This window comes from Haloarcula sp. NS06 (assembly GCF_051122755.1).
Lineage (GTDB): Archaea > Halobacteriota > Halobacteria > Halobacteriales > Haloarculaceae > Haloarcula.
Genome location: NZ_CP184844.1, coordinates 280135 through 501517 on the forward strand (window position 1 = coordinate 280135; position 221383 = coordinate 501517).

Sequence of the window (221383 nt, forward strand, 5' to 3'; positions counted from 1 at the left end):
GATCCATACCCTAGACCAGCGAGGTCACTGTATCGGTAGTCACACAATGACTCACGCCAATCTGCTCAAGACAAATACACAAAGACGTCAGCAAGAACTAACAGAATCAAAGGCTGCTATCGCGGCAGAGCTCGGACAATGTCAGTCGCTCTCCATTCCACTGGGGGCATATAATGAAGAGGTTTTCAAGGCCGTCTATGAAGCGGGCTACGAGTATATATTCACCTCGGAACCTGTTCGGATTCCACAGGACCACCTGAACCAACGATTGGGGCGCTGGAACATCTGGTACGATACGGACCCTGATGAACTTGCGGCAATCCTCAGGGCGTCGCCACCTATCGTTCTTCAAACTGTGGTCCGCTGGTACGGCGTCAAGTTTGTCAAACAGCTGCTCGGTTATAACCGGTTCATTCGAATCCGAGATATAATCAGTTTCCAATAAATTATATTTTATATAACATCTAAATTAATTTCTATCTGTAAATGGGCACTGTCTATTTCTGGATGGCCTCAGCTGGCATTTTGCCGTCAAGCGCTTGATTCGGTCGTTGACGATTATAGTGGTGCCTGAAGCATCGTAACCACTGTTTCGCGCTGGATTGACTGGTCCTCCAATACGTGTAAAAGCGGTCGATTCGCATGGTCACAGTCAGGAACCACTTTCCATGTGGTTCCAGACTCGATAGTCGAGCCGACCGCTCAATTCCCGGCGATCGAGGGCAGTCAGATAGCCGCTAGCATCGACGAGAAACGCTGTCTCGACGACATTGTGTTTCTCGGTGAGTCGGTGCAGAAACGCCGCCGCAGGGTCGGTCCCATGGTGGCTGAATACGTCAACTTCGAGTAGCAACTTTGATTCGGTGTCGACAGCGGTGTAGAGCCACTTTTTCTCCCCGTCAACCTCGATTTGTTTCTCGTCGACCGCGACCCGCGACGGTTGGGCCATCGGCGGGTCACTCTGAGATTCGGCGAGTGTACGAACCCAATTCCGGACAGCACCGTGAGACCGCTTTACTCCCAGTACTTCTAAGATAGCAACCGTCTCCCTGATCCACAACCCCGCCGTATGGAGACGCACCCCAAACCGCCGGACGGGTGTCGAGGTGCGCTCATTCTCCCAAACGTCTTCACTGTCCCCATCTAACTTCTCGCTGAGGAGGTCTGCGAGTTGCATGAACACTTCTCGCTACGGCCACCTCACTTCTCAAATTCGCTCAACTAGACGGTGCCGCCGCAACGGCGGTCCTGCGTCCGGGTACAATGGCGACCAGCGCAGCCGTTTCCGACTGGTCCCCCCGTAGCCACGCGACCCGTCAGCCACCAACTCTGCAACTAGTCACTCGAACAATTCGTTGGCGAGGACGGTCCTGAACTGCTTGGCCCTGTTCGCTGGTCGGGCGGCCCATTCGCCACCCCTGTACTGCCAGCCGTACCGGCGTGTGCCTCGCTGAATGATCTTCTCAGTCTGGTCGACGGAATTTCAATCTAAATATATTGGTTCTAATATACATTGATAATACGCCCATATTAAATATACTAATATGGTGGTTTCGAGTTCTCCCGCAAGGATTAGCACTTAGTGCTAATTGAAGAAGTTACACGATCGTGGTTAATTCACCCAGGGATCTGAAACAGGTTCCCCTAGAAGTAGACGCCATGCATCGGATTTTTGTCTCCGGGAGAGAGCATACCCGTAATGAACCGAGAATGGGAGAGTGGGATAGTCGATGAGACCGTCAGTCGCATGATTACGATGCTGCTGGCCGGTGTCATCGCCCTCATCTCAATATACAGGTACGTCGTGTTCCGGTTTTCGGGTCGGGAGTTCCTCCACGACGCGCAAGTGTGGGCGCAAATTGGGGACGATGTGCTCGCGGGGATGGCTCTCTACGCCCAGGTCCCCGATAATAAGCCACCGCTCTGGGAGGCCGTGGTCATCGTCGCTGCCGCGACGCCTGTCCCTTTCCTGGTGATGCTCGCTGTGGTCGGAGTGGGAGGCGCTGCCCTAGTATGGAACACACACACAGACTCGTCAAGACGGAACTGCGCCCGGAAGCAACGGTCGTCGCCGTTTTCTCGCTTGCCCTTGGTATTGTGTGGATGACGAACGGTTTCATAAACAACAAGATAGTCGCACTGGCCCTGCTGACCGCGGGGCTCGCTTCTGATCGTCCTTCTCGGAGCGGGCTTCTCTACGGACTGGGATGGCTGATAGCCCAGCATCTACTGCTGGCAGCGCCGGCAGTAGCTTGGTGGGAGTGGCGCCGGCACGGCGACCGCGCCATCGTGGTGATCGGGAGCCTTGCACTGGGAACGGCGATTGTGGGGTACGTTATTGTCGGCCTGATTTGGGGGCTTGACGCGTCAGTTGGGCGGTCAGACAGACCCTGTTCGCGACGCCAGCGTACGCTGTGGCGGAATCGCAATTTCAGACCAGCGGCTCACTGCTGAAGGCTCCAGGGCGGTACCTACAGGTGGCGAACGAGCGGATCAGCGTCTATACGTTCCAACTTGTACTCGCGGCGATCGGCGCGGCATATCTGCTATCGGCCCGCCGGGCGTCCCCCGTAGTCGGCTGGTTGGGTGTAGCCCTGACAACCACTCTGGGAAGTGCACTACTGGTACGGGTTTACCGGCACTACTGGCTGCTAATTCTCCCTGGTCTCGCGATTCTGGCCGGGCTCGGTGCTGATTGGTTACTCCCCGAATACGGGGTGGATGAATAATTACTGGCGATGTCATCTGCTATACACGGCACGATCACGAGAATTGCACGCCGGAGGGCAGTGATTGTTGTCGCGCTGGTCGTCTTCGTATTGGTTGGTATCTACAGTGAGTACTGGCTGGCAATCGTCGCGAATAACTGGCCGCTCGGTTACGATTTCAGTCTCTACTACGATGCTTATTACGATGCAGTCAATGGACAGAACCCGTACGAATCACCGGCGATAGGCTAGAGCTTCATCTACCATCCGTTCGCGTTGATACTGGTTGCGGGAGTCGCCCTGATGCCCTCAACGCCAGCTCTTATTCTCTGGAGCGTTGGCAGTGCCGCGGCGTGGGTCACGACGATTGGACTCTCACTGCGTATCGTCGAACCGGATATGGATTCTAGCCGACTTGCGTTGAGTTGCATCCTGGGCCTCAGCTTTGGCCCGTTCCTCGAGACGATACACATCGAACAGATCAGCACATTTTTTATTTTGCGCTGGTAGTGTTTAGTTAGTGTCATTATGCCATCGAGCGAAGCTCCGCAACCAGTTTTCGGCGGTTTCCGGGTCGACGTGACTGAAGCAGTTTGAAAACACCGAGGTTCGACGCTTCAGCTCTCGAAAAATCCGTTCGATAGCGTTCCGATTTCCGTGGCGACACACCCGAAATCGGAGTCCAGCTCGTTGAAGTGCAGTTTGGAAGTGTTGAGCGCCATCGACGAGAAAGACGGCAGTTTCGATATCGTATTTTTGCCGAAGTTCACGTAGGAAAATTTCTGTGAGGGTGGTCGTAGTCGTCGCAAACAGCCGGACGTGAAGCAGTTCGTTCGATTGCGGATCGGCGGCAGCGTACAGCCAGAATCACTGATCGTTGACGCGAATCACTGTTTCGTCGAGCGCAATCTGATTCGAAGATTTACCCGAGCCTGGCTGTAGATCAGCTTTCTGAACCCAATCGTGGACAGCTTTTCGACTGCGTTGGACACCCAGTGAATCGAGTAATTCGACGGTATTCGATAATGAAATTCCCGCAACGTGCGATTGAATACCAACGCCATCGCGGACTCGGGTGTCCGCTCGCGCTCGATAAAATCCAAATCAATCCACTCTCTATGACCGTTGAGGCGGGACGATTTCTGCCATAGACCAGAAAGAAATTCTCCTGCCTCACTTTTCACGCTTAACTAAACGCGACCTTGCCACCAGGCCCAAACCAGAAATGGCTAGGACACCAGCACCAGCAGGCCGATAGTCAGCCAGATACCGAGTCGTGAGCAGAGCCACACGACGCGCCCCTACAGGGTCAGCGATGACTGGCTTGACTGTGACACGACGGTCGCGTTGGTGGTGGTCTTATTGGACATGTTGACCCTCCAAGAGTTCGCGAACAGCGGTGCGGACAGCTTCCGACCGGTTGGTACTCGCCGTTCTCGACGCGCTGTCCGAGCGCGGCCAGCATCCAGGCGGGCATCCGCGTGGTCTCGCGGTCCATGGTCTCGTCTTCTTTGGCCAGCCGGTCGCCGTGGTCGCGGCCTCACTCATCGTGAACACCGCCCACGAGTCCGGACAGCACTTGTTCAGCATTCCGCACCCGGCGGGCGGCCGTCTCGTTGACCGGCGACGGGGCCTTCTCCAGCTGGCCGAGGGCGATCTCCGCGGCCTCCAGCGTGACACACACGTCGTCAACCTCGCGCACGCGATGCAGGCTCTGGTAGGCCATCACGATATGCGGGCACTGGCCCGTTTCTAAGCCCACGAGTAGTCTTCGAGCCGCCGTGACGCGGTCCTCGACCGAGCGGGTGGCCTCCGTGGTACAGTAGACAGCCTGCTCGCTGGCAGACCGGAATCCGCCCATCATGATTGCCCTCCGTCGGTTGCGAGGTCGGAATCGTAGCTGACTGGGTCTTTGCCGTTGCCCTGGCGCTTCGCCCGCGCGTCTCGAACGTCTGGCCCGTCTCGAATGAGGTCCTCGCAGTTGGGACAGCACCGTGGCTCAGTCGTACCGGCGGGCTCAAACACGCGCACGTAATCGTCGGTGACGTGAGCCCCGCAATTCTGGCATTCAGGCATGCTTGACCTCCGTCAGCGTCTGCTGGTTCTCGTCGGGCCGCTCGTCGCACCACTCGTTTTCGTGGCGGTTGAACTGCTCGTCCCACGGGATATTCTCCCCGCAGTGTTTGCACTCGGGCATTAGAGCATCCCGAGCAGGTAGCTCGCAGCGGCGAGTGCAATCAGCGCTCCAGTCCGTACGCAGAGATGTCATACGGTATTCTAATAGAATATAAAAAGGCCGAAGTATAACTGCGTAATTATATTACATATGTGCGACTCCGAGGATGGAAAGATCGTAACTCTCACGAGCAAAGGTCAAATGACGATCCCCAAGGAGTTCCGCGACAAACTCCAGATTGACCCACCAGGTCGAGTCCGGTTTGATGAAAACGAGAACGGAGAGATTGTAGTGCGGCCAGTCAAGCGCCCATCCGAGCTTCGAGGCGCGCTTGCATCGGAGAGCGAGACTCATGAACAAACTGCCACCCGCCAGCTCCGCGAAAGGCGAGCGAAAGACAAGCAGAGGGCCGATGATACGCATAGCTTGTCGAAGCAGGATAAATAGCGGTTGTCTTCGGTGCCGGACTTTTCCTCGCCTTTTGATTTGGTGAGCGGGGAGCGGGCGAGGTGGAACGGTGATGGGTTCTTTTTATTTTGGACTCTCGGTTGGTGAGCGTAGTAGCGTCTCGTCGACTGAACGGCCCTGTTGTGCGTTGAAGCGGTATAATAGCCGTTGTGGCCTGGAATACTGGCGGAGAGAGTGGCGATTGGTGAAAATAGCAGTTACGCTGGCAGCTTGAGGGTGGGTGAAAGAGGTTGAACTGAACGTGAGGTGCAGAACAGAACGTGAGGTTCAGAACTGAACGTGAGGTGGAACGGAGAATATCAAATTAACCCGCTTTATCAATCTTGACAAAGAGCGCCAGAAGCGTGGTCACTAATCAATCTTGAACAAATCAGGTAACCACTCGGTCAGAATAAAGCGGATAGGACCAGATTATTTGCTGACCTATCCAAACATCTGGCGCATCATCGGATGCATCTCCATGAGCTGCTCTTCGGCGATCTCCTCGTACAGCTTGTACGTAATGGAGACCGTCAGCAGCAGCCCGGTACCGGAGACGCCGCCGATGGTACCCAGCATGTTGGCCATCACTGCGAGCAGCCCAACAAGGGCCCCTCCGATAACGGTCACTTGTGGAATATACCGCTCAAGGACCTTCTCGATGACGCCGACGTTCTGTCGGAAGCCGGGGATCTGCATCCCGGAGTTGTGGATCTGCTTAGCCGTCGCCTCTGGACCCATATCGGTGGTTTCGACCCAGAACACGGCGAAGACTGCGCCACCGACCAGCATAACGAACAGGTCGATGCCGACGCGGGTCAGGATCTGCCAGACCGGTTGCGTAGTTCCTTCCAGCCACCACATCCAGTCGCCACGGCTCTGAACTGGGGCAAGGAAGTAGAACAGGCCGCCGGTTGGCTGGCCGTTGGCGTACGTGCCGAGGAACGCCGGCATTGAACCCAGCTGGGCGTCCAGAATCCGGCCCAGGAACTGGATGTTTGCCTGCAGCGCCCGGACGAGGATCATCGGCAGGACGCTCGCGTAGATGAGCTTGACCGGGAACCGGCCACGAGCTCCTTTCACACGGGCGTTCGATAGCGGTATCTCGACCCGGACCGACTCGGCGTAGACGACCACCGAGAAGATGAGGATCGTCGTGAACAGCCCCAGTAGTTCGCCCTGGAGCAGCACGGTCTGGAGGCCATCAGCGGCCAGCACTGGCCCGGTGCCGCGCTGGCCGGTGATGAACAGGTACCAGGTGTAGATGATCCCTTCGCTGTTGCCGATAAACGGCGTTGTCAGGACGCCACCGATGAGGCGTTGACTCACGCCGGCGACGATGAACAGGCCGATACCGGAGCCGACGCCCCATTTGGAGATGACCTCGTCCATGAACAGGATGAGGACACCGCCGACGAACATCTGGCCGAAGATGAGCCACTGGACACCGGTCGTACCGATACCCAGGGAACTTGCGACCGCCGTGTCAGCCGGGAGGAAGCCGCCGGCAAACACCATCGGGAGCCCGGTGAGACAGATCATCACGAGTACCAGCAGCTTCTGGAGCCCCTGATAGAGGATCTGGTCTCGCGGGTCGTCTTGGGTGCTCAGCCCGAGCAGGTCCGCCCCACCGAGGAGCTGTAACACGATGGACGCCGTAACGATCGGACCGATACCCAACTGCAAGATGCTCCCCTGACCGGAGGCCAGAATCGACGAGAAGCGCCCGAACACCTGTTGGCTGGCGTCGATGTCCAGCCCGAACAGCTTCACGTTTGTCAGGAAGAAATACAGCAGGAGTACGCCCCCTGTCCAAGTGAGCTTGCGCTTGAACGGGACGTGTCCTTCCGGCCGCTGGACTGCAGGCATCCGGACAAGCAGTGGTTCGGCGGTGTCCTTCCAGCTCATCGTTCGTTATTCCTCGTCCGCGTCTTCGTCTGTCTCGGCCTCGGCCTGGCGCTCCTCGCCGAGGTCGGTCAGTTCGACGCTCCCGCCTGCAGCTTCGACCTTCTCGCGAGCGCCCTCGGAGAAGTCGTCGGCGATGAGCGTGAGTTCGTGGCGAACCTGGCCCGCACCGAGTACTTTCACGTAATCGGCGTCGTCGGACTCTTCGACCACATCACGGACATCGACGCGGAAGCCACCGTCTTCGACTTCAGCGACGTCATCTGCAGCCAGCAGCGTGACATTCTCGTCGATCTCGCGAACGTCGATAGTTGCGGCCTCTTCCTGCACCTTCTGCGGGCGCTTGAAGCCGCTCTTGCCGAGCGGTTCGTGGTTGTGGAACTCGTGCTTGTCACGGCCTGCAGCACCGCGACCACCGCGATGGCCGGCACCACGTCGGTTCTTGTGTGAGCCGCCGCCGTGCGTGCGCGAGCCGCGCTGTCGTTTCTTTTTGCTCGTCATTATCGCATCGCCTCCAGGAGTTCGTCGATTCCCTCGGTCTCGTGTTTCCCGAGCTGCCCGCCCTCCTTGACGGGGTGTTTGACGCCGTCGTGGCCGCCACGGGGCGGGTGGAGACGAAGCGTCGGGGACAGACCCTGCTCGCGCAGCGTCGTCTCCTCGGAGAGGAGCGCGAACGCGAGCCCGGAGATGTCGTCGTAATCCGTGTGCTCGGCGACCCACTCGTCGTCCACGTCGGCGTCGCCCTCAAGTGGCTCGGCACGCGTCGCCAGGACTGTCTCCAGCGTCTCCTGGCTCGGCTCGCCGAAGGCGACGAAGTCGTTGACCTTCGCCACCATGCCGCGGTAGGCGTCCGTCTCAGGGACGAGCGTGCAGTGGTTCACGTGGTGGATGTTGAGCATCTCCAGCGTGTCCTGGATGTCGGTATGCATGTTGACTTCGCCACGGAGCTGGACGAGCGCGTGCATCACTCGATCACCTCTCGTTTCTCGAAGGTTCGCTCGGGGACGCGCGCCTCGGCCGTGTTCTGCAGGGCGTTGAACGTCGCCTTTGCGAAGTTGACCGTGGTGCGCGTGTTCCCGCTACTGCGTGTCCAGATGTCTTCGATACCGGCGAGTTCGAGCACCTTGCGGACGGTCTCTCCGCCTGCGAGGCCCAGCCCGCGCGGGGCCGGCTGGAGCTCGACCTCGACGCTCCCGGCCTTGCCCTCGGTGCGCAGCGCGACCGTGTGCGGACGGCCACAGCCACACTCCCAGGACCCGCAGCCGCGGGAGACATCGATGATGTTCAGCTTCGCGATGTCGATGGCTTTCTGGATGGCACCGCCGACCTGATCGTCACGCCCTTCGGCGTAGCCGATGAGACCGTCGCGGTTGCCAACGGCGACCACGCAGCGGAACTTCACGCGGCGGCCGGAGTCTGTCATCCGCTGGACCATGTTGATGTCCAGCACTTCGTCTTCCAGGTCGGGAACGAGCTGGTCGACGACTTCCGATTCTTTCAGCGGGAGTCCGGAGTTCAGCGCCTCCTGCATGGAGTCGATTTCGCCCTCGACAACCTGCTTGCCGAGGCGTGTCCGTGGCTCCCATCCGTTGTTAGCACTCATAGTTCGATGTCACCGTCCAGTAGGGTCTCTCGGAGCTCGTCGAAGTGCTCCGGGAGGTCTGCAGCGTCGAAGTCGCCGCTGTACAGCGGCTCTTCAAGCTGCTCGTCGTACTCGGCGATGTGGGCACCGCGCGTGCGCTGCCAGTCCGCGAGTACGTCGTCATTGTGCGGAATGTCCAGGCCGGCGTCAATTGCGCCTTCCTGTATTGCGAATACTTTGCTTCCGGGGGTCGGGCTGTTGAGTCCGATGTCAAGCACTGCCTCCTCGATACCCGCTTCCTTCGCGCGAAGCCCGGCGAGTAGACCGGTGAGGTACGCCGAGGGCATGTTGCCCGTCGGGGCCTCCCAGCCGTACTCGGCGAGGTCGCTCGAGTGAGCGGACGCGAGAGTGTCATCGCCATTGGGGCCAAGCGTCACCAGCTGCGCCCTGACGTGTTTATTGCTCTTTCGAGCAACGAGACGTGGCTTACCGGATTTCAACAGGCGCAACCGCTGATGGTAATCGGTTCTGGCCTCGCGGCGTCGCCGCATCGGTACTTTATATCGTGGTCCTGTCGCCATTATGCGTCACCGTGGTTTGCGTCGATGTAACGTTCGAGATCGGCAACGCTGTCGAACTCGCCACCGCCGGCCTTGTCGTACAGGTCGCGGTACTGCGAACTCGAAAGCGTTCCCTCGTCACGCAGTTCGCGCAGCTTCGTCCGTTGTGCGCGGATACGTGACTCCCAGTCCTCCTTGGAGTTCTGCCGTGCGCCTGCCTTGCCCTTCCGGGAACCGGCTCCCTTCTGGTGGCCGTACGCACGCTTCTTCTGGCGCTCCCGGGCGCGTCCACGAGAGTTGCCTTTCTTGTCTTTCGCCTGAATGGCGCCCTCATCAACCAGTTCGCGAACGTCCTCACGGGTAATCGCGTCAGCGATGTCGCCCTGTCGCTCGGGGTTGAACCAGACGCGGTTCTTCCCGACGTCAAGGACGTCTGCCGCGAGTCGCTTCTGTGCGGAGAGATCAGTCATCACTCACTCACCTCGACTTCGACGTAGGTGGGGTTGAGCACGCGGATGCCCGCGTCCTCGGCTTCCTCTTCGATTCGCTCGCGCTTGCGAGCACCGACCTTCGAGGCGATCCGAACGGCCTCTGTATCGCCGTCGACGCCTTCGAGGTCGTCCACGTTGTGCACGCGAACCTCCTCGAAGCCGGACGGGTGCTTGCCGCGAACCGCGGTCGGCGAGCGGAAGCCCGCCCCGACCGTGTCGCCCTTACCCTTGATGCCGCGGCGCTGCTTCGAGAGCTGGCCGCGGGGCTTGCGCCACGAGGTCGAGACGCGCTTTTTCTTGTGGTGATCTTGGCGGTTGAACTGCGGCTTGCCGACCCGGTGTCGCTGGGTCAGTAGCCGCGCATCCTCGTCGGAGAGGTCCGGCGTCTTCTCAGAGAGCCCGCGGGCCTGGAGTTCCGTCTCCACGTCCTCGTCGGGCGCTTCCTCGCTGCCTTCCTCTTCAACTTCGGCTTCGGTCTCGGACTCGACTTCGAGTCCGCCGACGTCGGCCTTGATTCGGGCCGCCAGCGCGTTCCCGATACCGCTGACATCGGCGAGCGCGTCTTGGTCGGCACCACGAACGTCTTCGACCGAGTCGAAGCCGGCCTCGCGGAGTGACTCCGCCTTGGACGGGCCGACGCCGCTGATGTCGGTCAGTTCGGTGTACGCTTCCTCTGCCTCGACGTCTTCATCGTTGTCCGCCATCAGGCGTCACCTCGGTTCGGTTTGCGGGTGATGTACACCCCGTCCTGAAACACGCGCACGTCCTTGTCGTTGATGCGCGTGAGCTGCTCGATGTCCGCGGCGGTCTGACCGACGGCTTCGATGTCGGGACCGCTGATGGTCAGCTCCTCGCCGTCGATTTCGACGTCCGTGTCGCCGTGGATCGTCGTGCGGCGGGGGGCCTTCTCGCCCAGGAAGTTCTCGATGACGACTTCGTCACCCTCGACGTCGACCTGCATCGGGAAGTGAGAGTAAAAGACCTCCATACCGTACTCCCAGCCCTCGGTCACGCCGTGGAACATATTCTCGATGTGGCTCTGGAAGGTACCGATCGTCGACATCGTCTTGGCGTTGTCCTCATCGGATTCGATGACGACCGTGTCGCCGTCGACGGACACGTCGATGTCAGGGTACCAGAGCCGACGCGTGACGCTGCCGTTGTCCCCCTCGACGGTGATGTCGAGATGGTCCTGCTCGGCGTCCACGTCCTCCGGAATCTCCAGTTCTACTCGTGGCATTGTTAGTATACGTACGCGATGACTTGGCCACCAACGCCCTGCTCACGAGCCTCGTAGTGGCTCATGATGCCGTGGCTGGTCGTCACGACGAGGGTCCCGTAGTCACGGGCGGGGAGGAACCGCTTCTCCCACTTCTCGAACTCGTCTGCGCCCGCAGAGTAGCGGGGCTTGACCGGGCCACACTCGTTGATGGCTCCTTTCAGTTCAACTTCGAACTCGCCGGCTTTGCCGTCGTCGACGAAACTGAATCCGTCGATGTACCCGCGGTCGTAGAAGACCTCGAGGACGCTGCCGATCTCGTTCGAAGCTGGCGATACTGTCTGCTCAGGTGCCCGACGCTTTCGGCGTTGTTAAGCGCCGACAGTGCGTTGGCAAATGGGTCGTTCCCTGTCATTGTTAGCTGTACTTCCTGAAGCCCATGCCCCGCGAAATCTCGCGGAAGCACTGGCGGCACAGCCAGATGTCGTACTTGCCGACGAGTCCCTGTTCGCGACCGCAGCGCTGACAGGACTCGAGCTGGCCAGTTCGCTCACTGGATGCCGTCTCGGAATCGGGCTCGTCTGTGGTTTCACTTTCGCTCATTCGCTCACCTCCACGTCGTAGGTCGACTCGATGAAGGCGACGGCGTCCGCCGGATTGAGTCGATGCTTCGTCGGAATCGAGCGCGACGCCTTGTCGCGCTTTGCGACGCGGTAGCCGGGTCGGACGAGGTTAACCGTCACGTCCAGCCCGTAGATTCCGATGCTCGGGTCATACTCCTGGCTCGGGAACTCGGTGTGTTCCTCGACGCCGAAGCTGAAGTTGCCGGTATCGTCGAACTGACTCGTCGCCAGTTCAGCGAGCGGCAGCGCCGTCTGGAGGAACTCTTCAGCCATCTCGTCACGGAGGGTGACCTTCGCACCGATGGGGTCGCCCTCGCGGATGTCGAACTCGCCGACAGTCCGCTTGGCCTTCGTTCGTACCGGCGTCTGCCCGGTGATCTCCCCGAGGATGTCCTCTGCATTGGCAAGGTCGCGGCCACCGTGGCCGATACCCATGTGAACGACGACCTTCTCGATGCGCGGTTCGCGCATCTCGTGGAAGTCGCCGCCGGACTCACTCTCGGAGCTCATTCATCATCACCCGTGAAGTTCTCGTCGATGACGACGACGTACTCTTCGACTGTCTCGAAGCCTTCGCCCTCGTCCTGCGAGACGATCACGTTGTTCTGGGCCGAACCCGGCGTCACCTGAATCTCCTCGACTTCGCCGACTTCGCCCGCGTGGGCGCCGTCAACGGCGGTGACGAGCGCGCCCTCTTGGTACTCGAAGTGGGCGACGATTTCGCCGTCCTCGTTGCCGACGACGATGGAGTCGCCAGCATCGTAGGTCTGGTCGTCCTCGACGATGAGCGTCTCACCGTCGTGGAGACCCAGCTGGACGTCGCCACCAGAGACGTGCGTCTTGGTAGCGATCTTTCCGAGCTTGGACTGGGCCGCGTCCGGGTCGATTGCGGTCAGCGCCAGCCGACCACCCTCGCCGGGGAACACGCGGTAGTACTCCTCGCGCTCGGTGAAGGCCAGGATGTCGAACATCCCGACAGGGCGTTCCTCGTCGGAAATGGCCTTCCCGTTGATGAGGACGTTGTCCTCGTTGAGGGCGTAGCGGGCTTCTTTGCGGTTGTCGGCGTAGCCGAGCACGTCCCGAAGGACGATGAGTAGGGGAACCCCATCCTCACCGTGCGGGCCGGCGCCGGCTTTCACCGTAAACGTCGCAGTCTTGCGCTCTACGGGCCAACTGTTCGGCACCGAGAGTCGCTTCTGGTGGTTACTCATGCGGAATCATCCTCCGATTCGAGACGCGCCTCGCGCTTCTCGTCTTCGAGGTCTATGTCCGTCACGCGGACGTTCGAGGTGTCCAGCGGTCGCGGGACTTCCTCGCCGTCCGTCTTCTCGAGCGTGACGTCTTCGACGTGGATGACAGCCTTGTCGAGGTCCACGTTGATGACTTCGCCTTCCTCGTCGGCGAAGTCGCCACGGAGCACCTCGACGGTGTCACCGGCGTTGACGCGGACGTTTCGCTGACCGTACTCCTCTCGGAGGTCGGCAGACAGCGTCGCCCGGACCTGCTTGTGCCGCTCGTGAAGCGGGGCACGTCGTTGACTCTTGCGTTGTTTGTCTGGTTGCTTGCTCATGGTTCTATACAATCATCGTCGCTGCTGATGCCACACTGCCGAATCGCTGTGCGACTTCCCGTGCGATGGGACCTTTCAGCTCGGTCCCGCGCGGGTCCTCGTTCTCGTCGACGATGACGGCCGCGTTGTCTTCGAACTTGACGCGGGTGCCGTCGGGTCGACGGATCGGCTTTCGCTGGCGGACGACGACGGCTTCGAGCACCTGGCGACGCATTTCGGGCGTCCCCTTGGTGACCGAGACCGTGATCTTGTCGCCCAGCCCAGCTTTGGGGTGGCGGTTCTTCGTTCCCGAGTAGCCGTGGACGGAAATGACCTTGAGTTCGCGCGCTCCCGTGTTGTCCGCACACGTGATGAGCGAGCCCTTCTCCAGGCCTTGCGTGACGTCAGCACCGAGTGCTTCCATCAGGCATCACCGTCCTGTTCGTCGGCGACCACGCCAACGACGACGTGGCTTTTCGTTTTCGAGAGCGGTCGACACTCTGCTATCGTGACCGTGTCACCGACCGCGAGGTCGAGACAATCGGGTGCGTGAGCCGGAACGCGGCTCCGCCGCTTCATGAAGCGGTCGTATTTCGGCACCTTCACGTCGTACTCGCGCTCGACGACAACGGTCTTCTCCATGTCAGTGGAGGCTACCTCGCCGTTCAGTGTCTGTCCGCGCACGGAGAGCTCTCCGTGGAACGGGCAGTTCTGATCGGCACAGGTTTCCTCCGGTTCCTGTACGTTCAGTCCTAGCGCCATAGTGAATCTCCTGTGTTCTCTGTGCGACGAGCGGGACGCGCGACGAGTCGGTCGCCGTCGACGAGAACTGTCTCGGTCGACAGGTCGAACGCGAACGTCGCGCTGTCCTTCGGCACGTGCCACACCCGGTCGGCACCCTCGAGAGTCAGCATCTGTGTCGTCTCCATGACGACAGTTCCGCTGATACCGATGACGTCCGGATTGGACGCCGCGACGACCTCGCAGTCGAGGCCGACGAGTTCGTGTCGTGGGAGCGTCTCGGGTGTCAGTGGCATTATTCGTTCTCCTGCAGGTCGCCTTCTTCGCCCTGAATCGTCTTGATTCGGGCGATGGCCTTCCGCAGCTCCTTGATGCGACCGGGGTTCTCCGGTGCACCACCCGCGGCCTGGACGGCCCGGGCGTTCAGTAGTTCGGTCTTCAGGTCGTCGAGTTCCGCCTCGCGTTCGGCGGGCGTCATGTCCCGAATCTCTTGGACGTGGAGGACAGTCATTCGTCGTCGTCCTCCTCATCCATTTCGTCCATCAGCTCTTCGGCTTCTGCCTCGACGTCCTCGTCAAGTTCCTCGTCGACAGCGTCTTCGAGTTCGTCGACGTCAACGTCCTCAACATCTTCGTCAGTCGGGACTTCGACGTCTTCCTCGACGATCTCCTCGTCGACGAACTCCTCGTCTGTCTCGGAGTCGTCGTCGGCCCCGGCGGCCACGTCTTCGTCGAGTTCTTCCGCCGTCTCGCTGTCTTCGGGTTCGCCTTCGAGGAGTTCCTCGACGGACTCGCCGTCGGTGTCGGCCACGTAGTCCTCGACGTCGACATCCTCGTAGATCTCGAAGTCGTCGGGGAGTTCCGCGTCCGGCGGGATGATCTTGACTCGGACCCCGATGGTACCGAGCTTCATCACGGCGACGCCGACGCCGCTGTCGACGATCTCCTCTGCGGGTTCACCGTTGTGCTTGACGTAGCCACGGTTGAACTTCTCAACGCGTGAGCGTGCACCAGTGACCTTTCCGGAGAGGACGATCTCTGCGCCGAGTGCGCCCGACTCCATGATGCGGTCGATGGTGGTGTGGCCCGCTTTGCGGAAGTACCAGCCACGCTCGAGTGCGTTGGCCAGTCGGTCCGCGACGATGCGGGCGTTGAGGTCCGGCTCGTCGACTTCCTGCACGTCGACCTGCGGGTCATCGAGGTTGAATCGGTCCTCGAGTTCCGTCGTGATCTTCCGGATGTTCTTCCCGCCCTTGCCGATGACCATTCCTGGCTTCTCGGCTTTGAGCACGATCTGGGTCCCCATCGGCGTCTTGGCGACATCCATGCCGCCATAGCCAGCTCGACCGAGTTCCTCTGCGAAGAACTCGTCGATCTGGGTCCGCTGGAGTCCGTCCTCGATGAACTGTTGTTCGTCGGCCATTAGTCTTCGACCTCCGGCTCTTCGAGGATGAGTTCGACGTCGACCTGCGGGCTGTTCCACGCCGAGGCACGCCCCATCGCTCGGGGCTTGCGACCCTGCTGCTCGCCGACCTTGTGGGCGGCGACGTGCGTGATCGTCATGGCCTCACCGTCGAAGCCCTGATGGTCGGCGTTGCCGACCGCGTTCTCGAGCAGGTCGATGAAGGCCTTGCTGGCCTTCTCCGGATAGCGTCCGGCGTCCCAGCCGTCGACCTTGCGTTTGTGGCCGACGCCCGAGTTGTGCTGTTTGAACGGAACGGGCTGGTCGCCCTCGATAACTGCCTCGAGGTAGTCGACAGCCTCGCCGGCCGTTTTGCCCTTGATCTCGCGGGCGATGGCCTTGCTGTGCTTGAAGCTCATCTGCCGCTCCCGGAGCATCGCTTTGGCCGTCGTGTCCGGGTCGGCTTCGACTGAGTAACTGATTCCCATGATTATTTGAGCGGTACGAACTTCGAGGAGCGTGTCGCTCCGATACCGGCCTGACCGTGTTCGACGCTACTCCGGGTGAGCTGGAACTCACCGAGGTAGTGGCCGAGCATCTCGGGCTCGACTTTGACACGCTCGAAGTTCTGGCCGTCGTGGACGGCGAAGGTCAGCCCGACCATCTCCGGAACCACCGGCATGTCGCGCAGGTGGGTCCGGATCGGGTCGTTGGCTGTCTCCTCTTCGCCGGCCTCGCGGGCCTTTTCGAGGAGCTTGTGTTTCTCCTCGGTCAGGCCGCGTACGATACTTCGCCGCTGTCGAGCGGGGAGCAGTTCCGCGACTTCCTCGAGCTCCATCTCCTGCAGCTCGTCGAGCGTGTGGCCGCGGAAGGAGAACTCTCCTTCGTGGCCGATTTGATATTCTGAGCTCATTCGTTGCCACCTCGACCTGTTCGCTTCGAGGCGATGTCCCCGACCTTACGGCCAGGCGGGGCGTTCCGCGAGATGGACTTGGGCTTGCCGGGGTGCTGGCGTCCGCCACCACCGAACGGGTGGTCGACGGCGTTCATCGCCACACCGCGGACGTTAGGCCACTTCGTCCCTCGCGCTTTCATCTTGTGATGCTTGTTGCCAGCCTTCACGAACGGCTTGTCAGTTCGGCCGCCACCGGCAACGACGCCGATGGTGGCGCGGCACTGCGGGTCAAGCCGCTTCATCTCCCCAGAAGGAAGCTTGACGACCGCGACGTTGCGGTCGTGGGTGAGCAGCTGGGCGTTGACACCCGACGCGCGGGCGAACTTCCCACCGTCACCGGAGCTGGATTCGACGTTGCACACCGGGACCCCCTCTGGGATCTCGGCCAGCGGGAGCGTGTTCCCGGGTGCGATCTCGGCGCTGACGCCGACCTGCAGCTCGTCGCCCACCCCGACGCCTTCCGGCGCGAGGATGAGTCGTCGGTCGCCGTCTTCGAACTCGACGGCGGCGACCGGGGCCGACCGGGCAGGGTCGTGCTCGATGTCAACGACCGTGCCGGCAACGACGTCGCCGTCCTCGACCTTGCGGTGCTCCAGATCAGCCTTGTAACGGTGCGACGGAGCACGGAACGTGGAGGTCCCGCGGCCGCGCCGTTGTCCTTGGATTCGTCGTCCCATCGTTAGAACACCCCAATTCTGGAGGCGACTTCCTGGGCGTCGTCGTCCTCGGAGAGGCGAACGACGGCCTTCTTCTCGCCGTCCATCGTGTTCTGCGTGTTGACCTGTTCGACTGTCACGTCGTACTGCTCCTCGACGGCGTCGGCGACCTCGCCCTTGGAGGCGCGGTCATCGACGGCGAACTGGAGCTTGTTCTGGAAGTCCATGTCATTCATGGCTTTCTCAGTGACGTGTGGGTGTTTGATGACATCCCAGCTCATCGCTCGGCCACCTCCGCGAGTGCGGATTCCGTGAAGATGGTGAGTCGACCGGGCGCGCCGCCAGGCGCGAGGTCTTCCGTGTTGACCTCGCTGGCGGTTGCCACGTCGGCCCCCGCAAGGTTGCGGGCGGCCGTCGACGGCTCGTCGCTGGTCACGAAGAGAATCGAGGCGGGACGACGGTACTTCCGTCCACGGGCCGAACCCTGTCCAGCCTTGATCTTCGTCTCGTCGGCGCGGTCGATGTCCGCGTGGACATCGAGCGCCTCCAGCAGCGAGACGACTTCCTGCGTCTTGACGAGGTCCTCGAAGTCGTCGGAGACGACGACGGGCACTTCGTCACGGTCGAACTCGTGGCCGCGGTCGGCGACGAGGTCGGCGTCGGCCGTCGCGGCCAGCGCCGAGCGAACGGCCAGCTGCCGTTCCTTGTCGTTGAGGTCGAGCGAGCGGTCCTTCTCTGTTTTTGGCGGGTGGGCACTTCGCCCTTTGACCGCCTGCGGGACGCGGCGGGCACGACCGTCCTGCTTCGGGATGTGTGCCTGCCCGCGGCCGCTACCGAAGGACTCTGCCGGCGTTCGGAGGCCGGCGTACTCGTCGGACCCGTAGTCCTGCTTTCGGTTGGCCTGTGCGGCACGTACAGCTTTGCCGATGAGGTCGGACCGAACCGGCGTCTCGAAGACGTCCGGCAGGTCGACCTCGCCGTCTGTGTTGCCGTCCAGGTCGTAGATTGTTGCCTGCATAGGTTATCCCTGGTTCGATTCGTTGGAGACGTAGCGCACCTCGGGGTCGAGGCGCGGCTGGTCGTTCGGACGCACCGCGGGCCGGAAGCGCACCAGGCGCTTGTCCGGACCGGGCACGGAGCCCTTCACGAGCGTGTACGGCCCATCGACCTCGCCGTAGTTGACGAAGCCGCCATCGACGGTGGGCTCGTCGCCCTCGCCGATGTCGATGAGACGCTTGTTAAGCTCGGTGCGCTGGTGGTAGCCGGTCTGCCCCTGCTGGGGGACCGTTGAGCGCACGCGGGACGGGTTCCACGGACCGAGGTTGCCGATCCGTCGGCGCCATCCCTGGCGGGCGTGCTTGCCTTTCCGTTTCTGGACGCCCCACCGCTTGACGGGACCCTGTGTCCCTTTGCCTTTCGTGACACCGGCCACGTCGGCGTACTCGCCGGCGCGGAAGATGTCGTTCATGGCGTGTTCGCCACCGTCCTCGACGAGGTCGAGGGCGTGGTCGAGGCGGTCCGAAACGGACCCACCGCCGACGCGAGTCTCCATCACGTCGGGCTTTTTCTTCGGGACGCTCGGGACGGCGTCGGGGACGGTGTGCGTAATGAGTCGCAGGTCCCCGAGGTCACCGGCCTCGTGTGCGTCGCGTATCTGTTCCTCAGCAGCGTCCGGGTCGTGGTCCTCCGGAACGTCTAGGGTCCGGTCGAGTTCCGAGTGGAACTCGTCGGTCCAGACTTCCGTCAGCGGACGCTGACCGTACGGCGTGTCTTCGTACGCTCGCAGGGCGACGGCGCGCATCGGCGGCGTCTCGATGACTGTCACCGGGACAGTCTCCTCCATCCCCTCGCGGGGGGAGTTAGGTTCGTCGTTGACAAGCACAACGTGAGTCATGCCTGCCTTGTAGCCGGCGAACCCTTGGACGCCCGGCTGCCCGTCGTCAGACGGCCAGCTGTTGAAGCGAGGCGTCTCGCTCGTCGAGCGCTTGCGCGGGCCGAAGCCCAGCGAGCCTTTGCGTGGTCTGCTTGGTTGTGGCATTCGTTTACTCCGTGAGGGTTAGACAGGTGAGGGAGGCGAACAGAGCTTCTTCCGTTCGCACAACCTCACTGCCCTGGTTCGGAACCGTATTCAGCCAGAGGTCGAACCCTTCTGGTTCGTCGCTCGTCTGGTCTCCCCCGACGGCGTCCGGGGCAACGTCGAGTATCGACGGTAACCCGCGCTCGGGTGCCCCGAAGGCGACGGTCATGCCGCCCTCGGCGTCGCGCCGCTCGGCCAGCTGGCCGAGACGGGTCGACGTTACCGGCTCGCCGTATCGCGAGGACGCGATAGTGAGCCCGGCATCGTCGCGCGAGAGTGCCGCATCGAGGTCCGCGGCGACAACGTCGAATCCCGTTGTGGGGGCGTCGACGAGTTTCGCCCGGACCGGCCGTCGCGAAGAGACCCTGACGGTCACGCGCTCCCCCTGTTCCACGTCCATATCCGCTGGGACGGGAAGGGAGATCGGGTGTTGCATGCCGCAATTGACCCGGACGCGCCCATCAGCTCCGACCTCGGTCACGATTCCCTGTCTTAACGACCCCGAACCCTCAGATCCGGAGCCGGTCTGTGAACGCACGCGGAGCGGCGGCAGGACGCCGACGTACTCCAGTTCGTCCCGCTTACCCCACATCTCCTTTCGGAGGTGCGGGGGCGTCGCGGCGTACCGCAGCACGGTTTCGACGAACCCGTCTTCCCATTTGCCCGCCCCGTCAGGGTCGGGGTACACTGTCAGCCGATCAACCCGGTAGACCGCGGCCGCGCGGGCCACGTAACCGAGCTTGCGAGTTGCCTCGCGTCTGTCTTCGGCTTCCCGTGCGAGGGAAGACGGCACGAGTACGCTGGTCGTCATGCCGTGACGCTTCCACGTCGCGCCACTAGACTGTGCCGATATCTCCCTTTCCAGGGCTTAAAAAGCCCCCGTTTCGCGTTCGCGATGCGTCGCGTTCACATGGTCCGTCATGCCGGTTCGGGACCGATGCACGCATTCACTGTTTTGCCGCTTCCGAAAGGCCATGTCTCGTGACGCCATCACATGATCCCGCGCTCAGGCGGGGCGGTGATTGCCCTCACTTCCCACGATTTTCCCCGGAAAACGGAAGGCTTTTTACTCTCACCCCCGCCAGATTTGATTGCAACAAGGCGTTGCACGCTGGCACTGAGCGACCACCGGTCGTGAAGGTCAGGGCAAACGAAGCAAGCGCTGGTAGTGTAGTTGGTATCACGTGACCTTGCCATGGTCACAACCTGGGTTCAAATCCCAGCCAGCGCATTTCTCTGATTTCAAGTCCACAAGCGATGCGTCTTATCGCGTCTACAGTGTTTACTGATGGATAGGCCGCTCAGTGGCGCCAGTGTCACTCTGTGACTGAGGCGTACCATTATTTGTTACCCCATCGACAGTCCGATTGTATGACAGACGAGACAGTCCACGAGTCACAGGAAACACGGAGTCGAAGAGGGATCGCGTCGTACTTCCGACGGCTGGCGAACAGGCTCAGCCGCGGTGAGCCAGCCCCCGCAGATGAGGAGCAGACCGTAACAGTCACGCCGCCGGCTGAATCCGAGTTCGAGGTCGAGGTCGAACGAGAGGACGGGACTGTCACGCTTGAAATCGATATGGAATGGGATGAGGACGATGGAGCGGTGGCGACCGATGTGGCTGCGAGCAAGGCCACGTTCGAGGTGTACGAGGACAGCGCCGAGCAGTACCGCTGGCGGCTTCGCCACGACAACGGCAACATCATCGCCGACAGTGGGGAGGGCTACGCCTCCAAACAGAAGGCCGAGCAGGGGCTCGAAAGCGTCAAATCCAATGCGCCCGGCGCGTACGTCGTCGACGAGTCGAAAGACGAGGATACCCCCGACGACGGCGGCAGCAAGGCGACGTTCGAGCTATTCAAAGACAGCGAAGGGAAAGCGCGCTGGCGCCTCCGCCACGACAACGGAGAGATAATCGCCGACTGCGGGCAGGGCTACGCCTCCAAGCAGAAAGCGAAGCAGGGGCTCCAGAGCGTCAAGACGAACGCTCGCGGGGCACCGGTCGAAGAAGGCGAGTAAGCGTTCCGAACAGCGGCAGTTTCTTTCCACCAGTCTGATACTGGAAACGTGACGCGAGTACCACAGCGGTTAGGTCTCGGGCGCGCGTGGAGCCAGTATGACCTGCATAGGGTTTCTCTCGGTCGCACCGGTCATCGAAGGCAGCATGTCCTCGTACGTCGCTGACGCCGTCGCGGCGCTGGAGGCGTTCGACGTCGAGTACGAGACGACACCAATGGGGACTATCATCGAAGCGGAGGACAGCAAGGAACTGTTCGCGGCTACCCACGCCGCTCACGAGGCTGTCGGCGAGCAGACCGACCGCGTGAGTACGTTCTTGAAGATCGACGACAAGCGAACCGTTGACCAGCAGGCGCGAGATAAGGTCGACGCCGTCGAGGAGCATCTGGGTCGGGCGGCCAGAAGCGACGCGGCCGAAGGCGGAGATTAAAGGGAAGGGTGCCAAAGACGGCGTATGGATAGTCTCAATCGGATGGCCACGGAGCTCGTTGACGAGGCCATCGACTTTGCCGACGAACTCACGATAGACGTACACGCGCTGGAGGGTGACGCCGCGGTGCTGGACTTCGGCGTCGAGGTCCCCGGCGCTGTCGAGGCCGGCATGCTACTCGCGGAAATCCAGACGGCCGGGCTGGCGACGGTCCAGTCAACGATGGACACCATCAGCGGCGCGCCGCTGAACCACGTTGAACTGTCGACAGACCATCCGGCACTGGCTCTGCTGTGCTCGCAGAAGGGCGGCTGGGAGCTGGCCACCGATGGCTTCGAGGCGCTCGGGAGCGGTCCCGCACGCGCGCTCGTCGCAGAGGAGGAGGCCTTCCAGCGCATCGGCTACCGCGAGGACGCCGACTTCGCTGTGCTGGCTCTAGAGACCGACGAACTGCCGGATGAGGCCGTCGCGAGCCAGGTCGCCGAGCGCACCGGCGTCCCCGAGACCGGCGTGTTCCTGCCGTCATTCGCGACGGCGAGTGTCACCGGGAGCGTCGTCGCCGCGGCCCGAGCCGCCGAACTGGCCGTCTTCCGGCTTGCCGAACTCGGCTTCGACCCGGTGTCGGTGCTGTCGGCCAGTGGTCGCGCGCCGGTCGCGCCGGTCGCCGATGACGAAGCGACTGCGATGGCTCGGACCACAGACGCACTCGCCTACGGCAGCGAGGTCCACCTCACCGTCGACGAGTCCTTCGACCGCTTCGACGAGGTTCCCTCCATCGCGGCCCGAGAATATGGCGAGCCGCTCGAAGGCGTCTTTGAGGACGTGGACTGGGACTTCGCGGAGCTTCCTGTCGAACTGTTCGGCCCCGCGGCGGTCACCATCGATGTTGTCGGCGGCGACACGCACGTCGTCGGTGAGACGAGCGAGAACGTGCTAGCCGAGAGCTTCGGCCTGTAATCAGGTATGCGCTACAAGGTCGCGCCGCCGGCCCGTTCGCGCTCGTTTCTGGAAACCGCAAGAGAGGCGCTTCCGCTTGTCCCTGACAGCGAGGCGGACTGTTGTCGGGCGATACAGATGGCTACCGACGTGTCTGACCGCGAAACGGCCCAGAAGTACCTCGTGTTCCTGCAGGCGCTGGGACTGGTTGCCGAGAGCGAACGGGGCTACTACAGGACGAGGGAGGACTTCGACCGGACGGACCTCGCGACAACGTTCAAGAAATCTGTCTTCGGCGTCGACGTGCTCCTCGCCGCTCTCAGTTCGGAGCCGAGAGATAGTGATGCTGCCTTCGGTGCACTTCGGGCTGAGATTCCTCGCTGGGAACGTGAACGCCACACCGACTGGGAAGCCGTCTGGCGGGAGCGCACGGTGAATCTACTGGAATGGGCCGTGCTGTTCGGGCTCGCCGAAAAAACGGACGACGGCTATAGGTTACCGACCGGAGACGGCGCGGATCGGTGAGAAGAGGGACTGGAGACGGCGGGTCGCTACTCCGCAGGGTCGGTGTCGGTGACCGTCCCAACGCCCTTCGAACTCCCCTCGCGGAAGACGAACTTCTGGCCCTCTTCGACGAGATAAGAGCGGAACTTGAACCGGACTCGGGTCTTGCCGGCGTCGCCCGGGAGCAACTGCCCGCCCTCCGGGTAGAAGGCCGCGGCCTCGCTGACCGTTTCGAGGTGAACCACGGGCTCGTACCCGTCGCCGATGCGGGTCGGGTGGTTCAACACCATCACCTCGGCCTCGAACTCCTGCACCGGCGACGGGTCCGCGTCGCTCGGCAGCAGGACCATCCCACGCTCGATATCCGCCTCGCGGACGCCCTTCAGCGCGATGCCGACGATGCGACCGGCCTTGGCCTCGTCGACCCGGTGGTAGTGCATCTCGATGGACCGGACTTCGACCTCCCGGAAGCTCCCGTCCTGCATCGGCCCGAGCAGCAGTTCGTCGCCAGCCTCGACTTCGCCGGATTTGATCGTGCCGGAGGCGACCGCGCCGACCCCCTGAACGTTGTACGTTCGGTCGACATACATTCGGAAGTCACCTACCTCACCGGCGGTCTTTGGCAGCGCCTCGAACATCTCATCAAGAGCGTCCAGCCCTGCCTTGGTGACGGCGCTGGTGGTGACGACGGGAACAACGGTTTCAGAAATTTCGTCGATAGCCGTGTCGACGCCGTGGCGCTCCACCCGGAGCGGCGTCTTGTCGACCTCTCGCAATGCCTGCTCGACTGAGCGTTCGACTTCGGCGACCCGTTCTCCGTCGACAAGGTCAGTTTTGGTGATGGCAACAATTGTGGGGAGGTCCGTCGCCAGCAGGATGCCGAGATGTTCGCGCGTCGTCTCGGTCACTCCGTCGTCGGCTGCGACGGTCAGAAGGCCGTAGTCGAGCTTCTGGCCGACGAGGCCGCGGATCGTCGTCCGGAGCCACGGCTCGTGACCCACGGTGTCGACGAAGGAGACGAGTCGGTCGGATTCTTCGACGACCCGCGCCCGGTCGTCCTTTCGGTGCGGGTTGTCCATGCGAATCGGCTCCCCGGCCTCGTCAAAGCCGTAGACGCCGTATGAAAGGTCCGCCGAGAGGCCTCGCTCGACCTCGTGTGGCTGCACATCCAGAAAGCCACGTGTCCCGCCTTCGCCGTCGTCGGCGTCGCCGGTGACCAGCGACCCCACGAGGGTTGACTTGCCGTGGTCGACGTGCCCGGCGGTTCCCACGACAATGTGATCGTCGTCCGCGAGGACCGACCCTTCGGAGACCGTCGCGACGCCTACGATACCGTCTGTGTCGGTCGACCCGTCGTCCGAGACGCCGTCGACGCCCCACGTTTTGACATCCTCGATGTGTGCGCCGGCTTCCTCTGCCAGCAGACTGAGTACGTCCATCGACTCGGAGAACTCCGCCGGCGAGATACCGGCGAGACCGCCATCGTCGGTGACGCCAACGACGTACGTCGCCTCCCCATCCCCGGAGAGAACGCGGTGGCGGAGTTGCGCTGTGAGGGATTCGAGTCGCCCCTCGGACAGGTGAAGATTCTCGGTGAGCCGTTCTTTGAACTCGACGCTGCCGCCCTCCCGTTCACCGCGGTCAAGCGCGCGCCGGAGGACAGCCCGGTCGGGGCTCATATCCTCCCGTTACTGTGGGGTAGACATAAGCCTTCCCCGGATTTACGGTTCCAGAGCGCTCCTGAATCCGGTGACTGAGTGTGTCTCTCACAGTAGCGGCTGGACGGATATTTATACCTAAAGGCGAAGCCAGACCGCTCGTGGACTGAGCCGCTAAACGGGGTTTGCGGTCGTGTGACGCCGCCCCGTGGATAGTAGGAGCTGTCGATGGCGTCACCTGTTCGCCAGTCCAGGTAGCGACGGTTCCAACAGCAACTGGAAACACCGAATGTGACGGGTCAGTTCCGATACGGTGCGACCGCTTCGAGAAAGCCGTCGCCGTAGCTCGCATCGGTCACCCGGTCGGCTCGTTCGAGCGCTGTTTCATCGGCGTTGGCGACGGCTACGGCCTCACCGGCCAGGTCGAACATCTGGGCATCGTTCACCGAGTCACCGACTGCCAGAAACTCTGCCGGGTCCAGATCCAGCTCCGCACACACCGCTTCAAGCCCCGTCCCCTTGTCGACGACAGGGTCTGTCACGTGGTAAGCGAAGCCGGTATCGAGGACGACGAGTCCGCGCGCCGCGGCCAGTTCCTCCAGCGGTTCGAGCGGCTTGTCGAGTGAGACAACGAGTTCCGTCTCGCGCCATCGGTTTGCAAGGTCTATCTGTCCGAAGCCAAGGTCGTGGCCCAGATCGCGATAGGCATCACCGACCGCCAGCGCCGCCTCGTGGTCGCCTTCCAATCTAAGTTCGTCGGTTGCTTCGACGAACACGACGCCGCCGTTCTCGGCAACGACTGTCCGGTCGCGGCCGAGAAACTCACAGAGCGCAATCGGGAACGGCATCGCTTTGCCAGTCGCGATGACGACGCGTGCGGGCCACTCCCGGAGGACCGGCACAACATGGGGGTCAAGCGCGCGGCTCTCGTCGGTCAGTGTCCCGTCGATATCCACGATAAGGGGCGGTGTGTCGCTGTCCATACGTTCGGGTTTGGAGCGTCGGATATGTGGGTTGCGGTCAGTCGTCGGTTAGCGTCTCGTAGGCCGATTGCACCCGCTTGAATTCTCTTTCGCTCCCGCCATCAGTGTCGGGATGGACCTCCTTGACTTTCTCTCGATAGGCTCGTTTGATAGTACCTTGGTCTGCATCCGGGTCAAGGTCTAACCGCTTGTAGGCCTCTGTCGGACTCGGTCCCGACGACTGGACGCGCTGTCGGCGTTGCCGACCGCCCGCTGTCTGGCGTCGCTGCTGCTGTCGTCCCTGCCGACGGCGTTGACCGCCCTGGGTCGCTCGTGAGCGGCGCGCTCGGCGGCCGTCCCGCGGTGGTTCCCATTCCTCCCGTGGGCCAGCCCCGAACCCGCCGCGGCGGGCGTTCCCCGTGTTCTGTGCCGCCTGTCGCTCGACCCGCTCGTAGAGGCTTGCGGCCATCTTCCCGCTGAGGTGGTAGTACATGAAATACGTCGACACCCCGAACATGAGCGCCAGAAAGAGCACCGCAGGATTGATCACAAGGCCCACCGCCGTCAGGACGACTGTCAGGCCTCCGAACACCACCGCGATTCCCTTTGTGAGCCCATCGTACTGCACGCACGTTGCTTCGGCCCACAGGCCTGTAAGCGTCCCGCCTCTCGCACTCCAGCCGGTCTGCCCCTGAAGTCGATAGCGGACAGCGTCTCGGATGGGACAGGGACAAAACAGAGTACACGAACACGAGAACGACATCGCACGGACTGATAGACAAGTTCTGTCAAAACCGCACTACTGCGGAGTGTCTGACACAGCCTCAGTACCTCCCTACGCACTGTTAGTGAGCGCATATCCCCACCCGCAAACCCCCACCAGTTTCTACTGGATATCTCACTCACGTCTGGTGGTTCACGGGGTCGGGTTTTCACTTTCACCTCGGTCTAGACAGTATTAAGGAGAGTCGACGGCATCTATTCCGTTGTACGCGGCTATCGTTTCACGCGTCACCAGCACAGTTCGTCGAACACCGTAGCCGCGACTTCGGAGATTGCTACGGCCGCCGCCGAATCGCAGACAAGAAGGATTAAACGCTATCGATGACTACGTATTCGCCGCCAGAAATGACAGGATCACGGGTAGCTACGACGAGGGGTATCGACCGACAGACGGCCGCTGTCGGGAGGAGGAGCGGGCGATGAGTAACAGCGACCTTTCCGCTGACGAGATCACGCTCCCGATCAAACGTACCGACGGTGACACTATTGAAGAGCGACTCACAGGCAACGCCTACCACAACATTCTCCCGGCTCGCTACCTCCGGAAGGATGCCGACGGTGACCTCATCGAGGAACCCGAAAACCTCTTCGACCGTGTCGCGAAGAATATTGCGCTCGCCGAGGCTGTGTTCGAGGCCGACAAGCAAGATGTTGACGTACGCGTCTCGCCCGAGCAATTGAAGCCCGACCACCCGCGGCGCGACGAACTCGCCGACGAAGTGTTCGGTAAAGGAACGTCTGTCGACGACGACGTCGAAACTGAACTCTCTGTTTACAACGTCAACAAGTTCGCCTACGAGACGGTCGTGCCGGAACTGCCCGAGGGCGTCCGCGACCACGTCGAATCGACCGCCAACGCCTTCCAGGCACAGATGGAGCAGCTCTCCTTTATGCCGAACTCGCCAACGCTGATGAACGCCGGCGACGAACTCCAGCAGCTTTCCGCCTGTTTCGTTGACTCGCCCGGCGACGACATCGACGACATCCACCAGACCGCAAAGGAGGCCGCACAGGTCTTCCAGTCCGGCGGTGGCATGGGCTATGCGTTCTGGAAGCTCCGCCCGTACGGCGACCCCGTCGGCTCGACTGGCGGCATCGCCTCCGGGCCCATCACGTTCATGCGGACCTACGACCAGATGTGCGAGACGATCGCGCAGGGTGGCGCCCGCCGTGGCGCACAGATGGGCGTCATGCGCGTCTCTCACCCGGACGTCATCCAGTTCATCCACGCCAAGAACAAGGACGTCTCGCTCGCCGAGACGCTGCGCCTGAATGACCCGGACGACTTCACGCACAACTCCTTCGCCGAAGCGCTGGAGGAAGCACGAGAACTCATCGACGACGGCGGAAAGGTGCCAAAGCACCTCCGGAATGCTGTCGAGGGTCACCTTTCGAACTTCAACATCTCCGTCGGCGTCACCGACGACTTCATGGAGGCGCTGAAAGCCGGTGAGGAATTCACCTTCACGAACCCACGGACAGGCGAAGCGCATATCGCCACCGAGGAGACGAAGGAACTGTACGATATGTTCGGCCTCGGCGAACACGTCGAGGTTGGCGAAGAACTCTCGATTCCGGCCGAGGAACTCTGGGACGACATCGTCGAGGGCGCGCACGAGAACGGCGAACCCGGCGTTATCTACCTCGAACGGGTGAACAAGCAGCACTCCTTCGACGTTGAGGAGCATCCCGACCACGAGATTCTCGCAACGAACCCGTGTGGCGAACAGCCCCTCGAGGAGTACGAGGCCTGTAACCTCGGACACATCAACCTCTCGACGCTGGCCGCCACGGACGCGCCGGACTGGCGCGTCTGGTCGGAGGCCCACGCCGACGAGTACGACTCGACGGAAGCCGCTATCGACGCGTTCCTCGAGGACGCCATCGACTGGGAGGAGTTCGACCGACGCATCGAACTCGGCACCCGCTTCCTCGAAAACGTCGTTACGATGTCCGACTTCCCGGTCGAGAAGATCGAGCAGAAGGTCCGGGAGATGCGAAAAATCGGCCTCGGTATCATGGGCCTTGCCCAGCTGTACATCCAGCTCGGCGTCGCCTACGGGACCGAGGAGGCCAACGAAATCGCCCGCCAGACGATGCGCCACATCAACCACGGGTCGAAGGCCGCGAGCCACGAACTCGCCGAGGAACGGGGCGTCTTCACTGAATGGGAGAACTCCAAGTACGCGAACCCGACAGACTACTCCGACTGGTTCGAGAAGCAGACCGGCGAGGACGCGGCGGACTGGGAAGACGGGTACCCCATCCGCAACCACAACACCACGACCATCGCCCCGACCGGAACGACCTCGATGATCGGCAACACCACCGGCGGGTGTGAACCGATCTACAACGTCGCCTACTACAAGAACGTCTCCGACGACGTACAGGGCGACGAGATGCTTGTGGAGTTCGACGACTACTTCCTCCGTGCGCTGGAGGACAACGACATCGACGTCGAGGCCGTCAAGCAGGAGGCCCAGGAGCAGATGGCCAACAACGAGTTCGACGGCGTCGACGGGCTGACGACCGTGCCCGATGCCATCGGCGAGCTGTTCGTCACGACGGGCGACCTCTCGGCGAAGCAGCACGCGGGCATTCAAGTGGCCTGTCAGGAGGGCGTCGACTCCGCCATCTCGAAGACGGTCAACGCCCCGAACGACTCCACGACCGAGGACGCCGCCGAAGTGTTCGAGTACATCTACGACCACGGCGGCAAGGGCGTCACCTACTACCGCGACGGCACCCGAAGCAAGCAGGTGCTGACGACGCGCGCCCAGAACACGGAGTTCTCGGACATGGACGCTGACGAGATCGTCGCACAGATCGAGGAGGTCTTCGGGGGCATCGAAGGCTTCCTCGAGGACGAGGCCGTCCAGGCCGCCATCGACGACTCCATCCAGCAAGTGCTGGGTGTCGCCGACGGAGACGCCGAGTACGCCGAGAAGCAGACCCGACCCGACGTGCTCCACGGCGTGACACAGCGCATCGACACCGGCTACGGGAAGCTCTACGTCAACATCAACGAGGACCCCGAGGCCGACCGGCCGTTCGAGCTGTTCGCCAACATCGGCAACTCCGGTGGCTTCACCGCCTCCTTCACCGAGGCGCTGGCCAAGACCATCTCGACGGCACTTCGCTCGGGCGTCGACCCAGAGGAAATCGCCGACGAACTGCAGGGTATCCGGTCGCCGAAGGTCGCCTGGGACAAGGGCGAGCAGATCCAGTCCATCCCGGACGCCATCGGCACGGCCCTGCGTCGCTACCTCGACGGCGATGTCGACAAGGCCTACCCCGACCAGACCACGCTAGAGGAAACCGCCGAAAAAGCTGAAGGCGAGACCGCCACGCAGACGCAGACCGACGGCGGCGCGGCCGCCGCATCCGACACGAGTGGCGACCAACAGGACATCATCGACGCCGGCGAGAGCCCGGAGTGTCCTGACTGTGGCTCGCTGTCGCTGTACTACTCAGAGGGTTGCAAGACCTGCGAGTCCTGTGGCTGGTCCGAGTGCTGACGTAGTCGTCTGACCACGCGGATCCGGATTTCACCGCGCCTGAAGGTCGTTCTTTTCGCTGTGCGCCAACTCGCTGAGGGCTGGCTACCGGAATTCCATCACGTCATACACGCCGGTAATCGTGGTTTCCTCTACAGCCGCGGTGATTTCTGTGCCTTCCTCGGCCGCCGAATCTGCAACGAGCGTCACCGGCTCGATGGGATGGCGTCGGAGAAAGGCCACGATCCGTTCGAGCCACGACGGCTTCCCGCCTTTGCGGCAGACGATGACGTAGCGTGAGTCCGCGAGCGACGCCATCTCGGGCTCGAAGTCGTAGTCCTCGTGGTCGGCCGGCGGGACGACGTGAATGACCTCGCCCGCAATCGTCTCGTCCATACGCACGGTTAGCGACTACAGCGGTATGTGCCGCTCGCTTTGCACTATGAGTACTGTTTGGAGACCCAGCCCGAGGCACCGCTAGGATACGAGTCGGTTTCTGTTTCCGGCTGCACCTCACCGCGCTGGTCGACCATCCGGACGACGACGGTGTGGCCGCCGGATGGTGGGTCGTAAGTGTACTCCCACTGTCGCCACGCATCCTCGGCGGGGCCGTCGCCACCGGCCGCCGGCAGCTGGTCCGAGAGCGTTGCGTCCGCCCACGTCTCGCCGCCGTCAGTGGAGACTTCGACACGCTGGACGCCGCGCAGGCCGGCGTAGGCGTGGCCGCCGATGCGTCGGCGGCCGTCCGAAAGCATCGATTCGTGGTGAAGTTTGGCGACCGGATTCACCGGCCCGGTCCCCTGCCAGCCGCGTTTCTCCCAGTAGCCGTCGGCCTCCTCGTCGAGGACTTCGATCTCTGAGAGCCACTTGACGTTGACTTCGCCCCAGTGGCCGGGGACCAGTGCTCGGACGGGGTAGCCGTGGCCGCGCGGGAGTATCTTCCCGTTCATGCCGTAGGCGAGCATGCCGCCCCGCAACGCGTCGATGGGGAACTCCTCGTAGTAGTCGTCGTCAGCCCGGAGCATCACGCACTCACAGCCGCTTTGGATGCCGGCTTCTTCAAGTAGTCTGTCGACGGGAACGCCGGTCCACAGCGCGGTGTCCGTTTTGTAGCCGTTGAGGCTCTCGCCGACACACCGGAGCGTGACGAACCGGTTTTCGGCGTCCATCTCCAGAATGTCTGCGTAGGTGAGCGTGACCTCTTCGTCGACAGCACCGGTGATGGATAGCGACCAGTCCGCGGCCGAGAGTTCCGGGTCGATGGAGTTGATATCAACTTCGTAGAAGCTCTCACTGACCAGCGGATCGATGTCGTCAAAGTCCAGAGCGGATTCCGCTGCGACGGCGAGCTTTTCATCAACATCTTCGAGATCGGCCCCCGGTGCATTGAGTGCGGGTGCGTCGTCACCCGTCGCAACGACTGATCGCCGGTTGCCAGCTGTGTAGCCGACCGTTGCCGCACCGACGGCCACACCGACCGTCGAGAGCGCCCGCCGTCGTTTGGAGGAGATAGGTGACATCCGGTCACCCAGTCCGTCCAGCGCCTGTGCGAGTCCCACGACGGCGGCGGCGGGCACCGCCGGGCCAGCGGCGAGGACGACTTCGCCGGTGAGAACGACGCCGACGGCCCAGGTTACGACGGCTGTTCCGACAACCGGGAGGGCACGATTGTTCGCCAGTTGGCCGGTGAGGATGGCTGCTCTGGCCGCCAGTGCGATGAACAGCCCAGCGAGTCCGATGGCGAACAGGAGATTGAGCTGTTGGCCGAGACTGCCGAGTGTCGAGATCGCGGTCGAGACGATGATGCCGGGCATCGACCGCGCGAGCGTCCGCTCGATTGGCGAGGCGATAAATGCCGGCGCGTAGCCGGTCACCGCGTAGGACCCGGCCAGGCCCGCGATAGCTGCGGCAACGCTGGCCAGCAGCCGACCGCCGGGCGAGTCGAGGAGCTCGTCAGTCATGGCTATATCGACGGCCTACCCCGCAAAAGGGATTGTTCCAATTTCGGCCAGAATCCGTTCCGAAACTCCGGAAGACACAAGCGAGCGGGGCTGCTCTACGGAATCATGGACGAGCAGCCCGGCGGTCGGCCATGTCCGCTCTGTGAGCGGGCAATGTACCACCGACACTGCAAGTACGTCTGTCCGGAGCACGGCGTCGTGTATGACTGCGCTGACACGTTCTACTGACGAGACGCTCGCGGGTTTAATATCTTGGAACAACGAACAGAGTTGTATGAGTGGTCACGGGGGAGAGATTTCGGTGCTACACGTCGACGACGACCCCGACCTTGGCGATCTCGTTGCGGTCCATCTGGAGCAAACGCACAGTAATCTCGCTGTCTGTACCGAGCGAAGTGCAGCCGATGGGTTAGAGCGATTGTCCGAGCACACGTTCGACTGTGTCGTTAGCGATCACGACATGCCGGGCATGGATGGGCTCGAATTTCTGAAGGTCGTCCGCGAGGAGTACGAGGAACTCCCGTTTATTCTCTTTACTGGCAAGGGAAACGAGGAAATCGCGAGTGATGCCATCTCCGCTGGCGTCACCGAATATCTCCAGAAAGGGATGGGGACAGACCAGTATGCCGTGCTTGCCAACCGTATTGAGCGGGCTGTCGAGGAACGACGGGCCAAGACTGCGCTCGAAGAGTCTGAGCGGATGCTGTCGACGCTCATTTCGAATCTCCCGGGGATGGTGTATCGTGCCCGGAACGAGCCCGATTGGCCGATGGAGTTCGTCAGCGACGGTGCAGCGGAGCTAGTCGGCTACAGTTCGGAGACGCTCGAACGTGGCGACGTCTCCTGGGGCGCGCTGATTAAGGATTCCGAGACGGAGCGTCTCTGGGAAACAGTCCAGACCTGTATCGCCGCCGGCGAACCGTTTGAAGTCTCCTACCAGGTCGAGACGGCCGACGGTGAGACCCGCTGGATGTGGGAGCGCGGGCGTGTCGTCGACACCGACGACAATGGCGTCGAAATCCTCGAAGGGTTCATCACCGACGTGACTGCGCGCGAGGAGCGTGAACGGGAGCTCGCGGAGCAACGGGCATTTACCGAGAAGCTCATCGACTCTGTCGACGATATGTTCTACGTGGTCGGCACCGACGGGAGCCTGGTCCGGTGGAACGACACCGTCCAGTCGGTGACCGGCTACACCAACGAGAAGTTAGCGTCGATGGGGATTGGCGACCTCATTGTGGATTCCGACCACGAGAAACTATGGAGGATATTCGAAGAGACGCTAGAGACAGGGTACGGAACCATCGAGGCAGGAGTCGAGACAGCTGAGGGCGAACGGCTCCAGTACGAGTTTAAGGGCACGCTCATCGAAGACGAGCGCGGCGACCTGTTCGGGATTGCCGGCATCGGCCGGGACATCACCGAGCGGAAGCGCCGGGAGCGAGAACTCAGAGAGTACCGGACGCTGGTCGAAAACGTCGGGGACCCGATGTACGTCCTCGATAGGGACGGGACCATAGAGATGGTGAACGAGGCGATGGCCGTCCATCTGGGGTACGACCGCTCGGAAATTATTGACTCAGATCCGGCCCGGTTCATGCCCGAAGGAGACGTCGAGAGAGGAACAGCACTCATTCGTGACCTGATTGACGACGACAATCGGACGTGGGCGGCCTACGAGATGCGGACGATATCGGCTGACGGGACGGTCCGGATCAACGAGGACAGGATCGCACCGCTGTTCGACGAGGACGGGAACTTCGACGGGTCAGTCGGCGTGATGCGCGAGACGACAGAGCGAAAGCAACGCGAGCGGGAACTCGAACGCTACGAGACGATCATCGAGGCCGTCGGCGACCCGGTGTACACCCTTGACGACGAGGGCGTCTTCACTTACGTGAACGAGGCGGTAGAGCGACTAACAGGGTTCGAACCGGATGCACTCATCGGTGAGCACATCTCCACGATTATGGCTGGCGAGGACATCTCCCGTGGCAGCGACCTTATCCGGACCATGCTGTCTGACCCGACTCGGCAGAACATGACCTTCGAAACGGATATCGTCGATCAGAATGGGAATCACACCCCTATCGAGATCCATATCGCGTTGCTTCCGGCCGAAGACGAGGAGTTCAACGGGACAGCGGGCGTCATCCGCGATATCAGCGACCGGAAAGACAGGGAACGACAGCTTACAGAGTTCGCATCTGTCGTTAGCCACGACCTTCGAAACCCGCTGAACGTGGTCAAAGGGCGAATATCAGTTGCCCGGACGTCAGGCGACGTCTCACATCTTGAGGCGGCTGAGTCCGCGGCTGACCGGATGGACGACCTCATCAACGACCTGTTGACCCTCGCAAGGCAGGGCGATACGGTCGGTGAGACGACAATGGTTGACCTCGCCGCCCTCGCAGGGCAGGCCTGGGCCGATGTCGAAACCGGCGAAGCCAGGCTTGAAAAACACGGGACAGCGACGGTCGAAGCTGACGCGGCACGGCTCCGTGCGGTGTTCGAGAACCTGTTCCGGAACAGTGTGGAACATGGGTCCGCAAGCGACCAGAAGCAGCCCGACGACGCGGAGGAGCGCGAGTGTTGCACGAACACCTCAGCCCCGATTACTGTCTCCGTCGGGACAACGGATACCGGATTTTATGTGGCCGACGACGGCGCTGGTATTCCGCTGGAAGAGCGAGATAACGTGTTCGAACGGGGCTACACCACAAGCGATACGGGAACCGGGTTCGGGCTGGCAATCGTCACGGAGGTCGCACAGGCCCACGACTGGTCGGTATCGCTGACAGAAAGCGATGGCGGCGGCGCGCGATTCGAGTTCACGACGAGTTCGGAGCGCTGACGTGGCGGTAGGCCGGCCCCGCAAGCACCAGCACAGCCAGCGCCGCGGAAAGCAACAGGACATGCGGGAGTGCGTCGACGGTGAGACCAGTGAGCGTCAGCGACCGCAGTGACGCGCCTGCGGTGACCTCGACGGCAACCCACGGAATCTCACCGAGAAACGTCCCGACAGCGAATGAACGCGGCGAGACGCGGGCGAACCCGGCCCCATAGGAGACTGGGTCCGCGGGCACCGGTGAGAGCCGCGCTGCGAGAACGCCTCTCGTCTCGCCGGTCACCTCGATGATCCGCCGGCCGGAGTCCCCCAGCCAGCCGAACATTCCGCCTTGCTCACCGGCCCGGAGTGCGAATCGGTAGGGGATGAGGCAGGTGACGAGTGCGCCCATCAGCGCGACCGGGAAGCCGTATTTGACCCCGAGGACGAATCCGACGAACGCAGATAGTGGCATCGTCGGCCACGCGAAGAACGGGCGGACCAGATACAGGCCGACGATGACGCCCGCGAGGTAGACGGGATGGTCGGCGAGGTGCATCAGCTGGGCCACCACCCGCTCGGGTGTAAGCAGCGTCGTCACGATGGCGACGACTGCGACTAGCCCGACAGTCCCGACCAGCTGTCGCTTCGCGAGGCGGTCCATCTACCCAATTGGGCGGTAGCAATCGACAAACGCTTTGTGGTATCTTTTACGTTGCTCGGGGTTGAATCGGCGATTGTGTCCGAGACGCGAGACCCGGTCGAACTCGGTGTCGAACTACTCGCCCATCTGGAACACGGGGAACTGTCCGTCGCCGACGCCCTCGACCGCATCGAGACGGTGACGACCAACCCGCAGGTCCAGCGAGAGATACTCGACACCGCAGTGATGCGCGGTCTCATCGAACGCGAGAACGGCGTTGTCCGCCCCCGATCACAGGGATCGTACGTGAACTTCGACAGCGATGTCGTCGTCCGTGACGGGGAGTTCTCGTGTCAGCGCTGTGGTGCAGCTATCAGTACGGGCCACTTCGTCCAGTTTGACGACGGCGAACTGGGCCCGTTCGGGTCAACGTGTATTCGGAAAGTGTTAGGACGGGAGTAACGAGGGGCGCGACCGAAGGGAGTGGCCCTCGGTGGACAAGCGGCGACCGAAGCGAGCCGCGAGTGGCGAAAGCGTGGTTGCTGTCACAGCGCCAGTCTCAGCGTGTAATCGAAGACAACGACCAGAAAATAGTGAGCTGTCCGAAACAGGCACCAAGGCGAAACGCGGCGGCTTAGCGACCCTGCCGGAGTTCCTTGATGAGCTGTTTGATTGTGCGCTCTTGCTTCTGGAGCTGTTCGTTCTGTGCTTCGACAGCGGCGGTCAGTTCGGCGACCTGTGCTTCGAGTTCAGCGATATCGGAGTCTGTGGCGGTGTCCGACTCGACCGAGCCAGTGTCTCTACCGGCCGTGTCTCTGGATCGTGTTTCCGTCGTGGCTTCGGTGGTGGCGCCCTGCTCATTGGTCGGTGCGGTCGCGGCCTGTGTACTGGTGCTCGTGGATTCAGCCTCGGCATCGTCACCGCCCTCCTCATCGTTGCTCACAAGCGGGTCGATGCCGGATTCGAGGCCGAGCCCGTTGCCGGCTTCGTCAGCACCCTTGTCGGGGTCGGCCCCAACCATGGCGTTGAGATCGGCAAGCGAATCCACCTCGTGGTACGCAAAGAGGGCTTCTTCGAGCGTTTTCCGGACCATCGGTGCTTCCTCGGACGGCGCTTTGATGCGCTCTGGTCGCTCGTTAAATGAGAGGACGACGGCCGTAGCGACGCTGCCCTCCTCGAACTCTAGACCGGTCACGTCGTCGAAGGAGAACGCCTCGTAGTCGGCGTCCCAGGTGACGTTGCCGATGTGCTTGAGCAGCTGGCGATCGGTAATCACCAGCGTGAGTTCGCTGAACCGGAATACGCCGGCGAGACTCTCATCGGGAGCAATGCCGCCCGAGACGGTGAGCTTCCCTTCGAGCAGTCGTTCGAGGACGGCATCAGCGCGGCTCCCGGGGACAGACAGTTCGAGCTTCTCACTGGTGTAGATGAGTGAGAATTTAGTTTTGCGCCGGCCTTCCGAAACCGTGAGCCGTTCGAAGTCATGTGGATAGCTGGCGACCTTCTCGTCGCTGAGAAGGCCCTCACCACGGTAGACGAGCGTCCGGGTTGGTGTAAAACAGGCCGCGTCTTCATCGCCGAGGTTGACACCGCCCCGGATCTCCTCGTCCCCGAGTTCCTGCTGGACGAGGTCTGGTATCTCCATACTGCCTGCATACCTGCGTGGTGGCTTAAATCCGCGGGTCGAGTATCAGCGCCGATGAGGCGCCCACAGCGTGAGACTGCTCCACAGTCTCGACGGAGATGAGAACCTTCAAGACGGCTAACGGCCAACGCCTGAATGCACCCGCGCCCGGGTGGCTTAGCTGGACATAGCGCCGCACTCATAGGGTCTTTCGACTCATGCGGCAGTGCACCCGTCATGACCCCGGGGCGCTCGTCACGCCCCAGACCTGGGCCATGCGGAGATCGAGGGTTCGGAGCCCTCCCCGGGCACTACTCTGAAACTTTACATACCCATCGGCAGAACCGTTCTAACGACGGCTATCTGACCGGCTACCCCGATAATGAATTACATAACGCAATAGATAGTTCTCCGAATGTTGCAGTGGAAACTGCGGGGTGTCAGGCATGAGCGGGCGTGTCTCCTACGACGGGCCCGCTCTGGACGGGACTGTCCAGCACATCACCGAGCGGCCGGAACTGGACAACGGCGAAACCGTCGATGTCGTCGACGATTGTCTCGATGCCGACGGCGAGGAAAGAGTCGAGAACGTCCCCCATCCCAGTGACGGCCCCGACCGACCTGACACTGACGGACAGACGACGCTCGACGATTGGAGGTGGTCGCCTTGAGCGACCTCTCGCTGCGGGAGCGTGTCGAGAACTACCTCGAACGCAATCCCGACGCCAGCATGGTCGCCATCGCCGGTGCGCTCGGCGAGCCACCGACCGATGTCGCAGAGGTCCTCAACGAGGACACCCCTGAATCTGGACAAGATTCAAGTAAAAATACGGAGGACCGCGTAAGCGGGTCACCATCACGGCCGCAGCGAGATCCCGAATGGGATCGTTGGAGCGGAGCCGACTGGGCTAACTCGGAGCCGGATGTCTACCCGCATGCGCTGCTTGAGCGCGAGCAGTGGATGGGCCACCAAAATAAGAAGCCATTCGCACCGTGGGGAGACAGTGATGCCCCCGCCGAGTGCAGCAAGGACGGCCATACTACCGCGTCGACGTGTGACTGCGACGCTCGGTACAAGTGGGGCTACGACGGCCACTACCTCGACGGCGAGGACATCGCGATGGCCGAGGTCGACCCTCGTCTCGACGGCCGGGCGTTCCTGCAACAGCCCGACGACCCGTTCGCCTACGTCGACGGCGACGATGTCCGGGATCCTGAGACCGGCGAGCTCCATCCGGCGTTCGTCGCGATGCTCGAACACCTTGGGCTGACCTACGCCGACATTTCCCAGTCTGGCGCCGGCGCCCACGCCATCTACCGCGGTGAGCTTCCCGACGGCGTCAAGCAGGCGTCGTGGCAGCTTGACGACGATCCGTGGGGAAGCAACGACGACCTCCCCGCTATCGAAGTGTATCCCGGCAAGCGCGTCTGTGTGATGACCGGCGACCACGTGGCCGGGACGCCGACCGAAGTTCGTGAGTGGAACGATGATGTTGTCGAGACGCTCGTGCAGGTCAACGACCCGGTCGCCGCCAGTCAGGCTGACCGTGTCGACGAGCCCGCCGCCGCTCGCGAAGAGTTCGACAGCACTGACTACGAGCCCACGGCGACATCGACATCCGAGACAACGACCGACATCCGAGACATCTTCCATGCCCTGGACCGCCTCAATGCCCAGCGCGTCGCCGGGCGGACCATCGTCCACCGTTGGAACGACTCAGCGTCGACGAGCGATGGCGAACGGGCGTTCGCGCCGACCTGGGGACCGAACTCCAACGGGACGGCGAACATCGTCAACTCGGAGCGATGGATGGACACCGGCGACCGGGGTGGCTACGGTGGACCCGTGGTCATGGCCGCCATCGACGCCGGCGAACTCCGTCCGGAGCAAGCCGCCGGCGGTGTGTCCGGCGCGACTTGGTGGACCGGTGTTGAGCACCTCCGCGACCTCGGCTTCGACATCCCCGAGCTCGAAGACGATGGTGTCGACGATGACGGTGATCGCGATGACGCCCACCTGCTCCTGCAGGACGCGTGGGCCCGGGACGACGACGTCGACGGCGAGCCAACCAGCGCACTACCGCTCGGCCAGCTCGAAGCACTTCCGCAGCGAGAGCGGCGCCGGGCCGCAAAGAAGCGCGGCCTAGAGTGGCCGTCGACGGACGATGCTCGCGACGAGTTGCTCGACACCATCAAGCAGGCAATGCGCCACGAAGACGAGACTGTCGTCGATGCACCGACATCGCTGGGGAAGTCCTACTCCGTCGCGACCACCCGATGGGACGCCTTTGACGATGTCACCGGCGACCAGCCGGTCGTCCACCTGTCGGCCACCCGCGACGCTCGCGATGAAGCCGCCGAGGCCGCTGCGGAACACGGTGGCGAGCACTTCGTCCTGCAGTCACGACACGAGGCCTGCCCCGTCGCTGCGGGTGACCACGATCCCCGTGAAGCTCGGGAGGCCGACGCCGACCGACAGGTTATCACCATCGAGGGCGAGCCCGCAAGTCAGTGGCTCGACGCTCAGTGCGAGGGGAAGGGCATACCGTTCTCGGCCGCCCACCAGTATCTCGCCGAACACAACGACCAGTCGACGACACTCCCCTGCTGTATCGGGTCATCAACGACCTACGACGACGAAAAGGGCGACTTTGACGAAGGCGAGTCGGCCGAGTGTCCTGCCATCGAGCAGTGGGAGGTCCTCCGCGAGGGCGACTGGTCGCTCGTCATCGCTACCCACAACTTCGCCCACGTCCCCGGACTCCGGCAGTCCGCGAACATCGTCATCGACGAGGAACCCGACTTCCAGCAGGACCTCACGAAAGAGCGCATCGAGCGCGCCATCACCGCGTTCCTCCAGGCTGCTGACGCGCCGGTCACCACCTGGGAGTCGTTCATCTCACTGGTCGACCACAACGGCTGGGGTGGCGACGCCGGCAAAGAGCGCGACCAGCTCCAACACTGTCTCGACTTCGAGCCCGACCGGGAGTGGTACATCTCCGAGCCCGACGCTCATACCCTCGCTCCAGCCCTCGCGAGGGCTATCTTCCATGCCGAAGACCGAGGAAATGGCCGCCGGGTCGGGAAGACACCCCACCAGCCACCACGACTCGACGCCAACGCCGGCGAGGGCGATGGGTGGAACCGCGTCTGGGTGACCGTCGCGATGGACGAGGACAACGACATCCGGACAGTGCGGACGGTACCGGACCTCTCACATGCCCGCAGTGTGATCGGGCTGGACGCCCACCCCGCCCAGCCGGTGTGGGCCGTCAACACAGTCCCTCACATCGACACCACCGCGGTGCTCGACCCCGAGGAGCGGCGACTCTGGCGCCGCTATGAGCGCGGACTTCGCGTCGTCCAGGTTGGCGAGGCGACCCGGCCGCTCGCGAGCGGTGAGTACTTCCAGCGCGACCAAGTCGAGACGATGGTCGAGCACCTCCGCGAGGAGTACGGCGATGGATTCCGGACCGCCATCACGACCAGCGCCGTCGAGTCTCAGCTGCAAGAAATCCTCGATGACGCCAGCGTCAACGACGTCGATGACCGGACGATGCACTACGGCGAGGAGAAGTCACGGAACGACTTCGCTCACGAGGACGTCGGTCTCGTCGAGGGATCCATCGACCCCGGCGACGATTTCGTTCTCGACCTGCTGGCCGAGCTCGACCTGGACGCGGCGCCGGAGACGGTCGACGTCGACGGTGCCCAAGAGCGTGCCCACGGGCGCGGTTTCGAGGGCCCCGACGCCGAGACTGCCCAGGCCATCCTCGCAAGTGTTCGCGAGAATCACACGGCCCAGGCCGCCGGCCGGTACGCCCGGAACCCCGACGACCCCGAGAGCCACGCGACGGTGTTCGTCCGAACCGACGCGATGCCAACTGACTTCGCCGACGTCCAGGTGTCGGGCATCGAGTGGACCTTCACCGACGCGCAGCGAGCCATCGTAGAGGAACTCCGGTCGTCGACGACGTCAAAGACGGCTCGGGAGATCGCCGAGGCCGTTGGCGTGACGAAAGAGCACGTCCGCCAGACGCTCCATCGCCTCGAGGGCATGGACGCGGTGCAGGCCTTCGAGGGTGGCGGCGCACACGGTGCGACGCTGTACGCCGATGATGGGTTGCCCAACGCCGGCGTTGTGGACCTGGGCGAGACTGCCAACGATGCCGTATTGGATACCTATACGTGGTCGTTGGCGATCCTGGACCCCACACAGGCAACGCAGAGGGTGATGTCGCCCGCCAGTACTGATGACGGTAATGAAGCGGCCGTCTGGGACTGGCAGTCACCCCCAGATACGGCGTGACATCCACATCGATGCCATCGGCGGACGCCCCGCCGAGTAGCCACGGGTTTGCTCGGAGCAAGCATCGCCCATGAAACAACCTGATGAAACCCACCAATGAGTACCGATATCAACATTATCGATCCGGATGTCGCATCGCTGCGCCCCAGCTGTAAACTAATATATATAATCTTGAAACATCACGGCCCCTGTTCTCAGTCTGAGATTCGAGCACGGACACAACTCCCAGATCGTACTGCCAGAGACGCACTTCAGACATTACAGAGTGAAGGAATAGCAAGTAATCAGAAAGGAATCGGTGGCGACGCTCGCAAGATCTCATATTACATTTCAGACTAATCTTTGACGTTCACAAAGTACAAATTAACATGTTGTAATAATCTTAGTCATGGACATAGATGAAGCATATAAATATCTGAATGTAGATGAGGATACAACACTCGAAAGTGTGGAAAGAAGGTACGCAAAACTCGCAAAAGAGTATCATCCAGATCAGGGCGGGGACCCAGAAGAATTCAAAAAATTAATTGAAGCTAGAAATAAAATAAGAGAAAACATCCGCAATCAAGATATAAGATTATACGAAGACACTGGAGTTGTCGAAACGAGCAATTCAAATTACAGTAAGAAAAAAGAAAAAACGAAGAAAACGATTAATCGGATTGAAAGAAGGCAAACTTCCAAATACAGGAGGGTAAAACAATATTTACTTCCTTTTACAGTGCTCGCTGGGGTTATATCCTTGATTAATATATTGAAATCTCTTGTGCAACCGAACATTGTATTTCCCGCGATCCCGTTTGTGAGGGGTGAAATCATGGCTCCAATTTTGATTGTACTTTGCCTGTATTTTGGTGCTATATATTGGTATCTTCGAACCAAAGTGAGAAACCTAGAATTGATGATTACCGAAATTGAAGAAGTATTGGACCAGAAATCGAATATTGTGAGGCTCCTTTCGGATCTTAATGCTGATTTTAACCAAGACAGTATTTCCGAGGAGAATTTAGAGAAGGCAATTTCAGACTGGATGGGTCAGGGGTCTTCTAGTCCGACATTCATTTTCTCTTTCATGTCTCCAAATTTGGATATGCATTCGATTGCAAATAAAATTGGAAGTGGTGATTTCAACCGTATCTTGCTGAGAAAATGTATTGAGAATAATATACTGGAAGAAGAAATCGGATCGAGAGGGTCGGAGGATTGGGAAGTATCATATAAGATCAAACTTGGTGCTGATTGAATAGATACAATACAGTCGATCCTGATACTGAGATATTTCGCAAATTGTGCGGCAAAGTTCGCAGACCATTCCACCGTGGCCCATTGTCACTATCAGGATCGAGTTACATACGTCGGAATGAAGTACTTGGCCGCCACCCAGCCGCCCGTCCATGGCGGTGACCTGCCCAGTTACGCATGTTTTCAATACCCAGTTTCGAGAGCGATATCTCGCTCGCCGTTGATGCCACCAACGCCCCCGACCAACCCGAGGACGTCTTCGAGACGCTGGTCGCAGACCCGAGCCTGTGCTGCCAGCAGTGCTACCGACGCATCCGTGCCCGGCACAATTTCGATCATAACTGGGGTCGCCGCGTTGGTGACATGTTGAGTTTCGTCGAGTACGATCTCCCGGAGGGTGAGCCCAGATGGAACACCGCCGACCGGGAGTACCACGAACAAGAGCGACTCGCTGATCGTACCGAACACGCGAACCCACCGGACGACAATCTCGACTCGTCGACGGCATGTGCGTTCTGCGGCGCCGTCGACACCCATCGGTCGCCATCGACGCGGTCTCGTCGCGAGGCTCTGGAAGCGGCGGTGGGCATCATCGCCACGCTGACCGAGTTCGGTGCCGCTCACGATCCACTCGCATTGCTCGTCGAGGTCGGTGAGCTCAAGCGGGATCCAGACTACGCCGGCGATGACTTCGGGACGTTCTCGACGGCCGTCGCGAGAGCCGTCAAAGCCGGTCGCCGGCCCCGATGATCCGCCACGTAGTCCGGCGGTAGGGTCCGCATCGCCAGTCAACCGGTCGGCCCAGCTCGTCACTCCGACGTCGACCGCCCAGTCCGGATTCAGTACGCTCGTCCCCCACACCCACTTCACGAGCGCGGGGTGCAACTCCCCACCCGGACAGTTATGATTCAGTCAAGCACCGCCAGCCGACTAACCGACCGGGCCGGGGCCCACGATGCATCATGAGTCAGACACAACGGCCCTGGTACGTCCACGATGTCCTCGTCGACGACTACTGCGAGATCGCTCGGTCGGGTGGTGACCTACGGATGCTGAAAACGCTGAAAATCCTGCGCACCATCCTCGTCAACGCTGGCATCATCGGCATTGCCCTGACGGCGCTGTTTCTCACGAACGCCGATGCGACCATCATCACCGTACTCAGTATCGCCACGCTCGGCCTCTACAACGGCATCGACGCCGCCGACTACGCGGCCCTCGCGACAGCGTTCGCCGAGGTCCGGTCGCAACAGACCACCAATCGGGACGACAACTGAGTATGCGACCACAGCAACCCTACCGAGCGCTCCGGTCTGGTATCGGCGCCCTGATCATCGTGTTCGTCGTCGGGCTGTGGGGCCACGGCCAGCTGACCGGTCAGCCCATGGGGACACTCTGGCACATCGTCATGCTCGCCATCGTCATCGCCGCCGGCATCGCCGTGTTCGGTCGGCGGACGTTCACGACGGCGCTCGACGAAGCCGAGCAGGTCAAGGGCGACGACGATGACGGATGACGACCAAGAGGTCAAACGCCGGTGCCCGGTCTGCGGCTGGTCGGGCACAAATTACACTACCTGTCCAGAGTGTGACAAAGGCACGGTGGCCTTCTGATGGGACGTCGCGGCCGAGCAGTTCGCCTATTTAAACTACAAGTGTCAGTTCGACACCCTACGACAATTTCAGTACTATGAGTAACCGAGACCGCCGAGTCACGCTGGCCCTCAAGTGGCATCATCTTGATAACCTCAGCGTCGGCGAAATTCGGGACCGTTTCGAAGCGGAGGGCATCGGCTCGTACACACGGTCGACCATCCGCGACTACCTCAACGACGAGCCGGCCGACGCGGTCATCGAGCAGATCGAGAAGGAGCACGCTAACGTCCGTCTCCAGATCGCCGAGCGCGAGGAGCGGATGTTCCAGCGGGCCCGGGAAGCCGAGGCCGAGGCCACCGAAGACGAGCCGATCGTGCGTGTCGTCCCGAAGACCGACCGCGTCTCCGACGACCGCGAATCGCCCATGCAGTGGCCGGCGTGGGAGATAGTCGAGCCCAGCGACGAAGACTGGCCCGAGTGGGCGACCGAGCGCGACGTTATCATCCGGTTCACCGACGACACGACTGACGTCTTCCCCGGCGAGGAGTACCCGCTGCGAGCTGTGGACGGGTCGCCGAAGTACACTAAGGAGTTCGACGGCCTCCGTCGCGATCAGGACGACTTCAAGGGGCAGGCGATGGCCCGTAACGAACAGTCGAAGCACCTCGAGGCCAAGGGCGAGGCGCTGGGCGTCTACAAGGACCGTGTCGAAGTAGAAGGCTCACTCGAGACGGACTCGACCGTCGCCGTCGACGACGAGACGAAGGCGGCGCTGCGGGAGGCCCTGCGTGCTCGGTACGACCAGGAGGACACAGATGAGTAGTACCACCGACAAGCACGAGCTCGACCCGGACCGCCAGGCCGAGCAGATCTGGCGCGAGTTCGAAGACCCTGCTGTCCAGCGCGATGTGCTGAACCCCTTCGACGGCTGCCCGTGGGACGTCTACTTCAACAGGTTGACCGAGGGGTACATGGAGGCCGAGCGTGACCCGCACGTCCCGATCGGCGACGTCCACGTCCACTGGGCCGAGCAGTTCGCGAGCGACGAGAACATCGGGATGCTGGCCCACCGCGACTCGCTGAAGACGACCTTCTCGCTGGGCTACCTTATCGCCTGCTTGGAGTACCAGCCCGGGTTCATGGCCCACTGGATCACGAACACCCAGGGGCAGGCCCACAAGAAGGCCGACACGGAGTTCTGGAAGATGGTCGAGCGGAACCCGTGGCTCACCAACCTCAACGGCCCGATGGAGCAGGACACCAAGGAGGCCAAGATTTGGGAGCACGGTTCGGGACTGTACGCCGGCTGGCTCTTCGGGGCGATCGAGGGCGACCGCTCGCACCAACTCCTCCTCGACGACGTCATCAAGGAGCGCGGCGACGGCGACACCGAGGAGGTCCTGCAGTGGATCGAGGGTGTCACCGTGCCGATGGTCAAGGACTCCGGGACGACAGCCGTCATCGGGACGCGAAAGAAGCCGGACGACATCTACTCGCACCTGATCGAGCGCGATGCGTACAACTTCACCGAGTACCCGGCCGTCCTCGAGGAGTGGGATCGCGAGTTTCGCGAAGACGATACGTGGCAGGAGCGCCGGCCACCGGAAGACCTCTACACGGAGGTTGACGGCAGCCCACTCGTCGACGACACTGTCCACGTCCTCTGGCCGGAGGCCCGCGGGCCGCGGTACCTCGCCGAGAAGTACGACCAGATGTCTCGCCATCTGTTCTGGCGGGAGTTCTGCATGGTCATCCGCGGGGCGTCGGGCAACCTCATCAACGAGGCAGACGTCAACAAGCTCGTCGACAATGGCGGGTGCTCGATCCGTGGGCAGGATCCACCCCGACAGCTGACGCCCGGCGCCGGCGAGGCGACCGTCGTTGCCCACGACCCGGCCCAGTCCGACACCGGGGACAACGCGGCGTTCACCGCGTGGCGCGTCGGTCGCGATGGCCGGCGTCGACTGCTCGATGCGAAAGCCGAGACGGGGATGCAACCCTCGGCGGTGAAGGCCACGCTGGCCGACCTCGACGAGCGCTACGACCCGGCCGTCGTGGTGATCGAGAGCAACGGGATGCAGCAGTACGTCGCCAACGACGCCCTGGAGTTCTCGGCGTCGCTGCGGGCGAAGGTCACGGGCATCCCGACGACGGGCAAGAAACACAGCTGGGAGAACGGCATCCCGCGACTCCGTCGGCTCGTCGAGAACGGCGGCGTTCAGTTCTACCGTGGCCACTCGGGCACCGAGGACTTCATCCAGGCGGCAATGAGCCTCACGCTGCAGGATGGGAAGCTCCAGGGCCACACGCCGGACCTGATCGCGTCGTGGTACATGGCCGAGCAGGGCATCCGGCATCTGGAAGGGATCGGCGCGCTCGAAGAGGATGACGCCGGCGACGATGGCGGCGACGACAGCTCCAGCGGAGTGAGTTATCTCTAATCATGACAGACGACACATCTGACGAGGCACGCGTCTCCCTGTCCATCTCGACGCCCGGCAACAGCGGGGCGATGTCGAAAGCCAAGGAGACAACGCAGCTTGACGAACGGCGAATCGCAACGGACGTCGGTCGGGGCATCGTCCCGCCGTATAATCCCGAAACGCTGGCCTCGTTCCAAGAACTCAACGAGACGCACCAGGCTTGTCTCCGCAAGAAGGCCCGGTATGAGTGTGGGTACGGGTTCGACATCGTCCCGCACCCAAGCGCCGACAGCCCCGACCCAGACGGGGATGCGTACAAGACAGTCAACAACTTCTGGCACGGCTCGGACTCGAAGTGGTCGATCGGCCCCGAAAACACGACCGCCGCGACGCCCGAGGAGGTACTGGAACTGTCCCGGCTCGACTACCACGGCATCGGGTGGGCGTCGCTGGAGATCCTCGTCGAGGGCGACGGCACGCCAGTCGGGCTGGCCCACGTTCCGTCGGCGACGACCCGCGTTCGCAAGACGACAACGGAGATCGAGACCGCAAACGGCGAGACACGCGAAGAGATCGAAAGTGGTCACGGATACGTCCAAATCCGACAGGGGCGCCGGCGGTACTTCGGCGAGGCCGGCGACCGCTACGGCGACGACCCGACGTTCGTCGACAAGGAGACGGGCGAGGTCGCATCTAGCGCCGAGGACCTCCCGAACGGGCCGGCCAACGAGCTGATCTTCATCCCCAACCCGTCGCCACTGTCGCTGTACTACGGCATCCCAGACTGGGTCGCGTCTATGCGGACGATGGCCGCCGACGAAGCCGCCCAAGAGATGAACCACGACATATTCGACAACCTAGGCATCCCTCACTACGCGATCAAGGTCTACGGCGGCACGCTCACCGAGGAGAGCAAAGAGGAGCTCCGACAACTCCAGCAGAACCTCAAGGGCCAGCGGTACCGGACAGCGATCCTCGAGGTCGACGGCTTCGAGTTCCAGAGCGACGACCCGCTGGCCGAGGGCGACCCAAGCGACGTCGAGATAGAGTTCGAACCGCTGGGGGCGACGGACCAGGCCGACATGGAGTTCCAAGAGTTCCGCCGGCGCAACGAACACGAGATTGCGAAGGTGCACGAGGTGCCGCCGATCCTCATCAACGTCACCGACACGTCGAACCGGTCGAACTCCCAGGCGCAGGTTCAGGAGTTCGCCGAAGACATCATCGCACCGGAGCAGGCGAAGTTTGAGGCACGGCTCTACCGTATCCTGCACCAGACCGCTCTCGGCGTCGACGACTGGACGATCGACTTCGTGCTGCGCGGCGCCGACCGGCCCAAGGAAGAGGCGCAGATGGCCGAGAAGCGTGTCCGGGCCATGCGGATGGCGGGGATCGGGACGGTCAACGAAGCCCGGGAAGAGCTCGGACTGCCGCCCCGGGACGACGAGTACGGCGACATGATGCTGGCTCAGTTCGAGGCAGAGGTCGGCGAAGATGCCACCGGGCAGACGGAAGCCAGCCGGCCGGAGGACGCCCCTCCGAAAGAGAACAAGGTCGGCACTCGCTCTGGCGTCACGGTCGAGGCGGACGACCCGCTCTCGCCCGACGAAACCCGGGTTGATATGATGCAGTTCGACAGCAGCAACCTCGTCGCCGGCCTCTACGACCGCCAGACACGGGACCTCTACATCCGCTTCCACGGCAACCCAGTCGACCGGATCTACGTTTACCTCGACGTCCCCGAGGAGACGTGGCAAGGTCTCAAAGAGGCCAGCAGTCACGGATCCTTCCACCACGAGAACGTCAAGTGGGACTTCGTCTACGAGGAGCTGACCGACACGAGTGGCTGGCCGCAAATAGGAGCCTGAAAATAATATGTGGCCAGGCGCGAAGTTCATTAACATGTCTTTCCAGCTGATTGAAGACTGGAAAAGTGCGGTATATCATCTTGAGCACAAAACGGGTTATTTTGACCCTGGAGAAATCAGACAAGATATTGCCAGAAGATTGTTATACCATCTGATTAATTTGGCTTCTATCGGGCTTTTTCTGTGGGCACTCACAACAATTTTCGAGTTTACCACTACTGATATAATAACAAACCTTCCCGGTTCTTTTGGTGCCGTGTTACTCGCAATAGCACCTCTACGGCAGGAAATACACAGCTTACACTACAGTTCTAGAGATCCAGATGGAGTAGAAAAGGAACGAATGCCTGAACCAATCGTGCGCAATCTTAAAAGGCTAATAGATCGGACACTTGGCCTTCTTTTGGTGTCTATTACATTCTTACTGCAGCTTGGTTTCTGACCTCTACTTCATTTTAAAAATCACCAATGACCGCGGGAGTCCCCGGTTCCCCGCGCGAGGCACGACCGGGCACGATTCTCACATGAGTAAGAACAGCGACAAGGAGCGCGGCGAAAAGCGCGCCGTCCTCGATACCGGTCGTGCCGACGACGAGGATGGCGATGACGCCGCCAACGACGAGGGCTGATACATGACGAACCAGCGCGACGAACAGCACTACGAGAAACGCGTCGACTACGTCCAGAAGGACGAGGACGCCCAGACCGCAACGGGTGTCGTCATGGTTCCGTGGACGGTCGACCATCACGGCGACTGGGAGCGGCCCGAGGCCATCCAGGCGTTCGCCGCCCAGTTCGAAGCGTTCGTCGACGTCGGCGAGGCGGATGGCGGCGTGATGCACGCCGTCTGGCCGTCTGACTGGATGACGCTCGAACGCAACGAGGTCCTCGACGAGGCCGAAGAGATCGGCGGGCAGACCGTCGACGCCGGCGCGTGGATCCAGACCTGGGCCTACCACGACGACGAGCTCTGGAGTCTCGTCGAGGACGATATCCTCAGCGGGCATTCCATCGGCGCGGTTAACGTCGACTGGTCGTACAACGGCGCCGACCCGGACGACCTGCCCGACGAGGTCACCGTCCCCGACACGGTCGACGTCGAGGAGTACTGGGAGCTGACGGACGGCATCATGCAGGAGGTCAGCGCGGTTGACATCCCTGCGGTGCCCGATGCCCAGATCCTTTCGGCGTCGAAGACCCAGGCTGCGACCGCCGAGAAGCGGCTGGCCGATCACCTCGGGAACCGCGACGGGTTCATCGAGGAGGCGATGGAGCGCGGCCACTCCGAAGAGGCGGCCCAGCGGCTGTGGGACGTCCTTGACCGCGGCGTCAACGTCGACGGGGCCAGCCAGCCCGGTGCCAAGAGCAAGCTGACCAGCGCGGCGACGGCGTTTCTCAACACACTGACTGGCTCCGATGACGGCAGCGGGCCCGAGGCCCTGGGTGAGTCGACATCGGCGAAGGGAGCCGACAACCACGCCCCCGGCGGCGACACGCCGGACGACGACGGTGGCAAAGACGCCACCGGTGACGACATGTCTAACAAGGACGATTCGCCCCCCGAATGGGCACAGGAGCTGATGGAACAGACCGAAGAAAACGCCGAGCGGCTGGACGAACTCCAGAATGCCGACGGCGACGACGACCCGCTAGAAGACGCCCCCGAATGGGCAAAAGCAGTCGTCGAGCAAACGGAGAAGAACGCCGAACGCATCGACGCCATCTCCAAGCAGACCGGGACAACTGAGTCCCAGCAGCTGACCGGCGCCGAGAAGGGAAGCGGCGACGGCGGCATCGACGAGCGCGCCGCGTTCTTCACCCCCGAGTCGAAGCTGAATGACCTCGTCGAGCAGTCCGGAGGTGGCCTATGAGCGCTGATGGGTACGCCGGCATGACCGGCGTCCGAAAGGCGAACGAAGACGCGCTCAAAGACATCGCACCCGCCGACCTCTCCGGTGGTGTGATGCCGCGGGACCTCTTCAACGAGTGGTACAGTCGGGTGCAGGACACGTCCATGCTGATGGACATGGTCCGGACGGAGATCCTCCCCGACCGAAGATGGAACTGGCCCGCATCGGCGTCGGCGAGCGGATGCGACGTGGCGCCGGCACCGAAGAGGGGACCTCCAACGGCTCTGCAAGCGTCAACACGGACGGCATCGAGATGGATGCCGAGAAGGGCGTCCTCGACTGGGACCTCCCACAGGAAACTGTCGAGGACACCATCGGACAAGTCGACGAGATCGTGCTGGACAAGATGGCTCGCCAGTGGGCCGTCGACACCCAGGATCTCGGGATCAACGGCGACACGACGGACACGTCTGGCGGCGACAGTCAGGCGTTCCTCACCCAAAACGACGGCTGGCTCAAGATCCTCAACGACCGCAACGCGACCAACACCTACGACCATCAGAGCGGCGCCATCGACACGAGCCTGTTCCACGAGGCCCGGGCGGCGCTCCCGAACAAGTTCAAGCGGTCGGCGACGGTCAACGAGCCCGTCTACATGATGAACCTCTCCCAAATCGAGGACTGGGAGTACGACCTCACGCAGCGGGAGGACCCACTCGGCGCCGCAGTCATCTTCAGCGACGAGGACCTCACGCCGTTCAACTACGACGTCTACGGCTTCGCCGGCTGGCCCGAGGGGACGGCGCTGTTCACCTACCCCGAGAACCTCATCTACGGTGTCTGGCGGGACACCGAGGTCGAAGTGCTTGACCAGACGGACAAGACCGCTGAGAACGACCTCTTCGCCCGCTACTTCATGCGGACCCGGGACGACTTCCAAGTCGAAGACGAAGAGGGCGCAGTTCTCATCAACAACGTCGCAACTGCCTGAGGTGGCTAGTCGATGCCAACAGTCCGGTACACTGCTGACGGCGGCATCTACCGCGTCGGCGGGCACCAGTTCGAGCCCGGCGATGCAAAAACCGTTGACGACGAGCTCGGCGCGTACCTCGCGGATCACGAGTGCTTCGAGGCGGTCGACGACGCCGGCGATGAGGCTGTCGGCCAGGAGGACGGGCCGCCCGACGCTGGGGGCCCGATCCTCGACCCGAGCGAACACTCGGTCAAAGATCTTCGCGACAAACTCAACGACATCGACGACATCGACGTGCTGGCAGCGGTCTACGAGGCGGAAGAGGCCGGCGACACTCGCGACACCGCTATCGAGGCCATCCAGAGCCGCATCAACGCTGTCAAGGAGGACTAACGTATGCCATCCGTCGGGTACTGCACGCTTGAGGATCTGCGTCGGGCGATGCAAGAGGCGTCGCTACCGGGCGACATCTCCCAAGACAAGCAGATCGCCGTCGACTCGATCACGGCCCAGACCGAGTGGCTGGAAAAGACGCTAAAGCGCCACTGGTACGCACCGGCAGGCGCATCGATCCTTGACGAAGCCACTACTATCGACATCCCGACCGGGCCCAAGAGCCGGGACGATGAGGAGGACATCCCCACGTCGTCGGCGATCGTCGTTGACGACGATGGGCCAGTCCCAAAGACGTCGCAGGGGTCGTACGCGAAGGTCGAACTTGCCCGACGGGACGCCCAGAACATCTCAGCGCTACACGTCAGGCAAAGCGATGGGACGTTTGTCGACTGGGTTGACAGCTCAGACTATACTGAAGGGTCGTGGCCGCCGTCGGGCGAGGATTACTACGTCCGGGTCAACAACGGCGGTTGGAGTCGGCTGTACATCGACACCGAAAACCTGCTGAAAGACGGCGAGGATGACGAGTACGCTCTGGACTCGTTCGCGAACGCGGTGTATCTAGAGTGGGAGTACGGCAACGAGGGGATCCCGCAGACCGTTCGCCGTGCAGTCGCGTTCCGGGCGGCCTCTGACTTCGTCGACGATGCCGCCGTGCAGATCCCCGAGAACGCCCGCGTCCGCAGCGTCGAATCGCTAGCCGACCAGTTCGAGCGCAAGGCCGAGGAGTTGTTGGAGGTGTACCGGTGACGTGGCAGACGTCTCGGTCACCATCGAGTTCGACCTCGAGCTCACCACCGACCCGCTCGGCGCGACGCTCGACATCAGCGTCCCGCGGGCGCCGTCCGACGTGGCTGAGACAGAGCCTGCTGGACGGCGTCGAAGAGACGATGGTCGGCGCCCAGGGCAACCTCGTGTACCAGAGCGTGCAGCAGGCCCACAACGCCATCGACAGCTATGCCGGTCAGCAGGGGTACGACCTTGAGTTCTTCTCGGAGACGTTCGCCGGCGTCGACTTCACGCGCGACCGGATGTCCATCCACGTCGAGTGGTCGTGGCAGGGGGACTTGCCGATGTTCTACGAGTTCGGCGTATCTCCCCACACCATCGAGGGCGACCCGCTGTTGCACTTTTTCTGGGAAGAGGCCGACCAGTGGATCCAGACGGAATCGGTTGAATGGGGCAGCGAGACGGGAGGGATCCCGGAGTCCCGTGCGGTCCGTGACAGTCTCAACTGGCTTCGACGGGAGGTCGGGCAAGGATGACTGAAGAGGTCGACTTTCTGATCAGACGCATCCGTGAGGAGTACGGCGCTGGCAGCCTCCCGGCCGGGATGGGACCCGCCGGCGAGGACCCACCCCCGCTGGCGTTGATCGACCGGCAAGACGTCGAAGACGAGGACGATATCGAACAGCGCAAGAGCGAACTGACGCGTGGCAACATCGTCTCGATCGCCAGTGTCGACGAGTCGTCGACGCCGATCGGGACCGAGTACGACCACGATATCGAGCGAGTTGCTGGCATCCGAATCGAGGGCCTGACCGCAGACAAGTACGGCTACGTCGACGAGTCTGGGGACAGCGGCGCGCCCTGGTCCTCGCTGGTCCGGGTGATCCGACGGGCGATCCTGCGTGCTCGGGCTTACCCGGCCACCGGGACGCCGAACATTGACTACACGCATCTGGAGCTGACGAACGCGGCGCCACAGAGCCAGACGTGGTCGGACTACTACCGCTACGACGTCGACGTGCTGTTCGACGGGTTTGAGCGGCTGCCAGACATCTGAGGAGCATTTAGTATGGCAAACGACACGACGGAGACGACAGACACCTACGGCATCGAGTACCCTGCGGTTGGGTACGACGCGACGCCGGATTGGGCGACGCTGTACGGGCAAGCCTTCGATCGGATCGACCAGCTGCTATCTGACGGCAACGTCGGCGTGACGACGGTCGCATCGGCAGCTGACCTGTCCGACGGCGAGCCCGGCTTGTACTATCTCGAAGATGAGGACAGCGTCGTCTGGTTCGACGGCGATACGTCCACGAATTAGGACAACAGATGGTTCAGAAACAATCAACGACTCGAGAGAGCGACGCCGACATCAGCGCGACCGGCGAGGTCCTGCGGGCAGAGACGACCGGGGACGCCCTGGTATCGCTCAACATCGACGCGACAGCCGACGCATCGTACGCCCTTGACGTCAGTCCGACCGGCGACGCCGGCGACTGGTTCAAGGCCGAAGAGACCTACGCCGCAGCCGACGTCGACGATCCCCAAGACATCCGGGACACGTTCGTCGCCGGCGACGCGTACATCCGGGTCCGCGTGACCTCCGCAGCGGCGGCCGGAGAGAACGCTGACATCACCATCCAGCAGGCACACTAACAATGGGACTATTTAGATTCCTCAACCAGTGGCGAGAAAAGCAGGACGGAACGCTCGAAGGACCAGCGCTCACTACAGACAGCCTACAGAACGTCAAGTTTGCCGATGCTGCTGACGGTGCCGCTGCCGTCCAATCGAAATTGGACGCCCTCTCCCCCCTGCGACTCTCTACGTGTTTTCCTCGTCAGAGACTGTCTCGTGGTCGGAATCGGTTCGCGTCCCGAACAACGTCAAATGCGAAGCGTGGGGAGACTTTACCATCGAGATCCCCGACTCGCACAACCTCGATTCGGAGACCGTCCGTGGGGCGTCTTACGACCTCGTTATCGCGAACAAGGACTTTAGCGGATCAGGAGCCGACGTAGCGATTGAGAGTTTCAGCGTCGACTATCAGGGCGATCCATCGAACGGGTCCTCAAAAACGCAGGACCAGAACACCGCCGCAGTCTGGCTCCACGATGTGTCCGACGGAGTTGTACGCGACTGCACGGCCCAAAACGTACTTCCAGACGCAAGCGGTCCCTCTCGGCAGTTCGGCGTGTTACTGTCTGACAGTACAGACTCGGCGGTCATCGACGGTGAGGGTAACAACACGGGATACGAGGGTGTGGGTCTGAGAGCAGCAAACCAGGGATGCAAAGCGATCCGATGTCGCGGTGAGAATAACCGCGTCCATTCGGTTCAGGTCGGATACTGGACTGGAGAAGGGGCGACGCTCGGTGGCGTTTTTGATGACATCACACTCCGAGACTGCGGCGGCGACATCGAAGTCGCCGTCCACGGCTACGGCGCTGCCTCTGAACCCTCCTCAAATATCACAGTCGAAGACTGTTCAACGACCGTCGCATTGCTGGGCCATCTCGAAAACATCGATGTTGAGGACGGAGAAGGGGGCTGTGTCGATATTGCGGGGACTGACAACGATACTGTGATTGACGGGCTCAACGTCCATCACCAGGAGACGGACAATAATGAGGCGGCGGTCAGAATTTACGATTTCTCAGGGAATGTCATAGACATCGACAATCTGAATATATCTGGCACGCATATGAACGTCGATAAGCAGGTTTTGCGCGTATACGGTTCGACTGTGACCGTTCGGAATGCGTGGCTCAGCAACTGCTCGTACAACGCTGCGGGGTCCGTTGGGTTGGTTGATGTCGGGGCCGGAGCGACCGCCGAGACTCTATACTTGCGAGGGGTCTACGCCAACTCGAACGAAGCAGTTTGGGCAACCGATACAGGGTCACTTATTCAGCGCGTCGTGTTTTCTGACTCTCACCTATCCGACACGTTCCCGACAGTGGCCTTCGATAGCGGCACGATCAATAGCGTGATTATCGACGGCAAGGGCGAGGCGGCGCTCGCTGGCGCTGCCCCAGACGCCACAAACTGGCAAACGGGAGATATCGTCGAGGATACGGACAACGCGGGGACGCTCTACTACATCCACGACGACTCGGTGAGTGGCGGTGCGAGTCAGATTGCGACGTAGGCGCTCAGAGTTCACGAAAGTTATATGTAAGTAGAATTGGCATTGAGGTACAATGCCCGCGGATCAGCTTGCAACAACGGCGCTATTCCAATTTACATTTATAACCTTCTTTGTATCAGCCGGCGTTGCTATTTACTTTCGCGATCGGTGGTATGCGCGCCAAACCTTTGTTGCCGGACTACTGGCTGCACTGTTGATTTTAGGGTTCGTGGGCTTGGCACCACTCCCGTTAGTCGAACTCCACAAATTCAGTAATGAGGGGCCTGAAGAAGGATACTTCCATCAGGTATATGTTGTTGATGAGTCTGGAAACGAACTCCAATATGATGTCCGTGCAACGAAACCGATTCTAAATTCCCGTCTAAGCACCTATGCCCTCAATATGGTTCGCGAGTACGATGAACAGGAGCGTCAAGAATCCGCCGCTTTTCTCCTCACAGAGGCGCAGCAGTATCGTTCTAATGTAGCAAATGGCCGCTCACCGATGCAATCTCTATCATTCCCTCGGCATGAGATCAACTACGACTGGCACAACAGAGATCTCAGCCAATACAGTGAGTTCGTGGGGATCCGCATCTACCTTGTAGAGTACTCAACGAGTGACGACGGGACGGAGGTTCAGTCACAATCTAAAGAACTCGTTTATGAATACTCACAGGAGCAATCCACATGACCAATTATTTCAAGAATTCAGTCCGTGCATCACCGGTTAATACAGCCTTCGCACGGGTATTATTGAGTCTGTATATCCTCTGGAAGATACATTCATATGACTGGTTGGAGCTTACCGAATGGCCGTCGTATCTGTTGCCTCATTACCTGATCACTCCGCCAAGCTGGGCGGTTGTCTCCCTCGGAGTTGCGACTGTGGCTCTCGCGGCGGTTATCGTAGGGTATCGCCTCCGCGTTAGTGCGTTTATTGCGGCGGTTGCCGTCTCGCACCTCGGAATCCTTCGAGCATCATCTGGCCTCTCGGGATCTGAGCAATCGATGCAGATTGCAGCATATATATTAGTATTTATCGCGCTCTACAGCGAGAGCGATTATCTGACGATTGACAAACTCAGACAGACAAGCGAGAAACCGCTCGCGGATCTCAATTCCCATCTTAAAGATCATCCTACCGATGATTCGTTCGCACACCCGGTATTGAAGTACGCACTGCTGCTCGTTACAATTCTATATTTCGGCTCAGGAGTAGGAAAAGTAATCAAAGGACCAATACAAGCGTGGATCCAGCCTGAAAGTTTGGCCCGATATATCGTTGCTTGGGGATTGAAGGATCAGACGCAGCCACTGATGGGCTTGTTTTTGAATAATGAGTTGCTCCTGTGGCTGTCGACGATCGGGACACTCGTCCTTGAGCTCGGATTCCTCATCGCCGTCGTAGTTGGGGTTGCTATCTGGCCATTCTTGTTAGGGATGGCTGCGATGCATGTTGTGATTGCGTTGAGTGTTGGTCCGTTCTTTATCGACCAGCTGGTCTTCCTTGGCCTGTTCGTCCCCTGGGATCGACTCTACAGCAGGTGGGCTCATGATGAGCCGCTGGACATCGTATACGACGAACATTGTTACTTCTGCAACCAGTCGCTCCACATCTTCCCGTATTTGGATATCAACGATACGGTGACGTTCTATAGCCAGTACACGGTGCCTGAGGAGTACAAAGACCGAGAAGGAACGGACTTTGAATCCGCAATGTTCGCGTTTCGCGACGACAAGGCGTACCGAGGCTACTGGGCATTCCGTGAACTCCTCCGGCAGTTCACTGTCTTTGCGCCTCTCGTCTGGCTGATGGGTTTCCCGCCGGTGGCAGCGGTTGGCGAACGCGTCTATCAGTACATCGCCGACAATCGCGACCGTCACTTCACCTGTAGTGTGGATCTGGGAGAGGAAGCAGACGATTGACACGCGTGGTCTATTGAACGGCTAATTCTCTGCTAGCTCGCTGAAACAAACACCCATGACCTGCCGGTCGCCGCGGCCGGCGGTGAGGATACCACGCGGCAGTTTTCGAGGACTAATCATGATCATGAGAGACACGTATAGCGGTGGTACAGCATGACCAGCAGCGGCTCTGGCAGCCTCGCGTTTGGGAAAGAACAGTCGTTCAAGGGCTCGCTGGTGACCGACACCAACAGCGACCCGCAGTACTGGCAGTTCGGCCGCAACGAGACGATCACCGAGCTCTCGCTCGACAACCAACTTCAGCGTCTGAGTGAGGCCGGCGCGGTTGAGAGCGTGGAATCGGTCAAGCAGAACTTCGAAGGGGCTTTCGGCGTCGAAGCAGCCATCTCGGCGGACACGTTCGGCGACGTCGAGGACCTCGTGTTCAACGACGGCGGCACACAGTTCACCCACGGCCGGCCCAACTCGGGGCGGATCTACGCCGGCGTCGACTACCTGGACGGCACGAGCGAGCGCGAGCTGATCGGCTGCATCCCGGTCGACTGCACGCCGATCAACTACGAGCAGGGCGGGATGGCGACGTTCTCCATCTCGTTCCTGTACGCGACAGAGAAGCACAGCACATCGATCACGCCCTCGAACGTGACGGCCGTCTCGACTGGGACATCGGCGCCGTCGCACGCGGTCCGTGTCGATATCGACGGCACGACGGTCACGAAACTTCAGTCGGCCCAGATATCGATCAGCAACATCTCGCGGTTCCAGTACGGAAGTCAGGGTCCGGAGCCCATCGACGCCGTCATCGAACAGCCCGAGACAGAGGTCACGACAGAGGCGATCTATTCTGGCCCGTCGCGCCTCGAGTACGCACTCGGCGATGCTGATGCGACCGAGCCACAGGACGACGTCATCGCTGTGCCTGGGACCATCGACGTCACGGTTGACGGGACGCCGGTTTCGACGTACAACTTCCCGCAACTGACGGTCCGGACTGAGGCGTGGAACAACACCATCTCGAGCGACGATATAACGGAACCGCTCACATGGAACGCAGACGGCAAGCCGGCGGTGAGCATCACATGACGTTCAACGAGACACAAATCAACTTCGACGAGAGCATCGAGCAGCTGGAACAGCAGATCGAAGACATCGCCGAGCAGCTGGACGAGTTGGACGACGACAACCCAGCCGTGCCCGGCCTACAGAGCCGGCGGTCGCGCCTCGCGACGCAGCGGAAGGGGGCCATCTGGGCCCGCGACCGTGCGCACGAGAGCGACGACTTCCCAGAGTGGGACGAGGACGTCGACGGCGTCACGCTCAGCGGTGTCCGGGCAGGGACCTTCGCCGGTATCGAGCAGGAGTCGGCCGAGCGTGGCGGCGAGGGGACAGACCTCTTGCTCATCGCCGACGGCACGGTCGAGGCCCCGTACGTCTGCGACAACGACGACATGACGGCAGCGGCCGTCGGCCAGCTACATCCGTACTATCGGGACTGGGCTAGCTCGCGCATCGACGAGCTGATGGATCCAGAGGGAAACGTGATCGGCTCCAGCGACTCGCCGAAGGAGACCTGACTGACGATGAGCTGGACCAGCAGACGGTCTACCGGTACGCCCGCGCGGTCTATATCGACCGGGGCGGCAATCCCGACGACTTCGACACGATGGACTGGACTGCAGTGCTGGACTGGCTCGCTATCCACGATATCCTCGACCTTCGCGGGACGCTGGGGTGGACGGGAGACTAACACATGAGCAACTTCGAGGCATCTGGGACACTCGTCATCGACAGCATCGAGGGCGCACAGGCCGAGATCGAGGACGCCTTTGAGGTGAGTGCGAGCTCCGCGGCGACTAGCTCCAGTCGGTCGGGCGGCCGAGCCGTCCAGAAGGCCGTCGACCACCTCGACCGCAACCTCGACCTCAACGAGACACGGAACGACCTCCTGCGGGAACTGCTGGAGTCGTCGGAGTCGCGACGCTATTCCAGACTGCGGAGTACTGGCAGCACGCTGGGAGTACTCGGCGCCGGCTTCGGGGCGGTCGGCGGGGCCATCGCCGGACTCTCGGGCGCGCTGACTGGGCTCTTGGACAGTCTCCCGTCGGGCGGGCAGGATGGTGGCAGTCAGGATTCTGGCGAGAACGAGTCACCTCCACCCAATCCTTCGCCAGGGCCAGCTCCCGACCCTTCGCCTGGGCCATCACCCGGTCCCTCGCCTGGACCAACGCCACCTTCACCCGGCCCCTCGCCCGGCCCAGAGCCCGACCCAGTCTCTGTTACTCCCGGCGACGTCATCGAGCAGGCCGCGACGGTCTCGGCAGCCGACGTCATCGGGTCAGAGGCTGCTGTTTCGGCGTCTGCACTCATCGCCCAGGCCGCGACCATCGGCCCTGCAGCAGCCATCGGGTCGCAGGCGGCAATCACTGCCAGCGACGTTATTTCGTCGACCGGCGAGCCGACTATCGGCGACATCATCGACCCGGTGACCGACATCTCCGTCTCTGACATCCTCAAGGCGCTCGGCATCGGCGGCGCAGTCGCCGGCGGGGCAGCTGCAGCAAGCCGGTTCGGTAGCGGCGCCGGCGGCAGCCTCGGCGTCGGGGGTGGCATCCCGTCGGGCATCATCCCGCCGGTCAACATCATCCCGCAGTTGCTGGACACGGCCAACGACTTCACCAGTCAGGACCTGCCCGGGTTCGGCGCCGGGCGACAGGGCGGCCAGCAGCAGGCGACCGTCCAAGAGACGACCATCAACAGCCAGCCGTCGGTGACAGTCCAGCAGGATGCGAGCCTCGATCGGCGTCAGAAGGAGGATATCATCAGCCAAACCGTCGAGCAAGTGCGCAATGACCTTGAGAGGAGGCTCTGATGCCGGCGCAGCCGTATCCGATTCTGGAGATCGAAGCGGAAATTGAGGGCACCCAGCGCACTGGACGCTTCGAGATGCGCAAGTCAGACGTCCAAGGCGGCATCCGCACGGGCCCGCTCGTCGACAGTGGCTTCTCGCAGGCGCTCGCCGCTATCTCCGAGATCATCGGTGAGCAGCAGCTCGATGGCATCACCATCAACAACGGCGCCGGGCAACGCTACTGGGAGATTGACCTCGAGGTCCGCGACGAGGGCGACGACGGGCAGTGGGGATACACAGCCGACGAGTCTGTACTCGACTCCGGGAGTGCGTCCGGTGGCGACAAATACCAGAAGAAGCAGATACTCCTCAACTACCTCGAAAAGGGAGAGCCCGACTCGATGACGCCGGCGCGGCTCATCTATGGCGGCTACGCGCCGGACGGGATCATGCCAGAAGACCACGTCGACGTCTACATTGAGGATCCTCAGGGAGACCTGAACCGCAACGAGAGCAGCACCATCCCGATGAGTCTGACCTGCATCCGAACGCTTGACCTCAGTGAACCAGTCAGTGCAACGGAGCGAAACGGATGACACGGACACTGTACGCGCTTCGAGTCCCCGACTCGGCGCTGGAAAAGCCGAGTCAGTCGCAGTCGTTGCAGATCGCGAGCAACTCGCCGCTCAACAGCGACGCTCCGGAGGTCGACACCCTCGGCGCAGACCCGGGTTCGCGGCCGCTGGCTGGTGTCGTGGCAGGCAAGTACGCGAACATGCTCGCCCGCGAGTTCGAGGAGTTGTTCAGCGCCACCAACATTGAGGTCGTGCCGTGGTTCGCCGACCGCGACGACCAGACAGATGCGTATGTCGCGCTCGAGGACGTCACGCTCGAACAGTCCACGGCCCAGGAGTCACGCCTCCAGCGCTTCGACGGCCGCCTCTCGCTGGCCGGCACTCGCGACTCGCACTACCGAGCGCTGTACTGCAACCCGCAGCAGGTCGACAACCCGTGGGGTTCTGGCACTGATGCCCGCGCCGCGGTCCCGCGAGACGGCTACAACGAGATCTGGTGGGACCACGTCACCGGTTCAAAGGTCAATGCAAGCCCCAAAGAGGTTGTTTGGGGCGAGCATACGTATGTCGACATCCACGACGCCCGCAACGGGCTAGACAACCCGGTCCTGCTCTACGAGATTCCGTACGACGGGGAGTGGGAGGCCGACGTCACTGTCTGGGATACGTACAACCGGGACAGAGCTGTCAGCGAGACCGTCAACGGGGCCGTCCAGACCATCGATCCGGCGTGGCAGCGTTGCTTTGTCAGTAGCCACGAGTTCGTCGGGAACCCGGTCGTGAAGAATGAGAATCTAAAGCTCGAGTTCAACATCGACACCAGAGACTACAGCAGCCTCAACGACGAACTCTTCGCCTATCGCTGGGACGGGTCGAACGAGACGTACAGCCAGGTGTCGCTCGGGTCCTCAGACTGGCGAATCAGGTCTATCGACTTCCAGCGGATCGGCGTCGAACGAGTCACGGCCCAGACTGAGTGGCTCAACACCAGCAACGACAACACCCACCGTCTCGATATGAACGTCTGGCGAGGCGAGGACAACGCGCTCTTCACCGTCCCAGACAACGGCACAGATCCGCCCTCCGGACTGATCACTCGCCTCAACCCGATAGCTGCAGGCTACGAGTGGGTGTCCGGGCAGGTCTCTGATATCGTCGCGAAGTCGGAGGTGCGTGAGTAGTGACGTCGATAGTCCCTGGCCGCGGGTGGCACATCGAGGTTGTCCACCCCAACGGCAACGTCTGGCGTCCCGACACCGTCGGCGAGCCGACGCCGAAGCCGACCATCAACGGCCTGCCACGGCTGTCGGTGCCCGTGCGAGCGTGCGATCGCTACGCCAAGGGTGACTTCGACGGACAGCCGATGCGTGTCTGGTACAACGGCGTCCGGCTGCCCGTCGATCAGGTCGACAAGCCCCGGGCGACCGAGCGAGGCTGGGTGCTCGAGGGCCGCGGCGCTGTCGAGCTCGACGAGCGCGTCAGGTTGGAGGTCGACACCAAGGCCGCGCATCTGGTTGCCGAGGACGTCATCGGCCAGACGCCGTACACGCCTGATGTGGATGCACCGCCGAGCAACGCGTCGGGCAAACTGATTCTGTCAGCCGATACAACGAGCGAGTGGGCCGATGCCCTCCCGTCGTTCTCGGACGATGTCCCGTTGACGATCTCGAACGGGCAGATCTACCAGCACCAGACGTCGTGGCTGCAAGAGGCCGAGAATGAGACGTTCTTCGGTGGCACGGTTTCGAACTCGAACGCCAGCGCCGGCGATGCAGTACAGATGAGTTCGACAGCCCACTACCTCGACTATTCGTGGACGCCGCAGTACGATGTCCCGGCGGAAACTCTTGCGGCGACGATTCGCCTCCGTGCTCCGAGCGGGTCAGGTCCCGGGTTCGAGGCCACAATCGACGGGAACTCCGTGTATAAGATTGCTGCCGGCGGATACGGCAGCGACTCATTCCGATTCCTCGAGACAAGTGCCGATGGCAACGCCCCCGCCGTCTCTGCTGGCAGCTCGGTTGACGTCGAGATCGCGATCACCGAAGAGAATGGCGAGGTGCTCGAAGTTGACACACTCGGGCTAACCGACGACCGCTTCGATTACACATTTCCGTCGAGTGTCGACAGCAACGGCTATCTACCCGGTCCGCAGCCATATCCACGGCTGCAACTGATCGACGCGAAGGACGTGACGACGTCACTGGCAGCCGAAGCTGCGCAACTGACGGCCGTCTACGATAATACGGCGAACGCCCAGCAGATCCAAGTCTCGAACGACAACGGATCCACGTACCAACCGAACAACGGCTCAGAGAACAACACCGAGTCGATTGACGTCACCTTCTCGGACCCCTCGAGCAGCGTCCGGGCCCGCTTCGGGATCGGCCGCTACGGGAGTGGACGGACCCAGTCACCGTCGACGGGCTACCAGACGCAGTCGGTCGACTCGTTCGAGCTCTACGCAGAACTGAGCGACACGCCGCTGGTCATCAACCAGACCTTCGACGACTCTGTCGAATCTGTCTTGAACCAGATCGCGCCGCCGGGCACGGTCTGGCAGGCCGTTCGCGATGGCGACTCGTACAAGATCATCTGGACGGAGGCAGGACAGCGGACAGCAGACGAAGAGACAGACGTCTCGAACTGGGAGTATGAGCGCCGCGTCGAGCAGGCCGTCGACAAGGTCGTCATCAAGGGCTCGGTGCTGCGCCGGCGCGATGAGCGCGTGACTGTCCAGCACGACACGCCTGTCGCGCTAGATGAGGACGAACTCGTCCACGGGCGGGAGACCGTCTACGATCCCGGAACGTCGACCGAGTTCGTCGAGGGCCAGGACTACAGCCTCAACGCCCAGCCCGGAGAACTGGTCGCGCTGTCGACCGGGAACATCAGCGACGGGCAGGACGTCGCCATCGACTACGGCTACCGGCCCGTCGGGGAGTCGTCGACGAACGTCTCGGATCCCCACACGATCGTCCGTCCAATCACTGGGCTGACGACGGACCGAGAGTGTACGCTCGTGGCCGAGCAACTCGCCGGCGAGCTGGACACGCCGGTCGTCGAGGGCACGGTCACGCTGTCGGCCGACCGGACGGACTGGTCGCTTGTTGAGTCACGCAAGTTCGAGGCGCTGCCGACGCCGGAGCTGGTCGACATCCACGACGCCCAACCGTCGGCGAGCGGGACGGACCTCCGCATCGGGTCGCGCCAGCCGACCGAGGAGATCATCGACGACATCCGGTCTCAGATCTCACAGAACGCAGAGCGGTCATGAACCTGTCCGTATGGGGTCTCGCTTCAAACGATTAATTCGGCCGTAAGTTAGCTAGCACAACGCTCGTGCCGTCGTTGGTTCGAGGCACGCTGTTCGCAAGCAGGTGAGCGTCGCTCTCGTCGACATCGAGTATCCCAGTCCGGACCACACGAGGCCCGTCTTCGCGCTCGCCGGTCAGGGTGAAACACAACTGACCGTCGACCTTCCCACCGACGACGGCGATCGTTTCGACCTCCTCGGGAAACGAGATCGTCGTCCAACCCTCCGGCTTGCGGACCTGCAGTTCCATACTCGGCACTCGGCTGTGCTGAGTGATGACTCCATCGCAGAAGAGATATTCGTGCTTTGGCCAGACCTCATCGACCAGACACATCATTCTCCCGCCGCTGGAGGCAACGAGCACCCGATGTGCATCCTGCCACTACGGCTGTCCGATCACTGCGTACCGAATTGACCGAGAGCTCTACGCTAAACCCATTCCGACACTCACCGCCGCAAGTACAAGACTGAGTACGCCGATTATGGCTATAAGCAACTCTGTGTTACTCAGTCCTCCTGTTTTGCGGTTCGTTCGATTTACTGTTGTCTGTGTCCGGTTCTTGATTCCGCTGCCTTCGTCGTCTTTTGTCATTGATGACTCTGATAGAGTCCGGTCCTGTGGGATGCCAGTGGTCAAAACGGGCTCCACGGCCGGCGTATGGCTGTTTTCTGCCCGATTCAGCGGTAGATATGTAGTCATCGATAGCGTTTAATCCTTCTTGTCTGCCGTTCGACATCACCCATGGCGGTTTCTGTAGTTGTGACTGCGGCACTTGACGAACTGTTCTTGTGACGCCTGAAACGCCAACTGCGTGCGATAGAATAGAGCCGGTGATTTTCCTTAATACTGTCTTGACCGAAGTGAATGTAAAAATATAACTCTGAAACCACCAGACAGGAGTGCATCTCCCAGTCGAAACTGACGGGGGTTTGTGGATGGATAAAACCTTCTTAAACAGATGAATCTACGAGACCCGAAATAGGCTACCAGAAAAACTGGAGCCCGTTTTGACCAATATAATCTGCAACCACGGCGGTAATAAATGTATGGAATCGCTCCAAATTGAGCCTCGAGACCTTCAGCTACGTCGCGGCGTCGGGTTCCACACACCCAGATAACAATCAGAATTTGTAACTTGGCACCACCCTGCAAGTGTTTCTCACTGTGTTAGTTTACTCCGGAAACAGTGGTGTGTCTCCCGCTCCGAAACAATACTCACTGCCAGCCAGTCGCTGTGTCGGCTAGACGCTTGCGACTGTGGTCCCGACCCAGACGCCGAGTGCCGCGCTGGCGATCCCCAGTCCCAACAGCGCGTAATTCGCGAGTGGATTCTTCGCTGTGACAACATCAAGCGAGTAATGTGTATCGTCGGCGGGACGCCACGGTCGGACGCCAGCCGGCGTGAGAGCATCAGCAGCGATGTGCGACAGGATAGTTCCCGAACCAACAACGAACCCTGTCACCGCCGACGCGACAGGGCCGGCGATGGTGAGTGCCACCGCGCCCAGAGCCGTGATCACGCCGACCAGCAGTGCGAACCAGACCGTGTGGGTCAGGCCGCGATGCGTGACACCCGGCACGCGCTGGTCGAGATCGGGCACCATCGCGAGGGCGACCGCGCCGACCGCTGCCAGAAACGCGAGTGCAACGAAGCCAGTGGCGATGAGGACCGCGCCGATCGGGGCGATGAACAACAGCGCTGCGCCGTAGTGGCCGTTCTGGTACATCGGGCTACAACTCGTCCATCAGCTGCTCGGTCTTCTCGCGTCGGGCCGCGATCTCCCGGACCTCGTTCAGTCCATCCACGTTCAGGTCGACGTGCATACCGCCGCTGCGACTGTCCTTCTTGATGACCTTCCGGCGCTCCAGCTCGGAGGCTGCCTTCGAGACGTCGCTTGTCGTCGACACGCCCAGACGCTCGGCGACATCGTCGTAGGGTACCCATCCGCCCTCCTCAATGATCGTCGCCAGCACGCCCTTGATGTATCGCGGGGAGCAGGTCGCGTCGTCTTTCGCAGCATCGATAGCCGCCTGGACAGCGTCGTCCTCAAGGAACGCCTCATAGTCGGCCAGCGGCTCCAGCGTCTCCGGCTGCTGTTCGCGAAGGCGGGCGTTCTCCGCTTCGAGTTTGTCAACACGGTCGCGCAGTGCTGCAACATCGTCGCCGTCATCGGTCGAGGTCTCCGGCTTGGACACGTCGACATCCACGTCAAACGCGCTGGCCAGTTCTTGGACGTGTTCGGCGGCGCCGTCGAAGGCCGCCCGGACCTCTTGAACCTCGGCCTCAAGATCGGCGACATCATCTTGGAGTGTGGCCCGCTCTTCGCGAAGGTCGTCGACGATCGCCTCAGTCTCGTCAAGACGCTCCTGCAGGTGGTCACGTTCGGCTTTCAGTTCCGCGACGCGGTCCTGCAGATCGGCCACGCCCTCGCCAACGTCTTGGGCGGCGGCCGGCGCAGCGTCCCCGCTGTCAGCGAGGTTCTTCAGTGCATCTCCCAGACGAGAGGTGTCGGCCAACTCCTGCTCAAGCTCTTCTTTCTCTTCGCGGAGGCGTTCGTTCTCCTCACGAAGCTGTTCGAGTTCGTCTTCACGCTGGTCACGACGCTCCCGCTCGGCCTCAACCTCGCTCTGAATGTCTTCGAGGACATCGGCCAGCTGGTCGGGCGTCTCCGGCAACTCGAACGACTCCTCGCGAGGGTCTGGCGACCGACGCTTTCGAACCGTGGTCGGGCCGATGAGGTCGCCGTCGGTAATGGACGTTCCTCGAGCGAGAATCTCCCCGGTCTCCAGCGCCGCCAAGGCGTCCTCCGAGCAGCGCAGCGCGTCGGCTGTCCGGTCGACGTCCTCGTCTCCAGGCTTGTGAGCGATGTAGTCGTCGCACAGCTGGATGATGCCGTTGTGGAGGAACGCCCGACGCTGGTAGCCGTTGATGACCGAGATGCCCTTGTTGCCGCCCTCCGTCGCGACCTTGATGAGCTGCCCTCGGCAGCGCTTAACGTGTTCGTCGAGTTCGGGCTCCGGTGCAGAGTCCTTCGGTGCCATGTAGTGAGCCTCGTCGACGGCGAGGAGGCTCTTCGTCCGGTCGCCGCTGCGGTACTTCTCGTGGGCGCGGTCGTTCAGGCTTCGGACGGCGCGAGCCGCGGCCTCGTGGACGCGAGAGCCTTCCTGCTCGTAATCGGCGTATGTCGAGACATCGAGCAGGACCTTCATCCCGCGGTCGAGCACCCAGCTGCCGATCTGGTCAAGATCCTCCAGCCCGACGGCGAGGTCGACGCCCTCCTCATCGCGAGCGCCGACCACAACGATATCTTCGTCCTCGAGTCGAACCGGCGACAGCGCGCCGAGTCGCTCGACGATGAGCGTCGGGATGGCAACATCGGCTAGGTCCTCCAAGATGACGGCGAGCGTATTGCTCTTGCCGGTCCCCGACGTACCCTCAACCGAGAGGCGGAAGTCCTGCTCTTGGACGGGGTTGAACTGGACATCGCCCAGTGTGACGGTCGAGTCGGTCATCTCGTCACCGTCGAGTTGTGCTTGTGCGCTCATTACTCGTTGCCCTCATTGAGCATCATCTTCCTCCAATATCGCGTGAGCCTGCTCGTCCTCTTCTAGTACTTCGGCAATAGCGTCACGCTGTTGCCGGAGCTTCTCTACATTCCGATCTATTTCACCACGCTCTGCCTTCCTGATTTGCTCCTCGATACCGTGAATGAACTCCCGCACATGGTCAATGTCTGCCTCACTCTTTGGCCTGCGGTCTGTTTCGACGCGTGGGTCGTTGACGAGTTCGTAGAGCCCGTCGTGTATCTTACTCACATGTCCGTGTTTTACCAAGTCAGTCAGTTCCTCACGGATGTATTGCAGGCTGTAATCAGCCTGTTCCGCAACGAAGGGCGCTGTCACACGCCCCTCGCGGAGTAGTTCCAACGACTGCTCCTGTGCCGGCGACAGGTCGTCCTCAGTAAGAGCCATACCGCTGGTTGTCGCGCTCACACCATAAGCCACGTGTGCGTGTTTCTTATGCCTTGTGCCACATACCATAGATGCCAAGGCTTATGGTGCCAGCAAATAAAGTACGAAGTAGAGACGCCGGGTGCCACGTCAGAAAGTGGCCGACTGTTACAGCAGTCGACCGGTGTCCTGTGCAGGACAATGCAAGACTACATTTCCCCATCGGAAAGCAGTACCGTTCCCGACGAGGCCGCCCTCGTCGGCACTGACAGCGAGGGGCGCGTCCATTATTACATGGCCGCCAAGGCCCACGACGAGCGCGTGTTCGTCATTGACGGCGATGCTGTCCAGGTGTTCGACCTCGCCGGCACCGGCCGCGATATCGAGGACTGGGTCGGCCACGTCAACGAATGGGCCGACTGCCGCTACGGCGAGGGGTTCGGCGCGATGCTTGAACGCGGCCTGGAGGCTGGTGCGTGATGGCCGGGGAGACTCTCGACACTAACGACGACCACCCACAGCTCCACGTCGGCGCCCACGTTCACGACCGCGAGCAAGACCGTGACGCGCCGCTGGTTGTCGTCGGGACGCCGACCGCTCGCGCCGACGAGTACAAGTGCAACGATGATGCGACCGTCGCCGAGTACAACAAGGACTACCCGGCCGATGACCGCGTCGTTGAAGCCGTGTTCGCCCAGCGAACCACAGTCGATATCGAGCGCGTCCAGCGCTACGCCTACCCGCGCTCGCGACTCCAGCTGGAAACATCGGTTCATGACCAGGAGGGTGACGACTGGTGGCGATAGCTGCCACCGCCGACATCACTGCCCTCGCCCAGCTGGACGACCGGGACATCAAGGCACTGACCGAGCCGATGGATATCTACGCCGACGACCCAGCCTGTCGCAAGGAACAGGTTGCGGTCTACAACCACGGCGACCGATACATCGTCACGCCCGACGTGCCGTGCTGTGATTGCCCGGATATGCTCCACCGGCGGCCATCTGGTGGATGCAAGCATATCCGGCGCATTGAATTTGAGCGCGGTGAGCGACCCATCCCCGTCGGCGTCAACGACGACGCCATCGACGACGGACTACACATCGATAGCGGGGTGGGGCGATGACCCGCGACCACAGCGACACAGTCATGGTGCAGCGTGAGCCACTCCGCGGTCCGGCCCAGCGGGACCGCTACGAACCGCGTGATGAGGGTGGCTGGCGGCGTATCGAGGAACGGTGGACCGGCTGTCAGTGGGCCTACGTTGGGTCGGAGATCGTCGATAGCATCGACATCGAGGGCACGGAGGCTCTGGCATGACCGAGATGCAGCACGGGCAGGGCCGCGTGGACTGGGCTCACGTTGAGCTCACGCCACTGTCGTCGCTACGGCTGGGCGTGTACGTGCCGCTCCCTCGCGACCGACTCGCATTGCTGGCGTACCGACGGTCAAGCGGGATCGAGGTGGACCTCAAATGATGTCGTTCGCTGATCCGTCGACAACGTTCAAGCTCGTTTTCGAGGAGGTGTCAGTCGGCCAGGGCGGGCTGACCGTACGCCGGCCGACGGGTGAGATCCGCTGTACCGAGTGTGGGGCTGTCGCGACGAACATCGACGACTTCCCACACGAGCAGTGGTGTCCGCAGCGGTTCGTGCACAGCCGTTGGTACGCGGAGCAGTTGCAAGGCTGACCACTTTCTATTTTTGAAACCGTTGTACGTACCAATAGCGTGGCCGTTCAATATCAGCTATATGGATACAGTCAATCTGCCTGTGTGATCCGCAGTCGATACGCTTACCGCTCACGTACTGGGCGCCGCTCAGAGATAGAAAGGGAAGTATCGTTCTTACAGGTGGGACATTGAGGTTGACAATTCCAACCATCTACAAGCATACTAATCGGATTTCCCGTGTGATCGTGAAGCGGGAGATCTTCGACATGAATCATCGACGGTTTCCCGCTTCATACTCCTAGTTCTGACGGTCGAAACCGACGCAGTACAGCGATTCACCAGAGCCTAAGATTTAGTTTCTAACTATATCCGACATAGAATGTTTTCCCACACTCACTACACCCAGCCTTGGTGTCATAATACTTGAAGTTATTATTGGACTTTGCCACTTTTTGAATATCTGTATCAACACTCGGGAGATTTACCAGAGTCTCTTGCCCACAATACGGACAAGCAGTATTCCCAGTTCCCATGAAAACCTGTAGTTTTGGACATATATTAATTATTAAGGTTCAAACATTCATTAAGACTTCATTAATAGTTGCTGTTGTAAGGGCCGTGGTGAAGCGGGAGATCTTAGACATGAATCATCGACGGTTTCCCGCTTCAACTTCCTAGTTCTAACGGTCGAAGCCGACGCTGTCCGGCGATTCACCAGAGCCATTCATTCTGATAAGTCTAAGGACATATCCTCGTAGCTGCTGACAGTGGCCAAGATTCGGACATCACGCACCCATTTATATACCAGTCTACCATCAGTCGCTGACATGATTGCGGATCGGACAGTTTTCGACGACGAGTACCCTCCACAACGCCTCCGCCACCGCGACGCAGAAGTAGACCGGCTTACCACCGCCCTCGCCCCTACCAAGCGTGGCCGACAGGCTGATGACCTTCTCATCGAGGGGTCGCCCGGCGTCGGCAAGACTGTCCTTGCCCGGCACACGCTTGGCCAACTGTCCGAGCGCCACGACCTCGATTACACCCACATCGAGTGTATGGGCGCGTCAACAGCAGGCATCATCCGAGAGGTGCTTGCAACGGTCGGGCCTACACCCGCTACCAATACGCCCCTCGAAGACCTCTGTCTCTCCCTGCGTGAGCGTGTAAACGAGCCGTTGGTCGTCGTCCTCGACGAGGCTTCCGACGTCCACGACACCAAAGCGCTCGAACGACTGACCGATGTCGATGGGATCTCGCTAGTCATCATCTGCTACGACGCTGATGAGTGGCTGTCCCACGCGCCAGGACGGATCACCCGCCGTTTACATGGCCAAACGCTGACGTTGGACCGCTACGGCGTAGACGAACTCGCAGACATCCTTACACCCCGTGCCGAGAAGGGGCTTAAGCACGGTGTCGTTTCCCGTCGGCAGTTGAAGACCATCGCCAACGAAGTCGCCGGCGTGGCTCGGTACGGGATCTACTCGCTACTCGCGGCCGCGGAGCTCGCACAGGACCGCGACCACCACACCGTCCGAGACGAAGACGTCAGCGGCGCGTACCCGCTGGCCCAAGAGTGGATGCGCCAGGCGGCGCTGGACTCGCTGTCGTTCCATCACCACTTACTCTACGCACTGGTGCGAGATGCCGGGGAGATCGGCGGCGAGGCGCTGCATGACCGCTACGATGCCGTCGCCGACCGTGTGTACGACGGCCGCTCACGAACACCGCTGGCAAAGGGGTCACAGCGCCGAAAGCTCCGGAAACTCGACGAGTATGACCTTGTTGAGCGGCTGGGTTCGACCCGGGACCGCCGGTATGCGGTTATCGATGAGAGTGTCCGGTCGGGGTACGATCTCGACCTGAGTAGAACGCTCCAATCTGGCGTGCAAGATTGATTACTGGATGGGAGCTGAATCATGGAACCACGGGACATTGAAGAGGAGCGCTGCGACTGCTATGTGTCAATACCCTAGGAAACTGTTGTCGAATGAGGGGAGACAAGCTCGATGGTGGATAGGTCACCGTCGTCGGAGTTAGCCGTTGCGAGTGTGTTTTCTTCACCCATTTGAGAGCGTGAAATGGCTACTCGATAGGCGTGCTGATCTAGCAACGCTGTATCGGTGTCGGTGGGAGGTAGAAACACTGTTCCGTGAGCTGAAGACGCAGTATGAACTGGACGAATTCGACACAAGTAACCCGGCTGTCGTGGAAATTCTGCTGTACGCGGCGTTGCTGTCACTGCTGGTGAGCCGTGAGTTGCTGGATCTGGTCACCGAACAGGCCGACGATGAGATCGTGTTTCTGCCGGAGCGCTGGGCGGCGACCTTCCGGTCGCACGCCCAGCTAATCCTCCACGAACTCGGTGAGTATCTCGGCTATTCACCACCGCCGTTGTTGGAGTTGCTGATCGAAGATGCACAGAAGATCCACCAGCAACGACCGATATTACAAGAGACGCTCGCTACCGCTACGCAACCGAGGTGTGAGGCCTAACTAAAGACCAATGACCACTGCGACACTACCCTGCTCGTTCCCATTCAAGCTGATTTTGACCCTTCCAAGTTTTTATATGTGCTACTGTCAAATCTGACACATGTGCCCTCCATCACACGACGAAGGACGATTGGCCTACTCACAGGATGTGTTACCCTCACCGCAATCGGCGGTGCCGTTGCATATACGACACAAAAGAACGCACCGAATCTGATCGTGAAGAATCAAACGAAGCGCGAACTGGACATCACGACGGTCATACGCACCGCTGACGATAACGAGGTTCTCGTCGACGACACGGCATCCATTCCGGCAAAGCATGATGACGGATACACGAATCTCGCGTCCAATGAACCGATGGACGTGACGATTCGCACGGAAACCGGACTGGAGAATACGTATCGATGGGAAGAAACTGATCCAGAGAACGCATTATCAGTCAGTGTCTCCACGGACGAAATTGGCTTTGTCGTTGCAAAGCCGCCCTAACTTGGTGATTCAGTAGACACACCCCATTCAATCACTTCCCGACCCAGTGTGTCCGCTCAATTGTCAGAGGCACCCCTGACCCCGAGGGGCCATACTTCATCTGTACTGCTCACGCCACGACCAGACTCACCAAGTGCACAGCGGCTAATATCGACGGGGTACCCCGGCCCGATTATTCGGACATCTAGCACCTTTTTAAGCAACACCCGGCCCTCCAGTCGAGTGTATGCCACACTCGATCCGCGACTACGATGGCAACGAGGTCGAGGTCCGACAGCAAGGGCAGTCCGAAGATGGTCACCGGCTTAACATCACTCACCCCGACGGCCGGCGCTGGATCTGCGAGGTAGATCCCGACGGTGAGGTCGAGATCGAGAGTACCTATCGCGACGGACAGCTCGCCGACGTCGAGACGCCCGGATGGCTGGTCGACGAACTGGCGCTGCTCGCGAGGCCCGCGTGAGAATGTCAGCCCTTGGGCTCAAGCGTCGAGGCGTCGAGTTCCTCGTCAAGGTATGCGACGGCGTCGTCGGTGATGCCGTAGAGCCCCCGGTGGACGCGAGTAACGAGTCCATACTTCGCAAGCTCACCGCAACGCTGGCTTGCGTGCTGCCGCGATATATCTCCCTTTGCGGCAATGGCAGACGGTGTGAGGTTGCCGTACTCCCGGATAAGTTCCAGAATCCGGTCGTCAGACGGCGTCATCCAGTCTGCCTGTTTACGCATGTTATTCGAGCGTGGCGTTGCAGTACTCATAGGCCCACCGATACGGGGTATTTCACGTCGGTCGTACTTGAATCTATTGACGGTCGTTAACCAGTCATTAACAACTGTCAGAAAGCTATTTACGAATGGCAGAATAACGGGATAACTGACCCGCCCTCCCGGGCCCAGAAAGGGTCCGGCGTGTACCAGCACGCCGGGTGGGTCGAACTCCCACTACGGAGTTTCAGCGACCCATGAGCAAATCAAACGACGGGCGTAATAAGAATACGCCCACTGAACGCACAGTCGACTCTCTCCAGAGTCGTGATTCTCCCGAAGCGACCACTTCACAGAAGATGGACTCGCGCGGAGACGCGAGTCACACGCAGAGGACTCAGATAGGGACGGGGTCCTCCACGCGGACCGACGCAACCGAGTTTGATAACACTGTCCGCGCGTGTCCTGAGTGCGACACGACGAGCGTCGAGGCCCGCTTGGGAGACAAACTCCGGGGCCAGCCCTCGGACACCCACTACGCCTGCCGGCACTGTGGGGCCACCTTCGACGAGTCGACCCAGCGCGACCGCCAGCATGCTCTGCCAGAGGAGATGGCCTGCATCGAAGACCCGACCGGCGTGCTGCTCGCACCAACAGCCGACATCCAGCTCACCGAGTTCGCGAACGCGACGGTCGCGACACCCGAGTCTGAGGAGTGGATCAAGAGTAACGTCGTGGTCGACCGGGAGGCGTGGTGCTGATGCCCAATTCCATCACCCGTGACGAGCGCCGTCGCCGTATCGGGAAAGACGATGGCGACCTCGACGACACTGTCTATCGGGTTCGGACCGGCGGCCGGGGCGATATTTGCTATCACGACGACGCTGACTGCGCCGACCTGCAGGTCGACGATCCCGAAGATATGACCCGGCGGGAGTGTCACCGCCGACTCTACCCGCCCTGTACGAAGTGTGTGCTTGAGGAACCGCACGGAGGCAAGTCGAACCAACGCCCATCGCTGCGGAACACGCTAGACGAGGTGGACTACGAGTTCGAGTGGGACTGCGAGCACGGTGAGGAGGTGGTCTAGATGGCGACCAACGACCGTACCCGGTCGCACCCGCCGAATGATGATCTGTCGTGGGACCTCGACCGACTCCCGCTGCCGGCCGACCAGTCCGCCACCGACGCAGCGCTGGCCGCCCTTGCTGAGGCCGACAACGGCCAACGCAAGACGGTCAAGCGTGTCCGGACGGCGTTAGTCGGGGAGATCCCCGCCGACGAACCCCGGCCTATCGACTGGCTGCGGGCCATCCAGCATACCGCCGGCGAGCTCGTCGCGGTGACGTGGTCAACGTCGGGATTCAACGAGATCGGCTACGTCCCTGCCGAGGGGAGGTTCGTCGTCGCCGGCTATTCGGCACTGGAACGCCTGCAGGGCCAGGATCCACACTTCGCCGAGTTCGCGACGCGAAGTGGCGCGAAGGACCTGCTGCATGGGTCTCCGCGGGGCGTCACCGTCGACGAAGCCACGCTGTTCGATGGAGGTGTGGACTGATGGCGGTCGCTGACTGTCAGGACTGCTCGTGGTCTGAGACCGCTGAGGACCTCCTCGAGGCCAGCGACGAAGCCGAGCGTCACGAGCGCAAGGAGCTGCACGACGTCGACATCAAGCGCGTCGCGACCGACGGCGGCATGGTCCGCCGACAGGCACAGGGCAGCGCTGTCCAGCTGGCCGGCGTCGGCGACCAAGATATCGAATGCGACAATGGCGTGGAGGGATGTCCGGGCCCCGAGGGAAGTTGGCTCGACGCCTGCTACGAGTGCTTTCTCATCAGAGGTGACGCCGATGTCTAAGGGCGACACCTACAACGTCGATGATCCGGGCGTCCCGAGCGAGGACGGTGACACAATCGGCGACGCTGCGGCGCATCGGCGCGGCGAGCGGCTGGCTACGGTCTACCTCATCGACACCGGCGAGGAGAACCACGTTTGGCCACATGGCTACCCGAGCAGCGCCGAGGCGCGAGACGACTGGACGGTCCTGACCGCGTGGTGGCACGTCGATACCGCAAGGAGGCGGATAGCATGAGCAAAACCGCTGATACTGATCTACCTGACCAACCTGACGACGACCGACTTGAAACGCTGTATAATGTCCACGAAGAGCTGCAGACCATCGCCGCCAGTGACGTCCCATACGCTGAGTATGCCGAGAACTGGCTCGATTCCCTTCGGGAGGCCGGGTATGATGTGTGAGCTACCCCTCGTCGAGTCCTTCGATCCGGATGGAGACGTCGTCCCCGATCTCGGCCTCGACAGTCGCAATAGCTTCGGCGAGATCGCCGTCGGCCTCGACCATGCTATCCATCGCATCCTGTCGCTGCCGTTCAGCCTCTTCGGCCGCGCTCTGAGACAGGACCTGTCCGCACCACACGCAGGCGTCCTTTTCCCGGGGCGTCTTTTGTTCGCAGCGCGGGCAGACCAGCGGGCCGACCGCATCGGGCTCGTCGGCCTCGACGTCGATACCATGGGCTCGAGCGATTTCCCGTTCGCTGGCATCATCGAAGACAGCGATGTACCGACTTGCAATATCGGAACCTCGAGTCCAGCCGTGGTGCTCTTCCAGGTGAGCCTGCGAGACACCCTGCGAGGCAAGGTAGCTCGCCGAGGACTTCCGGAAGTAGGTGGGTGTAACAGTCTTACTGACGCCGGCGCGGTCGGCGACGTCTTTCAGGGCGTCGCGAACGCGGTTGTTCGAGATGGCTTCCGGACTGTTGAGCTTGCACCACAGCGGATCGGTTTCGCTGCCGGGGTGATCGTCGAGCCATCGACGGACGTAGGGGACGGACGGGACGAGGACGGGCGACCGACGACCGGTCTTACCGTTCAGCGTCACCTGCAGGCCATAGTCGTGGTCGACGATGTCGCCGGGTGTGAGCTCGTACAGCTCTCCAGGACGGGGGCCGAGGTCCCACGCGAGGGAGACAAGGGCCCGGTCGCGGGAGTTGAGACAGGCGTCCAGCATCGGTTGGATATCCTCTGCCCAGTCCAACATCTCGCTGGGGTCCGGCGCCGGGTCATAGTTCTCGGGATAGCCGCCGGGAACCCACTCGACAGCGTCAGGATACCCGTCGCCCTCGGTGACAACCTTCCCGATGGTCCGGAAGGCCACGCGATAGTCTTTGTTCGTCTCGGGGCTCCCGGTCTGCTCGGTGTTGATCCACGCGACGATGTCCTCCGCGGCGTCGCGATCGTCGACGGCCTTGGCGAGCCCGCCGACGCGCTTTGCGATGATGAGGCCGCGTCGCAAGAGAAACTCATGACGGTGGTCGGAGAACTCACTGGGTCCGAGCAGCCGGATCTGTCGGTCGAGGTCTTGGAGGAGTTTGCGGTCAGCCTCGCTGATGTCGTAGTGACCGTCGTCGAGCCGGTCGACCATCGTCTCGACGGCATCGGCGGGGTTGTCGGTCATGTAGACAGTGCCACGGGCGACGGGCATGTAAAGCTCGGGTGTAATGCTCTCCCCGGGCATTTTCCAGATCACATCGACTTACATATAGCAGCGTCTCTGTCCCGGATTCGGGAAACAGCACTATACCAGATCAAGTAGTCGTGCGCCGAGCGAATAGACTGCTTCGTCAACGAGTTGTTCTCAGACGCCGGCACGCTTGCTCCGACTGCTCGGCGTATGTACCGTCGCTTCGTGAGAAAAGAATCGCCAGCGATTAGCCCGACGAGAGGCCGCTGCCGGGGAACTGCTGAAAAACAGATTCAAAATCGTCAATCTCTGCGGCCGTGGCATCGACCTTTGCACGGAGTTCTTCGGCCCGTTCATTGACAGTCTGGTATTCGTCGCTCGCTTCTAGTTGCGGCGTGTTCTTTTGCGTTTCCAGCGTCGCCTTCTTCGAAGCCACGGCGAAGTACTCCTGGACCTGATCGTCGTATGTGGTCCGGACGAGCATCTCCGAGACAGTGTCGAGGAGGTCCTCGCGGCTGACCGGTTTGGTCAGGTACTCGTCGAAGGGCATCTCGACGATGTCAAAGTCTGGGTCAACGGCCGTCACCATCACCACTGCAGGGTCGATACCCCGCTCTGCGATGGTATCGAGGACCTTGTCACCACTCATGTCGGGCATCTGCCGGTCCAGAAAGACGACGTCGACGGACGCGTCGACTAACTGGAGTGCTTCCGTACCACTGTGTGCGGTCCGAACATCGTGTGCGGTCAGCAGCCACGTCGAATACAGGTCCGCGATATCTTGCTCGTCGTCGACGACGAGCACCGTTGCCTCCTCGGTCTCACCACGCTTTTGCACTTGTTGTCCCTCCTGTCGGCTCACGCACTGCTCTCACGGTGACTTTCCTGAACAGCAAGATAAAGGTACCCAGCGGATTATCGAATATGAGAATATTACGGTTAATTTAATGACCATTATTGTGTAGCTGTGCTATCACAATGTAGTGACTCATCCCAGAGATGTTAACATAGCGGCGACCATACGCTGTGTGTATGGTGACCGTCTCCGGACCGTGGACGAGTGAGGAGATGGAACAGTTTCTCAGCGCCGAGACTGTGCCACTCCGTCTCGGGTGTCGAACTCCAGCAGACAAGCCCTGGATGCTCTCGCTCTGGTATCGGTTTGTTGACGATGTGTTTGAGTGTGCAACCGGGGCGGACGCGGCGGTTGTCGACTACCTCGACCATGACGCCAATGTCTCGTTCGAAATCTCGACGAACGAGCCGCCGTACTGCGGCGTCAGAGGCAATGGAACAGCGACGATGACAGCAGACGAGGAGAAGACGGTTCTTACTGAGTTGTTGCACCGCTATCTCGGCGGAACCGACTCACCACTGGCCGAACAACTGCTTGCACCCGACCGCCGCGAGATACGGATCACGATTACTCCCGACCGACTCCACACCTGGGACTACAGCAATCGGATGTAACAGCCTGAACCAATGGAACATACAGACTCAGCCACAGACAACGACCCGACAGACATCAAATCAATCGCGGTAAGCGCCACTGACCTCGTTGCAGCCATTGAAGCGACTGCGGACGGATCAAAGACCGTGTTACGCGTCACACCGCCGCTCAGCGGCCGGATGCGGGCGCGTCTCCACGTCGTCCAGCCAGATGACGACGAGGACACGATTCACATCGAGCCCGACTCGCTACTGACTCAGGATGCACCGTCGTATCCGGCGCCCGATGATACCGCCGACGAGCTTCGGGACGCGGACGACGAGACATACTCGGTGGAGCGTCATCGGACCTATCACGAGCAACGACTCGCCGAGTGGCGGGAGTCGGTGCCGGACCACGTCGTCGATAGCACGACACTAATCGACACGGAACACGACATAACCGTGTCACTACTCGGACCGTGATCGGTCGTGCACGTCCACCAGAGGTGTCACAGATACCAGAAGTGACACAATGTATCACACTAGATCTGCACCGCCGATAAAACGTCTAAGTACCACACAGACTGTGGTAAAATGAACGATTAGGGAATCGCTGTACGTGAAACGAAGCGAAACGGCCGGAAACCTCTAGAGGTTATAAGCTATCTCCAATAGAAGCCGTGGATAGGTTCCCTCCATATGTCAAGTTCGTCCGCATACGAATTACTCGCCCAGTTTGATGACTCCATACCGGAGTTCGACGAGCCTTTCGTCTCCGCCGTTCGAGGTTTCGCGTTCTGGACAGCGATTGCGCTCCCGTTTCTGTATCTCCCGCTGCTAATTACCGGCCTGAACTCCGGGGCAACGCGAGTCGCGTTCGTCGCACTCGTCGTCTGCAACGCTGTGACGCTGTTTGTCGGGCACGCACACAGAGGAGACAACTGAAAACGGAACCCTTCGACTTCGGCCACCAGTACAGATATCGTTGCCCACCACTTCGTGTTACCGCTGTGGCCATATTTTCAGCCATGTGTCGCCGTTCGCGTGCACACGTCACGAACCACAGTCATCGCAGGTGTCGGTCTGGGCCACGTTGAACCGCTGGTCAGATTCTCCCGCTGAGCGCCACGGACACAACCAACCGCAACGCGCAGTCGTCTCTCAGTCTCGGCGAAGTCGCCCATCGTATTGGCATCTCGTCGAACAGGACCGCTCAGCGTGGACGCCGGAGGTCGATCTCGGTCTCCACGCCGAGGCGGTCTGAGCGCTTTGACTCTGATGTCGGCTATTCTTCAAGGAGGTCGACCCACTCTCTGAGCGGCCCCCGAACACCGTCGGCTGAAATCGTCACCTCGCCGTCGAATCGCCACGTCGCCTGCGGGGAGTCCGAACCGAACCGCATCGGAATGGAAACCGACAGATCGTCGGCCGTGAGATGGAGTGGCTCGTCGCGGTCAACCGTCTCGTCGAGCAGCCGTTCGACGGCCAGGCGGAGCTGTTCCGGGTCTGGGTCTGGAAGTTCCGTGGATTGACTCATATCTGTGACTTAGAGCTGAAGCTACCTCCGTGTTGTGTCGAACTGGTCGGTCTTCCCCGTCACTTAGGGGTGTGTAGTCCTCAGACTGTGCCGATGGAGCTGGAAACACCGTACGCCCTCGGAGGAACCTACTACGTCGAGACGGTGTCGATCGGGAAACAGACGGACGACGAGACGGTGCGCGATTGCGTGGTCTGTGGCGGCCACGTGTACGCCGACGACTGGCATCTCGTCGTTGGGGTCCTGAATACAGACGGCAGACGACAGCTCCACCACCACTGTAGCGACGACTGCCTGACTGAATGGCTCAAACTCATGACGGCTGCCTGAGCACCGGTGAGTCCGCGGAGTCTTGACGATGGAACGCGTCGGGAAAATATGGACGAGCGCACGGGCGTGTTCAGGGTCTACCGCGTCGTCGACGCGGTCCCGCACATCAATCTGTTCGACACCGATGCAACGCGGCTCTACACCGTGTACCAGTCCGGCTACGGCGAGCGACAGCCGGCAGTCGACGACCTCCGGACGGGCGATCTCGTCGAAGCGACGCTGGGCGGCGACCCCGACGACTCGGATGAGGCCTGGTCGCTGCTTTCGTTCGAGCGGCTCGATCGCGTGACGATGGATTTCGCCGTTGACGCCGAAATCCCAGCAGTGGCGGCTGACCGCTGGGAGCCGGGGCTGGAACGTCCGGCAAGCACCGTACTCGAAGAGGACGGCGAGCCGGTCGCGGAATGTTTCGTTCAGCCGCGCGCGCCGCTGCCAGGCGGTACCTTTGTCCCGAGCGTGCTCACCGGCCTCGTGCCGATGGAATCACTGCTGACCGAGCTCCCCGGTATCGGCGAGCCGCCGACGGACGCTATCTTCATCGACCCCGACCCGCCCGATGCTGACTCGTACTCACGACCCTATGGCGTCGCCGTGCTGTTCACTGCTGGCGCTGACGAACTGCTCACTGAGTTCCGGGAGCGATATGATCTCTCTGCCGGCGCGGACAACAGACCCGAGTACGACCCGTACGGGCTGTGAATTGGCTACGGCAAGAACGAGCGGCGGGGCGCTACATCGTGATGACGAGCGGCACCGGGACGAAACAGAGCATCCCTAGAACGAACGTAACTAGGCCAACAGCCCAGCGGCCCGGCCCCAGCGGTGTCTCGTCCAGCGGCGTCGCGGACCCGAGCCGGCCGAACACCAGCGCCAGAATCCCCCAGAACGCCCACAGTCCGGCCGCTCGGCCGCCCTCGAAGACCACGAGGTAGCCAGCGAGTCCAAACAGGGCGACGGGGACGGCAAGCTGGACCAGCGACAGGCGGTCGCCGAACAGCGACCGGGCGACGTGTGCGCCGTCAAGTTGGCCAACGGGCAAGAGGTTCAGGAAGGTCACGAACGCCCCCACCCAGCCGCCGATGACGACCGGGTTCGGGAGGAGTTGCGGGTTCGCGTACTCAAGCTGTTCGCCCATGACTGCGGCGATACCCTGCAACAACAGCGGGTAGCCGAGTTCGATGTTCGTGACGATGCCACGGGTTACCTCCACTGGTGGGAGCGTCACGCCGATGGCAGTCACGACGACGGTCGCGGCGAGTCCGGCCAGCGGACCAGCGACACCGATGTCGAACAGCGCCTTGCGGTCGGGGATGTGGTCGTTCATGCTGATGACCGCACCCAGCGTCCCGAGCACGTTCGGAAACGGCAGGAAGTACGGTAGGCTCGCTTCCACCTCGTGATAGCGGCTCATGACGTAGTGGCCGAACTCGTGAATTGCGAGAATTCCCAGTGCGGCTGCGGCGAAGGGCCACGCCGTGAGCATGGCTGTCGGGTCTTCGAGCACGGACAGCCCGTACCAGCGGGTCCCGGCGTACAGCGTCGACAACAGCGTCAGGACGGCGAGCCCGACGTTCAACCACGGGACGCCGTCGACGCCGAGCGACCGCTCCCGCGCGATCAGCACCCACTCGCCCATCTCCCGCTTGAGCGCGACGCGGTACCCGCGCTGACGGAACGCCGGTGCGATGCGATGGATGACCTGTTCGGACTCGGTCATCGGCTCGCCGTAATACCGGACGCCGTCCTCGGCGGTCCTGTCGATCTCGTACACGTAGAACGTGTCTGCGAGTGCTTCCGGGTCCGGCAACTCCGGCTGCGAGGACTGGGTCGCCATTACCAACCTTTAGGGTTCGACCCGTTTGAACCTGTTTGCCGTGTCACTTTCGACAGCCAGAGTCGGCCATCCACAGCCAATAACTGCGGATGAAGCAGTCAGTCCGCGACAGCTTCGTCCGACCCGGTCGCCACGCTGGGGTCCTGAATCCAGAGGTCCCCGAAGAGGTCATCCTGCTGGAGTCGGACCTGACCACGGTGAGCTAAAAAGAGCAATCCGAGGAACGTCTCGACGCGGGTCCCACCGGCCGTGTCGACCTCGCGGTACAGCACCTCATCGCGGCCCTGGTCGTACTGCTCGCGGACGGCGTCGTGCACGTCAGCGATGATATCATCGATGTTCTCGGCGTGGGCGGTCCCGGTCACATCGGCGGCGGACGGTTCCTCATCCAGTCGCATATCGTCGGCCCCGCGGTAGTCCAGTTCCTGCGTCCCACGGTCGTACCCGCTCGGAGAGTCACTGGTGTCGTACTCACGTGACTCTTTCCACCACGATTCCCGCTCGGCGTCGCGGAGGTCCCGAACGAGTTCATCGAGCGTCTGTGGCATCCCGCGGGCGCGGCGGCGTTCGAGCCGTCGGTCCATCTCCGACTCCAGCGCAGCGAAGGGGTCCGGGTCCTCGATGGGGGCGTCCTCGTGCATCGCCTGCTCCCACGGCTCGGCCGGCTCCTCTTCTGTCTCGCCCTCACCGAGCATCGCGTCGCTTTTCATCCGAATCAGGACACTCGCGTAGAACAGCGCCCGCCCTGATATACGTAGATCCGCGTCGTCGATACGCTGGAGGAACTTGTCCGTGACCCGCACCACGTCGATGTCCCACGGATCTATTTCGCCGTCGTCGGCGAGCTGGACCAGCACTTCGACCGGTTCGACGTCTTCGTCTCCGTCCTCGCCGCTGCCGGTTGGCTGGTCGTTTCCGGGGTGGTCTTGTGCCGCCGTATTGTCGTCCGCGTCGGCGGACTCGCCCAGCAGGGCCGCGGCGTCGCTGGATTCGCCCGGTGGCTCGCGGTCCTCGTGCCCGGTGATATTGAGCGGGATGTCATCCGCCTGCTTTCCCGTCTCTTCATCGTCTCGCGGCTCCCCGTGGTCGCCGCTCGACTGTTCCGAGGGCCCGCCGTCGCGTTGCTCCGCCGTCTCGCGGGTCACATCCGTTCCCCGCTCGCTGTCCCGAGGCGCTTCCTCCGGGCGCGCCTCGCTCTTCTCGCTAGTCATCAGCCGGAACCTCCTCATCACCGTCGCCCTCACCGCTGAGGTCGATGCCGGTCACGGCGCTCACGTTGTCGCCCTGCATCATCACGCCGATGGCGCGCTCGGACCGCTCCAGCATGGCCGAGCGGTGCGAGACGACGACGAACTGGGCGTCGCCGGCGAGTTCGTCGACCAGTTCGCCGACGAGGTCGGCATTGGCCGCATCGAGGAAGGCGTCAACCTCGTCCAGCGCGTAGAACGGCGCGGGATTGTGCCGCTGGATGGCGAAAATAAACGCCAGCGCCGTCAAAGATTTCTCGCCACCAGACATCGCGTTCAGCCGCTGAATCGGCTTGTCGCCCGGCTGGGCCTTCATCGTCAGCCCGCCCTCGAAGGGGTCGTCCTCGTCTTCGAGGTGGAGATGGCCGGTGCCGTTCGAGAGCCGCTCGAAGATCTTCTGGAACTGGTCGTTGATCTCCGTGAACGACTCCATGAACGTCTCCTTCTTTCGGGCTTCATAGGTGTCGATGCGGTCGCGGATGCCGTCGGCCTCTTCGACCAGTGTCGCCTTCTTGTCTTCGAGTTCTTGCAGGTCGTCGTTGACGCGGTCGTACTCTTCGATAGCCCGCATGTTGACCGGCTCCAGTTTCTCCATCTCCCTCTCCAGCCGGTCGATTTCCTGCTCGACCGTGTCGTGGTCGGGCACGTCCTCGGGGTCGTAGTCGCCGACCTGCGCTTCGAGTTCGTCGATTTCCCACTCCAGACGCTCCTGCGTTTCCTGCTCGGATTCGAGGTCGCGCTCGACTTCGGAGACGGCGGCCTGTTGCTCGTCGCGGGCCTCCTTGGCCTCCTGCAGGTCGTCTTTCAGATCCTCGCGCTCGGACTTGAGTTCGGCCAGTTCCTCTTCGAGGTCAGCAACAGCCTGTTCCTTCTCGGCTTTCAGCTCCTGCTTCTCGGCGACCCTCGCTTCGAGGTCATCGATGCGTTCCTCGTGTTCGGCCTTGCGGTTCTGGGCCGCCTCGATGTCGTCGTGGAGGTCTTCGATAGCCTCCTCGGCGTACTGCTTTTCGAGTTCGTACTCGTTGAGTTCGGCGTCGAGCTCGTCCTGTCGGTCTTCGAGCGTGTCGATGTCGTCCTTGATCGACTCGCGCTGGTCGGTCAGATCCGGCAGCTCCGAGTCCTCGACCTCGGCTTCAAGATCGTCGATATCGTGCTGGAGCGCGTCGATCTCTTCGGTCTTTTCCTCGATGTCAGCCTCCAGTTCGTCCATCTGGTCGGCCACGTCCTCGCGCTCGTCAGCGATTTCTTCGAGGTCGGCTTCCAGTTGTTCGATGCGCTCCCGGGTGTCTTTGAGCGCGGTCTGCTTGCGCTCGATGCTCGTCTCGATATCACGGACCTGCTCGGTTGCGTCGGACTCGCGGTCGCGGGCGTCGTCGAGGCGCTCCTCAACATCACGGAGGTCGTCGCGTACGTCAGCGCGCTCGTCTTCGAGTTCGTTGATGCGCGTAGCGACCCGTTCGAGCTTGCCAGCGCCGCCGGAAAATGAGTATCGCGTGCCCGAAGAGGAGCCGCCGGTCATCGCGCCGGATTTCTCGACGAGGTCGCCCTCAAGCGTGACCATCCGGTAGTCGCCCATCAGCTCGCGGGCAGTGTCCATACTGTCGACGACGACGGTGTCGCCCAGCACGTACGAGAAGATACCCGCGTACTCGCGGTCGAAGTCTACGAGGTTGTACGCGAAGTCGATGACCCCGTCAGCGCTTGGCAGCGAGCCCAGCGAGCGGTTCTGCATCTGTGTGATCGGCAGGAACGTCGCCCGGCCGGCGCTGCGTGATTTGAGGTACTCGATACAGCGCTGGCCCACGCTGTCGTCGTCGACGACGACGTGGGCGAGTCGCCCGCCGGCCGCCGTCTCACAGGCCGTGGCGTACTCGGGGTCGACGCCGCCAAGTTGGCCGACCGTACCGTGGACGCCGTCCTGACCGGCGTTGAGAATTGCCGTCACCGCCCGGCCGTACGAGGAGTCGCCGTCCTCGCCGGCTTTCGCCTCTAGCTGGGCGTACTCCTGTTGTTTCGCGCTGATCTCGTCTTCAAGCTCGTCCAGATCAGACTGGAGTTCGCGCTTCTCGGCTCGGAGGTCGTCGACGACCTCGCCGATGGTCGCCTTGTTCTGCTTTGCCTTCTCCAGCTCCGTCTGCAAGTCCTCGATATCGGCTTCGAGGTCGGGAATCTCGGCTTCGGCCTCCTCGATAGCCTCGCGCTTCTCGTCCTCGGCGTTCGAGCGCCGCCGGGCCTCGTCGAGCAGGCGGTCCTGCTCGCGCTGGAGGTCGTTCTTCTCGCTTTTGAGCGTCTCCAGTTGCGAGCGTTTCTCCTCCAGTTCGTCTTTGACCTCCTGAAACTCCTCGCCAACCTCGTCGATGCGTTGCTGGACCTCCGCGAGTTCGGATTCCTTCTCCGCGATGTCGGCCTTGACATTTGATTTGGCGACTTTCGTCTCTCGGATGTCGCTTTCGAGGTCGTCGATGGTCTCTTGCTTGCGGTCGATCTGGACGAACGCCTGTCGGCGCTCGTTTTCGGCGGATTCGACCGTCTCCTCGGCGGACTCTATCTTGTCATCCAGCCTGGAGATGTCGCCTTTGATCTCCTCGATCTCGCGTTTGATGGCGAGCTGTTCGTCCTCGCCCTTGCGCTCGATTTCCTGATTGAGTTCGTGGAGTTCGTCTTCTAACCGGATAACCGCACCCTGCCGCTCGTCGAGTTCCGTCTGGAGTTCGGTGAGTTCGCTTTCGAGTTCGTCAATAGCCTCCTCGACGGCCGCCAGTTCCTCTCGCTTGTCTTCAAGTTCGGCGGCCCTGCGGTACCCCTCGTACTCCTCTTTCTCGTCGCGGAGATCCTGGTACTTGAGCGCCGTCTCCCGTTCGTCTTCGAGTTGGTCAAGACGCTCCTGTTTCTCCTCGATGCGGAGTTCGGCCTCGTCGATGCGCTCCTGGACGACTTCCAGTTCGTCGAAGGCGTCGGCCTTCTTGGCGTCGAACTGGGCGACGCCGGCGATCTCGTCGATGATTTCCCGACGAGAGCCGGCGGTCATGTTGATGATCTCGGTCACGTCGCCCTGCATGACGACGTTGTACCCCTCCGGCGTGACGCCGGCCTGGGCGAGCAGGTCCTGAATGTCGGAGAGGTTCACCGAGCGACCATTGATGTAGTAGTAGGAGTAGTAGTTGTCCTCGGTCTCCTTGACCCGGCGCTTGATGGCGATCTCGTCTACGTCGCCCACGTCTTCAGTGCCGGCGGCGTTGACGACCTGCGAGCGTGACAACGTCCGGTCGTCGTTTGCCAGAATTACCTCGACGCTGGCCTGCCGTTCGCCGTCGTACTCGGCGTCTTCGTCGGCGTGGCCGGGGTTGTAGATGAGGTCAGTGAGTTTCTCGGCGCGGATACCCGAAGTGCGAGCAAGTCCAAGCGCAAATAGAATCGCGTCGATGATGTTGGACTTTCCCGAGCCGTTCGGGCCGCTGATGGTGGTGAAATCTTCGTAAAACGGGATTCGGGTCTTCCGTCCGAAGCTCTTGAAATTGTCGAGGACGAGCTCTTTGATATGCATGCGGTGGTGTGGCCGACAGCCCTACGCGACGATGATGTCGGACTCCGAGTCCTCTTCGGTTTCGGTCTCGGTCTCCGACGCGGCCTCGGCTTCCTCCCTGTTATCAATCTCGTTGGTATCCTCAGTGTTAGGTGTGTCGGCCTCCGTCGAAGTGGCAGCCGATTCCTCCGAGTCGGGCTCGTCAGCGCTGAATCCGTTGTCCTCATCGACGCTGGCTTCGAGTTCCCGGATGCGGACCTTACATTCGACGAGTTCGTCGGTCAGTCCTTCGACCGACGCTTCCAGTTCTCTGACGCGCGTTTCGAGTTCCTCGACTCGGTTGCCGCACATATCCGTAACCCAGCCATTGTGGACACTTATACCTACGTCAGACATTGGCAGTCCGAGTGATACGTCCGCTCCGTTGGGCCGAGCCCGTCCCGACACTGTACAGGGTCGTTAGCCTTTAGCCACGCGCCACCGAACCCCGGACAATGACTGCGCAAGCGTCCGAAGCCCGCGAACTCGCGGCCGTCATCGGGCTGGAGGTCCACGTCCAGCTTGAGACGGAGACGAAGATCTTCTGTGGTTGTTCGACCGACGTGGCCGATGCCGAACCCAACACCCACACCTGCCCGGTGTGTCTGGGCCTTCCCGGCGCGCTCCCGGTGGTCAACGAGGGTGCGGTCGAGGCCGCCGTGAAGGTCGGCAAGGCTATCGATGCCGACATCCCGGAAGAAACCACCTTCCACCGGAAGAACTACTACTACCCTGACCTCCCAAAGAACTTTCAGATAACGCAGTACGATTCTCCGATCTGTCAGGACGGAGAACTCGAATTCTCCGTCGAGAGCGAGCGCCGCAGCGTCGACATCCGCCGGGCACACCTTGAAGAGGACCCCGGCTCGATCAAGCACGTCCGTGAGGGGTCGGGCCCACTGGAGTCACGGACCTGTTCCATCGAGCGCGCGGATTACACTCTCATCGACTACAACCGCGCCGGAACGCCACTAATGGAGATCGTCACGGAACCGGACTTCCGCGCGCCGGGTGAGGTCCGGTCGTTCCTCGAAAAACTCGAAGAAGTGCTTGAGTATCTGGGCGTGTTCGACGCAACGCGGGACGGCAGTCTCCGCATCGACGCGAACCTCTCAATGGTCGACGCCAGCGAAGTTGGTGAGGACGGCGATATCGACAAGTCCGTTCTCGAAGACGCCAACCGCACCGAGGTCAAGAACATCTCAAGCCACAAGGGCGCGGAACAGGCGCTCTCCTTCGAAGCCTCCCGCCAGCGGAAGCTCATCCAGTCGGGGCGCGCCGTCGAGCAGGAGACCCGCCACTTCAACGAAACGCACGGCAACACGGTGTCGATGCGTTCGAAGGAAGAGGAAAAGGACTACCGCTACTTCCGGGAGGCCGACCTGCCGCCGCTTCGAGTTAGCCACTGGAAGGATGAGGTCCCGATACCGGAACTCCCAGACGCCCGCCGCGAGCGGTTCGTTGAGGAGTACGGGCTCAGTGAGGAGGCCGCCTCGAAGCTCACGAGCACGAAGCAGGTCGCGGACTTCTTCGAGGACGTGACCGAGCGCTTCGACGCCGACCTAGCCGCGACGTGGGTCGCGGACAACCTGCTTGGCGAACTGAACTACCGCGACATGGCCATCACCGACATCGACGATCGCTTCGACGAGGTGACCCGACTTGTGGCACTCGTCGCCGAGGACGAAATCACGGCGAAAAACGCCCGTGAGACCGTGCTTCGGGAGATGCTCGATACGGGAGATGACCCCGACGCTGTCGTCGCCCGCGAGGGACTGGGCAAAACCTCCGGCGACGAGGTCCAGCAGGCTGTCGTGGAAGCTATCGACGAGAACCCCGATGCTGTCGAGGACTACCACAGCGGCGAGGACGGCGCAATCAACTTCCTCGTGGGGCAGGTCATGCAAAAGACCGGTGGGAGCGCTGACCCCGGCGACGTGAATGGCTTGCTGCGCGAAGAACTCGAGAGCTAAAAGAGCGTCCTACGCAGCCTAAACGGTGCAGAGACGGCCTGATATTGCAATTACAGCTGCGGCCAGTCATCTGGCAGTTCACCAGCGTGGTTCTCAAGCAGCTCAAGCATCGGTTCGATTTCGTCGAATCGCCGGCCCCGTGATACCTCATCGGCCGCCCGATCCCAGTTGATGTACGCTAAACTGGCCAGACGGGGTAAGTCATCGTGGCGGAGTTCAGTTTCAGTACTCTGCGCCCCGACACTTCTTGGCAGAAAGTCGACAATCGGCCGCGGACTATCCTGTTTCAGCATGAACAGAATCATTCGACGACGGCGGGTAAACAACGCCTCAAACACCCGGTCCATCCCTGTGTCCCATATCACGTCCGGGATAGAAGTTTCCATCCAGTAACAAGAGACACACTACTGATAATAAATGTCACGATACCGCCGTTCCTTTGCCGAGTCGGTCCTGAATTCTACAGGCGTGGGTACCCTACGAGGCTATCCTCATATTTGCTACGCTGAGCCGCGTGCTACGATTCGCTTGATGCGTTCGGCTCGCCATTCTCACGTCGCTCGCCCGGGATAATCGCAGGGTCTTTCCACAGCAGCGTGACGAAGATCGCAGCGGCGAGCGCTTCGAGGGTTTTGATCGCGGATTCAGTCGGTTCCGTGTTGAAATGGTCCAGTATCAGCAGCGCGGTGCTCCCGCCGTGGTGGCCGCCGCTACCGGACGACGGCGCAGAGAACCCATCAACGAGGAAGGCACCGTGGCCGGTGGCGTGCCAGAACACCCACCCGGCGATGGATGCGACCATGAGGACCGTCCCGGCAATGTAGGCGTTCCGCAGGCCGATGACGCCTCTGGTAATGAGATATGGGCCGGCGAGCACCACTGCGGCGAAGCCGACGAACAGGAACGGGCGAGGGTCCGGCGGGAGCCCCCGGCCGAACAGTCCCTCAATCGCCTGCGCGTAGATGATGCTTCGCGGGAGTCCCCACCAGAGGTGAAACGCCGCCGTCGCGAAAGCGAGTGCGGCGGCGGTTCCGCGGAGGAGTTTGGTCGTCCGGCGATCCATACCGTCAGTCGGGGTGGCAGTGGCAAGAGTGCGTCGAAGTGATGAGTGGCGCTGAGGCTGCCCAACTGCGTGGGACCGCTGCCGAAGTAGTACTGGGGCTACCTCCGCGCGAGCGCGAGCGGCCCCGCAAGCGCCCGCACACCCGCGCTGTCGCCTGATTTTCCCGAAAGCCTTTAGAATAACTGACTCCGTACCGACGGGTAATGACAGAGACTGGTGGTGTCCGATGAGGCTGATTATCACCGAGAAGGACAACGCCGCTCGCCGCATCGCGGAGATCCTCTCTGAAGGAGGGGCATCCGCGAATCGGCGCAACGGCGTCAACGTCTATCGGTGGGGGAACACCCGCGTCGTTGGCCTCTCCGGGCACGTCGTTGGCGTCGACTTCCCCGAGGAGTACAACGACTGGCGCGACGTGGAACCGGTCGAACTCATCGATGCCGACGTGACAAAAGAGCCCACGCAAGAGAACATCGTCACCACGCTGAAGCAACTGGCACGCGAGGCTGACGAGGCGACCATCGCGACTGACTACGACCGCGAGGGGGAACTCATCGGGAAGGAGGCCTACGAGCTCATCCGCGAGGAGACCGACGTGCCCGTCGACCGCGTGCGCTTCTCCTCGATCACCGAACGGGAGGTCCGGGACGCCTTCGCCAACCCCGACGACATCGACTTCGACCTGGCGGCCGCCGGCGAGGCCCGCCAGATTATCGACCTGGTGTGGGGCGCAGCACTTACTCGCTTCCTCTCGCTGTCGGCCCGGCAACTCGGCGACGACTTCATCTCCGTGGGCCGGGTCCAATCGCCGACGCTGAAACTCATTGTCGACCGCGAGCGTGAGATTCAGGCCTTCGACCCCGAGGACTACTGGGAAATCTTCGCCGACCTCCAGAAGAACGGGTCGGGCTTCGAGGCCCAGTACTTCTACGACGACGACGGAAAGGAGGCCGAGCGGGTCTGGATTGAGGACGACGCCGACGACGCCTACGCCGACCTGACGAGCGTCGACGCCGCGACGGTGACGAGTGTCCGCCGCCGGACCCGCACCGACAGCCCGCCGACGCCATTCAACACTACCGCCTTCATCTCCGCCGCGAGTTCGCTGGGCTACTCCGCACAGCAGGCGATGTCCATCGCCGAAGAACTGTACACCACCGGTTACATCACCTACCCGCGAACAGACAACACGGTCTACCCGGACGACCTCGAAGAGGACGCGCTCCTTGATGAGTTCGTTGGGGCCGGACATTTCGGCGAGGACGCCGAGACCCTGCTGGAGCAGGACGACATCACCGCCACCGAGGGCGATGAGGAGACCACCGACCACCCGCCCATTCACCCGACGGGCGAGATTCCGCCGAAGGCCGACCTGTCGGACGACGAGTGGGAGATCTACGAACTGGTTGTCCGGCGCTTCTTCGCGACAGTCGCCGAGGCCGCCACATGGGAGCACCTCCGCGTCGTCGCCGACGCTGGCGGCCGCTCGCTGAAGGCCAACGGCAAGCGCCTGGTCGAACCGGGCTACCACGAGGTGTACCCCTACTCCAGCGCCAGCGAGAACCACGTCCCCGATGTGGAGGAAGGCGAGGAACTGGCCATCTCCGAGGTGCGGATGGAGGCCAAGCAGACCCAGCCGCCCCGCCGCTACGGCCAGTCCCGGCTCATCCAGACGATGGAAGACAAAGGACTGGGGACGAAATCTACCCGCCACAATTCCATCGAGAAACTGTACGACCGCGGGTACATCGAGGGTGACCCACCCCGCCCGACAACGCTGGCGATGGCCGTCGTCGAAGCCGCCGAAGAGTTCGCTGACCACGTCGTCAGCGACGAGATGACCGCCCAGCTCGAGTCGGACATGACCGCCATCGCCAACGGCGAGGCAACGCTCGACGACGTGGCCGACGAGTCCCGCGAGATGCTCAAGCGGGTGTTCGATGAACTGCGCGACTCCCGCGAGGAGATCGGCGAGCACCTTCAGGAGTCGCTGAAAGCCGACAAGACGCTCGGTCCCTGTCCCAAGTGCGGCGAGGACATGCTGGTTCGGCGCTCGCGCCAGGGGTCGTACTTCGTCGGCTGTGACGGCTTCCCCGAGTGTCGCAACACACTCCCGCTACCGTCGACGGGCGAACCGCAAGTGCTCGAAGAGCACTGCGAGGAGCACGATATGCACCACGTCAAGATGCTCGCTGGTCGGGACACGTTCGTCCACGGCTGTCCCCGCTGTGAGGCCGAGAAGGCCGATGAAAGCGAGGACGAGGTTATCGGGCCGTGTCCAGAGTGTGGCTCGGAGCACGGCGGCGACCTCGCAATCAAACACCTCCGCTCGGGCTCCCGCCTCGTCGGCTGTACGCGCTACCCCGACTGTGACTACTCGCTGCCATTGCCCCGCAACGGCGACATCTCCGTGACCGAGGCGTTCTGTGAGGAACACGACCTGCCGGAGCTGGTCATTGATGCCGACAGCGACGATCCGTGGGAACTGGGCTGTCCTATCTGCAACTACGAGGAATATCAGGCCCGGACCGCTATCGAAGATCTAGAAGACCTGAACGGCATCGGCTCGGCGACCGCCGAAAAGCTCGGTGATGCCGGCGTTGACTCGCTGGCGGCGTTACGGGATGCCGACCCCGACATCGTCGCCACCGAGGTACAGGGTGTCAGCGCCACGCAGGTCCAGGAGTGGCAGGACGAACTGGAAGCATAGGCAGACACTGGTTTCCGTGTATTTCGCGTTTATTACATATTGGTCGGCTAGCTCTGGCAATCAACGACGACCTATCCTAGCGGACCCGGTTGGCGTTTGGTGATCTCGGCACGCCTTATCTATACTGCTGTGACGAATGACAATACATCTATACTTTTATCCCATGACCAAAACTAGTCACCATAATGACAAAGAAGTCACGCCGTCAGTTCATCCAGCTTGCGACAGCCGGAACAATGGGGGGAGTAGCTGGGTGTAGTAGCTTTTTGCCGGCAGACTCCAGCACAGACAGCACTCAAACAGACAGCACCCAAACAGACCACTCCGGCAACGAAGGCGGGACGGTAGAAGGAACAGTAACTGATCTCACCGGAGACGCAATCGCAGACGCAAGCATAGCTGCAGTTGTTTCCGGAAACGGGGCCGTGGCAGAGGGAGCCACTGATGCGCAGGGCCAGTTCGGCATTCAGGAACTGAGTGGTCCGGCTTGGTTGCGCGTTACCGCGTCCGATTTCATTCCGTACACAACCGCTATCAAACCCGGATCCAGTTATCAAGTAGCACTCACGCCACGTACTGGAGCCGCAGCGCTCAGTTTTGGTGGCGATGTGATGTTCGGTCGGCGGTTCTACGAGGATGACGACCCGCTTGAGCCACACTTCCAGATACCGGCGGGAGAGCACGAGGCAGCACATCGCTCGATTCTCCAGCATATTTCGCCGCCGTTTCAGGATGCCGACATCACGTCAGTGAACCTCGAAACGCCGCTGACAACGACTTCGTGGCGCCATCCCTCGAAAGCATACACGTTCACGTCACACCCGGCCGCCGCTGAAGCGATGGAACAGGCTGGAATCAACTATGCTGCGCTCGCGAACAACCACGCGTTCGACGCATTGACGCCGGGGCTAGACGACACAGTACAGGCGCTTGATGAGGCTGGCATCAGGAATTCAGGGGCAGGAGCGTCGAGTAAAGAGGCGTGGGACCCGACATACATCGAAACACAGGGGCTCACTGTTGGGCTCATTTCCTGTGCCACGATTACCGGTGACCAGTACGATATCGACTGGTCGGCTGACAACGGCTCGTCCAAGACGCACTCGGTAACAGGCGATGATATCCCTGACACGGCTGCTACTGGGTCGCTGACGTTTTCTGGCGATGTTGGGGTAGCGACCGCGACTGCGGCACAGATTACTGACAACGTCGCTGTAGCCAGTGCGAACGCTGATATTGTCGCTGTCCAGATTCACGGCGGAAACGAGTACCAGCGAACACCAACAGACGAGATTGAGCGAGTAACTGATGCAGCCATCGCCGCCGGTGCAGACATAGTGGTGAATCACCATCCACACGTCACCGGCGGTGTTGAACTCCGGGACGGCGCGCTCGTTGCATGGTCTCTCGGGAATCTCGTGTTCGATCAAGAGTTCTGGGCAACGTTCCCCTCTAATATCCTGACTGTCCACGTCACCGACGAGGGGATCGCCAGAGCGTACGTCGACCCCGTCCTCATTGAGGCATACGTACCAAAAGGAGTCGTTGGCAAGCCCCGGCGATGGCAACTGCGACAGACCGCAACGCTGTCCTCCGACCAGTTTACACTCGATGATGGGACGCTTGAGTACCGGGCTGACAGTAACTCAGCAGTACAAACAGAAACCCAGACGCTCGAAGGGAATGGAACGATATACACACGTAAATCCGGATGGGTGAGTCGGATTGTCGATGGGGTATCGTCTGTCGAACTCGGGCGTGATCTACTTCCAACTGGAACGTTTGACGATTCGGACGTAGACAGCAAGCAGCACGAAGGGGCTCTGTGGCGGTTCGGTCGTGGTCCAGACTCGAACGGTCCGGAGTTCGGCCACGATGGGAGCGGTGGCGTGCAGCTTTCCCGCACGGCGGAGTCTACACAGCGGTCGATTCTGACGACAGCCGAACGTGTGCCTCTCACGGGGCCAACAACACTACTGGGGCTGTACCAGCATGAGACAGACAGCCGACTCGAACTGCTCGTCCGATGGTACGAGTCAGTCGGCGGTTCGGAAGTCGATTCGGTCTCGATTGACCTGCCACAGACAACAGGGTGGGAGCGGCTGGAGCAGGCACTGGAGACGCCTGACGAAGCCGAGTATATCCGCTTCTACTTCCGCCTCTACCCCCCTGAAACGGGACCTGAACGTACCGCTCAGTTCGACGACATCCGGTTAATTGAATGGACTGCTGCTGAGACCGGCAGCAGAGCGCATGACCACCTCCGAGTAGAGGACACCGTAACCGTCGAATTCGCCACGGCGAGCCGGTCAGACAGAGACATATTGTGGGACCCACTCCAGCAGTGACAGCTGGCTACGCGGCTGCCGACAGCACGGCTCACCGACACGTACCATGCTCTCGATTCAGACGAACCGTGTCGGCTCCGTCGAACCGCAGTCAGTCGGAGATGAACGTCACGCCGTCACAGACCGGACATTCGACGGCGTCCGCGTTGTCGGCTGTGATTGTCTCGACAGCACCGTAGACGACCGCATGCGTTACCGGCTCAGGTATCTGGCGCTCACAGAGCGGACACTCAACGACGCCTACTCGCAGTCGGTCTCGCTCAATGCTGTGGCCAGTGGTCACAGCTGGAGGTGGGACGTGGAACTCGGGCCGTCGTCGTCATCAATGCCGCCCTCGTGGGCGAAGGTATAGTCGTCGTCCGTGAGGAACACGTCGCCGTGGGTCTCCGAAATTTCGATGCTGGGGAGCGTTGTCCCTGCGGCGTCGCCGTTGTCACAGCCGCCATCACAAGCGTCGAACAGTGACCCGTGTCGGGGGCAGATAAGCTGGTCACCGCGCATCGGGACGCCCCGCCCGGTGTCGAACCGCTGTGCTTCGTGCGTACACCGGTTCACCCACGCCTCGACGCCGTCTTTGCAGGGAACGAGAACGACTTCTTCAAGGTCCCCGTAGGGGTCTTCGGTGGTGAACAGCCACGACCCGTCCTCATGGACCGTCTCGACTGTCGTTAATCGCTGCACGACTGGCGCGTTAGGTTGCCGCTGATATCAGCGTTACCGTCGCACGTATAGCTGTCCCATCACTCGCCGGTCTCCGCGGCGATGAGACGCACCAGCGCAGTGACAAACACCTCGAACAGTCGCCAGACCAGCACACAACTGACGACGAGCACGGCAAGGACGATGGCGACCAGCCAGAGGAGAAGGCCGTACTGCAACGCAGTGAGCAGTCCTGTCACCAGTCCGACGACGAACCCGCCGATGAAGAGGCCGCCGGAAGCCTGGAGACAGCGGCGTTGCCAGTGGTCAAACGCCAGCGCGTCCTCAGCACCCAACAGCGATGGTAAGGCGAGACCGAGCCCGGCACCGCCCAGCGCGAGGATGAAGAAGACGCTGCCGAACAGATACGAAAGTCCACGGACGAAGCCGTTGTCGGATGCCGACGCTGGCGGCATCGTCGAAAACGAGTACAGCACTGCCACCGTCACGACAGCACCCGTGAGAACGAGCACACCCCGGATGGCAGTGACGACGTACCGGCGTTTGTCCGCTGTCATCGTCTGACGATTGTAACATAGTCGTCATAAATCTTCGGAGACGTATATATCCGGAGCCAACATCAGTCAGGCTGTCCGGGCAGGGCTGTCAGCGTGACCCACTGTGATGGGTGTATCCGAAGCGGTTATACGGCCACGCGCAAGTCTGGCAGGTATGAGCGACTGGGCGGACTGGGACCACATCGTGAAGATAGACCCCGACAAGACGCTGGTCGATGGAGAGACGTTCGAAGACGTCGCGGCGACGGGGACTGATGCCATCGAAGTCGGCGGGACTACCGGGATGACAGAGGAGAAAATGAAGCGGGTCGTCGACGCCTGCGGGAAACACGATATCCCTGTGTATATCGAGCCGTCTAACCCCGCATCTGTCGTCCACAGCGACCGTCACGACGGCTATCTCGTACCGGTCGTGATGAACGCCGGGGACGTGACTTGGATCACCGGCGCGCACAAGGAGTGGATACGCATTGACGACGAAATCGACTGGTCGCGGACTTTCACCGAGGCCTACATCGTCATGAACCCGGAAGCGTCGGTGGCATCCTACACGCAGGCCAACTGCGATCTCAACGCGGACGACGTGGCCGCCTACGCCGAAGCCGCAGAGCACTTGCTGGGACAGGAAATCGTCTACGTGGAGTACTCGGGGATGCTCGGCGACCCCGATATCGTCGCCGCCGCCGCGGACATCCTTGACGACGCGACGCTGTTCTATGGCGGTGGCATCCACGACTACGAGTCCGCCCGTACGATGGCACAGTACGCCGACACCATCGTCGTCGGCGACCTCGTCCACGACGAAGGCGTTGATGCAGTGCGAGAGACGGTGAAAGGCGCGAAGGACGCGACGGCGACAGTCCGGTAGCTAGAACGCCAGCCGTTCGAGCAACCGACCAACGACGCCGCCGGGATGACGTTTCGTGTCTACTTCCATTGACGCGTGGTCGCTATCTTGAATTGCTGACTGCGTGGTCCCGTCGTCGTTTGACGCACGGGCCGAAAGCCCACCGTTGCTTGCGTGGATCAGGAGCGTTCTGTCATTGTCAGCCGCGTCTATCGCTGCCGAAAGCTCGTGCCGGTCGACGAAGGTCCGCTCCGTCGGTACGTCACAGAGGTCCAGCAGGTCGTCGTGGTACGCTTCGAGTTGCTGGCGTTCCTCGGACGACTGGCGCTCGTCGAGTGGGTAGAGGAACCGAAGGTCGGCTCCAGTCGCTGTCGCGACAGCGTTCCCGACGCGGACTTTCAGCGGGTCGTACGGGCCGCGGGTCGTGACCAGCGTGATCGTATCCAGCGCGTCGAGCGGCTGTGCGTCGACGGCGATGGTATCGCAGTCGGTCTGTTTTCGGATGCGGTCGATACTGTCGCCCAGCAGCGAGTCCTCGAACGATGCGCCACGTTCCACCAAGAGCACATCGACGCCCTGCTCGTCGACGGCGTTTGCGACAGCCCGCTCGGGATGGTGGCTGACGAGTTCGCCGTACTCGACAGGAACATCGAGGGCAGCCGCCAGCGTATCAGTCCGGCACTCGAATTCGAGGTCGTCCTGAGACTGCACACCGGAGGCGTAATCGAGGGGCTGCTGATCGGGCACTTCGTCGAACTGGACGACAGAGAGACTGCTGCCGGCGGGCGAAAGTGCGGCCCCGACCTCCAGTAGTGTCGCTTCGCTCTGTCGCGAGGAGCCTTCGGGGAGCGCGACAAGCACGGAGGTCCCCGCCGTCTCATCGAGCGTCTCCTCGGTCCGGTCAAGCGCGCGGTCGCCGATGCTCCGGCGCACGGACTCTTTGATCGCGCCCTCTCTGGTGACTCGTGGTCGGACGTAGCCCAGATACCAGACGACGCTGCCGATGACAATGCCGACGGCTCCGACGATCGCAACCAGACCCATCTGCGTCAGCAGGGCGAAGCCAGTCAGGGTGCCGAATATCGGCGTCCACGGGTACAGTGGGACCTCGAAGGAGGGGTCGTAGTCGGGGGCGTCGCTCTCACGGAAGCCGATGAGCGCGACGTTGATGAGCGCGAACACGAGGATTTTGAACGCGCTCGCGAGCTTCGCGATTTCCAGAATCGGAACAAAGAGAATGAGCAGCAACATCACGCCGCCGGTCAGCGTGATGGCGGTCACCGGCGTGCCAAAGCGGTCGCTGATCGTGCTGAACAGGTCGGGCGCGAGTCCGTCGCGGCTCATGGCGAACGGGTAGCGCGACGAGGAGAGGATACCGGCGTTGGCCGTACTGACCAGCGCCAGAATCGCCGCTAGGACGACGGCCGCGACGCCAGCAGTGCCAAGCGTCGCCTCGGCTGCGTCCGCAATCGGCGTCGTACTCCCGGCGAGCTGGTCAAGTGGGATGACGCCGACGACGACGGCGACAACGAGCACGTACAGCAGCGTGGTAAAACCGAGGGAGCCGAGCATTCCAAGCGGGATAACGCGGTCCGGATCTTCGACCTCCTCGGCGATGGAGGCGATTTTCGTCACGCCGGCGAATGAGACGAACACGAGGCCGGTCGCGGCGAAGATGCCCTCGACGCCGTAGTCCCACATCCCACCGTACGTCGCGGTGTTGACTGCCGGACCACCGCCGGCGACGAACCAGCCGATCGCCACGAGCATCACCGCGACGATACCGATTTGGAGTCGGCCGGTCTGTTCCGCCCCGAGGATGTTGACGAGGACGAGAACGACGGCGAGCGTGATCGCGACCGGACGGATCGGCAGGTCGAACAGAAGGACGAGGTACGGCACGCCGCCGACGAGCGCGAGCGCGCCCTTGAACGAGAGCGAAAACCACGTGCCGAGGCCGGAGACCGTGCCAAGCAGCGGCCCCATCGACCGCTCGATGTAGACGTACGTACCGCCGGCCTCGGGCATTGCTGTCGCCATTTCGGCCTTGCTGAGTGCGGCGGGGAGCACGAGCACGCCCGCGAGCAGGTAGGCGGCGATGATGCCGGCCCCGGCGTCTTTCACCGCCAGTGCCGGCAAAATGAAGATGCCACTGCCGACCATTGCGCCGATTGATATCGCTACCACTGACAGCAGTCCGAGGTCGCGTTCCAGATCCTTGGCCATGATTACGCGGTTTCGTGCGTCTGGAGCGTTGTTTCCACAGTGCGTTCCAGTTCGGTCGCTAGGATCTGCGAGCCACAGACCACCTCAGAGCCGACCGACTCGAACGCCGGTCGATGCTGCGGGTCGTTGAGCACGACGACCACGGTTTCGACATCGAACTGCGTCCGAAGCAGTTGTGTCACGAGGAACGCCCCCCGGTCCGCCTGCATCGAGACCAGTGCGATATCGGTCGTTTGGGCCCCAGCGTCCCGGAGAACAGCACACTCCCGCTCGTCACCGACTACCACGCGGGTGTCGTCGGGTGTTTGCCCGGCAACACCGTCGTGGTCGGTGACGAGACAGGCATCGGTGCCTCGATCTAACGTCGCTACTACCTCAGACCCGACGTGCCGGTCGCTGATGACCAGTACCGACGGGGGGTCGATGTCGTCGTCCACACGTTCGCGGAGTCCGGTAAGGGATATCATTGGGTTCGTAGAGCCGGATCGAGCCGGCCGGTACGCACCTATTGATTCCGGAAGACGATAAATATCTAGGTAAGAGTTCCGATTCCGGACTATTATGATTATATAAGCACCTTTCGGAAGTTTATACTATTTAGACGCACTCTCAGCATCGTCGTGCCCGAACTGGTGGAACGGCCGGGTGTACTCGTTCCGAATAAGGTCCTCATCAACGACCTCCAGTCCAATATCGTTGAGGTCCCTGCCGATGCGGCTCAGGTCGTTTCCGTCGGCTCCGACCACCTCGACGTGGACGTTGTCGGCCCCGGTCATGACCTCCCGGATGGCGACGACCCCGGACACATCGAGTGCCCGCTGTGCGACCTCCTCGCGCTCGTGGATTGGTGCTGTACAGACGATGAGCGTATGGAGTTGGTACCCCGCGGCCTCGTAATCGACATCGACATCGTAGCCGGCGATGACGCCAGCGTCTTCGAGCTTCGTGATGCGATTCCGAACGGTTCGTGCGGAGACATCAAGCGATTCGGCTATTTCACTCGCTGACGTGTGTCTCGCATCCTGCTGGAGCGCGTAGATGATGTTCCGGTCCAGGTCGTCGATAGGGTACTCCGCGTCGGCCATGGCGGCTATTTTGATGGCTACCAGTACAAAGGTTCAGGATATTGTCCCAGACGGCGTGGTCTCGGCTGTGACGCGCCAGCAGTACGACGACTCGCTACGGATTCGAGGCACCGACGCCGCTGTGTCTCAAAGGAGGACCGACTGTTCGGTGAGCGTCACAGTTACCGATGGGCGATATGCGACCCAGTCTGCGTTCTCGTCCGTGCGGTAGGAGAGGGGTACTGCATCAAAGTAGCCTTGCAGTGTGTACGTGCCGGCAGCTGAGACCCGCCGCCCGTCGAGTTCATACTGCCGCTCGATGGATTCGGTAGCAGCCAGCGTGCCGGTGAGTGGGGCATTGTCTTTGCTCGCCCCGTTTGGCTGTATTTCGACGGTGTCTGCCTCCGCATACTCATCAGTCACCAGTAGAATGTCAGATATCCTTGACTCACCCGCTGGAGTCAGTCCTAACACCCCGAGTGGCCAGGTGCCGGTGTTCTTGATGATAACGCCCTGTGTCCCAGTGTTTCGGAGCGTTATGTCCAGCCGGCCGGGGCTTTCGATTGCTATGTTTCGGTCGACTGCCGTCACGTCGAGCGCGAGCGGGTGGGAATCATCTTCGGTTTCCACGCTGGAGATAGTGTACTCGGTATCACCCAGACAGCCGGCTAGCCCGGACAGCGCAGCCGTCGACACGGCCAGATACTGGCGGCGATTCATGTATCCACCTCTCTGGCGTGTGCGGAGCCGTCAGTCAGTCTCATGAAGATATCCTCGACTGTCGCGTCAGACGAAAGGTCACAAGTGTCCCGGAGCGCCGGCAGAGTCCCTTCCACAATGAGATCTCCCTGGTAAAGAATCCCGACGCGGTCACAGACTAGATCGACCTGCCCGAGAACGTGACTGGAGAAGAACACCGTCGCACCACGTTCGGACTCCGCTTCCACAACATCCCGCACCAGCGCGACGCCGTGGGGGTCAAGCCCGGTGAACGGCTCGTCGAGAATCAGAAGGTCCGGCTCCCCGACGAGACTCATCGCGAGTGCTAGCCGCTGTTCCATCCCCTGTGAGAACTCTCCAGCAGGTCTTTCGATAGCATCAACCAGTCCGACGCGCTCAAGCAGTGCCCGCGGGTCGTCATCCGCACGCTTCGTATCAATCACCAGTTCGAGATGCCGCCGCGCGGACAGCGACTCGTAGGTCTCGAAACGGTCGGGACAGATACCAACGCGCTGATGGCAGGCAACGACATCGTTCCATGGATCGTGGCCGAGAACGCGCGCTGTCCCCGACGTTGGTTTGATGTAGTCCATCAGCAGGTTGATCGTGGTCGACTTGCCGGCGCCGTTCGGGCCGAGGAAGCCGTACACCTCGCCCTGTGCAACAGTCATGTTCAGTTCATCAAGCGCAACAACGTCGCCGTACTGTTTCGAAAGGCCATCAGTCTCGATTGCCGGCGACGTCATGCGAGGTCACCTCGGTTGAATCGATAGCTGGCCAGTGCGAGTGGGATGACTCCCCAGAGAAGCAATACGACGAGAGCGATCGATTCGTGGAGATAGGCTGGGACTGGCTGTCCACTGAAGGCTGCGTCAACGACGTACGCGTTGACCGAGTGCCCGGGATACAGTACTGTGGCGACTACCGTGTACTGGTCACCGGAGTTCGCCAGCCCGAGTATCCCGTTCGTTACAGTTCGGTACGCTCGATCCGGTGAAATCCGAAGGATAGCGAACAAGAGACCGTCAGCTGGCGGGTTGAGCGGATTCACTGCGTTCCCGGTCACAGCTGAGTAGAGACGGACACCAATGATTTTCCACCCAAGTGTCAATAGCAGAAAGAAACCGCCGAAGAGTACGGCGGTTACACGGACTGTGCTGGTCGTCACTGCCGATGCCGCTGTTGCGATCGACACGAGCACAACGATGTACAGTACCGTCACCAGAAACACGCCGATGAAACGCAGCGGGGAGAACAGCCCGAACTTGAAACCACCAATCACGCCGAGAACAATTGTTGAAACGGCAAATGGTACCACAGCGCCGACGCTCCGACCGAAGACTTTGCCGATGAGAATGTCAGTCCGCGTGAGTGGCAACCCCAGCAGGAATTTCAGACTGCCTGACGTGCGCTCCTGGATAATCGACCGATACGTCAGTAACAGCACACAGAGTGGGAGGAGGAACGACCCGGCTACCTGCACGAACCCGACCGTAACGTCCGGGCCAAGCAGATCCCAACTGATGTAAGTGGGATTATATCCCCAGACGACGAGCAGGGGTGCAAGTATCCAGGTGCCTTTCGATTTGAGTAACGTGGTTGCCTCTTTCCGTGCAACAGGGAACCATCGGGGGAGGGCCATATGGTCGGGTTTGAAAGTGTATTATATAAAACACACTGTCAACTGCTGCTATGTTTAAACGAAAACGGGATATCGCTTCGGTCGGGCCTGAAAGGCACTGGTGCCCCTGCTTAAGACCAACCGTGTTCTGAGAGCGCCCTGCCCTCGCCTCGAAAGACTGTTCTTAAGTTACGGCCACAAGAACGAACAGCCATGGAAAACCGAACCTACACGGCGGACGCAGCGCCGGGTGACACGGTCACCGTCGCCGGCTGGGTCCACGAGATCCGAGACCTCGGTGGTATTGCCTTCCTTATCCTTCGAGACACCACTGGAAAGATACAGGTCAAATTCGAGAAAGACGAGATGGACGACGACCTCGTGGAAACGGGGCTGAACGTCCAGCGCGAGTCGGTCATCTCGGTGACCGGCGACGTCGAAGAGGAGCCACGCGCGCCGACCGGTGTCGAAGTCACGCCGGAGTCTGTCGACGTGATCTCGGAAGCCGACCCCGAACTGCCGCTTGACCCGTCGGGCAAGGTCAACGCCGAACTGCCGACCCGCCTCGACAACCGGACGCTCGACCTCCGCAAGGACGAGGTGAAGGCCATCTTCGAGATCCGCGCAGAGGTTCTCCGGTCGGTCCGCGAGGCGTTCCGGGACATCAACTGCACGGAGATCAAAACACCGAAGATCGTCGCCACGGGGACCGAGGGCGGCACTGAGCTGTTCCCGATCACGTACTTTGGCCAGGAAGCGTTCATGAACCAAAGTCCGCAGTTGTTCAAGCAGCTGATGGTCGGCTCTGGCCTCGAACGTGTCTTCGAAATCGGCCCGATCTTCCGCGCCGAGGAGCACAACACGCCACGGCACCTCAACGAGGCGACCTCTATCGACTTCGAGTCGGCCTTCTACGACCACACCGAGGCGATGGACGCCTGTGAGCACGTCGTCCAGTCCGCCTACGAGGGCGTCGCCGAGAACTGTCAGGACCAACTCGAAGCGCTCGGGCTTGAAGACGAGTTCGCGGCCCCCGAAGGTGACTTCCCACGGCTCACCTACGAGGAAGCGCTCGACAAGATCAACGCCACCGGCGAACTTGACGAGCCGCTGGTGTGGGGCGACGACCTCTCGACGGAGGCCGAGCACGTCCTCGGGCAGGAAGTCGGCGAGCACTACTTCATCACCGACTGGCCCAGCGAGATCAAGCCGTTCTACATCAAGGACCACGACGACGATGAAGAAGTCTCGACCGGCTTCGACATGATGCACCCGTCGATGGAACTGGTCTCAGGCGGCCAGCGTGAGCACCGCTTTGACCACCTCGTCGAAGGGTTCGAACAGCAAGGGCTGGACCCGGAAGCCTTCGAGTACTACACCAAGATGTTCAAGTACGGCATGCCGCCACACGCCGGCTGGGGCCTCGGCGGCGAGCGCCTTATCATGACGATGCTCGGGCTAGAAAACATCCGAGAAGCGGTGCTGTTCCCGCGAGACAGACAGCGACTCTCTCCGTAGAGTCGCACTGCCTCGCAGTGATTCAATTTTGCCAAGCGTAGAGTGTCAGAGGTGGACAGCCGCAGGGCTACACACCGAACCGACACGACGACCGAAGTCCGGCCTGTCCCCGACTAGGCGTTTGCCGCTGCCTGCTTCAGAATCTGTGGGGCGACCACAACTTCGAGGACAGCTATACCGAGTGCAACATACCGTATCGTTCCCTCAAGAAAGAGGAACGCGACAGCCGCGACAACCGTGGCGCTGATCAGTGGGATACCGTAGCGAATGGCCGGGTTTTCGAATGGGGAGGGCATACAGACTAGTCACTTGGGCGACATAGCTTATTTTTTCTGTATCTGTCACTGTACAGGCAGAGATCGAGAGCGGTCAGTATACGACCGAGAATACGCAAGCAGGGCGGATACTGCTCACGTCACGGCACGGGGCTCAGTCGTCTGCGGGCGCAGTGCCGCCGGAGCCGATGCTCATCCCGGACCCTGAGACGGTGCCTTCGTTGGCGGCGACCCAGCGCAGGAGCAAGAACGCGAAGACGTACTTCGCGAGGATATCCAGCCCGGAGTAGCCCCACGAGGTGACGCCGACACTCAGCAGGGCGACTCCCTCGGAGCCCAGCGCCCACAGAATCGGATAGCCGAGCCACAGCACCACAGTTAGAATCTTGAGCGTCCCGAATATCTCGCTCGTCCCGGCGGCCTCTGCGTCGGCCGGCCACTGGACGAGCAGGACGTACAGCACTGCGACGAAGAACGCACAGCTGATGCCATAAAACACCCAGCGTAGCAGGTGCGAGGAGGTGATGAGCGCGGCGGCGAGGCCGGTCACACACATCCCGATGTCCATCGTGATTGCGGTGAACAGCGATGCCATATCAGTATCGGCGAGCAGGCCCAGCGCCAAGAGAATCATCGGTGTTGAGAACGTCCACGTCAGATAGCGGCCCCACGGTGACAGAACCTCCTGTCCGGCGAGGGCGTGGCCCGGTGGCATCTGCAAAAATCCGACCGTCAGCCCGGAGGCCAGGCCGGCATAGCTGGAAATCGAGACCAGCGGCACCAACATCGTCGCGACCCAGATGAGTTTCGCGCGGGGCGACTCGATATCCCGACCCATCGCGACGAACAGGAGGATGACGACGCCCGCCAGCGCGATGTTCACCCAGATCGATGAGTTCAGGAGGAAATCCGACTGTATCTCCTGGAGCACGTCTGACTGTGTCGCCTGAAGCACTGTCGTTGCAGTGGTACTGGCAGCTGTCATGTATACTGGCTACGAAGAGCACACTTAAAGACGCGTAGCCAAACGGTATCGGTATCCGCTGTTGAATTCGGGTTTCGGAAGGGCAGGACCAGTCCCGGACGCGAGGGTGGAATCGCCGCGCTAATCAGTCTCAGACCACACCTGCTCGCTCGTGTCCAGCGGCGGGCAACTCACTCCGGAAACAGCTCTTCGTCACGCTCGATGGCTTCGATACGCGCAATTTCGGCGTCGGACAGTTCCAGATCGGCAGCGGCGAGGTTGGCTTCGAGATGGGATCGGGAGGACGCCTTCGGAATCGTGACGACGTTTTCGTAGCTCGTCACCCAGGCGATGCTGACGGCGGCCGGCGACATGTCATGCTGGTCAGCAATGTCGACGATGGTCGGCTCCTCGAACACGCGACCGCCGGCCAGCGGTGCGTACGCGACCAGCGGGTAGTCGTGTTTCTGGGCGTCAACGAGCAGTGATTCGCGCCAGAACAGCGGATGGAACTCAACCTGATGTGCAGCAATCGCGTCGAGGTGATCGCGCGCGACAGCCAACTGGTCCGGGTCGAAGTTCGAGAGTCCGACATGCTCTGTCAGTCCGGTCTCGCACACGGCCTCGACAGCGGGCAGTGTCGTTTCGGGGTCGTAGTCGCCACGGGGACGGTGGACGTACAGCAGGTCGACAGTGTCGAGGCCGAGACGGTCAAGGCTCGCTTCTGTTGCCGGGCGGACAGCAGTCGCTTCGAGGGCGTCAACCCAGAGCTTCGTCGCGACAGTTAGAGCGGCCCGGTCGGTGTCGGCGGTGGCGATGCCCGCGCCCACAGTGTTCTCGTTGTCGTAGATTTGAGCGGTGTCGAGATGGCGGTAGCCACAGTCGATGGCTGTCCGAACGACCGCCTCGTCCCCGATACCCATCGTACCGAGTCCGACCGATGGAAGGTCCATACATCCCAGTTGCACGCTGTGGTAAAAAAACAGCCCGTCTCTGCCAGCCCGTATCCCCCCAGATACGGCCTGTTGCGCCGTTAGAAGTCAGTCCGCTGCGTGACAGCCTCTGCGTGATCAGCCCACTTTTCGACGGTAGGCGACCCCCAGTACTTCACTGCGCCACTTCGCTGGTCGTAGTCAATGAGTCCGATCCGATGCAGCACTGGCAAGTGCTCCTCTTCAAGCTGTGTTCGGATAGTCGAGGGCGACGTGTCTGTTGCATCGACTGCGCTCTTGGCCCCTTGCTCCGATATTGCCGATGCTAGTGCCGCAACGTCAGCGGCTGTCTGGTCGCCGCTCGCGAAGTAGTGACAGACGGCCCGCCGCCGCCAGTCAGCCAAAACCTCAAACACATCATCTACGTCCGCCGTAGACAGCGTTCTGTCCGACGGCGTCATCCCACACCACTTGTCACTTCGCGGCCCAGCATTCCTTTGGTTGCTCATTTGTGCGCGTTAAATTAAAGACTCCTAGCATCATCAATCACACGCCTAGACTTACTAGGTAACAGCAAAGAAACGTTGTAAATGATTTATTAGTACAACCATACCCCCACCACTAAACATCAAAAATAGCACAAATTAGGTTCCGTTCTGCTCGCCGGAGATGCTGGAGGAGCGTCGATGAAGCGATATCGAGCGTGGCCGCAAGTTGCTCAGCGTTCGTATCTCGTGGCCAAGCGTAGTACCCGGCCAGAAAGGCCGTACGAAGGACTTCTTGCTGGCGATCAGTCAGGTTGTCACGCGGGTCCGATTCGGTGTCAAGTATGTCGTTTGCCTGTTCACACTCCTGTTTTGCCGTCAGCGTAAAGTCAGGTGTACAGACAGCAAGTGCCTCCTGTATCGTGCGAGAATCAGCACCCAGTGGTGCCTCGACCGTTATCGAGAGCGTCCCTCCCTCTGCGACCAGTGACCGGCGGCGAGCGCCGACATCCAGCAGGAGCGACTGGATGGTTTCTGTCACCTGCAGTTCGAGAATACCACCGTCGTCATCTGTGCGAACAACCCGCGAGTCGAGAATGTCCTCGTGAGAGCGAAGTTGCTCCGAGACTGCATCAGCCGGTCCGCCATCGACGGAGAGGTACAGGAGATGGGTCGGGTCGATGTTGACGGACCCGACAGCCTCGAGTCGGCACCCGTATGCGTTCGCTACCGAGATGAGGGGCGTATCAGTGTTTCGCGATTCAAAAGTCAGTTCGAGTATCTTGTCATGTGAGAGCAGCCGCCGGTTCTGGACAGCCATGAACGCGAAACCAAGCATCTCGCCGAGGACGGCGAAACTCTCCACGACACGTGTGGTGAACGCATCCGACTGGTCGGTACACACGCACAGGACTCCGTGGACGATGTCGCCGTGAACGATTGGAATCGCCGCAATAGAGCGGGTTCCCCGACCAGCCTCAGCACTTTCCCACATGGATTCGGACCCGCTTTCGACTGTCGTCGTCTGAATCGTTCCCGTCCGAAGCGCCGTTTCACCCGGACACGTGTCGGTTTGATCGTCACCGGTAATGCTGTCCAGACATCCCTCGTCATCGCCGGCGACCGCCTTCGGAGTGAGGCTGCCGCTGACCCCGGATCGCTCACCGATCCAGGCTATATCACACAACTCAGACTCAACGATCCGGTCACACACTGTCTCGGCGAGTTCGTCCTGAGTTGTTGTCGTTCCCAGCGCACGGATGAGATCCTGAACTAGAACGTTAACCCGGTCGAGCGTTACCAGCTCGTCTCGCTGTCGTGCGATTGCGTTCTGCCGTTTCCGCTCTTCAGTGATATCCTGGTGGATCCCAACAGCCCGGATCGCCTCGCCGTCGTCGTTCCATTCGAACACTTTACCGAGGTCACGAATCCATCGCCAGTCCCCGTCTTTCGTCCGCATTCGGAATTCACACTGGTACAGCTCGGTTTCCCCAGTCTTCAGCTTCCCGAGCGCCTGTTCTGCTCGGTCAAGGTCATCTGGATGGACGAGATCGGCCCACGACTCGTAGTGCGGCTCCAGTTCATCCCTTGCGTAGCCGAGCATCCCGGTCCAGCGCTCGTCGAAGGTGACATCGTTGGTTTTCGGGTTCCAGTCCCAGACGCCGAGCTCTGCACCCTCAAGCGCAAAGTCAAATCGCTCCATCATCTCCTGATACTCTTTCTCACGGCGCTTTCGCTCCGTAACGTCCCGTGCGACGCCGATGACTCCGTTGTAGTTGCCGACTTCATCGCGGGCCAGCGTGTGGTTAAACGAGAGCTCGCGTTCGGTGCCGTCTTTCCGGCGGAACCTCAGATCAACAGTCGTACTCTCTTGGTCAGGTGCTTCGAGTAGCTCTTCGACGGCCGCCTGTCCCTTCGGAAGTTCACCAGGTGCGAGGATTTCCGAAATGTGTTTACCGCACACTTCACCCGGCTGGTACCCGAGAGTCGCCGCGAACGAATCGTTACAGAAATCGATGACGCCACGTTCGTCGACTGTGTAGAGCCCGTCCTGTGCCCGCTCAACGAGGAGGTCAAGCAGTGCCGTGTGAGCGTCACGCCGAGCGGTTTCGGTAATGTCCCGCAGTAGGACAAGCGTAAGCCCACCCGCGGTGTCCGGCAGTTCGTATCCGTGCCGAAGGAGATACTGGTCGTGGTCCTTGCCAGGGGCCCTGAGGGCAACCGGCTCGGTGGGTGAATTCCGGAGTCGTCGTAACTGCCGGCGACCGCTGGGTGTATCGGGCAGTGCCCCAGCCATGGCGTCGACGAGATCCTCGACCTCGAAGGTGTCATCGAGGCCAGAGACAAACGCCGAAACCGCTTCGCTCGACCACTGTACCGTCCCATCATCCGCCAGCAGGACAGCGATTTCGTTCGCTTCAGCACGCGATTCAATTCTAGACACTGACTCCCGTAGTACGGACTCGGTCCGGTCGACTGGGGCTGATACGACGCTGACGATCTTCTCCGCCAGCAGCAGCGGCTGTCCATCCCCCTGTTTCATCACGACCGTCTCCGCGTCGTCGAAGACAGTCGCAGCGCTGTCCGGCGCAGTGATGTCCGTGTAAAGGACGACCGGATAGCGGTCGTTCGACACCAGTGCAGCCGGGATATCACCCAGCCCAGTCGGGTCGAGGACGAGACAGGAGACATCCGTCGACGCGGCGGCTTCCAGCGCGGCATCTGTCGTTGCCACGCTCGTCACGGTTATGTCGGCGTGGTGGTCCGTTAGCCCCTCCTGTATCTGTTTTCGTGCCGTCGCGTCGGAATCGAGATACACGACTTCGATTTCTCGACTGGCAGCGTCGGTCTGTCTCGCTCCCGCAAACGCGATGTTGTCGAGGTCGTTTCCAATCATCACCCTGGTATGCTGTTCAATCACTTTACTGAGGCGTAATAACTGTTCGGCGGCGACAGCGATATCCAGACAGCGAAATCACACGTTCAACGACCACAGTGGCTAAACGTTGCGGATAGCACACAGTTTCTGTCGTAATCTATCGGACAGAAACCACGTGGCCGATGGCGTACGGTGTTCAGCCACTACCTCCTCACTAGCTACCATCTCGTCGAATGAGTCCGGTGAAACACCTGACATCAGTCGACAACGAACAGCCGCTCCCGGAGGGTTTCTGCGACATCAGTGAGATGTGCCTGTCCGAACGCCGCGACCAGCAGCGCTCCGAGCGAATTGAACATCGTATCCCGGACCGTGTCATCAAGGCCGTGTTGCGCCAGCGGCATTGTGACACCCGTTTCGGTGGCAACAATATCGAGCGCAAACTCGAACAGTTCCCAGATCACCCCGAAGGAGAGCACGACGACGAAGATGTACACGAAAAAGACGCGTCTGGGGATGTGGATCGAATCGTTATGGAGGTCGATGGTCCGGGCTGTCGTATACCCGAACGCAGCGATGAGTGAGGCTGACATCGCATGAGTGAGGTGGTCCCACCAGCCGATTTGTCCGTAGAGTCCGGCCGAACCGAGTGTATGGAGGAACACCGCGGTCGTGATCCAGAGGGCGAGCCACGGGTCAAGAGCGAGATTGTAGTTTCGCCGCATCACCGCGGGGAGAAACGTGACGAGCAGGCCCATACCGCCGTTCGTGATCGGCTTCGGTTGGCCGGCGACGATGCCGTAGCCGACCAACCCGAGCAAGACGAGTTGCATCGCACGGGTGATCCGCTGCTGGTTCCGCATCGACGGCCGGGGCAGCCTCATCGTCGCACCGTCCGCTGGATGGCGCGCCAGAGGCGGTCCCGCCGTCTGAAGTAGCCATCGAACAACACACCCGCGGCGAGTCCGGCAAGGGTAACGTACAGCCACTCGGTCATCAGCGCCTCGTTGGTCGTGAGATACGACGTCCCGAGAAACCGGTCAGCGTTCCACCGGAACACTGTCCAGGCCGCCACAGCGGCGAGCGTCGTCAAAACGACGAGCCCAATGGCGAACCAGTGCGTGAGCGTGAGTTCGGTGAACATGTGAAGCTCAACGATTACCAGCAAGGCCAGCGCAGCGAGTGAGAGGTAACTGGCGAACGTTCCGACGGTACCGCCGACAAGCCCGCGAGCCAAGACCGGAAGCAGCGCGAGAACAAGCAGCTCCCAGGGGAGCATCACGCGCCACTCGCGGAACGCCACCGGCGGCACGAGGACGACGAAGCCGACGACACTGACGAACAGTATCCACTGGTAGTCGGTTTCGAGGACGCTTTCGACGAACACAGCCGTGAGAACCGCGACGAGCATCCACGCGATGAGTGCGTTTGTTCGCCCGTCGCGGAAGAGCCTCTCGAACGTGTCGTCGAGGTCGATATTCCCGAGACTGCCCCCGGAACGGCCGGAACCATCACTCATTGCACTGAACTGCGGTACGACGGCGAATAAACCCAGCGACGTGTTTATACCCCTTACGGCCCGTTATAGTGGTATATGATGCTGCCGACGCACGCGATAGCGGGGCTTGCCATCGCGACACCGCTGCTTGTCCTTGCGCCAGACCACGCCGCGGTAGCGCTTGCTGGCGGCCTCGTCGGTGGCGTTCTGCCCGACCTCGACCTGTACTCGGGGCATCGGCGCACACTGCATTACCCCAGCGGGTACACGCTCGCGGTTGTCCCGGCTGCTGGGTTCGCGGCCATCCTCCAGACACCGCTGCTCATTGCGCTCACCTTCTTATTGATGGGCGCTGCCCTCCACTGCCGGATGGACCGGTACGGCGGCGGCCTCGAACTCCGCCCGTGGGAAGCCACCTCCGAGCGCGCCGTGTACGACCACGTCCGCGGGCGATGGCGGTCGCCGAAGCGATGGATACTGTACGACGGTTCACCCGCGGACGTGGGGCTGCTGGTGCTTGTCGGTGCGCCGCTGTTCGTCGTGCTTGACGGGCCGTTCCGGTGGGTCGTCGCCGCGGCCCTCCTCACCGGTGCGACCTACGGGCTCCTCCGTCGTCGACTAGCAGCCTTGGCGCCGGTCGTGTTCGGCAATGTCCCCGAATCGATTGCAGCCCACGTCCCGGACCGCTACCGGCAGTAACGTTCCGCTGTCGCGTCGCTTTCGGTCATTTCCGCGCTGCTTTCGTTACTTCTGTCCCGCCAGAGCGTCTTCAGCAACACCGCGTAGCGTCAACCACGTGTTGATACCCGCCCGCAGTGCCACGAGGTCAGCCGCCGCAACCGTGAGTTCGACTTGCCGTCCATCCCGGCTGAGCCGCGCCGTCGTCCGGTCGCCCTCAATATCGTCGATTTCAGGGCGGATGCTCCGCTCGATGGCGCGAGCCCGATCAGCGCTGTCATACTCGGCGGTGAGGTGGGTCTGATGTGTCGCAGTCATACTCTTCAGGATGGGACGTCCTCGTATCGATCACAGGGCTGCCCCAGAAAAGCCGTTCGCAACGTGGCGCAGCCGGCCGTCGACTATCAGCCGCGTCACCGACAGGCTCAGTTGACGTTGATTTCCTTGACGTCGGGCGACCGCTCCTTCAGCAGGACGCGGTGTCCGCAGTACGGACAGCGAACGCCGCCGTACTCGTCCAGCGTCACGTCGCGCTTACAGCGTGAACACTTGTAGCTCATAGCTGAGAGATAGGGATGAAGGTCCTTTACTCCTCGTCTTCGGACAGTGCGGCCCGAATGGAGCGTCGAACAGTCTTGCCGCCAGGCGTCTCCGGCTTGTAGCTGCCGCCGGTGAACTTGTAGTCACAGTAGCTGCACTGCCAGATGCCCGTGCCTTGGCGGTCGACGCGGTCTTCACCGCAGTTCGGACAGGCGTGGTCCTCGTTCATCTCCGATTCAATCTCCGCAACGCGGCGTCGGGACACGCGACCGTAGCGAGCGCCGAAACGGCCCGAGCTACCGGTCTTTCCGCTCTTGCTAGCCATAGTGGTCTGTTGTCCGCCGAGCGGCCACATAAGGCCTTCGAGATTCGGTTCCCGATGGCTCCACGGCGACACAACTCAAGGGGGTGGCGGGCAAACCGTCGGTCGATGGCAGTGTTCGACGAACTCCGAGGTCGCCTCAAGCGGGTCGCACCAGCCACGAGCGGGCGGCTTACCGCCTCGGAGTTCTTGCTCTCGGGCGCGGCGGCCGGACTGGTCGGCTGGGGTGGTACGCAGGCCCTTACTTGGTCAGGCCGCGCTAACGGTGCGCTGTTCGCCACGGCGCTGTGGGTCGTCTTGATCGGCGGCTTCGTGGGTCTGACGGTCCTGCACGCACCCGACTCCGTTCGCTTCTCCGACGCGATGCTCGCCTGGGGGACGGTCAATACCACTGCGATGGCGTTGACCGTCGCTGGCTTCCTCGGTGTCGTGCCCGGGCAACTGGCGTTCTGGCACGCGTGGGTGGCATCGACAACCGTCGGCTACTGCTGGACCGGTGGCGTTCTCGAAGGGGCTGGCCAGCCCGCTCGCGGGCGCGGCTATCTGGGTGCGGGCGTTGTCGGCCTCTGTCTACTGACTGCCGGGGCCGTCGAGTTTCCACTGGTCGCCCCGGCTGGCTATCTGGCGCTCGCCGCACTCCATGCGCTCCCGATGGTCCTTGACGTTCGAACAGCGTTACCGGCTGTTCACCGGACTGGTGTCGTCGGTGTCGCGGTGGCCGCGGTGCTCGTTGCCGGCGTTATAGTTGTCTAACGCTGGAACCAATCGGCTCTTTATTCACCGCCAACAGGTCCCTGTATGGATATTTCGCACCAAGACGTGTTCTGGGGGCTTGCAGCGGTCTTTCTGCTATTCAGTAGCGGCTGGTTCCTTTTGTCTAATCGGTTGCTGCTCGCCGCTTCAATGGTGTTGAACGGTTTCGTCGCGGTCGTCGCCTGGTGGTATACGCGGGGCCAACCAGTACAAGTCTGAGCCGCTAGGACCGAGACATAGTCGAGCTACTGGCCGGCTACTCCTGCAGCTCGGCTTCCTTGAGCGCCTCGTTCAGGTCGGCTCGGACGTGTTCACCGAGTTCGCGGTCGCCAGCCGTCGTGACGACGCGGTTCTCCTGCACGCTAGAGCCGTCGCGGATGAGTACCCGGACGTTGCCGTTGGCGTCGGCGCGGGTCGCCTTCGCCCGGACGCCCGTCGGCGAACTCGCGCCGCCGGCGTCGATGGGGCCAGGGATGACTTTCTTGACGTGGGGGTGGCCGGCGACGGTCTGGATGACACGCTGGCCCGACCGGCCACCGATGAGCGTCGAATGGCTCCCGCCCAGTTTCTCCGCCGGCGCGGCGTCGACCACTTCGAGCGCGGGCTCGCCCTGCCGGTCGATGACTCGCTGAACCGGGTCGTCGCCCTCAACGCGGAAGAACTCGTAGTGCAGTTGGGGGCGGACGGCGGCGATGACATCGCGGTCACCCGTGACGTACACCTCTTCGGGCCGTTTACGTCGGACCTCATCCGCGACGAGGCCGGCGAAGTTGCGGAGTTCGACGACAACTGTTTCGTCGCTCCCATCGCCCTCGGGCGTCGTCGTCACCGTCCGCTGGCCGACGGCTGCCCCGTCCAGCAGCGAAGTCACCGTCGCCCGCTCACGGTCGAGTTCGAGGACGACAGCGTCCGTATTGGCAGTGTGACAGACCAGGCAGTAGTCGCCCGGTCGGTCAAGCGGCGTGGCACACTGCCGACAGTCCATAGCTGTGGCTACGGGCCCGCGCTGATAAGGAGGACGGTTCACATCTTACGCAGTCATAAACTCAGCCCTCGTCTTCGATGGTCGCGCCCGGCGGATAGATGGCACAGACAGCAGCGTCGTAGCCGGCGTCGGAGAGGCCAGTCCCGAGCGCGAACACCGTCTCACCGAGCATCGCCATCGCGGCGTCGCCGCCGGCTTCGGCCACGTCGTCGATAACGCCTTTCACCTCCGGAGTCAGCAGGTTCGCCTCGCGGGAGAACTGCCGGGCGGCCTGCACAAACGTCGGGAGTTTCGGCTCTTTGACCACGGTCGAGAGCGCGCGCTCGCCGGCGGCCGTCAACGTCTCCGTGTCGCCGCCGACCACGTCCGCCGTCGATAGCTCGCCGAGCGTGACGTACTCGATGCGGCTGCGAGCCGGGATGGCATCGAGGTAGTTGAACTGCGGTCCGCCGGGTTCGAGGCGGAGCGGCACGCCACCGCGGGCCTGTCCGACGACATCGCCGAGGCCCGAGCCGGACTGGACCTCTGCACCATGGGCGATGGTCACCAGTTCGTTGTACGAGAGTCCGTGGCCGAAGACGGCGTTGGCCGCCAGCGCAGTACCAAGCGCCAGTCCGCCGGAGACGCCGAAGCCGGACCCGAGCGGGAGCGGCGTTTCGGCAGTGACAGTCGCCGTGGTTCGCAGGGCGTCAAGCACTCGCTCGACGGCCTCCACCTCAATCGGCTCGTCGTTCAGCGTTACCTTGGTCTCAGCCCCGCGGCTGACGGTAACAGAAACGCCGTCAGACAGGGCCAGCCCGCCGCCGCGAGAGCCGGTCTCGATCGGGTCATCGCCCCGGTCAACGGTAAAAAATCCCGTGATGTGGCCGGGGACGAACGCGTGTGCTTCGTCGCTCATTGCCTCTCCGTGGGACCCACTGGCGTTAAGGATTGGTGGTCGCCCGCTCCGGCCACGCTGGCTGGCGGCCGTTCGCTCCACGCAGAGTTTCAGAAGACCGACAGGCGGTTCTCCGACCCGTAGTTTGATGTGTGTTTACGGCGGATGACTGTGCAAACATGCCGACGATAAGCGCGCGGCTCCCGAGCGAAGAGAAAGCCGAACTGGACGACGTCGCTGAGTTGCTCTCTGAGGACCGGTCGACCACGATTCGGAAGGCACTCCGGGAGGGACTGGAGACGCTCCGGCTCCGCGTCGCCGTCGAGCAGTACCAGTCCGGTGACGTGTCGGCGGCCGAAGCCGCACAGCTTGCGGACCTCTCCATCGCCGAGTGGCTCGACGTGGCCCGCGAGCGAAACCTGACGACACAGCTCGAACTCTCTGATCTGGAGCTCGATGCTGACACAGCCGCGGAGCTATGACCCGTATCTACGTCGGGCCGACGGCGCTGTACTCGCTTGGCCAGGTAGGGGAGCTGTCGCTGCTGGACGCCTTCGACGGCGATATCGTCATTCCGGAGCCAGTCATCAACGAGGTGCAGGTCGAACCGACTGCGACGAACCTGACCGAATACCGCGAGAACGGCATCGACACCGACGTTGACGAGGCCCACGTCGACCAGGCCAGGTCCCTGCTCGGCGATTCCGACCTCGGACCCGCCGTGACGGTGCTTGCCGGCGTGTTAGCCCACCGCGACAGCGACGACCGCTCCGCCGTGGCTGTCGTCTCCGAGGACCGCACCGTTCGCCGGATGGCGCAGGGGCTGGGGGCTGAAGTGACGAGCAGTTTCGGCGTCGTGGTCCGGGCCGCCATCGAGGACAAATATCTCAAGCCGACCCAGGCAAAGCGGATTGTCAGGCGTATCGACCAGCATGGGATGCACCTGACGGGGGAGTTGCGTGAGCGGGCGGTTGGCGAGGTCGCATAGCGCCAATTGAAGACGCGCTGGCGTCGGCCCATCTGTGCTGGGGTAAGGGACTAATAAACACGGTCCGTACTCTCTGCCGTGTCAGAACAACCCGCGCCTCAGTTTCTCGTGGCCTCGGCTGCCGTCTGCGTGCTGGGCTGTCTCGTCGGAGCACTGCTCCCGATTGTCGTCGGGTCATCCGCGGCGTTTACCGGTAGTGTGACTTCAAGCGGGCTTCTCGGACTCGTCTTCACCGTGCGAAACCTCCAGCTGCTTCGCGTGACCGGCGAGCCGAGTTTACCACCGGCCGTCCTGACCACGATTTTCGGCGGCTGGTTCATGCTTGCCCCGTTGTTGTACACCGATGTCGGCTTTCTCGCGACTGCGGGAACACAGCTCGCCGGAACAGTCATCTCGACGTTCGGACTGTACGTCACGGTCGCCGGGCTGGCCGACGGGCCAGCATAGACGGCCGCGACAGCTACTTACCGACCGCAGCGGAGAGCTCTGTCGAAACAACGTCGACAGCGCTCTCAACATCTGGATGTCTTCCCGTTCCGACATCCTTGCAGCCCTGTTTTCTGTCGATTCGGACCATGCTATCGTCGAAGAGCTCAGGGCGAACGACAAGTTTGGCTGCAGCACAGACGCCGTCGTCGTCCGGAATCCGATACTCGACGATGCCGCCGTTGGCGTCGTTTCGCTGCCACGGTGCCGGCGGGTCCGGTAGCGCAGCGACCAACTCTTCCGGGTCAGCGGCTGTCTCCGGTGACGGGTGCGACATACCGTAGTATAGTCTGTGAGACGCAAACGTGTTACGCCGAATATCCCATCATTCTACTATCGGTGCATGGATCTGACTCTTCCCACCAATTCGGACGGTATACGCTGATATCGGACGTTTCGGACCCTGAGATAGCCGGAGTGCCGCCACCCGCGTTCGGAACTAGATGCATGGGTTTAACACTCCGGCTCCCAACTCTGGAGGTATGCAGGGTAATCTTCCGCCTGAAGCACAGGAGAAGCTCGAGGAACTGCAGGATCTTCAAGAGACAGCACAGCAGGTCGCCGCACAGAAACAGCAGGCCGAGACGGAGCTCCAAGAGTCCCAGACGGCGCTGGACGAGCTCGACGACATCGACGAGGACTCGACCATGTACCGCGAGGTCGGTGAACTCCTCGTGAAGACCGAGTTCGACGAGGCACAGGACGACCTCGAAGAGAAGGTCAACAGCCTCGAAGTCCGCGTCGAGACGCTCCAGAAGCAGGAAGAGCGCGTGCAGGAGCAGTTCGAAGAGCTCCAGAGCGAGCTCCAGCAGATGCTCGGCGGCGCAGGCGGCGCGGGTCCGGCCGGCGGCCCCGGCGCTGGCGGCGCATAAGGCGATGCCGACAGACGATGAGGTCGTCGAGACAGCCTCAGCCGCTGCCGAAGACGTTGTCTTCTCGCGATACGATGTCAGCGCGGTCGAGGACCTCGACGTGACTGTCACTTTCGAAGACGGCGTACTGGACGTCGACGTGTACGTCAACGCGCCCGACAGTCGTCAGGACGAGGCACAGGTCGCGGACGACGCTGCCCTTGCCGCACGGGCCGCCGTCGACGACCTGTTCGAAGCATAGGCACCCGCAACGGAGCGGGCAGTCACTCGGTGTTCTACCGGCGCCGCGAACCGTCAGTCGTGGCTATCAACAGCTGGGTCCCCGGTCCGATCGCTCGCGAAGCCGGTTCGGAACGCGATCCAGCCGAGCACTGAGACGAACAGTATCGGTGGGAGAATCATGAACCCCCATAGCGGGTCCAGTCCCCAGCCAAGTAGGAGGGCCAGATCGAACAGCCCGATAGCGAGAAACGGAGAGACGAACAGGAGGGCGCGCTTCCGGTTCATCTCGCCCGACGATTCCGACGCCGACGAGTCCTCGTCACCCGCAAGTAGATCCGCTGTCGTGCGGTCACCAGTTCCGTCGCCAGCATGGACGCTGGACTCGGCGGTGTCATCCATACGCATTACTCGGAGTTCAGCAAGCAAAAAAACCGCGCTTGGTCACTCGGCGGGTGGAGAGCCGTCAGGTCAGGGGGAGATTACGCGTCGCTGTCGTCGTCAGTGGACTGTTCGTCGTCCACATTCGTCTCGTCAGTGGAGTCCGCGTCTGCATCCGCGTCGTCAGTCGGTTCCTCGTCAGCGTCGTCCGTGCCACCGCTCTCAGATGCCGATTCGGTCTCGTTTTCGGCCGCGTCACTCTCGTCACCAGGGGTCAGGTCGCTGATCTGTGCGCCCAGGTCACCCATGAGCTCGCCGGCTTGCTTCTGTCCGATGAGCGTGTGAATCTCGCTGACGAAGTCAGGGACCTGTTCGGGGAGGTCCGACGGCGGGCCGCGCTGGTCGCCTGCCTGGCCGGCGTCAGCGGGCGGGCTACGACGGTCAGCCGCCTCGGCGGCGCCGTTCGACGTGTTCTTGTCAGCGCTCGCTGTTTCGTTCGCTGCCTGTTCGGCAGCGTTGTCTGCCTGTGCATTGTCCGCGTGGTCATCAGCCTGTGCGCCTGCTGCGCCGGGGAGTGCCGCCGCCGAGCCCGTGATGACGAGCACAGCAAGCAGGCCGCCGGCAATCGTAGTGAGTTTCATTGTGATCGTTGCCTCCGCTTGGCTCTCTGGCCCGATGGCATATGAAGGGGGAAAGCAGAAAAGGCGAATTAAGGCGAATGTGTCCGAATTGGCTGTTCTATCGTCTGTTTTAATTCGGATTAATCCCGGTTCAGTGGCTCCTTGCCACACTATCGTGCCGAGACCAGACTGCCAAGTGTGATGACTGGTACGCGCGTCGTGCGGCCGGTCCGGTCAACGAAGACATAGCCGGTATCGGCTAGACGAGAGCGCACGGGACAGGTCACTGAAACCGCCGCCGGGGTAGCTTTTCATACCCGCGAGCCCAACACTGGTTCATGGAACACGATGCCACGGTCGAAGGGGTCGGCGTCGGTGTCAACGAGGAAGGGGGCGGTACGCCGGTCGTTTTGCTCCGTGCACGCGAGGAGATCATCCCTATCTTCGTCAGCACGGATCAGGCCCAGTCGATGCAACTGGCGATCGACGGCGAGCCCTTCGAGCGCCCGCTCACCCACGATCTGTTGGTCGAGATGGTGACGGAGTTCGGGGGAGCCATCGACCGGGTCCGTATCGACGATCTGGCCGACGGGACCTTCTACGGGAAGATCGATGCGGAGCAGTACACCGACGACCGGCGCAAGGACATGGTGTTTGACGCCCGTCCTTCGGATGCCATCGCGATTGCCCTCCGGGTAGACTGTCCGGTCGTCGTGACAGACGATGTTATCGACGAGGCCGGACGATCGCCGGAGCAGTTCGATCAGGGCGGGAGCAGCAGTGAGGATCTCGGACTGTGAGGACGCGAAACCTTTCTGCGTCTATCCGCTCTAAAAGTAGGTGATGGGGTACAAATCGGTCATCTTCGACAACGACGGCGTGTTGCTGACACTGACGGACATGGATGCACACTACGTCGGCGCGCGCCAGGCGTTCGAGGAACTGGGGGTAGTCTCACCGTCGACAGCCCACGTCGAGGCGATGAGTATCGGCGTGACAGTGCCCGAACTCACCGAAATCTGTACGCAATACGATATCGACCCCAAGCGGTTCTTCCGAGTTCGTGACGAGGCCCTGACCGCGGTCCAGCGGGCGCTTATTCGAGCCGGAGAGAAACAGCCCTACGCCGACGTATCTGTCCTCGACCGACTGGACTGTCCGCTAGGTGTGGTTTCCTCGAATCAGCGCGATACCGTCTCCTTCGCCTTTGAGCACTTTGATATCGGCCACCACTTCGACACCGTCTGGGCGCGCGAGCCGACAGTCGAGAGCCTCCGGCGGAAGAAACCGCGGCCGTACTACATCGAGCGGGCGATGGACGACCTCAACGTCAGCAATGCCCTGTTTGTCGGCGACAACGAATCCGACATCGAGGCGGCACATCGGGCCGGGATCGACTCGGCGTTTATTCGTCGACCACACCGTGTTGACACGCAACTCGACGTGACACCGGACCACGACGTGTCTGGCCTCGAAGACGTGGTTCAGCTCGCCAGTGGACGCAGCGGGAGCGATTGAGCCGTATCCGGACCTAATGGATACACACTCTTCGTTTTCTGGTACGTATACTGAAAGCAACCTTTCCCATGGCAAGTGCCGTGAAACGGTATGGAGAAGCCGGTCGGTGGAACGGATGAGAACGAACAAGCGGCACGTGACACACCGGCACAGCAGTCGCCCCCTGTGCTGTTGGAGACGCTTGCCGCGCGAATGCCCGAGCCGGTGGTCGTTTCCGCCGCAGACGGGGAGATACGGACCGGGAACGACCACCTCTGTGGCCTCCTCGACTCGGACCCATCGGACGTGTTTGGAAGCCAGATAGGTACGTTCTTCCCGGGTCTGGATGGCGTTGACCTCAGAGCCCACTGCAGTCAGTCACCAGGAACACCGCTAACGTCGTCGTGTTCTGCCGGCGACACGGAGCGGTGGGTCGAAATCGCCTTCGAGCCCCAGCAGTGGGACGGTGAGGAATTGTATCTGGGAATCGTCCACGATATCACCGAACGCCATGAGCGAACGGAGATGCTCGAACAGTACGAACGGATCGTTGAGACCATCGAGGACGGCATCTACACACTTGACGAGGCGTTCACGATGCAGACGGTCAACAGTGCCGTCGAGTCGATGACCGGCTATGATAAGGACACGCTGGTCGGGTCGAACGCGACGCTACTGGCAGACGAATCCGTCATCGAGGAGGCCGCGGAGATGTCGCGGCAGTTCATCGAGGGCGAACGCGATGTCGGGACACTGACTACGGATCTCAGAACCGCTGACGGAGACACGTTTCCGATCGAAACCAAGTTCACGACGTACGACCGCGAGGACGGGAGCTACCGGCAGGTCGGCGTCGTTCGGGATATCTCTGACCGGAAGCGGTTCGAGGAGACGCTCGCGGCGCTGCACGAGTCAACCAGAAAACTGCTCCACACGGAAACCAAGACGGCCGTGGCCGAGCAGATACTCGACACAGCCGTCGACGTACTGGAGCTCCCCGATGTGGCGATCTACCTGTTCGACCGAAGCGACAACACCCTTCGCAGCGTCGGCGATACCGAGAAGGACAGAGCCGCGTCTATCGGTCCGGGCGAGAGCGCAGTGTGGGACGTGTTCGTGCAGGACAGCGCTGTCGAAGTTCCCCCGGCGAGAGCATCGACCTCGGTGCGGGACCGGTCGCGGCGGACGCAACGCGGCTCTGCCTCCCACTCGAAGACCACGGCGTGTTCTACATCGAACTGGGCGAGCAACACAGCGACGCCAGAACCCGGGAGATGGTGGACTTGCTCGCCGCCAGCGCCGAAGCCGCGCTCGCTCGTGTCGACCGCGAGACGACGCTCCGCGAACGCGAGGCCGAGCGCCGCGAACAAAACCGTGAGCTACGCCGGCTCAAGCAGGTCAACGCAATCATTCGCCGGATCGACCAAGTGCTCGTTGAGGCGGAGACCACTGAAGAGATTGAGCAGGCGGTGTGTGACCAGTTGGCCGAATCCCAGTGGTTCTCCTTTGCCTGGCTCGGCCGACAGGACGCGACGGAACTCGTTCCCAGAGCGTGGGCGGGCGACACCGCCAGCTATCTGGACGCTATTTCGCTGTCGCTGGAACGCGAGGGCGGGCCGCCGGCCGTCCAGACTGCACAGTCCGAGGCGATGACTATCATCCCATCAGTGGCGGACAACCTCCGAGGCGACCATTGGCGGACAGAGGCGCTCTCTCGAGAGTTCCAGTCAGCACTCAGTATCCCGCTCGAATACGACGACTTCGTCTACGGTGTCTTGACGGTGTATGCCCAGCAGGAAGACGGGTTCGACGAGATGCTTCAGGAGGTGTTCGCCGAACTCGGCGAGACTATCGCAAACGCGATACGAGAGGTCGAGTCCCGACAGCGGCGGGCCGGCGATGGGACCGTCGAACTCGAACTATCGCTGTCGGCCCCGCAGTCGTTCCTGACCCACCTCGCAGACCAGGTCGGCGTCCCGGTCGTCTGTGAGGGGGCCGTACAGCGGAGCGACGGGGCGATACGCCTTTTCGTCGCTATCTCGGACTGCGACCCGGTTGTCGTCGAGGAACAGATGGTGTCGATGGCTCGTGTCGACACCGCGAGAGCGATCTCGGCCGACCAGTTGGACGGGCTTTACGAGGTCGTCGTGACGGGTCAGACCGTCGCGGAGACCATACTGGAGCAGGGTGGGCGGTTGAAATCGATCCGAACATCGACGGGTGGACTCACGGTGACAGTTGTCGTCTCGAGTGAAACCGATGTCCGGCAGTTCGTCGAACAGTTTGGCGAGCGCTACACGAACGTCACACTGATCGCGCGCCGTGACGGCGCACAGTCCGACGGGCAGCAAGACGGGACGGTCCGGTCGGCACTGGAGGAGCAACTCACCGACAGGCAGTTCGAAGTACTCCAGACGGCGTACCTGAGTGGCTTTTTCGACTGGCCGCGAGAGACGACTGGTCAGGAGATCGCAGCCAGTCTAGACGTGTCACAGCCGACAGTCAACCGACACCTCCGTGTCAGCGAGCGAAAGTTGCTCGAACTCGTGTTCGGCGATAGCTGATAGCGTCGCTATACTATTAGTGACCAGTCCGGCAGGCGGTATCTGTATAGCCACAATCACCTTTTGAACCACTGATCAAGGGACAAACAGCGACGAACCATGTCCCAGGCAAAACTGGTCTACAGACCGACACCCAATGAACCGCTGAGCGAAACCATCGTCCACGCCGTCGCCGACACGCTGGGTGTCGATCCCGTTGATCTCGATGACCGAATCAGTGACTGTATCGACCCTGATGCGCTGGATCGACTGTTCCGTCCTGAGGCGGATGGCACCCCGAGTCCTGACGGACTGGTCGTGTTCAGTATGGCTGGCTGTCGTATCGAAGTCGAAGGGAACCGTTCGGTGCTGGTGACACCGTCCCGCGGCGGCCCAGTGGCGACCGAACTCGAAGCGTAACTCGCGCGGTTGTTCTGCTGATGCTATGTAACTTCATTTAGAGAAGTATTGTCATCAGCAAACGTAGTATTGTCACCTTATTTTTACATCTCTCTCACAGATCCCCGCTATTTTTCAGTAAGTAGATATTTCTTTTGTGGTAGCAATTGAAAAACTGGTACGTAACTTGGAGTAAAGCGGAGTAAACACTTTGTTAATAGTATCCTACTAACATCCTACGCGTCAGTACCACTATAAGCGCAACTTCGCCTCTCGAATATATGGACCGCGGACACCAACTGATCGGAACCGGCTCGCAGTCGGGCAAAAGCGCAAAAGCAGTGACCGTTCAATCTGAAGAAGTAGAACAACCCAAACACCAGTTAATCGGATATTATTCTACCGACGGTACCGAGACTCAGGATGCAACTGTCGGGGGGCAGTCACAATGAGTGTTGAGTCACCGGCGGTTGATGCACAGGACCTCCTCGAAGAGGTTCGAACAACCAGCCTCCCGGACCAGGTTGCAGAACTGGCAGATGAATACGAACGAGTCTGTGGCGAGCGTGATCGGTTCCTCTGGCAGTGGATCTACTCGCTATTCCCCGAGTTTACGCTCTCCTCTGTCGACCCGGACCACGCCGACCACGTCCGGACACAGAAGACGATACTCACGATGTACGTCACGATTCTGGACGACATCGTCGAGAACGACGGAGACCGAGACACCTTCGAAGAGGCCCGACGACTCGTCCAAGACCCGTCAGCCGTAGACCCGAGCCGTGCGGCGGTAAGCGAGGAATATTTCTCCTTTATTGAGCGTGTGTGGCGGGAGTTCGAGGGGGGCTGACTGACGCACCGCGTGTCGAAGAGTTCTACGACGTCTTCACCTACGATATGCGACAGACGCTAAATGCGATGGACTACAGCGCTGTTGTCAATGAGAACCCACGGATTGCGAACCTCAGTGGGGCCGAAACCTATGGGGCGCATAACATGGTAATGTTCCCCTACGCGGCCGTTGACCTCATGTACTCGCCGGAATTCGAACTCGCCGACTACGGCACCGTTCGGGACCTCATCTGGGACCTACAGGAGATGGCTCGTATTGGCAACTGGCTCACGACCTGGGAACGAGAGGTCAAGGAAGGGGACTACACCGCGGGAATCGTCGTGTTGGCCCTTCAGGAAGGGTTCGTTACACCTGAAGAGCTGGAAAACCCGGACGGGAAAGCTGAACTCATCGACAAAATCAAAGCCGAACAGTTCGAGGCCCGGTTCCGGGACCGGTGGGCCGACATCTATCAGTCCGTGCGTGACCGCGAGTTCGATACGGATAGTGTCGACCTTGACGCGCTGGTGCAGGGCATGGAAACAGTGTTCCAGTACCACGAAGCCAGCCGCGGACACAAGTAACAGAGCGGCGTTTCGCGGTCTGCAGAAAGGGGCGAACTGATTCTGTGTGTGAAGCAGGTACCTGCCGTGCCGTCAGTCGTCAGCGACGAGCGGTTCCTCGTCGTCGGCGACGAGGCGGTCCATCGCATCGACCATTGCGCGCACCGATGCCCGTGTGATGTCCGAGTCGCTGGCGGAGACGACGACGTGATCGTCGCCGCGTGACATCTCGATTTCGACCGTAACGAGCGCGTCCGTCCCGCCGGTGATGGCGTCGACGTGGTAGTCTTCGAGCGTCGCATCGGCGGTGTGTGACAGGGCGACCTCGGCGGCGTTCATCGCGGCATCGACCGGCCCGGAACCGACCGCTGCCTCCTTACGTTCCTCGCCGTCGACCGAAAGTCGGACGCTCGCTGTCGGCGTATCGGAGCCAGAAACGGCGGTCAGGCCGAGCAGTTCGACTCGGCGGTCGCGTGCGTCGCCGGTCACCTCGTCGGCGATGGTCAGCAGGTCGGCATCGGTGACGCGCTTACCGCGGTCGCCGATCTCCTTGACGCGGCTGACGATCTCTGAGAGTTGGTCATCGGTAACCTCGACATCGTGTTCGTCAAGTGCGGCCTCGACACCGGCTCGGCCCGCGTGTTTACCGAGCGCGAGTCGGCGTTCCCGGCCCACCTTCTCCGGCGGGTACGGCTCGTACATCGAGTCGTCCTTGAGCGTGCCGTCGGTGTGGATGCCTGACTCGTGGGTGAAGGCGTTCTCGCCGACAACCGCCTTGTTTGGTGCCAGCGGAATGCCGGTCCGATTGGCGATGAGCTGGGCGAGGTCGTACACTTCGGTGAGGTCCATCGACTCGACGCCGTAGCCGTGGTCGAGCGCGATGGCGACCTCTTCGAGAGCGACGTTGCCGGCACGCTCGCCAATACCGTTTATCGTTCCGTGGACGAGGTCCGCACCCGCTGCGATGGAGACTAAGGCGTTGGTCACTGCCAGCCCCAGATCATCGTGGGTGTGCGTGCTGACCGGACCGAGGTCCGAGAGCCGTGAGACACATTCGAGCGCGCGGTCCGGCGTCGCGTGGCCGACGGTGTCGGCCCAGCAGATGCGGTCCGCGCCGGCTTCGACGGCGGCGCCGAGCAATTCTTCGAGGTAGTCTAGATCGGCCCGTGAACCGTCCTCGCCGATGACCTCGACCCAGAGCCCGTGGTCGACGGCGTACTCCACCAGTTCGACGGTGTTGTCGACGTTTTCGCTCTTGGAGGTGCCGACCTTCTGCTCCACGTGCTTGTCACTGGCCGGAACAACGAGATTGATGCCGTCGACACCACAGTCGAGCGCGAGGGCGATGTCGTTCTGGATACCGCGACAGAAGCTGGTGACAGTGCTGTCGAGGTCAAGCCCCGCGACACGGGAAATCGTCTCGCGCTCGCCGGGCCCGGTACAGGCGCTCCCGGCTTCGATGACGTCGATACGCGCCGCATTGAGCGAGCGGGCGATATCGGCCTTGTCATCCGGCGTCAGCGAGACGCCGGGGGCTTGCTCGCCATCACGTAGCGTCGTGTCGAGAAACTGTACCTCACCGACATCTGAGAGCGCACGCATCGCTGGGTGCCCCTCGAACAATGTGTTCTGACTCACAGAAGATGCTCCATCACGCGCCACGAATTTCGCGGCCAGCCGCCTCGCGGCGACTTCCTCTATCCTCCGTCGGGTGTTCCGACATAGTGGTGTCTACTCTAATCTTCACGGTCTAAAAGGTGACGGAACTGACTACCACACCTCATGCCTGTCGTGTTCAGGATTCCAGACGGACCGTGTCACCTTCGGAAACGTCCGACGCCGCACCCCCGGGCAATTCGATGACAGTATCCGCGTTCGCGTAACCGACCGAGCGCCAGGGTTGCAGGGTTTCGACGGCCTGGACCTCTTCGTCGACGAGCCAGAGCACATCGAGCGAGAACCGGACGAATAACATATGGATGAACTGTCGGCTCGCGTGGTCGAATGGAAAGACGAGCGCGTAGTCGTCGGGAATCGATGACCGGAACATCAGCCCCCGGCCCTGTTCGAGCATCGACTCGGCGTACTCCACCTCCGTTGCCAGCGGGCGTGCCGCGCCGTCGGGGTCGTGAACGAGCCGCATACCACCGCGGAGGTCGTAGGCAGGCAAAAAGTCTTCTGTCGGAGCGGAGGGTTTGAGGGGCAACGGCCACTCACTATATCGTATGGAGAAGGCCCCCGGGGGGACGTCCGTCGGCGTTGATGACCCGTACGATCACGTCCAGCGGTGTGACTTCGTTACCGGCGAGGGGAAGTGTCGCTGGGCACGCGAACACGGTCATCACGACCCTGAATTCGCCAATGCCCGGAGTGGCGACGACTTTCGCTGTCCGGCAGCAATTACGCCCGACGACGCGGATGCAGACGCAGAGCCGGAGTGGGACTGGGCCGACTGCCCGCATTTCCGCTCCCGGAACCACGACCGGGAGTGTGTTCGGTGCGGACTCGAAGAGCGGCGGATGGCCCACTCTGCGGACCGACCGCTGCTGGAGGAACACCATCTCTCGTACCGCGACGGCGGCGATGAGCTCTCACACGAAATAACGGTACTTCTCTGCCGGTGGTGTCACGCGAAGATTCATCAATCGTGGGCGCGACTCGACGACGACGCGAATCCAGACCCAGACGCCATCGCACAGCGTGAGCAACGCCGCTCTAAGGAGCAATCCGAACTGGGCTTCGAGTCGGCGGCCGACCGCTACGACGACTCATAGACGTGCTAAATATCACATCTGATAATTACTGCCGCACAGATAAGTGGGCACGTCGTAACCAGTTACTAAGGTGACCCCTCCGGCGCTCACGAAACAGTCGCTGGGGACGGGATATGTCGTCGCAACGGGCGTCGTGATTTCCGGCGCATTACTCGCCCACGGCATGTCTATCGTCCGGCCGTCCCCGATAGACGTGGTCATCCTCAGCGTGGGGTTGACACCGGCGTTAGCCTTGGTAGCGGCGAACTACTGGCTACCGGTGAGCGGACTGTCCGGCGACCAGATATGGACCGCGGCGGAGTGGTGCGGGCTTGGCATCGCGCTGTTTACCGTCATCAAAATCGTTGTGTTGCTCGCCCCAGTCCCACAGTCCTCAATGATCCCGTCGATACTTGCAAGCGGGGTCGCAGTCGGCGGGTTTGGTGGGGTTTTGTTCGGGTGGCTGCTGGAACTCCGGCGGTCCAGACGTCGTCTCGCCCAGAGCAACGAAGTGTTGTTTCGAGTGTTCAGGCATGACCTTCGGAACGACCTCAACGTCGCACTCGGACACCTCGGTGAACTGCGGCGGGAGACGGCAGAGCGTGGCAGGCCCGAATCACGTGCACATGTCGAGCAGTTGAGCGGGACTATCGATGGCATCATCGAGACCACCGAGAAGGCGAGGCAGATAGAGTTCGCGTTCGATGCGGACCGCCGTGCACAGGAGCCGATCGACCTCGTGCCATGCGTCAGGGAACAGGCAAAAAAGATCACACAGTCGCACCCGGAGGCCACTGTTGAACTCGACCTCCCTGAACAGTCGCGGGTGTACGCCGATTGGATGCTCGACACCGTGTTCCGGAACGTTATCGAGAACGCAGTCGTCCACTGCGAAGAGACCCCGACACTGTATATTTCAGTCGAAGAACGCGATCGAACCGTGTTCGTTCATATCGGGGATAACTGTCCATCCATTCCACAACACGAACGGGATGTCCTCAATAGCGGCGTGGAGACACAACTGTGTCACTCAAAGGGAGTCGGACTGTGGCTGACGACGTGGATCGTCGAGAGTTACGGCGGGGCAGTACACCTCACGACCTCGGACAACGGCAACACCGTGACGCTGGAACTGCGCGGCCCGACAGTCATCGACGAGGTTCGCCAGACCCTTCGAGAGTGGCCCTGAGGCCGGATACAAAGGGCCCGTCGACCGCATCAGGAGATATATACGCCTTCGTGGCCTTCGCGTCAGTAATGACCCAAATCGACGTAATCGACAATCACGGACAGTTCACGCACCTGGAGCAGCGCGCGCTCCGGGACATGGGCGTCGATGTCTCGCTCAGGGACAACACGACACCTCCCGAGGAGATCGACGCCGACGGCATCGTCCTTTCAGGCGGTCCGGACATGGACGATATCGGGAACTGTTCCGAGTACCTCGACCTCGACGTGCCCGTGCTCGGTATCTGTCTGGGAATGCAACTCATCGCCGACGAACTCGGCGGCCGGGTCGGCGGCGGCGAATACGGCGGCTACGCGGACGTAACGGTCGACATCCTTGATGAGGACGACCCGCTTCTCGGCTCGCTGCATCCCGAAACGCGTGTGTGGGCGAGCCACGCTGATGAAGTGAAGGAAGTACCGCCCGGATTCGAGCGGACTGCGACCTCCGACGTTTGTGGCGTTGAGGCGATGAGCAACACGGACGAGGCGATATACGGCGTCCAGTGGCATCCGGAGGTCGCCCACACCGAAGAGGGCGAGAAAGTGTTCGAGAACTTCTTGTCAGTCTGTGACCAGCAGTCTGTCGCCCGCCAGTAACCGTCGGGGAAGAATGTAACTGGTTTTATATTCGCTCGTAGGGTGTGATACAAAAATGACGGCGACACAGGGCAATCTCGCTAACCTTTCGCGGTTTATTTTCAGGGCTCCGACCTGGTATACGAGCCTGGCCTTTGCGCTGGTCATCGCGGCGATGACCGGCATCGTTGCGTTCGACTCGCGGTTCATCCTTGATGACGCCTGGCAGGGCGTGTTTCTCATCGGCCTGCCGACCTCAATCGCCAGTGCCGTGACGCCGTGGGTCGACCGACAGCTGGGTGGACAGCTAACCCCGAACCGGGCCACCCTGCTTGCGGTCATCTGTGAGCTCATCACAATCGCGATGCTGACCATTGCCGGCGTTATCGCCATCTTTACTGTCCGCCTCGGCCAGAATTTCGTCTTCGACGTATTGCTGGTCGCGCTGGCGTCGATATTCGCCTTCCGGCTACTGATACTGATGGCTGTCTCGCGGCATTCACTCCTGAAAGCGGCGATTCCGGCGAGCGTCCAGACAGTCACGGCCGCCGTGTTGCTGGCAATATACAGCGGGGCGACCGCGTTCATCCTCGATAACCCGATGCTCCGGGAGTACCTTTCCCGCCCAGAAGAAGTACCGCCGCAGGTACAGGGGTTTATCCCACAGGATTTCACCATTCTCGCGGTTATCTGTGTCATCTACGCGCTGGCGGTCTGGCTGTTTCTGGTCGTCATCGACCAACCGTGGCGCTCCTCGCTCGGCGTGTCCGCGCTGGATTTCCTCCGGGGTTTCATCGGCCACATCGCGGAGGGGACGCGCGAACTGGAGGAGTTCTTCGAGGATATCGGCGAAGAAGCAGTCGTTCCGGTCACCTTGCTATCGGTCCGCCGGCCGAGTGGCGAGGAGAAAGCCCGGTTCGTCCTGCCGATGATTCACCCCGGTCCGATGGGTGAAATCGGCGGCGGGAACCTCCCCAGACGCGTCGCCGAGTCAGCCGACGGCCTCGCCTTCCCGCCACACGCGACCGCCGGTCACGACTTCAACCTCGTCACGGAACGGGAAGTCGACAAGATCCTGTCGACGGCTGAGACAGCGTACCAGCGTATCGAGTACGACGGCCAAGCGACGGCAGGCCACCGGGTCACCGAAGGCGAGGCCACGCTGACGGGACAGGCCTTCGGCTCCGACGCGCTCGTCGTGAACACGTACGCACCGGGCTGTGCCGACGACGTGGAGTACGCCGTGGGACTCTCGGCAATGTCGGAAGCACGGGCCGACGGACTCGACGACGTGCTTCTGGTTGACGCGCACAACTGCAACGACGGGCTCGAAGGTGACGACCTCGGCCACGTCGTCCCCGGCAGTCAGCGGTCCTTCGACATGCTCCACGGGGCTGGACAGCTTGGAAGCCTGCTCACGGACGCTGAAACTGGCCAACTCAGCTGTGGCATCGCCTGGGACGAAACCCCATGGGAGCCAGAGGATGGCATCGGCCCGCTCGGAATCCGCGTTTGTGTCTTCGAGGTCAACAACCAGCGGACGGCGTACGTGCTCATCGACGGCAACAACATGGAACCGGACCTCCGCCAGCGCATCATCGACGCTGCCGAAGGCGTGGATATGATGGAAGTGATGACCAGCGACACCCACATCGTCAATACTGTCGAGGCCGAGAATCAGGTCGGACAGGCCATCCCCGAGAAAGAGATCATTGCGCTCATCGGGGACCTCGTCGACAGAGCCGTCGCCGATCTCGAACCCGTCGAAGCCGGGATGGCGAGCGAACAGGTGACTGTGACAGTGTTTGGTAACGACCGAACCGAGACGCTGGCCTCGACTGCCAACGCGATGGTGTCGATGGGTGGTGCGCTGGCCGCGGCGTTTATTCTCGTCGTCATGACGATTAGCGTGCTGATTTTCCTGCTGACCTGAGTCGTCGATCAGATACATTCCGTCTGAGACCCAGTGCTGTCACTCGGCGAGTTGTTCCGTCAGAGAACCGATGGAGAGATAATGACCATTTACCACATCTTAATATCTTATTGACATAATCAAATCGAGGACAACCGACCAATGGTTCACTCGAATGCCTGCGTTGAAGGACTTCAACGTCTGTTACCTATGAGAAGACTCAAAAATAGTTAGATTTCATACTACGATGGTACAAATAAATATCCACAGTCATGAACCGACACAATTCATTCGCGCCTGCGTGAGGCCAGCCAGCTGTATGGCTCTCTTTCAGGTGACAGTAAGTATCTATAGTAAATGATACAGTACCGAGCAGTATATATAAAGTCCGGCCTGTTATATAATGCTGTATGTCATGACAAATACGCAACTAGAAGCAGCGGTTGACATAAGTACAAACTCGAATAGGGCTATCAATAATTAGAATCGTTCTGTTTTCTCCTTTTAGTTTGAAAGTGTATTTTCCGACGTTACTGCCTCTAATGGCTACAGTATCGCTGACGGGGACAACTGACCGCCGATCGTTCTTTCCAGTTAGTGAGACAGTCCAGACGTCTTTATACTGAGTACCTTCCGCTGGCTCCGAACAGAAACAGTCGACATTTCTCATATTTGATTGTTCTGGGCAAACGTTTATTCATACCGACATCTCAGCCATATCTATGCCGATGAAATACTATCTAGAGGTTGCCGCCCAGTCAATTAGCTATGACAGCGAACGCATCATTGAAATTCCGCCTATCACTGGTGACAGTCGCTGTAATCTAAAAATACGATAATTAATATAGATACGATACTTTCAGCATATGCTTCCCAATACAGAGTACCCTCCAGCAGTGGTCTCCTTGGCCCTGCTCGTCGGTGCCTTGATGATACTGAGTCCGCTGGCAACAGCAAGTGTGGCCGCAACCCATGACAGTGACGATTTGCGGTCCACGATTGGACCCACAGTATCGGCCGAACAAGTGAGACTCTCACCAACCCAATCGGTTGGAACGTCACAGAATACGACGCCAGCACGGACCGAAGCATCGAATGCGACGTCTACACCAACACCTACGGCGACCCCAACACCGACACCCACACATACCGCGACGCCAACACCTACGCCCACACATACTGCGACGCCAACACCTACACCCGCACATACCCCAACGCCAACACCCACACACACGGCGTCGCCGACACGAAGTACGCCATCTGCTCCCACACAGACAGCAACACCTACGTCCACGCGTACGGTGCAGGAGACCGAGGAGAGCACCAGAACACACATCGACGCACCGTCAGGAATTGCAATCGCGAACCTCTCAGCGCCGGACCGGGTACGCCCGGGAGAAACGTACACGGTGACAGCGATGGTGCGAAACCCCACCGAGGAGGTCCGCTCGGAGCGGATTGAATACCGGTTCAACGAAGCGACAGTGAACAACCGAACAGTCGTATTAGATGCCGGCGAGTCGCAGGAACTCCGTTTCAAGCAGACCGCTGACGGACGGATGACTGGTACAGAATCGATCGATACGGGGACGTACGTGCACGGCGTCCGCAATGAGTCCGGAGAAGGTGTGCCACGGTATGTGCGCATAACGCCGGATATCGATCTGACAATTAACGGGTTCCAAGATCCCGTAACGGCACCGAACGACCGGCAGTTTATCGTACTGGCGACCGTCTCGAACCCCGGTGAAACGACGGTCACACGGGAGGTAACCTACCGCTTCGCAGGGAAACCTATCGCCGAAAAGACTGTCACAGTAGGTGGCGGCGAGCGACAGCAGGTTGCGTTTGCTGTCACCGCGGACCGGATCGAGGCAGCGACTACAGGCGTCAAGCGCGGCCGGACCTACGATCATAGTATTAGTACCGCCGGTGGAGCCAGCATCGGTGACGCCGTCCAGCTGCAAAGTGGATCTGGCGCGAGTGCGGACTCGCTCGCGGCTCAGGAGCCGACGTTTCCAACAGACGTCCGCGAAGGCGAGCGTCACATAGTCGCAGTAACTGTCAGAAATGTTGATACAGCCGCGTTCGACGGCCAGTTCGTCTACCGAATCAATGGGACCACTGTCGCGACGCGGAGTATCGAGATCCCCGCGGGGGAACGACAGACCGTCGAGTTTGCTGTCGCGTACTCAAAGGTCAAGCGAGCAGTATTCCCACTCACTTCACATCCCGTCACACAGTCTATCACTGTCGGGAACACGTCCCTCGCCAGCCACGATGTCACAGTCCATGGAAGTACCACGGAGACAGCGGCGACTCCAATACCACGAGAAACACCGACCTTTGCGAGCCAACCGGACAACGACACCGGAACAGACGGCGAGACATGTGAACGGGGCTTTTTCAATGAATGTGGGGGAACGACCCTTGATCAAATGACGTTGACACTCGTCGGGACAGTCAGTTCTGTCTTTGCGATGCTCTACGAAATGGCTAGGGGAGCCTGACAGATGGCTCGAGGACTTCCCGCTGTCTGGGGCTCAATCTTTGGCGGTCCGATGATTGCGTCCGGTATCTACTTCTACTGGTTCGCCGCTACGTACCCACTGGTCGCGTCACAACCCGAGACGCCGCCCTCGGTTGGACTCATCACGATGGGGTTCGGTCTGTTCATCACCGGAATGGGGGTGTATGTCCACTCCGTTGCCGCGCCTGAAGCGTTGCAGTTGCGCGACGGCGAGCACATCGTCGAAGACCGAAAGCCTGCACAGCGAAACGCGCTCGCAGAGGCCGGGATTGCTGTCCCCATTCTCGGACTCGGTGGCTACCTGCTGTACGTCACTCAACGCCCGCTGTACCAGCCAACACTCGTGCTCGCTGGCGGACTATTCCTGTTCTCCAGAGGACTGTATCGGTACTGGCAGAACACGCTCACCACCTACTTCCTGACGAATCAGCGAGTCGTTGAAGAGTACCGGTTCGTCTCGCTCCGCCGCAACGAGGTCCCACTGCAGAAGGTCCGCGGTGTTGAGGAATACCGCTCTGTCTGGGACTCCCTGTTCGGGCTGGGGAACGTTGCCGTACGATCCGGTGCTAGCGGTGGACTGACAATCTCCATCAACCAAGTGTACGAACCCGCTGAATTCGGTGATCTGGTTCGTTCTGAACTCACACCGGAGCGAGATGGGGATGTACCGTTCGAAGAGGGACAGACCGCGACGACTGGGGCGACCGGCGGCACGTCGGACTCGCCCACAGTTGCTGACGCCGACGATACCACGGACAATGGGTCGGACGCAGCCAGTCAGTCTGACAGCGGAGCGAGCCCGCGATAGCTACTCGTCGCTGGACTGACCTGACAAGACGTGTCCACCCTCAACGCGATTTCTGCGATAACTGATGCGTCCTTCCACTGCGTGCGGATCAGAACGCAATCCTATGTACTGTTCAGATGTAGACAAATGATGTAGCGCCGAGGAGGAGATTTGAACTCCTGAGTCCGTGAGGACAGTTGCTCTCGAAGCAACCGCCTTGGCCAGGCTAGGCTACCTCGGCTCATCCCTCAGTACCGCCGTTTGCTCTTTAGGGGTTTCGATTTCGGACTCGACACCCCTTTATCCGACCCGTAACATGACAGGCTATGGATGCTACCGAGGCAAGCGAGGTGTCGAGTCAGATCCTCGATGAGATCGGGGGTGCCGTCATCGCTGACCGCGGCTTCTTCGAGACAGTGCTGCTGGGAGTCGTCGCGAAGGGCCACGTCCTGCTTGAGGACGTGCCCGGCACAGGGAAGACGCTGACCGCCCGCAGCGTCGCAACCGCGCTGGGGCTGTCCTTCTCCCGCATCCAGTTTACGCCGGATCTCCTGCCAGCAGATATCACGGGGACACACATCTTCAACGAGGAGTCACGGAGCTTCGAATTCACCGAGGGACCGGTGTTTGCCAACGTCCTGTTGGCCGACGAGATCAACCGCGCACCGCCAAAGACCCAGTCCGCGCTGCTCGAAGCGATGGAAGAAGGACAGGTCACTGTCGACGGGGACACGTACGACCTGCCCGAACCGTTCTTCGTCATCGCCACCCAGAACCCAGTCGACATGGAGGGGACCTTCGAACTCCCCGAAGCACAGGTCGACCGGTTCCTGGCAAAGACATCACTCGGCTATCCTGACGACGAAGGCGAGGTCGAACTCCTCCGGCGGCGTGCCGGTCGAACGACACAGAGTCCGACCGTAGAACCGGTTCTCAATGCCGAATCAGTCAAAGAACTCCGGAGCGTTCCGGAGACGGTTACCGTCGACGACGACCTGCTGCAGTACATGGCTGACCTCGTCCGGGCGACCAGAGACGACTACCGCGTGGATGTGGGGGTCTCACCGCGTGGGACCCAGCGGCTGTTCGAAGCGACGCGAGCGATGGCGACGATTACCGGCCGAGAGTACGTTGCGCCGGACGATATCAAGCGGGTCGCACAGCCAGTGCTGGCCCACAGGCTCGTATTAACGCCTGATGCCCGCGTCGAGCAAGTCGACAAGGGAACCGTCATCCAGAGCGTCCTCGATGAGGTTCCCGTCCCGACTGTCTAACCCCACGTCCAGTGAGCGTCAAGCGCATACCGATACACGCCAGTGATGACAATGGCCCCGCCATTACCGACCAGCGGCACGACGCCGCCCCAGGTAACAAACGCGTAGAGGAGACCCAATTGGAGCGGAATCGCCGTCCCACGGACGAGGTTTGTTTTCCCTAACCCGAGTACGTACTCCTGCAGGCTCGAATGCTGCGACCGGTGGAACGTCCAAGCGTTGTTGAGAGCGTACTGTAGCAGAATCGTACATTCGATGGCGATAGCGGCTGCGAAAATGTAATTCAGGCCACCGACATCGCTGAACAACCATAAGAGCGCTTGCTGAACCGACGCGGCAAACACACCGACGAGGAAAAACCGGATGAGTTGCTGTCGCCGGGCCGGTGTGACGACAGCAGACGCCATACAGCCTTACTGATAACCGAGTGCCTTTAATCGTGCTGTTATCTCGTCGGATGCCTCGGTGTTTCCAGCCTCCGTCCCGTCGCTGTCGAGTGTAGCGAGGTGGTCAGCGACGGCATCCGACAAGCGGTCGAGGACGGTTGCAGGCGGGTCGGCGTCTGTCGAGTCCGAACACAGATCGACCTGTTCCTCGGGGTCATTCGTCCGGTCGTACAGTTCCTGGTGGCCTGATTCTGTGAATTCGATGTACGTGTAGCGCTCATCGCGTGCGCTGAGGAGGAGTTCCCCGTCCGCACGGCTCCGTGGAATTGGCTGGCTGGTCACGCTTTCGCCTCGGACCGCTGCGGAGACGATGGGACCGCGGTCCTCGATAGCCGTGCCGTGGACCGCCGGGGCGACGGAGGCCCCGTCCCACTCCGCCGCCGGCGTGAGCGACAGCAGATCGCACACTGTCGGCGCGATTGTGTCGAGGCCGACCGGCGTCTCGACCGACTGGTGCTCGCTTTCTGGCGTCGAGACGATGTAGGGAACATCGATGAGTTCCCGATAGAGCTTGGGGTAGTGGGCGAGATGGCCGTGTTCGAGGAATTCCTCGCCGTGGTCGCCGGCTACGATGACGGCAGTGTCGTCGCGGTGGCCTTCAGTTTCAAGGGTATCGAGGAGCCGACCGACACTGGCGTCGACCTGCCGGACCGTCGCCTCGTACAGCGTCCGGAGCGTCTCGAGCGTCCGGTCGTCGACTTCCCAGCCCAGCCCGGTTCGGAGGTGGGAGCTGAGCATCCGGAGGACACCGAAGTGGTTGTCCGACACCTCGCGGATATGCCGCGGGGCCGGGACGTACGGCGTGTGCGTGTCCATGTAGTGGACCCACAGGAAGAACGGTCCGTCGGTCGACTCCAAGAACTCAGTGGCGTGGTCTTCGAGGTCACCCATTCGGGACACATCGGCGAAGGGGCGTTCGTCCGACCCGCCGCTGAGAACGGTCGCAGCGCGCCGGAACGGCGAGGTTCCCAGTTGGACCCATGCCTGAATCGTCGGATGGGCTGCCAGGTACTTGCTGTAGCCGCCGCTATCGACGAACGGTTCGAACTCGTCGAACCCGCGGTCGTACCCCCAGTGGTCGGTGAGAAAGCCGTTTGCGGCGTTAAACCCAGCTGTCTCGATGCCGGCATCGGACACCTGCTCGGCCAGCGTTGGTGTCGACGCCAGACCGATGTCTTCGGTTTCAGTGAACACCGGCCGCGATCCGTGAATGCTAGGGAACGAAAATGGCGTCCAGTTCCCCTGTGCCACGGCGTTTTTGAAGACGACGCCCGACTCGGCGAGCGAGTCCATGACAGGGGAGACGCTGTCAGTGCCACCCAGCGCGTCAGCCCGAAGCGAGTCAACCGTGACTAGCACCACGTTATTCGTTGCTGGGGCTGTCATAACCGACCCACCTTCCCCCTCACTCGCAATGTTACCGACGTATCGCGTCCGCAGACTGGGGGTTGCACCCAGCATGTGCCACCGTGTTTTCTCATACCCCCTATACCAGACACTGAATACTGAACGTTCCGGATAAATTCAGAGGCGTATAATAGAACCATACACTGATAAGGTAGAATTAAGTAGCCTTGTGAAACCCTCAAACGCCGATAGGTCTCAGCAGGCGGCTGAATACAGGGAGGTATATCTCGTGCAGTGTTCTATGAGAGAATGACTGAAAAGTGAAATTAACGAAACAATTGATACAAGGCGACTAGAATGACCCAGACACAGGGCTGATGACCGAACACAAACACGAAAACCAGCAACTCTGGAACGAATGGAGCGATGATTTCCAAGCGTTATGGAACGCAAATACCGTGGATGGGGAGCTTCCGCCGGCGCCATCGCCATTCGGTTCGGATGGTCCGGGCGAGCCTCAACCCGATATTCTTGATTCAGTTGCAGAGAAGGACTACGTCGAACTAGGATGTGGGGGCGGCCAAGCAAGTGTCGGGACCGCTGAGCTTGGTGCGGAAACTGTCGTCGGAGTGGATATCTCAGGCGAACAACTACAGCACGCACGGCAGTTGCGAGATTTCTACGGCGTTGATGCACAGTTTCTCAAAGGAGATATCACGAACCTCCCGCTCCCCGACGACAGCTTCGATGTAGCGTCTTCCGAGACAGTCTACCAGATGATCAAGCATCTCGGTGAGGCGTTTCGAGAAGTTCACCGCGTTCTCCGAGATGGCGGCATCTTCGTCCTCAGCGTGCCACACCCCATACACGAGAGTCTGGATGTCGAAAAAGAGATTTTCGAACGCAGCTACTACGACACCGGTCGGCGGGAAATCACGATTAACGACGACTATGAAGCGAACTTGATCGCCTTTGATCACACGGTTGCCGATCTTCACAATTCTCTCGTTGATGCCGGATTCACCGTCAAGCGTCTTCTCGAACCACGGCACCACCAGACCACACTCGATGATCGAAACGATAGCGATCTCCCCGAACTACTGTGGAAGGTGCCGGGGAGCGTTCGCTTCTGGGCCGTTGCAGAGTGAACGTATGAACGGACTTCTGTAGGGGGTGTACAATGTTTACGTGTGATCGTCTGGATGATTGCTGACTACAAGCTCTCTATTCACCGCGCCGTTTGTATCACCGCTTGAGAGTTTCAACAGAGCCAATTAAACCCCCTCTCCGACAATGACAATCTTGGACGTATTCGATGACCGACCAGATTCAATTTCGGTCCTACAACGACCGGGACGCCGACGCTGTCTGGCGTCTCCACGAATGGGCGATACGAGCGACTGGCAACGACCCCAGCGACATCCCCGGAACGTCGGACCTGCAAAACATCGAGACGCGGTATTTCGACAGCGGCGGCGCGTTTCTCGTCGGCGTCGTTCCCACTGCCGACGACGAACTCCCGGAAACGTTCGACGGCGGCCTGGCCGCGATGGGCGGGTTCCTCCCGAATGACGTCGGCCACGCGGACGAGCGCACCGTCCCCGGCGCGGCCGAGCTCCACCGAATGCGGGTCGCTCCGTCCCGACAGCGGCGTGGCTACGGTCGTCGCCTCCTCCACCAAGTTGAACAACAAGTGGCCGAGCAGGGATACGACGTCCTGCTTGCGACGACATCACAGAGCCAGCCCGCCGCGGTCGCGTTCTACCGTGACGAAGGGTATCAGGAGGTAGACCGGTCAACACAGGGCGAGTACGAACTCGTTCATTTCGAAAAGCGGCTCTGACTGTAGCGCCGGGTCGGCGTTCAGTCGCCGCTGTAGGCGTCGTCAGTGTCCTCACCGAAGGAAGTGTTGAGTCCGCCTGGGCTCTCTCGGTCTTGCTCACGCATACTCTGTCGCGTGAACTGCGGCTTGGCGCGGACGGCCTTTTTGGAGCGGAACGACCACCACAGCGCCAGTGACAGGCCGACGGTTCCAGCGATACCGACACCAGTGGCCGGTAGCGACGCTTGCGTGTATAGGAATGCCGTCGAGAACAGTGTGCTTGCGAGCAACATCCCGAGGATGAGTCGCTTGGTCATCGTCGCGAGCAGACCATCAGAGTCCTCGATGTCTGCCTGCACGCGGAAGTCCTCCCGCTCGACTCTGTCGAGGGCGGACTCCAGTTTTGGCGGGATCCGGACGGCCGACCGAGCGGCGTCGGACACTTCGGTCGCCCGGTCCTCGACGAAGTTCCGCACGCCCTCTGCGAGATATCCTTCCTCGCGGAGGTAGTCGGTGGCAACGCCGATGAAGTCGAAGTCCTCGTCAAGAGTGACACAGACACCCTCAACGACCGTGGCGACGCGCAACACGAGCGCCAGGTTTGCCGGCAGACGAAGCGGGAACTCGTATATCGTGTCTTCGACCTGCTGAATGATCTGTTGGACACGGTACTGCTCGATGTCCTCGCCGCGGGCGTCGGCGATGGCCAGTTCCATCACGTCACCCATCACCTGCCGGTCGGCCTCAGGCGAGAGCGTCCCCATCTCGATAAGAGCATCGAGGATAGCGCTGATATCCTGATCGGCGACAGCGGCGTAGAAGTCGATGATCTTGTCCTGCACGAACGGGTCGACCCGGCCGGACATCCCGAAGTCGTAGAAGACGAGCGTCCCGTCGTCCTGCACAGCGAGGTTCCCGGGATGGGGGTCGGCGTGAAACACGCCGTCGTCGATAATCATCTGCAGGTACGCCCGCTGGAGCGTCTCGGCCAGCTCCGTCCGGTTGATCCCGCCCGCGTCAAGGCTATCGATGTCGTTGATTTTCGTGCCGGGAACGTACTCCATCGTCAGGACGCGCCGGGTGGAGTGAGACTCCTTGACATCGGGGATACAGATGCGGTCGTTATCCCTGAAGTTCTCTCGAATTTCGGTGAGCATCCGACCCTCTCGCTGGTAGTCCATCTCCTCGCGGATAGTCTTCGAGAACTCGTCGGCGAGCGTCTCCAGCGAGAACGACCGGGAGTCGTCGATGAAATACATCAGCAGGGGGAGCGACCAGCGGACGACCCGCAGGTCGGCCTCAACGAGCGCTTCGATGCCCGGGCGGCGAATCTTGACAGCGACTTTCTCGCCGTCGATTTCTGCCAGATACACCTGTCCGAGCGATGCGCCGCTTATCGCCTCTCTTTCGAATTCATCGAAGCGGTCATCGACGGGCCCCAGCTCGTCCTCGATGACGACCCGTGCCTCGTCCCAGTCAGCCGGTGGTACGCGGTCCTGCAGCTTCGAGAACTCCTCGATATACTCCGGGGGCAGGACGTCCGGCCGCGTCGAGAGGATCTGCCCGAGTTTGATGAACGTCGGGCCGAGCGTTAGTAACGAATCGAGCAGCTGTTGTGCACGTTCGCGACGCTGTTCGGGCGTGACGCGGCGCGATGAGCCGATCACGAAGAACCGTTTTCGGTCTCGTGCGTACGCGACCAACAGGGGCAGGAAGTGGCGTGCAACGACGAGGAACCGCCAGTACGCGCGAAGATTCACCGGCTTGCCACCTCTGAGTCAGTCCCCGTCGATCGGGATCGTGGTGCTCGGTGCGGCTGTCGCCTTCGGCAGGCGGAGTTCGAGGACACCGTTTTCGACGGTCCCCTCCCCGCCCTGTCCGGTCGTGTCCGGCGGGAGCGGGAGTTCGGCATCAAGGAACACGGAGCGGTCCTCGCGGACAAAGGTGAACTCGCCGGGCACGTCCTTGGTCCGTTGCCCGTCGATCCGAAGGCGGCCCCCTTCAACAGTCACGTCGATTGTCTCCGCGGTCACACCCGGTAGATCGAGCACGAGCAAGTATTCGTCCTCGGATTCGAGCACGTCCGCGAACACGGCGTCGGGAAGGTCCCGAAGCGCTTCTCGCAGGGCAGACATACGCTCGTCTAGGTGGTACGCTGTGGTAAACCCGACGGTCTCTGCTACTACAGGAGTGTGGAGAGGAGTGCGATGCTACCGACGATAACCGCGAGAAGCCCGAATACAGTTTCGGCGATAGCACCCCGAACAATCCGCCGGGCAGTGCCACGCTCGCTGGTGTCAGAGATAACGAACACCGGCGTCGCGTTGCCATCCCCGACGATAGCATCGACCAGATTGCTGCCCCACGCTGTTGCGGGGCCGCGCATCGCCTGACCGTAGACGTATACATCCTCGCCAACGTCCAGTCGACGCTCGGTAAAGCGCTGTTTGTTCCCTAGGCTGATCTCCGTCACGAGCAGGTTCACCGACCCGTCCTGCGCCTCGACGCCCTCCGTTCGCTCGACGTAATCGGCTAGGCGCTCGGGGAGTTCAGTCCCCGGAGAAACCGTCACAGATTGGGATTCAAATCGTACGTCCGCCCCGTCTGGGTTCACTCGAACGCGTGCGTTCCCGTCGTCAACGATGAAGTCGACGCCGTCCTGCCCCTCGTCCAGCGTCTCCCAGTTTGAATGTTTGCCCGACGACCGGTACTCCTCGACCTCGTAGGTGTAGGCCAGACACTCGCTACCGGTAAAAGGGGCGGTGACGGTTCCGGCATCATCGCTGGCGACGGCTGTGCCAGTGATTTCGACGGGACCAGTGTGCCCGTCGAGTGAGCGCACCGAGACCGGGTCGTTTCGAAGAATGTGGAACACCGTTTTGAGTTCCCGGCCGCCGCGGAAGAGGACGAAACCGCCGATGGTCAGGAACACGATGCCGACCAGTTGCGGGAGGACCATACGTCGATGCCGGACCCGACCGACGAAAAACGTTCCCAGTCCGTGTAGACATGTGGCGGATGTGCCGTGGCTACTCGGGGCGTTTTTGCCACAGTACCCACTAGCAAGGGTATGGCTGGCTCCCCGCCGTCGGAGGCCGAGTCGCTCGCGCTGAAGACTGCCCGCAGACAGCTCGGTAGCTTCGCTGTCCCCGTCGACCGTACAGACAGGATTCCGCTCTCAGTTGCTGTCGGACGAGTCCTAGCGACAGACGCGACGGCGAACAAACCTGTTGAGGAAGCAGATATCTCGGTCGACGACACCGTCTTCAGCCAGGGCCATCAGGTGCGGCCTGGCGACGTGGGACTGCTGAGAGCAACCGGCGTCTCCGAACTTCTCGTCCGCCAGCGACCGCAGATCGGAATCGTCCCGACTGACGACGAACCCCGAGCAGATGCCAGCGCAGCCGGCAAGGTCGAGACGGCGGGGTTTACGCTGGCGCAGTACGTCGACCGGTGGGGCGGGAAGGTGACCTACCGGGACCCCGTCGTCGACGATGCTCCGGCGCTCCGAATGGCCGTCCAGCGCGACCTCACCCGTGATGCGCTCGTCATCACCGGGACCGAGCCGGGGGATACGCTTCGAGAGATCGTTGCGGATCTCGGTGAGGTGTTCACCGACTACGTCGATATCGACCCAGGCCAGCGGACGGGCGTCGCTGTCGTCGAGGACCGCCCGGTCCTGCTGTTACCAGAGTCGCCAATTGCAGCACGCGTCGGTGCGGTACAGCTCCTTCGTCCGCTACTGAAGGCGTTTGCCGATGCACCGCTGTCTGCACATCCAGAGACACGAGCGACGCTGGCGGAGCAGGTCGACAGTCAGAACGCGGTCCGGACGTTTACTCCGGTCGCCGTGAGCGACGGAACGGCGACGCCGCTCCCCGGCGTTGACCTCGCGACAGCGACCCGGGCTGACGGCTGGGTATCCGTGGCCGCTGACGAGGCTGGTATCGATGCCGGAACGACCGTCACTGTGGAAAACTGGGACTACCTGCCCTGAGACGACGCCAGGTCGAGCAGCGTCCCGACGCGTTTGTCACCACGCACGCACCGGCCTGTCTCTGCCGGGGACCGCCGGCCGACGTGGACGCCATCGAGGCCTGCGTTCCACGCCGCGCCGATGTCTGACGGATTATCTCCAGCCAGCACGCCGCTGTGGCCGTTGTACCAGACATCCATCTCCCGCATCGCCAGTTCCACCGGCTTTGGATCGGGCTTCCAGCCGATGTCGTCGTCACAGCAGACGACCGTCTCGAACCAGTCGGCGATGTCCAGATGATCGAGTACCGGTTCGGTGAGGTACTGCTGGCAGTGTGTGACCAGTCCGACCGGTGTATCGAGGGTGGCGAGGAACGTCTCGGCGTCGTCGTAGAGATACGTCGCCTCGGCCCGAGCAATGGGGTCTTCCTCCTCGTGGAACAGCCGCCAGAACTCCTGCTGGTCGACGTTGCGCTCCGCAAGCGTTTGCGACCGTGTCCCACCGAATCCGTACCAGAGTGCATCCCGTTCCCGGTCGGTGAACTCGACGCCGAGGCGGTCGCCGACGGCGCCCATTACCTTCCGGGGGTACGCTGGCTCGATATCGACGAGCGTCCCGTCGAGGTCGAACAGCCAGAAGTCGTAGTCGGTGGTCATGAGGATAGATTATTTAGCGATTCTCTGATAAAGTCTTTCGGGCCCTACGACCGGTTTTGGTGTGTATAACCGCTCTGTAGCCACTGACTACAGAGCCGCGTCTCGTTTCACGTCACCTGAATCGAGCTACCGAGGTACTTGTTGACGACCTCGCGGACCGACCCGGCGTTAAACAGGGCCAGATTGTTCGCGATTTCAGCTTTCAGTGACTCCAGATACGCCTCGTCGGTTCTGAACTCACTGAACGACGCCGAAATGACTGGACAGCCGAGTTCGTCTTCGACGAGCCGACGGAAGTGCGGTTCGTCAGCGAGTTCGCCCCGCCAGAGCGTGTCCCGGAAGAACAGCCAGCCGCTTTCACCCGGGTCGTCAGCTACCCGATACAGCGTCGTCTCGAACTGGTCGGGGTCGGTCCACAGCCCATCAGCGTCTGGCTCCAGCCGGAGTTCCACCCGGAATACGTACCGGGCGGTTGCGTTGTCGGGATCAGTCGGCTGGAGGGAGGCGAGTCTATCAGTCGTGTCCACAGTCACACCGTCAGTCGTGGATGCCGTTCAGTCGCTCGGCGAGGTCGATGTCGTTTTCCGTGATGCCGCCGGCGTCGTGGGTCGTGAGTCGAACTTCGACCTCACCCCAGCGAATGGTCATCTCCGGGTGATGCCACGCGTCCTCGGCGAGGCCGGCTGCGGCGCTCAGAAAGCCCGACGCGTCCAGATAGCCGTCGAACTCGAAGACGCGAACGATCTCGTCGTCTTCGCGGGCCCATTCCTCGGGTAGCCGGTCGCTAATCTCGTCGTCAGAGAGCAAGTCTGCCATATCGGCTACGTCGGGCGGCGTGGGCAAAAAGGTGGGCGTGGTCAGTCGTCGGAGAGTCGGTCGAGCATCGCGTTCGGGATCTCGTCGCGCATCCCGTCGGGAATGTCCTCGACCGACATGCCCTGGGTGAACTCGGGCGGGGTAGCCTGGTCGGGGCCGCCGAAGTCCGGGTCGAACAACTGGAGCGCCGTGTGAATCGTCGACCAGTCATCTTCCTCCGCGGCGTCGCGTAGACTCTTGGTCGGTGCGGCGAGGATCTGCGAGACGATAGCGTCGGCCATTGCTTCAACGACCTCTGCCTGGTCATCGTCGAAGTCAGCCGCTGAAAGCGCGCTATTTATCTCTGCAGCCTTGACCTGTTCAGCACTCTCGTACATCGTCGAAATGACCCTGTCAGCGCGTTTGCGCTTGTACTGCGTGAGCAGGCGGTCGAACTCCTCGTCGACGATACGTTCGACCGCCTCAGCGGCTCGTTGCCGCTTGTTCCGTGTTTCGGCGGTCACCGACTCCAGCGCGTCGAGGTCATACACTGTCACCGACGGAAGGCGGTCCGCGCCCGCCGGGACATCACGCGGCTGGGCAATATCGACAATGGATACATCGCCGGAATCGCTGAAGGTCCCAATATCGAACACCTGGTCGCCGCTTCCCGTTGCCGAAATGACGGCACTGGCCTCGGAGACGGCCGCTTCGATGCCGTCGAGCGCAACCGCACTGGCGTCGATGTCGACTGAGTCGGCAATATGCTCCGCGTGTGGGACTGTCCGGTTGGCCACGAGTAGCCGGTCTACCTCCTCACTGAGCGCATCGGCAGCGAGCTGCCCCATCTCGCCAGCCCCGACGACGAGCGCTGTCCCGTCCGCCAGCGAACTCTCCTGTTTGAGAAGGCGAACCGCGGCGGAGGCAATCGAGACAACTCCTTCGTTGATTTTCGTCTCCGTGCGGGCGCGTTCGCCGACGTGAATCGCTTTCGTGACGCCGTCTTCCAGCATCGGCCCGATGCCGCCAACGCCGCGGGCGGTCTCATAGGCGGTTCGAAGCTGGCCGAGGATCTGGTCTTCGCCAAGCACAATCGATTCAAGCCCGGCAGCCACCCGGAGCAAGTGACGGAGACTCTCCTCGTGACCCATCTCAACAACGACGTCGTCGGGCACGGCGCGGGTAAACAGTTCGAGCGCCTCGAGCCCGGCCTCGTGATCAGAGACAACGACGTACCCCTCGGTACGGTTACACGTCTGCAGCGCAATCGCCTCTTCGACCGCGGGGTTCGCGAGCAAGGACTCGACGGCGCGGCGCTCGCTGTCTGCCGCAGCGGTCTCTAATTGGTCGACGCTTGCGCGCTCATGGGAGATACAGACCCCAACGATTGCACCAGTGTCCCCTCTCACATTTGATCACCAGGTAACTCTCCGATCACGTCTCTAGCTACTTGCTCACCCTTGGACCTGCCACTATCTAAAGCCTTCCAAACTTCCCGTGACCTGACAACGGACCTGACGGCGTCACGTCGTTTGGCCGGCGGGACCCCCCGGTCGCGCAGGTCTTCACGGAGGTCGCCGACGACCTCGGCCATCAGACCAGCGTTTCCGAACTCGTCTTCGAACTGCTCGCGAAGGTGCTTCGACAGCGCCGGCGCGCGCCCGCCGGTCGCAATCGCCAGCGTCACGGGGTCGTCCCGTACCGTGGCCGGCACGACAACGTTGCCGAACGACTGGTCGCCGTGGTCGTCGGCGCGGTTGACGAGCGCACCGTGCTCCGCAGCAGCCGTGCTGAAAGCGCCGTTTAGGTCCGCGTTGTCTGTCGCGGCAACGACCAGCGCCGGGTCGGTCCGCTCGACCCAGTCTGTGGCGTCCTCCGGCGTCGGGGCGGCCCGGATCTTGTCGGCGTCCGCGAACGCCCGGTCGGCGAACTCGGGACTGAGAACGACGACGCTCGCCTCCGTGGCGAACGTTCGGGCCTTGCGTGCGCCGACCGGTCCGCCGCCGACGACGAGGACTGTCTCACCCTCGAAGTCGTGCATGAGCGGAATCATCGGTTGGCACTCCTTGATTCGGCACTGCGGTCCTGCATACGCACGATCACGCCGTTTCTGTGTTCTGTCGCGCTCGTTCGTCCAGCCTGATACCCGTCTTCTTCAGGATGCGCGTCGAGAACAGCGTGTCCCAGTCGTCCTCGGTCACGTCCCAGTGGTCGGCCATCCGGTCGCGGACCTGCTGGATGCGCTCCTGACTCTCCGCCTCGCTTCGCCCGTGGGTCATCGCGAAGAAGTTGTACGGCCAGACACCGTCATGGCGGGGCCGCTCGTAGCAGTGAGTCACGAAGTCGAACTCGGCGATAGCCGGGCCGACTTCGTCGATGACTTCGTCGGGCACGTCCCAGACGGTCATCCCGTTCTCGCTGTAGCCAAGGGCGTAGTGGTTCGGGATGACCCCGACGCGGCGGACTTTCCCCTCCCTGTTGAACCGCTGTATCGTCTCCAGCACCCACTCGACATCGGCGTCGATTTCGGCAGCCACGTCAGCGTACGGCGTAGCAGTGACCGGGAGCCCGTCCTGGATTTCCAACACGAGGTCCAGTTCGTCAGCGGTCAGGGACTGGCTGTCCGTCGGCGTCACGTCCGGTCCCAGATCCGAGAAGTCGATATCTTGCGTTTGTGGCCCCTCAACGGGGAATTTCGCGCCGACGTGGAACTCCTGCTGTTTCGGGAGGTTGTACGTCTCCTCGCCGGTTTCGGCCTCGATGTCGGCCAGAACCTCCTCGACCCGTCCTTCCTCGGCCACCGAGAGGACGAACCACATATTCAGATGCGGGTGCTCGCGCTCGTAGTTGTGCGCGACCTCCGGGTACGCGTTTATTATCTCGGCGTGTTCGTCGTAGCTGTCCTCGGGGGCGTGGGTGGCGACGAGCGTGGCAGTGCCGCCGATCGCCTCGGCGTTGATGAGTGCCCCGAACCGCGTGAGCACGCCCGCGTCGTCGAGGTCCTGTACGCGCGCCAATAGCTCGTCCGCGTCGATGTCGACGCCGTGGTCAGCAAGGGCCGCCGCGGCCGGCTCGAACGGCCGTTCGACGACCGGGAAGCCGCCTTGGAAGGCGTTCAACACCGCCCGGTCTACCGTCCCGAGGTCTTCGCTCATACGGAAAGCTGGGGGTTCTGCGAATAAAAACAGCCCGGGACAGGCGAGCGAACGCGGCCCGCATGTCCGGGTCGCCGGAGCGTTTTATCCCCTTGCGCCCCTAGTTCACGTGTGGCAATCTCGACAGCCGAACTGGCGGTCCGGCTGCTGGTCTACCTGTTCGTTCTGGTAGGAGTGCCGCTGTGGTTCGTCCTCATGTTCCGACTCATGGACTATGCCGCACACGATACGCTCGTCGACCAATTCGGCGGCCAACGCAACGGCCGAGACACCGGGCAGCTCAACGCCTACTTCGAACAGGCCGCGGTTGAGGCAACGAACTGTCGTATCTGTGGCGCGGCGAACGGCCCCGACTACACGTACTGTCACAACTGCCAAGAGCGGCTGTCGACCGGCGATTGACGGGCTTACTCGCCTTCGACACCGGTGACTGCGTAGCCAGCGTCCTTGACCGCTTCGAGAATCCCATCGTGGTCAGCGCTGGCCTCGTAGTAGAACACCAGATCGAAGGAGCCGTTGCGAAGGAGCTGCTGGCACTCCCAGACGAACTCCTCGTCGTCCAGCGTGAGGCCCTGATGCTGGTTCGACGCGAACTCGGAGTCGTCGCTGCCGGAGTAGACGAACGTGTCCGCCGGGTTCAGGCCAGCACCCTCGGCGATGAGTTCACCGACCTCGATGGTGGCCTGCATCATCTCGATCTCGTCGCTACCGTCGTACTCCGTGTGGACGACAGCGCCGTTGAGCTGAATCTCGCCCGGCTCAAGTAGTTGTTTGGTCCGGCGGTAAAGGTCATCGTCAAGTGCGTCGGCCTCGCTCATACCATGCGGTCGGTGTTGCTTTCCCTAAGACACTTCGGATTCAGAGCGCTGCTCCGTCTACCCGAAGATATTCGGTTCGAGAGGCGGTGCAGCGACGGCGGTGGGAACCCACACGCTGTCGAGTCGCACCGCTCAGTCGGTTGCGAACCCGTTGAAAAGCGAGCCGTCCTCGCTTACAGTCGCTCGAGGTTCTTCGCCCGCGGGCCTTTGTCTGCCTGTTCGATGTCGAATTCGACTTCTTGCCCTTCTTCTAAGTCCGGGCCGCCGACATCTTCCATGTGGAAGAACACGTCTTCGTCGGCATCGTCGGTTTCGATGAAACCGTAGCCGCCCGTATCGTTGAAGAAGTCGACAGTGCCTGTCGCCATGGTTACAGCCGCGTGAGGTTTTTCGCGCGCGGGCCTTTGTCGGCCTGCTCAATCTCGAATTCCACTTCTTGCCCCTCCTCGAGGTCAGGACCGTCGATGTCCTCCATGTGGAAGAAGACGTCCTCGTCGGAGTCTTCGGTATCGATGAAACCGTAACCGCCTGTGTCGTTGAAGAAGTCTACCGTACCGGTCGCCATTGCAATTTGAACGTTACGCTGGGGTATATTAAAACTATGCGCATATATTTCGACAGATTAGGTGGGAAATAACTGTACCCGATCCCTTCCACAAAGCCCTTATTGAGTGGTTGAAATGTACACAACGATGCTATCGAGGGGGAAGCGACTGGGATATGCGGCCTACGAGCGATTGCTCCAGTGGGAACTGTCAGGGACGCCCGACCATGTTGCAGTCATTATGGACGGGAACCGAAGATACGCTGAAAAGCAGGGCGCAAAAAAACAGGAGGGCCACAAAGAAGGAGCCCAAACGACCGAGGCACTGTTGAACTGGTGCGACGAACTCGGCATTCGTGAGGTGACGCTGTACACGTTCTCGACGGAGAACTTCGACCGCGACCCCGAGGAACGCCAACACATCTTCGACCTCGTCGAACAGAAACTCCAGACGTTTGCCGACGCCGAGCGGGTCCACGAGGCCGGCGTGTGTATCCGCGCCATCGGCGAAACAGAGATGCTACCCGAACGGGTACGTGACGCTATCGATTACGCCGAGGGACGAACGGCACAGTACGACCAGCTCAACCTCAACATCGCGCTGGCCTACGGCGGCCGGGCCGAACTGCTCGGTGCGGCCCGCGACGTTGCTACTGCCGTCGAAACCGGGACCCTCGACCCAATGGATGTCTCTGCGGAAACCATCGAAGAGCGACTCTACGAGGGGCCGACCCGCGATGTCGACCTCATCGTTCGAACCGGCGGCGACGAGCGCACCTCGAACTTCTTGCCGTGGCACGCCAACGGCAACGAGGCCGCCACGTTCTTCTGTACGCCCTACTGGCCTGAATTCCGGAAAGTCGACTTTTTGCGAGCGATCCGAACGTACCAGAACCGCGAGGATTCCTGGCGGACGACCCGTGCCGAGCGGTCGCTGGCACTGGTTCGTGCCATCGAGCAATCGGAACTACCGACGGCCAAGCGGATGCTCGGACGGTTTCGTGATGCGCTCCCGAGTACCGAACGCGAGCAACTCGACGAAGAGTACGACCTCGCAGACTGATCTCCTAGCGGCCAAAGCGCCGCTGGCGCTCCTGATAATCTCGCAACGCCCGCAAATAATCCCGGAGCCGGAAGTTCTGCCAGTTCACGTCGGTGAAATACAACTCCGAATAGACGGACTGCCAGATCATGAAATCCGAAAGCCGTTCGGCCCCGGTCTTGATCACCAGATCCGGGTCGGTCGGGAAGACAAGATGCTCCTCGACCGCGGCCTCGTCGATGTCGCTCGGGTCGAGCGACCCCGTATCGACGTCTTCTGCCAGTTTTTGGACAGCCGTTGCGAACTCCGACTGCCCGCCGAGGCCGATCGAAATCTGAATCGGGGCGTCGGCTGTCGTCTCGTCGTCCGGTACTCTGACCGCTATCTCCCGTGGCGCGGTGACGCTTTCGAGTTCGCGCTGCAGCGTCGGGATCGCCTCCTCATCAAGAACGCTCACGTAGACGACGACAGTGTCGGTGCCGTACTGAACAGCCCAGTCGAAAAACCGCTCTAAGGTACGGTATGCACCGTCTCCAAGCAGGTCTCGCTCCGTAATCACCAGCGCGACCGTCTCGGGCAGGTCGGCGTCGCTGCGCCGAACGCGCATCGCGAGATATCGGTCGTATAGTCCCACGTCCGCCGGTATGCTTACGGCCCCAGTAAATCCCACGGTACTATCGCCTCCACAGTTCGGAAAGGGTAAGTGCCTCTCGGGGATACCGGTGGGACGTGACTGGCACAGTCCGTCGGGCAGGCGCGTTTGCCGCCGTGGGGACCCTCGCGGTCGCCGTTCCGGCCGCAACGGGCTTTCGCTCGCTCGAACTCGCGACTGTCGCCGCTATCGCACCCTTCGTCCTTGTCGCCGCGCTCGGCGTGACGATCATCGGACAGGACTCACGGTTGTTCGACCTGTTCGCCCGCCCCGGTGACTACGAAGACGGGAAACTATACGGGCTAGCGGCCTTCTCGCTTGCCGCCGCCGGGCTCGCGCTGCTGGCCGTCCGCTTCAGTCTGCCGGGTCCGGTGTTCGTCGGCGTCGTTGTCATCGTCGCCTACGGGAATCTCGGCCAGCGACTCGCATACACCGTCCGCGCGGACGAGGTAGTCGCAACCGCGGGTTTCGTCCTCGTCGGCTTCGTCGCCGGCGTCGCAGGGCAGGTTCTCGGAACGCGGATTCAGGCCGCCGTTGGCGAGGGAGCAGCCGCTATCGACCTTCCGCTCGTGCTGTTTCTCGCCGCTAGCGGTGCGTTCGTTGCCGCGCTGCTTCGCTCGGTGCTGTTCGAACGGGACGATCCGCTGGTGATGCTCACCGTGGGACTGCTGCTGTGGCTGTTTTTCGAACTCGACCCGTCGGTGACGGCACAGCGCGTCGTCATCGCGCTTGCCGTGACAGTCCTGCTCGGCTACCTCTCCTACGCGCTCGACACCGCATCCCTTCCGGGGATGCTCACCGGCGTCCTCCTCTCCTTTTTGACCATCGTGCTCGGCGGCTTCGGCTGGTTCGCCATGCTGATTTCCTTCTTCGGGCTCGGTGGCCTCTCGACGAAGTACCGCTATGACGAGAAACTGGACCGCGGCATCGCCGAGGAGAACGAAGGCGCACGCGGGAGCGGGAATGTGCTCGCAAACTCCATCGTCGCGCTGTTCGCCGTCGTTGCGGCGGCGGCGAGTCCGAGCCACATCGCTGTCGACCCGCTGCTGTTCTTCTATGCCTTCGCCGGGGCCGTTGCCGCCGCGATGACCGACACGTTCTCCAGTGAGTTCGGCGGGCTCTACGACAACCCGCGGCTCATTACGACGCTCAAACCCGTCGAGCCGGGCACTGACGGCGGCGTAACCTGGCAAGGCGTGGCCGCCGGGGCCGCCGGCGCGGGCATCATCGCCGGCATCGCCGCGCTCACGCAGGACATCAGCACAGTCGGCAGCGGCGTCATCCTCCTCTGTGGGCTGGTCGGCATGACCGTCGACAGCCTGCTGGGTGCGACTGTCGAGGGCTCGGTCGTCGGCAATCAGGGCGTCAATATGCTCGCGACTCTGGCGGCCGCGCTGACCGGTGCAGGCGTCGTGCTGGCCGCCGGCCTCCTATGATCCGGGAGGCCCGTTCCGAAGACGAGGGGCGTCTCCGGGCGATCCAGACGAACGCGCTCGATGAGCCGTGGCCGGAACTCCTCGGTGTCGGAATCGACGGCCCGCCGCTCGTGCTGGTCCTCGACATCGGCGAGCCGCTTGGCTACGCGCTTGTCGTTCCGGACCACCCGGTCGCGTATCTGGCGGAGTTCGCCATCGCGCCCGGGAAGCAAGGGCAGGGTCTCGGGACAACACTGATGAACGGACTGCTGGACAGGCTCCGGACTGGGGGGTTCGAAACAATGAGACTTACTGCGCGCGCGGATGACAACCGGGCACGCTCATTCTACGATGGGTTCGGATTCTTAGTCGCCGATGAGCTCCCTGACCACTACGACGACGGCGATGGTGTGCTGTTCGTTCGAGACATTTAATTCTCGATACGGACCTGCACGGCCGTCGGCTGTTTGACGTACTCGCCGTGGCCGGCGGCGACGACAACATCGACGCCGCGCTGGGCGGCGACGTCAAGGAGCTTTTGCGTACAGTCGGCATCGATAACGACGGTTTTGGGGACGTCCTCAGCGGATTCAAGCAGTGAGACAACGGTATCGGCGTCATCCTCCGCAAGCAGCGTCGCGTCTTCGTCGACCAGTCTGGCCGTCCCGCTGTGGTTCTGAATGACGGCTTCGATGTGGTCCGAAAGCGAGGGGATGGTCGGTCCATCACCGCTTTCGGTCGTCTCCACATCGGTCGCGGCATCCGTCACAGCGGCCGCGTTCGGACTGTCCGCGCCGTTCGTCGCTCCGTCGGCTGTCTCTGTCTGCGCCGACCCGGTCTGTGGATCGGGCGCGGGCTGGCTGTCAGCGGTGTCGTCCGATATCGCGGCGGTCACGGCACCGCCGTCGGCGGTCGTCGACTCCCCGGTGTGGGACATCTCATCGCGGATGCTGTCGAGGCTCTTGGCGCTTGCAACCGTCTCGTAGGGAACCTTGTCCCGGAGCGCCGACATCACCTCGCTCCGGGAGAGATCCTCAACGGACTTGCCGGTGGGCGTGACAGCGACGTAGTCCACGTCACCGACTTGCGCGAGTTCCTTCAGAATGAGGTCTCCACCGCGGTCACCGTCGAGGAACGACGTCACCGTTCGACCGGCCGTGAGGTCCGCAATAGCGTCGGGGACATCAGTTCCCTCGACGGCCACGGCGTTCTTGATGCCGTATTTAAGTAGTTGCATCACGTCCGAGCGGCCCTCGACGACGACAATCGCGTCGGAGTCGGCCACACGCGGTCCAGCTGGGAGTCCCTCATAGTCGGTCACGTCGGCGACCCGGACCTGCTGTCTGACCGTTTCGACGATGTCCGCGGTCTGGATGGATTTTTCCTCGAAGTCGTTCAAGAGTTCCGTCGCGCGCTCGACGACTTCGCGCCGCTTGGCGCTGCGTACGTCTTCGATTTCGGAAACCTCGATTTCGGCACGGCACGGCCCTACCTGTTCGATGGTCTCCAGTGCCGCGGCGAGAATCGCTGTTTCGACCCTGTCGAGGCCGCTCGCGACGGTAATCTCCCCGAATGACTGTCCGCTCTCGGAGCGTATCTCCACGTCGATGCGCCCGACCTTCTTCGAGTCCTGCAGGTCCCGCAGATCCAGTTCATCACCGAGTAATCCCTCCGTTTGGCCGAACACCGCGCCGACGACATCGCTGCGCTCAACGACTCCCGCCGCCGTGATGTCGGCATGTATCAGATATTTCGCCGTATCTTGCATGATTGTCCTGTTTTCCAGCCCGTCAACCGGTGTTCCGACGGACTGCTGTCACTATACTGATGTTGGGAAGTACAGGGGAATAACCTTGCGCACGCGAGTCCAGTGATCGAATCCGTCCACAGATATGCGGTGATCCGACTTGCCGTTATGGGACTGTCTCTCCACGACAGGGCTGCTCACTCCAGTAACGGCGTCATACCGTCGATACCGGCTTGGATAGCGTCGACCGGGTCTTCGGGGTTGTCGTGCTCGAAGACGAGCCATTCAGCCCCGGCCTCGCGGGCCGCATCAACCACCGCCTGGAGCGGCACCACGCCGTCGCCGAGAGTCGTCGGCTCCCCGTCCGCAGTCATGTCTTTGAGGTGGACGACTGGAACGCGCCCGTCAAGTCGCCGAATCAGTGCGGCAGGGTCCTGCCCCGCCGCGTGTGCCCACCCGGCGTCGAACTCGAATCCAATCGTCGTCTGGTCGACGAGCGCGTCGAAGGCGGTGCCGTCGCCGAGCGGGACGAACTCGTGGTCGTGGTTGTGGTACAGTAGCGGTCGGTCGAACTCCGCCGCAAGCATTTCGAGTAGCGTCGCCGTCGACTCGACTGCGCTCTCACTTGCGAAGTGATCGTCATCGAGATACGGGAGAACCAGAGACGGCGCGTCGAGTGTCCGGACCTGATTGCCAACGGTGCGGGGGTCGGACTGCAAGTCTTCCAGCTGGACGTGGACGCCGGCAATGCCGAGTCCCGCCTCATCAAGCGAGTGCCGAGACGCGCCCGGGTCACCGATGCCGGCGAATTCTACGCCGTCGTAGCCGGCAACCGCGATACGGTCGAGTACGTCCGATAGCGGTTCCCGGAGGTCGCGGAGCGTCCAGAGCTGAATCGCTGTCTGCATACCGTTGCTGCGAACGCTGTCATAAAATAACTGGATGGACTACTGGGGTACATGGGGTTCACTGAAACCGAGATCGATCCCGCACGGTTCCTCGAAGACGTAGAGATGCGTATCGGTGAGATCGTTGCCGTTGAGCCGTTCCCCGAAGCACGCAAAGACGTGTACAAGCTCGACGTTGATTTCGGGGACGAGACGCGCCAGTCCGCCGCGGGGCTGACAGACGTGTACGATCCTGAGGACTTGCTCGGGTCGCAGGTCGTTGCCGTCGTCAACCTCGGGACAGTCTCTATCGCCGGCTTCGAGAGTGAGTGTCTGGTAACCGGCGTTGACAGCGAGGACGGTGTCGTCCACCTGACACCCGAACAGGATGTCGAACCCGGGACACGCGTGTATTGAAGAATATACTTCTTCAACGACTGCCGGTGAAGGTTCGTTACCCATTAGTACCGCCAGCGGCTAGCCTGTCGTAATATGAGTACGGTCAGGGCCGCTGGGTGGACAGTCGTCACGTTCGTGCTGATGGCGCTGGCAGTGCCGTGGTTCCTCTGGGACACCAGCGAGGTCGCGGTCGGACTGCCCGTATGGCTGTGGTGGCACATCGGATGGATGGCGCTCGCAAGCGTCGTCTTCGCCGTCTTCGCGCGCACCGACTGGGGCCTCGGCGTCGAGGGGGTGCGGTGAGATGGCTGACACCACGCTCCAGCTGGGCATCGTCGGCGCGTACATGGGCCTCGGCGTCGAGGGGGTGCGGTGAGATGGCTGACACCACGCTCCAGCTGGGCATCGTCGGCGCGTACATGGTGGTCGCGCTCGCGGTTGGCGCAGTCGCCTACCGACTCACCGAGCGCACCGCCGAGGACTACTACCTCGCGAGCCGAACGCTTGGCACAGTCGTACTGCTGTTTACGACCTTCGCGACGCTACTGTCAGCGTTTACGTTCTTCGGCGGCCCGAATCTCGCGTTCAGCGCCGGCCCTGAATGGATTCTCGTGATGGGGCTCATGGACGGCATTATCTTCGCTGTCCTCTGGTACGTACTGGGCTACAAGCAGTGGCTAGTCGGCAAGCGCCACGGCTACGTGACGCTGGGTGAGATGCTGGGCGACCGATTCGGGTCGACGGCGCTTCGGGTCGTCGTCGCTGGCGTGAGCCTAGTCTGGCTGTTCCCGTACGTAATGCTCCAGCAAAAGGGGGCCGGCCAGGCCATTGTCGGCCTCACGAACGGCGCGGTCCCGTTCTGGGTCGGAGCCGGCGGCATCACGCTGTTCATGATTCTCTACGTCGCGCTCTCGGGGATGCGCGGCGTCGCCTGGACCGACACGCTTCAGGGGCTGTTCATGCTCTCGCTGATCTGGGTCGCCGTCGCCTGGGTCCTCTCCGCTGTCGGCGGCACAGGTGAGGCGACGGCCCTGCTCGCGGCGGAGGAACCCGCTTTCGTCGGTCTCGGTGGAGGCCTCTACACGCCGCAGTACATCATCTCGACCGCGGTCAGCATCGCGTTCGGCGTGACGATGTTCCCGCAGATCAATCAGCGCTTCTTCGCCGCCGGGTCCAAGAAGGTTCTCAAGCGCACGTTCGCGCTCTGGCCCGTGCTGGTCCTGCTCCTGTTCGTTCCGGCGTTCATGCTGGGGGCGTGGGCGGCCGGACTCGGCATCACTGTCCCAGAAGGTGGCAACGTCATCCCGGCGCTGCTGGGCGAGTACACGCCGACGTGGTTCACCGCACTGGTCATCGCCGGCGCGATGGCCGCGATGATGTCCTCCAGCGACTCGATGCTACTGTCGGGCTCGTCGTACCTCACTCGGGACCTCTACCGGCCGCTGACCGGCCGCGGCGATGCCAGCGACGAAGAGACTGACCGCCGCGAGGCGTTCATCGCCCGCATCGGCGTCGTCATCTTTGCCACCCTCTCGTTCATTGCGAGTCTCTACACCCCAGGGACGCTGGTCCAGATCGGCGACACGGCCTTCAGCGGCTTCGCACAGCTTACAGTTCCCGTCGCACTTGCGCTGTACTGGCAGGGAACGACGCGTTCGGGGATGTACGCCGGCGTGGTCGGGAGTCAGGTGTTCTACGGCCTGCACGTCTTCCCCGTGCTTGCGACAGTCGGGGGACTGCTCGGTCTCGGCGTTGCCCTGCCGACGGCGTATCTGGGCTGGACGCCCGGCATCGTGGGCATCCTGGTCGGCTTATTGTTGACGGTCACCGTCTCACTGGTGACCGCTCCCGGCGCGACCGAGGACCGCACTGCATACGCCGTCTCCGGCGTCGAAAGCGACTGAGACGCGTTCGGTCCGGTGCCGACTGTTCATCGTGACAACCCCCGGACGGCGGCCACCGGCGGACATGTAAACCTACAAAAGCATCCAGACCAATGTGCAGGTATGGACTCCGATAAGAACGTCGGCGGTCGCGACCGCCTGATCCGAGCGGTGCTGGCAGTCGTCCTGACAATTGTCTCTCTGCGCTGGCTTCGCAGCGGGAAGCGCAAGCGCGGCCTGCTCGCTGGAATCGGCGCGCTCGGCCTGGGATTCAACGCCTCGACGGGCTACTGCGGCTTCAACGACACGCTCGACATTGATACGACGGGCGAGAGCGACGACGATGTGTTCGCGCCGGATACGGACGACGAACCGGCAACCGACAAGTCGACAGACGTGAGTGTTGACTTTACGTCCGCTGACGATACCGAGGTCTCGAATGGCCACGCCAGCGGCGAGTTGACCTGCGCCGTCTGCGAGGACCCTATTGTTCCCGGTGAGCGCCGTGGGCCAAACGACGAGGGCGCGATCGTCCACGAGACCTGCGAGTAACGCCCCGGCATAAACGCTCAGCAGCCCGAGTCTGGTTCTTTTTATAATCACCGTCCCAGTCTTTCACGTATGCAGACCCACATCGTCCCGGTCGGGTTCGACTACGACCGGCTCATCGCGCCGCTGGTGCGCGAGCAACTCGACGTTGACCGCGTCATCCTGCTTGAGGGGGCGGTCGGCAGCGAGGCCAACGTCGAGTACTCGCGCAACCTCGCCGAGAAGCTGGAAAAGGACTATCAGAACCTGCTTGGAGCGGAAACCGAGCGGTTCGTCGTTGCCGACGTGTACGACTACGACGAGGCCTTCGAGCAGGCCTTCGAACTCATCAACGCCGAACTCGACGCGGGTAGCGAGGTGTGGGTTAACGTCTCCGCGATGCCCCGGACTGTCTCCTTTGCCTTTGCGACTGCGGCCCACTCGATTATGGTCGAGCGCGAGGGTGACCGGGACCGCATCCATACCTACTACACGGTCCCCGAGAAATATCTGGAGACGGAACTCGCCGAGGAACTGCGCAAGCAGATCGATATGCTGGAGGACATGCGAACGGGCGAGGACGTCGACGAACGAGTCGACGACCGACTCGAAACCGCACGGGACCTGCTGGCGGAGTTCGACGAGCGCGGGACGACCATCGGTGCGAAGGAGATCGACGGCTCCCACGTGGTCGAGCTCCCGGTCGCCTCGTTCTCGAACGTCAAGCCCTTCGAGGAAGTGATCCTGTTTACCCTTGGCGAACACGGCGAGTTCGAGTCCGTCTCGGAACTAGCCCAGCAGCTGGCCCGAGACCTGGGTGAGGAGTACACCGACTCCTTCCGCTCAAAGGTCATCTACAACGTTGACCGGCTCGGTCCTGGCGGGAAGGGATACATCGAGCAGGAAGAACACGGGAAGTCCTACCGGACAACGCTTTCGCGGATCGGACAGCTGTGGGTTCGCGCCCACTCCGCCGAAGACCACGAGCACCGCGAGTCCGATCTGCCGTGAGCGGGTCGCTGGTATGAGCCCGTCGGGACGCCGGCGAAAACCGAAGTCATTAATCCTGCCGTAGGTCGAGTATTGTACAGATGGTGCGTCGACTCTCCCGAACGCTGGTTCTCGCGCCCGTTGGTGTAGGGGCCCCCACGCCCCACACCACCTCTACCAGTCGACGCACGCACCGCTGATAACTACGCCGCAGTCAGATGCTATCCGGGTGTTACACCCACCGCTTGAATATGAGTGATACACAGGACCCACCGCAGGACGAATCGACCACAGACGAATCAGAGAACGCCCTCGACGGGGAGTACGACCCCCGCGAGGTAGAGCCAGAGTGGCAGGACCAGTGGGTCGCGGACAAGACCTACGCCTACGACGAGGACGCTGATACCCGCTTCACCATCGACACGCCGCCGCCAACGGTGTCGGGGAACCTCCACATGGGCCACCTCTACCAGTTTACGCTGCAGGACTTCGTCGCCCGCTTTCACCGGATGCGCGACGACACTGTCTACTTCCCCTTCGGTTACGACGACAACGGCATCGCCTCGGAGCGACTGACGGAGCGCGAACTCGACATCCGACACCAGGATTACCCACGCCGAGAGTTCCAAGAGAAGTGCCGTGACGTGTGTACACAGTTCGAGGATGAGTTCACGCAGGACGTGCAGTCGCTTGCGATCTCCATCGACTGGGACAACACCTACAAGACTATCGCGCCGGACGTCCAGCGGGTCTCCCAACTGTCGTTCCTCGACCTCTACGAGCAGGGCCGGGAGTACCGTCAGCGCGCGCCGACCATCTGGTGTCCGGACTGCGAGACGGCCATCTCACAGGTCGAGCAGGAGGACAAGGACAAGTCGACGCTGTTCAACGACATCGCCTTCGACCTCGTCGAGACGGGCGACGGACCGGCCGACGAGGACGCGACGTTCACCATCTCGACGACGCGACCGGAACTGCTGCCGGCGTGTGTCGCCGTCTTCGTCCATCCCGACGACGACGAGAATCAACACCTCGTCGGCGGCAGTGCGCGGGTGCCCCTTTTCGAGCAGGAGGTTCCCGTTATCGCCGACGAGCGCGTCGACATGGAGACCGGCAGCGGCATCGTCATGTGCTGTACGTTCGGCGATCAGAACGACATCGAGTGGTACCAGGCCCACGACCTGCCGCTACGACTCGCAATCGATGAGTCTGCGACCATGACGGACGTGGCCGGCGAGTACCAGGGAATGCACACCACCGAAGCCCGCGAAGCCATCATCGAGGACCTTCGCGAGGAGGGGTCGCTGCTTGAGAGCCGCGACCACGACCACACCGTGCAGGTCCACGAGCGCTGTGAAGAGGAGGTCGAATACCTCGTCACCGAGCAGTGGTACATCGAACTGCTCGACAAGAAGGAGGAGTACATCGAGGCCGGCCGCCAGATGGAGTGGTACCCTGAGAAGATGGCCACCCGCTACGAGCACTGGATCGAGGGGCTCGAATGGGACTGGTGTATCTCCCGCCAGCGCGATTCGGGCATCCCGATTCCGGTGTGGTACTGCGACGACTGCGGCGAGCCCGTGATGGCCGAGCGCGAGCAGCTCCCGGTCGACCCGCTGTCGGACGACCCGCCGGTCGATAGCTGTCCCGAATGTGGCCACGACTCGCTGACGCCTGAGGAAGACGTGTTCGACACGTGGGCGACCTCGTCGCTGACCCCGCTCGTGAATGCCGGCTGGGACTGGGACGCGGACAGCGAGTCGTTCACCATGGAGTTGCCGGAGCTGTACCCCTTCGACCTGCGCCCGCAGGGCCACGACATTATCTCCTTCTGGCTGTTCCACACTGTCGTCAAGTGCTACGAGCACACCGGCGAGGTGCCATTCGAGAATGTGATGATCAACGGGATGGTGCTGGACGAGAACCGCGAGGCGATGTCCAAGTCCAAGGGCAATGTCATCCCGCCCAGCGAGGTCTTAGAGAAGTTCCCGGTCGATGCCACGCGCTACTGGGCCGCCGGCACCTCCATCGGCGACGACTTCCCGTACAAGGAAGGCGACCTGGAGGCTGGCGAGCGGCTCCTCCAGAAGCTCTGGAACGCATCGCGGCTGGTCGACCAACTCACGCCCGCGAGTCAGCCCGACGAGCCCGACGACCTCGCCGCGGTCGACGAGTGGCTGCTGGCCGAACTGGACGCAACCGTCGAGTCAGTCACCACGAAGTTCGAGGACTACGAGTTCTCGAAGGCCCGGAACGAACTCCGGTCGTTCTTCTGGAACACGTTCTGTGACGACTACCTCGAAATCGCCAAGCAGCGGCTTTCGGATGGGGAAGATACGTCAACCGAGTTCACACTTCTGCGAGCCCACCGGACCTTCCTGCAACTGTTCGCACCGTTCCTCCCACACATCACGGAAGAGCTGTGGGAGCGGTGCTACGAGGAAGATAGCTCAATCCACACGACGGACTGGCCGACCTCGGGCGGCTACGATGCCGACCTCGAAGCGGGAGAGACGGCGATGGAGGTCGTCTCCGCGCTCCGGCGGTACAAGACCGAGAACGGGCTGCCGCTGAACGCCGACCTCGACCACGTCGAGGTGTTCGGCCACATCGCCGGCTTCGAGGACGCCGTCGCCGAGGCGATGCACGTGGCCCAGCTAGACACCTACGACGAGGCCCCGGACATCACGACGGAGGTCAGTGGCATCGACCTCGACTACTCGCTCGTCGGCCCCGAGTTCGGAAGCGAAGTCGGCGCTATCGACGCCGCTATCGAGGACGGCGACTACGAGATCGACGGCGACACGCTGCAGGTCGCTGGCGTCGAACTCGATGATGAGATGTTCGCTGTCGAGGAGTCCCGGACCTACTCCGGCGAGGGCGAGATGACCGAAACCGAAAGCGCCGTCGTCGTTGTTCGGTAGATTCGGTTTCCCACGGATATTCAACGCGGTGGAATAGGTGTCCGGGACGGCGGGGGCGCTGGGCCCGTCGCCATGACACAGCTCTCGATATCTGGAACACCCTGATTAGTGTTCGTCGTCTCCGGTCGATAATGCTTCAGTCACTCGGAGACCCATTTTTTGGACCTGCGTTCCTTTTGATGCTGGCAACTGGTGGCATCGGCATTCTCGCTGGGGCGGTGGCCGTAGCATGGCCGCGGCTCCACCCCGTCGACACCGGGACGGAACGGGCCACATATCTCGGTGGCGTCGGGCTTGCAGCGTTCGGCTGTGCCATCGTTGCACTGGGGTTCATGCAAGCCGGAGTGGTTGCCGATCTTTACAGTACCGGTGGGGCGGACAGCGCTGTCTCCCCCAGTTCCATCGGCGTTATTGGGCAGGCCCTGCCCTGGTACGGTATCGCGCTGGTGTTCGGGGTTGTCGCCATGGTGGCACTGATTGGGGGTCTCGGCATCTCGGTGTACACAGATGTCGCCTCCGACGACTGAGCGAGCAACCCGGAGCGGGCTGTTATGACTGTCCCGTCTATCGCCGGGACCAGTAGCATCAAGACCTGCGGGTCCGGTCATTTGAACCATGCGAACAGAGGAGACGATTCGGGACCGCATCGAGGCGCTGCAGGACGAGTACGACAGGCACGACCCGCCGTCGACCGAGCTAGAAGACGAGGCCGAGGTCGCCATCTTGCGCGCTATCGAAGAACTGGAGTGGGTGCTCGACGAGCGCGAGGCAGAGGACGGGTTTACGACCTGAAACGCCACCGGAACCGCCAGCGCAGGACAGCGCCGATCAGGCTTGCCGTTTTACTTTCTCTACACGCGTCGCCAGTGCGAGAAACGTCGCTACGAGCGTCAGCACGACCGCCCAGCCCGCTGCGAGGTCATGGGCGAGCACCGTGTGGTCGAACCCGCCGGCAGCGACAATTGGCTCGGCCCGGAGCCAGGTGTGGTGTGGCCCGTCGAGAACCGGGACGAAGTAGTCCACGATGTCGTTGAAGCCGTACCAGAACACTGCAACGGCGACGGACATGACGGAAAAGCTCGCGTAGCGGTGGATGAGGAATGCCTCGGCGGCCATCGCAAGGTGACTTAGAACCAGGAACCAGTAGAGCCACAGCGGAATCCCGCCGGGACCGTTGAGAGCGAGCTGGACGTACGGCGTCCAGAGGCCGAGCTTGATGCAGCCGAAGAAGCCGAGCATGTGGAGCCACTCGGCGCTCCAGTCGAGCCGCCAGGCGACCAGCGAGAGCCCGATGAACATCGTCGCGACAGGCGAGTCCGGAATCAGGGGGTAGGCAGCCAGCGGCGCCGCACCCAGTTGGCCCTCCACGAGCGGCGCCGCTGTGTTTAGCGGTCGACCGGCGTAGTACCAGAAGCCAAACAGCGTGCCGACCAGATTGACGAGCGCGATGGGCCAGGCGAGTCTGAGCCCGACGTTCTCCAGCCACGCTGGTAGCGGCGCGACATACTGTGGAAGCCCTTCGGCATCGGGGAGCCGCCGGCTGAACACCCGCGCGACAGCCGCGTCGATGCGCCCGCCGACACCCTCGTCCGGAACCATGTCGATGCAGTGGGGAGACGCGATGAAAACGGTAGTGGTCTCAGCCCCGTCCTCTGGAGAATATCGCTGTCACTGGCCCGATATCGGTTCCCCCGTGGGTGGGTCAAACGGCGTTCTGTCCCGCGAAAGGACACGCGTTAAGTAAATCCAGTCCTAAGTCTGGGTAATGACTGAAGAGACCGACCTCGAGGACCTCCGTCGCGGGACTGACCTCGTCAAGCGCGGCTTCGCGAAGATGCAGAAGGGCGGCGTCATCATGGACGTTGTCAACCGTGAGCAAGCCCGAATCGCCGAGGACGCCGGCGCGGTCGCCGTGATGCACCTAGAGTCGGTCCCGGCCGATATCCGCAAGCGGGGCGGTGTCGCCCGAATGGCTGACCCCAGCAAGCTCGAAGAGATCATCGAGGAAGTGTCGATTCCGGTGATGGGCAAGGCCCGCATCGGCCACACCGCAGAGGCCCAGATTCTGGAAGCCGCTGGCGCGGATATGGTCGACGAGTCGGAAGTGCTGACCCAGGCCGACGACCGCTACCACATCGACAAGCGCGAGTTCACTGCACCGTTCGTCTGCGGAGCCCGGAACCTCGCCGAGGCGCTGCGCCGCATCGACGAGGGCGCAGCAATGATTCGCACGAAGGGTGAGGCAGGCACTGGTGATGTGAATCAGGCTGTCACGCACCAGCGGAACATCCAGCGCTCTATCGGGATGCTCGAAGGGATGGCCTACGAGGAGCGCGACGAGTGGGCCCGCGAACACGGTGCGCCCCGGCGACTCGTCCACGAGACAGCTGACCGCGGCCGGCTGCCGGTCGTCAACTTCGCGGCCGGCGGCATCGCGACGCCTGCCGACGCCGCACTGATGATGCAACACGGCTGTGACGGTATCTTTGTTGGCTCGGGCATCTTCGGGGCAGAGAACCCACAGGCGATGGGCGAGTCCGTCGTCGCGGCAGTCAACAACTACGACGACCCCGAACAGCTCAAGGAGATCGCGAAGAACCCAGGCAAGGGGATGAAAGGCCAGGCGAACGCGGACTTAGACGAAGAAGAGCAGTTGCAGGGCCGCGGCATCTAACGGGACTCACGATCAGTCACCTTTCGGCTTCGCTATCACCTCTTTTGCGGACGAGCGCCCGAAGACGAAGACACAAGTTCCCACAGTGGCGATAGATGGCTGTGCAGGGGACGGCAACGCCTACGCCGACGGCCAACGACACCGGTGAAGGCCTTCTGGAACTCTTTACCGTGTTACAGCGGTCACTGGACCAGTTGGTCGCGACGCAGGGGCGACTCGTCGCGACGCTCATCCTCTTGGTCTTCCTGCTTGTCAGTGTTGTCGTGGTTCCGGCCGCACTCGCCCGGCTTCGGTCCGCTGCGTCGGGTCAAACCGGCGACTGGCTACAGGTCATGGCCGACTACACGCCGACGACCATCCGGGGCGTGTTTCTCCGGATCGCTCAGTTTTCGATGGTCGTCATCGTTGTCATTTCGTTCCTCATCGTCTGGGGCGTTCTCGATATCGTCCAGACGGTGGGGCCGTACCTCAACGGCGGTGATCAGTCACTCCTGGCGACGATACAGACGATCGTCCTCGTCATGCTGGCCTTTGTCCTGTCCGACCAGATGCAGCGGTGGATCGGCCGGTTCAGCCAAGCTGTTACCGGCTTCACCGAACACCAAGAGGAGATCCTCCTCCGACTGGGGCAGGTCACCGTCTTCATTACCATCGGTGCGACGGTCTTCGCTGTCTGGGGCATCGATCTCAGTGGCTTGCTCGTCGGGGCTGGGTTTCTCGGTATCGTCGTTGGTCTGGCCGCCAGACAGACGCTTGGCTCGCTCATCGCCGGCTTCGTCCTGATGTTCTCTCGCCCGTTCACTATCGGCGACTGGGTACTCGTCGGCGAGCAAGAAGGGATCGTGACCGATATCACGATCTTCAACACGCGGCTGGAGAACTTCGATGGCGAGTTCGTCATCATTCCGAACGACCGGGTGAGCGACCGCGCGGTGACGAATCGCAGTCGAAAGGGGCTGTTGCGACTCACAGTCGACATCGGTGTGGACTACGACACCGATGTTGATCGGGCGATGGATCTCGCCCGCGAAGCGATGACAGACATCGAGCACGTCGTCGATTCGCCGACGCCAGATGTCGTTCCAAAGGATTTCGGGGACTCTGCCGTGGTGATGGAACTCCGGTTCTGGATCGATCACCCGACGCCACCGCGGAAGTGGCGCGCCATCTCGGCGGTCGTCCGGGGTGTGAAAGCCACCTTCGACGAGGAAGACATCTCGATTCCATTCCCCCAGCGAACCCTCTCGAACCGCGTGGACGCGGCGGACGAGGAGGCGCTGGAAGGCGGCGTGGAGATGCGTCCGGACGGCGACGGCTGACCTACAGGTCGAGGCCGTCGAGAAGAAGCCCTAACCCGAGAATCCAGCACCCCAGTGCGGTCCCAAGCGTGCTAACGTAGAACAGCCAGGACAGCCCCTGCTCTGTTGTCAGCAGCCCGCTCATCGTGGCGGTCGCGGTATCGGTCGCGGCCGGGATCGACCCGGCTGTGAGAGCCATACCGGCGAACGTGCCAACGGCGACCGGCAGTGCCACAGTGACTAGCACCAGACCGACACGTTTGGCCAGCGTGGCGACTGCAGCTGGGTCAAGCGGGCCGACATAGGTCGGGACTGGCTGTCGCTGTGACATGACATCACATAACACGCTCGGCTGGCATAAAAGTGCGTTCCTCAACGGAGACCGTGATACGTGTTCGGAGTACGCAGACAATCCAAGAAATCTATAGAAAAGCTGTTTCAGGCGCTAACATAGTGGTTCGCTGGTCGGTCGTTGGGGTAGGGACGCCGCGGCGGAGCGACCGCCGGTCGAAACTACTATCCCCAACGGCACGAACGGACTGGTATGAGCACTCCGCCGGGGGAGTATTACACCGAAGAACGCTGGCAGAACTGGCTAGACCGTATCGAGGAAGAAAACGTCGACCCTGAAGACGAGGATTCAGCGCGGCTTCTGTTGAACCTCCAGGACGACGCCGCGATCGCGGTCGCAAAGATTCTCACCGATTACGAGGACGGACCGCTCGACGAGGAAGCGACGCTCGACGAGCTTACCGGCGTCCGGGAGATCGTTCTCGACGACATCGACATCGACGACGAGGAGACTGTGATGCTGATCGACGGCGTCCAGACATCGCTGCTGTGCGTATTCTATGCGGCCGAGGAGTTCGTCGCAGAAGGCGCTGCGGACGATGCGACCATCACCGACTACATCGAGGCCGCCGCGGACGCGGAAGCCGAAGAGGACCTCGACGCGGCGCTGGGCTACTGTGTGCAGGCCGGCACGCAGATCATTGGCGGGTCGGAGCTCCCGATGGAGGTCGCTGAGAACCTCGAATACGGGCTCGTCTCCGAGTGGGTCAATGGACTCGACAGTCTCCAGACTGCGATGAGCGACCCGGAAGTCGTCGAAGAAGACGAGAGTTGATAATTCGGCAGTCAGGTTTTTACCGCCGTCTCCGCAACTCCTCGCCATGAGTTTCACGGGCGATGAGCGCGCACAGTCAGTGCAGGTTGGGGCTGTACTGCTGTTCGGCGTGCTTATCATCGCCTTCTCCTCGTATCAGGCGTTTGCCGTCCCGGAGCAAAACCGGGAGGTGGAGTTCAACCACAATCAGCAGGTCCAGACGCAGCTGCAGGACCTGCGAAACGCCATCGTCTCCGTTCCGGGACAGCCGAGCCAGCAAGCCGTCTCGGTCCAGTTGGGGACGCGATACCCGAGTCGGCTGGTAGCGACGAATCCCGGGCCGCCGTCGGGGTTGCTGTACACAGATGGGACCAGCAACGAATCCCAAAACCTCACCATTCGCAACGCCGAGGCACACACTCCCGAGACGGCAGATTACTGGGACGGAACCACACCGCAACAGTACAACACGGGGGCCATCGCCTACAAGCCAGAATACAATGTCTACGGGGAGGCCCCGGAGACTGTTTACGAGCACTCGGTTGTCTACAACCAGTTCCGTGGAGGGAACATCACGCTCTCGGAACAGGCGATGGTCGATGGCCGAGATATCACGCTCGTCGCACTCAACGGGTCGATGAGCCGCTCGGCGAGCGATTCGATTACGGTCGACGTGAAGCCGAAATCCCAGTCGTCTCGAACGGTCCGTGTAACAAATACGACGGCGACATCGAACGTCTCAGTATCGTTTCTCTCTCGGCTCCCGGCGTCGGAATGGAGAGTGCTTCTCGACGACGAAATCGACCCGAATCCGGGTAACAAAACCAACGACCGGTACATCGCGAACGTCATCGAGGCAGAGGGACCGGGCTCGTTCTACAACGTCACTATCGTCTTCGAGCGAGGGACAACGTACCGCCTGAAGATGGCGAAGGCGGGCGTCGGGACAAAGGTAACTGCGGAGAACGACGCGTATCTTACGACTGTCGATGATAACGAGATCAGCGTCCGGCAGGGCGGAGACGGAGAAATCGTACTGGAGGTCCGGGACGCGTACAACAACCCTGTAAGCGGTGTCACAGTCAACGGCTCGGTCAAAGGGAGTAACACGGGGTCGCTCACACCGAACGCAGAATCCTCCGATAGCGACGGTCGCGTCGAATTTGTCTACAACGCAAGCCAGTCGACGGCGACCGGAACATATACTATTCAGCTCAGTCTCGATGAAATCAATAGTTCGTTCAACGGCGAGACCCCTGAAGATGTATCAGTTCCGGTGACGGTTACTGAGGCGAGTCAAGGATCTGGTGGCGGTTCCGGAGGTAATGACCTCATTTATAACGAGGATGCCTTTGCTCTTGACAGCAACGGGGAAACTGACGGGGGTGTCCAGTTTAGTATCACGAACGAGTTGGGTGAGAGCATCGAAATAACAACAGTGGCAATCGATCCAGTCAACGAAAATATAGATTATATTAGTGATAGCTACAGCAATGACCGTGAGCCGGCACCGCAGGAAAACGAACTGTACATCCAGGCCGACAGCGACGGCTACACTGACTACGGCGGCGGAACCGACGTTCCGCTGATAGTCGATGTTGACGACGATGCCCGAAGTTTGAGCGGTCAGAACCCTGAATTATTCGACACGTCGACTGCGACGGTCCACCTGTTCGAGTTCTTCCGGCTCGACACCAGTTCTGAGGTGGATATGAACGGCGAAAGTGTCACTATAACCGTCACCTACGAGCTATCGAGTGGCGGTACCGATTCGAAGATGTTCACCGTCACTCCCGGCGGCGCGAACACGAACGCGCAACCGAACGCGGACTTCATGATAACCTCCAACGGGGGAGAATCGAACGGGAAATGGGATTTCGATGCCAGCCAGTCCAGTCCGCAGGGAGACATCGCGGCATACGAGTGGGACCTCGATGGCGACGGTATCTTCGACGATGCGAACGGCCAGACATTAGAGAAGAGAAGGGTGTCGTCTGGCACGAAAGTAGCGCTCCGTGTCATCGACTCAGAAGGGAACGCCGACACTGTCCGCAAAGTGGTGTAACAGTCTTTGTCGATAGATCTCAGCAGAGATTCACGGTAATGTAAACAACGCCATCAGCGGTCGCTGCGCCGACGCCGATGTGGTTCGCGTTCGCCATGTACAGCGTGTCACGGGGGCCCGAGAGATCAAACCAGTGGTCGGCGACAGTGTCGGCGACGCGGGTCGCGTTCGCCCCGTTCGGGTTGACGCTCGTAACCAGTTCAAGATCCGTCATGGGTCGGATATACGCGTTCCCCTCGTGGCGGAGGCGGCACTGCTCGGACAACCCAGCGGCCGCGTATCGGTCTGTCGTGTCTGATCCGTTCGCAATCGGGGAGGCCGATCCCTGTGCCGCCATTCGCTTGCTGTGGTTGCCGGCCATGACTGATAGCTTCTGGCTGGTCTTGGTCTCATCCGAGAGGGAGTCGTCAACGGCGTCGTTAGCAATCGGGTTGCCACGTCGATCGTTGATTGCTGCTACGAGCTGGTCTTCGATCCGAGCCGTATCGATATCTGTCCCCGGGTCTGCCGGTGTGGCCTGTGCCGCTTCCGGCGTCGGGGTAGCTTCCGTGGACTGTGTGACCACGGCCGCAGTCTTCTCACTGCGTGGCGTGTCGGGCGACACGCTGTCCGTGTGGGGCGTCGCTACCGGCGATGGATCCGTGAACTCCGGCGGCGCTGACTGGGTCGCGGCTGCACCAAGCGTCCCTTCGACCGCTACTCCTGCGAGTCCCGAAACACTGAGTGCCGCCAGCACTACCAAACCGAGTGTGATGACCGATCTCTTCATATGAAACGTCCCTGTACCGTTCCGAGAACTGATATCTGGGATACAGTTATCCCGGAACTGGCTTGAACGGCGTAGATTCGGCTCTCTCTCCACAAATATGTTTGGACGGTGTCGGTGCTCCGATTACCAGCGGCGAAAACCCGCCCGTAAACATCTTTACTGTGGATGAGTGTCCTGAAGTATGGGTGACCTGTCGCGGCGCGGCTTCGGGGCCTCGGTGCTCGCCGCGCTCTCCGCCGGCTGTCTCGGGAATCGGCCTGAAGAGGAGTCCGAGACGACGCCAGTCCCGGAACCGACAGTGTCACAGCGGGCTGTAGCAACTGATCGTGTCGGCACTACCTCAACGCCGGCGGCGAATAGTGCGGCTCCGACGAACACATCAACAGCACAACGCGCCGAGGCGTCGCAGACGAACAGTTCTACGGGGCCGTCAGCGCGTCTCCAAGTCGAAACCGAGACACCGACGCCGACACCCGAGCCGAATCACCGGTCGGTCGATACGACCTTCCGACTGGAGGAAAACGAGTACGAAGATTTCACAGTTGACGTGACTGGCGAAACGGCACTCACCTACGACCTCATCGTTCGGCGCGGCCCGGCTGTGGATGTCATTCTGTTCAGCGAAGAGGAGTACCGGGCGTTCCAGAGCCGCTACCGGGCACGGTACGCCAGCGAGGTGTCGCGGTTCCACGAGACGAACATCCGCGACAACCGGATTACCATCTCGCCAGGGACGTATCGTCTCGTAGTCAACAACACTGACTGGTCGCGTGCTGTTCCATCACCGGATGAGCCGTACGACGTTCTCGAAGGCGAATGCATCGTCGACTTCTCCTTCAGTACGAAACCGACAACCAGCGAGTAGCCGTCTCGTGAGCGGCTCGCGACCCGTCGGCACAATACTAGTCAACCGTCGAAAAGCCAGTCGACAAGCCCATATACATCCACGCTGACGTTAGACGTATGACTGCAGTCGGTATCGACGCTATGGAGATCTGGACCGGAAAGCTCAAACTCGACCTCGCTGAGACGTTCGCGCCGGCTCAGGGTGACGATCCAGGGAAGTATACGAAGGGGCTCGGCCTGCGCGCATCATCGTTCCCAGATGTGTACGAGGATATCGTCACGATGGGGGCGAACGCGGCCCATCGCCTGATGGAACGCAAGGGGCTGACGCCCGAGAACATCGGTCGTATCGACGTGGCGACTGAGAGTGCCTTCGACAACTCCAAACCCGTTTCGACGTACATTGCGGGCTGCCTCGAACAGGTGTACGACGAGAATTTCCATCACGCTAACAAGGGCGAGCGGAAGTTCGCCTGTATCTCTGGGACACAGAGTCTTGACGACGCCTACAACTGGATCCGCGCCGGGCGGAACCGCGGCCGGGCCGCGCTCGTCATCGCTACCGACACCGCACTGTACGCCCGCGACGATCCCGGCGAGGCCACGCAGGGAGCTGGTGCGGTGGCGATGCTCGTCGACGAAGACCCGAGTCTGGTCGAACTCTCGACCGAACAAGGGTACGGCAGCGCCGACGAAACCGACTTCCTCAAGCCCAATCAGCAGTTCCCGTCCGTCGATGGAAAGCGCTCGGTGAACGTCTATCTCGCCCGCATGCGCGAAGCGCTGGAGGACTTCGCCGAGGTTGCCGGCGACATCCACCCAGGAGACTACGAGATGATCCCCTTCCACACGCCGTTCCCGGGGATGGTCCGGAAGGCCGCAGCGCTTGGCTACCGACACATCGTTCGCGGCACGGATGTCGGCGACCTGCTCGCCGAGGAAATCGGTCACCAGCCCATGCGAGCGGACTTCGAGACAGACGACGAGTTCCACGCGGCCATCAAGGAGTACACGGACGCACTCACAGAAACTGAGCGCTATCAGGACTGGTATGCCAACAGCATCGAGCCGACGCTCGAGATCTCCCGGGAGGTCGGGAACTGGTACACCGGTTCCGTCCATATCGCCCGCGCTGCCGGCCTGAAACACGCTCGTGAGAACGGACTGGATCTGGACGAGGCGCAATTGTTAGTTGCCTCCTATGGGTCCGGTGCACAGGCGGAGGTTCACGCCGAAACCATCGTCCCCGGCTGGGAGGAGGAGATCGGCGCGCTCAACATCGACGAGCAGATCCGGAACCGCCACGAACTCACGTTTGCGGAGTACGAACAGGTCCACGACGTCCATAATCACGATACTGAGGCCGATGTCGAGGAGTTCACCGCGCCCGAAAACGAGTTCGCCTTCGACGGCTGGGGCCGGATGGGTGAGCGGAAGTATCGGTACGTGGAGTAAGCGAGGTTCGAGGCGAGTAGCGCGAGCGAGAACCTCGAATCGAAACGGCGACCACAGGGAGCCGTGGAGAATAGCGAGAGGCACGACCGCAGGAAGTGGCTCTCGTACACGACGAGGGGCGCAGCCGCGAGGATATTACGACAATAGCCGTTTTCCAGAGCGTGTGTCGACAGACTCGAAACAGTACGGCCAGAACCGACACGCTCAGGGGAGCTCTCGAAGGCCGCCCAGCAGGTCCTCCAGATCGGTGTCGGTAATCGCTAGCGAGAAATCGTCGATCCGAGCGAGATCCTGTGCGTGCTCCCAGACGGCCTCGTCCTCAAGCCCGTGGAGGATGACGGCGTTGGGCGTCGGCGAGACGACCCGAAGCGCGACGAGCGGGGACTCGCCACGGGTCACGTTCGTGAACACGAGCGCGCGGTTCGTCGACTGACCGTATAGCTGGTAAAACTCATCCGAGGAGAGGCGCGTGATGGCGGCAATGGAGTTGATGACGGTGTGGCCGGCGACGGTATCCTGACTGCCACGAAACAGTTCTTCAGCGTCGATGGCGTCGTAGACGCGCTCGACGCCCACATTCGCGGAGTATTCGCGGAGGTCGTGGACCACGTCGCTGTCGAACCCGGCCGAGAGCACGCGGGCGTGCTGACGGATGTGGTCACCGCCACGGTTCTCGTCGATGTCAAGCAGTGCGACGACAAGTCGACGGACTACACCGATACCGGGGTTGTCACGCCGGCCGCTCTCGTAGTCCGAGACCACGGACGGGGAGACGTCGAGTTTGTCGGCGAGTTCGGTTTGTGCAACGTCGAAGTCAGTACGCCACTTCCGCAGGGTCGCCCCTGGGTCGTCGCTCAGTGCCACCTCACCCGCCATTTTTTCCGCGAGATCGTCGCGTGCTCCCCCTGCCATTAGTTCACACGCTGGAGGGTCGCGAATAAAAGGGTATCGGAACCACGGGCGCTTACCGGCGGGCGGTCAGTCCGACGGCAGCAAGGACGCTGTTCGATGGGGCGTGCACGACGCGTACATCGATGGTATCTCCGGGTTCGACGGTCCCGCCGCCGGCGTTCAGTTGGAGAGTGATGGCCCGACCCGCTGACCACTGCTGGCCGCCATTGGCGATGACACCGCCGACACAGTAGTCGTAGACGACGTTGTCCGGGTCGTCAGTATTGCTCGCTGACAGCGCTGTCCCGGAAACTGGCAGGTCGACGATGCGGGCGTCGCTGTCTGGCAGTGCAACAGTGACTTCCAGTTCATCGGCCGGAACCGGGTCACCGCCGGCGTGTCGAATTGCCACCGTGTTCGCTCCGCACCCACCCGACGGACCGGTGACGAACTGTCCCGTCGACCGGGCGACGACCGGCGTCCGCTGGTTCAGGTCGCTGCTTGCAGTGAGCACAACGCCGCCGACTGTCCCGGCCAGAAGGACAGTAATTGAGAGCATGAGGACCACGCCGATGACTGGGCTGACGCCGCGACGGTCACAATAGAGATTTCGTCCGGCCACTGGTGAGACACGCTGTCCGTTGCTTCCAATAAAAACCTCAGCAGTGGACCGACACCGCTCCGCAATCACTAAACGCCGGTCGCGCCAACCACAATCAAATGGATTGGACGGAGAAGTACCGCCCGACGACGCTGTCGGAGGTGCGGGGCAACGACAAGGCCCGCGACGCACTCAAAAAGTGGGCGGAGACGTGGGACGACCACCGCGAGGCGGTCATCCTCTATGGGTCCCCGGGCATCGGGAAGACCTCGGCCGCCCACGCGCTGGCAAACGACATGGAGTGGCCGACCATCGAACTCAACGCCAGCGACTCCCGGACCAAGGACGTGATCAATCGGGTGGCTGGCGAGGCCGCCAAGTCCGGGACGCTGACCGCTGGTGGTGGCGGCCGCCGGCTCGTCATCATGGACGAGGCGGACAACATCCACGGCAACGCCGACCGCGGGGGCGCACGGGCAATAACGGCCCTCGTGAAGGAGGCTAGCCAGCCGATGATTCTCATCGCCAACGAGTACTACGAGATGTCAAACGGCCTGCGGAACAACTGCCAGGACATCGAATTCCGGGATGTCTCGCCCCGCTCTATCGTCCCCGTCCTCCGTGACCTCTGTCGTCAGGAGGGCGTTGAGTACGAGTCCGACGCACTGCAGGAACTCGCTGAGCAGAACAGCGGCGACCTGCGGGGCGCGGTCAAGGACCTCCAGGCCATCGCCGAGACGACGGAACGTCTGACCGCCGATGACGTGGTGACCGGCAAGCGCGATACGACCGAGGGCATCTTCGAGTACCTCGACGTGGTGCTCAAGGAGGCCGGCGCGCAGGAAGCGCTGGAGGCTGAGTTACGACGTCGACGAGACGCCGGATGACCTCATCAACTGGATCGAGGACAATATGCCCAAAGACTACGAGGGGACAGAACTGGTCCGCGCCTACGAGTTCCTCTCGAACGCCGATCAATGGCTCGGGCGCGTCCGCGAGACCCAGAACTACTCCTTCTGGCGGTACGCCGGCGACAACATGACCGCCGGCGTCGCCGCGGCACGAGACGGGACAAAGGGCGGCTGGACCCGCTACGGGCCGCCGAGCTACTGGTCGAAGCTCGGTCGGTCGAAGGGAACCCGGAACACGCGGGACTACGTCGCCCAGCAGATCGCCGCTATCGACGGCGTCTCGATGCGGACCGCCCGCCGGGAAATCATGCCGTTCCTCTCGACGATGACCCACCACTGCCGGAACCGAGACCTAACGGTGGCAATGGCGGCGACCTACGATATGGAGGCCGAGCACGTCTCTTTCGTCACCGGGTCGGGCAAGGACACGAACAAGGTGCAGGACATCGTCGCCGACGCCGAGGCACTCCGCGAGGAAGCCGCCGTTGAACACTCCGGCGGGGCTTTCGAAGGTGCGAGTGCGGGAGGCGGTGACAGTGGGACCGACGCAGGTGACGACGCTACCGACGCCGACGCTGACGAAGAGAGCGGTGACCAGCAAGTAACGCTTGCGGCGGACGATAGCGTTGAATCTGACGCCAGCGGCGACGGCACCGCTACCAGCGACGAGACGGAATCAGCGAGCGAGACAGCAGAAGACGACGATCAGCAGTCCGGCCTTTCTGACTTTATGTAATCATCGACTGGTCGTCCCGAGGCCGGGAATCGCGACCCGATCTTCGACGTATTCCATCAGCAGCGACGCCGAGATGACAAGCGCAAGGTACAGCAGGCCGGCGAGGACGAACAGTTCCGTGTACCGGTAGGTCTCGCTGGCGATAGCGTCGGTTCGCTCGAACAGTTCGCGGACGGTGATGAAACTCGCTAGCGACGAGTACTTGATGAGGTACACCAGTTCGTTCGACCAGCCCGGAATCGCGTAGCGCAGGCCCTGTGGCAGGACCACGTGCCGTATCCCGTCAACCTTCGAGAGCCCGATTGAACGAGCGGCGGTGAGTTGCCCTTCCGGGACAGAGTTCAGCGCTGACCGAATGTACTCCGACTGGTAGGCGGCGCTGTTAAGCGTGAACGCGATGACAGCCACCCAGAACGCCTGCGCGGGGATGAATCCAGTCCCGACCACGGGCAGTTCACGGATAATCGTCGTCAGTGGCGTCGCAAAGTAGAGGACGAACAACTGGGCGAGTAGCGGCGTCCCGCGGAACAGTTCGGTGTATCCCAGTGCAAGCGAGCGGGTGAGCGTCCCGCCGTATACCCGAGCCACACTGAGTGGAACGGCGATAAGGAACCCCAGCGCGATACCTAGCAGCGTCAGCAATATGGTTGCCCACACGCCGGTCGCCAGTGGCGGCAGGTATGGAATCGACGCCGCCAGAAACTCGAAGAAGCCGGCGACCCAGCCGACGGGGACCCCGACTGGACCGAGACTCGACGCGAGACCGCCAAGCGTTGACGCGACTGACTCGAACGGTGCAGTCGGGAAAAACGACGTGTTGCGCTCGATGAGCGCGCCGTCTAGTAGGAAGTCGTTCGTCCAGCGCACGACGAGCCACGTCCAAAAGACTGCGACAGTAAGCAGCGTCAGCGGCTGGTCGGTCAGTCCGGCGGCACGGGCACGGAGCGTTCGCCCGGCAGTCGTGGACTCCGGCGTCCCCATCGGTCACTCCTCCTCGTGGGCCGTTTCGAGACGGCTGAGAAACTCACCGGTCCGGGCCGCTTGAGGGTTCTCGAACAACTGTTCCGGAGGGCCGTGTTCGACGATCCGTCCGTCGTCAAGGAAGATGATGTCCGACGCCGCCGACCGCGCGAACCCCATCTCGTGGCTGACAACGAGCATCGTGATGCCCTCGGCAGCGAGGTCGCGCATCACTTCGACGACCTCGCCGACGAGTTCGGGGTCGAGCGCGCTGGTCGGCTCGTCGAACAGGAGGAGCTTCGGGTCCATGGCGAGCGCGCGGGCGATGCCGACGCGCTGCTTCTGGCCGCCCGAGAGTTCCGCGGGGTAGGAGTCAGCCTGATCCAGTAGCCCGACCTGTTCGAGGTGTTCGTACCCTTTCTCCTGCGCCGCCGCTTTGTCCATCCCACGGACCTTCCGCAGGCCGAGCGTAATGTTTCCGAGTGCCGTGAGATGGGCGAAGAGGTTGAAATCCTGGAACACCATCCCGACCTGTTTTCGGAGTTCGTTCACGTCAGTGTCGGCGTCAGTGACGCAGTCGCCGTCGAGATAGATATCGCCGCCGTTGATCTCGGTGAGGCGGTTCACACAGCGCAGCATCGTCGACTTGCCGCTTCCGCTGGGACCGATAACCACGTCGACATCGCCAGCGTCCATCTCGAAGCTGACGCCGGAGAGTACCTGTTCCTCGCCGTAGGACTTGTACACGTCGTCAAGTTCCAACAGCGGGTCGCTCATGCCCGCTCACCGCCGGGAATGCTGAAGTGGTCGTCGACGTAGTCGAGCGAACGGTTCGTCACGAACGTGAGAACGAAGTAGATGAGGCTCACAGTTAGGAAAATCTCAAGCGCAGCGGTGCTCTGACCGCCTTGATAGAGGTTCTGGCCGACGGTCAGCAGCTCGCCGAGGCCGATGACGATGGCGATACTCGTGTCTTTCAGGACGATCGTGAACTCGTTCTGGAAGCCGGGCACGCTCCGACGAAGCGCTTGTGGGACAACGACGCTACGGATCGCTTGTAGCCGGCCCATGCCGACGGCGCGAGCGGCTTCCAGTTGCCCCTCGTCGACGCTCTGGAGCGCGCCACGGAATATCTGTGACTGGTAGGCGGCGCTCCGGAGCCCGAGTGCGATGGTCGCGGTCACGAAGGCGCTGCTCGACACCGAGAGACCGAAGAACAGCAAGATAATGATGACGAGCAGCGGCGTCCCGCGAAGGACGACGCCGGCCGTCTCGACGGCGCGTTTGAGCGGGCCACGGCCGTACACCTCAACGGCTCCCGCCGGGAACCCGAGCAGAAAGCCAAGCAGAATGCTCGCCGCCGTCAGGGCGACCGTGACACCCGTGCCGACGAGTAGCAAGTCGAGGTTCCCAATGACGAACGCCCAGTCACTCTGCAACGGGAGGGGTGGCATCGGTTACTGCTGGCCGAACCACTTGTTCGTCAGGTCCTGATAGGTACTCCCATCCCTGACGGTGGACAGGCCGTCGTTGAGCGCCTGCGTGAACTCATCGTCGCCATCGCGGACGCCAAAGCCGAAGTTCTCGCCCGTCTCGTAGGTGAACGCGATGGAGACCGGACGCTGGGCGGCGAACGTCTGTGCGACCGGTTCGTCGATGACAACCGCATCGATGTTACCGTTCTGAAGGTCCTCGACAGCCAGCACGTAGTTGCCATAGGAGTTGTAGTTCGACTCATCGAGGTTCCCCGGCGAGATGAGTTCGTCCTGTACCGTCGTCTCGCCAGTTGTCCCCTTCTGTGCGCCGATGGGGCGTCCGGAGAGGTCCGACAGGGACGCCGGCGAGAAGTCGCCGTCCTCGCGGACGACGATCGCCTGATTCGAACTGTAGTACGGATCGGTGAAGTCGATCGTTTCGTCGCGCTCGTCGTTGATCGTCATCCCAGCAGCGACCACGTCGATGTTGTCGTTCGTCAACGCGGGAATCAGGGACTTGAACTCGTACTCTTCCCAGCCGGCTAGGGTGTAGTCGGTCTCGTCAACGACCGCTTCAAGCAGATCGATGTCGAACCCGACGAGTTCGCCGTCCTGCTTCATCTCGAACGGAGGGAACCCCGGCGCAGTTCCGGCAGTGATTTCGGTACTACCGTCGCCGCCGTCACCGCCACCGCCGCCGAAACAGCCGGCAAGCGAGACGGTTACTGCGGTTCCACCGACCGTGGAGAGATACTGGCGTCGCGAAAGGCCGTTGTCTGACATAATCCTCACCACACGACAGACCCGAATATATCTTACGTGTTAACCACGGGGGTGGTACTTGTATTCAATCGTCAGCGCGTGCTGTGTGCTGGGTATCGGCCGATTGCACTGACGGCGACTCCGCCGTATCGGTGTAGGCCCACGCCGTCGCCGCGACCATCGCGCCGAAGATGAGCTGTGCGGCCCCGTGGTGGAGCACCTGCGCCGTGGCACCGAAGTTGAAGATGGTGTTTGCGCCGAGCAGGACTTGCACTGGGAGCACGACCGTTGCGACGGCAGTCGCTAGCTTGATCCGCCGGCTGTACTCGCCGCGCCACGCGGCAATTGTTGATCCGAGAATGCCAAAGCCGGTAACCATTGCGACTAAACGGTGGAACCACTCGACGAAACTCGCCCAGTTTGCGGGGAACAGCCCCATCCAGCCGTCACAGAACGGCCAGCGTGCCTCACAGGTTAGCCCGGCACCGATAGCACCGGTGTACACGCCGAGCAGGATGAGTGCGAACGTCAGCACCGTCGTCGTCGCCACCAGTCGGCGGAAACGGGTGGTCATACCTAGCACTTCGGTTGCACGTACTTATGCTCTCTTTTCCCGCTCTGCCGACAAGTGCAATTATCTTTGCTGATACTCCCGGAGTCATCTTTATCTACAGGTGTGTTGGAATGGAACATACCTAGCTTATGTTCGAACAGATCCGCACCTACATCTACGGCCAGGGGTCCCGTTCTTCGGACGCTGGGGCCCGGCGGGCAGACGGCGGGTTCGTCGCGAGTGACGGACAGACTCGCTTTTTGATCGACGCTATTGACCCGAACTCGCCGCATCTCGACGATTGCTTCGACGACCCGGATAAGGCCGCTATCGGGACCCAGCACGTCGAGCGGCAGTTCGAACTTGGCCCCGACGAACTCCAGGCGCTGATCGACGACTACGAAGCCGCCGGGATCAGCCAGCGCGAGTTCATCGCAACACAGGGCTTTGTCACCGAATCGCTCGTCGAAGGTGCGTTCGATCAACTCCGAGACGAACTCGGCCCGGACGCACAGGCCGCTATTGACTCTGTCGAGGCGGAGCTCCACGATGGGCTGCAAACGACGCAGTCTCTCTCTCAGGCCGGCGTCAACGCGTTCACCGAACCCACAGCGGAAAGCGGCTCCAGCAGCGGGTTCGACTATCACGACATACTACAGCATATTGGAACACCGCTCTTTGTTCTGGATCCGAACGGCGATATCCTTAGCTGGAACAGTTCGATCGAAAACCTCACCGGCGTCTCTGAAGCCGAAGCAAAGGAAATGGAGATGTCCAGCATGGCGTTCTATCCGGACGGCCGACGCGGACAGACGCTCGCTGACAAGGTTCTCGACGCCCCGGAGACGACCCACACGGAGTACGATGTGCCGAAAGTCGAGGACGAGGACTTCACGCTGTACCGCGACACGAGCGTAATGGCCGACCAGCATGGGAATGAACGTCATATCTCGTTCAGTGCTGCCCCGATTTACGATGACGACGGCGAACTCATCGCGGTCGTTGAAATGGTTCAGGACCGAACTGACGAGGCCAACCGTCACGAGGCTGTGACGAGCCTAGTCAATGAGGTTAAATCGACCATGGCTGCACTCAAGAACGGCCGCCTCGACGCCCGGGCGTCGTTCGACCGGACCGACGGCGGTGAGTACGTCGACGACCAACTGTACGGAGTCGTCGGCTCGCTCAACGATATGGCTGAACAGGTCGAGCAGTTAGCGGACCAGGTAGACGAGCAGGCACAGCAACTCGCAGTCACTATCGAGCAGGCGAATTCGTCCGCAGCGGACGTCGAGACCCGGGTAACCGAGCAGACGGACTCCCTCACGCAGGCGGCCGACAACATCCAGGACATCGGGGCCGGGATGGAGGAGGTCGCCGCGACGTCTAGCGAAGTGGCGTCAGCGGCCCAGCGCGCGAAGGCGGCCGCTGAGGACGGGTCGGACGCCGGTGAAGCTGTCATGGACGTTACCGACGGGCTTGCCGAGACGAGCGAAGACCTCGTGGACACCGTCACCGACCTTGACGACCAGATGGACGAGGTGAGCGAGATCGTCGAGATAATCGCCGACGTGGCGGAGCAGACGAATATGCTCGCGCTGAACGCCAACATCGAGGCGGCCAGAGCCGGCGAAAGCGGGAGCGGGTTCGCTGTCGTTGCCGACGAGGTCAAGACACTCGCCAACGAGACGGGCGAGTACGCCTCCGAGATTTCGACGAGCATTACGACGATTCAGAATCAGGCGACCGAGACGGCCGAAATGGTCGAGACCTCTCACGAACAGGTCGAGCGTGCGGAGTCCGAGATCGAAGACGCGCTGGATGCACTTGACCAGATTTCCGACGCCGTTGAGGAAGCGACACGGGGCATTCAGGAGGTTGCCGACGCCAACGACGACCAGGCGAGCGCTATCGAGAACGTGACTTCGATGGTCGAAGACGCACAGAACCACGCCCAAGAAGCTGAAACGGCAACGAAAGAGATCGTCAAGGCCACCGATAGACAGGAAGATGCGGTCACCGAACTGACCGACCGAGTCGGCGAACTCACCAACGCAGACTGAGGCTCGCGGCCGGTTCATCGCGGCGGGTGCCCAGCGACAACTGTTTCCCAATTGATGGGATACGACCGGGGCAAAATCCGCTGCAACCGGCCGGTATTCGACAACCGTCGTTGTACCGCTCGTCCGTTGACGGTAAACTTGTCTTTTTTACAGTTGGGTTCGACATCCGGATATGGGACTTGACGAGGACGCACTGGAGTACCACCGGAGCAAGCCGCCGGGGAAGATAGAGATTGCGACAACGAAGCCGACAAACACACAGCGGGACCTCTCGCTGGCGTACTCGCCTGGCGTGGCCGCGCCGTGTGAGGCGATTGACAAAGACCCTGAGAAGGCCTTCGAGTACACCGCGAAAGGGAACCTCGTTGGCGTCGTCTCCGACGGGTCCGCCGTGCTCGGTCTCGGTGACATCGGTCCGGAAGCCGGGAAGCCGGTCATGGAGGGGAAGGGCGTGCTGTTCAAGCGGTTTGCCGATATCGACGTGTTCGACGTGGAACTGGACACGGACAACGCCGAGGCGATGATACAGACGGTGGCGGCAATGGAGCCGACCTTCGGCGGTATCAACCTCGAAGATATCGCCGCCCCGGAGTGTTTCGAGGTCGAGCGCCGGCTCAGCGAGAAACTCGATATCCCGGTGTTCCACGATGACCAACACGGGACCGCGATCATCTCCGGCGCGGCGTTGGTCAACGCGGCCGACATCGCCGACAAGGAACTGGAGGACCTGGAGGTCGTCTTCTCCGGGGCCGGAGCGTCCGCGATTGCATCCGCGAAGTTCTACGTCTCGCTGGGCGTCTCGAAGGACAACATCACGATGTGTGACTCCTCGGGCATCATCACCGAGGAACGAGCGACTCACGAAGAACTCAACCGATTCAAACAGGAGTTCGCCCGTGACATCCCGGAGGGCGGCCTCGCCGACGCGATGGAGGGGGCAGATGTGTTCGTCGGCCTCTCTGTCGGTGGCATCGTCGACCAGGAGATGGTTCGGTCGATGGCCAGCGATCCCATCATCTTCGCGATGGCCAACCCGGACCCCGAAATCGCGTACGAGGACGCCAAGGCCGCCCGCGACGACACGGTTATCATGGCGACCGGCCGTTCAGACTATCCGAATCAGGTCAACAACGTCCTCGGGTTCCCGTTCATCTTCCGTGGCGCGCTCGATGTGCGGGCGACCGAAATCAATGAGGAGATGAAGGTGGCAGCGGCCCGCGCACTGGCCGATCTCGCAAGGCAGGACGTACCCGACGAGGTCGTCAAGGCCTACGGCGACCAGCCGCTGCAGTTCGGTCCCGACTACATCATTCCGAAACCACTGGACCCGCGGGTCCTGTTCGAGATAACTCCCGCGGTCGCCGAAGCCGCCATCGAGAGCGGCGCGGCACGGACAGAGATCGATACGGAAGCCTACGTCGAAGAACTTGAAGCCCGGCTGGGCAAGTCCCGCGAGATGATGCGTGTCGTGCTCAATAAGGCCAAAAGCGACCCCCAGCGGGTCGTGCTCGCCGAGGGCCACGACGAGAAGATGATCCGCGCGGCCTACCAGCTGGTCGAACAGGGTATCGCCGAGCCGATACTCATCGGCGACGCCGACCGCATCGAGTCCACGCGCCGGAAGTTCGGCCTGGAGTTCGACCCTGTCGTCGTCGACCCTGAGACAGCCGACGTGGCCGACTACGCCGACCGGCTGTACGAACTCCGCCAGCGAAAAGGCATCACGCGTCGCGAGGCTGACGAACTCATTCGGGACGGCAACTACCTCGGCAGTGTGATGGTCGAGATGGGCGACGCCGACGCGATGCTGACCGGCCTGACCCACCACTACCCCTCCGCCCTGCGCCCGCCGCTGCAGGTCATCGGTACGGCCGACGACGCCGACTACGCGGCCGGGGTGTACATGCTGACGTTCAAGAACCGCGTCATCTTCTGTGCGGACACCACGGTCAATCAGGACCCCGACACGGACGTACTGGAGGAGGTCACCCGCCACACCGGGGAACTGGCCCGTCGGTTCAACGTCGAACCGCGCGCGGCGATGCTGTCGTACTCGAACTTCGGCAGCGTCGACACCAGCGGAACACAGAAGATCCGCCGGGCGGTGTCTCGTCTGCAGGACGACGACCGTGTGGACTTCCCGGTCGACGGCGAGATGCAGGCCGACACCGCCGTCGTCGAGGATATCCTGCAAGACACCTACGAGTTCTCCGAACTCGATGACCCCGCGAACGTCCTCGTGTTCCCCAACCTCGAAGCCGGGAACATCGGCTACAAACTTCTCCAGCGGCTGGGCGGCGCTGAGGCTATCGGCCCGATGCTCGTCGGCATGGACAAGCCGGTTCACGTCCTCCAGCGTGGCGACGAGGTCAAGGATATCGTGAACCTCGCGGGCGTTGCCGTCGTCGACGCACAGCAGGAGTAACGGGCGCGAGCGAAGCGAGCGTTTTTCGCCCACGTTTTTCGAGGAGTGGTGTGCGAGTGCTGCGAGCACACCCGACGCTAAAAAAGGTGGGAGCGACATCGTGAACCTTGCCGGCGTTGCCGTCGTCGACGCACAGCAAGAGTAACCGACATAGCCGTTTTTTCAGGTGTTTGCTGCGGAACGCGCAAAGCGCGCTTCGCGCTGAAACCAGTTCGAAAAACGCAGCGTTCTGGCCTGTCGCCGGAACGCGATGTCACGTACCGTCTCGCCGTCGACCGCGGGTCGGTGGGTGGACAAAGAGCGCATCGATGACCGCCACAGCGCCAGCGAGTGCGCCGCCAGCGATTGCCGCCTGAAGCGAGAGGCCCAGAACAACCGCGGCGGCGAGTGTGAAGACGAACACCGCGGGAATGACGGCGAGTACGAGGTCGTGCCGCGTCGGCGACTGACGCGGCAACAGTTGCTCGACGTACTGTCCGTTGAAACCGTCTGGTCCGTCAGTTCTGGTACTCAACGTAGCTCACCTCCCACTATATACTATCCCATTTCTAATATATAAAATTTGGTCTGTGTGACGTTGCCCGAACGTACGTGATAACAGGTGCAACTATTTTCATAACTTATGGAGATTATTAGCTGTGAAAGACGACTGACGGAGAGCCTTGTATCCCCCCGCTACAAGTAGTTCTATCTGTATTCAGGTATTCTCTCAGAACCGCAGTCGTATGTGATATTTCAAGCACGACAGCCGTGTGCTGAGTAAGACGCTACAACAGCTACGTGCCACTGCTGGCAGTAATGCGAAAGAAGGCGATGTCGCCGGTCGGCAGTTGCCGGCCGGGTCCCGTTAGTCCGACGCCCCGCCACGCTCTGCGCGTGACGGTGGCGGGACACGTTCGTTTACCGTCGGCGCGTCAGGGAGAACACACCGGTCCGGCTCGCCGTTGACGTGTGCGTACTGGTCGGGGGCGTTCGCCAGCGGATGGGCGGGGTTACGGTCGCCGGAAATCCGTGCGGCACGGACCTCGCCGAACCCGTTGATTCGCGCCTGAATCCCACGCCAGTGCAGCCCTGTCGCCGACGGAATCGACACAGAGTGTGGCGGGTCGTAGGCGGAGCCGTGGGAGGCTAGCACCTCGGCGTTCACGTTCTCGGCGAGCTGGTCATGGTCGATGAGTAAGCCGACGCGGGCGTTGGGCGGGGCCCGTCTCGCAAGCACGTCGAGTCCCAGATGGAGCGCCCGGTACTCCGCGACGTTGTTGTCGGGGCAGGTGTCCGGGACTGAGAGCCTGACAACGCGCTCACCGTCGAGGGTTTCGACGACGACACCCAGCCCACCCGTCGGGCTGTCCGACTCGCTGCCGGGCGATGTCGTGCCGTTGTGGGGTCTGAACGACCCGTCTGTGGCGATGTAGAAGTCTCGATGGTGACTCCGCGGTGGATGCGCGATATGCGGCGTCGGTGATTCATCGAACAGGTCTCGAAGTGACGGCCGGCCGTAAGCGGCCATAGTTTCTATTGGGTAAGCAGGGTTTTAAATATATTCCCTCGACGGGGTTCTCGTCCCGGTACAGCGGTTTGAACGGGCTACTGGGCAGCCTACCGCTCATTTCAGACCCCCCATATCGAACCTGTTAGCGGGTGAGAAAGAGTTATATCGGTGTAGAACAATGTTACCAATACACATGACCCCAACGAAAATTCGTGAACGACTCGAAGAGTCAGAGGACCGGGTCGACACAGAGCTGTTCGTCAGCGCGTTAGAGTACGTCCGAGACGACGGTCGCCCGCGTCGCTAACCGTATTTTTTATCGTGGCTAGCGGATGAGCGTACTGGGCATAGCGATGGTGAGCGGCGAGACTAGCGGATCTGAGCGATATCTGTCGAGCTACCGCGGCTGACCTGCTCAGTCGTCGGTGAGTTGCCAGCCGTCGTCGACCGATTCGACGACGCCCCGCCGCTCCATCTCGGTCGTGACCTCACCCAGTCGGTTCGGCTGTGCGATCTCTAGATTCGTGCGGCTAACGCCGTGGTACTCCCGCAGCAGACGGCGGATATCGTCCTCGGTGTGGGTCTGCTGGCCGCTCTTGTCCACCACACCCGCGACGAGTTCGACCATGTCCTCGACGAAGTTCCAGGGGTAGACGACCCAGGTCCACTCGTCGAGGGACTCGCCGACGAACTCCGGTTCGTGGTCGCTGGTCTGGAGTAACTGGAGCGTCGCCGTCCGGACACTGCTTGGGTTTCGGTCACGCACGCATTCGGCGGCCGTTTCGATGGACTGGCCGGTGTCGGCGATGTCGTCGACAACCAGCACGTCCTTCCCCTTGACCGCGCCGTCGGCCAGCGGATATTTCACCTGTGCCTCCTCGCCTTTCGCCGCGGTCCCGACGTAGTGTTCGACTTTCAGGCTCGCCAGGTCGTCCAGCCCGAGGAAGTCACAGAGACAGCGCCCGCCGAACCAGCCGCCCCGTGCCAGCGCGACGACCACGTCGGGCTCGAACTCGGCGGCTTTCACGTCGTTGGCCACGTCTCGACAGAGGCCGTAGATGTACTCCCAGTCGGTGATGGTACACGAGAACTCGTCCGGTAGCTCGCCCATACGAGATGGCGTGTGTGGCCGGACTTAACCGTTGCATATTCCGCATCAGTTGCCGAGCACGGTCGAACCGCTACGCGCCCGGGTCGCCTTTCCGGAACTCCCGGAGGAGGACCGTCGCGTAGCTTCCCTTTGGCAGCGAGAACGAGAACGTCAGGTCGGCGCCGTCACGTTCCACTCCCAAGTCCGTCCGGAGCAGGATGGCCCGCCGCGTCCCGTCGCTGTCGAACGCTCCGGGAAGGTCAAAGTCGCTCTGTTCAAGGCCCACGTCGTCAAGGACTTCACGGGCGATATCGCCCGGTTCACCACTGCCTAGCTCGGTTTCGGTCCCGACCAGTGGTGCGGTGACAAACGCCCTCCCGCGCTCGCAGTGGCGCTCGACGGTCGACAGCCGCTTCGCCGTGACCTGCTGGGTGCGGTCGGCGTCCGGAATCGGGAAGTCCTCGGGCGCGTCGCTGTCCCGGAAACAGACCACATCGCCCTCGACGGGGCGGTCGAACGGCAGTCCCCGTTCCAGCCGCTCCGACAGGATGCGGTTGAAGACGTAGGACTGGGCGGCGTTGACGAACAACGACTGGAGGTTCGACGGCAGCGCCTCCAGTGCCTCGCGGAAGTCCGCCGGCTCGTCGGCCCCGTTCTCGACCAGTCGATGACAGATGGAGCGCTCATAGCCCAGCGCGCCGGGCAGCCTGTCCAGCGCGCCGGCCCAGTCGTGGGTTTCGTCGACGTATGCTCGCGCCACCTGCGTCGACTCCGGTTCACGCTCGTTCGGGTTTCCTACGTAGGCGAGGACCGCATCCTTCCACTCGCCGCGGGCAATGGCCAGCCCGACTTCGTGGGTGACCGGTCGGCGCGACCCGAATCGCTGCTGGCCGAAGTAGTTGGGCACACCGACCGTCGTGTCGCCGTCAGGCAGCGTGGCGTCGCTGGACCGGGCTTCGCTCGCCACTGAGTCGTCCCCGTTGGCGAACGCCCGGAGGTCCGCTACGACGCTGGCGGCGTTATCTGTGTTCTCGGTGTCCCGGACGACTATCTCGAAGGCGTTGCCCGCCAGGTCGCCGAAGAGGATCGGGCGGCCAGCGCGACCGATGACCTCGATGTCCGTGCCGCCGATTTCCGGCAGGTCCCCGGCTGCGACCCCTTTCACTGAGAATAGCTGTGTCGTGACCGCGCGCTTGTCTTTCGTCCCCGCCCACGACACCCGCTCGCGGGAGATACCTAATCGGTCGGAGAGCTTGCTGGCGAAGTCGTTGGTCTCCCAGTTGCGCAGTTCCGCCCGGAAGACGAGATGCGGGTACGCCCCGGTGTTGGCGTCGATCGGTTCAGTGTCGAACGCTTCCAGTTCCCGAACGCGGAAATCTGCGGGCGACGACCGGATGCGGCCGCCCACCCCGTCGGCGTCGCTGACGTAGTACTCCATACCGACCGCCTGCTCGATTGGGTGGGCCGCTTGCATTGGTCGACTGTTCGCGGCTCGGCGCTTATGATTGGCGCTTGCGGACTCGGTGTGGGTCCATCTCTCAGTCGATACCTAGTGTTATCACGGGACATACTCTATCTAGCACAGGTCGTGGCTATGCGGGCGACCGGAGAGCACCACGATGCCAAAGCTAGCATGTGAGAGTTGCGGACGAGAGATTACGTTCGACAGGGACGGCCAGGAGGGCCGCGCACCGATGCGGTACTGCCCGCGCTGTGGCGAGGAGTTCCCGCCACGCGAGGAGTGGTAGGCCGGCACAGCGGTTCATTCGTATGCCTCGAACTCCCGGCCGAAGACGATGAAGTAAACGACACCGACAAGGCCGACCACCGTTGCGACGCCGAAGGCAAGTTCTGGGCCGGCCTGTATGACGACATCGCCGATAGCCACTGCCCACTCGCTGCCGTAGAGCCAGCCACCGAGCGCAGCGCTGGGGATGACAAGCGTGTTCCGAAGCAGGTAGTACGTCCCGGTGACGCGGCCGCCAGCGTCCTGTTCTGCTGGGCCGACGATGAGCGCCTTGTGAGCGGGCAGGCCGGCAAAGCGCAGGCCAGAAAACGCGAACAGCAGCACCAGCACCCACTGGTTGCCCGGCGCGAAGATGAGCAGGAGCGGGAAGACGGCGTAAACGAGAAAACCGAGTGCGACAGCGGGCTTGAGACCGGCCCACTCGGTGAGTTTTGCCACGGGAGCCATCGAAAGGATGGCGACGACCATCTCGACGCCGAGCAGCACGCCAAAGAAGGCATCAGGCCGCAGTTGCACGCCGAAGCCGGTGAACCCGACGGAGAGGAACTCGGTGACGACGATGACGAAGAAGACGTACACCATGCCGTTGGCAAAGCGGACGAGCGTATCGGCGACCAGAAGGGGGCGGAGCGTCGCCGGCATCGTCCGCAGGTCGGCGAGTATCTGGTCGACACCTTCGAAGGATTTCCCGAGCGTGTCCTCGCTGGCGTCATAGAGGAAGTGCTGGGCGACGGTGGCGACGAGACCACAGGCCAGCGCAACCAACAGCACGCGCTGGAAGCCATCAACGAAGGTCGCAGTCGTCGCGAGCAGCGCCGCGGCGGCCAAGGGCCCGAGCAGGAAGCCAATGCGGCGGAACATCTCCGTGCTGGCAAATCCCATCGCCAGTCGCTCCGGCGGGACGCTCTGCTTGACGATGGCGAAGGTCGCGCCCAGCCCGAAGGACTTCCAGGCCTGCGCGAGAAAGAGGCCGACGAAGACGAGCGTCCAGGCCGGTAGCGTCGTCGCGCCGAGCGTGATATCGCCGATGACCGAAGCGAGATACCAAATGCCGAAGCCGACCGTCGCCAGCGTCGCGAAGACCGTCAGCGCCAGCCGCGAGCCGATGCGGTCCGACACTGCGCCCCCGGGATAGGGGTACACCGCGCTGATGAGGTTCCCGACACTCCCGTACAGGCCGATGACGCCGGCACTGGCTCCAAGAATCCGCATATACTCGGGTATGTACCGGCTCGTCATCTGGAACGCAAGGCTGAACGCCAGCATGGATAGCGACAGGACGAGCACGTCCCGCTCCAGCGCGAAGAACTGTCGGAAAGAATCGAGCAGGTCTACGTCCTCGTCAGTCCCTGTCTCAGTTGCCATTGTCGGAGTGCAGTTTCCCCAACAACTTAACGCTCGAAGAAGGGGCAAGTAGCCCTCGCTGTCCCACCGGAGGACAGCCCTGCTCAGTACGGCAAGACGAACAGCACGACAGCCAGGAACGGCGTGAGCGCGAGCAACATCGCGATGGCGTAGCCGAACATCTCACGGGCCTTGATGCGGGTGATGGCGAGCAACGGCAGCGCCCAGAAAGGGTTCAGGAGGTTCGTGTGAGCGTCACCAACGGCGTATGCCATCGTCGCCTGCCCGGCCGGGACGCCGAGGTTCTGCGCGGCTTCGAGAACCGGTGGTCCGAGGATTATCCACTCGCCGCCGCCAGACGGTGCGAAGATGTTGACCGTTGCGCCAGTGAGCCAGGCGATGACCGGGAACGTCTGGGTCGTCGAAACCGAGATAAGCGCGTTGGCCATTAACTGTGCCAGCCCGGAGGTTGCCATCATCCCCTGAATTCCGGCAAAGAACGGAAAGAGCAGCACGATGCCCGACGCGGCGGTCGCCGCCTCGCCGAACTTCTCTCTATAGGTCTGTGGGTCCATGTAGATGAAGATGCCAATCGTCAGAAAGCCGAAGTTGACGATGTTCAGTCCGAGTGCGTCGATACCGGACTCGATGAACTGTGAGGCGACCAGCGCGATGCCGGTCAATCCAATAATCCCGCCGAGAACGCGACTGTGGTTGAGGCGCTCGGCTGGGACCGGATTGGTGGTGGCAGTTGCTTCCACGCCGCCGTCACTCGCAGACTCGAACAGGTCGTCTTCGGGGATGTAGTGGGTGATGCCCCGCGCCTGATCTCCGGTCGGCGTGATGACGTAGAGGACGACGAGTGCGTAGGCTATCGACAGGCCGGTCAGAATGAGGCCGTAGGGGTGGAAGATGGTCTCCGAGGCTGAGACAACGACATCGATGACGCCCTGCTGGATGAACTCGTTGCCGTCCGTCGCGAGCAGGAGCGGCGCGGACCCGGACAGCCCCCAGTGCCAGGTGAGGCCGAGGCCGAGATAGCCCGCGACACAGAGGACCGGATAGTGGACATCGATGCCGTTCTCGTGGGCGGTCTTGCCCATCTCCCGGGCGAAGATCGCGCCGAGGATGAGGCTCAGTCCCCAGTGCACCCAGCCAAGCAGCATCGTCAACAGACCGACGAGGACGACCGCCTGCTTTCCGGTGCTGGGTATCTCTGTCAGCCGGCGGATACCGGCGTTGACACGCGGATGGTACGCGACGACGAAGCCCGTCATCAGGATGAGGACCATCTGCATTGAGAACGTCAGGAAGGCCCAGAAACCGTCATACCAGAACTGGACCATCTCGATTGGCCCGGATCCAGTGAGGCCGACGCCGGCCAGAAATACGACGTAGCTGAGGATGAGCGCGAACAGGAACGGGCTGGGCATCCACCGTTCCACCCACGCAGAGAGTCGGTAGCCGATACGTTCGAGAGCGGTTTCACCTGCGTTACCAGCTGACATACTGTTGCCACCTCCTCGCGAATATATCATAAAAGTTTGCTACTATTCTGTCAGTTCCGTGCGGATCACCGTTGCACAGCCGTGGTCCTGTGACGCGATTCCGACGACCGGACCACCCCTGACAGATGATTTTATTTCGTGGGCACAGCAAGCCAGAGTATGTCATACAATGTCGTCGTCTCTGACACCAAAGTGATGGATGAAGAGACACGGGCGGCAGTGCTGGACGCGGTTGACGCGACTGTCGAAACGATAGCGGCGAAAAAGCCGGCGGCCGTCGCACGCGCAGTGGACGATGCAGACGCATTGATCGTCGACGCCGGCACGCAGGTCACGGCCGAGGTCGTCGACGCCGCCGACTCGCTCAAAGTGGTGGGCCGAGCCGGCATCGGCATGGACAACATCGACGTCCGGGCGGCAGTCGAGGCTGGCGTGACGGTCGTCAACGTCCCGGACTATTCTATCGAGGAAGTATCGACCCACACGTTCGCACTCATGCTCGCTTGCCTGCGGAAGATACCCACGTTTGACCGCTCGGTCAAGCGTGGCGAGTGGGAGTGGGGAGCCGGGCAGCCGATACATCGCCTCGCCGGCAGCACCGTCGGTCTCGTCGCCTTCGGCAAGCTCGCCAGCCGGTTCGCCGCGAAGCTTCGTGGGTTCGATGTCGACGTTATCGCCTACGACCCGTACGCGCCCGAGTACCGGATGGGAGACCTCGACGTTGAGTCGGTCACCTTCGAGACGCTGCTGAACGATTCCGATATCGTCTCGCTACACGCTCCGCTGACCGACGAGACGCGCAGGATGATCGACGCGGACGCGCTCGACCGAATGCGCGACGACGCGCTGCTCGTGAACACGGCCAGGGGCGGGCTCGTCGACGAAACTGCGCTGTACGACACGCTCGTCGGCGGCGACCTCGGCGGAGCCGGACTGGACGTGCGCGAGACAGAACCACCGGGAGAATCGCCGCTACACGACCTCGACAGCGTCGTATGTAGTCCCCACGTCGCGTGGTATTCCGAAGAGTCCCGGGTCGAACTGACACAGACGGTGGCCGAAGACGTCATCCGGGTACTCCGGGGCGAGGAGCCCGAGAACCCTATTGACCCCGAGACCAGCTGGTTCTGATGGGCTCGGCGAACGAGACAGCTCAGGTGTCAGCAGCGTCAAGAAGTTCGATTGCGAGGTCAGCAGCTTCGACCGCCGACTCACCGAAAACGTAGGTTATCGGCTCGATGCCGAACGCGCCGCCGTGGTAGATGACACGGGGGACATCGCCGCGTTCGCGGAAGGCCGCTTCGAGCCGTTCGTCCCGGTCCTCATAGCCGGCGTCGAACTCCAGCGGCTCGATACCCCGTTCTTGGGCAGCATCGAGAACTGCCTCGTCGGTCGTCAGATTGAGCGCCGCTCGGCGCGAGGGATCGACCGCTATCGCGGCCAGTATCGTCCGCGCGACGTGTTCCGACGCGCCGAACTCGGGGTTCGACGGGACGTTGACCCGCCCCCGAAGGTCGTGAATCCGGCCGGGGACTGCTGCCACGTCGAGTGCGTCTTCGGCGTCCGGCAGCGCCATGCCGACGTTCATTCCCACATTCGGGATGGCATCGGCGACGAAGCCGCTGTCGGCCAGCAGTCGCGTCGCTCGTCGGACCGACGACAGGACAGTCCGTTCCGCCTGCACCGCGGTGTCTGTCCCCCGCACACAGAGATCACAGCCCATCCCCTGCAGCGCCGGCATTTCCTCCTCATGGACCGCACAGATGGGCCCCCGGTCCTCGAACTCCTGTACCAGAGCGAGTAGCTCGCCCAGCACCGCGTACTCGTCCATCTCACCCGCGGCGAGCCCGTCGGCGATCCGCTCGATGGTCTGTTGCATCCGGGTGTCCTCCCGGAATCGCTCCTCGATGGTGACCGAACCGCTGCCGTATTTGCTCACTGCGGCCTGTGTCACGCCGAGCTGGTCGGCGATTTCCTGCTGGGTCCATCCCTTCTCGTCGAGTTTCGTGGCAAGCATCGCCCGGGCCGTCGGAAGGAACCGCTCGACCACGATTTCGCTCGGTAACTGCAGTGTCATTGCCAGGAGTGAGGGACGTAGTTCGCTTAGCAGTTGGGACTACCAACGTTGTCGGTCGACTGCGTAGCTGTGACTGCCGGTAGCAAAAAGGCCCCGAGACGCTCAGATCACACAGCTCACTGCATGCGCTACTCATTCACGCATATACAACTTAGTTGTATTAGCAGGATATAATACGTCGGAGTTTGTTGTATTGGCTACCAATGGCATTCAGTGACCACCTGCTCGATATCGGTGAGGACATCTGGGACGCACAAAAGGACCACCCGTTTGTCCGCGAACTGGCCGACGGGACGCTCGACGAGGCGGCGTTCAAACACTGGGTGAAACAGGACTACCGGTACCTGCAGGACTACGCGCGGTTGTTCGCGCTCGCCGGGGCGACGGCCGGCGACGAGTCGACGATGACGCATCTGCTCGGGGTCGCCCATCAGGTGCTCGACACCGAGATGGACCTCCATCGGGAGTTCGCGTCGAACTACGGCATCTCGCGGCGCGAACTGGAGGAAACCGAGAAGGCCCCGACCTGTCTCGCGTACACGAACTTCCTCGTTCGGACAGCCTACGAGGGGCACGAGGCGGAGATTGCCGCCGCGCTGTACCCCTGTATGCAGGGCTATCTCGACGTGGCTGAACACATGGCCGACCTGGCCGACGACGAGCACCGGTACACGCCGTTCATTGAGATGTACACCAGCGACGACTTCCGCGAGGCGACGGGCTGGTGTCGGGCGTACGTCGACCGCTGTGGCGAGCGGTATCCCGGCCAACACGACATCATGGAAGACGCGTTCCGCACGAGCGCGAAACTCGAACACCGGTTCTGGGAGATGGCCTACACGCAGGAGGGGTGGGAGCTATGACGACGGCCGAAACATACTCTGCGTACGCCGAGCGAACCGATGATCCCCGGTTCACCGACTGGCTTCGGGAGCAGAGTCAGCCAAACTGGGACGCCGCTGTCGAACACCGGTTTGTCGAGGAACTCGGTGCCGGCACGCTCGACGAAGACGCGTTCGCCGAGTATCTGGTACAGGACTACGCGTTCGTCGACGAACTCGTCGGCACGTTCGGCCATGCGGTCGGCCAGGCGCCGGATATGGCCGCCAAACGACAGTTTGTCGAGTTCCTCGATACTGTGACCGACGAGGAAGACGACTACTTTGAGCGGTCTTTCGCCGCGCTGGGCGTCGCCGATTCGCGCTGGCAAAACCCAGAGCCGACGGATTCGACGGCGGCGTTCATCGACCTGCTGGGTCGTGCCGCACGAGAAGGCGGGTATGCCGAGACGCTGGCCGTCCTCGTCCCGGCAGAGTGGATATACGAGTCGTGGGCGACGGCGGTCGCCACGGACTACGGTGACCCGGACAGCAACGGCCTTCCCAGCGCGGGGGTGGGCCTGCCGTTCTACTTCGCCGAGTGGGTGGACCTCCACGCCGTCGAGTCCTTCGTCGCGTTCGTCGACTGGCTCCGTGGCGAACTCGACGCCGCCGGGCCGACACTTTCGCCCCGCCAGGAAGCCCGCGTCGCGTCGCTGTTCGACCGCACGGTCACGCTCGAACGACAGTTCTTCGAGACGGCCTACGAGAAGCCCCAAGCAACAGTTGACAGCGAGGTGAGCCCGTAGATGGCTTCTTCGGCTGTGGTCCTCGGCCTGACCGCGGCGACCGTACTCGTGTTCACCGGCATTGGCCTCTTCGCCGCCCGCGGTCGTATCGACTCGGTGGAGACATACATCTCTGCCCGCGACTCGGCCGGCAGCGGGACCCTCGCCGCGACGGTCATCGCGTCGATGATGGGGGTCTGGATCCTCCTCAGTCCGGCTGAGGCCGGTGCCGCCTTCGGCGGGCTGCCCGCCGTGCTGGGCTACGCCATCGGCAGTGCGATTCCGCTCCTTCTCTTTATTCCCGTCGGCGCTCGCATCCGCGAGGTGATGCCCGCGGGCCATTCGCTGACGGAGTTCGCCTACGCCCGCTTTGGCTCCGGGATGTACCTGCTCGTCCTGCTGGTCTCGGTGTTTTATATGTTCATCTTCCTCGCCGCAGAAATGACCGGCATCGCCGGTGCGCTCGCGCTCGTCGCAGATGTACCGCTCTGGCAAACCTCGCTACTCATCGGCAGCTTCGTCCTCGTCTACACGACCTACGGCGGTCTGCTTGCCAGCATCGTCACTGACACCGTCCAGACGCTGGTCATCCTCCCGCTTCTGGCCGTCGGCTTCGGCGGGGCGCTTCTCTCGCTTGGTGGCACGAGCGAATTCCACGCGACGGTGGTCTCGGCTGACCCGACACTGCTCGACCCGACGTTCGGTCCCGGCCTGGAGTTCGGGCTGTACGTGGCCTTCGCTCTGCTGGGCGCGAACATGCTGAATCAGGGCGTCTGGCAACGGGTGTACGCCGCCGACGGCGAGGGAGCCTTGCGGCGTGGGATGGGAATTGCCGCCCTCGTCGTCGTCCCGATGCTCCTGCTGTCGGGGCTGTTCGGTATCGCCGCCACGGGGCTGGGACTCACTGAGTCTGGGTCCGCAAGCATCGCCTTCTTCCTCGTGCTCGCGGAGGCGTTCCCGACATGGGTGACCCTCGCCGTTGTCGTCCTCGCTGTCCTGCTGGTGATGAGCTCGGCCGATACGATGTTCAACGCCATCGCCAGCGTCGTCACCGCCGACCTCGCTCGACTCCTAGACGACCCCGACCAGCGGACCCTGTGGCTCGGTGGCCGCGGGCTGACGGTCGCTGTTGCGCTCGCCGCGATGTTCATCGGTGCGCAGGGGTACAGCGTCCTCCAGTTGTTCCTGACGGCAGACCTGCTGGCCGCCGGCGTCTTCGTCCCGTTCCTGGCCGGCCTCTACACCGAGCGACTCACTGGTCCGGGCGCGGTGGTCTCGGGTATTGCGGGGCTACTCGTCGGGTTCATCTACTTCCCATCACTCCGCGGCCTCGTCGCCGCCATACCGGGCGTCGGGAGTATGCTGCCAGCGCCGTCGTTCCTGCTCGCCTTTGCCGGCGCGACCCTCGTCTCGGCCGCTCTCACCGTCGCGGCGACCGTTCTCGGTGGAGCCGACGCCGACCTCGACAGCCTCGGGCGGGAGGTCCGAGCGCTCGACGAGCCGGTGGCTGACGGGGGGTCCGAGCAATGACGCCGTCAGCCATCGTCGCTCTGGCCGCGCTCGGGTCGACGGCGTTCGCGGCACTGGCCTGGGGGTCGATTCTGCTCGTGCTCGCCGTCTTCCTCGCTGTCGGCTGGCTAGTCTTGACCGAGTAGTCGACTGCCGTGAGAGTCTGAGCATAATACGGTTCGCGGTAACAAGACACATACTTATCATGATGGGTGTGGAACATCGCATATGCAGACCTTCGTGCTCGCGACGAACTCCGAGACAGTCAGCCAGACACTGTGTTCGTACCTCGAAGGCGTCCTCAACCCGGAAGACAGTGTGTACGCGGTCAACTCACAGCCGGGTGGAGACAGGACACCACCGGACGCGGTCGCCGATGGCAAGGCCGCACTAAACGTCGTCTCGGACCGACTGGGCGATCAAGTGTCTGTCGAAACCTATCAGATAATCCGGGGAAACAGCCCGGCTGAGGATATCTTCGATATCGCCGAGGAGGTCGATGCCGACGAACTTGTTATCGGTGTTCGCAAGCGGAGCCAGACCGACCGGCTCATCTTCGGCAGCGTCGCCCAAGATATCATGCGGCAGTCCGACTACCCGATGCGGGTCGTGCCGCGGGACTGAGCCGCAACTAGTCGGGGACAGCCGACCGCAGAGAAAGAGACGACCGAGACAGCCCGGTTATTCGGCCGACTCGTAGTCGTCGAAGGCGTCGATTTCGACGCCCTCGTCGGTGATTTCCGCGAGCACGACGCCGTTTCCGGACCCGGTGTCACGCTCGGCTGCGGCGTTGACCGCACGGATCGCCAGGTCACGGGCCTCGGAGAGGCTCATATCGTGGTCGTACTGCCCTTCGATGGTCCCCGTCGCGACCATCGTCCCGGAGCCGGTGACGGTGTAGTCGTCTTCGAGCACGCCGCCAGCGGGGTCGACGCTGTAGACATGGCTCCCCTCTTCGTCGACGCCGCCGACGATGGGGTTGATAGCGAAGTACGGGCCGCCGCGGGCGAAGTTGCCCGCCAGTGTCGCCAGCGCGTGAATCGAGAGCGGTTCGTCGCGGCGGACCTCGTAGAGGTCGGCCTCGGCGCGCAGCGAGCGGATGAACGACTGCGCCCCGCCGACACTGCCGACCAGCGTCATCGCGGCCGTCGGGTGAATCTGCTCGACCTTCTGGACCTGCTTGTTCGAAACGAAGCGGCCACCGAGAGAGGCGCGCCGGTCCGTCGCGATGATGACGCCGTTCTCCGTCGAGAGGCCGACAGTCGTCGTGCCGGTCTTGACGACGTTCTCCTCGTCGCGGCCGCCGTCCTCGTTCGGCAGTGTGCCGACTTCGGGTTGGTAGGCGTCAGTCAGTCGGTTCTCAGGGTCGTACATTATTCCTCACCTCCGAGTTCGAACTCTTCAAGCCGCTCGGCGATGTCGTCCTCGGCGAGCTTTTCGAACTGTTCGCTTTCCACATCGATGGTGGCGATGTCGACACCAGTCGCGTCGAGGCCGTCCTCGTTGACCGAGGCCAGCGCCCGGAGCGCGAGTTCGATGCCGCCTTCGAGGTCCATCTCCTCGGCGTACTCGTCTTCGAGGAACGACTGAATGTCCTCGCGGGAGCCGCCGATGGCGACAGCCTGCCACTCGTAGGGCGTCCCCGAGGGGTCTGTCTCGAAGAGGCGCGGTTCGCCGTCCTCGATACCGGCGACCAGCAGTGCGACACCGAACGGGCGTGCGCCGCCGGTCTGAGTGTACTGCTGGATGTAATCCGTGATCTCCTTGGTCAGGGACTCGACGGAGGCCGGCTCGTCGTAGCGTAGGCGGTTGACCTGTGACTGCCGGCGCGCCACGTCGATAAGCTGGCGTGCGTCGGCCACGTGACCCGCGCTAGCGACACCGACATGGGAGTCGATCTCGTGGATCTTCTCGATGCTGTCGCGCTCGATGAGCGGCGACCGGGCGTGGCGGTCGGCGGCGATGACCACGCCGTCCTTGGTGCGAACTCCCACGCTTGCGGTTCCGCGCTTGACAGCTTCTCGTGCGTACTCGACCTGGTAGAGGCGTCCGTCCGGGGAGAAGATGGTAATCCCGCGGTCGTAGGCCTGTTGTTCGTTTCCTTGCATAATGTATCGTGTTGTTGTTCACCTGAGGTTAGGGTTGCTCTTATATAACCGTATCGCGGGCCGCTGCCCTCAGAACAGCGGCAGGTCGCCGGTGACGCGGTCCACCAGCTCGTCCTCGGCGGGGCCGACGGCGAGTGCCGTAACAGTCCCCGGATCGAGCTGTGTGTGGCCGGCGTCCCGGACGACCGCATGCGGCAGGCCTTCGCGCTCGGCCACGTCCGCGAGTTCGAACAGCTCGGACTCGCTGGTGGCCTTCAGGACGACTTTCTTCTGCCCCGCGCCCTTCCAGGCTTTGCGGGGCTTCGGGCCGGCGTCCTCGTAGGCCGACAGCGAGGCGTGGGCAACCTGGGCGGCGAGTTTGCCCTCGCCCATACCGATGTCGGCCCGCGCGACGATAGCCTGCTTCATACGATTACATGGCCACCCGTACTTAAACTCCCGTCGGACTCCCTCCACGGTTGCACATACCATAGAGTACATACGCCGTGGCCGAGCACACCCCGGAGATGCCCTCCACCATCCGAACGTTTCTCCTGCGACCGGGCGCGTTCTTCGAGCAACGACGCGACCAGCTAAACGGATTCCGTGGCGGTGGCCTCGCTCTCGGCATCGCCCTCGCCGTCACAGTCGTTCTCGGAATCGCGCTCCGACTGTTCGCTGCGCAGTTCACCGGCACTGTCGAGAGAGACAATCCCGCACGACCCCCGGAGCAGATGTGCGAAGACGGCGGTGTCGGCGGAATAACCGTTTCCGGCTGTGACGAACCGGCGACGAAAACTGTCGAAGTCGGGTCGCTTATCTGGGACGCTGCGGCTGAGATCCTTCCGGGGCTGTTTATCGGCTTTATGATCGTCTGGGTCGGATTGATGCTTGGTCTATATCTCGGTGCGAAGATAGCCGGTGGCTCCGGCCGGTTCGGCGAGACAGCGGAGATCACCGCCTGGGGACTGCTCCCGTCCGTTGTTGGCGTTGCCGTCGGCAGTGCTGCACTCGTCTTCTTCGCTGCCAGCTCCGACCTCGCCGCGTCTTCGCCGGAGATGTTCCTCGAACAGGTGCAGAGCCTACAAAACGGCCTCTCCGGGCTTGTATTTCTCACAATACAGATCAGTACTGCAGCCTGGCAGGCGTACGTCTGGGCCGGCGGCCTCCGGGTCGTCCACGAGATCAGCAGGTACGCGGCGGTCGCCATCGCTGTTATCGCCGCGACGCTCCCCGTGATAGCCGCCTAACACTGTCGGCTGACGCCTGTCAAAAACTCCGCCACCGCGAATATCTTCAAACGGGGACAGCCAGCAGCACGAGAATCGGGGAGTTTAGGCTTCCGGCCGCACACGCCATTCTCATGATACTCTCAGATGCGGATATTCTCCGACGGCTGGAGCAGGGTGACCTTGTCGTCGAACCGCTCGACGACCCGGATATCCAGATTCAGCCCGCCAGCGTCGACCTCCGCCTCGGGCATGAGTTCTTGGAGTTCCAGCACGCCAACATCCCCTGTATCCACCCGAACTCGGAGGACGAAGTCGCCGACTACGTTGAGGAAACCGTCATCGAGGAAGGTGGGGAGTTCATTCTCCACCCCGGCGATTTCGTGCTTGGGACGACACACGAGCGCGTCGCCATCCCCGACGACCTCATCGCCCACGTTGAAGGACGCTCATCGCTGGGCCGACTGGCGATTGTGGTACACGCGACGGCCGGCCTGTGTGACCCTGGCTACGAGGGACAGATCACGCTCGAACTGTCGAACCTCGGCACTGCGCCTGTCGCGCTCACGCCCGGAATGCGAATCTCGCAGCTTACCTTCACGGAGCTCAAGACGCCTGCTGACCGTCCGTATGGGGCCGAGCGCGGCTCGAAGTATCAGGGCCAGTCCGGGCCGCAGGCAAGCAAGATACAGGGAGATCGCGAGTTCGGAGGCGATCAGTGATGCCCGCAATGCGCGGCAGCACAATATCGGTGAGAAACGAGGTCGAGTTCGGAGGCGACCAATGAGCGGACCGCGAGCACTGCGAGCGGGCCGTAAGTCTCGGCTGCTAGCGAGTGAGTTCGGAGGCGACCAATAGATGCGGTTCATCGAGGAAATCGTCGTCGATGACTTCCTGCCGACGTTTCGATCGTTACTGGCCGACGCCCTCAGAGAGCGCGGGCTGACACAGTCGGAAGTCGCTGACCTGCTGGGAATCAGCCAGAGCGCAGTTTCGAAGTACGTCCACGGCGACGTGGCGCGCCACGACGACCTGCTGGCCCACCGCGGGCTTGCGGAACTCGTCGAGCGACTGGCTGACGGGCTGGCCGATGGCGATATGAGTTCTGTTCAAGCACTGGTCGAAACGGAAGTGTTCATCCGCGAACTCGAACAGGGCGGCGTCCTCGCGCAGTTACACGAGGACGCGGTTCCGGAGCTGGGCGACTACGACGACGAGTTCGCCGTTCACGACCCGGACTCACAGCTCCGATCAGCCGAACGGACGCTCGCATCGGTACGGCGCGGACTCAGCGTGCTGGAAAACACCAGCGGGTTCGCGACGCTTATCCCGGCAGTGGGGTCGAACCTCGTCCAGTCTCTCCCCGAGGCCGACAGCATCGAGGACGTGGCCGCCGTTCCGGGGCGGATTCTCGACGTGAAAGGACGGGCAACGATTCCGGCGGACCCGGAGTTCGGCGTCAGCGAGCATGTCGCGTCGCTGTTGCTGGCGGCACGGGCCGCCGGGACCGACGCCCGCGCGGTGTTGAACGTCCGGTACGACGACGGCGTCGTGACCGCGCTCCGAGACGCGGGCCTGACTGTGGTCGAGTTCGACGCCGAGGAGAGTGTCGAGCCGGCTGTCGCGGCCGCCCTGACTGACGACCCAGCTGTCGACGTGCTCTATCACACCGGCGCAATGGGGATTGAGCCGGTGGTGTACCTGCTCGGCGACGACGCTGTGGCGGTCGCTGAAACGGCGCGCGAAATCCTGTGACGGACGCGCAATCGTTCTACGGCCGGTGGGCGCGGGTGTATGACTGGGTAGCGAATGCGCCCGGCGTTGCGTCCTGGCGCGACCGAACGGCGGGCTCGCTGGCGCTTGCACCCGGCGACACCGTCATCGAGATGGGTTGTGGCACTGGCGCGAACGTGCCGGCGCTCCGCGAGCGAGTCGGGCCATCGGGTCGGATCGTCGGTATCGACGTGACACGGGAGATGCTTGACCGCGCACGCGAACGGCCCGCCAGAACCGGCGAAGCCGTCCACTACGTGCAGGCCGACGCCGCTCGCCCACCAGTTCGAGCGGCCGATGCCGTTCTGGCGACATTCGTCGCCGGCATCTTCGAGGACCCTGCGGCGGCGGTCGACGCGTGGTGCGACAGTGTCGCCCCTGGTGGCCACGTGGCACTGCTGAACTTCCAGCGGAGCCCCAGCGCTCTCGCCGCGCCGCTGAATCTCGCGTTTGAGGGGTTCGTCCGACTTTCTGCGCCGGGGACGCGGCTATCGACGCAATCACACGCCAGCGCGTTCGAGCGGCGGGTGCGTGCGGCGCGCGAGCGACTCACCGAGCGGACGGTGGACAGACGGTATGAGACCTTCGCTGGGGGGTTTCTCGGCCTGCTGTGTGGAACTGTGCCGTAACCGGCGCGGTGGGACAGATTGCTATGGCCGGTACCGCTCAGCGTGTTCCGGACAGAATTCGGGCTCTCGTAGCTGCGCGGCGACGACGCCTGGCTGGCGGTGCGGATTGTGAAGCCGGCAGGTGTCCTCGTCACAGAACGCCTCGCCTGTGTCGAGGTAGTGGTAGGCCTGCAGGACGTACCCCTTGATAGCGTCGGTTGTCCGCGGGTCATCCTCGACGAGGAACGCTCCTTCGACCTCGTTTTCGAGCACCTCCCGGGGCGGTGTGCCGCCACCGAGCAGGGCGTGTTTCTGCTGTTCCTTGTAGTACTGCTCAGGCTTTGCGGGGGCCTCGTACAGCCCCGGCACCGAGACGATAGCGGGCTGGCCGAGGACGTTCACGCGCTTGTGCCAGCGACCGTCGTGGTCGCCCCAAGTCCCGACGACGCGGTCCAGCAGCGGGACGTGGAGGTGGTCGAGTGACCGCTCGGACTCGGGGAGTCGCTCGTGGAGCGCCTGCTGGACCGCCAGCCCGTCGTAGATGACGCCGCCGGCCCGTTCAGGCGATTCGAGGGCTCGTTCCTCATAGCGGACGATACCCAGCATCGTGTTCCCGGTCTCGCGGTCGTACGACGAGAGTACCCGCCCCTTGGCGAACGACTCCGCTAGCGCCGAGTCGCCGTGCAGCGAGAGAAACCGGTCCCGGACGGAGACAGTAGCCTCGACCCGCGCGTCGAGCCAGTCAGCGATGGCGTCGGTGTCGGCGACCGCTGTCGGAGCGCGGTACAGCGTCACGGACTCCATTGTATTGGTAAGTGGTATCGGGCACTAATACCGTTTGTGTATCCGTTATTCTCCTCTGTTGAGTAGTCGCCAGAGTAGAGAACCAGAGCGGACAGGTCAATCTGGCGCTCCAGAATCAGGGACGGGCTCGGCAAAGCAGCGCTATACTGGACGCCATCGGCGACAGAGTGTGTCGTCCCGAGGGGATATCAGGACTCGGACTGGTGGGGAAGCCCGGCCGGTTCCGTCGTGAGCGCGTCGATGCAATCAGTCACGGACCACGTTGTCTCCCCATCAGTACACGGGTACACGCCGACAAGATCGTCGTTTGCGTAGACGGCGACGGCTATCATCGGGAGTCGAAGCACCTCGGTACTGCCGCCGACGAGTAGCGACGAGGTCCGCGTCTCGAACGGCGGTCGGAGACTCAGCCCACGTTCCGTTGCCCACTGTTCGTACCGGTCGACAGTCGCCAGCACCTCTCCGTGTTCGGTCCGCTGGGATACGGGAATTTCCTCGGGCCACGTCTGGATATCGAAGTCATCGACAATTCCCGTTGCGGCGAGTTCTGTGAACCGGTCAATGGCTGTCGTTCGGGGGCCACAGACCGGCCGCCGACTCCAGAGGTGGACCGAGATTTCGCCGCCGACTGACTCGCCAGGCCTGTGGTTGTCGCTCCGCTGCATCTCTTCGGACATTGGTTGATAATTACTAACATAATTGTCGCACGCTTGCATAATTGTTTGTATTAGTGCGATATTATGGATTGAATAGATAACTAAATCGAGAAAAACTAGCCGTATAAAAACCAGAGGGGCGTGGGAGGATTTCAGTCGTCAGCGGGGGTTGCGTCGCGGCTCGTAACGTCGACCGGCTCGGCGTCGACTTCAAGTTCATCAAGCGCGACCTGCGCGGCGCGCTTGCCGGAGACGAGCATGGCACCGAACGTAGGCCCCATCCGCGGGAGGCCGTAGGTGGTCGCGGTGGCCATGCCAGTAACGACGAGGCCATCGTGGGCGAGGCCGGTGTGTTCGACGACAGCGTCCTCGCTCTCGCCGACCCACATTGAGTCGTGGCCGGGCGAGTCGTGGCCGGGCGCGCCATAGGTATCGTCGTCGGTCTGATCCATGCCGCTGGCTTCGTCTTCGAGGCCCGGCGCGTTGAGGACGCCGCGCTCATCGAGTTTCTTGACCGCCATCGCGTCGTGGCCGGTCGCGTCGATGACGAGGTCGGCCTCGACGGCGATCGGGTCAACGCAGGTGATTTCTCGGGGTAGCGCGTGGACAGGCGTCCAGTTCATCACGATACCGCCGACGCGGTGGTCCTCGCGGATGACGATGTCGGTGAACTCCGTCATGTTCTGCATCTTCGCGCCGGCGTCGCAGGCGGCCTTGATGAGGCCGGAACAGGCTTCAGGTCCGTTGGCGACGTAGAGACCCTCACTGTCCTTGGACTGTTTGTGGTCGACTTCAAGTTCGTCCAGCACCTGCTGGGCCGGGTCACGGACGGTGACCTTGTTCATCAGGAAGCCGCCGAGCCAGAAGCCGCCACCGAGGTAGTTGTTCTTCTCGACGACCATCACCTGCACGCCGCGCTCGGCGAGTTCCTTCGCGGCCATCAGTCCCGATGGGCCGCCGCCGACAATGATGACATCGGAGTCCGAGAAGTCCATGAACTCCTCGGTCCATTCCTGCCCGATTGCGCGTGTAACCTCTGCTTCGCCGACATCACTGAACTGTTCGAATGAATCGGAATCGCTCATACCACTTAGTAATATCTGCCGGTGGTACATAGTCGTTCTGATGCCCTCGTCTGTTTACTGAATCCCGGCGCAGTGGTACTGGGGTGGGTAGCTGTCATATAAATGGTTCCATGCGGTGGTTTCAGGACTAACTATCAAATGAGAGTATTGTTTGGTAATGTCTACCGAAACAGGCAACACGTACACGGTTGACACTGAACCGGCGGCAAGAGATATCGACGATATCGACCTGCACGAATACGAAGCGTGGCCGGTGCTGAAGTTCCTGATCGCGTTTCTCATCGGTGGGGTGTTCTTTCTTCTGCCGGTCCCGTACCAGGGTGAAGTTACAGTCCCGTTCGATATCGTCGTCAGCAACATAACCGGGTCGTTCCCGGATGTCGTTGGCATCTACTCGCTGGCTATCATCCTCGCCGGTGGGATACTGACGACGTTTGCGATGGCCAGTGACGGCGAGGTCGCGGGGTACGACCTGTCATCATTCGAGACCTCAGGAGTCTTTTGGGCACTCCGAGTCGCCGGCGTACTCATCGCGCCGGTGATGTTCTTCAAGCTCGGGCCCGAGTGGCTCCACACGCCCAGTACCGGCGGGCTGATGTGGGGAACGCTGGTGTACAGCGTTGGCGTCATCATCCCCATCGGAGCCATCTTCATCACGATCTTCGTCGAACTCGGCGGGCTGGAGTTCGTCGGAACGCTCGCGAGGCCGGTAATGCGCCCGCTGTTCAGAGTCCCGGGGCGTGCTGCACTGGACAGCCTCGCATCGTGGGTCGGCTCCTACAGCGTCGGCCTCTACGTCACCCGCAATGTCTTCGAAGCCGGTGGCTACCACAAGCGCGACGTGTTTACCATCGCGACGTGCTTTTCGACGGTGTCAATCGGCTTCGTCGGCGTCGTCGCCGCCACGCTCGATATGCTCCCGAAGTTCCCACTGATCTTCGGGGCGTACTTTTTCTGTGTCGTCGTCACCGGTGTGATTCTGGTCCGGGTGCCGCCGATCTCCAGAATTCCCGAAGAGTACATCGCTGAGCCTGACCCGGAGCTCGCGTTCTCCGGAACGCCGGTGGATTATATCCGACTGGCGGTCAGCGAGGCCGTCGGGAAGGCCAAGGAAGGCGAGACGTTCGCGCAGGCAGCCAAGCGGGGCTTCGTCGATGGCCTGAAGCTCACTAGTCTCATCCTAGGAACCATCCTTGCTGTCGGACTCGCCGCAACGCTGCTCTCGGCACACACCCCACTCTTCGACATTCTCGGTCGTCCGCTAACGCCGGTCATCGCTGCGCTCGGGATCCCGAACGCAGCGGTGGTCGCGCCGGCGACCATCGTCGGTATCACCGAGATGTACGTCCCCGTCCTGCTCGTGTCTGAGACGGCGGTGAAGGCAAAGTTCTTCGTCGGCGTGCTGGCCGTCTCGCAGCTCATCTTCTTCTCCAGCGTCGGCCCGATGATGATGGATATGTTCAGTGACGTCCCCATCCGGTTTCGGGACCTTGTGGCGTTGTTCATCATGCGAACAGTGCTCCTCGTGCCGCTCGTCGCCGGCATTACCCACGCTCTCGCCGCTCTGGGCCTCCTATAGGAATTCGACCAGCGCTTCGGCCAGTTTCTTCTCCGCCCGCCGCAGATGATCCTCCGCTGTTCGGCGCTCTACGCCCACCTGCTCAGCGATAGCCGCTGTTGTCGTCTCGCGGGGCAGTTCGTAGTACCCCTGCTCGTACGCCGTCAGGAACACCTCGCGCTGCCGCGGCGACAGGTCTGGGAGCATAGCATCGACGGTCAAAAGCGGTGCATCCGGGGTTACAGAGCTAATTTCACGTTTTGATTCGACGGTAACGTCGAACTGTCCTGCCAGGGACTGGTACACCCTGGTCAGTGCGTCGGGGCTGAGACCGAGTGCTCGGACGAGCTTGCCGCCACTAGCGTATTTCAACGGCGGGACGAGCAGACAGCCTTCGTTCGCCAGAAAGCGCTCGACGTTGTTGTCGAGCTGTGCTTTCAGACACTCCTCAGTCACCAGCACCTGCTCGTCGCCGTTTTCCAGACGCTCCCCGATACCAACGGTGTTGCGGACCTGCTCGATGACGTTCCCGACCTCTCCACCGCTAACGTGGAGCAGGTCGCTGTGGTCGTTACACCACAACTCGATGCGTGTGCCGGTTCCGTCGGTTGCCGCCTCGTAGGCCCCGTCACCGTAGACACGGAACATCACCTCGTACATAGTCATCGGTTAACATGGGTATATAAAAACAGTTCCGAACGGTGATAACCTGCTAACACGGTTCTCTACTAATGGTGTGGTATGGCACAGCAGTCTGCCCCAGACACCGACCACGACGTCGGGACTCCCTCAGAACAGTGGCGCGAGTACCAGGGTGCGCCCACCGGCACCGACATTGAGTGTGAAGGGTGGCGACAGGAGGCCGCACTGCGGATGCTGAACAACAACCTCGACCCTGAAGTCGCCGAGAAGCCGGAAGAGCTGGTCGTGTACGGCGGGACGGGGCGTGCGGCCCGGTCGTGGGACGCCTACGACACCATTGTCGACGAGCTCCGCGAACTCGGCAACACCGAAACCCTCCTCGTCCAGAGCGGCAAGCCGGTCGGTCGGTTCGAGACTCACGAGAAAGCCCCACGCGTCCTCATCGCAAACTCGAACCTCGTCGGCAAATGGGACAACTGGGAGCATTTCCACGAACTCGAAGCGAAGGGGCAGATCATGTACGGCCAGATGACCGCCGGTTCGTGGGCCTACATCGGCACGCAGGGCATCATTCAGGGGACCTACGAAACGCTGGCCGCGCTTGCCCGGAAACACTACCCAGATAACGACGGCCTCCGCGGGAAGATTGTCGTCACCGGCGGCCTCGGGGGAATGGGCGGCGCGCAACCGCTCGCGGTGACGATGAACCACGGCGTCTGTATCGCGGCCGAAGTCGACGAGGACCGTATCGACCGGCGCATCGAGACGGGGTACTGTCAGGAGAAGACCGACAATCTCGCGGCGGCTATCGAGCGCGCACAGGAGGCCGCGGCGAACGGTGAGCCCTACAGCATCGGTGTCCACATGAACGCCGCGGATATGCTTGCGGAGATGCTGGAGATGGGGTTCGTCCCCGATGTAGTGACTGACCAGACGAGCGCGCACGACGAACTGGAAGGATACTACCCCGCTGGCTACACCGTCGAAGAAGCCGACCGGCTCCGCGAACGCGACCCCGAGACGTACGTCGCGGAGAGCCTCGATACGATGGCGCGACACGTCGAGGGCATTCTGGAACTGCAGGACAGGGGTGCCATCGCCTTCGAGTACGGCAACAACATCCGCGGGCAGGTCGAGGACCAGCGCGACCTCGACAGCGCGTTCGATTTCCCGGGGTTCGTTCCCGCGTACATCCGCCCACTGTTCTGTGAAGGCAAGGGGCCGTTCCGCTGGGCCGCGCTCTCAGGCGATCCCGCGGACATCCACCGGACTGATAATGCAGTCAAGGAACTGTTTCCGGAGAAAGACGGTCTCCATCGCTGGATCGACCTCGCTCAGGAACAGGTGTCTTTCCAGGGCCTGCCATCGCGAGTGTGCTGGCTGGGGTACGCGACCGAGGATGGGCTGACCGAGCGCGCCCGCCTCGCGCTCCGTATCAACGAACTCGTCGCTGACGGAGAGATTTCCGCGCCGGTCGTCGTCACGCGCGATCATCTGGACGCCGGGAGCGTGGCCTCGCCGAACCGCGAAACCGAGGCGATGAAAGACGGAACTGACGCCGTCGCTGACTGGCCGATCCTGAACGCCCTCCTGAACTGTGCGGCTGGCGCGGACATCGTCAGCGTCCACGACGGCGGCGGCGTCGGCATCGGTAACTCACTCCATACGAACAACCACGTCGTCCTCGACGGGTCTGATCTCGCAGCCGAGAAGGCTCGCCGCGTGTTCACGACCGATCCCGGGATGGGCGTCATTCGCCACGCCGACGCCGGCTACGAGATCGCACAGGACATCGCCGACGAGAACGACGTGGCGGTCCCGATGCGCGACCGCAACCGCGACCGATGACCGACCTGACAGACCCGTCGCCGTGGACCGGCCCGTCCGGCGACCCAAACGACGAGCAGTTCGGTGACATCGTCGAGACGGCCACGCTCGCGACCGCTGACGAGTACGACGCTGTGCTGGTGGGCGAGCCGTACGACGGGGCCGTCATCGGACGGCCGGGGGCGCGTGCCGGCCCGTCGGCCCTCTGCCGCGAACTCAGCGGAACGAAGACCCATCACATCGAACGTGGGCCGGTCCACGCAGTCGCCGACCTCGGCGACATCGAGATTCCGGCTGGCGATGTCGAACAGGTCCAGCGTGCCGTCCGTTCGGTAACGGACCGGGTCCACGCAACGAGCGCGGTGCCAGTGTTTCTCGGTGGCGACAACTCGCTGACGTTCCCGAACGCCGCACCGCTGGTGGCTGCTGACACTGTCGGCGCGATCAGCTTCGACGCCCATCTCGATTGCCGCGCCGTGCAGGACGAACCGACGAGCGGGACGCCGTACCGTCAACTCCACGATGCGGGCCTCGACACGCTGGCCGTCGTCGGCGCGCGCCACTTCGAAACCTCGACAGCGTACCACGACTACCTCGCCGAGCAGGATGGGACAGTCCTGTCTCCGGAGTCGGTGGCCAGTGATCCCCTTGGTGCGGTGGACGACGCGCTCGCCGCACTCGGCGACGTAGACGCCGTCTATGTCAGTCTGGACCTCGACGTGCTCGACGCCGCGGCCGCACCGGGCGTGAGCGCACCGACACCGGGCGGCATCTCGACGCGGGAACTGTTCCGGATGCTGGGTCGCGTGGCGTCCGACGACCGTATCGCCGGGTTCGAGGTGGTCGAGTGCGCGCCGCCGCTTGACGCCGGGAACCGGACCGCGCGTGCCGGGGCCCGCGCCATCGCGCACTTCCTCAGCGGCCTCGGAGGTGACCGATGACAACCCTCGACGCCGTGGTCTACGGCGCAAACGAACTCATCGCGGGCCCGGCGGCGGATGGCCGCGGTCTGGAGACCTACGAGGATGGCGCGGTCGCCATCGTTGACGGCTCGGTCGCTGCTGTCGGTCCGACCGCGGAGGTAACCGCCGAGCACCCGCCGGAGAGTGCCGGCCACGCTATCGATGCCAGCGGGCGGGCCGTCGTGCCGGGCTTCGTCGACCCGCACACCCACGGGCTGTTCGCCGGCGACCGCTCCGACGAGTTCGCTGCCAAACTGCGCGGGAAGTCCTATCAGGACATCCTCGCCGAAGGCGGCGGCATCCTCCGAACGGTCCGGGCAGTCAGGGATGCCGACGAGGAAACGCTGCTGTCGAACCTGCTGGCACATCTCGACACCATGCTCGCCCACGGGACGACGACAGTCGAGGTGAAGTCCGGCTACGGGCTCGATACGGAGACGGAGCTACGGATGCTCCGAGTCATCGACAGCGCCGACGACATCCATCCCGTCGACGTGGTCCCGACGTTCATGGGCGCACACGCGGTCCCCGAGGGATGGGACACCGACGACTACACCGCGGCGGTCGTCGACGAACAGGTTCCAGCGGTCGAGTCACAGGGCATCGCCGAGTTCTGCGACGTGTTCTGCGAGGAGGGCGTCTTCTCGGTCGCGCAGTCCCGGCGGGTCCTCGAAGCAGGCGCGGCCGCCGGGCTGACGCCGAAGGTCCACGCCGAAGAACTGGCGCACATCGGCGGGACGCAGTTGGCGGCGGCCGTGGGTGCGGCCAGTGCCGACCACCTCCTGCACGCGACCAGCGAAGACATTGACGCGCTTGTCGAAGCCGACGTGACGCCGGTGTTGCTCCCCGGCACGGCGTTCGGGCTCGGCGCGGCGTACGCGGATGCGACAGCGTTCCGCGACCGGGGTGCGCCCGTCGCGGTAGCGACGGATTTCAATCCGAACTGCCACAGCCACAGCATGGGCTTTGCGCTGTCGCTGGCCTGCGTCGAGATGGGACTGACGCCGGCCGAGGCGCTGGTCGCCGGAACGAAACACGCTGCGCTCGCGCTGAACAGGACCGATGGACTGGGGACGCTCCGTGAGGGTGCGCCCGGTGACGCCGTCGTCCTTGCCGCGCCGAGTCACGTCCACATTCCCTACCAGTACGGGACCAACGTCGTCGACACCGTCCTGAAAGACGGCGCGGTCGTCAGCACCCCAACACATGAGTCATACGACCGGGAGGTGCAACCATGACCGCCGAAGTCATCCTCGACGGCGAGTCGCTCACACCCGCCGACGTGGTCGCCGTCGCCCGGAACGGCGCACCCGTCACAGTTGCCGAGACCGCCCGCGAGCGAATCCGCGAGTCCCGCGAGCGCGTCGAGAGCGTGCTGGACAGCGGCGAGGCGGTGTACGGCGTCACTACCGGCTTCGGCGACCTCGTCGACGAGCGCATCCCACGTGAGGACCTCGACGACCTCCAGCGGAACCTCCTGCGGAGCCACGCCGCCGCTGTCGGCCGGGAATTGACGACCGAGGAGGTCCGAGCGATGATGGTTACGCGGGCGAACACACTGGCGAAGGGATATTCCGGCATCCGCGAGTCCGTCGTCGATTTGCTGGTAGCGATGCTCGATTCGGGTGTCCATCCGGTCGTTCCATCGCGGGGCAGCCTCGGTGCGAGCGGGGACCTTGCCCCGCTCGCACATATGTCGCTGGTGCTCATCGGCGAAGGAGAAGCCGAGGTCGAGGGGGACCGACTCCCCGGTGATAAGGCGCTCGATGCGGCCGGCCTCGAACCGGTGACGCTCCGGGCCAAGGAGGGGTTGGCGCTCATTAACGGGACGCAACTGACCGTCGGCGTCGCCGCGCTCCTCCTCAGCGATGCCGAACAACTGGTCGCCGCCGCCGACATCGCCGGTGCGCTCACGACGGAGGTGACCCTCTCCTCGACGGTACCCTCTCACGAAGCCATCACCGCCGTCCGGCCCCACGCCGGCCAGGCCGCGAGCGCACGAAACGTCCGGCGGCTGACGGCCGACTCCGATGTGGTCGAGTCACACCGCAACTGCGACCGCGTGCAGGACGCCTACGCGATGCGCTGTCTGCCGCAGGTCCACGGCGCGGTTCGCGACGCCGTCGCCCACCTCCGGGAGGCTGTCGAGGTCGAACTCAACAGCGCGACGGACAATCCGCTGGTGTTCCCTCGCGAGGCCGAGCGCAGTAAGTCCTCGGGCCGAGCAAGCGGGAGCGAACGAGATGGGATGAGCGGCGAGGCAGGCGCTGTGAGTGTCGACGACCGGGCCTCCGGTTCCGACAGTGCGGGCGTGCTGTCCGGCGGGAACTTCCACGGCGCGGTACTCGCTATGCGTCTCGACTATCTGACGAATGCGCTCAGCGAACTCGCGGCCATCTCGGAGCGCCGGACCGACCGGATGCTCAACCCCAATCTGCAAGAGCCTCATCTCCCGCCGTTTCTCACAGAGCGAAGTGGCGTCCGCTCGGGCTACATGATCGCACAGTACACCGCCGTGGCACTGTTGAACGAATGTCGGTCCTTCGGTCGTCCGTCGATGGACAACACCCCCGTCAGCGGGAATCAGGAGGACCACGTTAGCATGAGCGCGCAGTCAGCCTATCTGGCCCGGAAAACAGCGCGAAACGCCGCCGCGATTCTCGGCGTCGAGCTGTGCTGTGGAGCGCAGGCCGCCGACTTCGTCGACGACGCCCTCGAACTGGGCGTCGGGTCGGCCGAGGCCTATGACGCCATCCGTGCAGTGGTCCCGAAGCTGACGGCGGACCGGCCGATCCACGAGGACATCGAGGCCGCAGGCGCGCTTGTTGAGTCACCGGCCTTCGCCGAGCGGGTCGCTGATGCGCTCGACGAAGCGCTAGAATGACCGGCCTCAGGACCCGAGCCCCAGATCCGCGGTGCTCTCCGCTCCCTGATAGCGCTCCCGGTCGTCCCAGTCGGCGATGCTCGAATGCGTTTCCCAGACGGCGGTTTCGAGGTGTCCCTGCGTGATTTCTGAGCCGTCTCGCAGGGCATGGCGCGCCGCGTCCTCGGCGACGAGTTCGAGGTCGCTGGCCGCGTAGCCAGCCGTCGGCTCGACGATGGCGTCCCAGTCGATGTCGCCGGCGACGGGCCGGCCTTGTAGGTGGATCTCCAGAATCTGCCTGCGAGCCTCGGCATCCGGCGGCGGGACCTCCACCCGCTCGTCGAACCGGCCAGAGCGCCGCAACGCCGCGTCGATGTCCTCAACGAAGTTTGTCGCGGCCACTACGACGATGTCCTCGGCTGCCGCTCCTTCGAGTTCAGTGAGCAGCTGATTGACCAGTTGTTGCTCGCTCGTGTTCATCGAGCCGCGCCGCGAGCCGGCGATACCGTCGATTTCGTCGATGAACAGCACGCAGGGGGCGTTCGCGCGGGCCACCTCGAACACCTCGGCAACGTTGCGGGCCGGCTCGCCCATCCATTTGCTCGTCACGTCCGCGGGGCTGATTTCAACGAAGCTGTGGCCGAGTTCACCCGCGAGCGCGCCGGCGAGGTGGGTCTTCCCACAGCCGGGCGGACCATACAGCAACAGTCCGGAGAGTACGTCGATGCCGTACTCGGCGTAGGCGTCGGCGTTCTGAAGCGGGTCGAGAACCGTGTCTTCGAGTCGGTCCTTCAGTTCGCCCATCCCACCCACGTCGGCGAAGTCGCGTCCCGGGTCAGTCTCGACCAGCGAACTGGCCTGCAGGTCGACGTCATCGGGCTGGACGACGCCGTTTTCGGCGACCAGCTCAGGGTCGACCCAGTCCGGAATGCTGGTGTCGGTCTCCGTGGCGGCCTGCAACAGATGGTCCGTCCCGATCGGGGCGTCCGCCCGCAACGCCTTTCGGGCGGCGTCCTCGGCGAGAAGTTCGATGTCGCTGGCCGCGAAGCCAGCCGTCTCCTCGACGACGGGGCCGAGGTCGATGTCGGCAGCCGTCGGTCGGCCGGCGAGGTGAAGCTCCAGAATCTGCGTGCGTGCTTCCGGGTCCGGTGGGGGACCTCCACGCGCTCGTCGAATCGACCCGAGCGGCGGATGGCGTCGTCCACGTCCTCGACGAGGTTCGTCGCGCCCAGCACCACCACGTCCTCGTCTGCGATTCCTTCGAGTTCGGTGAGCAGTTGGTTCACCAGTTGCTGCTCGCTGCTGTTCATATTGCTGTCACCGTCGCGTGCGCCGGCGATGCCGTCGATTTCGTCGATGAAGAGGATACATGGGGCGTTCGCCCGGGCAATCTGGAACAGCTCCTCGACCTTCTGTGCGGGTTCGCCCATGTACTTGCTCGTCACGTCGGCGGGCGTGACCTCGATGAAAGCGTGGTCGACCTCGCCCGCGAGCGCGCCAGCGACGTGAGTTTTCCCACAGCCGGGCGGGCCGTGCAACAGGACACCGTTGACGACGCCGATGCCGTACTCCTCGAAGGCGCTCGGGTCCTGTAGCGGCCGGACGACCTTGTGGTTGAGCGTCTCCAGTAGCTCGGACATCCCGCCCACATCGGCGAAGCTCCGGGACGGGTTCGGGTCGACCAGCCCGTCGGCTTGCATATCGACACCATCGGGCTGGACCACCGTTTCGTCGTCCGAGGGCCGCTCGCGGTTTATCGAGGGCGCGCCGTCGGTGCTGTCGGTGCCAGAATCGCTGCCCGTTCCGGCCGAGCCCGATTCGTCGGACTGGTCGATCCGCTCTCGGATGTTCCGTTCGAGCCGGTCCGGGTTGACCTCGTAGCCGTACTCGGCCAGCCGGCGAGGTTCAGCGCTCAAAAACTCCGCGAGCCAGCCGTGGCGCTGTAGCTCTTCGGTCGGGGCATCGGGGTCCCGGAAAGTGACGAGCTTCACGTCCGTGCTGTCGGGTGAGTGGTACTCGGCAAGCCAGAAGGGGAGATACAGGCGATCGACGCCAGTCACGCCGTCGAACCCGTCGGGTTCGAAATCCCCGGGGAGCCCGTAGGACTCGCGCAGTTTCCGGAGGAATACGTTGGCCGTGCCGGAGGCGGCGTTCTGTTGCTGGTCGCGGTACTCCGCGACGCGCTGGGGTAGTAACGACCGGGCGTTGTCGTCGGTGACCTGAAACTGCAGCAGGACAGAGCGGCCAAGCGCTGGGTCGCTGCGGCCGAAATCGTAGTCGCTGGTCGCTCGGCGGACTATCGCGTCGGTGTCATCGACGTACTGCGAGACGGCCCGGTCGTTGTCCGCCCAGAGCCCATCGAGAAACGCCGTTTCTGCCTTCGTCGTCGTCCCGAGTAGCTTCCCCTTGCCGGTCTCGTACTCGTAGTCAATCTTGAAGACCGGATAGAACACCCGATGGAGGCGTTCCAGTTGTTCAGTGTCGCCGAAGGCCGTCATCGTCCGCTGGTCGAGGGGTTCTCTAACGGTTTCCTCGTCGGGTACCCGACGGTCAGCGTAGATGTACGGTGGCAGACTCATTCGAGGTCGCCCTCCCGAATCGTCCGCTCGGCGGCGGTCAGGGCGCTGTCGGCGTCGAACGCGTCGATGGCGTCTTGCTGGGCATCCGGATCGCCACGGAGGTCTCGCGCGTGCTCGGTGATATTCGGTATCGCCCGGATGATGTTGTCGACGATGGGGACCGTCGCTACTTCCGCCGAACGGCTTCGAGGATTGAGGTCGATGACGAGTTCCGTCTTGCCCATCTCGCCCAGCGCCTCGGCGCGGTCGCCGTCTTCCAGCGGAACGAGCACCACGTCCGCCGCGCCGATGCCGTCAGCGTCGACCTTCGCGCGCTCGTGGTCGAGTCCGGGGATTCGCCCGTCGGCGGTCAGCCCCTTCACGTCTGTCGCGCCGTGCTCGCGGAGGTAGTCGGCGATGGCCTCGATGCGCTCCTCAGTTCGGTTGAACAGGTTCACCTCGAGGTCTGCGCCGGTCACTTCAGCGAGCTCGACGAGTTCGCCGGGCACGAGGGCGGCGGCGTTGCCATTGACCGAGATGACGGCGTGGTCAGCGGACAGGAGGTGTGCCGCGGCGGCGCGCTCGGCGTCGTCGGCGCTGTCGATAGTGTGCTCGCCCAGCAGGTAGTCGAAGGCTTCGCCACGGCCTTGGGCGATGAGTCCCTGCCGGGAGGTGATTCCGCGGTCGACGCCCGCTTCGATACGGTGGCGGGTCAAAAGCGACTCGTAGCGGGGGTGGCTCTCAGGGAGGTCGACGTCCTCACTCATACGTTCCAGTGATACCTCCCTGTACTAAAGTCGTCCGTCAGGGGCGTGTCCCGGTCCCCGTCGCGTATCTCACCGGAGCCGGCTAGCTCCGGAAAAGATTATCTGCGGGTCAGTACAACTCCGTGCCATGGATACCCGACAGGCGTTGCTTGTCGATGCGTTCGCCGCGGAGCCGACGGCAGGCACACCGACCGGCGTCGTGCCCGAAGCCGACGGACTGACCGACGACCAGATGCAGGCCGTCGCCAGCGAACTGGGAGCCAGCGAGGCGGCGTTCGTCCTGCCGGCGGGGGACGCCGACCGCCGGCTTCGCTGTTTTTCGCCAACCGAGGAACTGGCACAGGCGGAGACGGCCACAGTTGCGGCTCATGCGGCGCTCTACGAGCGTGGTGAGATCGGCGACGGCGAGTGGACAGTCGCCACCGCCGCCGGCGAAGTCGCCGTCGAGACGAAACAGAACGGGATGGTCTGGGTCGAGCAGGGGCGGGCCGACATCACCGAAGTAGATGTCCCTTACATCGATGTCGCGGACGCGCTCGGGCTCGACGCGGCCACGCTCAAAGACGTGGGTGCGGACCTCCCGCTTGTGACGGCCGACGCGGGCGAGCCATGGCTCATGGTCCCGGTCAACTACTTCGAGCATCTGAGCCATCTCAGCGTTGACGTGGCTGCCGTCGACTCGCTCTGTAACCGCGTGGACGCGGCCGGCGTGTACCCGTTTACGTTCGATACCGTCGGTGCCGACGCGACGCGCCGGTCGACGTTCCACGGCCGAGCCTTCCGGGCCGGGAACCGGACCGAAGAGCCGGTAACTGCGGCGGCGTCAGGGGCCTGCGCGGCGTTCGTCCGTCGCTACGGGGCGCTCGATGACACCATCGAACAGATCATCGCCGAGGGCGGACACTTCTGTGACCGACCCGGGACAGTGTCAGTCGATACCGACGGGACCGAGGTGTGGGTCGGCGGGCGCGCCGTCACTGCACTGGACGGCACAGTGACCGTCCCCGCTGTCGACGACGACGACATCATCGAAGCGTGACCGCACAACCGCACCGGCGGTGTGACTGCCTAATTCACTCGAAATCGAGTGAAGAGGAATTTTTCACTGATTGTAACCGGAACTTCCTTAATTGTCGTTGAAGATGGTACGAATGAGTCCATGCCAACACTGTGGCTCGATGAAATCGGTGCCGACGACCTGGCGCGGGTCGGCGGCAAGGCGGCGTCTCTCGGAGAACTGACCGGAGCGGGCCTGCCCGTTCCGTCGGCGTTCGTCGTTACCGCCGACACGTATCGGTCGTTCATCGAAGCAACTGGAATCGACGAGCCGCTGTTCGAGGCCGTCGATGTCGACAGCGACGACTCGCAAGCGCTGGCTGAGGCGGCCGAACGCGCCCAGGAGTTGATTCTGGAAACGGACACCCCGCCGTCGGTCCGCGAGGACCTGCTGGCCGCCTACGACGAGATGGGTGACGAAGACGTTGCGGTGCGGTCCTCAGCGACCGCCGAGGACCTCCCGGACGCCTCCTTCGCCGGCCAACAGGACACGTACCTGAACGTCTCGCGTACGGACCTCCTGCAGCGGGTCAAGGAGTGCTGGGCGTCACTGTTCACCCAGCGGGCCATCTACTACCGCAACGAGAACGGCTTCGCCCACGACGCGGTGGACATCGCCGTCGTCGTCCAACAGATGGTCGACGCGGAGAAGTCCGGCGTCATGTTCACCAGCCATCCCTCGACCGGTGGCCCGACGGCCATCATCGAGGCCGCGTGGGGGCTTGGTGAAGCGGTCGTCTCCGGCGCAGTCTCGCCCGATAACTACGTCATCGACCGCGAGACGGAAACCATCGACGAGGTGACCGTCGCCGACAAGAAGGTGATGTGCGTTCGGGGTGAGGACGGGGAAACCATCGAACGCTCCGTCCCGGAAGAGAAGCGTAACGAGCGCGTCCTCTCCGACGAGGAGATTCATCGACTTCTGGAGGTCGGCGAGCGCGTCGAGGACCACTACGACACCCCACAGGACGTAGAGTGGGCGGTCTACGAGGGCGAGGTGTATCTACTGCAGTCCCGCCCAATAACGACTATCGACGACCCTGAAGGAAGCGCCGGCTCGGCAAACGAAGCCGAGAGTCAGCCGCCGGGGGCAAAGTCGGGTGTCGCCGACGGCGGGGCGATGGAGAGCCAGTCCGAGGCGGTTCGGCTCTCCGGAATCGGCTCCGCGCCGGGCCGGGTCACCGGCGTCGTCCGCATCGTCGACAAACTCGACAACCTCGATAAGGTCGAGGACGGCGACATCATCGTCGCCGAGATGACGACGCCGGACATGGTGCCGGCCATGAAGCGCGCAAACGGCATCATCACCGACGAAGGCGGGATGACCAGCCACGCCGCCATCGTCTCCCGGGAACTGGGCGTCCCGGCCGTTGTCGGGGCTGAGGACGCGACACAGAAGCTCCGGGACGGCGAAACGATAACCCTGGACGGCGACAAGGGCACAGTCGAAAAAGGGGCCAATGTCCCCGAAGCGACCGAGGAGGACAAAGACGCCGGGCCGGTCGAGACACATTCGGCGGTGAAGCCGATGACCGGAACGGAGGTCAAGGTCAACGTCTCCATTCCTGAAGCCGCCGAGCGGGCCGCCGCGACGGGGGCCGACGGCGTCGGCTTGCTGCGCATCGAGCACATGATTCTCTCGACGGACAAGACGCCCTCGCGCTACGTTGAGGACCACGGCGAGCGCGCGTACATCGACGAGATTGTCGAGGGCGTCCGCTCGGTAGCCGAAGCGTTCTACCCGCGTCCGGTCCGCGTCCGGACGCTTGATGCCCCCTCCGACGAGTTCCGCCAGCTGCAGGGTGGTGAAGACGAGCCAAGCGAACACAACCCGATGCTCGGATACCGCGGTATCCGACGGTCGCTCGACCGCCCCGGCGAGTTCAAGCTCGAACTCCGCGCGTTCGAGCGCCTGTACGACCTGGGCTATGACAACGTCGAGCTGATGCTCCCGCTTGTGACCGACGCCGAGGACATCCTGCGGGCGAAGGCACTGATGCAGGAGGTCGGCATCGACCCCGAGAAGCGCGACTGGGGTGTCATGGTCGAGACGCCGGCGAGCGCGCTGTCCATCGAGGGCATCTGCGAGGCTGGCATCGACTTCGTCTCCTTCGGGACGAACGACCTCACCCAGTACACGCTGGCCGTCGACCGCAACAACGGCAACGTTGCCGACCGCTTCGACGAACTCCACCCGGCCGTCCTCGAACTCATGCGCCAGGTCATCGGGACCTGCCGCGAGCACGACGTGGCCACGAGCATCTGCGGTCAGGCCGCCTCGAAGCCACAGATGGTCGACTTCCTTGTCGACGAGGGAGTCACCTCCATCTCGCCGAACATCGACGCCGTGCGTGACGTCCAACACGAGGTCAAGCGCGTCGAACAGCGGCTGCTGCTGGAATCGGTCCGCTGAGGCGCGGCTGATTGGCGTAGCCAGCAGGCTTTTTTGTTCCGTTCGCTTCGTTGCAGTATGGCACCCGAATCGACACCGGAAGCCAAGAGTATCAGCTCCGGTGTGTCGTACATCCCCTTCGGCATCCCCGGGCTGGACGGGCAGGTCCGCGGGATTCCGACAGGGAGCACGGTCCTGTTGGCCGGGGCGTCGGACGCGGGGGGCGATGCGTTCACCTATACGAGTCTCGCGACGCTGATGCTTGCGAAACACCGCCCGGACATGGTCCCGAACGGCATCGCTCGGCGCAGTGGGTCGATTCCCGACTCGGTGACCTACATCACGCTCTCACACGACCGGGAACACGTCTACAGCGAACTTGATGCCGTCCTCGACGGCTACCAGTTTGAGGCGCTCACGGAGCACATGACCGTCGCCGACTTCTCCCAGCGGTTCATGGAGTTGTTGCCGGTCCCAGAGCCGCTGTTCGATGCTCGACGGAGCGACACCGAAATCGAACAGCCCGACGCGGAGCCGCCGGAGCGAGAGCCCGCTGAGGAAACGTTCGAGAAGCTGTTATCCGATATCAGTGACCGGGTGAGCGACGCCGCAGAGACGCTCATCGTCATCGACTCGCTTACCGATCTCGAACGAGCGACGGAGTTCGGTCTGCCACAGAACCACGAGGTCGCGTTCCTCATGGGGCTCCGAGAGGCGGTCGTCAACTGGGGAAACGTGGCTTTCGTCAAGCTTGACCGACCTGCCGGCGACGTGCGGTCGGACGAACTCATCCACGGCCTGTTGCACGGCAGTGTCTACTTCTACTCCAACGACAAGGGATTCGAGACGTATCGAACGATGCGGGTCGGCTCCTTTGGTGGCGCGCTCGACACTGAGCGTCAGACCGTTTTCGAGTCGCTGATCGGTCCCACAGGCTTTCGTGCGAAAGCGACGAAGAAGATCGGACCATCGAACTGGTAATTCGGTCGGTGAGCACGCGAACGGACTACGTACGGATGGCTAACCCGTCCTGGCCAGTATTCTGCCACTGGAGCGAATAAACAGCAGACAACGAAACACACGAGCACAACGGCTAAACCACTCCCCCGCTATACACCCGATAGATGCTCCAGCGGGCAGAGCCACAGGATTTCGAGCGCGTCCTCTCGTCGATGTGTACCGTGCCACATCCGTCGGCACGCGAAGCGGCAGAACGCTTCCTCGCGACGAACCCCGGAGACCCGGGCACGTACGAAACCATCGCCGATCTGGAACGCGAGGCCGTCGAGTCTCTCGGTGAGGTCACCGGGCTCTCCGACCCCGCGGGCTACGTCGCCTCGGGCGGAACAGAGGCTAATTTGCAGGCGATACGCATCGCCCGGAACCGCGCCGACACGGACGACCCGAACGTGGTCGCGCCCGTCCACGCGCACTTCTCATTTACCAAGGCCGCCGACGTGCTCGGCGTGGAACTGCGGACCGCGCCGGCGACGGACTACCGCGCCGACATGGCGGCGATGTCGGAACTCGTCGACGAGGACACGGTGTGTGTCGTCGGCGTCGCCGGTTCGACCGAGTACGGTTACGTCGATCCAATTCCGGCTATCGCCGACCTCGCCGAGACGGTCGATGCCCTCTGTCACGTCGACGCCGCGTGGGGCGGCTTCTACCTCCCGTTTACCGACCACGACTGGCACTTCGGCCACGCGGACATCGACACGATGACCATCGACCCCCACAAAGTCGGGCAGGCAGCGGTTCCCGCCGGCGGACTGTTAGCCCGCGACCGGTCGCTGCTCGATGAGCTCGCCGTCGAAACGCCGTACCTGGAATCGACGGACCAGCTCACGCTGACGGGGACGCGGTCGGGTGCTGGCGTGGCCTCCGCTGTCGCAGCGATGGAATCGCTGTGGCCGGCGGGCTACAGACAGCAGTACGAAACGTCGATGGCCAACGCCGACTGGCTGGCCGACCAGTTATCCGCGCGCGGCCACGACGTTGTCGGCCCCGAACTCCCACTTGTCGCGGCCGACCTCTCGATGCCGATGACAGACGAACTCAGGGACCGCGGCTGGCGAGTCTCAAAGACCGGTGCCGGCGAGATGCGCGTCGTGTGTATGCCCCACGTCACGCGGTCGATGCTACGGTCATTTGTCGCGGATCTCGACTGGTACTGAACCCCTGTCTCTGGTCTCGAACGTATCGATATTGAGCGCTCCCGAGAAGACATACGAAGGTTTAGAAGTGCCTGTTTGCTACAGAGAGGCGTGGACTTGGTAGTACCGACCGCAGCGTTCATTGCCTTCATCGGCGACTGTGCGACGGCCGGCACGCCACTGTCGCCGCTGGAAGAGACCGTCTGTACGGCCACCGGTCCAACCGGACTGGGTATCATCGCGGTGTACTCGTTCCTGATCGCGTTTATTCTCCCGCTTCCAAGCGAGGTCGTGCTGGTTCCGGCCGAAACCCTTCGGCTCGGGCTGTCCACGAACGGGAACCTGGTGGCGATTATCCTCGTCAGCGGCCTCGGGAAGGCGTTCGGTAGTCTCGTCGCCTTCCATATCGGTCAGGAGGCAAAGGAGTACGGCCCACTCGTGCGCCGGATCAAGCGCTCACGGTTCAATCTCATCGAGTGGTCTGAACGGAAGACGGTACAGCTTGCACGGAAGTACGGCTACGTTGGTCTGTCGCTCGCGCTCTGTGTTCCGTTCTTTCC

At 62.0% G+C, this 221383-nt stretch carries 241 protein-coding genes, 3 tRNA genes and 9 pseudogenes (2 of these 253 running past the window's edge); 132 read left to right on the top strand and 121 right to left on the bottom strand.

Annotation, left to right across the window (positions count from 1 at the left end; all coding sequences use genetic code 11):
- Positions 1 to 445 carry the 3' portion of a polysaccharide deacetylase family protein gene (locus ACODNH_RS05030; protein ID WP_434531018.1) on the top strand. It extends 347 nt beyond the left edge of the window, so 445 of the gene's 792 nt are visible here — the last part of the coding sequence; its start codon lies off the left edge, out of view; its stop codon occupies positions 443 to 445.
- Between the two features lie 52 nt (positions 446 to 497).
- Here ACODNH_RS05030 and ACODNH_RS05035 read toward each other — a convergent pair.
- Positions 498 to 1177 (bottom strand): annotated as a pseudogene (locus ACODNH_RS05035) (IS6 family transposase).
- A 522-nt stretch (positions 1178 to 1699) separates the two neighbouring features.
- Between ACODNH_RS05035 and ACODNH_RS05040 the strand changes: the two are divergent.
- Entirely contained in the window at positions 1700 to 2107 is a 408-nt protein-coding gene (locus ACODNH_RS05040; RefSeq protein ID WP_306708151.1) for a hypothetical protein, read from the top strand.
- Positions 2108 to 2966: 859 nt separating this feature from the next.
- Positions 2967 to 3218 carry a glycosyltransferase family 87 protein gene (locus ACODNH_RS05045; RefSeq protein WP_306710412.1) on the top strand — a complete coding sequence of 84 codons (252 nt, stop codon included), beginning with the start codon at positions 2967 to 2969 and terminating at the stop codon, positions 3216 to 3218.
- Between the two features lie 3 nt (positions 3219 to 3221).
- On the opposite strand, the pseudogene ACODNH_RS05050 reads toward ACODNH_RS05045, so the two are convergent.
- From ACODNH_RS05050 to ACODNH_RS05065, 4 genes and pseudogenes are all read right to left on the bottom strand, one after another.
- Positions 3222 to 3892 (bottom strand): annotated as a pseudogene (locus tag ACODNH_RS05050) (IS6 family transposase).
- Between the two features lie 356 nt (positions 3893 to 4248).
- Positions 4249 to 4572: a hypothetical protein gene (locus tag ACODNH_RS05055; RefSeq protein ID WP_306708155.1), complete on the bottom strand. Its 324-nt coding sequence runs from the start codon at positions 4570 to 4572 to the stop codon at positions 4249 to 4251.
- Positions 4573 to 4634: 62 nt separating this feature from the next.
- Positions 4635 to 4784 (bottom strand): annotated as a pseudogene (locus ACODNH_RS05060) (DUF7563 family protein); the annotation flags it as partial.
- Complete coding sequence (locus ACODNH_RS05065; protein ID WP_306708157.1) at positions 4777 to 4905, bottom strand: hypothetical protein; 129 nt, start codon at positions 4903 to 4905, stop codon at positions 4777 to 4779. The gene ACODNH_RS05065 and the pseudogene ACODNH_RS05060, both read right to left, overlap by 8 nt.
- 180 nt (positions 4906 to 5085) lie before the next feature.
- Here ACODNH_RS05065 and ACODNH_RS05070 point away from each other — a divergent pair, with 180 nt between their 5' ends.
- On the top strand, positions 5086 to 5331 hold the full coding sequence (locus ACODNH_RS05070; RefSeq protein ID WP_434531427.1) for an AbrB/MazE/SpoVT family DNA-binding domain-containing protein: 246 nt from the start codon (positions 5086 to 5088) through the stop codon (positions 5329 to 5331).
- A 444-nt stretch (positions 5332 to 5775) separates the two neighbouring features.
- Here ACODNH_RS05070 and secY read toward each other — a convergent pair whose 3' ends face one another.
- From secY to ACODNH_RS05195, 25 genes and pseudogenes are all read right to left on the bottom strand, one after another.
- Complete coding sequence (gene secY / locus ACODNH_RS05075) at positions 5776 to 7239, bottom strand: preprotein translocase subunit SecY (RefSeq protein ID WP_434531019.1); 1464 nt, start codon at positions 7237 to 7239, stop codon at positions 5776 to 5778.
- 6 nt (positions 7240 to 7245) lie between these two features.
- Complete coding sequence (locus tag ACODNH_RS05080; protein WP_306708161.1) at positions 7246 to 7737, bottom strand: uL15m family ribosomal protein; 492 nt, start codon at positions 7735 to 7737, stop codon at positions 7246 to 7248.
- Positions 7737 to 8201 (bottom strand): 50S ribosomal protein L30, encoded by a 465-nt coding sequence (gene rpmD, locus ACODNH_RS05085; RefSeq protein ID WP_306708163.1) that lies wholly within the window; start codon positions 8199 to 8201, stop codon positions 7737 to 7739. Before rpmD ends, ACODNH_RS05080 begins: the two co-directional genes overlap by 1 nt.
- On the bottom strand, positions 8201 to 8839 hold the full coding sequence (locus ACODNH_RS05090; RefSeq protein ID WP_004957374.1) for a 30S ribosomal protein S5: 639 nt from the start codon (positions 8837 to 8839) through the stop codon (positions 8201 to 8203). The genes rpmD and ACODNH_RS05090 overlap by 1 nt, the downstream gene beginning before the upstream one ends.
- Positions 8836 to 9399, bottom strand: a complete 564-nt coding sequence (locus ACODNH_RS05095; protein ID WP_049909163.1) for a 50S ribosomal protein L18 — start codon at positions 9397 to 9399, stop codon at positions 8836 to 8838. Before ACODNH_RS05095 ends, ACODNH_RS05090 begins: the two co-directional genes overlap by 4 nt.
- Positions 9399 to 9848, bottom strand: coding sequence for a 50S ribosomal protein L19e (locus ACODNH_RS05100; RefSeq protein ID WP_004516953.1), 450 nt, complete (start codon positions 9846 to 9848; stop codon positions 9399 to 9401). The genes ACODNH_RS05095 and ACODNH_RS05100 overlap by 1 nt, the downstream gene beginning before the upstream one ends.
- Complete coding sequence (locus tag ACODNH_RS05105; RefSeq protein ID WP_306708168.1) at positions 9848 to 10573, bottom strand: 50S ribosomal protein L32e; 726 nt, start codon at positions 10571 to 10573, stop codon at positions 9848 to 9850. Before ACODNH_RS05105 ends, ACODNH_RS05100 begins: the two co-directional genes overlap by 1 nt.
- Complete coding sequence (locus ACODNH_RS05110; RefSeq protein ID WP_004591564.1) at positions 10573 to 11109, bottom strand: 50S ribosomal protein L6; 537 nt, start codon at positions 11107 to 11109, stop codon at positions 10573 to 10575. Before ACODNH_RS05110 ends, ACODNH_RS05105 begins: the two co-directional genes overlap by 1 nt.
- A 2-nt stretch (positions 11110 to 11111) precedes the next feature.
- Positions 11112 to 11503 (bottom strand): annotated as a pseudogene (locus ACODNH_RS05115) (30S ribosomal protein S8).
- Positions 11504 to 11505: 2 nt separating this feature from the next.
- Positions 11506 to 11691: a 30S ribosomal protein S14 gene (locus ACODNH_RS05120; RefSeq protein WP_004591563.1), complete on the bottom strand. Its 186-nt coding sequence runs from the start codon at positions 11689 to 11691 to the stop codon at positions 11506 to 11508.
- A complete protein-coding gene (locus tag ACODNH_RS05125; protein ID WP_004591562.1) occupies positions 11688 to 12221 on the bottom strand; it encodes a 50S ribosomal protein L5 in 534 nt (177 codons plus the stop codon). The genes ACODNH_RS05120 and ACODNH_RS05125 overlap by 4 nt, the downstream gene beginning before the upstream one ends.
- A complete protein-coding gene (locus tag ACODNH_RS05130) occupies positions 12218 to 12922 on the bottom strand; it encodes a 30S ribosomal protein S4e (protein WP_306708169.1) in 705 nt (234 codons plus the stop codon). The genes ACODNH_RS05125 and ACODNH_RS05130 overlap by 4 nt, the downstream gene beginning before the upstream one ends.
- Entirely contained in the window at positions 12919 to 13281 is a 363-nt protein-coding gene (rplX, locus tag ACODNH_RS05135; RefSeq protein ID WP_306708170.1) for a 50S ribosomal protein L24, read from the bottom strand. The genes ACODNH_RS05130 and rplX overlap by 4 nt, the downstream gene beginning before the upstream one ends.
- A gap of 4 nt (positions 13282 to 13285) precedes the next feature.
- The gene (locus ACODNH_RS05140) at positions 13286 to 13684 is read right to left on the bottom strand and encodes a 50S ribosomal protein L14 (RefSeq protein ID WP_004516961.1); all 399 of its coding nucleotides are present in this window, start codon (positions 13682 to 13684) and stop codon (positions 13286 to 13288) included.
- A complete protein-coding gene (locus tag ACODNH_RS05145) occupies positions 13684 to 14022 on the bottom strand; it encodes a 30S ribosomal protein S17 (RefSeq protein WP_004591559.1) in 339 nt (112 codons plus the stop codon). Before ACODNH_RS05145 ends, ACODNH_RS05140 begins: the two co-directional genes overlap by 1 nt.
- On the bottom strand, positions 14013 to 14297 hold the full coding sequence (locus ACODNH_RS05150; protein ID WP_007187647.1) for a ribonuclease P protein component 1: 285 nt from the start codon (positions 14295 to 14297) through the stop codon (positions 14013 to 14015). The genes ACODNH_RS05145 and ACODNH_RS05150 overlap by 10 nt, the downstream gene beginning before the upstream one ends.
- A complete protein-coding gene (gene rpmC / locus ACODNH_RS05155) occupies positions 14297 to 14512 on the bottom strand; it encodes a 50S ribosomal protein L29 (RefSeq protein ID WP_004516964.1) in 216 nt (71 codons plus the stop codon). Before rpmC ends, ACODNH_RS05150 begins: the two co-directional genes overlap by 1 nt.
- Positions 14509 to 15423 (bottom strand): 30S ribosomal protein S3, encoded by a 915-nt coding sequence (locus ACODNH_RS05160; RefSeq protein WP_306708171.1) that lies wholly within the window; start codon positions 15421 to 15423, stop codon positions 14509 to 14511. The genes rpmC and ACODNH_RS05160 overlap by 4 nt, the downstream gene beginning before the upstream one ends.
- The gene (locus tag ACODNH_RS05165) at positions 15423 to 15890 is read right to left on the bottom strand and encodes a 50S ribosomal protein L22 (RefSeq protein WP_306708172.1); all 468 of its coding nucleotides are present in this window, start codon (positions 15888 to 15890) and stop codon (positions 15423 to 15425) included. Before ACODNH_RS05165 ends, ACODNH_RS05160 begins: the two co-directional genes overlap by 1 nt.
- A 2-nt stretch (positions 15891 to 15892) precedes the next feature.
- Positions 15893 to 16315 carry a 30S ribosomal protein S19 gene (locus ACODNH_RS05170; protein WP_004516967.1) on the bottom strand — a complete coding sequence of 141 codons (423 nt, stop codon included), beginning with the start codon at positions 16313 to 16315 and terminating at the stop codon, positions 15893 to 15895.
- Positions 16312 to 17034: a 50S ribosomal protein L2 gene (locus tag ACODNH_RS05175; RefSeq protein ID WP_306708174.1), complete on the bottom strand. Its 723-nt coding sequence runs from the start codon at positions 17032 to 17034 to the stop codon at positions 16312 to 16314. Before ACODNH_RS05175 ends, ACODNH_RS05170 begins: the two co-directional genes overlap by 4 nt.
- Before the next feature lie 2 nt (positions 17035 to 17036).
- On the bottom strand, positions 17037 to 17294 hold the full coding sequence (locus tag ACODNH_RS05180; protein WP_004591553.1) for a 50S ribosomal protein L23: 258 nt from the start codon (positions 17292 to 17294) through the stop codon (positions 17037 to 17039).
- Positions 17291 to 18031 (bottom strand): 50S ribosomal protein L4, encoded by a 741-nt coding sequence (rpl4p, locus tag ACODNH_RS05185; protein ID WP_306708177.1) that lies wholly within the window; start codon positions 18029 to 18031, stop codon positions 17291 to 17293. Before rpl4p ends, ACODNH_RS05180 begins: the two co-directional genes overlap by 4 nt.
- Positions 18032 to 18034: 3 nt before the next feature.
- The gene (rpl3p, locus tag ACODNH_RS05190) at positions 18035 to 19051 is read right to left on the bottom strand and encodes a 50S ribosomal protein L3 (protein ID WP_004591551.1); all 1017 of its coding nucleotides are present in this window, start codon (positions 19049 to 19051) and stop codon (positions 18035 to 18037) included.
- Between the two features lie 4 nt (positions 19052 to 19055).
- Positions 19056 to 19901, bottom strand: a complete 846-nt coding sequence (locus ACODNH_RS05195) for a putative RNA uridine N3 methyltransferase (protein WP_004957426.1) — start codon at positions 19899 to 19901, stop codon at positions 19056 to 19058.
- A gap of 348 nt (positions 19902 to 20249) precedes the next feature.
- Here ACODNH_RS05195 and ACODNH_RS05200 point away from each other — a divergent pair.
- The 5 genes from ACODNH_RS05200 (at position 20250) to ACODNH_RS05220 (ending at position 23000) form a co-directional block, all read left to right on the top strand.
- Positions 20250 to 20321, top strand: a tRNA-Gly gene (locus ACODNH_RS05200).
- 140 nt (positions 20322 to 20461) lie between these two features.
- Entirely contained in the window at positions 20462 to 21109 is a 648-nt protein-coding gene (locus ACODNH_RS05205; protein WP_306708181.1) for an HVO_2922 family protein, read from the top strand.
- Between the two features lie 97 nt (positions 21110 to 21206).
- Positions 21207 to 21539 carry an MTH1187 family thiamine-binding protein gene (locus tag ACODNH_RS05210; RefSeq protein WP_306708182.1) on the top strand — a complete coding sequence of 111 codons (333 nt, stop codon included), beginning with the start codon at positions 21207 to 21209 and terminating at the stop codon, positions 21537 to 21539.
- 24 nt (positions 21540 to 21563) lie between these two features.
- Positions 21564 to 22496, top strand: a complete 933-nt coding sequence (gene mch, locus ACODNH_RS05215; RefSeq protein ID WP_306708184.1) for a methenyltetrahydromethanopterin cyclohydrolase — start codon at positions 21564 to 21566, stop codon at positions 22494 to 22496.
- A 6-nt stretch (positions 22497 to 22502) separates the two neighbouring features.
- Entirely contained in the window at positions 22503 to 23000 is a 498-nt protein-coding gene (locus ACODNH_RS05220; RefSeq protein ID WP_306708186.1) for a hypothetical protein, read from the top strand.
- Between the two features lie 26 nt (positions 23001 to 23026).
- Here the strand turns inward: ACODNH_RS05220 and ACODNH_RS05225 are convergent, their stop codons facing one another.
- The 3 genes from ACODNH_RS05225 to ACODNH_RS05235 all read right to left on the bottom strand — a co-directional run bounded on the left by ACODNH_RS05225 (position 23027) and on the right by ACODNH_RS05235 (position 26227).
- The gene (locus tag ACODNH_RS05225) at positions 23027 to 24658 is read right to left on the bottom strand and encodes a GTPBP1 family GTP-binding protein (RefSeq protein ID WP_306708188.1); all 1632 of its coding nucleotides are present in this window, start codon (positions 24656 to 24658) and stop codon (positions 23027 to 23029) included.
- Between the two features lie 278 nt (positions 24659 to 24936).
- On the bottom strand, positions 24937 to 25620 hold the full coding sequence (locus ACODNH_RS05230) for a phosphoglycolate phosphatase (protein WP_306708190.1): 684 nt from the start codon (positions 25618 to 25620) through the stop codon (positions 24937 to 24939).
- Between the two features lie 37 nt (positions 25621 to 25657).
- The gene (locus tag ACODNH_RS05235) at positions 25658 to 26227 is read right to left on the bottom strand and encodes a J domain-containing protein (RefSeq protein WP_306708192.1); all 570 of its coding nucleotides are present in this window, start codon (positions 26225 to 26227) and stop codon (positions 25658 to 25660) included.
- A gap of 574 nt (positions 26228 to 26801) precedes the next feature.
- Between ACODNH_RS05235 and ACODNH_RS05240 the strand changes: the two genes are divergently transcribed.
- Positions 26802 to 29900, top strand: a complete 3099-nt coding sequence (locus ACODNH_RS05240) for an adenosylcobalamin-dependent ribonucleoside-diphosphate reductase (protein ID WP_434531020.1) — start codon at positions 26802 to 26804, stop codon at positions 29898 to 29900.
- 84 nt (positions 29901 to 29984) lie between these two features.
- Here ACODNH_RS05240 and ACODNH_RS05245 read toward each other — a convergent pair whose 3' ends face one another.
- A complete protein-coding gene (locus ACODNH_RS05245; RefSeq protein ID WP_434531021.1) occupies positions 29985 to 30275 on the bottom strand; it encodes a DUF7526 family protein in 291 nt (96 codons plus the stop codon).
- Between the two features lie 44 nt (positions 30276 to 30319).
- Complete coding sequence (locus tag ACODNH_RS05250) at positions 30320 to 31840, bottom strand: sulfite oxidase (RefSeq protein WP_434531022.1); 1521 nt, start codon at positions 31838 to 31840, stop codon at positions 30320 to 30322.
- A 105-nt stretch (positions 31841 to 31945) separates the two neighbouring features.
- Here ACODNH_RS05250 and ACODNH_RS05255 point away from each other — a divergent pair, with 105 nt between their 5' ends.
- The gene (locus ACODNH_RS05255) at positions 31946 to 32068 is read left to right on the top strand and encodes an HVO_2523 family zinc finger protein (protein ID WP_004591539.1); all 123 of its coding nucleotides are present in this window, start codon (positions 31946 to 31948) and stop codon (positions 32066 to 32068) included.
- A 46-nt stretch (positions 32069 to 32114) separates the two neighbouring features.
- The gene (locus ACODNH_RS05260; RefSeq protein ID WP_434531023.1) at positions 32115 to 34694 is read left to right on the top strand and encodes a PAS domain S-box protein; all 2580 of its coding nucleotides are present in this window, start codon (positions 32115 to 32117) and stop codon (positions 34692 to 34694) included.
- Here ACODNH_RS05260 and ACODNH_RS05265 read toward each other — a convergent pair.
- The gene (locus tag ACODNH_RS05265; protein ID WP_434531024.1) at positions 34672 to 35331 is read right to left on the bottom strand and encodes a TVP38/TMEM64 family protein; all 660 of its coding nucleotides are present in this window, start codon (positions 35329 to 35331) and stop codon (positions 34672 to 34674) included. The genes ACODNH_RS05260 and ACODNH_RS05265 overlap by 23 nt on opposite strands.
- A 51-nt stretch (positions 35332 to 35382) precedes the next feature.
- Between ACODNH_RS05265 and ACODNH_RS05270 the strand changes: the two genes are divergently transcribed.
- Positions 35383 to 35772 carry a DUF5830 family protein gene (locus ACODNH_RS05270; protein ID WP_434531428.1) on the top strand — a complete coding sequence of 130 codons (390 nt, stop codon included), beginning with the start codon at positions 35383 to 35385 and terminating at the stop codon, positions 35770 to 35772.
- 172 nt (positions 35773 to 35944) lie between these two features.
- Here the strand turns inward: ACODNH_RS05270 and ACODNH_RS05275 are convergent, their stop codons facing one another.
- Positions 35945 to 36955, bottom strand: coding sequence for a DUF7115 domain-containing protein (locus ACODNH_RS05275; RefSeq protein WP_434531025.1), 1011 nt, complete (start codon positions 36953 to 36955; stop codon positions 35945 to 35947).
- A 145-nt stretch (positions 36956 to 37100) separates the two neighbouring features.
- Between ACODNH_RS05275 and ACODNH_RS05280 the strand changes: the two genes are divergently transcribed.
- The 28 genes from ACODNH_RS05280 (at position 37101) to ACODNH_RS05415 (ending at position 64081) form a co-directional block, all read left to right on the top strand.
- Positions 37101 to 37245 (top strand) — tRNA-Met (locus ACODNH_RS05280).
- A 135-nt stretch (positions 37246 to 37380) separates the two neighbouring features.
- On the top strand, positions 37381 to 37605 hold the full coding sequence (locus ACODNH_RS05285) for a hypothetical protein (RefSeq protein WP_434531026.1): 225 nt from the start codon (positions 37381 to 37383) through the stop codon (positions 37603 to 37605).
- Positions 37593 to 41243 (top strand): hypothetical protein, encoded by a 3651-nt coding sequence (locus ACODNH_RS05290; protein WP_434531027.1) that lies wholly within the window; start codon positions 37593 to 37595, stop codon positions 41241 to 41243. The genes ACODNH_RS05285 and ACODNH_RS05290 overlap by 13 nt, the downstream gene beginning before the upstream one ends.
- Before the next feature lie 388 nt (positions 41244 to 41631).
- Positions 41632 to 42486, top strand: a complete 855-nt coding sequence (locus ACODNH_RS05295) for a J domain-containing protein (protein ID WP_434531028.1) — start codon at positions 41632 to 41634, stop codon at positions 42484 to 42486.
- 176 nt (positions 42487 to 42662) lie between these two features.
- Entirely contained in the window at positions 42663 to 43235 is a 573-nt protein-coding gene (locus ACODNH_RS05300) for a hypothetical protein (RefSeq protein WP_434531029.1), read from the top strand.
- A gap of 212 nt (positions 43236 to 43447) precedes the next feature.
- Entirely contained in the window at positions 43448 to 43762 is a 315-nt protein-coding gene (locus tag ACODNH_RS05305; RefSeq protein WP_434531030.1) for a hypothetical protein, read from the top strand.
- Positions 43763 to 43764: 2 nt separating this feature from the next.
- The gene (locus ACODNH_RS05310; protein WP_434531031.1) at positions 43765 to 44001 is read left to right on the top strand and encodes a hypothetical protein; all 237 of its coding nucleotides are present in this window, start codon (positions 43765 to 43767) and stop codon (positions 43999 to 44001) included.
- A 173-nt stretch (positions 44002 to 44174) separates the two neighbouring features.
- Positions 44175 to 44903, top strand: a complete 729-nt coding sequence (locus tag ACODNH_RS05315) for a hypothetical protein (RefSeq protein ID WP_434531032.1) — start codon at positions 44175 to 44177, stop codon at positions 44901 to 44903.
- Positions 44896 to 46521 (top strand): hypothetical protein, encoded by a 1626-nt coding sequence (locus tag ACODNH_RS05320; protein WP_434531033.1) that lies wholly within the window; start codon positions 44896 to 44898, stop codon positions 46519 to 46521. Before ACODNH_RS05315 ends, ACODNH_RS05320 begins: the two co-directional genes overlap by 8 nt.
- A 2-nt stretch (positions 46522 to 46523) precedes the next feature.
- Positions 46524 to 48371 (top strand): phage portal protein, encoded by a 1848-nt coding sequence (locus tag ACODNH_RS05325; protein ID WP_434531034.1) that lies wholly within the window; start codon positions 46524 to 46526, stop codon positions 48369 to 48371.
- Between the two features lie 34 nt (positions 48372 to 48405).
- Positions 48406 to 48813, top strand: a complete 408-nt coding sequence (locus ACODNH_RS05330) for a hypothetical protein (RefSeq protein WP_434531035.1) — start codon at positions 48406 to 48408, stop codon at positions 48811 to 48813.
- A gap of 190 nt (positions 48814 to 49003) precedes the next feature.
- Positions 49004 to 50242, top strand: a complete 1239-nt coding sequence (locus ACODNH_RS05335) for an XkdF-like putative serine protease domain-containing protein (protein ID WP_434531036.1) — start codon at positions 49004 to 49006, stop codon at positions 50240 to 50242.
- A gap of 187 nt (positions 50243 to 50429) precedes the next feature.
- Positions 50430 to 51212, top strand: coding sequence for a hypothetical protein (locus ACODNH_RS05340; RefSeq protein WP_434531037.1), 783 nt, complete (start codon positions 50430 to 50432; stop codon positions 51210 to 51212).
- 12 nt (positions 51213 to 51224) lie between these two features.
- A complete protein-coding gene (locus tag ACODNH_RS05345) occupies positions 51225 to 51587 on the top strand; it encodes a hypothetical protein (protein WP_434531038.1) in 363 nt (120 codons plus the stop codon).
- A gap of 3 nt (positions 51588 to 51590) precedes the next feature.
- Positions 51591 to 52340 carry a hypothetical protein gene (locus tag ACODNH_RS05350; protein WP_434531039.1) on the top strand — a complete coding sequence of 250 codons (750 nt, stop codon included), beginning with the start codon at positions 51591 to 51593 and terminating at the stop codon, positions 52338 to 52340.
- The gene (locus tag ACODNH_RS05355; protein ID WP_434531040.1) at positions 52337 to 52855 is read left to right on the top strand and encodes a hypothetical protein; all 519 of its coding nucleotides are present in this window, start codon (positions 52337 to 52339) and stop codon (positions 52853 to 52855) included. Before ACODNH_RS05350 ends, ACODNH_RS05355 begins: the two co-directional genes overlap by 4 nt.
- Complete coding sequence (locus tag ACODNH_RS05360) at positions 52852 to 53376, top strand: hypothetical protein (RefSeq protein WP_434531041.1); 525 nt, start codon at positions 52852 to 52854, stop codon at positions 53374 to 53376. Before ACODNH_RS05355 ends, ACODNH_RS05360 begins: the two co-directional genes overlap by 4 nt.
- A 12-nt stretch (positions 53377 to 53388) precedes the next feature.
- The gene (locus ACODNH_RS05365; RefSeq protein WP_434531042.1) at positions 53389 to 53643 is read left to right on the top strand and encodes a hypothetical protein; all 255 of its coding nucleotides are present in this window, start codon (positions 53389 to 53391) and stop codon (positions 53641 to 53643) included.
- Between the two features lie 8 nt (positions 53644 to 53651).
- Positions 53652 to 53978 carry a hypothetical protein gene (locus ACODNH_RS05370; protein ID WP_434531043.1) on the top strand — a complete coding sequence of 109 codons (327 nt, stop codon included), beginning with the start codon at positions 53652 to 53654 and terminating at the stop codon, positions 53976 to 53978.
- Positions 53979 to 54150: 172 nt separating this feature from the next.
- Complete coding sequence (locus ACODNH_RS05375) at positions 54151 to 55473, top strand: hypothetical protein (protein ID WP_434531044.1); 1323 nt, start codon at positions 54151 to 54153, stop codon at positions 55471 to 55473.
- Positions 55474 to 55525: 52 nt separating this feature from the next.
- Positions 55526 to 56146 carry a hypothetical protein gene (locus ACODNH_RS05380; protein ID WP_434531045.1) on the top strand — a complete coding sequence of 207 codons (621 nt, stop codon included), beginning with the start codon at positions 55526 to 55528 and terminating at the stop codon, positions 56144 to 56146.
- On the top strand, positions 56143 to 57381 hold the full coding sequence (locus ACODNH_RS05385) for a DCC1-like thiol-disulfide oxidoreductase family protein (RefSeq protein WP_434531046.1): 1239 nt from the start codon (positions 56143 to 56145) through the stop codon (positions 57379 to 57381). Before ACODNH_RS05380 ends, ACODNH_RS05385 begins: the two co-directional genes overlap by 4 nt.
- 153 nt (positions 57382 to 57534) lie before the next feature.
- A complete protein-coding gene (locus tag ACODNH_RS05390; protein ID WP_434531047.1) occupies positions 57535 to 58464 on the top strand; it encodes a phage tail tube protein in 930 nt (309 codons plus the stop codon).
- Entirely contained in the window at positions 58425 to 58955 is a 531-nt protein-coding gene (locus tag ACODNH_RS05395; RefSeq protein ID WP_434531048.1) for a hypothetical protein, read from the top strand. Before ACODNH_RS05390 ends, ACODNH_RS05395 begins: the two co-directional genes overlap by 40 nt.
- A 176-nt stretch (positions 58956 to 59131) precedes the next feature.
- A complete protein-coding gene (locus ACODNH_RS05400; protein WP_434531049.1) occupies positions 59132 to 60250 on the top strand; it encodes a hypothetical protein in 1119 nt (372 codons plus the stop codon).
- A complete protein-coding gene (locus ACODNH_RS05405; protein ID WP_434531050.1) occupies positions 60250 to 60825 on the top strand; it encodes a hypothetical protein in 576 nt (191 codons plus the stop codon). Before ACODNH_RS05400 ends, ACODNH_RS05405 begins: the two co-directional genes overlap by 1 nt.
- Positions 60822 to 61985, top strand: coding sequence for a hypothetical protein (locus tag ACODNH_RS05410; RefSeq protein ID WP_434531051.1), 1164 nt, complete (start codon positions 60822 to 60824; stop codon positions 61983 to 61985). The genes ACODNH_RS05405 and ACODNH_RS05410 overlap by 4 nt, the downstream gene beginning before the upstream one ends.
- Positions 61985 to 64081: a hypothetical protein gene (locus ACODNH_RS05415; protein WP_434531052.1), complete on the top strand. Its 2097-nt coding sequence runs from the start codon at positions 61985 to 61987 to the stop codon at positions 64079 to 64081. Before ACODNH_RS05410 ends, ACODNH_RS05415 begins: the two co-directional genes overlap by 1 nt.
- Positions 64082 to 64112: 31 nt before the next feature.
- Here the strand turns inward: ACODNH_RS05415 and ACODNH_RS05420 are convergent, their stop codons facing one another.
- From ACODNH_RS05420 to ACODNH_RS05435, 4 genes are all read right to left on the bottom strand, one after another.
- Entirely contained in the window at positions 64113 to 64370 is a 258-nt protein-coding gene (locus tag ACODNH_RS05420) for a hypothetical protein (protein WP_434531053.1), read from the bottom strand.
- A 992-nt stretch (positions 64371 to 65362) separates the two neighbouring features.
- Entirely contained in the window at positions 65363 to 65848 is a 486-nt protein-coding gene (locus ACODNH_RS05425; protein WP_434531054.1) for a metal-dependent hydrolase, read from the bottom strand.
- 4 nt (positions 65849 to 65852) lie between these two features.
- Positions 65853 to 67667, bottom strand: coding sequence for a hypothetical protein (locus tag ACODNH_RS05430; RefSeq protein ID WP_434531055.1), 1815 nt, complete (start codon positions 67665 to 67667; stop codon positions 65853 to 65855).
- Between the two features lie 12 nt (positions 67668 to 67679).
- Positions 67680 to 68114: a hypothetical protein gene (locus tag ACODNH_RS05435; protein WP_434531056.1), complete on the bottom strand. Its 435-nt coding sequence runs from the start codon at positions 68112 to 68114 to the stop codon at positions 67680 to 67682.
- 159 nt (positions 68115 to 68273) lie between these two features.
- Between ACODNH_RS05435 and ACODNH_RS05440 the strand changes: the two genes are divergently transcribed.
- The 10 genes and pseudogenes from ACODNH_RS05440 to ACODNH_RS05485 all read left to right on the top strand — a co-directional run bounded on the left by ACODNH_RS05440 (position 68274) and on the right by ACODNH_RS05485 (position 73195).
- On the top strand, positions 68274 to 68552 hold the full coding sequence (locus ACODNH_RS05440) for a hypothetical protein (RefSeq protein WP_434531057.1): 279 nt from the start codon (positions 68274 to 68276) through the stop codon (positions 68550 to 68552).
- Entirely contained in the window at positions 68552 to 68878 is a 327-nt protein-coding gene (locus ACODNH_RS05445) for a hypothetical protein (RefSeq protein ID WP_434531058.1), read from the top strand. Before ACODNH_RS05440 ends, ACODNH_RS05445 begins: the two co-directional genes overlap by 1 nt.
- The gene (locus ACODNH_RS05450; protein ID WP_434531059.1) at positions 68869 to 69198 is read left to right on the top strand and encodes a hypothetical protein; all 330 of its coding nucleotides are present in this window, start codon (positions 68869 to 68871) and stop codon (positions 69196 to 69198) included. The genes ACODNH_RS05445 and ACODNH_RS05450 overlap by 10 nt, the downstream gene beginning before the upstream one ends.
- Positions 69195 to 69392, top strand: a complete 198-nt coding sequence (locus ACODNH_RS05455; RefSeq protein ID WP_434531060.1) for a hypothetical protein — start codon at positions 69195 to 69197, stop codon at positions 69390 to 69392. The genes ACODNH_RS05450 and ACODNH_RS05455 overlap by 4 nt, the downstream gene beginning before the upstream one ends.
- A complete protein-coding gene (locus ACODNH_RS05460; RefSeq protein ID WP_434531061.1) occupies positions 69389 to 69550 on the top strand; it encodes a hypothetical protein in 162 nt (53 codons plus the stop codon). The genes ACODNH_RS05455 and ACODNH_RS05460 overlap by 4 nt, the downstream gene beginning before the upstream one ends.
- Positions 69550 to 69762, top strand: a complete 213-nt coding sequence (locus tag ACODNH_RS05465; RefSeq protein WP_434531062.1) for a hypothetical protein — start codon at positions 69550 to 69552, stop codon at positions 69760 to 69762. The genes ACODNH_RS05460 and ACODNH_RS05465 overlap by 1 nt, the downstream gene beginning before the upstream one ends.
- 809 nt (positions 69763 to 70571) lie before the next feature.
- Positions 70572 to 71645 (top strand): Cdc6/Cdc18 family protein, encoded by a 1074-nt coding sequence (locus ACODNH_RS05470; RefSeq protein WP_434531063.1) that lies wholly within the window; start codon positions 70572 to 70574, stop codon positions 71643 to 71645.
- Positions 71646 to 71847: 202 nt separating this feature from the next.
- Positions 71848 to 72243, top strand: a pseudogene (locus tag ACODNH_RS05475) (transposase); the annotation flags it as partial.
- A gap of 102 nt (positions 72244 to 72345) precedes the next feature.
- Complete coding sequence (locus ACODNH_RS05480) at positions 72346 to 72732, top strand: hypothetical protein (protein WP_434531064.1); 387 nt, start codon at positions 72346 to 72348, stop codon at positions 72730 to 72732.
- Between the two features lie 226 nt (positions 72733 to 72958).
- On the top strand, positions 72959 to 73195 hold the full coding sequence (locus ACODNH_RS05485; RefSeq protein WP_434531065.1) for a hypothetical protein: 237 nt from the start codon (positions 72959 to 72961) through the stop codon (positions 73193 to 73195).
- Between the two features lie 5 nt (positions 73196 to 73200).
- Here ACODNH_RS05485 and ACODNH_RS05490 read toward each other — a convergent pair whose 3' ends face one another.
- Positions 73201 to 73458, bottom strand: a complete 258-nt coding sequence (locus ACODNH_RS05490) for a MarR family transcriptional regulator (RefSeq protein WP_434531066.1) — start codon at positions 73456 to 73458, stop codon at positions 73201 to 73203.
- Between the two features lie 233 nt (positions 73459 to 73691).
- On the opposite strand from ACODNH_RS05490, the gene ACODNH_RS05495 reads away from it, so the two are divergent.
- From ACODNH_RS05495 to ACODNH_RS05520, 6 genes are read left to right on the top strand one after another with little or no spacing between them, the layout of a single operon-like run.
- Positions 73692 to 74195: a hypothetical protein gene (locus ACODNH_RS05495; protein WP_434531067.1), complete on the top strand. Its 504-nt coding sequence runs from the start codon at positions 73692 to 73694 to the stop codon at positions 74193 to 74195.
- Positions 74195 to 74524: a hypothetical protein gene (locus tag ACODNH_RS05500; RefSeq protein ID WP_434531068.1), complete on the top strand. Its 330-nt coding sequence runs from the start codon at positions 74195 to 74197 to the stop codon at positions 74522 to 74524. The genes ACODNH_RS05495 and ACODNH_RS05500 overlap by 1 nt, the downstream gene beginning before the upstream one ends.
- Positions 74525 to 74992, top strand: a complete 468-nt coding sequence (locus ACODNH_RS05505; RefSeq protein ID WP_005538031.1) for a hypothetical protein — start codon at positions 74525 to 74527, stop codon at positions 74990 to 74992.
- The gene (locus tag ACODNH_RS05510) at positions 74992 to 75291 is read left to right on the top strand and encodes a hypothetical protein (protein ID WP_434531069.1); all 300 of its coding nucleotides are present in this window, start codon (positions 74992 to 74994) and stop codon (positions 75289 to 75291) included. The genes ACODNH_RS05505 and ACODNH_RS05510 overlap by 1 nt, the downstream gene beginning before the upstream one ends.
- Complete coding sequence (locus ACODNH_RS05515) at positions 75284 to 75526, top strand: hypothetical protein (protein ID WP_434531070.1); 243 nt, start codon at positions 75284 to 75286, stop codon at positions 75524 to 75526. The genes ACODNH_RS05510 and ACODNH_RS05515 overlap by 8 nt, the downstream gene beginning before the upstream one ends.
- A complete protein-coding gene (locus ACODNH_RS05520) occupies positions 75523 to 75693 on the top strand; it encodes a hypothetical protein (RefSeq protein ID WP_160163363.1) in 171 nt (56 codons plus the stop codon). The genes ACODNH_RS05515 and ACODNH_RS05520 overlap by 4 nt, the downstream gene beginning before the upstream one ends.
- 1 nt (position 75694) lies before the next feature.
- Here ACODNH_RS05520 and ACODNH_RS05525 read toward each other — a convergent pair whose 3' ends face one another.
- Complete coding sequence (locus ACODNH_RS05525; protein ID WP_434531071.1) at positions 75695 to 76909, bottom strand: tyrosine-type recombinase/integrase; 1215 nt, start codon at positions 76907 to 76909, stop codon at positions 75695 to 75697.
- A gap of 253 nt (positions 76910 to 77162) precedes the next feature.
- On the bottom strand, positions 77163 to 77753 hold the full coding sequence (locus tag ACODNH_RS05530; RefSeq protein WP_306710418.1) for a HalX domain-containing protein: 591 nt from the start codon (positions 77751 to 77753) through the stop codon (positions 77163 to 77165).
- Positions 77754 to 77947: 194 nt separating this feature from the next.
- Here ACODNH_RS05530 and ACODNH_RS05535 point away from each other — a divergent pair, with 194 nt between their 5' ends.
- From ACODNH_RS05535 to ACODNH_RS05545, 3 genes are all read left to right on the top strand, one after another.
- Entirely contained in the window at positions 77948 to 78385 is a 438-nt protein-coding gene (locus ACODNH_RS05535; protein ID WP_434531072.1) for a pyridoxamine 5'-phosphate oxidase family protein, read from the top strand.
- A 12-nt stretch (positions 78386 to 78397) separates the two neighbouring features.
- Positions 78398 to 78829 carry a hypothetical protein gene (locus tag ACODNH_RS05540; protein WP_434531073.1) on the top strand — a complete coding sequence of 144 codons (432 nt, stop codon included), beginning with the start codon at positions 78398 to 78400 and terminating at the stop codon, positions 78827 to 78829.
- Between the two features lie 216 nt (positions 78830 to 79045).
- A complete protein-coding gene (locus ACODNH_RS05545) occupies positions 79046 to 79291 on the top strand; it encodes a hypothetical protein (RefSeq protein ID WP_306708210.1) in 246 nt (81 codons plus the stop codon).
- A 340-nt stretch (positions 79292 to 79631) separates the two neighbouring features.
- Here ACODNH_RS05545 and ACODNH_RS05550 read toward each other — a convergent pair whose 3' ends face one another.
- Positions 79632 to 79883, bottom strand: a complete 252-nt coding sequence (locus tag ACODNH_RS05550) for a hypothetical protein (RefSeq protein WP_306708213.1) — start codon at positions 79881 to 79883, stop codon at positions 79632 to 79634.
- 93 nt (positions 79884 to 79976) lie between these two features.
- On the opposite strand from ACODNH_RS05550, the gene ACODNH_RS05555 reads away from it, so the two are divergent.
- Positions 79977 to 80213, top strand: a complete 237-nt coding sequence (locus ACODNH_RS05555; protein WP_306708215.1) for a DUF7576 family protein — start codon at positions 79977 to 79979, stop codon at positions 80211 to 80213.
- A gap of 48 nt (positions 80214 to 80261) precedes the next feature.
- Positions 80262 to 80912: a hypothetical protein gene (locus ACODNH_RS05560; protein ID WP_306708218.1), complete on the top strand. Its 651-nt coding sequence runs from the start codon at positions 80262 to 80264 to the stop codon at positions 80910 to 80912.
- Positions 80913 to 80943: 31 nt separating this feature from the next.
- Here the strand turns inward: ACODNH_RS05560 and ACODNH_RS05565 are convergent, their stop codons facing one another.
- The 4 genes from ACODNH_RS05565 to ACODNH_RS05580 form a co-directional block, all read right to left on the bottom strand.
- Positions 80944 to 82047: a site-2 protease family protein gene (locus ACODNH_RS05565; protein WP_306708220.1), complete on the bottom strand. Its 1104-nt coding sequence runs from the start codon at positions 82045 to 82047 to the stop codon at positions 80944 to 80946.
- Positions 82048 to 82145: 98 nt separating this feature from the next.
- The gene (locus tag ACODNH_RS05570) at positions 82146 to 83258 is read right to left on the bottom strand and encodes a segregation/condensation protein A (protein WP_434531074.1); all 1113 of its coding nucleotides are present in this window, start codon (positions 83256 to 83258) and stop codon (positions 82146 to 82148) included.
- A complete protein-coding gene (smc, locus tag ACODNH_RS05575; protein WP_434531075.1) occupies positions 83251 to 86838 on the bottom strand; it encodes a chromosome segregation protein SMC in 3588 nt (1195 codons plus the stop codon). The genes ACODNH_RS05570 and smc overlap by 8 nt, the downstream gene beginning before the upstream one ends.
- A gap of 21 nt (positions 86839 to 86859) precedes the next feature.
- Positions 86860 to 87168 (bottom strand): DUF7518 family protein, encoded by a 309-nt coding sequence (locus tag ACODNH_RS05580; RefSeq protein WP_306708226.1) that lies wholly within the window; start codon positions 87166 to 87168, stop codon positions 86860 to 86862.
- 143 nt (positions 87169 to 87311) lie between these two features.
- On the opposite strand from ACODNH_RS05580, the gene gatB reads away from it, so the two are divergent.
- Positions 87312 to 88829, top strand: coding sequence for an Asp-tRNA(Asn)/Glu-tRNA(Gln) amidotransferase subunit GatB (gene gatB, locus ACODNH_RS05585; protein WP_306708228.1), 1518 nt, complete (start codon positions 87312 to 87314; stop codon positions 88827 to 88829).
- A 50-nt stretch (positions 88830 to 88879) separates the two neighbouring features.
- On the opposite strand, the gene ACODNH_RS05590 is transcribed toward gatB, so the two are convergent.
- Positions 88880 to 89176 (bottom strand): hypothetical protein, encoded by a 297-nt coding sequence (locus ACODNH_RS05590; protein ID WP_306710421.1) that lies wholly within the window; start codon positions 89174 to 89176, stop codon positions 88880 to 88882.
- Between the two features lie 170 nt (positions 89177 to 89346).
- Complete coding sequence (locus tag ACODNH_RS05595) at positions 89347 to 89892, bottom strand: hypothetical protein (RefSeq protein ID WP_434531076.1); 546 nt, start codon at positions 89890 to 89892, stop codon at positions 89347 to 89349.
- A 226-nt stretch (positions 89893 to 90118) separates the two neighbouring features.
- Here ACODNH_RS05595 and ACODNH_RS05600 point away from each other — a divergent pair, with 226 nt between their 5' ends.
- Positions 90119 to 92602 carry a DNA topoisomerase I gene (locus tag ACODNH_RS05600; RefSeq protein WP_434531077.1) on the top strand — a complete coding sequence of 828 codons (2484 nt, stop codon included), beginning with the start codon at positions 90119 to 90121 and terminating at the stop codon, positions 92600 to 92602.
- Between the two features lie 185 nt (positions 92603 to 92787).
- On the top strand, positions 92788 to 94950 hold the full coding sequence (locus tag ACODNH_RS05605) for a CapA family protein (protein ID WP_306708233.1): 2163 nt from the start codon (positions 92788 to 92790) through the stop codon (positions 94948 to 94950).
- A gap of 91 nt (positions 94951 to 95041) precedes the next feature.
- Here ACODNH_RS05605 and ACODNH_RS05610 read toward each other — a convergent pair whose 3' ends face one another.
- The 3 genes from ACODNH_RS05610 to ACODNH_RS05620 are packed head-to-tail and all read right to left on the bottom strand — an operon-like array spanning position 95042 to position 96167.
- Entirely contained in the window at positions 95042 to 95233 is a 192-nt protein-coding gene (locus ACODNH_RS05610; protein ID WP_306708236.1) for a hypothetical protein, read from the bottom strand.
- Positions 95230 to 95631: a Rieske (2Fe-2S) protein gene (locus ACODNH_RS05615; protein ID WP_306708238.1), complete on the bottom strand. Its 402-nt coding sequence runs from the start codon at positions 95629 to 95631 to the stop codon at positions 95230 to 95232. The genes ACODNH_RS05610 and ACODNH_RS05615 overlap by 4 nt, the downstream gene beginning before the upstream one ends.
- A gap of 59 nt (positions 95632 to 95690) precedes the next feature.
- Positions 95691 to 96167, bottom strand: coding sequence for a hypothetical protein (locus ACODNH_RS05620; protein ID WP_306708239.1), 477 nt, complete (start codon positions 96165 to 96167; stop codon positions 95691 to 95693).
- 154 nt (positions 96168 to 96321) lie between these two features.
- On the opposite strand from ACODNH_RS05620, the gene ACODNH_RS05625 reads away from it, so the two are divergent.
- On the top strand, positions 96322 to 97035 hold the full coding sequence (locus ACODNH_RS05625) for a phosphoglycerol geranylgeranyltransferase (protein ID WP_306708241.1): 714 nt from the start codon (positions 96322 to 96324) through the stop codon (positions 97033 to 97035).
- Here ACODNH_RS05625 and ACODNH_RS05630 read toward each other — a convergent pair whose 3' ends face one another.
- From ACODNH_RS05630 to ACODNH_RS05655, 6 genes are all read right to left on the bottom strand, one after another.
- Positions 97036 to 99240, bottom strand: coding sequence for an APC family permease (locus ACODNH_RS05630; protein ID WP_434531078.1), 2205 nt, complete (start codon positions 99238 to 99240; stop codon positions 97036 to 97038). It lies immediately after the preceding gene.
- Positions 99241 to 99242: 2 nt separating this feature from the next.
- Positions 99243 to 99707: an NAD-binding protein gene (locus ACODNH_RS05635; RefSeq protein WP_306708245.1), complete on the bottom strand. Its 465-nt coding sequence runs from the start codon at positions 99705 to 99707 to the stop codon at positions 99243 to 99245.
- 126 nt (positions 99708 to 99833) lie between these two features.
- A complete protein-coding gene (locus ACODNH_RS05640) occupies positions 99834 to 100325 on the bottom strand; it encodes an Lrp/AsnC family transcriptional regulator (protein ID WP_306708248.1) in 492 nt (163 codons plus the stop codon).
- Between the two features lie 126 nt (positions 100326 to 100451).
- A complete protein-coding gene (locus ACODNH_RS05645; protein ID WP_434531079.1) occupies positions 100452 to 101024 on the bottom strand; it encodes a hypothetical protein in 573 nt (190 codons plus the stop codon).
- Positions 101021 to 101770 (bottom strand): ABC transporter ATP-binding protein, encoded by a 750-nt coding sequence (locus tag ACODNH_RS05650; protein WP_434531080.1) that lies wholly within the window; start codon positions 101768 to 101770, stop codon positions 101021 to 101023. Before ACODNH_RS05650 ends, ACODNH_RS05645 begins: the two co-directional genes overlap by 4 nt.
- Positions 101767 to 102666 carry an ABC transporter permease gene (locus ACODNH_RS05655; protein WP_434531081.1) on the bottom strand — a complete coding sequence of 300 codons (900 nt, stop codon included), beginning with the start codon at positions 102664 to 102666 and terminating at the stop codon, positions 101767 to 101769. Before ACODNH_RS05655 ends, ACODNH_RS05650 begins: the two co-directional genes overlap by 4 nt.
- 192 nt (positions 102667 to 102858) lie before the next feature.
- Between ACODNH_RS05655 and aspS the strand changes: the two genes are divergently transcribed.
- Positions 102859 to 104163 (top strand): aspartate--tRNA(Asn) ligase, encoded by a 1305-nt coding sequence (gene aspS, locus ACODNH_RS05660; protein ID WP_434531082.1) that lies wholly within the window; start codon positions 102859 to 102861, stop codon positions 104161 to 104163.
- Positions 104164 to 104276: 113 nt separating this feature from the next.
- Here the strand turns inward: aspS and ACODNH_RS05665 are convergent, their stop codons facing one another.
- The 7 genes from ACODNH_RS05665 to ACODNH_RS05695 all read right to left on the bottom strand — a co-directional run bounded on the left by ACODNH_RS05665 (position 104277) and on the right by ACODNH_RS05695 (position 111216).
- Entirely contained in the window at positions 104277 to 104459 is a 183-nt protein-coding gene (locus ACODNH_RS05665) for a hypothetical protein (protein WP_306708256.1), read from the bottom strand.
- Between the two features lie 133 nt (positions 104460 to 104592).
- Positions 104593 to 105423, bottom strand: a complete 831-nt coding sequence (gene hop / locus ACODNH_RS05670; protein ID WP_306708258.1) for a halorhodopsin — start codon at positions 105421 to 105423, stop codon at positions 104593 to 104595.
- Positions 105424 to 105593: 170 nt separating this feature from the next.
- Positions 105594 to 106355: an aldo/keto reductase gene (locus ACODNH_RS05675; protein ID WP_306708260.1), complete on the bottom strand. Its 762-nt coding sequence runs from the start codon at positions 106353 to 106355 to the stop codon at positions 105594 to 105596.
- A gap of 80 nt (positions 106356 to 106435) precedes the next feature.
- Positions 106436 to 106795 carry a DUF7344 domain-containing protein gene (locus ACODNH_RS05680; RefSeq protein WP_306710424.1) on the bottom strand — a complete coding sequence of 120 codons (360 nt, stop codon included), beginning with the start codon at positions 106793 to 106795 and terminating at the stop codon, positions 106436 to 106438.
- Between the two features lie 160 nt (positions 106796 to 106955).
- Positions 106956 to 109715 carry a PAS domain S-box protein gene (locus ACODNH_RS05685; protein WP_306708262.1) on the bottom strand — a complete coding sequence of 920 codons (2760 nt, stop codon included), beginning with the start codon at positions 109713 to 109715 and terminating at the stop codon, positions 106956 to 106958.
- A 239-nt stretch (positions 109716 to 109954) separates the two neighbouring features.
- A complete protein-coding gene (locus ACODNH_RS05690; RefSeq protein ID WP_306710426.1) occupies positions 109955 to 110560 on the bottom strand; it encodes a hypothetical protein in 606 nt (201 codons plus the stop codon).
- Between the two features lie 17 nt (positions 110561 to 110577).
- Positions 110578 to 111216 carry a hypothetical protein gene (locus tag ACODNH_RS05695; protein ID WP_306708264.1) on the bottom strand — a complete coding sequence of 213 codons (639 nt, stop codon included), beginning with the start codon at positions 111214 to 111216 and terminating at the stop codon, positions 110578 to 110580.
- A 75-nt stretch (positions 111217 to 111291) separates the two neighbouring features.
- Here ACODNH_RS05695 and ACODNH_RS05700 point away from each other — a divergent pair, with 75 nt between their 5' ends.
- The gene (locus ACODNH_RS05700) at positions 111292 to 111894 is read left to right on the top strand and encodes a metal-dependent hydrolase (RefSeq protein WP_306708265.1); all 603 of its coding nucleotides are present in this window, start codon (positions 111292 to 111294) and stop codon (positions 111892 to 111894) included.
- A 45-nt stretch (positions 111895 to 111939) separates the two neighbouring features.
- On the opposite strand, the gene ACODNH_RS05705 is transcribed toward ACODNH_RS05700, so the two are convergent.
- The 3 genes from ACODNH_RS05705 to ACODNH_RS05715 form a co-directional block, all read right to left on the bottom strand.
- A complete protein-coding gene (locus ACODNH_RS05705; RefSeq protein WP_306708267.1) occupies positions 111940 to 112191 on the bottom strand; it encodes a KEOPS complex subunit Pcc1 in 252 nt (83 codons plus the stop codon).
- Between the two features lie 107 nt (positions 112192 to 112298).
- Entirely contained in the window at positions 112299 to 112433 is a 135-nt protein-coding gene (locus tag ACODNH_RS05710; RefSeq protein WP_004517024.1) for a DNA-directed RNA polymerase subunit P, read from the bottom strand.
- Between the two features lie 26 nt (positions 112434 to 112459).
- A complete protein-coding gene (locus ACODNH_RS05715; RefSeq protein ID WP_004591489.1) occupies positions 112460 to 112768 on the bottom strand; it encodes a 50S ribosomal protein L37ae in 309 nt (102 codons plus the stop codon).
- A gap of 75 nt (positions 112769 to 112843) precedes the next feature.
- Between ACODNH_RS05715 and ACODNH_RS05720 the strand changes: the two genes are divergently transcribed.
- On the top strand, positions 112844 to 113488 hold the full coding sequence (locus ACODNH_RS05720; RefSeq protein ID WP_306708272.1) for a hypothetical protein: 645 nt from the start codon (positions 112844 to 112846) through the stop codon (positions 113486 to 113488).
- A 256-nt stretch (positions 113489 to 113744) separates the two neighbouring features.
- On the opposite strand, the gene ACODNH_RS05725 is transcribed toward ACODNH_RS05720, so the two are convergent.
- Positions 113745 to 114473: a DUF2103 domain-containing protein gene (locus ACODNH_RS05725; RefSeq protein ID WP_306708275.1), complete on the bottom strand. Its 729-nt coding sequence runs from the start codon at positions 114471 to 114473 to the stop codon at positions 113745 to 113747.
- Between the two features lie 61 nt (positions 114474 to 114534).
- The gene (locus ACODNH_RS05730) at positions 114535 to 115371 is read right to left on the bottom strand and encodes a pantoate kinase (RefSeq protein WP_306708277.1); all 837 of its coding nucleotides are present in this window, start codon (positions 115369 to 115371) and stop codon (positions 114535 to 114537) included.
- Between the two features lie 158 nt (positions 115372 to 115529).
- Between ACODNH_RS05730 and ACODNH_RS05735 the strand changes: the two genes are divergently transcribed.
- The 3 genes from ACODNH_RS05735 to ACODNH_RS05745 all read left to right on the top strand — a co-directional run bounded on the left by ACODNH_RS05735 (position 115530) and on the right by ACODNH_RS05745 (position 116785).
- Positions 115530 to 115832, top strand: coding sequence for a UPF0175 family protein (locus ACODNH_RS05735; RefSeq protein ID WP_004957605.1), 303 nt, complete (start codon positions 115530 to 115532; stop codon positions 115830 to 115832).
- Positions 115829 to 116338, top strand: coding sequence for a hypothetical protein (locus ACODNH_RS05740; RefSeq protein WP_306708279.1), 510 nt, complete (start codon positions 115829 to 115831; stop codon positions 116336 to 116338). The genes ACODNH_RS05735 and ACODNH_RS05740 overlap by 4 nt, the downstream gene beginning before the upstream one ends.
- A gap of 129 nt (positions 116339 to 116467) precedes the next feature.
- The gene (locus ACODNH_RS05745) at positions 116468 to 116785 is read left to right on the top strand and encodes a hypothetical protein (protein ID WP_049919058.1); all 318 of its coding nucleotides are present in this window, start codon (positions 116468 to 116470) and stop codon (positions 116783 to 116785) included.
- 13 nt (positions 116786 to 116798) lie between these two features.
- Here the strand turns inward: ACODNH_RS05745 and ACODNH_RS05750 are convergent, their stop codons facing one another.
- The gene (locus ACODNH_RS05750) at positions 116799 to 117101 is read right to left on the bottom strand and encodes a hypothetical protein (protein ID WP_306708283.1); all 303 of its coding nucleotides are present in this window, start codon (positions 117099 to 117101) and stop codon (positions 116799 to 116801) included.
- A 205-nt stretch (positions 117102 to 117306) separates the two neighbouring features.
- Here ACODNH_RS05750 and ACODNH_RS05755 point away from each other — a divergent pair, with 205 nt between their 5' ends.
- The gene (locus ACODNH_RS05755; protein WP_306708285.1) at positions 117307 to 117696 is read left to right on the top strand and encodes a prefoldin subunit beta; all 390 of its coding nucleotides are present in this window, start codon (positions 117307 to 117309) and stop codon (positions 117694 to 117696) included.
- Between the two features lie 4 nt (positions 117697 to 117700).
- Complete coding sequence (locus ACODNH_RS05760; protein ID WP_306708287.1) at positions 117701 to 117937, top strand: DUF3194 domain-containing protein; 237 nt, start codon at positions 117701 to 117703, stop codon at positions 117935 to 117937.
- Between the two features lie 53 nt (positions 117938 to 117990).
- Here the strand turns inward: ACODNH_RS05760 and ACODNH_RS05765 are convergent, their stop codons facing one another.
- On the bottom strand, positions 117991 to 118317 hold the full coding sequence (locus tag ACODNH_RS05765; RefSeq protein ID WP_306708289.1) for a hypothetical protein: 327 nt from the start codon (positions 118315 to 118317) through the stop codon (positions 117991 to 117993).
- Positions 118318 to 118397: 80 nt separating this feature from the next.
- Entirely contained in the window at positions 118398 to 118937 is a 540-nt protein-coding gene (locus ACODNH_RS05770) for a hypothetical protein (RefSeq protein ID WP_306708291.1), read from the bottom strand.
- A 317-nt stretch (positions 118938 to 119254) separates the two neighbouring features.
- Between ACODNH_RS05770 and ACODNH_RS05775 the strand changes: the two genes are divergently transcribed.
- The 6 genes and pseudogenes from ACODNH_RS05775 to ACODNH_RS05800 all read left to right on the top strand — a co-directional run bounded on the left by ACODNH_RS05775 (position 119255) and on the right by ACODNH_RS05800 (position 124771).
- Positions 119255 to 119716 carry a bifunctional nuclease family protein gene (locus ACODNH_RS05775; RefSeq protein ID WP_306708292.1) on the top strand — a complete coding sequence of 154 codons (462 nt, stop codon included), beginning with the start codon at positions 119255 to 119257 and terminating at the stop codon, positions 119714 to 119716.
- Between the two features lie 43 nt (positions 119717 to 119759).
- Positions 119760 to 120434, top strand: a complete 675-nt coding sequence (locus ACODNH_RS05780; RefSeq protein ID WP_306708293.1) for an HAD family hydrolase — start codon at positions 119760 to 119762, stop codon at positions 120432 to 120434.
- Positions 120435 to 120626: 192 nt separating this feature from the next.
- Positions 120627 to 121250, top strand: a pseudogene (locus ACODNH_RS05785) (PAS domain-containing protein); the annotation flags it as partial.
- A gap of 437 nt (positions 121251 to 121687) precedes the next feature.
- Positions 121688 to 122977, top strand: a complete 1290-nt coding sequence (locus ACODNH_RS05790) for a bacterio-opsin activator domain-containing protein (RefSeq protein WP_434531083.1) — start codon at positions 121688 to 121690, stop codon at positions 122975 to 122977.
- Between the two features lie 99 nt (positions 122978 to 123076).
- Entirely contained in the window at positions 123077 to 123376 is a 300-nt protein-coding gene (locus ACODNH_RS05795; protein ID WP_306708295.1) for a HalOD1 output domain-containing protein, read from the top strand.
- Positions 123377 to 123803: 427 nt separating this feature from the next.
- Positions 123804 to 124771 (top strand): annotated as a pseudogene (locus ACODNH_RS05800) (terpene synthase family protein).
- Between the two features lie 72 nt (positions 124772 to 124843).
- Here ACODNH_RS05800 and ACODNH_RS05805 read toward each other — a convergent pair.
- Positions 124844 to 126352, bottom strand: coding sequence for a (R)-citramalate synthase (locus tag ACODNH_RS05805; protein WP_434531429.1), 1509 nt, complete (start codon positions 126350 to 126352; stop codon positions 124844 to 124846).
- Positions 126353 to 126545: 193 nt separating this feature from the next.
- Positions 126546 to 126893 carry a DUF192 domain-containing protein gene (locus ACODNH_RS05810; protein WP_306708297.1) on the bottom strand — a complete coding sequence of 116 codons (348 nt, stop codon included), beginning with the start codon at positions 126891 to 126893 and terminating at the stop codon, positions 126546 to 126548.
- An 82-nt stretch (positions 126894 to 126975) separates the two neighbouring features.
- On the opposite strand from ACODNH_RS05810, the gene ACODNH_RS05815 reads away from it, so the two are divergent.
- The 6 genes from ACODNH_RS05815 (at position 126976) to ACODNH_RS05840 (ending at position 134559) form a co-directional block, all read left to right on the top strand.
- Positions 126976 to 127524: a DUF7097 family protein gene (locus ACODNH_RS05815; protein ID WP_434531084.1), complete on the top strand. Its 549-nt coding sequence runs from the start codon at positions 126976 to 126978 to the stop codon at positions 127522 to 127524.
- 70 nt (positions 127525 to 127594) lie between these two features.
- On the top strand, positions 127595 to 128692 hold the full coding sequence (locus ACODNH_RS05820) for an ATP-binding protein (protein WP_434531085.1): 1098 nt from the start codon (positions 127595 to 127597) through the stop codon (positions 128690 to 128692).
- A 68-nt stretch (positions 128693 to 128760) separates the two neighbouring features.
- Positions 128761 to 129330 carry a GMP synthase subunit A gene (locus ACODNH_RS05825; RefSeq protein WP_434531086.1) on the top strand — a complete coding sequence of 190 codons (570 nt, stop codon included), beginning with the start codon at positions 128761 to 128763 and terminating at the stop codon, positions 129328 to 129330.
- 55 nt (positions 129331 to 129385) lie between these two features.
- On the top strand, positions 129386 to 131242 hold the full coding sequence (locus ACODNH_RS05830) for a DUF2070 family protein (protein ID WP_306708305.1): 1857 nt from the start codon (positions 129386 to 129388) through the stop codon (positions 131240 to 131242).
- A 1280-nt stretch (positions 131243 to 132522) separates the two neighbouring features.
- Positions 132523 to 133731, top strand: coding sequence for a PH domain-containing protein (locus tag ACODNH_RS05835; protein WP_434531087.1), 1209 nt, complete (start codon positions 132523 to 132525; stop codon positions 133729 to 133731).
- Between the two features lie 3 nt (positions 133732 to 133734).
- Complete coding sequence (locus ACODNH_RS05840) at positions 133735 to 134559, top strand: PH domain-containing protein (RefSeq protein WP_434531088.1); 825 nt, start codon at positions 133735 to 133737, stop codon at positions 134557 to 134559.
- A 135-nt stretch (positions 134560 to 134694) separates the two neighbouring features.
- Here ACODNH_RS05840 and ACODNH_RS05845 read toward each other — a convergent pair.
- Positions 134695 to 134779 (bottom strand) — tRNA-Ser (locus ACODNH_RS05845).
- Between the two features lie 85 nt (positions 134780 to 134864).
- Between ACODNH_RS05845 and ACODNH_RS05850 the strand changes: the two genes are divergently transcribed.
- Positions 134865 to 135812 carry an AAA family ATPase gene (locus ACODNH_RS05850; protein ID WP_306708311.1) on the top strand — a complete coding sequence of 316 codons (948 nt, stop codon included), beginning with the start codon at positions 134865 to 134867 and terminating at the stop codon, positions 135810 to 135812.
- Here ACODNH_RS05850 and ACODNH_RS05855 read toward each other — a convergent pair.
- Both ACODNH_RS05855 and ACODNH_RS05860 read right to left on the bottom strand, forming a co-directional pair.
- A complete protein-coding gene (locus tag ACODNH_RS05855) occupies positions 135809 to 136219 on the bottom strand; it encodes a GtrA family protein (protein ID WP_306708313.1) in 411 nt (136 codons plus the stop codon). The genes ACODNH_RS05850 and ACODNH_RS05855 overlap by 4 nt on opposite strands.
- A 6-nt stretch (positions 136220 to 136225) precedes the next feature.
- Complete coding sequence (locus tag ACODNH_RS05860; RefSeq protein ID WP_434531089.1) at positions 136226 to 137644, bottom strand: sulfatase-like hydrolase/transferase; 1419 nt, start codon at positions 137642 to 137644, stop codon at positions 136226 to 136228.
- Between the two features lie 338 nt (positions 137645 to 137982).
- Here ACODNH_RS05860 and ACODNH_RS05865 point away from each other — a divergent pair, with 338 nt between their 5' ends.
- Positions 137983 to 138753 (top strand): class I SAM-dependent methyltransferase, encoded by a 771-nt coding sequence (locus ACODNH_RS05865; RefSeq protein ID WP_434531090.1) that lies wholly within the window; start codon positions 137983 to 137985, stop codon positions 138751 to 138753.
- Positions 138754 to 138920: 167 nt separating this feature from the next.
- Complete coding sequence (locus ACODNH_RS05870) at positions 138921 to 139448, top strand: GNAT family N-acetyltransferase (protein ID WP_434531091.1); 528 nt, start codon at positions 138921 to 138923, stop codon at positions 139446 to 139448.
- Between the two features lie 20 nt (positions 139449 to 139468).
- Here the strand turns inward: ACODNH_RS05870 and ACODNH_RS05875 are convergent, their stop codons facing one another.
- The 3 genes from ACODNH_RS05875 to ACODNH_RS05885 are packed head-to-tail and all read right to left on the bottom strand — an operon-like array spanning position 139469 to position 142386.
- A complete protein-coding gene (locus ACODNH_RS05875; RefSeq protein WP_434531092.1) occupies positions 139469 to 141187 on the bottom strand; it encodes an ABC1 kinase family protein in 1719 nt (572 codons plus the stop codon).
- Positions 141188 to 141205: 18 nt separating this feature from the next.
- On the bottom strand, positions 141206 to 141562 hold the full coding sequence (locus ACODNH_RS05880; RefSeq protein ID WP_004957670.1) for an Hsp20/alpha crystallin family protein: 357 nt from the start codon (positions 141560 to 141562) through the stop codon (positions 141206 to 141208).
- A 47-nt stretch (positions 141563 to 141609) separates the two neighbouring features.
- Positions 141610 to 142386: a GIDE domain-containing protein gene (locus tag ACODNH_RS05885; RefSeq protein WP_434531093.1), complete on the bottom strand. Its 777-nt coding sequence runs from the start codon at positions 142384 to 142386 to the stop codon at positions 141610 to 141612.
- 111 nt (positions 142387 to 142497) lie between these two features.
- On the opposite strand from ACODNH_RS05885, the gene ACODNH_RS05890 reads away from it, so the two are divergent.
- Positions 142498 to 143424, top strand: coding sequence for a molybdopterin-binding protein (locus tag ACODNH_RS05890; RefSeq protein WP_306708326.1), 927 nt, complete (start codon positions 142498 to 142500; stop codon positions 143422 to 143424).
- Here ACODNH_RS05890 and ACODNH_RS05895 read toward each other — a convergent pair.
- The 6 genes from ACODNH_RS05895 to ahbB form a co-directional block, all read right to left on the bottom strand.
- Positions 143412 to 144059 (bottom strand): HAD family hydrolase, encoded by a 648-nt coding sequence (locus ACODNH_RS05895; RefSeq protein ID WP_306708328.1) that lies wholly within the window; start codon positions 144057 to 144059, stop codon positions 143412 to 143414. The genes ACODNH_RS05890 and ACODNH_RS05895 overlap by 13 nt on opposite strands.
- A gap of 107 nt (positions 144060 to 144166) precedes the next feature.
- On the bottom strand, positions 144167 to 144586 hold the full coding sequence (gene lwrS / locus ACODNH_RS05900; protein WP_434531430.1) for an LWR-salt protein: 420 nt from the start codon (positions 144584 to 144586) through the stop codon (positions 144167 to 144169).
- Positions 144587 to 144596: 10 nt separating this feature from the next.
- Positions 144597 to 144875: a 4a-hydroxytetrahydrobiopterin dehydratase gene (locus ACODNH_RS05905; protein ID WP_306708330.1), complete on the bottom strand. Its 279-nt coding sequence runs from the start codon at positions 144873 to 144875 to the stop codon at positions 144597 to 144599.
- Positions 144876 to 144916: 41 nt separating this feature from the next.
- Positions 144917 to 146263 (bottom strand): glutamyl-tRNA reductase, encoded by a 1347-nt coding sequence (hemA, locus tag ACODNH_RS05910; RefSeq protein ID WP_306708332.1) that lies wholly within the window; start codon positions 146261 to 146263, stop codon positions 144917 to 144919.
- Positions 146260 to 146907 carry a precorrin-2 dehydrogenase/sirohydrochlorin ferrochelatase family protein gene (locus ACODNH_RS05915; RefSeq protein ID WP_306708334.1) on the bottom strand — a complete coding sequence of 216 codons (648 nt, stop codon included), beginning with the start codon at positions 146905 to 146907 and terminating at the stop codon, positions 146260 to 146262. The genes hemA and ACODNH_RS05915 overlap by 4 nt, the downstream gene beginning before the upstream one ends.
- Before the next feature lie 46 nt (positions 146908 to 146953).
- Positions 146954 to 148009, bottom strand: a complete 1056-nt coding sequence (gene ahbB, locus ACODNH_RS05920; RefSeq protein ID WP_306708336.1) for a siroheme decarboxylase subunit beta — start codon at positions 148007 to 148009, stop codon at positions 146954 to 146956.
- A 111-nt stretch (positions 148010 to 148120) separates the two neighbouring features.
- Between ahbB and ACODNH_RS05925 the strand changes: the two genes are divergently transcribed.
- Positions 148121 to 148411, top strand: a complete 291-nt coding sequence (locus ACODNH_RS05925) for a DUF7577 domain-containing protein (protein WP_306708338.1) — start codon at positions 148121 to 148123, stop codon at positions 148409 to 148411.
- 5 nt (positions 148412 to 148416) lie between these two features.
- Here the strand turns inward: ACODNH_RS05925 and ACODNH_RS05930 are convergent, their stop codons facing one another.
- From ACODNH_RS05930 to ACODNH_RS05940, 3 genes are all read right to left on the bottom strand, one after another.
- A complete protein-coding gene (locus tag ACODNH_RS05930; RefSeq protein ID WP_306708340.1) occupies positions 148417 to 148827 on the bottom strand; it encodes a DUF5778 family protein in 411 nt (136 codons plus the stop codon).
- A 173-nt stretch (positions 148828 to 149000) separates the two neighbouring features.
- Complete coding sequence (locus tag ACODNH_RS05935; RefSeq protein WP_004957702.1) at positions 149001 to 149195, bottom strand: cold-shock protein; 195 nt, start codon at positions 149193 to 149195, stop codon at positions 149001 to 149003.
- Between the two features lie 2 nt (positions 149196 to 149197).
- Complete coding sequence (locus ACODNH_RS05940; protein WP_004517065.1) at positions 149198 to 149392, bottom strand: cold-shock protein; 195 nt, start codon at positions 149390 to 149392, stop codon at positions 149198 to 149200.
- Positions 149393 to 149507: 115 nt separating this feature from the next.
- Here ACODNH_RS05940 and uppS point away from each other — a divergent pair, with 115 nt between their 5' ends.
- Entirely contained in the window at positions 149508 to 150434 is a 927-nt protein-coding gene (uppS, locus tag ACODNH_RS05945; RefSeq protein ID WP_306708346.1) for a polyprenyl diphosphate synthase, read from the top strand.
- 4 nt (positions 150435 to 150438) lie between these two features.
- Here the strand turns inward: uppS and ACODNH_RS05950 are convergent, their stop codons facing one another.
- Positions 150439 to 151047, bottom strand: coding sequence for an undecaprenyl diphosphate synthase family protein (locus ACODNH_RS05950; RefSeq protein WP_306708348.1), 609 nt, complete (start codon positions 151045 to 151047; stop codon positions 150439 to 150441).
- 95 nt (positions 151048 to 151142) lie between these two features.
- Here ACODNH_RS05950 and ACODNH_RS05955 point away from each other — a divergent pair, with 95 nt between their 5' ends.
- Positions 151143 to 152501, top strand: coding sequence for a DUF92 domain-containing protein (locus ACODNH_RS05955; protein ID WP_306708350.1), 1359 nt, complete (start codon positions 151143 to 151145; stop codon positions 152499 to 152501).
- The gene (locus tag ACODNH_RS05960; RefSeq protein ID WP_306708352.1) at positions 152498 to 152914 is read left to right on the top strand and encodes a GNAT family N-acetyltransferase; all 417 of its coding nucleotides are present in this window, start codon (positions 152498 to 152500) and stop codon (positions 152912 to 152914) included. The genes ACODNH_RS05955 and ACODNH_RS05960 overlap by 4 nt, the downstream gene beginning before the upstream one ends.
- Here the strand turns inward: ACODNH_RS05960 and dnaG are convergent.
- Both dnaG and ACODNH_RS05970 read right to left on the bottom strand, forming a co-directional pair.
- Positions 152911 to 154248: a DNA primase DnaG gene (gene dnaG / locus ACODNH_RS05965; protein WP_306708354.1), complete on the bottom strand. Its 1338-nt coding sequence runs from the start codon at positions 154246 to 154248 to the stop codon at positions 152911 to 152913. The genes ACODNH_RS05960 and dnaG overlap by 4 nt on opposite strands.
- A gap of 176 nt (positions 154249 to 154424) precedes the next feature.
- Complete coding sequence (locus ACODNH_RS05970) at positions 154425 to 155135, bottom strand: sugar phosphate isomerase/epimerase family protein (RefSeq protein ID WP_306708356.1); 711 nt, start codon at positions 155133 to 155135, stop codon at positions 154425 to 154427.
- 51 nt (positions 155136 to 155186) lie between these two features.
- Here ACODNH_RS05970 and ACODNH_RS05975 point away from each other — a divergent pair, with 51 nt between their 5' ends.
- From ACODNH_RS05975 to ACODNH_RS06010, 8 genes are all read left to right on the top strand, one after another.
- Positions 155187 to 155531 carry a tRNA-binding protein gene (locus tag ACODNH_RS05975; protein WP_434531094.1) on the top strand — a complete coding sequence of 115 codons (345 nt, stop codon included), beginning with the start codon at positions 155187 to 155189 and terminating at the stop codon, positions 155529 to 155531.
- Positions 155532 to 155606: 75 nt separating this feature from the next.
- Entirely contained in the window at positions 155607 to 155816 is a 210-nt protein-coding gene (locus ACODNH_RS05980; protein WP_306708359.1) for a DUF3311 domain-containing protein, read from the top strand.
- Between the two features lie 74 nt (positions 155817 to 155890).
- Positions 155891 to 157417, top strand: coding sequence for a sodium:solute symporter family protein (locus tag ACODNH_RS05985; RefSeq protein ID WP_434531095.1), 1527 nt, complete (start codon positions 155891 to 155893; stop codon positions 157415 to 157417).
- A gap of 102 nt (positions 157418 to 157519) precedes the next feature.
- Positions 157520 to 157948: a YgaP family membrane protein gene (locus ACODNH_RS05990; RefSeq protein WP_306708363.1), complete on the top strand. Its 429-nt coding sequence runs from the start codon at positions 157520 to 157522 to the stop codon at positions 157946 to 157948.
- 69 nt (positions 157949 to 158017) lie between these two features.
- Complete coding sequence (locus ACODNH_RS05995) at positions 158018 to 158935, top strand: HFX_2341 family transcriptional regulator (RefSeq protein ID WP_306708365.1); 918 nt, start codon at positions 158018 to 158020, stop codon at positions 158933 to 158935.
- A 230-nt stretch (positions 158936 to 159165) separates the two neighbouring features.
- Positions 159166 to 161838: a valine--tRNA ligase gene (locus tag ACODNH_RS06000; protein WP_306708367.1), complete on the top strand. Its 2673-nt coding sequence runs from the start codon at positions 159166 to 159168 to the stop codon at positions 161836 to 161838.
- A 131-nt stretch (positions 161839 to 161969) separates the two neighbouring features.
- On the top strand, positions 161970 to 162365 hold the full coding sequence (locus ACODNH_RS06005; RefSeq protein WP_434531096.1) for a hypothetical protein: 396 nt from the start codon (positions 161970 to 161972) through the stop codon (positions 162363 to 162365).
- Between the two features lie 88 nt (positions 162366 to 162453).
- The gene (locus ACODNH_RS06010; protein WP_008312626.1) at positions 162454 to 162630 is read left to right on the top strand and encodes a hypothetical protein; all 177 of its coding nucleotides are present in this window, start codon (positions 162454 to 162456) and stop codon (positions 162628 to 162630) included.
- Between the two features lie 36 nt (positions 162631 to 162666).
- On the opposite strand, the gene ACODNH_RS06015 is transcribed toward ACODNH_RS06010, so the two are convergent.
- Positions 162667 to 163437 (bottom strand): DUF1405 domain-containing protein, encoded by a 771-nt coding sequence (locus ACODNH_RS06015; RefSeq protein WP_306708372.1) that lies wholly within the window; start codon positions 163435 to 163437, stop codon positions 162667 to 162669.
- A gap of 166 nt (positions 163438 to 163603) precedes the next feature.
- Between ACODNH_RS06015 and pdxS the strand changes: the two genes are divergently transcribed.
- Positions 163604 to 164512: a pyridoxal 5'-phosphate synthase lyase subunit PdxS gene (pdxS, locus tag ACODNH_RS06020; protein WP_306708375.1), complete on the top strand. Its 909-nt coding sequence runs from the start codon at positions 163604 to 163606 to the stop codon at positions 164510 to 164512.
- A 95-nt stretch (positions 164513 to 164607) separates the two neighbouring features.
- Positions 164608 to 165831, top strand: coding sequence for a mechanosensitive ion channel family protein (locus ACODNH_RS06025; RefSeq protein WP_306708377.1), 1224 nt, complete (start codon positions 164608 to 164610; stop codon positions 165829 to 165831).
- Between the two features lies 1 nt (position 165832).
- Here ACODNH_RS06025 and ACODNH_RS06030 read toward each other — a convergent pair whose 3' ends face one another.
- Positions 165833 to 166141, bottom strand: a complete 309-nt coding sequence (locus tag ACODNH_RS06030) for a hypothetical protein (RefSeq protein WP_434531097.1) — start codon at positions 166139 to 166141, stop codon at positions 165833 to 165835.
- A gap of 213 nt (positions 166142 to 166354) precedes the next feature.
- Here ACODNH_RS06030 and ACODNH_RS06035 point away from each other — a divergent pair, with 213 nt between their 5' ends.
- Positions 166355 to 166936 (top strand): DUF2150 family protein, encoded by a 582-nt coding sequence (locus tag ACODNH_RS06035; protein WP_306708381.1) that lies wholly within the window; start codon positions 166355 to 166357, stop codon positions 166934 to 166936.
- 46 nt (positions 166937 to 166982) lie between these two features.
- The gene (locus ACODNH_RS06040) at positions 166983 to 168980 is read left to right on the top strand and encodes a hypothetical protein (protein WP_434531098.1); all 1998 of its coding nucleotides are present in this window, start codon (positions 166983 to 166985) and stop codon (positions 168978 to 168980) included.
- 19 nt (positions 168981 to 168999) lie between these two features.
- Here the strand turns inward: ACODNH_RS06040 and ACODNH_RS06045 are convergent, their stop codons facing one another.
- Positions 169000 to 169749, bottom strand: coding sequence for a CAP domain-containing protein (locus tag ACODNH_RS06045; RefSeq protein WP_434531099.1), 750 nt, complete (start codon positions 169747 to 169749; stop codon positions 169000 to 169002).
- 181 nt (positions 169750 to 169930) lie between these two features.
- On the opposite strand from ACODNH_RS06045, the gene ACODNH_RS06050 reads away from it, so the two are divergent.
- The gene (locus ACODNH_RS06050; protein ID WP_306708388.1) at positions 169931 to 170614 is read left to right on the top strand and encodes a hypothetical protein; all 684 of its coding nucleotides are present in this window, start codon (positions 169931 to 169933) and stop codon (positions 170612 to 170614) included.
- Between the two features lie 98 nt (positions 170615 to 170712).
- Positions 170713 to 172050: a hydroxymethylglutaryl-CoA synthase gene (gene hmgB, locus ACODNH_RS06055; protein WP_434531100.1), complete on the top strand. Its 1338-nt coding sequence runs from the start codon at positions 170713 to 170715 to the stop codon at positions 172048 to 172050.
- 204 nt (positions 172051 to 172254) lie between these two features.
- On the opposite strand, the gene ACODNH_RS06060 is transcribed toward hmgB, so the two are convergent.
- Together ACODNH_RS06060 and ACODNH_RS06065 are read right to left on the bottom strand one after the other, a co-directional pair.
- The gene (locus ACODNH_RS06060) at positions 172255 to 172962 is read right to left on the bottom strand and encodes a helix-turn-helix domain-containing protein (protein WP_306708394.1); all 708 of its coding nucleotides are present in this window, start codon (positions 172960 to 172962) and stop codon (positions 172255 to 172257) included.
- A 52-nt stretch (positions 172963 to 173014) separates the two neighbouring features.
- On the bottom strand, positions 173015 to 173563 hold the full coding sequence (locus ACODNH_RS06065) for a type IV pilin (RefSeq protein ID WP_434531101.1): 549 nt from the start codon (positions 173561 to 173563) through the stop codon (positions 173015 to 173017).
- Positions 173564 to 173661: 98 nt separating this feature from the next.
- Between ACODNH_RS06065 and ACODNH_RS06070 the strand changes: the two are divergent.
- Positions 173662 to 175189 (top strand): annotated as a pseudogene (locus tag ACODNH_RS06070) (replication factor C large subunit).
- On the opposite strand, the gene ACODNH_RS06075 reads toward ACODNH_RS06070, so the two are convergent.
- The 5 genes from ACODNH_RS06075 to ACODNH_RS06095 all read right to left on the bottom strand — a co-directional run bounded on the left by ACODNH_RS06075 (position 175190) and on the right by ACODNH_RS06095 (position 178960).
- A complete protein-coding gene (locus ACODNH_RS06075) occupies positions 175190 to 176170 on the bottom strand; it encodes an amino acid ABC transporter permease (protein WP_434531102.1) in 981 nt (326 codons plus the stop codon). It lies immediately after the preceding pseudogene.
- Positions 176171 to 176173: 3 nt separating this feature from the next.
- Positions 176174 to 176926 carry an amino acid ABC transporter ATP-binding protein gene (locus ACODNH_RS06080; protein ID WP_007188855.1) on the bottom strand — a complete coding sequence of 251 codons (753 nt, stop codon included), beginning with the start codon at positions 176924 to 176926 and terminating at the stop codon, positions 176174 to 176176.
- Positions 176923 to 177603: an amino acid ABC transporter permease gene (locus tag ACODNH_RS06085; protein WP_306708405.1), complete on the bottom strand. Its 681-nt coding sequence runs from the start codon at positions 177601 to 177603 to the stop codon at positions 176923 to 176925. The genes ACODNH_RS06080 and ACODNH_RS06085 overlap by 4 nt, the downstream gene beginning before the upstream one ends.
- A 3-nt stretch (positions 177604 to 177606) precedes the next feature.
- The gene (locus tag ACODNH_RS06090) at positions 177607 to 178407 is read right to left on the bottom strand and encodes a basic amino acid ABC transporter substrate-binding protein (RefSeq protein WP_434531103.1); all 801 of its coding nucleotides are present in this window, start codon (positions 178405 to 178407) and stop codon (positions 177607 to 177609) included.
- 64 nt (positions 178408 to 178471) lie between these two features.
- Positions 178472 to 178960, bottom strand: a complete 489-nt coding sequence (locus ACODNH_RS06095; protein ID WP_170097273.1) for a COX15/CtaA family protein — start codon at positions 178958 to 178960, stop codon at positions 178472 to 178474.
- A gap of 128 nt (positions 178961 to 179088) precedes the next feature.
- Here ACODNH_RS06095 and ACODNH_RS06100 point away from each other — a divergent pair, with 128 nt between their 5' ends.
- On the top strand, positions 179089 to 181002 hold the full coding sequence (locus tag ACODNH_RS06100; RefSeq protein ID WP_434531104.1) for a methyl-accepting chemotaxis protein: 1914 nt from the start codon (positions 179089 to 179091) through the stop codon (positions 181000 to 181002).
- Between the two features lie 172 nt (positions 181003 to 181174).
- Positions 181175 to 183427: an NADP-dependent malic enzyme gene (locus ACODNH_RS06105; protein WP_434531105.1), complete on the top strand. Its 2253-nt coding sequence runs from the start codon at positions 181175 to 181177 to the stop codon at positions 183425 to 183427.
- A gap of 253 nt (positions 183428 to 183680) precedes the next feature.
- On the opposite strand, the gene ACODNH_RS06110 is transcribed toward ACODNH_RS06105, so the two are convergent.
- From ACODNH_RS06110 to truD, 4 genes are all read right to left on the bottom strand, one after another.
- Positions 183681 to 183941, bottom strand: a complete 261-nt coding sequence (locus ACODNH_RS06110; RefSeq protein ID WP_306708415.1) for a hypothetical protein — start codon at positions 183939 to 183941, stop codon at positions 183681 to 183683.
- 333 nt (positions 183942 to 184274) lie between these two features.
- Entirely contained in the window at positions 184275 to 184937 is a 663-nt protein-coding gene (locus ACODNH_RS06115; protein WP_434531106.1) for a ribonuclease H, read from the bottom strand.
- A gap of 397 nt (positions 184938 to 185334) precedes the next feature.
- On the bottom strand, positions 185335 to 186030 hold the full coding sequence (locus tag ACODNH_RS06120) for a phosphoribosyltransferase (RefSeq protein WP_434531107.1): 696 nt from the start codon (positions 186028 to 186030) through the stop codon (positions 185335 to 185337).
- A gap of 70 nt (positions 186031 to 186100) precedes the next feature.
- Positions 186101 to 187483 (bottom strand): tRNA pseudouridine(13) synthase TruD, encoded by a 1383-nt coding sequence (gene truD, locus ACODNH_RS06125; RefSeq protein ID WP_306708421.1) that lies wholly within the window; start codon positions 187481 to 187483, stop codon positions 186101 to 186103.
- Between the two features lie 145 nt (positions 187484 to 187628).
- Here truD and ACODNH_RS06130 point away from each other — a divergent pair, with 145 nt between their 5' ends.
- On the top strand, positions 187629 to 187757 hold the full coding sequence (locus tag ACODNH_RS06130; RefSeq protein ID WP_306708424.1) for a hypothetical protein: 129 nt from the start codon (positions 187629 to 187631) through the stop codon (positions 187755 to 187757).
- 14 nt (positions 187758 to 187771) lie between these two features.
- On the opposite strand, the gene ACODNH_RS06135 is transcribed toward ACODNH_RS06130, so the two are convergent.
- Together ACODNH_RS06135 and ACODNH_RS06140 are read right to left on the bottom strand one after the other, a co-directional pair.
- Positions 187772 to 189121: an MFS transporter gene (locus ACODNH_RS06135; RefSeq protein WP_306708426.1), complete on the bottom strand. Its 1350-nt coding sequence runs from the start codon at positions 189119 to 189121 to the stop codon at positions 187772 to 187774.
- An 83-nt stretch (positions 189122 to 189204) separates the two neighbouring features.
- Positions 189205 to 190608, bottom strand: coding sequence for a short-chain fatty acid transporter (locus tag ACODNH_RS06140; RefSeq protein ID WP_306708428.1), 1404 nt, complete (start codon positions 190606 to 190608; stop codon positions 189205 to 189207).
- A 159-nt stretch (positions 190609 to 190767) separates the two neighbouring features.
- On the opposite strand from ACODNH_RS06140, the gene ACODNH_RS06145 reads away from it, so the two are divergent.
- Positions 190768 to 191739 (top strand): C-terminal binding protein, encoded by a 972-nt coding sequence (locus ACODNH_RS06145; RefSeq protein WP_306708431.1) that lies wholly within the window; start codon positions 190768 to 190770, stop codon positions 191737 to 191739.
- Positions 191740 to 191761: 22 nt separating this feature from the next.
- On the opposite strand, the gene ACODNH_RS06150 is transcribed toward ACODNH_RS06145, so the two are convergent.
- On the bottom strand, positions 191762 to 192685 hold the full coding sequence (locus ACODNH_RS06150) for a thiamine-phosphate synthase family protein (RefSeq protein WP_306708433.1): 924 nt from the start codon (positions 192683 to 192685) through the stop codon (positions 191762 to 191764).
- Between the two features lie 203 nt (positions 192686 to 192888).
- Between ACODNH_RS06150 and tenA the strand changes: the two genes are divergently transcribed.
- From tenA to ACODNH_RS06175, 5 genes are all read left to right on the top strand, one after another.
- Positions 192889 to 193548 carry a thiaminase II gene (gene tenA, locus ACODNH_RS06155; protein ID WP_306708434.1) on the top strand — a complete coding sequence of 220 codons (660 nt, stop codon included), beginning with the start codon at positions 192889 to 192891 and terminating at the stop codon, positions 193546 to 193548.
- A complete protein-coding gene (locus tag ACODNH_RS06160; protein WP_434531108.1) occupies positions 193545 to 194312 on the top strand; it encodes a TenA family protein in 768 nt (255 codons plus the stop codon). The genes tenA and ACODNH_RS06160 overlap by 4 nt, the downstream gene beginning before the upstream one ends.
- Complete coding sequence (locus ACODNH_RS06165; protein WP_306708439.1) at positions 194313 to 195821, top strand: sodium:solute symporter family transporter; 1509 nt, start codon at positions 194313 to 194315, stop codon at positions 195819 to 195821.
- Entirely contained in the window at positions 195818 to 195946 is a 129-nt protein-coding gene (locus tag ACODNH_RS06170; protein WP_306708441.1) for a hypothetical protein, read from the top strand. Before ACODNH_RS06165 ends, ACODNH_RS06170 begins: the two co-directional genes overlap by 4 nt.
- Before the next feature lie 82 nt (positions 195947 to 196028).
- Positions 196029 to 196424 carry a universal stress protein gene (locus tag ACODNH_RS06175; RefSeq protein WP_306708443.1) on the top strand — a complete coding sequence of 132 codons (396 nt, stop codon included), beginning with the start codon at positions 196029 to 196031 and terminating at the stop codon, positions 196422 to 196424.
- A 57-nt stretch (positions 196425 to 196481) separates the two neighbouring features.
- Here ACODNH_RS06175 and psmB read toward each other — a convergent pair whose 3' ends face one another.
- The 3 genes from psmB to pth2 all read right to left on the bottom strand — a co-directional run bounded on the left by psmB (position 196482) and on the right by pth2 (position 198316).
- Positions 196482 to 197174, bottom strand: coding sequence for an archaeal proteasome endopeptidase complex subunit beta (gene psmB, locus ACODNH_RS06180; protein ID WP_306708444.1), 693 nt, complete (start codon positions 197172 to 197174; stop codon positions 196482 to 196484).
- Positions 197174 to 197908, bottom strand: coding sequence for an archaeal proteasome endopeptidase complex subunit alpha (psmA, locus tag ACODNH_RS06185; protein WP_004517115.1), 735 nt, complete (start codon positions 197906 to 197908; stop codon positions 197174 to 197176). Before psmA ends, psmB begins: the two co-directional genes overlap by 1 nt.
- 69 nt (positions 197909 to 197977) lie before the next feature.
- Positions 197978 to 198316, bottom strand: coding sequence for a peptidyl-tRNA hydrolase Pth2 (gene pth2, locus ACODNH_RS06190; protein ID WP_004591375.1), 339 nt, complete (start codon positions 198314 to 198316; stop codon positions 197978 to 197980).
- 98 nt (positions 198317 to 198414) lie between these two features.
- On the opposite strand from pth2, the gene ACODNH_RS06195 reads away from it, so the two are divergent.
- The 4 genes from ACODNH_RS06195 (at position 198415) to ACODNH_RS06210 (ending at position 201518) form a co-directional block, all read left to right on the top strand.
- Positions 198415 to 199137 carry a Yip1 family protein gene (locus ACODNH_RS06195; RefSeq protein WP_434531109.1) on the top strand — a complete coding sequence of 241 codons (723 nt, stop codon included), beginning with the start codon at positions 198415 to 198417 and terminating at the stop codon, positions 199135 to 199137.
- A gap of 113 nt (positions 199138 to 199250) precedes the next feature.
- A complete protein-coding gene (gene dcd, locus ACODNH_RS06200) occupies positions 199251 to 199838 on the top strand; it encodes a dCTP deaminase (RefSeq protein ID WP_004591373.1) in 588 nt (195 codons plus the stop codon).
- 136 nt (positions 199839 to 199974) lie between these two features.
- A complete protein-coding gene (locus ACODNH_RS06205; protein ID WP_434531110.1) occupies positions 199975 to 200871 on the top strand; it encodes a thiamine-phosphate synthase family protein in 897 nt (298 codons plus the stop codon).
- Positions 200868 to 201518, top strand: a complete 651-nt coding sequence (locus ACODNH_RS06210; RefSeq protein ID WP_434531111.1) for a class I SAM-dependent methyltransferase — start codon at positions 200868 to 200870, stop codon at positions 201516 to 201518. Before ACODNH_RS06205 ends, ACODNH_RS06210 begins: the two co-directional genes overlap by 4 nt.
- A 21-nt stretch (positions 201519 to 201539) precedes the next feature.
- Here ACODNH_RS06210 and ACODNH_RS06215 read toward each other — a convergent pair whose 3' ends face one another.
- The 3 genes from ACODNH_RS06215 to ACODNH_RS06225 all read right to left on the bottom strand — a co-directional run bounded on the left by ACODNH_RS06215 (position 201540) and on the right by ACODNH_RS06225 (position 204042).
- The gene (locus ACODNH_RS06215) at positions 201540 to 202301 is read right to left on the bottom strand and encodes a DUF7001 family protein (protein WP_434531112.1); all 762 of its coding nucleotides are present in this window, start codon (positions 202299 to 202301) and stop codon (positions 201540 to 201542) included.
- A gap of 188 nt (positions 202302 to 202489) precedes the next feature.
- Positions 202490 to 202978, bottom strand: a complete 489-nt coding sequence (locus tag ACODNH_RS06220) for an HTH domain-containing protein (protein WP_434531113.1) — start codon at positions 202976 to 202978, stop codon at positions 202490 to 202492.
- 131 nt (positions 202979 to 203109) lie between these two features.
- Positions 203110 to 204042 carry a sulfide-dependent adenosine diphosphate thiazole synthase gene (locus tag ACODNH_RS06225; RefSeq protein ID WP_005537851.1) on the bottom strand — a complete coding sequence of 311 codons (933 nt, stop codon included), beginning with the start codon at positions 204040 to 204042 and terminating at the stop codon, positions 203110 to 203112.
- A 157-nt stretch (positions 204043 to 204199) separates the two neighbouring features.
- On the opposite strand from ACODNH_RS06225, the gene ACODNH_RS06230 reads away from it, so the two are divergent.
- On the top strand, positions 204200 to 205621 hold the full coding sequence (locus tag ACODNH_RS06230; RefSeq protein WP_434531114.1) for a YjiH family protein: 1422 nt from the start codon (positions 204200 to 204202) through the stop codon (positions 205619 to 205621).
- Here the strand turns inward: ACODNH_RS06230 and ACODNH_RS06235 are convergent.
- The gene (locus tag ACODNH_RS06235; RefSeq protein WP_306708459.1) at positions 205616 to 206260 is read right to left on the bottom strand and encodes a helix-turn-helix domain-containing protein; all 645 of its coding nucleotides are present in this window, start codon (positions 206258 to 206260) and stop codon (positions 205616 to 205618) included. The genes ACODNH_RS06230 and ACODNH_RS06235 overlap by 6 nt on opposite strands.
- 81 nt (positions 206261 to 206341) lie before the next feature.
- On the opposite strand from ACODNH_RS06235, the gene hutU reads away from it, so the two are divergent.
- From hutU to hutH, 4 genes are read left to right on the top strand one after another with little or no spacing between them, the layout of a single operon-like run.
- The gene (hutU, locus tag ACODNH_RS06240) at positions 206342 to 208090 is read left to right on the top strand and encodes a urocanate hydratase (RefSeq protein WP_434531115.1); all 1749 of its coding nucleotides are present in this window, start codon (positions 206342 to 206344) and stop codon (positions 208088 to 208090) included.
- Complete coding sequence (hutG, locus tag ACODNH_RS06245) at positions 208087 to 209010, top strand: formimidoylglutamase (protein ID WP_434531116.1); 924 nt, start codon at positions 208087 to 208089, stop codon at positions 209008 to 209010. The genes hutU and hutG overlap by 4 nt, the downstream gene beginning before the upstream one ends.
- Positions 209007 to 210269, top strand: coding sequence for an imidazolonepropionase (gene hutI, locus ACODNH_RS06250; protein ID WP_434531117.1), 1263 nt, complete (start codon positions 209007 to 209009; stop codon positions 210267 to 210269). The genes hutG and hutI overlap by 4 nt, the downstream gene beginning before the upstream one ends.
- A complete protein-coding gene (hutH, locus tag ACODNH_RS06255) occupies positions 210266 to 211915 on the top strand; it encodes a histidine ammonia-lyase (protein ID WP_434531118.1) in 1650 nt (549 codons plus the stop codon). The genes hutI and hutH overlap by 4 nt, the downstream gene beginning before the upstream one ends.
- 6 nt (positions 211916 to 211921) lie before the next feature.
- Here the strand turns inward: hutH and ACODNH_RS06260 are convergent.
- Together ACODNH_RS06260 and ACODNH_RS06265 are read right to left on the bottom strand one after the other, a co-directional pair.
- A pseudogene (locus tag ACODNH_RS06260) lies at positions 211922 to 214473 on the bottom strand (AAA family ATPase).
- Positions 214470 to 215219 (bottom strand): 4-phosphopantoate--beta-alanine ligase, encoded by a 750-nt coding sequence (locus ACODNH_RS06265; protein WP_306708471.1) that lies wholly within the window; start codon positions 215217 to 215219, stop codon positions 214470 to 214472. The pseudogene ACODNH_RS06260 and the gene ACODNH_RS06265 overlap by 4 nt, the downstream one beginning before the upstream one ends.
- A 127-nt stretch (positions 215220 to 215346) precedes the next feature.
- Between ACODNH_RS06265 and ACODNH_RS06270 the strand changes: the two genes are divergently transcribed.
- The 5 genes from ACODNH_RS06270 to ACODNH_RS06290 all read left to right on the top strand — a co-directional run.
- On the top strand, positions 215347 to 216258 hold the full coding sequence (locus ACODNH_RS06270) for a PhzF family phenazine biosynthesis protein (protein ID WP_306708473.1): 912 nt from the start codon (positions 215347 to 215349) through the stop codon (positions 216256 to 216258).
- Between the two features lie 120 nt (positions 216259 to 216378).
- Entirely contained in the window at positions 216379 to 218688 is a 2310-nt protein-coding gene (ppsA, locus tag ACODNH_RS06275; protein WP_434531119.1) for a phosphoenolpyruvate synthase, read from the top strand.
- Between the two features lie 57 nt (positions 218689 to 218745).
- The gene (locus ACODNH_RS06280; RefSeq protein ID WP_434531120.1) at positions 218746 to 219648 is read left to right on the top strand and encodes an RAD55 family ATPase; all 903 of its coding nucleotides are present in this window, start codon (positions 218746 to 218748) and stop codon (positions 219646 to 219648) included.
- 143 nt (positions 219649 to 219791) lie between these two features.
- Positions 219792 to 220844 carry a tyrosine decarboxylase MfnA gene (gene mfnA / locus ACODNH_RS06285; protein WP_306708479.1) on the top strand — a complete coding sequence of 351 codons (1053 nt, stop codon included), beginning with the start codon at positions 219792 to 219794 and terminating at the stop codon, positions 220842 to 220844.
- Between the two features lie 90 nt (positions 220845 to 220934).
- Positions 220935 to 221383: the 5' portion of a YqaA family protein gene (locus ACODNH_RS06290; RefSeq protein ID WP_306708481.1), read on the top strand. 136 nt of this gene lie beyond the right edge of the window; the window shows 449 of its 585 coding nt (coding positions 1-449); its start codon is at positions 220935 to 220937; its stop codon lies off the right edge, out of view.

Excerpts from the sequence above, each read along its gene's own strand:
- ACODNH_RS05040 (WP_306708151.1), top strand. The coding sequence starts at position 1,700 with ATGAACCGAGAATGGGAGAGTGGGATAGTCGATGAGACCGTCAGTCGC.
- ACODNH_RS05055 (WP_306708155.1), bottom strand. The coding sequence starts at position 4,572 with ATGATGGGCGGATTCCGGTCTGCCAGCGAGCAGGCTGTCTACTGTACC.
- ACODNH_RS05065 (WP_306708157.1), bottom strand. The coding sequence starts at position 4,905 with ATGCCCGAGTGCAAACACTGCGGGGAGAATATCCCGTGGGACGAGCAG.
- ACODNH_RS05070 (WP_434531427.1), top strand. The coding sequence starts at position 5,086 with ATGACGATCCCCAAGGAGTTCCGCGACAAACTCCAGATTGACCCACCA.
- secY (WP_434531019.1), bottom strand. The coding sequence starts at position 7,239 with ATGAGCTGGAAGGACACCGCCGAACCACTGCTTGTCCGGATGCCTGCA.
- ACODNH_RS05080 (WP_306708161.1), bottom strand. The coding sequence starts at position 7,737 with ATGACGAGCAAAAAGAAACGACAGCGCGGCTCGCGCACGCACGGCGGC.
- rpmD (WP_306708163.1), bottom strand. The coding sequence starts at position 8,201 with ATGCACGCGCTCGTCCAGCTCCGTGGCGAAGTCAACATGCATACCGAC.
- ACODNH_RS05090 (WP_004957374.1), bottom strand. The coding sequence starts at position 8,839 with ATGAGTGCTAACAACGGATGGGAGCCACGGACACGCCTCGGCAAGCAG.
- ACODNH_RS05095 (WP_049909163.1), bottom strand. The coding sequence starts at position 9,399 with ATGGCGACAGGACCACGATATAAAGTACCGATGCGGCGACGCCGCGAG.
- ACODNH_RS05100 (WP_004516953.1), bottom strand. The coding sequence starts at position 9,848 with ATGACTGATCTCTCCGCACAGAAGCGACTCGCGGCAGACGTCCTTGAC.
- ACODNH_RS05105 (WP_306708168.1), bottom strand. The coding sequence starts at position 10,573 with ATGGCGGACAACGATGAAGACGTCGAGGCAGAGGAAGCGTACACCGAA.
- ACODNH_RS05110 (WP_004591564.1), bottom strand. The coding sequence starts at position 11,109 with ATGCCACGAGTAGAACTGGAGATTCCGGAGGACGTGGACGCCGAGCAG.
- ACODNH_RS05120 (WP_004591563.1), bottom strand. The coding sequence starts at position 11,691 with ATGAGCGAAAGTGAAACCACAGACGAGCCCGATTCCGAGACGGCATCC.
- ACODNH_RS05125 (WP_004591562.1), bottom strand. The coding sequence starts at position 12,221 with ATGAGCTCCGAGAGTGAGTCCGGCGGCGACTTCCACGAGATGCGCGAA.
- ACODNH_RS05130 (WP_306708169.1), bottom strand. The coding sequence starts at position 12,922 with ATGAGTAACCACCAGAAGCGACTCTCGGTGCCGAACAGTTGGCCCGTA.
- rplX (WP_306708170.1), bottom strand. The coding sequence starts at position 13,281 with ATGAGCAAGCAACCAGACAAACAACGCAAGAGTCAACGACGTGCCCCG.
- ACODNH_RS05140 (WP_004516961.1), bottom strand. The coding sequence starts at position 13,684 with ATGGAAGCACTCGGTGCTGACGTCACGCAAGGCCTGGAGAAGGGCTCG.
- ACODNH_RS05145 (WP_004591559.1), bottom strand. The coding sequence starts at position 14,022 with ATGGCGCTAGGACTGAACGTACAGGAACCGGAGGAAACCTGTGCCGAT.
- ACODNH_RS05150 (WP_007187647.1), bottom strand. The coding sequence starts at position 14,297 with ATGCCACTGACACCCGAGACGCTCCCACGACACGAACTCGTCGGCCTC.
- rpmC (WP_004516964.1), bottom strand. The coding sequence starts at position 14,512 with ATGACTGTCCTCCACGTCCAAGAGATTCGGGACATGACGCCCGCCGAA.
- ACODNH_RS05160 (WP_306708171.1), bottom strand. The coding sequence starts at position 15,423 with ATGGCCGACGAACAACAGTTCATCGAGGACGGACTCCAGCGGACCCAG.
- ACODNH_RS05165 (WP_306708172.1), bottom strand. The coding sequence starts at position 15,890 with ATGGGAATCAGTTACTCAGTCGAAGCCGACCCGGACACGACGGCCAAA.
- ACODNH_RS05170 (WP_004516967.1), bottom strand. The coding sequence starts at position 16,315 with ATGAGCTCAGAATATCAAATCGGCCACGAAGGAGAGTTCTCCTTCCGC.
- ACODNH_RS05175 (WP_306708174.1), bottom strand. The coding sequence starts at position 17,034 with ATGGGACGACGAATCCAAGGACAACGGCGCGGCCGCGGGACCTCCACG.
- ACODNH_RS05180 (WP_004591553.1), bottom strand. The coding sequence starts at position 17,294 with ATGAGCTGGGATGTCATCAAACACCCACACGTCACTGAGAAAGCCATG.
- rpl4p (WP_306708177.1), bottom strand. The coding sequence starts at position 18,031 with ATGCAGGCAACAATCTACGACCTGGACGGCAACACAGACGGCGAGGTC.
- rpl3p (WP_004591551.1), bottom strand. The coding sequence starts at position 19,051 with ATGCCACAACCAAGCAGACCACGCAAAGGCTCGCTGGGCTTCGGCCCG.
- ACODNH_RS05195 (WP_004957426.1), bottom strand. The coding sequence starts at position 19,901 with ATGACGACCAGCGTACTCGTGCCGTCTTCCCTCGCACGGGAAGCCGAA.
- ACODNH_RS05205 (WP_306708181.1), top strand. The coding sequence starts at position 20,462 with ATGACAGACGAGACAGTCCACGAGTCACAGGAAACACGGAGTCGAAGA.
- ACODNH_RS05210 (WP_306708182.1), top strand. The coding sequence starts at position 21,207 with ATGACCTGCATAGGGTTTCTCTCGGTCGCACCGGTCATCGAAGGCAGC.
- mch (WP_306708184.1), top strand. The coding sequence starts at position 21,564 with ATGGATAGTCTCAATCGGATGGCCACGGAGCTCGTTGACGAGGCCATC.
- ACODNH_RS05220 (WP_306708186.1), top strand. The coding sequence starts at position 22,503 with ATGCGCTACAAGGTCGCGCCGCCGGCCCGTTCGCGCTCGTTTCTGGAA.
- ACODNH_RS05225 (WP_306708188.1), bottom strand. The coding sequence starts at position 24,658 with ATGAGCCCCGACCGGGCTGTCCTCCGGCGCGCGCTTGACCGCGGTGAA.
- ACODNH_RS05230 (WP_306708190.1), bottom strand. The coding sequence starts at position 25,620 with ATGGACAGCGACACACCGCCCCTTATCGTGGATATCGACGGGACACTG.
- ACODNH_RS05240 (WP_434531020.1), top strand. The coding sequence starts at position 26,802 with ATGAGTAACAGCGACCTTTCCGCTGACGAGATCACGCTCCCGATCAAA.
- ACODNH_RS05245 (WP_434531021.1), bottom strand. The coding sequence starts at position 30,275 with ATGGACGAGACGATTGCGGGCGAGGTCATTCACGTCGTCCCGCCGGCC.
- ACODNH_RS05250 (WP_434531022.1), bottom strand. The coding sequence starts at position 31,840 with ATGACTGACGAGCTCCTCGACTCGCCCGGCGGTCGGCTGCTGGCCAGC.
- ACODNH_RS05255 (WP_004591539.1), top strand. The coding sequence starts at position 31,946 with ATGGACGAGCAGCCCGGCGGTCGGCCATGTCCGCTCTGTGAGCGGGCA.
- ACODNH_RS05260 (WP_434531023.1), top strand. The coding sequence starts at position 32,115 with ATGAGTGGTCACGGGGGAGAGATTTCGGTGCTACACGTCGACGACGAC.
- ACODNH_RS05265 (WP_434531024.1), bottom strand. The coding sequence starts at position 35,331 with ATGGACCGCCTCGCGAAGCGACAGCTGGTCGGGACTGTCGGGCTAGTC.
- ACODNH_RS05275 (WP_434531025.1), bottom strand. The coding sequence starts at position 36,955 with ATGGAGATACCAGACCTCGTCCAGCAGGAACTCGGGGACGAGGAGATC.
- ACODNH_RS05285 (WP_434531026.1), top strand. The coding sequence starts at position 37,381 with ATGAGCGGGCGTGTCTCCTACGACGGGCCCGCTCTGGACGGGACTGTC.
- ACODNH_RS05295 (WP_434531028.1), top strand. The coding sequence starts at position 41,632 with ATGGACATAGATGAAGCATATAAATATCTGAATGTAGATGAGGATACA.
- ACODNH_RS05300 (WP_434531029.1), top strand. The coding sequence starts at position 42,663 with ATGTTTTCAATACCCAGTTTCGAGAGCGATATCTCGCTCGCCGTTGAT.
- ACODNH_RS05305 (WP_434531030.1), top strand. The coding sequence starts at position 43,448 with ATGAGTCAGACACAACGGCCCTGGTACGTCCACGATGTCCTCGTCGAC.
- ACODNH_RS05310 (WP_434531031.1), top strand. The coding sequence starts at position 43,765 with ATGCGACCACAGCAACCCTACCGAGCGCTCCGGTCTGGTATCGGCGCC.
- ACODNH_RS05315 (WP_434531032.1), top strand. The coding sequence starts at position 44,175 with ATGAGTAACCGAGACCGCCGAGTCACGCTGGCCCTCAAGTGGCATCAT.
- ACODNH_RS05320 (WP_434531033.1), top strand. The coding sequence starts at position 44,896 with ATGAGTAGTACCACCGACAAGCACGAGCTCGACCCGGACCGCCAGGCC.
- ACODNH_RS05325 (WP_434531034.1), top strand. The coding sequence starts at position 46,524 with ATGACAGACGACACATCTGACGAGGCACGCGTCTCCCTGTCCATCTCG.
- ACODNH_RS05330 (WP_434531035.1), top strand. The coding sequence starts at position 48,406 with ATGTCTTTCCAGCTGATTGAAGACTGGAAAAGTGCGGTATATCATCTT.
- ACODNH_RS05335 (WP_434531036.1), top strand. The coding sequence starts at position 49,004 with ATGACGAACCAGCGCGACGAACAGCACTACGAGAAACGCGTCGACTAC.
- ACODNH_RS05340 (WP_434531037.1), top strand. The coding sequence starts at position 50,430 with ATGGAACTGGCCCGCATCGGCGTCGGCGAGCGGATGCGACGTGGCGCC.
- ACODNH_RS05345 (WP_434531038.1), top strand. The coding sequence starts at position 51,225 with ATGCCAACAGTCCGGTACACTGCTGACGGCGGCATCTACCGCGTCGGC.
- ACODNH_RS05350 (WP_434531039.1), top strand. The coding sequence starts at position 51,591 with ATGCCATCCGTCGGGTACTGCACGCTTGAGGATCTGCGTCGGGCGATG.
- ACODNH_RS05360 (WP_434531041.1), top strand. The coding sequence starts at position 52,852 with ATGACTGAAGAGGTCGACTTTCTGATCAGACGCATCCGTGAGGAGTAC.
- ACODNH_RS05365 (WP_434531042.1), top strand. The coding sequence starts at position 53,389 with ATGGCAAACGACACGACGGAGACGACAGACACCTACGGCATCGAGTAC.
- ACODNH_RS05370 (WP_434531043.1), top strand. The coding sequence starts at position 53,652 with ATGGTTCAGAAACAATCAACGACTCGAGAGAGCGACGCCGACATCAGC.
- ACODNH_RS05380 (WP_434531045.1), top strand. The coding sequence starts at position 55,526 with ATGCCCGCGGATCAGCTTGCAACAACGGCGCTATTCCAATTTACATTT.
- ACODNH_RS05385 (WP_434531046.1), top strand. The coding sequence starts at position 56,143 with ATGACCAATTATTTCAAGAATTCAGTCCGTGCATCACCGGTTAATACA.
- ACODNH_RS05390 (WP_434531047.1), top strand. The coding sequence starts at position 57,535 with ATGACCAGCAGCGGCTCTGGCAGCCTCGCGTTTGGGAAAGAACAGTCG.
- ACODNH_RS05395 (WP_434531048.1), top strand. The coding sequence starts at position 58,425 with ATGGAACGCAGACGGCAAGCCGGCGGTGAGCATCACATGACGTTCAAC.
- ACODNH_RS05400 (WP_434531049.1), top strand. The coding sequence starts at position 59,132 with ATGAGCAACTTCGAGGCATCTGGGACACTCGTCATCGACAGCATCGAG.
- ACODNH_RS05405 (WP_434531050.1), top strand. The coding sequence starts at position 60,250 with ATGCCGGCGCAGCCGTATCCGATTCTGGAGATCGAAGCGGAAATTGAG.
- ACODNH_RS05410 (WP_434531051.1), top strand. The coding sequence starts at position 60,822 with ATGACACGGACACTGTACGCGCTTCGAGTCCCCGACTCGGCGCTGGAA.
- ACODNH_RS05420 (WP_434531053.1), bottom strand. The coding sequence starts at position 64,370 with ATGGAACTGCAGGTCCGCAAGCCGGAGGGTTGGACGACGATCTCGTTT.
- ACODNH_RS05425 (WP_434531054.1), bottom strand. The coding sequence starts at position 65,848 with ATGTACCAGAACGGCCACTACGGCGCAGCGCTGTTGTTCATCGCCCCG.
- ACODNH_RS05430 (WP_434531055.1), bottom strand. The coding sequence starts at position 67,667 with ATGAGCGCACAAGCACAACTCGACGGTGACGAGATGACCGACTCGACC.
- ACODNH_RS05440 (WP_434531057.1), top strand. The coding sequence starts at position 68,274 with ATGCAAGACTACATTTCCCCATCGGAAAGCAGTACCGTTCCCGACGAG.
- ACODNH_RS05445 (WP_434531058.1), top strand. The coding sequence starts at position 68,552 with ATGGCCGGGGAGACTCTCGACACTAACGACGACCACCCACAGCTCCAC.
- ACODNH_RS05455 (WP_434531060.1), top strand. The coding sequence starts at position 69,195 with ATGACCCGCGACCACAGCGACACAGTCATGGTGCAGCGTGAGCCACTC.
- ACODNH_RS05460 (WP_434531061.1), top strand. The coding sequence starts at position 69,389 with ATGACCGAGATGCAGCACGGGCAGGGCCGCGTGGACTGGGCTCACGTT.
- ACODNH_RS05465 (WP_434531062.1), top strand. The coding sequence starts at position 69,550 with ATGTCGTTCGCTGATCCGTCGACAACGTTCAAGCTCGTTTTCGAGGAG.
- ACODNH_RS05470 (WP_434531063.1), top strand. The coding sequence starts at position 70,572 with ATGATTGCGGATCGGACAGTTTTCGACGACGAGTACCCTCCACAACGC.
- ACODNH_RS05485 (WP_434531065.1), top strand. The coding sequence starts at position 72,959 with ATGCCACACTCGATCCGCGACTACGATGGCAACGAGGTCGAGGTCCGA.
- ACODNH_RS05490 (WP_434531066.1), bottom strand. The coding sequence starts at position 73,458 with ATGCGTAAACAGGCAGACTGGATGACGCCGTCTGACGACCGGATTCTG.
- ACODNH_RS05495 (WP_434531067.1), top strand. The coding sequence starts at position 73,692 with ATGAGCAAATCAAACGACGGGCGTAATAAGAATACGCCCACTGAACGC.
- ACODNH_RS05500 (WP_434531068.1), top strand. The coding sequence starts at position 74,195 with ATGCCCAATTCCATCACCCGTGACGAGCGCCGTCGCCGTATCGGGAAA.
- ACODNH_RS05505 (WP_005538031.1), top strand. The coding sequence starts at position 74,525 with ATGGCGACCAACGACCGTACCCGGTCGCACCCGCCGAATGATGATCTG.
- ACODNH_RS05510 (WP_434531069.1), top strand. The coding sequence starts at position 74,992 with ATGGCGGTCGCTGACTGTCAGGACTGCTCGTGGTCTGAGACCGCTGAG.
- ACODNH_RS05515 (WP_434531070.1), top strand. The coding sequence starts at position 75,284 with ATGTCTAAGGGCGACACCTACAACGTCGATGATCCGGGCGTCCCGAGC.
- ACODNH_RS05520 (WP_160163363.1), top strand. The coding sequence starts at position 75,523 with ATGAGCAAAACCGCTGATACTGATCTACCTGACCAACCTGACGACGAC.
- ACODNH_RS05525 (WP_434531071.1), bottom strand. The coding sequence starts at position 76,909 with ATGACCGACAACCCCGCCGATGCCGTCGAGACGATGGTCGACCGGCTC.
- ACODNH_RS05535 (WP_434531072.1), top strand. The coding sequence starts at position 77,948 with ATGGTGACCGTCTCCGGACCGTGGACGAGTGAGGAGATGGAACAGTTT.
- ACODNH_RS05540 (WP_434531073.1), top strand. The coding sequence starts at position 78,398 with ATGGAACATACAGACTCAGCCACAGACAACGACCCGACAGACATCAAA.
- ACODNH_RS05545 (WP_306708210.1), top strand. The coding sequence starts at position 79,046 with ATGTCAAGTTCGTCCGCATACGAATTACTCGCCCAGTTTGATGACTCC.
- ACODNH_RS05550 (WP_306708213.1), bottom strand. The coding sequence starts at position 79,883 with ATGAGTCAATCCACGGAACTTCCAGACCCAGACCCGGAACAGCTCCGC.
- ACODNH_RS05555 (WP_306708215.1), top strand. The coding sequence starts at position 79,977 with ATGGAGCTGGAAACACCGTACGCCCTCGGAGGAACCTACTACGTCGAG.
- ACODNH_RS05560 (WP_306708218.1), top strand. The coding sequence starts at position 80,262 with ATGGACGAGCGCACGGGCGTGTTCAGGGTCTACCGCGTCGTCGACGCG.
- ACODNH_RS05565 (WP_306708220.1), bottom strand. The coding sequence starts at position 82,047 with ATGGCGACCCAGTCCTCGCAGCCGGAGTTGCCGGACCCGGAAGCACTC.
- ACODNH_RS05570 (WP_434531074.1), bottom strand. The coding sequence starts at position 83,258 with ATGACTAGCGAGAAGAGCGAGGCGCGCCCGGAGGAAGCGCCTCGGGAC.
- smc (WP_434531075.1), bottom strand. The coding sequence starts at position 86,838 with ATGCATATCAAAGAGCTCGTCCTCGACAATTTCAAGAGCTTCGGACGG.
- ACODNH_RS05580 (WP_306708226.1), bottom strand. The coding sequence starts at position 87,168 with ATGTGCGGCAACCGAGTCGAGGAACTCGAAACGCGCGTCAGAGAACTG.
- gatB (WP_306708228.1), top strand. The coding sequence starts at position 87,312 with ATGACTGCGCAAGCGTCCGAAGCCCGCGAACTCGCGGCCGTCATCGGG.
- ACODNH_RS05590 (WP_306710421.1), bottom strand. The coding sequence starts at position 89,176 with ATGGACCGGGTGTTTGAGGCGTTGTTTACCCGCCGTCGTCGAATGATT.
- ACODNH_RS05595 (WP_434531076.1), bottom strand. The coding sequence starts at position 89,892 with ATGGATCGCCGGACGACCAAACTCCTCCGCGGAACCGCCGCCGCACTC.
- ACODNH_RS05600 (WP_434531077.1), top strand. The coding sequence starts at position 90,119 with ATGAGGCTGATTATCACCGAGAAGGACAACGCCGCTCGCCGCATCGCG.
- ACODNH_RS05605 (WP_306708233.1), top strand. The coding sequence starts at position 92,788 with ATGACAAAGAAGTCACGCCGTCAGTTCATCCAGCTTGCGACAGCCGGA.
- ACODNH_RS05620 (WP_306708239.1), bottom strand. The coding sequence starts at position 96,167 with ATGACAGCGGACAAACGCCGGTACGTCGTCACTGCCATCCGGGGTGTG.
- ACODNH_RS05625 (WP_306708241.1), top strand. The coding sequence starts at position 96,322 with ATGAGCGACTGGGCGGACTGGGACCACATCGTGAAGATAGACCCCGAC.
- ACODNH_RS05630 (WP_434531078.1), bottom strand. The coding sequence starts at position 99,240 with ATGGCCAAGGATCTGGAACGCGACCTCGGACTGCTGTCAGTGGTAGCG.
- ACODNH_RS05635 (WP_306708245.1), bottom strand. The coding sequence starts at position 99,707 with ATGATATCCCTTACCGGACTCCGCGAACGTGTGGACGACGACATCGAC.
- ACODNH_RS05640 (WP_306708248.1), bottom strand. The coding sequence starts at position 100,325 with ATGGCCGACGCGGAGTACCCTATCGACGACCTGGACCGGAACATCATC.
- ACODNH_RS05645 (WP_434531079.1), bottom strand. The coding sequence starts at position 101,024 with ATGAATCGCCGCCAGTATCTGGCCGTGTCGACGGCTGCGCTGTCCGGG.
- ACODNH_RS05650 (WP_434531080.1), bottom strand. The coding sequence starts at position 101,770 with ATGACGTCGCCGGCAATCGAGACTGATGGCCTTTCGAAACAGTACGGC.
- ACODNH_RS05655 (WP_434531081.1), bottom strand. The coding sequence starts at position 102,666 with ATGGCCCTCCCCCGATGGTTCCCTGTTGCACGGAAAGAGGCAACCACG.
- aspS (WP_434531082.1), top strand. The coding sequence starts at position 102,859 with ATGGAAAACCGAACCTACACGGCGGACGCAGCGCCGGGTGACACGGTC.
- ACODNH_RS05665 (WP_306708256.1), bottom strand. The coding sequence starts at position 104,459 with ATGCCCTCCCCATTCGAAAACCCGGCCATTCGCTACGGTATCCCACTG.
- hop (WP_306708258.1), bottom strand. The coding sequence starts at position 105,423 with ATGACAGCTGCCAGTACCACTGCAACGACAGTGCTTCAGGCGACACAG.
- ACODNH_RS05675 (WP_306708260.1), bottom strand. The coding sequence starts at position 106,355 with ATGGACCTTCCATCGGTCGGACTCGGTACGATGGGTATCGGGGACGAG.
- ACODNH_RS05680 (WP_306710424.1), bottom strand. The coding sequence starts at position 106,795 with ATGACGCCGTCGGACAGAACGCTGTCTACGGCGGACGTAGATGATGTG.
- ACODNH_RS05685 (WP_306708262.1), bottom strand. The coding sequence starts at position 109,715 with ATGATTGGAAACGACCTCGACAACATCGCGTTTGCGGGAGCGAGACAG.
- ACODNH_RS05690 (WP_306710426.1), bottom strand. The coding sequence starts at position 110,560 with ATGCGGAACCAGCAGCGGATCACCCGTGCGATGCAACTCGTCTTGCTC.
- ACODNH_RS05695 (WP_306708264.1), bottom strand. The coding sequence starts at position 111,216 with ATGAGTGATGGTTCCGGCCGTTCCGGGGGCAGTCTCGGGAATATCGAC.
- ACODNH_RS05700 (WP_306708265.1), top strand. The coding sequence starts at position 111,292 with ATGATGCTGCCGACGCACGCGATAGCGGGGCTTGCCATCGCGACACCG.
- ACODNH_RS05705 (WP_306708267.1), bottom strand. The coding sequence starts at position 112,191 with ATGACTGCGACACATCAGACCCACCTCACCGCCGAGTATGACAGCGCT.
- ACODNH_RS05710 (WP_004517024.1), bottom strand. The coding sequence starts at position 112,433 with ATGAGCTACAAGTGTTCACGCTGTAAGCGCGACGTGACGCTGGACGAG.
- ACODNH_RS05715 (WP_004591489.1), bottom strand. The coding sequence starts at position 112,768 with ATGTGGCCGCTCGGCGGACAACAGACCACTATGGCTAGCAAGAGCGGA.
- ACODNH_RS05720 (WP_306708272.1), top strand. The coding sequence starts at position 112,844 with ATGGCAGTGTTCGACGAACTCCGAGGTCGCCTCAAGCGGGTCGCACCA.
- ACODNH_RS05725 (WP_306708275.1), bottom strand. The coding sequence starts at position 114,473 with ATGGACTGTCGGCAGTGTGCCACGCCGCTTGACCGACCGGGCGACTAC.
- ACODNH_RS05730 (WP_306708277.1), bottom strand. The coding sequence starts at position 115,371 with ATGAGCGACGAAGCACACGCGTTCGTCCCCGGCCACATCACGGGATTT.
- ACODNH_RS05735 (WP_004957605.1), top strand. The coding sequence starts at position 115,530 with ATGCCGACGATAAGCGCGCGGCTCCCGAGCGAAGAGAAAGCCGAACTG.
- ACODNH_RS05740 (WP_306708279.1), top strand. The coding sequence starts at position 115,829 with ATGACCCGTATCTACGTCGGGCCGACGGCGCTGTACTCGCTTGGCCAG.
- ACODNH_RS05750 (WP_306708283.1), bottom strand. The coding sequence starts at position 117,101 with ATGTCGCACCCGTCACCGGAGACAGCCGCTGACCCGGAAGAGTTGGTC.
- ACODNH_RS05755 (WP_306708285.1), top strand. The coding sequence starts at position 117,307 with ATGCAGGGTAATCTTCCGCCTGAAGCACAGGAGAAGCTCGAGGAACTG.
- ACODNH_RS05760 (WP_306708287.1), top strand. The coding sequence starts at position 117,701 with ATGCCGACAGACGATGAGGTCGTCGAGACAGCCTCAGCCGCTGCCGAA.
- ACODNH_RS05765 (WP_306708289.1), bottom strand. The coding sequence starts at position 118,317 with ATGGATGACACCGCCGAGTCCAGCGTCCATGCTGGCGACGGAACTGGT.
- ACODNH_RS05770 (WP_306708291.1), bottom strand. The coding sequence starts at position 118,937 with ATGAAACTCACTACGATTGCCGGCGGCCTGCTTGCTGTGCTCGTCATC.
- ACODNH_RS05775 (WP_306708292.1), top strand. The coding sequence starts at position 119,255 with ATGGAACACGATGCCACGGTCGAAGGGGTCGGCGTCGGTGTCAACGAG.
- ACODNH_RS05780 (WP_306708293.1), top strand. The coding sequence starts at position 119,760 with ATGGGGTACAAATCGGTCATCTTCGACAACGACGGCGTGTTGCTGACA.
- ACODNH_RS05790 (WP_434531083.1), top strand. The coding sequence starts at position 121,688 with ATGGTGGACTTGCTCGCCGCCAGCGCCGAAGCCGCGCTCGCTCGTGTC.
- ACODNH_RS05795 (WP_306708295.1), top strand. The coding sequence starts at position 123,077 with ATGTCCCAGGCAAAACTGGTCTACAGACCGACACCCAATGAACCGCTG.
- ACODNH_RS05805 (WP_434531429.1), bottom strand. The coding sequence starts at position 126,352 with ATGCGTGCGCTCTCAGATGTCGGTGAGGTACAGTTTCTCGACACGACG.
- ACODNH_RS05810 (WP_306708297.1), bottom strand. The coding sequence starts at position 126,893 with ATGCGGCTCGTTCACGACCCCGACGGCGCGGCACGCCCGCTGGCAACG.
- ACODNH_RS05815 (WP_434531084.1), top strand. The coding sequence starts at position 126,976 with ATGGAGAAGGCCCCCGGGGGGACGTCCGTCGGCGTTGATGACCCGTAC.
- ACODNH_RS05825 (WP_434531086.1), top strand. The coding sequence starts at position 128,761 with ATGACCCAAATCGACGTAATCGACAATCACGGACAGTTCACGCACCTG.
- ACODNH_RS05830 (WP_306708305.1), top strand. The coding sequence starts at position 129,386 with ATGACGGCGACACAGGGCAATCTCGCTAACCTTTCGCGGTTTATTTTC.
- ACODNH_RS05840 (WP_434531088.1), top strand. The coding sequence starts at position 133,735 with ATGGCTCGAGGACTTCCCGCTGTCTGGGGCTCAATCTTTGGCGGTCCG.
- ACODNH_RS05850 (WP_306708311.1), top strand. The coding sequence starts at position 134,865 with ATGGATGCTACCGAGGCAAGCGAGGTGTCGAGTCAGATCCTCGATGAG.
- ACODNH_RS05855 (WP_306708313.1), bottom strand. The coding sequence starts at position 136,219 with ATGGCGTCTGCTGTCGTCACACCGGCCCGGCGACAGCAACTCATCCGG.
- ACODNH_RS05860 (WP_434531089.1), bottom strand. The coding sequence starts at position 137,644 with ATGACAGCCCCAGCAACGAATAACGTGGTGCTAGTCACGGTTGACTCG.
- ACODNH_RS05865 (WP_434531090.1), top strand. The coding sequence starts at position 137,983 with ATGACCGAACACAAACACGAAAACCAGCAACTCTGGAACGAATGGAGC.
- ACODNH_RS05870 (WP_434531091.1), top strand. The coding sequence starts at position 138,921 with ATGACCGACCAGATTCAATTTCGGTCCTACAACGACCGGGACGCCGAC.
- ACODNH_RS05880 (WP_004957670.1), bottom strand. The coding sequence starts at position 141,562 with ATGTCTGCCCTGCGAGAAGCGCTTCGGGACCTTCCCGACGCCGTGTTC.
- ACODNH_RS05885 (WP_434531093.1), bottom strand. The coding sequence starts at position 142,386 with ATGGTCCTCCCGCAACTGGTCGGCATCGTGTTCCTGACCATCGGCGGT.
- ACODNH_RS05890 (WP_306708326.1), top strand. The coding sequence starts at position 142,498 with ATGGCTGGCTCCCCGCCGTCGGAGGCCGAGTCGCTCGCGCTGAAGACT.
- ACODNH_RS05895 (WP_306708328.1), bottom strand. The coding sequence starts at position 144,059 with ATGACCACCGACTACGACTTCTGGCTGTTCGACCTCGACGGGACGCTC.
- ACODNH_RS05905 (WP_306708330.1), bottom strand. The coding sequence starts at position 144,875 with ATGGCAGACTTGCTCTCTGACGACGAGATTAGCGACCGGCTACCCGAG.
- ACODNH_RS05915 (WP_306708334.1), bottom strand. The coding sequence starts at position 146,907 with ATGATTCCGCTCATGCACGACTTCGAGGGTGAGACAGTCCTCGTCGTC.
- ahbB (WP_306708336.1), bottom strand. The coding sequence starts at position 148,009 with ATGAGCGAAGACCTCGGGACGGTAGACCGGGCGGTGTTGAACGCCTTC.
- ACODNH_RS05930 (WP_306708340.1), bottom strand. The coding sequence starts at position 148,827 with ATGAGCGAGGCCGACGCACTTGACGATGACCTTTACCGCCGGACCAAA.
- ACODNH_RS05935 (WP_004957702.1), bottom strand. The coding sequence starts at position 149,195 with ATGGCGACAGGCACTGTCGACTTCTTCAACGATACGGGCGGCTACGGT.
- ACODNH_RS05940 (WP_004517065.1), bottom strand. The coding sequence starts at position 149,392 with ATGGCGACCGGTACGGTAGACTTCTTCAACGACACAGGCGGTTACGGT.
- uppS (WP_306708346.1), top strand. The coding sequence starts at position 149,508 with ATGTACACAACGATGCTATCGAGGGGGAAGCGACTGGGATATGCGGCC.
- ACODNH_RS05960 (WP_306708352.1), top strand. The coding sequence starts at position 152,498 with ATGATCCGGGAGGCCCGTTCCGAAGACGAGGGGCGTCTCCGGGCGATC.
- dnaG (WP_306708354.1), bottom strand. The coding sequence starts at position 154,248 with ATGCAAGATACGGCGAAATATCTGATACATGCCGACATCACGGCGGCG.
- ACODNH_RS05970 (WP_306708356.1), bottom strand. The coding sequence starts at position 155,135 with ATGCAGACAGCGATTCAGCTCTGGACGCTCCGCGACCTCCGGGAACCG.
- ACODNH_RS05975 (WP_434531094.1), top strand. The coding sequence starts at position 155,187 with ATGGGGTTCACTGAAACCGAGATCGATCCCGCACGGTTCCTCGAAGAC.
- ACODNH_RS05980 (WP_306708359.1), top strand. The coding sequence starts at position 155,607 with ATGAGTACGGTCAGGGCCGCTGGGTGGACAGTCGTCACGTTCGTGCTG.
- ACODNH_RS05985 (WP_434531095.1), top strand. The coding sequence starts at position 155,891 with ATGGCTGACACCACGCTCCAGCTGGGCATCGTCGGCGCGTACATGGTG.
- ACODNH_RS05990 (WP_306708363.1), top strand. The coding sequence starts at position 157,520 with ATGGACTCCGATAAGAACGTCGGCGGTCGCGACCGCCTGATCCGAGCG.
- ACODNH_RS05995 (WP_306708365.1), top strand. The coding sequence starts at position 158,018 with ATGCAGACCCACATCGTCCCGGTCGGGTTCGACTACGACCGGCTCATC.
- ACODNH_RS06000 (WP_306708367.1), top strand. The coding sequence starts at position 159,166 with ATGAGTGATACACAGGACCCACCGCAGGACGAATCGACCACAGACGAA.
- ACODNH_RS06005 (WP_434531096.1), top strand. The coding sequence starts at position 161,970 with ATGCTTCAGTCACTCGGAGACCCATTTTTTGGACCTGCGTTCCTTTTG.
- ACODNH_RS06010 (WP_008312626.1), top strand. The coding sequence starts at position 162,454 with ATGCGAACAGAGGAGACGATTCGGGACCGCATCGAGGCGCTGCAGGAC.
- ACODNH_RS06015 (WP_306708372.1), bottom strand. The coding sequence starts at position 163,437 with ATGGTTCCGGACGAGGGTGTCGGCGGGCGCATCGACGCGGCTGTCGCG.
- pdxS (WP_306708375.1), top strand. The coding sequence starts at position 163,604 with ATGACTGAAGAGACCGACCTCGAGGACCTCCGTCGCGGGACTGACCTC.
- ACODNH_RS06025 (WP_306708377.1), top strand. The coding sequence starts at position 164,608 with ATGGCTGTGCAGGGGACGGCAACGCCTACGCCGACGGCCAACGACACC.
- ACODNH_RS06030 (WP_434531097.1), bottom strand. The coding sequence starts at position 166,141 with ATGTCACAGCGACAGCCAGTCCCGACCTATGTCGGCCCGCTTGACCCA.
- ACODNH_RS06035 (WP_306708381.1), top strand. The coding sequence starts at position 166,355 with ATGAGCACTCCGCCGGGGGAGTATTACACCGAAGAACGCTGGCAGAAC.
- ACODNH_RS06040 (WP_434531098.1), top strand. The coding sequence starts at position 166,983 with ATGAGTTTCACGGGCGATGAGCGCGCACAGTCAGTGCAGGTTGGGGCT.
- ACODNH_RS06045 (WP_434531099.1), bottom strand. The coding sequence starts at position 169,749 with ATGAAGAGATCGGTCATCACACTCGGTTTGGTAGTGCTGGCGGCACTC.
- ACODNH_RS06050 (WP_306708388.1), top strand. The coding sequence starts at position 169,931 with ATGGGTGACCTGTCGCGGCGCGGCTTCGGGGCCTCGGTGCTCGCCGCG.
- hmgB (WP_434531100.1), top strand. The coding sequence starts at position 170,713 with ATGACTGCAGTCGGTATCGACGCTATGGAGATCTGGACCGGAAAGCTC.
- ACODNH_RS06060 (WP_306708394.1), bottom strand. The coding sequence starts at position 172,962 with ATGGCAGGGGGAGCACGCGACGATCTCGCGGAAAAAATGGCGGGTGAG.
- ACODNH_RS06075 (WP_434531102.1), bottom strand. The coding sequence starts at position 176,170 with ATGGGGACGCCGGAGTCCACGACTGCCGGGCGAACGCTCCGTGCCCGT.
- ACODNH_RS06080 (WP_007188855.1), bottom strand. The coding sequence starts at position 176,926 with ATGAGCGACCCGCTGTTGGAACTTGACGACGTGTACAAGTCCTACGGC.
- ACODNH_RS06085 (WP_306708405.1), bottom strand. The coding sequence starts at position 177,603 with ATGCCACCCCTCCCGTTGCAGAGTGACTGGGCGTTCGTCATTGGGAAC.
- ACODNH_RS06090 (WP_434531103.1), bottom strand. The coding sequence starts at position 178,407 with ATGTCAGACAACGGCCTTTCGCGACGCCAGTATCTCTCCACGGTCGGT.
- ACODNH_RS06095 (WP_170097273.1), bottom strand. The coding sequence starts at position 178,960 with ATGACCACCCGTTTCCGCCGACTGGTGGCGACGACGACGGTGCTGACG.
- ACODNH_RS06100 (WP_434531104.1), top strand. The coding sequence starts at position 179,089 with ATGTTCGAACAGATCCGCACCTACATCTACGGCCAGGGGTCCCGTTCT.
- ACODNH_RS06105 (WP_434531105.1), top strand. The coding sequence starts at position 181,175 with ATGGGACTTGACGAGGACGCACTGGAGTACCACCGGAGCAAGCCGCCG.
- ACODNH_RS06115 (WP_434531106.1), bottom strand. The coding sequence starts at position 184,937 with ATGGCCGCTTACGGCCGGCCGTCACTTCGAGACCTGTTCGATGAATCA.
- ACODNH_RS06120 (WP_434531107.1), bottom strand. The coding sequence starts at position 186,030 with ATGGGCGAGCTACCGGACGAGTTCTCGTGTACCATCACCGACTGGGAG.
- truD (WP_306708421.1), bottom strand. The coding sequence starts at position 187,483 with ATGCAAGCGGCCCACCCAATCGAGCAGGCGGTCGGTATGGAGTACTAC.
- ACODNH_RS06130 (WP_306708424.1), top strand. The coding sequence starts at position 187,629 with ATGCCAAAGCTAGCATGTGAGAGTTGCGGACGAGAGATTACGTTCGAC.
- ACODNH_RS06135 (WP_306708426.1), bottom strand. The coding sequence starts at position 189,121 with ATGGCAACTGAGACAGGGACTGACGAGGACGTAGACCTGCTCGATTCT.
- ACODNH_RS06140 (WP_306708428.1), bottom strand. The coding sequence starts at position 190,608 with ATGTCAGCTGGTAACGCAGGTGAAACCGCTCTCGAACGTATCGGCTAC.
- ACODNH_RS06145 (WP_306708431.1), top strand. The coding sequence starts at position 190,768 with ATGTCATACAATGTCGTCGTCTCTGACACCAAAGTGATGGATGAAGAG.
- ACODNH_RS06150 (WP_306708433.1), bottom strand. The coding sequence starts at position 192,685 with ATGACACTGCAGTTACCGAGCGAAATCGTGGTCGAGCGGTTCCTTCCG.
- tenA (WP_306708434.1), top strand. The coding sequence starts at position 192,889 with ATGGCATTCAGTGACCACCTGCTCGATATCGGTGAGGACATCTGGGAC.
- ACODNH_RS06160 (WP_434531108.1), top strand. The coding sequence starts at position 193,545 with ATGACGACGGCCGAAACATACTCTGCGTACGCCGAGCGAACCGATGAT.
- ACODNH_RS06165 (WP_306708439.1), top strand. The coding sequence starts at position 194,313 with ATGGCTTCTTCGGCTGTGGTCCTCGGCCTGACCGCGGCGACCGTACTC.
- ACODNH_RS06170 (WP_306708441.1), top strand. The coding sequence starts at position 195,818 with ATGACGCCGTCAGCCATCGTCGCTCTGGCCGCGCTCGGGTCGACGGCG.
- ACODNH_RS06175 (WP_306708443.1), top strand. The coding sequence starts at position 196,029 with ATGCAGACCTTCGTGCTCGCGACGAACTCCGAGACAGTCAGCCAGACA.
- psmB (WP_306708444.1), bottom strand. The coding sequence starts at position 197,174 with ATGTACGACCCTGAGAACCGACTGACTGACGCCTACCAACCCGAAGTC.
- psmA (WP_004517115.1), bottom strand. The coding sequence starts at position 197,908 with ATGCAAGGAAACGAACAACAGGCCTACGACCGCGGGATTACCATCTTC.
- pth2 (WP_004591375.1), bottom strand. The coding sequence starts at position 198,316 with ATGAAGCAGGCTATCGTCGCGCGGGCCGACATCGGTATGGGCGAGGGC.
- ACODNH_RS06195 (WP_434531109.1), top strand. The coding sequence starts at position 198,415 with ATGCCCTCCACCATCCGAACGTTTCTCCTGCGACCGGGCGCGTTCTTC.
- dcd (WP_004591373.1), top strand. The coding sequence starts at position 199,251 with ATGATACTCTCAGATGCGGATATTCTCCGACGGCTGGAGCAGGGTGAC.
- ACODNH_RS06205 (WP_434531110.1), top strand. The coding sequence starts at position 199,975 with ATGCGGTTCATCGAGGAAATCGTCGTCGATGACTTCCTGCCGACGTTT.
- ACODNH_RS06215 (WP_434531112.1), bottom strand. The coding sequence starts at position 202,301 with ATGGAGTCCGTGACGCTGTACCGCGCTCCGACAGCGGTCGCCGACACC.
- ACODNH_RS06220 (WP_434531113.1), bottom strand. The coding sequence starts at position 202,978 with ATGTCCGAAGAGATGCAGCGGAGCGACAACCACAGGCCTGGCGAGTCA.
- ACODNH_RS06225 (WP_005537851.1), bottom strand. The coding sequence starts at position 204,042 with ATGAGCGATTCCGATTCATTCGAACAGTTCAGTGATGTCGGCGAAGCA.
- ACODNH_RS06230 (WP_434531114.1), top strand. The coding sequence starts at position 204,200 with ATGTCTACCGAAACAGGCAACACGTACACGGTTGACACTGAACCGGCG.
- ACODNH_RS06235 (WP_306708459.1), bottom strand. The coding sequence starts at position 206,260 with ATGTACGAGGTGATGTTCCGTGTCTACGGTGACGGGGCCTACGAGGCG.
- hutU (WP_434531115.1), top strand. The coding sequence starts at position 206,342 with ATGGCACAGCAGTCTGCCCCAGACACCGACCACGACGTCGGGACTCCC.
- hutG (WP_434531116.1), top strand. The coding sequence starts at position 208,087 with ATGACCGACCTGACAGACCCGTCGCCGTGGACCGGCCCGTCCGGCGAC.
- hutI (WP_434531117.1), top strand. The coding sequence starts at position 209,007 with ATGACAACCCTCGACGCCGTGGTCTACGGCGCAAACGAACTCATCGCG.
- hutH (WP_434531118.1), top strand. The coding sequence starts at position 210,266 with ATGACCGCCGAAGTCATCCTCGACGGCGAGTCGCTCACACCCGCCGAC.
- ACODNH_RS06265 (WP_306708471.1), bottom strand. The coding sequence starts at position 215,219 with ATGAGTGAGGACGTCGACCTCCCTGAGAGCCACCCCCGCTACGAGTCG.
- ACODNH_RS06270 (WP_306708473.1), top strand. The coding sequence starts at position 215,347 with ATGGATACCCGACAGGCGTTGCTTGTCGATGCGTTCGCCGCGGAGCCG.
- ppsA (WP_434531119.1), top strand. The coding sequence starts at position 216,379 with ATGCCAACACTGTGGCTCGATGAAATCGGTGCCGACGACCTGGCGCGG.
- ACODNH_RS06280 (WP_434531120.1), top strand. The coding sequence starts at position 218,746 with ATGGCACCCGAATCGACACCGGAAGCCAAGAGTATCAGCTCCGGTGTG.
- mfnA (WP_306708479.1), top strand. The coding sequence starts at position 219,792 with ATGCTCCAGCGGGCAGAGCCACAGGATTTCGAGCGCGTCCTCTCGTCG.